Source organism: Mycobacterium sp. 852002-40037_SCH5390672 (assembly GCF_001665875.1).
Lineage (GTDB): Bacteria > Actinomycetota > Actinomycetes > Mycobacteriales > Mycobacteriaceae > Mycobacterium.
Genome location: NZ_LZTA01000001.1, coordinates 57,672 through 224,971, shown reverse-complemented (window position 1 = coordinate 224,971; position 167,300 = coordinate 57,672). Strand labels below are relative to the sequence as shown.

The following is a 167,300-nucleotide window of genomic DNA, read 5'->3' as shown; positions in this document are numbered from 1 at the left end:
AGATGTGTATAAGAGACAGCCCCGTAGGCGTCGTGACGCAAGAGATATGCTGCCGGCCCGCGACCGGTATTAGGCTGCCAACATGGCTGATGTTTTGCCCGTCCTGATACGTGCCGGCGTCGCCGCGCTCGGTTCGAGCGTCGCCGGCCTCGGTTATGCCGCCGTCATCGAGCGCAACGCATTCGTCCTGCGCGAGATCACCATGCCCGTGTTGACCCCGGGCTCGACTCCGCTTCGGGTGCTGCATATCAGCGACCTCCACATGACGCCCGGCCAGCGCCGCAAACAGGCATGGCTGCGGGAGCTGGCCGGCTGGGAACCGGACCTGGTGGTCAATACCGGCGACAACCTGGCCCACCCCAAGGCGGTCCCGTCGGTCATCCAGGCCCTGGGCGATCTGCTGTCGCGACCGGGTGTCTTCGTGTTCGGCAGCAACGACTATTTCGCACCGAAGTTGAAGAATCCGCTGAACTACGTGACCAACCCGTCGCACCGGGTTCGCGGTGAACCGCTGCCCTGGCAGGATCTGCGGGCGGCGTTCACCGAGCGCGGCTGGCTCGACCTGACCCACACGCGGCGAGAGTTCGAAGTGGCGGGTCTGCACGTCGCCGCCGCGGGCGTGGACGACCCGCACCTCGACCGGGACCGCTACGAAACCATCGCGGGCCCGGCCAGTCCGGCGGCGAATCTGCGGCTGGGACTGACCCATTCGCCCGAGCCCAGGGTGCTGGACCGCTTCGCCGCCGACAACTATCAGCTGGTGATGGCCGGACACACACACGGTGGTCAGGTGTGCTTGCCGTTCTACGGCGCGTTGGTGACCAACTGCGGTCTGGACCGTTCGCGCGCGAAGGGTCCGTCCCGCTGGGGCGCGCACATGCAGTTGCATGTGTCCGCCGGGATGGGCACCTCTCCGTTCGCGCCGGTGCGGTTCTGCTGCAGGCCCGAGGCGACCCTGCTGACGTTGATCTCCACCCCGATGGGCGACCGCGGCGCGGCCAGTGATCTGAGCCGTTCGCAGCCAACAGCATCGGTGCGTTGACCGACCAGACCGGGATCGCGGTCCGCAGCCGCTCACGTGCGTGGACGGACAACGCGATTCGGCTGATCCAGGCCGACGCCCGCCGTAGCGCCGACACCCATCTGCTTCGCTATCCGCTGCCCTCGGCCTGGGGCACGGGCGCCGGGGTCGCGCTGTATCTCAAGGATGAGACCACGCACATCACCGGCAGCCTCAAGCACCGGTTGGCCCGCTCGCTGTTCCTCTACGCGCTGTGCAACGGCTGGATCGACGAGGGCACTACGGTGGTCGAGGCGTCATCGGGTTCGACGGCGGTGTCGGAGGCCTATTTCGCGGCCCTGCTGGGTCTGCCGTTCGTCGCCGTGATGCCGGCGGCAACGAGTACGTCGAAGGTGGTGCTGATCGAAGCCCAGGGCGGCCGTTGCCATTTCGTGCAGAGCGCCGGCGAGGTCTACGCCGAGGCCCAGCGGGTCGCGCGCGAAACCGGCGGGCACTACCTGGATCAGTTCACCAACGCCGAACGCGCCACCGACTGGCGGGGCAACAACAACATCGCCGAGTCGATCTTCGAGCAGATGCGCGAGGAAAGGCATCCCGTCCCGGACTGGGTCGTGGTGGGGGCCGGCACCGGTGGGACAAGTGCCACGATCGGGCGCTACATCCGTTACCGCCGGCACGCCACCCGGCTCTGCGTCGTCGATCCGGAGAACTCCGCGTTCTTTCCCGCCTACGCGCAGGACCGGGACGACGTCGTGATGCCCACCTCGTCGCGCATCGAGGGCATCGGCCGGCCGCGGGTGGAGCCGTCGTTTCTGCCCGGCGTGGTCGACCGCATGGTGGCCGTCCCGGACGCGGCCTCAATCGCGGCTGCGCGGCACGTCAGCGCCGTGATTGGGCGCCGGGTGGGACCGTCGACGGGCACCAATATGTGGGGTGCGTTTGGCTTGCTCGCCGAGATGGTCGCCGACGGCCGCAGCGGTTCGGTGGTCACGCTGCTCGCCGACAGCGGCGACCGCTACCGCGACACCTATTTCAGCGACGAGTGGGTGACGTCGCAGGGACTGGATCCGAGGGAGCCGGCCGAGGCGCTGGTCGAGTTCGAGCGATCGTGCTCCTGGACGTGACCTGGCGCACCGCGGTTTGGCCAGTCGATGGCCCGGTGCGATAGGCTGTCGAAGCTTCAAGCGGGGTGTGGCGCAGCTTGGTAGCGCGCTTCGTTCGGGACGAAGAGGCCGTGGGTTCGAATCCCGCCACCCCGACTCATGTTGCCGCAGTTCGCGGCGACACCGAGCGTCGGACATCAGCAGGACGACGGAGCGAACTTGCGCTCCATCACTTCATCGTCGCCAGGTTGTGCCAGAAGTTTTTCAGGCTGTCGGTCCCGCCGAACAATGTCGTGAAATTCGTGGAGTCGACGAGCACGATGTCACCGGCTCGTTCGGCGACCGGCGGCATCCAGATCAATGCATTGAATTCGCTATTGCCCGCTTCGGTAAAAGGATGTGGCCGTTTCGGATCGACGCGTTGCCTGCCGAGCACGCGCAGCAGATCGCTCTCGGGAGCGGTGAGCGCGTAGTGCGGCAGGTGCGGATGAAAGTTCAGCGTCGTGACGTTGTTCAGCAGCCCCGGCGCGTCCAAATCGCGGAAGCCGGTTAACGGTGCGATCTGGTCGGTTCCCTCCACCAGAGCGGGACGCAATCCCCATGTGTTGTGAACGGGAACGTCGAGCGCTTTGATCAGCGAGCGCGTGTAGGCCGTAAATCGTTGTTGTCGCGGCACCAGCGGATCCCCATGGTGCAGGTATTCGATCTGACGCTGGGCCATATCGTCGGTGAAGCCGACATCGTGGTGCGGAGCCAGCAAAAGGCAGGTGCCTTCTCGCTTCAGCCACTCACGTATGGCGGAGATTTCTTCGGTATCTGCTTCCTCTTCGCCGACGAGGTGGTCGAGCCCGAACACCATGAGGGTGTCGGTGTCGGCCAATATCCGTTCGTCGATCGCCTGCTGGTAGCCGGCTTGGTCAATGCGCTGGAACACTGCGACCGGATGGCCGGTCGCCTCGCCCGCCAATTCCTGGAACGCCAGCGTCGAGCGGTGGAAAAGCTCCAAGGTGCCGGCGATGCCCGCCAAGAAATGCGCCTCATCCCATTCGGGTCCTTCGTAATGGGGCCATGCCGCTGCGCGCACTTCGGTCATCGTCGAAAAGCGGTTGTCCAATGCGTGCAGGTCGCGTTGGGATTCCCACGGGTAGCTCCACGTCCAGTAGATGCTGATGCGTCGTCCGCTCGTGCGCGGGCGGGCGACATGGGTTTGGTTGTAGGTGCGAGCGGCGGGCAGTGTGCTCATGATGGTTCCCCGGGTTATCGGTCGAGCGTGGCGAGGTATCGCATGGCGTTGATGCCCGGCAGGAAGAAATACGCCCCACTGGTCAGCGTCGTGAACGCGGGGAGTCCCTTGAGGACTCGACGAATTGGCCGCTTCGGTATCTTGAATTCCATTGTGCGGTCTTGCATTCCGCAGATCGGATCGTGCTCGTTGCCAAGCTCGTGGAACGTGCGGTCATTGATCCATACGTTCTGGGCGAATTCGAACTGGCGGATGAGGCTGGCGCAGATGATGAACGCGGCAATGCCGCGGTCCGCCCCGTCGTCGGGCGCACCGTCGGCAAGAGCCGGCCCATAGGTGGCCCCGCGCCGAATCATCCTTCGCCGGTTCATGTTGTGCGCGGTGTCTCGCGGGTTGAGCCGTCGAGCGTGAGCACCCAAGGGACACGCGTATCCGAGCGGATCCATCTCCTTGTAGTTGAAGTCGTTGTTGCGCATAGGGTCCGCGCCCAGTTCGGGATCATCCCTGTCGGGGGCGAGCACCAAGGGGGCGCCGCTACGCCAACGGCCCATGAATTTCGCCGCCAACAGCTCTTCTTCGTCGGGCGTATCGGCCTGCGAATGGATGTAGTCGCGAAACAACGCGACGTGTTCTTGTAGCCGTCGGTAGGCAGCGTAGGTCCCGTTGCGCGACAGGACGGCCGGCTGGGGCAAATTGGCTACCGGTCCGAATTCATCGGGATAGCCGAGGATGAACTCGCCCGCCTTCAGCGGCGCTCCCGAGCCGGGTGTGGGCTCCTCACCCGATCCTTCTATCACCGGCTGCGACAGGCGATCTCGAAAGCCGAAGTGGTCGTGGGCGTAGTTGAACGGAGGTGTCGCATTCAGATCCAGGTACGACAGCCGGCGCACGCCCGCACACCTTTTCACCAGGTCGTCGTGCGCCTGGGTGGCGCGGGCGTGTTCGGCGTTGTCTCGGGCGAACAGGATCGCAATCGCGTGCAGGTCGTCGCCGGCCAGTCCGCCTACCCAGTTGTCGGGGTGGTTGCGTCCCGTGTCGCCGAGAATGTCCGCCCTGGCGGACATGCCTTGCCGGAACTCCTCCGGAAAGCTCGCGAGAGCCTCCTCGGGCACGCCGAGCGCCCGCAGGCCGCGCCAGGTGAAACCTAGGGTGACCCAGCGCTTGGTGTCGTCCATGGTGTCTCGCACCGACGCGGCGGACTCCACGACATCCACCAATTCGGACAGCCACGCCCGACCGGCCACCGGACTGTCGAACGAGAGAAACTCGTAACGTCCGGTCAGGGCCGGGGTCCGGGTCAGCAGGATGTGCTGGATGTCGTCGAGCTCGAGCATCTGCACACTCCGACGGGCCTCATTGCATCTGATCCAGCATGGTGCCGAACGCCGCTTTCAGCCGCAACGCCTTCTTGATCTCGTCAGCCGTGACATAGGGGTATTCGCCGTACTCCAAGAAGCTCGGGCACTGATGCTCGCGAACGAACTCGACGAAGGCATCCGGGTTCTCGCGCCAGTCTTCGGGGAAACCCTCGAGGTTGGTGAAGACGGTGGTGATCCCGGTCTGGCTGAACAGCTGGACCGCGTCCTCGGTGTACTTGTCGAAGTCAGTGTCGAAGATGCCTTGATACTGGAAGTGCAACCCCGACCCGACGTCGAAGAGCTGCCAGCGTAAATAGTGCAGCCGCAACGGTGCCAGCACTCCGGGATTGGCTTTGACGGCTTCTTCGATCTGCTTGCCGTAGGCGCGAACGGCGTCTTCCCGGCCATCCTTGACCTTGGCGATGATGGAAAAGCCATAGCAAGCGGGGGTGCGGGGATAAACCGGCCCGTAACGACCGCGTTCAAGCTCGAAATAGCCCTCCTTGGGGATGGCCATGGCCGCGGGCTTGATCCACTCGTCGTCGCTTGCCATCGTTGTCGCTCCAAAGTCAGGCCGGTGCGCCGGACGCTACCACCTGACTTGGCCAGTGCAAGCCCCATCGACGGATGGCGGCCATCGCAGCCGTCAAGCGCATCTTTCGTGGACCGGTGTCGTGGCAATCGTCCGAAACCGGGCCGATATAATGGGTCTCACCGTAATGCTGAGCAAACAGCATTGACATTTCGTCGCCGTCAAAAACTCCAAGTGATCGCCTTGCGAGACCGCAGGCTTGCTGAAACGGCGCGGGGTACTGCCTGCTACCGGTCTCGACGCATGAGGGCGACATTCAGTGACCAATTTTGACGATCTCACCCTGCTCACCGACGTTCTGCGCGCCATCTATTCGGCGGACACGACGGACTTTCCCCAGGTGCTCGACGACCTGACCACGGCCGCCGCGCGCTGGGTGCCGGGGGCTCAGGAAGCGGGCATCACCGTCACGAGTCGGCAGAACGAGATCAGCACCCCGTCAGTCACGCACGACTGCGCCCGGTTGCTCGACGAGTTCCAGCAGCGCCACCTGGAAGGGCCCTGCGTGCACGCCGCGTGGACCCGGAAGGTCGTCGTCATCGACGACCTAGGTAGCGACGCGCGCTGGCCGAAGTATCAGGCGGACGCGCTCGCGCACACACCGATTCGCAGCGTCCTATCGCTGCCCATGTTCGCCGATGAGCTGAGCATGGGAGCGCTGAACTTCTACGCCGAACGCCCGCAGGCCTTCTCCGAAGATTCCCGGCGGACTGCCGCCATCTTCGCAACGTTGGGCGCCCTGGCATGGAGCAACGTCGTGCGCACCCAACAGTTCAAGGAAGCCCTGAGCACCCGGGACACGATCGGACAAGCCAAAGGCATCCTCATCGAGCGCTACGACCTCGACGAGGAGACCGCCTTCAATACCCTGACCAAACTGTCGCAGAGCATGAACACCCCGCTGCGAGACATCGCGCGCCGGGTGATCGAGGATGCGACCGGGCGCTGACGCCGCGCGGTGCGCGCCCAAATCCAGGAACGAAACATATAGTGGCGCAGGGAGTCTCACGGGTAGCGCGCCCGCCGCTAGGCCTCCCACTCCGGCTCCAGCCGCGCCGGCCTGGAGTGGGGCGTGACCCCGGGTGTGCGCCGCGAACCCCGCACGGGAATGGGCGCGATTCGCGTCCAGGTCTGCAATTGGGTGCGCCCCACCAAGCGGCACCGGTGGGTGATGGCCAATTGGCGAGCCGCCTTGGTGAAGCTCTGGTTGGTCACCACCACCGTCCGGCTGCAGCCATGGTGGCGCGCCCCGGACACGACCTGCTGGACCGCGGCGACGCCCACCGCCTTCGCCAGCCTTTTGCATTGAACGGCCATGCAGGCGCCGTCTTTCTTCGCGATCAGGTCCACGCCGTAGTCGCCCGTGCTCGCCGTGGGCGTCACGCTGTAGCCCGCGATGCGAAGCTGTGCCGCAACGAATTCCTCGAACTCGGTCCCGGACATCCGATCGATGGCCAGCAACCCGGATTTCGCGCATCTGAGGTCTCGTCGACGCTGCGCGTCGGCCTGGTAGCGATCCCGTTGCACCGAAAGCCACCACAGGATGGCCACCGCGACAGCCAGCCCCCCGAGGCCGGCCGCGCATCCCGCCGGCAAGCTACCGGTGGCCTGCTGCGTGAAATACCAAGGGAGCGCTAATCCCAGCACGAGGAGCGACCCGAGTATCTTCTCCATCACTCCTCAACGTGCCGTTTGCGCCGACGCGGGCTTGTCCGATGAACCTAGTGGATGCCTCCGACATCCAGCGCAATCCAGCGCAGGTTCGCAGTCGCGCCGCGGCACGCGGGCAGTTCGCCCCCGGTCCGGTGAGCTTTGCGCCGGGGACCGAGCGGTGTTACGCGCAGTCGACGCACACCGGAAGGCCGGAGCTGGAGCCACGCATCCGGCTGCGGTGCTGCACCAAAAAGCAGCTCGAACAGGTGAACTCGTCGGCCCGCTGGGGAATCACCGCCACCGACAGCTCTTCCCCGGACAAGTCGGCGCCCGGTAGTTCGAAGAAGTGCACATCGTTGGGGTCCTCGTCGACCACGGCGGCGGCAGGCGCCTGCAGGGTCGGCGCCAGGTCTCGAAGCGAGGACTTGTCCTGGGTGTCGGCGTCGGATACACGGCGTGCGTCGTAGTCAGTGGTGGTCGCCATTGGGGTTCCTTCCTGCCATGGAACGGGCTGACGCACTTTCCTGTACTCACCCGTGGCGCAGGCAGTACCCCGTTCGAGGGTTGGCTACACCAATGCGACCGAAATAAATGCCGGATCTACCCGCTCGCCGTGCGGATCGGGCGTCTGACACCGATACCAAGGCGATGCCGCGGTCGATCAGGCACCAGTCGCTACGCGACGGGCAAACCGCGGGCGCTCAGCTGCTGGGCGGTGGGGCGGGCTGGTCGGAATGCGCGGCGTGCCAGTGCAGTTCGGCGTCACGGACTTGGCGGTGGGTGCGCAGCAGCCAGGCGGCGCTGAGCGCGCCCAGTACGACGGCCACGATCAGGGCGATGGCGCCGCCCACCAGATGGCCTGCCGCCACGGCGCACAACCCCACGGTCAGGGCGATAACCGCGACGGCCGAAGCGGCGAGGCCGGGGGCGTTGGCGCCGTTCTTGATGGATCCGGCGTGCTGACGAGTGGTGCGGGCATGGTCGACTGGGGCGTTCTTCCGGTAATCCAACGTCATTTCCTCGTCGAAAACGATTGCGTATCAGCACTATCCACATCACCTGCGGTTGCGGCCCACCCGCTGACAGGGGCTGGGAAACCGCCGCGATGTCGCCTCACCATCGGCGGGTACCCGTCGACTCAGGGCGCAAACGAAACTCGGACCGTGTCAGCCATGCCCGGCATGGGTATGCCGGGCAGATGACTTCACGACCACACCCGGGCACGGGTCCCGATGCCTGGAGCCTGCCCTGACAGCGCGTGGCGGCAGCCCCGCCGTCCTGTTCGACGTCGACGGAACCCTGGTGGATTCCAACTACCTGCACGTCCATGCCTGGCGGCGTGCGTTCGAGGCCGAAGGCATGGTGGTGGCATCGTGGCAAATCCATCGCTGCATCGGCATGGACGGATCCAGGCTGGTGCGGAAGCTCTCCGATGACGCCCCGGCCGATGTGCAGGAGCGCCTCAGCGACAAGCACAGCCGGTACTACCGGGAGATCACGCCGCTGCTGCAACCTCTGCCCGGCGCCCGCACCCTGCTGCGTCGCGTCGCCGAGCTGGGCTTACAGGTTGTGCTGGCCAGCTCGGCGCCCGAAGACGAACTGGAAATCCTGCGCAAGGTGCTCGATTGCGACGACGTCATCTCCGAGACGACGTCGTCTCGCGACGTCGACACCGCCAAGCCGGAACCCGGCATCGTGCGGGTGGCGCTGGACCGCGCCGGCGTGGATGCCGAGCACGCCGTGTTCGTCGGGGACGCCGTATGGGACGCACACGCCGCGGCCGGCGCGGGATTGCCGTGCATCGGACTGTTGAGCGGAGGCATTGCCCGCGCGGAGCTGCAGGAGGCAGGGGCCGAACCCGTCTTCGCCGATCCGAGCGACCTGCTGGAGCACCTGGAATCCACCCGAATCGCGGCGCTCGTGCCCGGCCGCTGACCGACGAGTTCGCGTCAGTCGCCGTGCGTCCGCAGCATCAGCGGCAGCACCCACCAAAAGAATGCGAACAGCGGCAGCGCACACGCTCCGGCTATGAGGCCCACGGTTCGCCCGGCCACCGCGGCGAAAATGATCGTGGTCAGGCCGATCACCGCCAGGCCGAGCAAGCCCAGCCCGGCATAGGCGCACCGGTGTGCGGCCGACACGAGGACTTGAAGCCGATGCCGCCGGAAAAGCATCCGGTGCATGGCAACCGGCGCGATCAGCAGGACGGTCGCGCACACCGCACACACCACAGTGGCCAGATAGACCACCCGCATCGGCGGCCCCAGCACGTCGAAGCGCTGCTGGAACGGCAGTGTCAGCAGGAACCCGGTCAGCAGCTGCACCCCCGTCTGGACCACCCGCAGCTCCTGCAGCAGGCTGTTCCAATTGCGGTCCAGCCGTTGAACTTCGGTTTCGCCTCGCGCACGGCGATCCCACCGCTGGTCGGATTGCGGATGGTCGACGTCCATAGCCCCGATCATCGCACCTGGGCGGCGTGTGGACGCCGCTTCGGACGGACCCGCCCTCGATAATGGTTTCGCCATGGGAAATTCGACTGAATTTCGGCACCGGCGGCGTTCTCCGGGGGAAAGGCGGAATAAGTCCCGAAATCAATCGAATAAGGACTCGGGCTCGGCGCATTCTCGCCAAACATGTTGTCAGGCAAGCGATGGGTACGGCGGGGCGGGCCGGCGACGCGGCCTGCGCGCCGGACGGTTCGGTCGCTAGCCGTTGAGTTTGCCGTCCCGCACCCCGGTCAACGCGTCGTCGAGCGTCGGGTACAGCGGGAAGGTCTTGTCCAGACCGGTCAGGTGGATCGGCCTGCGGGTGGCCGGGCCGCGTGCGACCACGCCGAACCCGGTCTGCTTGCCCAGCTTCTCGTAGGTCGCCGCCAGGATCTTCAGACCCACCGAACCGAGGAACTCCACCGCGGAGAGATCGATGACCAGCGCTGTGGGGCTGTCCGCGACGACCGCGCTGATGGCTTGTTCCAGGGCGGGAGCCGTGACCAAATCGATTTCGCCGCTGACACTGACCACGGACACCCCGTCGTGGTCCTCAACCAACGTGGTAATCGAATCAGGAGCTGACAATGGCAATCCTTTGTCCTGGGCCGTGGCGTGGTTCAACCCTAGCCTGCCGTTACGAACTGCGAGAAGAATATGCCCTCTACACGTGCCCCGCGACAACCCAGGCTAGTCTCCCCAAAAGGAACTGCAGACCGCAGGGCGCGACGTGTACTCGGGAGGCCTTGGGAGGCCATATGTCAGATTCGTCGTCGGATTTCAACAGTACCGGCACCGTGGGCATTTCCAGCGAGGAGCTCCTTCCCCAGCTAGTTCAGCATCTGCGGCAGAATCGAACCGTTCTGCGCGAGGAATGGGCCCGGCGCATCACCGAGGCCGAGCTGCTCACCGCGATGACTCCGGAGGAGCTCTTCTCCGAGGCGACGGCCGTCTATGACAACTATGTCGAGGTGCTCGAGACCGGTAGCGTCGAGGCGCTGCAGGCCTATGCGCGCGACCTGTCGGAACGCATCATTCCGCGAGGCGTAGAGACCGACGAGGTGCTGGGCATCGTCTTGCTGCTGCGTGACGTGCTCGCCCGCTCGCTGTTCGAGAAGTACCAGACCGAGTTCGAGATGCTCAACCGCGTCCTCGACGCCTACGAGCCCGCGGCCAACCGCATCGCCAACACGGTGGGCGTCAGCTTCGTCCAGGAACGCGAACGCATCATCCGCCAGCAGCAGGAGGCCATCCGCGAACTGTCGACGCCGGTGCTGCAGGTGCGTGAGCAGCTGCTGATCCTGCCGATCATCGGGGTGCTGGACAGCCAGCGCGCCCGCCAGGTCACCGAACAGCTGCTGCGGGCCATCCGCGCGAACCGCGCGAAGGTCGTGGTCATCGACATCACCGGTGTACCCACCATCGACTCGACCGTGGCCAACCACCTGGTGCAGACGGTCGACGCCTCGGGGTTGATGGGTGCCAGCGTGATCATCACCGGTCTGTCCTCCGAGATCGCGCTGACGCTGGTGACCATCGGGCTGGACCTGTCGAAGATGAACGCCGTCGGCGACCTGCAAGGCGGCATCGAGGAAGCCGAACGCTTGCTTGGTTACGAGGTCACTCGCACGGGCGAGCAGACCGGATAACCGCAATCGACACGAGCACCCCATGCCAGTACCGATCCTGAAACAGGGCTCGATTCTCATCGCGTCGGTACAGGCCGCCCTCACCGACTCCGACGCCGAGCGCCTGCGCTACGACCTGATGGAGCGGGTCAGCCAGTTCCGCGCGCAGGGCATCATCGTCGACGTCACCGCCATCGATGTCATGGATTCCTTCGCCGCCCGGTCGCTGCGGACGATTGCGCACATGACCCGGCTGCGCGGCGCGGACACCGTGATCGTGGGCTTGCAGCCAGAGGTGGCCTTCGCGATGGTCCAGCTGGGCCTTGCGTTCGACGACATGAAAACCGCGCTGGATCTTGAAGAGGGCCTCGCGCTGCTGAATCGCCAAGGTGGAGTGGGGAAGTCAACGATCGGGCCCGACGGTGGTGGCTGATATCGTCGTCGCCATCGACAACCCTGACGACATCGTCGAAGCCCGCAAAGCCGGACACCAACTCGCCCTCGACCTCGGATTCTCCCTCACCGACGTCACGATGATCGCCACGGCAATCTCGGAAATCGCGCGGAATATCACCAGCTATGCCGGCCGCGGCGCCGTTCGGGTCGCCATCGCCGATCGGGAAGGACGCAAGGCCCTGGTGGTGCGTGCCGAAGATCAGGGCCCCGGCATCGCCGACATCGAGCGGGCGATGGAAGACGGATACACGACCGGACGGGGCCTGGGTTTGGGCTTGCCGGGCGCCCGCCGCCTGATGGACCGGTTGGTCGTGGAGTCCACCCTCGGCCAGGGAACCGTCATCGAAATGTGGAAATGGGTCCCTCCTCGTGCATGAAAGCGGTCGTTTCGGACCTATCGAGTGGGCAAGGGCGGGTCGGCCATTGCCCAGCGAGTACACCTGCGGTGATCGGGGTATCGCAGTCGATATCGACGGTACGGCCGCGCTGTTCGGGGTGGTGGACGGTCTCGGCCATGGGCCGGCTGCCGCAGAAGCCGCGCTGCGGGCCGTCGATGCGGTAACGCGCGCCAGTTCCGAGCGGATCGAAGTCTTGATCCAGCTCTGCCATCGTGTGTTGGTCGGCACCAGAGGAGTCGCAATGACATTGGCCCGGGTGGATTTTGAGGCCAACACGCTGACTTGGACCGGCATCGGAAATGTCACCGCCGATCTGGTGGCCAAGGCACCAACCGGTGTCCATATCCGGTCCAGTGCACGACTTACCGGCGGTATCGTCGGCTACCGGATTCCGGAAATCAGGCCGGCGCAGGTCATCCCCATCCGCCCCGGCGATCTGATGATGATGAGCACCGACGGAATCGTCGAAGGTTACCTGGACCACATCGACTTCTCGGCCTCGGCTGTCGCCATCGCCGAAGGACTCCTCAGCAAGGACGCGAAGGAGACCGACGATGCGATGGTGCTGGCGGCGCGTCACAGGGGAGTAACAATTTGAGCGACCACAACGACTTTCACGATCAGTACGAGGCCGCGCTACGCGCCTATCTGAACTCACATGACGAGGCCAGCCTTTCGATCGGCAATGAGCTCGGGCGCAGGGCGCTAAAGGAACAGATCAGCCTGCTCGACATCGTCGAGCAGCACGTCCGGCTGGTCTTCGAAATTTCGCAAGACGTGCGCATCGACGCTCCGATCGCGCTGGAGTTCCTACTGCAGCTGCTGGTTCCGCTGGACGTCGCAACGCGCGGCTTCATCGACGGCAACAGGCGCTACGCCGAGCAGCGGGCCCGCGCCGAGGGACTGGCCGACCGCGACAAATTCCGTACCGCGCTGGTCAATTCGTTGCAGGAAGGGTTTTTCGTCGCGGATCACGAGGGCTCCGTGGTCGAAGTGAACAGTGCCTTCACGGAGATCCTCGGATTTCCCAACGAGGGTTTGCCGTACAAGTGGCCGCACCCCTGGCTGGTCGACACGAAGACGGCGGCCGAACAAATAACACGGGTTCTCAGCCACGGCAGGGCCGACTACGAAACACCGATCCGCCACGCCGATGGACGTTTGGCGTGGGTGAAGGTCAGCATCAGCGCGGTCAAGGAATCCGGCAGCGATCGAGACGCCTACGTCGGAACGATCCGTGACGTCACCGCCGAACGTGCCTTCGCGGCCCGCGAAAGTGCGGTGCTGCGCCTGGCCACCGCGGTGGCGGTCGCCAAGAGCGTGGACGAACTGCTGTCGACCACGCTCGACGAGTGCAGCGCCGCAATCGATGTGCAACGGGTGATCGCGGTCTCGTGGCCCAATGGCGAAGGCGACCCGACGGTCCAAGTGGCGGGCGAGCCCTCGGTCTCGTCATGGCGGCAGCTGGATCCGTGGTTGTGCAACACTTTTCAAGACGCGCGTCAACAACTGCCGTTGACAGCGAAAACGATTGAGGTGCCTGATAATCCCGGCAAGGTACAGGGCCTGGTCGCGGTGCTCTCCGGCTCCGGCGACCTGGCGTTGTGGCTGGAGCTGCGCACACCTCGGTGGGTCAGCGGGGAGGATCGGCTGCTGGTCACCGTGCTGATAGGTCACCTGAGTCTGGCCATGCAGCACGTGCGCCAGTTCGAGAGCGCGCGGGAGACGTCGCTGACGTTGCAGCGGGCCATGCTGCCACCGGTGCAGCCGCCCCCGGGCTTCGCCGTGTGCTACGAACCCGCGGTGCCGCCCTTGGAGATCGGCGGTGACTGGTATGACGTGTTACCGATCGGTGAGCACCGCATCGGCATCGTCGTCGGCGACTGCGTGGGCCGTGGCCTGCCGGCCGCCGCCATCATGGGGCAGCTGCGCAGCTCCGCGCGGGCCCTGCTGATCAACGGCGCCGAACCCGCCGTGCTGCTCGATCAACTCGACTCGGCGGCATCGCTCATTCCGAATGCGTACTGCACGACGGTGTTTCTGGCGATTCTGGACACCGAGACCGGGGCCCTGCAGTACAGCAATGCCGGCCACATGCCGGCCGTGCTGGCCGGGCCGGAGCCCGGTACGACGACGCTGTTGACCGATGCCGCATCGGTGCCGCTCGCGGTCCGCCGGAAGGAACCGCGCCCACAGACCACTCAGCTACTGCCGCCCGGGTCGACGCTAATGCTGTTCACCGACGGGCTCGTCGAACGCAAGTACGAGTCGATTGACGACGGAATCGCCCGTGCAGCAGACGTTCTGGCGCAGACCATGACGGCGCCGTTGGACACCATCGCCGATGTGGTGCTTCGTAAGCTCGCTCCGGCAGCCGGGTATGACGACGACGTCGCGATGGTGATCTACCGGCACCACCAGACACCGCTGCGAATCGAAACCAGTGCCACCGCAGACCAATTGATCCGCATCCGGCATCGGTTGGCGGACTGGCTGCGTACCGCCGGCTTGACGGATGACCGGGCGGCCGACATCGTGTTGGTCGTCAATGAGGCGTGCACCAACTGCGTTGAGCACGCCTACCGTGGATTCGCCGCCGGAATCATGTTGCTCGACGTCAGCCTTGCCGACGATGCCGTGCGCACCCGGATCACTGATTTCGGGTCGTGGAAAGCGCCGGCCATCAGCCCGGACCACGGCGGACGCGGCTTGCCGCTGATGCGGCTTCTCAGCGACTCCGTGGAGCTCGACAACACCGCCACCGGCACCATCGTCGACATCACCTTCCGATTGCCGACAGAGGGCGGTTGAGGCGGGTGATGGGCGGTTCGCGGCTGCGGCACCGCCGTTTGCCTACCCCCCATAGCGGGTAGACATCGGCGTGACCCCCGCATCGACCATGACCGAACCCATATTGCCTGCGGCACACGGGCCGCTGTCGACAGCCGTACGTTGTGCGCTGGCAGGCCCGTCTTCGGTCGATCACCTGACGCGCATCGGCGCGTCTGTGCGTGATTCCGATCCCTACGGTCTGGATCTGCAACTGGCGCTGTCCATGTGCTACGAGTTGCACTACCGCGGCCTTGCCGGTGTCGACCCGGAATGGGAGTGGAACCCCGCCCTGCTGGGGCTGCGCGCCGAACTGGAACGCGTGTTCCTGGCCGGCGTACGCCGCGACGTCGGACACATCGACCCCGATCACACGGCGGCGGCCGAGATGGAAGCGATCACGATCGAACCCGTTGACGGCACCGGCCCGTCGTATTACCTGCGCGATACCGGAACGTGGCAGCAGATGTGCGAATACTTCGTGCACCGCTCGCTGTATCACCTCAAGGAGGGCGATCCGCACGCGTGGGCCATTCCACGCCTGACGGGAGTGGCCAAGGCGGCATTCGTGGCAGTCGAATTCGACGAGTACGGCGCCGGGCAGGGCGCGCGGCTGCACCAGCAGCTGTTCGCTGATCTGCTGTCGGCGGCCGGTCTGGATGCGACGTACTGGGGTTACGTCGACGCGGTGCCCGCCGAATCCTTGGCGGTGGTCAACCTCATGTCGCTGTTCGGGTTGCACCGCTCGTTGCGCGGCGCAGCGATCGGGCACTTCGCCTCGACGGAGATCACCTCACCGCCGGGATCGCAACGGATGGTCAAAGCCTTGCGGCGCTTACAGGCACCGGCCGCCTGCGTCGAGTTCTACAGCGAGCACGTCGAGGCCGACGCGGTGCACGAACACGTCGTGCGCATCGATGTGGTGGGCGATCTCGTCGCGCAGGAGCCTCGGCTGGAGCAGGACGTCATTTTCGGCATCCGTGCCCATGCTGCGGTGGAAAACCGCTTGGCGGAACGGATTATGACGTCGTGGCAGCAGAATCAGACGTCGTTGCGGAGGCCGCTGGAGCGGACGAGCGTCCCGACGTTTTGAGTCGGCGGCACCTGCGATGGCTGGTGTCGCACAGCGGATAACGGTCACTGCGGCGGCACGTGCAGATCGCCACCATGAATCGGTCGGACTCGACGACCTCGCCATCGGGCATCTCGATCCGCACCGGACCCGAGACCAGGACCGGCCCGTTGGGTACCACCTGCACCCGGGTAGCGGTCATCGCTTCTCGGCGCGGATCACGATCAGTTCTTCTTCCCGCCGGCCGCGGGGTATCAGACCGACGTCCTCCAGCCATTTCGCCCGAGACGACATGACGGGCCCGAACGGGATCCATTTGGAGGCAATCACTTTCGCGTCCATCCCGGCCCACTTCAGGGAATCCAGCGACTGTTGGACACCGGCGAGGGCCGAATGCACCAGCAGCAGGGATCCACCGTCGCGCAACAGCTTTGGCACCGACTCGCACAGCGGGTCGAGGATCATCCGGCCATCCACGCCGGCGTTCCAGGCCCATGACGGTCCGGCAGTCGGGCAGATCTCTTCCATCTCGGCACCGGGCGGAGTGGGCACATACGGCGGGTTTGACACCACCACATCGAACGGCGCGCAATCCACCGCGGCTATCCAGGACCCTTCGCGGACGTCGACCTCCACACCGGCGACCGCGGCGTTTTCCCGTGCACAACGTACCGCCTGCGGGCAGATGTCGAAGGCCGTCGCAGCGGTGCACCCCATCGCCGCGGCCGCGATCGCGACGAACCCGCTTCCTGTGCAGAGATCGAGAACGCGGCGCCCCGGGATCAGACCGGAATCGTGCATCACATCCACCAGCAATCGAGAGTCCTCTTGCGGCTGGTACACGTTGGGAACCGGTGAAACAGCGGGCTCGGGATACGTGGTTGTCACTGTTAGCCTTTCGAGAACCCTACAAGAACTGCCGCTGATCACGGCCTGGCGGGATAATGCCCGCAAACCGGTGAATTCAAACGGACCAGCCGCAAAGTCTTGGGGGCTAACCCGCCGTCGCATGTGCGAATTGCTTGAGGATTGTCGCGCAGAACGCCGGGAGGTCCGATGGCGAGCGGCTGGTGATCAAATTGCCGTCGACCACGACCTCTTCGTCTACGACGTGGGCGCCGGCGTTGCGCAGATCGGTGCGGATACTGGCGTAGGAGGTCAGCGTCCGGCCCACTGCCACACCGGCTTCCGCCAGCGTCCATGGACCATGACAGATAGCCGCCACCGGTTTGCCCGACCCGACGAAATCACGGACGAAGGACACGGCGGAACTGTCCATGCGCAGTTTGTCCGGATTCACGGTGCCGCCCGGCAGCACCAGACCGTCGAATTCGTCCACCGAGGCCTCGGATACCTTTCGGTCGACGGAGAATGTTCCGGCCGGTTCGAGATCGTGGTTACGCGCCTGGATCTCGCCGTCCTTCAGGGACAGCAGCTGGACCTGGGCGCCGGCCTCCTGCAGCGCAGACCGCGGCTGCTCGAGCTCCACTTTTTCCACGCCGTCAGCCGCCAAGATCGCTATCTTCTTACCTTGCAACTCTTTTGACATCGTCGCTTCCTTCCTGCGATCGCCGATTTCTTTCGCCTAAAGTGCTCGTAGCTGGGCAGCGCCGCGGCGACCCCCGTTGCCCGTGGTACGCAACGCCGTATAGAGATCGAGTCCGGCGATCCCGGAGAGGACTGCGGCCGAGACGGTGCCCTGCCGCCGTCGCCCCGGGCCACGCGCGGCCACGCCCGCGATCAGCAGCGCCATGTCCAGAACGTCGCCGGCCACCCGGGTCCACACCAGCTTGGCGGGACCGCCCAGCAGCGCCGCGCCATGACCACATTCGCGCACCCCCAGTGCGCGAATCACCCGCCGTGACCGGTCGGTATCGTCCACGCCGGCGATCGCGGCGACTTTCGCCGGGGCGACGAGTTCACTGACGCCCAGGCCGAAACTGGCGCCGCTGAGGACCTTGACGAGCGCGTTCGTGGTGCCATCGGTGTCACCGCTCATACTCACTCCCCTGCTTTGCCGGAACGTGGATACCTGCGCGCCGACCGCGCGGCAGCAGTTTGCGGGGTTAACGCCCACCGGGACGCTCGAATTCGACCCCCGCCCCCGACGTACCGACACGCGTCGGCTGGCCTGCGCGCGACTGCGACCCGGATACCCGGGCGGGAAGCGGTCAAACCTGCGATCAGTTTGCTGCGTCGCGCAAAGCCGCGAGCAAAGGCTCAGCGGCTTCGGAGAGGAACCTTTCCTGGGTTTCTCCACCGATCTGCACGAGCGCGATGTCGGTGAACCCCGCTTCCCAGTAGGGCCGCACGCCCTCGACGATCTCATCGAGGTCAGGACCGCACGGAATGGTCTCCGCCACGTCTTCGGGCCGCACGTATTGGGTTGCGCCGGCGAAGCCGGCCGGCGTCGGTAGGTCGGCGTTCACCTTCCAGCCGCCGGCAAACCAGCGGAACTGGTCGTGCGCACGTTTGATCGCCGTGTCGCGATCGCGGTCCCAGGACACCGGTATCTGACCAACCACCCGCCCGCCGCCGGCGAGATTGGCGGCTTGGCGAGCACCGTGCCAGGCGTCGACCAGTTCCTTCTTCGGCTCCGTCGCGATCAGGTGGTCGGCCAGCTTGGCGAATTTGTCGACCGCCTTGGTGCCCCCGATGGCCACCCCGATGCCGACCGGAACATCCGGCACGTCCCACAATCGGGCCGAATCGACCTGGAAATAGTCGCCGGTGAAGTCCACCAGTTGGCCGCCGAACAGCTCGCGGATGATTTTGATGGCCTCGCGCAGCATGTCTTGCCGGCGCGTGACGGACGGCCAGCCTTTGCCGACGACGTGTTCGTTCAGATTTTCGCCGCTGCCCAAGCCCAGGGTGAACCGGCCGTCGGACAGGATCTGGACGGTGGCCGCCTGCTGGGCGACGACGGCGGGGTGATACCGCATGGTCGGGCACGTCACATAGGTGTAGAGGTCAACCCGTTCGGTGGCCTGTGCCACCGCACCCAGCACTGCCCAGGCGTTCGGCGCGTGCCCTTGCGAGGTGAGCCACGGCGAAAAGTGGTCACTGCACACGTGAAAGTCGAAGCCGCGCTCTTCAGCCGAAACCGCATACTGGACAAGGTCTTTGGGTCCACTCTGCTCGGTCATCAAAGTGTAGCCAAAATTAGTCATGCGCCATGGAGTACCCGGCTACACCGGGGGCAAACGACGTCAGCGTCCTGCGTCGCCTGGCGCCCGCGCTCTCAGTCCGCGGTGGTGATGGAATCCCCGGTAACGCCGGCCGCCCGGCGGGCGGCGAGCCGGCGCTTCTGCGGCTCGATCGTGTAGCGGGGGTCCCCGGCCGAGTCCTTGCCCGCCTCGAAGAAGCCGAACCTCAGCATCGCCGAGGCCGTCAGCAACATCAGGCCGGACAAGGCTGCGACACCGCGGTGCCGGCCGCCCAGTAGCGCGCCCAAACCGCCTGCGGCGGCGAGCCATTCGCTGGCCTTCAGCAGCCGGCCGGGTGTGCCGTGGTGCAGCGGTTCCCTGGTCACCGGGTCCATCCGGTGCTCGGTGAACCTGGCGGAGATCAGGTCACCGATCGCGCCCATGACGGCCAGCTTGCGGGCGGGTCCTGCCTCGGCGACCGGTGTGGTGATCATCGCCAGCCCCGATGCGGCCAGGCTCGCGGAGCTGACGAACACGAACGGCAGGTCTCGATACGCGGCGTTCCACGTCGGCGTCGCGGTGTCGGTGAGCAGCACCGCGGTGTAGACGGCGAGCGGTGCCGCGAAGACGGCGGCTTCCAATCCGGCCGGTCCCTCCACGGCGCGCAGCACGGGCCGCAACGGGCCCAACGGGATTCGCTCGCCGGTCATCCGGTCGACCTCGGCGGCCGCGGCGACCCCGATGCCGACGGAAAAGAAGCTGAGGATCCACGAGCCGATGCTCATCGGCGAGGTCAGCTTGATCGTCCGCAGCATGTTGACGAAGCGCTCGGGCCGGCCCAGGTCCTTCACCAATGCGACCGCGCCCAGCGCCACCGCGATCAGAGCGGACAGCCTTGTGTTGCGGCGCAGGGTGTTTCGTCCGGTGAGCTGGGCGCCGGCCGCCAACAGACCGGACCCGCCCGCGACGCCCCCCAAGAACAGGTACGCCGCCACTTCGTGTCCCCACGGCGCGGGCTTGACCACCGGACGTCCGTAATACGAGGTGAACTCGGCCTCGGGCACCATCGGCATCTCGCGTGAACCGTCTGCGCCGCCGCGCCGGCCCGCGCGCCTGCCTTTCCGGCGCTTGCCGCCCTTGGGCTCGGGCGGACGGAAGCTGTCGAATTCCGAGGTGCTCATCGGCTCCTCCAAAAGGCCAGCACGGCCGCCCCGACCATGCCGGCCGCGGCCATGCTCGCCCGCTTGAACATGGTCGGCAGGTCGGCCGTGCACACCCGCGGATCGGGGGGCAGGCCGTAGACCTCGGGTTCGTCGAGCAACAGGAACACCGACCCGATGCCGCCGACGCCGTCGTTCTCATTGGCCCCGTAAAGCCTTGCCTCGGTGCGCCCTTCGGCGTGCAGCTGCGCCACCCGTGCGCGCGCTTGGTGCACCAGCTCGTCGTGATTGCCGAATTTGATCGACGTCGTCGGACAGGTCTGGGCGCACGCCGGTACCTGGTCCTCGACCAGGCGGTCGTAGCACAGCGTGCACTTCTGGGCCACTCCGGTGGGAAAGTCGGTGACGGATTCCTCTTTCGGCCGGCCCGGGCGCTCGACCGGCGTCGCGTACGTGCCGTCGCTGCGGCGTTCAACCACGCCGAACGGGCAGCCCGCCACGCATGTTCCGCAGCCGTTGCAGACGTCATGCTGCACCACTACCGTGCCGAATTCGGTGCGGAACAACGCGCCCGTCGGGCAGACGTCCAGGCAGCCGGCGTGCGTGCAGTGCTTGCACACGTCCGACGACATCAGCCAACGGAACTCCGGGGTATACAGCGGCTGCGAAACGGGTTCGCTATCAGCCGATTTCGCAGCGCCGGGCAGGGCAGGCATGCCCAAATTGATCAGCGCGCGGCCGGATTCGCGTGCCTCCTCGATCCGTTCGCGCCCCTGCTCGATGAAGGCCACGTGCCGCCAGGTGCTGGCGCCCAGCGCGCCGGTGTTGTCGTACGACGACCCCAACAGCTCCAGCTCGCCGTCGCGCGGGTTGCGGTTCCATTCCTTACACGCCACTTCACAGGCCTTGCAACCGATGCAGATCGAGGTGTCGGTGAAAAAACCCTTGCGCGGCTTGGCATCTTCCCAACCAGCAGCCGCGGCCGGGTCAGTCGGTTCGGTCAGCTGACCCATCGGCCCTCCTCGTGTCCTGTGACCCCACGATGTCCCAGACCGCGTCGTCGACCCGTACATTGTCGGTCTCGGTGGTGACGCCCGAGCGTGATTGGTATTCGGCGATCAAGCGCAGCAACTCCTCGCCGTGCGGGCGGCGGCCTGGACGGATGTCGCACGACCCCGCCTTGGACTCCTGGATCTGCACGTTGGGATCGAGCGTCACACCGAGAAGGTCGTTGGCCGCGTCCCCGCTGACCAGCGCGTCGCTGCCGACGCCCCAGTGGTAGGGCAGCCCGATCTGATGCACGGTGTGGCCGTTGATGACCAGCGGGCTCACCCGTTTGGTGACCAACACCCGGGCTTCGATCGCGGCGCGGGGCGAGATGAGGGTGGCCCACCCGTAGGGCTCGAGTCCGCGTTCGGCAGCCAGTTCCGGGGACACCTCGCAGAACATCTCCGGTTGCAGCTCCGAGAGGTAGGGCAGCCACCGGCTCATGCCGCCGGCGGTGTGATGCTCGGTGAGCCGGTAGGTCGTGAAGACGTAGGGGTAGACCTCGGCACCGGGGTCACCGGCGCTGGGTGCGCTCAGATTGTCCTTGCGCGGGAACACGATTCGTGCCGGGTTGCGCTGCTGCGGATACAGCGCGTTGGTGACCGGTGACTCCTGCGGCTCGTAATGCGTGGGTAACGGCCCATCGACCAATCCCTTCGGCGCGAACAGCCAGCCCTTGCCGTCGGCCTGCATGATGAACGGGTCGTCCCCGGCCAGCGCGTCGGGCCCGCCGAGGTCGGGGTCGGGCCGGCTGCCGGGCGCCCGGTCGGCCACGAAGTCGGGCACGTCGTAGCCGACCCACCTGCCCTGCGTCTCGTCCCACCAGACGTAGCGCTTGCGCTCGCTCCACGGCTTGCCGGCCGGGTCGGCCGACGCGCGGTTGTAGAGCACCCGCCGGTCGGCGGGCCACGCCCAGCCCCACTCCGACTGGCTCGGCGACTCACCGCCGTGTGGCACCCGGCGCGCGGCCTGATTGGTGGCGTCCGCGTACACCCCGGTGTAGATCCAGCACCCGGCGGCGGTTGAGCCGTCGGCGCGCAACTCGGTATACGACGTCAACGGTTTTCCGGCGTCGGCGCCGGTGACCCGATACCCGTTGACCTCGGCCAGCACCGCTTCCCCATCGGGTTCGCCGTGCTCGTCGGTCGGGTAGTCCCACGTCAGGTCCAGCAGCGGCCGGTCGCGCTCGTCGGTCGAGCCGGCCAGCCGTTGCCGGATCCGCCTGCCGAGCTCGTAGAAGAACTGCAGTTCACTCTGGCACTGGCCCGGCGGTTCGACGGCCTTGTGCCGCCACTGCACCAGTCGCTGTGTCTGGGTGAACGATCCCGCTTTCTCCACGTGTGTTGCCGCGGGCAGGAAGAACACCTCGGTCTCGATGTCCTCGGTCTTGAGTTCGCCCGACGCGATCTCCGGTCCGTCCTTCCACCAGGTGGCCGATTCGATGAGGTTGAGATCGCGGACCACCAGCCACTTGAGATGCGACATGCCCATGCGCTGCAGGCGGCCGTGGGCCGAACCGACAGCGGGGTTCTGCCCGAGCAGGAAGTAGCCCTCGACCTCGTCGTCCAGCATCCCCATCACGGTTTGATAGGTGCCGTGCGGGCCGGACAACCGCGGCAGGTAGTCGTAGGCCCAATCGTTGTCCGCGGTGGCCGCATCCCCCCACCATGCCTTGAGCAGGCTGACGGTGTAGGTATCGGCGTCGGCCCAGAACCCTTTCTGTTTCTTGGACCCGACCGCGTGGAGGTAGTCGGCAAAGGTGTCGTGCATGCCCGCCTTGGGCATCGGCAGGTAGCCGGGCAGCAGGTTGAACAGCGTGGGGATGTCGGTGGAGCCCTGAATGGTGGCATGGCCGCGTAGCGCCATGATGCCGCTGCCGGGGCGCCCGACGTTGCCCGTCAGCAATTGCAAAATCGTTGCGGTGCGGATGAATTGGGCGCCGAGAGTGTGCTGGGTCCAGCCGACGGCGTAGGCGAAGCAGGTGGTGCGCTCGCGCCCGGAGTTCTCCACGATGGATTGGGCCAGATAGTCGAAATCCTCGCGGCTGATACCGCACACGTCCTTGACCATCTCCGGGGTGTAGCGGGCGTAGTGGCGCTTGAGGATCTGGAAGACCGTCCGCGGATGCTGCAGGGTTTCATCGCGCTGCACCCGGGCGTGCGCCAGCGGCGGACCCCCGCTGCCATGCTCATCACCCGCCGCGCTCGGCGAGGCGGTGGCACCGTGCGAGTGGCCGCCGCCGGCGGACTCGACCTGGCCGTTCCCGTGTTCCTCATAGGCCCACGTCGACGTATCGTAGTGCCCGGTCTCAGGATCGAAGCCGGAGAACAGGCCACCGAGATCCTCGGTGTCCCTGTAGTTTTCGTTGATCAGGGTGGCGGCGTTGGTGTACGCGATCACGTACTCCTTGAACCAGAGGTCGCGTGTCAGGACGTGGTTGATCAGCGCACCGAGCAACACCACATCCGAACCGGCCCGGATCGGGATGTGCCGATCGCAGACCGCCGAGGTGCGGGTGAAGCGCGGGTCGACGTGGATTACCCGGGCGCCCCGGGCGCGAGCCTCTTCCACCCACTGGAACCCGACCGGGTGGCACTCGGCCATGTTGGAGCCCTGGATGACGATGCAGTCGGCATTGGCCATGTCTTGCAGTGATTGGGTGGCGCCGCCGCGCCCGAAGGAGGCTCCCAGACCGGGAACCGTGGCGGAGTGTCAAATACGAGCTTGGTTCTCGATCTGAATGGCGCCCGCGGCGGTGAAGAGCTTCTTGATCAGATAGTTCTCTTCGTTGTCCAGCGTCGCACCGCCGAGGGCGGCGATACCCATGGTGCGGCGCAGCAGGTTGCCCTTTTTGTCGATGTCCTGCCAACTGTTGCGGCGCGATTCCACGAAGCGGTCGGCGATCATGTCGATCGCGGTGTCCAGCTCCAGGGGTTGCCATTCGGTCGCCCGCGGCGCGCGGTAGAGCACCTGCAGCTGACGTCCGGGCGAGTTCACCAACTGCTCACTGGCAGAACCCTTGGGGCACAACCTTCCTCGCGAGATCGGCGAATCGGGATCGCCCTCGATCGCGACGACCCGCTCATCCTTGACGTAGACCCGCTGCCCGCAGCCGACGGCGCAATACGGGCACACGCTCTGCACGACGCGGTCGGCTGTCGTGGTGCGCGGGGCCAGCGCGCGGGTGTGTTTGGAGGTCACCGCTGAGCCGCGGCCGAGCTTGTCGGTCGAGCGCAACTGACGCAGGACGGGCCATTCCAGAAACACCTTGCGCAGGGCCATGCCCTCACCCTAATGGCGATCGCAAGCGCGGCGAAGCCGGGCGCAGCGGGTCGCCATGCACCTTGATGCGATCGGCGCGGTCAGCGCACGACGATGGTGTGCTCGCCGCGCGGTACCAGCTCGCCGATGACGGGCGCGCCCGGGATCTCGCCGGCGATCAGCAGCCCGCCGGAGGTTTGCGCGTCGGCGAGCAGCAGGGCGTCTTCCTCGCCCACGGCGGTCAGGTCGACGTGCGGCGCCACCCAATCGAGGTTTCGCCGGGTGCCGCCGCTGAGGTAGCCGGCGGCCATCGCCGCCCGCGCGCCGTCCAGGTAGGGCACGGCCGCGGCGTCGATGACCGCCGTGACGCCGCTGGCCCGCGCCAGCTTGTGCAGATGTCCGAGCAGCCCGAAACCGGTTACGTCGGTGGCACATTCGACCCCGGCCGCCAGCGCCGCGGCCGCCGCCCCGGCGTTGAGCGTGGTCATCACGGCGATCGCCTCTTCGAAGCGCTCGCCGGTGGCCTTGTGCCTGTTGTTCAGCACACCGACGCCGAGCGGCTTTGTCAGCGACAACGGCGTTCCCGGCTTGCCGGAATCGTTGCGCAGCAGGCGGTTTGGGTCGCCGATCCCGGTGACTGCCAGCCCGTACTTGGGCTCGGGGTCATCCACGCTGTGCCCGCCGCCCAGGTGGCAGCCGGCCAGGCCGCACACATCCAGCCCGCCGCGCAGTGTCTCGGCGGCCAACTCGAACGGCAGCACATCGCGCGGCCAGCCCAGCAGATTCACCGCGACCACCGGGCGTCCACCCATCGCGTAGACGTCGGACAGCGCGTTGGTGGCCGCGATCCGGCCCCAGTCGTACGCGTCGTCCACCACCGGTGTGAAGAAGTCCGTCGTCGCGATCAGCGCCGTACCGTCCTGGATCCGCACCACGGCCGCGTCGTCGCCGTTGTCCAGACCCACCAGCAACTCCCCCAACGGGTCACGCGGCGGGTTTGATCCCAGTCCTCGAAGCACGTCCTCCAGCTCACCGGGCGGGATCTTGCAGGCGCAGCCGCCGCCGTGGGCGTATTGAGTCAGCCGGTACGTCACGGCGTCCATGGTGCCCGCGCCGGACAGGCTGCGACAATTGGCGCCATGGCTCAAGGAGGCGTGCCCGGTCTGGTGACCGGCGCGGTCTTCAAAACCGTCGAACGGCAGACGCTGCCGCTGGCGGGTTCGATTCCCGTCCGCCTCCGCCATGCTCTTTCGGGCCTGCGATGACTGACCCGCGCCGACGGGTGCCCGGCACCGACACACTGCTCACCGATCCGCGCCTGGCCGCGGCGCAGCGGGTGCTGGGCCGAGCCCTGGTGAAGTCGGTGATCACCGCGGCCCAGCAGCGGGCACGCGCCGGCGAGATCTCACCCGAGCAGGTCGCCGAGCACGCCGTCGCCGCACTCCCCGCCACCGCGTCGAGCCTGCGGCCGGTCATCAACGCCACCGGCGTGGTGGTGCACACCAATCTGGGCCGCGCGCCGCTGTCACGGGCCGCGCTGGATGCGGTGGTGGCCGCCGGCGGTACCACTGACGTCGAGTTCGACCTGGCCACCGGCCGGCGGGCGCGCCGCGGACGGGGTGCGCTGACCGCGCTGGGACGTGCGGTTCCGAGCGCCGGTGGCGTGCACGTCGTCAACAACAACGCGGCCGCACTGCTGTTGACCGCCATGGCGCTGGCTCCCGGCAAGGAAATCGTGCTCAGCCGCGGCGAACTGGTGGAAATCGGTGATGGGTTCCGAATTCCCGAGCTACTGGAATCCACCGGATCGCGGCTGCGCGAGGTCGGCACCACCAACCGCACCAGCCTGCGCGACTACACCGAGGCGCTCGGGCCGCAGACCGGTTTCGTGCTGAAGGTGCACCCATCCAACTTCCATGTCAGCGGGTTCACCTCGGCCGTCGACGTCGCGGCGTTGGCACCGGAACTGCGCAAGCTCGGCGTCCCGCTGGTGGTTGACATCGGCTCGGGCCTGTTGTCACCGCATCCGGTGCTGCCCGACGAGCCGGATGCGACGTCGACGCTGGCCGGCGGCGCCGACCTGGTGACCGCAAGCGGGGACAAATTGCTCGGCGGGCCGCAGGCCGGGTTGCTCTTCGGTCGCCCCGAGCTGATCGAGCGGATTCGGCGCCATCCCGCGGCGCGCGCCCTGCGGGTGGACAAGCTGACGCTGGCCGCGCTGGAAGCGACCCTGCTGGGGCCGCCGCCGCCTGTCGCGCAGGCGCTGGCCGCCGACGTCAAAGGACTGCGCGCCCGGGCCGAGTCGCTGGCCGCCGGGCTGCCCCGCGAAATTGGGGCGGTGGCGGTGGAGTGCATGGCTGCCGTCGGCGGCGGCGGCGCGCCCGGTGTCGAATTGCCCAGCGCCGCGGTGAGCCTGCCCGAGTCCTACGCGGCCGCGTTACGCATCGGCAGCCCGCCCGTCGTCGGCCGGCTGGAGGGCGGCCGGTGTCTGCTCGACCTGTGCACGGTGCCGCCCGAGGACGACGAGCTGCTGGCCGCGGCGGTACGGGCGTGTTCGTCCTAGCCACCGCCGGGCACGTCGATCACGGCAAATCGACTCTGCTGCAACGGATTACCGGCATGCGGCCGGATCGGTTGGCCGAGGAACAGCGCCGTGGCCTGACCATCGATCTGGGCTTCGCGTGGACCGAGCTCGGTGGCCGTCAGCTGGCGTTCGTCGACGTGCCGGGCCACGAGCGGTTCGTGGCGAACATGCTGGCCGGGGTCGGAGCGGTCGGGGCGGTGGTTTTCGTCGTGGCCGCCACCGAGGGCTGGATGCCGCAGTCGGAGGAACATCTGGCGGCGTTGGACGCGCTCGGGGTCCGCCACGGACTGCTGGTGATCAGCAAGGCCGATCTGGCCGATCCGGCTCCAGCGGGCGCGCAGGCGTCGGAACGGCTGGGCGCCACGTCACTTGCCGGCGCTCCCGTCGTGATCGGTACCGACCTCGACCGGGTACGCACCGAACTGCTGGCGCTGACCGACCGGCTGCCCCCGCCGGACCCCGAGGCCGACGTGCGGCTGTGGGTCGATCGCAGCTTCACCGTCCGGGGTGCGGGCACCGTCGTCACCGGCACGCTGTCCGCCGGCACGGTGCGGGTGGGCGACGAACTCGAGCACGCCGGACGGCGCGTCACCATCCGCGGGCTGCAATCGTTGGGCCGCGGTGCGGACGCGGTGGGCCCGGTTTCCAGGGTCGCGCTGAATCTGCGGGGCGTGGACCGCCACGACATCGGTCGCGGGGATACCGTGCGCACGCCGGGCGCGTGGCTGGACACCGCGGAGGTGGACGTCGCGCTGCGATCCGCGGACACGCTGCACCGCCAGCTCGTGCTGCACATCGGGTCGGCGGGCGTGCCGGTGCAGGTGCGCCGGCTGGGGTCCGCCGCGGCGCGGCTGAGGCTGGCCAGGCCGCTGCCGTTGCGGGTGGGAGACGTCGGGCTGCTCCGCGACCCCGGGCAGCACCGGATCGCGGCGGGAATCGAGGTGCTCGACGTCCGCCCACCCGCGCTCCGACGGCGCGGCGCGGCGCGGGTTCGCGCCGCAGAGCTGGCCACCGGGCAGGTCCGGGCGCCCGACTTCGCGCGCGTGGCCGACCTGCGCGCCATGGGTCTTCCGGCGCGCGGGCAGCGGGTGGGCGACTGGGTGGTGGACCCGCGGCAGTGGGCGGCGCGACGGGAGGACGCGACCGCGGCGGTGCGGCGCTGGGCGAGCGATCACGACGTCGCGGCGGGCATGCCGCTGGAAACGCTGCGACAGCAGGTCGGGCTGCCCACCGCCGAACTCGTGCCGAAGTTGCTCGACGGCAGCGGCCTGGAGGTGGCCGACGGGCTGGTCCGCCGGCCCGGGACGGGTCTGCCGGCCCGCGTCGACGAGGCCGTGCGCGCGGTCGAGGAGTGGCTGGGCGCCGAGCCGTTCCGGGCGCCCGAGGCCGATGAGCTCGCGGAGCTGAAGCTGGGCCCCCGCGAGCTGGCCGCGGCGGTGCGGGCCGGGCGGCTGACGCGGATCGCCGACGGGGTGGTGCTGGGACGCGACGCGCTGGACCGTGCCGCCGGCGTGCTGGCGACGCTGCCGCAACCGTTCACCGTCAGCGAGGCGCGCCGGGCGCTGGGCACCACCCGGCGGGTGGCGGTGCCATTGCTGGAACAGCTCGATGCCCGGCGCGTGACGCGCCGCGGCGATGACGGAAGCCGGGTTGTGGTCTGACTCGGGTGGCTAAAGGCGCTCTTTGACGGCGGCCGAGAGGCGGGCGCCGTCGGCCTTGCCGGCGGCGATCGCGGTGGCGGCCTTCATCACCTGGCCCATCTGTTTCATCCCCGGCCGCTCGCCGATTTCCTCGGCGACCTGAGCGATCGCGGTGTCGGCAACGTCGGCCACCTCGGCCTCGGTGAGCGGGGTGGGCAGGTATTCGTCGATGATCCGGCCCTCGGCGTGCTCGTTGGCGGCGAGCTCTCCGCGCCCGTTCTGCGTGTAGATCTCCGCGGATTCGCTCCGTTTGCGCGATTCCTTGGCCAGCACCTTGATGACTTCCTCATCGGTGAGGTCTTTGGCCTGCTTACCGGAGACTTCCTCGGTTTGGATCGCGGCCAACAGCATGCGCAGCGTGGCCGTTCGCAACTTGTCCTGGGCCTTCATCGCCGCGGTCAGGTCCGTCCGGAGCCGGGATTTGAGTTCCGCCATGTGTGAGACGCTACGCGCCGGGCGGAGCGGCAACATTGTGAAATGCCCCGACCGCCGACAGGATGGAGCCCATGACGAACGACGCGCCCGGCTGCAAAGGCCGCGGGGTTCGGTGAGCGCGCCGCCGCCTGGTTATCCGGCTGGTCCGCCACCGGCATACGGTCCACAACCTGAATACGGTCCACCCGCGGGATATGGCCCGCCACCGGCATACGGTTCGCCACCCGGATACGGGCCACCTCCGGGCTACGGTCCGCCACCCGGATACGGGCCGCCGCCAGGCTACGGTCCGCCACCCGGATACGGGCCGCCGCCGGGCTACGGTCCGCCACCCGGATACGGGCCGCCGCCGGGTTATGGATCGCCGTCGCCGTTCGGCGCGCCGCCGGGCTACGGAGCCGTCAAACCCGGGATCATCCCCCTGCGGCCGCTGACACTCGGCGACATCTTCAACGGCGCAGTCGGCTACGTCCGGGCGAATCCGAAAGCGACGTTGGGTTTGACCGCCATCGTCGTGGTGATCATGCAGATCATCACCAAGGTCGCGTTCTTCGGACCGCTGGCCGCCGCCGACAGGTTCAGCACCGATCGGCCCGGCGAACTGAGCTCGGGGGTCCTGGGTGCCTGGTCTGCATCCGTGGGCGGCGGCATCCTGGTCGGCTGGCTGGGCGGCATGTTGCTGTCCGGCATGCTCACCGTCATCGTCGGGCGGGCGGTGTTCGGGTCACCGATCACCATCGGCGAAACCTGGGCAAAAATCCGCGGACGACTGCTGCCCCTGCTCGGTTTGGCCCTGCTGGAAGCGGTCGTGGTGGCGGCCCTTGCCGGCCTGGTCGCGGTGATCATCGGGGTGTTGGCGGCGATCGGCAATGCCGCGGCGGCAGTGGTGTTGGGCATCCCCCTGGTGCTGGTCGTCCTCGCGCTCCTGGCCTACCTCTACACCGTGGTGCTTTTCGCTCCGGTGCTGATCGTGCTGGAGCGGCTGCCCGTCATGGACGCGATCACCCGATCGTTCAAGCTGGTTCGCAACGGCTTTTGGCGGGTGCTGGGTATCCGGCTGCTCACCTTCTTGGTGGCATCCGTCGTCGCCAACGCCGTCGCGGTGCCCTTCAGCATCGTCGGCCAGTTTTTCCAGACCACCTCGTCCAGCACGGCGTTCCTGGTCAGCACCGCGGTTCTCTCGGTGGGGGCGGCGATCGGCGAGATCATCACCGCACCCTTCAACGCGGGAGTCATCGTCTTGCTGTACACCGACCGCAGGATGCGCGCCGAGGCATTCGACCTGGTGTTGCAGAGCGGGGCCGCCCAGGGGCCCTACGCGGCCGCCTCCACCGACAACCTCTGGCTGACGCGGCCCCTCTAAGGGGCCGAAAAGGACTGGCTGGGGATGCCTTCCATCGACATCGACCGCGATGCCGCACACCGCGCCGCGCAGGACGAGCTCAACAAGCCGATCTATTCCAAGGGCTCCGCGCGGGAACAATTCGTCGACTGGCTCAACGACCTGATCTACCGGTTGCTGCAGAAGACCTCCACGGTACCGGGCGGATGGCTCACCGCGACAGTGCTTTTCATTCTGCTCGCCGTCGCGGTGATCGTCGGCGTTTACCTTCTGCGGCGCACCATGCGCACCCGCCGCGGCGGCGACTACTCGCTGTTCGAAGCCGCCCAACTGACCGCCGCCCAGCATCGCGCGACCGCCGAGAACTACGCGGCCGAGGGCGATTGGGCCGCGGCGATTCGTCACCGGCTGCGCGCGGTTGCCCGGCTGCTCGAGGAGACCGGGGTGCTGACACCGGCCCCGGGCCGGACGGCCAACGAGCTGGCCCGCGACGCCGGTGCCGCCCTGCCGCACCTGGCCGGCGAATTGGCGCAAGCGGCAACGGCTTTCAACGATGTCACGTACGGTGAACAGCCCGGAACCCAGGCCGCCTACCAGATGATCGCCGACCTGGACGAGCACCTGCGGTCCCGGTGGCAGGGCGGTCCGCTGGAGCCTGGCCGGCCCGTCGCGCCCGAGTCATGGGCGGTGGTGCGGTGATGGCGACGATGACCGGTGCCCGACCCGAAACCACGCCACGGCGCTGGCGGTCCTGGCGTTGGGTGCTCGTCACGCTGCTGGTGCTCGCCGTCATCGCCGGCGTCGATGCGTATCTGAGCGCACCGCGGCCCGGTGCACGCATGGATCCGGAGGCAACCGATTCCGACGGTGCCCACGCACTGGTGGAGTTGCTGCGCGGCGCCGGAGTCGACGTCGTCGTGGCCAACAACATCGCCGACGTCGAACACGCGGCGCGCCCGGACGCGCTGATCCTGGTGGCCCAGAGCCAGTACCTCACCGACACGCTGCTGGACCGGTTGGCCAACGTCGAGTCGGATCTGCTGCTGGTAGAGCCGACGACACGGACCCGCGAGGCGCTGCTGCCGGACATACGGGTCTCCGGGGCCAACGGTTTTGACCTCGACCCGAATTGCACGTTGCGCGAGGCTGTCCGGGCCGGGTCGGTTCGGTTCGGGCCGAGCAATACCTACGAGTCCAAGGACGGCCGGGCGATGACCCGCTGCTACGACGGAGCCCTGATCCGCTTCCGTGCCGACGGCCGCACCATCACGGCCATCGGCAGCACCGACTTCATGACCAACGGCAGCCTGCTGCAAGCGGGCAACGCCTCGCTGGCGATGAACCTCGCGGGCGACCGGCCCCGGCTCATTTGGTACGCGCCACACCAAATCGAGGGTGAATCCTCTTCCAATGCATCGCTTTTCCAATTGATTCCGCCCAACGTGATCTGGATTGTCGGGCAGCTGGCACTGGTGGTGCTGCTGGTCGCCATATGGAAGGGCCGCCGGCCCGGACCACTGGTGGCGGAGGATTTACCCGTGGTGGTGCGCGCGTCGGAGACCGTCGAGGGTCGCGGCCGGCTGTACCGGTCCCGACGGGCGCGTGATCGCGCGGCCGCGGCGTTGCGCACCGCCACCGTGGCGCGGCTGTTGCCGCGGCTCGGCCTCGGCGCGGGCGCTTCGCCGGCGGCGGTGGTGACCACCGCGGCCGGGCGCATCGGATCCGATCCGGCGTTCGTCTCCTACCATCTGTTCGGTCCTCCCCCGACGACCGACAACGACCTGTTACAACTTGCCCGTGCGCTCGACGAAATCGAAAGGCAGGTCGCACACCCGTGACACAATCCACTACCGCCCAGTCCCCTACCGCTGAATCGGCACGCGAGGCGCTGCTCGCGTTGCGCGGCGAGCTCGCCAAGGCTGTCGTCGGGCAGGAGGGCGTGGTCAGCGGACTGGTGATCGCGCTGCTGTGCCGCGGCCATGTGCTGCTGGAAGGCGTTCCGGGAGTGGCGAAGACGCTGCTGGTCCGGGCGTTGTCCGCGGCGCTGCAGTTGGAATTCAAGCGGGTGCAGTTCACCCCCGACCTGATGCCCGGCGACGTGACGGGTTCCCTGGTGTACGACGCGCGCACGGCCGCATTCGTGTTCCGTCCCGGCCCGGTGTTCACCAACCTGCTGCTGGCCGACGAGATCAACCGGACGCCGCCCAAAACCCAGGCCGCGCTGCTCGAGGCGATGGAAGAGCGACAGGTCAGCGTGGATGGTGAACCGCAGCCGCTGCCCGACCCATTCATCGTGGCCGCGACCCAGAACCCGGTCGAATACGAGGGCACCTACCAGCTGCCCGAGGCTCAACTGGACCGCTTTCTGCTCAAACTGAATGTGGCGTTGCCGCCGCGAGACGCCGAGATCGCGATCCTGCACCGGCATGCGCACGGCTTCGATCCGCGCGATCTGTCGGCGATCAAGCCGGTCGCCGGGCCCGCCGACCTCGCGGCCGGCCGCGACGCCGTACAACAGGTGCTGGTTGGTGACGAGGTGCTGGGTTACATCGTCGACATCGTGGGCGCCACCCGGTCCTCGCCCGCGCTGCAATTGGGTGTGTCCCCCCGCGGGGCGACCGCGCTGCTGGCCACGTCGCGCTCCTGGTCCTGGCTGTCCGGCCGCAACTACGTCACGCCCGATGACGTGAAGGCCATGGCCCGTGCGACGCTGCGGCACCGGGTGATGCTGCGGCCCGAGGCCGAACTCGAAGGGGCCACACCCGACGGTGTGCTCGACGGGATCCTGGCGTCGGTTCCGGTGCCCCGCTAGTGGTCCTGACCGGACGCACCGGGCTGGTCGCACTGATCTGCGTGCTGCCTATCGCGTTATCTCCTTGGCCGGCAATGACTTTCGCTGCTCTGCTGATAGCGCTGGCGTTCGTGGTGGTCCTGGACATCGTGCTGGCGGCCAGCACCGCCACATTGCGCTACGCCCGTTCCCCGGATCGCTCCGCCCGACTCGGCCAACAGGTGGATTGCGGGCTGCTGATCCACAACGAGGGCCCACGCCGGTTCCGTGGCCAGATCCGCGACGCCTGGCCGCCCAGCGCCCTGGCGCAGCCGCGCATCCATCCCGTCAACATCCCCGCCGGCCACGACCAGCACGTCGCGACCCGGCTACAACCGGTCCGTCGCGGCGATCAGCGGGCGACGGTGGTGACCGCCCGATCGATCGGCCCGCTGGGGTTGGCCGGACGGCAAGGTTCACGACCGGTGCCGGGGCAGCTGCGGGTGCTGCCCCCGTTTCTGGCCCGCAAGCACCTGCCGTCGCGGCTTGCCAAGCTACGTGAGATCGACGGCCTGCTGCCCACACTGGTACGCGGGCAGGGAACCGAATTCGATTCGCTGCGAGAGTATGTCGTCGGTGACGACGTGCGCTCGATCGACTGGCGCGCCACCGCGCGCCGCGCCGATGTGGTGGTGCGCACCTGGCGGCCCGAACGCGACCGGCGGGTGGTGATCGTGCTGGACACCGGCCGTACGGCGGCGGGGCGCGTCGGCGTGGATCCGACCGCGTCCGATCCCGCGGGTTGGCCGCGGCTGGATTGGTCGATGGACGCCGCGCTGCTGCTGGCGGCCCTCGCGTCGCGGGCCGGGGACCATGTCGACTTCCTCGCCCACGACCGGGTGAGCCGGGCGGGCGTGTTCGGCGCCGCACGCACCGAACTGCTTGCCCTACTGGTCGACGCGATGGCGCCGCTGCAACCGACGCTTGTCGAATCCGACTGGCGGGCAATGGTTTCCGCTATTGCATTGCGTGCCCGCCGGCGTTCCCTGGTGGTGCTGCTGACCGACCTCAATCCCGCCGCCCTCGACGAGGGCCTGCTGCCCGTGCTGCCGCAGCTGGCGGCCAAGCATCACCTGCTGCTGGCCGCAGTCTCCGACCCCCGCGTCGACCACATGGCCGCGGGGCGTTGGGATGCGGCGGCGGTGTACGACGCGGCGGCCGCCGAACGATCCCGCAATGACCGCGGCGCGATCGCCACGAGGCTGCGCCACAGCGGGGTGGAAGTCGTCGACGCGCCGCCCACCGAATTGGCACCGGCCCTTGCCGATCACTATCTGGCGATGAAGGCGACCGGCCGGCTTTAGCGAGTCGGCACGATGTCCGGCGCGTCTTCCATATCGCCGCTTTCCCCGGCCTTCACACCGCGGCGGCCGAAGTAGACGATGTAGGACAAGAACGCCACCTCGGCGAGGATGCCGATGCCGACCCGCACGAATGTCGGCAAGGGTGACGGCGTCACCAACGCTTCGATCAACCCCGAGACCAGCAGCACTGCAACCAGACCCACGGCGACCGAGACGACGGCACGGCCCTGCTCGGCGAGCACCTGTCCTCGGGGCCGGTCTCCGGGCGAGATCACCGACCACCCGAGCCGCATTCCCGTTGCCCCCGAGAGGAATACCGCCGTGAGCTCCAGCAACCCGTGCGGGGCGAGCAGACCCAGCAGCAGGCCGCCCTTGCCGGCCGGAAACATCAGACCGGCAATGACGCCCAGATTGGCGGCGTTCTCGAACAGCACAAAGGGGATGGGCAGTCCCAGCACCACGGACAGTGCGATGCATTGAGCGGAGACCCAGGAGTTGTTCACCCAGATCTGCAGCGCGAAAGCAGCGGCGGGATGTTCGCTGTAGTAGGACTCGACGTCGTGGTTGACCAATTGCTGGATGTCACCGGGCGTTCCGAGAGCGGACTGCACGTCCGGGTTGCCGGCGACCCATAGCGCGACGATCACGACCACGGCGAAGAACGCAGCCGCGGTGGCCAGCCACCACCGCCAGGTGCGGTACGCCACGACCGGGAAGGACACCGTCCAGAAACGGGTGAACGCACTGCTCAGTGGCGCATGGGCACCGGTCACAGCGGAGCGGGCCCGCCCGACCAGACTCGAGAGCCGACCGATCAACATGGAATCCGACGACGCCGAGCGCAACATCGACAGGTGGGTGGAGACTCGCTGGTAGAGCTCGACAAGTTCATCGATTTCCGCGCCGGACAACGACCGGCGTCTCCCGATCAGTCGGTCGAGGCGATCCCAGGTAGGGCGATGGGCCAGCACGAATGCATCGACGTCCACCCTGGGCAGCCTAATCGCAGCGCCGGCACACCAAAGGACGGCGGGCCACCCGTGCCCAACCTGTACCGTTCGAAGTTATGTCGGAGGTGGTGACCGGGGACGCTGTGGTGCTCGACGTGCAGATCGCCCAGCTGCCGGTGCGGACGTTGAGCGCGCTGATCGATATCACGGTCATGGTCATCGGTTACCTGCTCGGTCTGATGCTGTGGGCTGCCGCCCTGACTCAATTCGACACCGCACTGACTAACGCGATCCTGTTGATATTTACGGTGCTGGTAATTGTGGGCTATCCCTTGGTCCTCGAAACGGCAACGCGGGGACGCTCGGTGGGCAAGATAGCGATGGGACTGCGTGTCGTGTCCGACGACGGGGGCCCAGAACGCTTCCGGCAGGCGCTGTTTCGCGCCCTGGCAGCACTGGTGGAAATCTGGATGCTGTTCGGTAGCCCGGCCGTCATCTGCAGCATCTTGTCCCCCAAGGCCAAACGGATCGGCGATGTCTTCGCCGGCACGGTGGTGGTCAACGAACGCGGACCCCGACTCGGGCCCCCACCGATGATGCCGCCGTCATTGGCGTGGTGGGCATCGTCGCTTCAGCTGTCGGGTCTGTCCGTCGGCCAGGTCGAGGTTGCACGCCAATTCCTTTCCAGGGCAACACAGCTCGACCGTCAGCTGCGCCAGCAGATGGCGTACCGTATCGCCGGTGACGTGGTGGCCCGCATCGCGCCACCACCACCGCCGGGCGCCCCGCCAGAACTGGTGCTCGCCGCGGTCCTTGCCGAGCGGCACCGCCGCGAACTGGCCCGGCTGCGCCCGGCGATGCCCGTGCCGGGGCAACCACCCATGGGGCGGGCGCCCTGGCCACCGGCCGGCACCGCGTACCAGGTTCCTCCAGGCCGGCCTGGCCCACCGCCGGGTCCGCCACAACAATTCGTCGGATGGCCGGACCCGCAAGCGGGTCGACCCGGCCCGGGAGACGCCGGTGCGCCGGACGGTTTCTCACTGCCTCACTAGCCGGCCACACTCACCGCCATGAGGGCGACGTCGGCGACCAGCAGCGCCCATCCGCACAGCGGAACCGCGATGCCCCAGCGGCGTTTGGCGGTGAAGAACGAGATGATGATGACGACGACGGCGACCGCGGGCGCGCCGTAGAACGCGACGCCAAAATTGATTCCGCCGTGGCCCAGGTTGGGACAGCTGGGTTCGCTGCAGCCGTCGGTGCTCATGACGGCGCCGAGCGCGAAGATCATCACCAGTGCGGCGGCGGGCACCGTCGCCAGCGCCAGGCCCCAGTTGACCCACGGCCGGGTGTTGCGGCGCGGCTCGCCGGCGGGGCGGCCGTATGGGGCCGCGCCGGCGGCCCCGCTACCGACCGTGAGGTTGTTGTTGGCGTCCATCCCGATAGTTGGTACCCGCGACCGTCGTATACAAACCGCGTCGCCCGGGTGTCGCGCGCGGGTGATCTTCCGGTTTTCCCAGTTCAGGGCGCGAAAACGGGCTTTTCTCAATATATCCGGTTGCATCGCGATAGTTTCCGATATATCGTCATACATCGAAGCGCACGATCGGTGCGCAACCCATGAACGTAAGGACACACAATGAGCAACCCATTCACTCCTCCCGAAGGACCATTCGCCGGCCGGCCCGGCTTCGGCTTTGGCTCCGGCCCGGTTGACCGGCGCGCCCTGCACGAGGCACGGCGCCAGGCCCGACGGGACTTTCGCGAGCATCTGCGCGACCACGCCGGCGGCCACGACGGCCCGCTCGGCTTCGGTCCCGGCTTCGGCCCGGGCTTCGGTCCCGGCTTTGGTCCGGGCTTCGGCCTCGGGCCCGGTGGCCGGCGCGGCGGTTGGCGCCGTGGCCCGGGTCGCGGCAAGCGCGGCGACGTGCGAGCCGCGATCCTGACGCTGCTGGCCGAGCGGCCGATGCACGGCTACGAGATGATCCAGCAGATCGCCGAACGCAGCAATGGACTGTGGAAGCCCAGCCCTGGTTCGGTCTACCCGACGCTGCAGCTGCTCGACGACGAAGGCCTGATCACCGCGAGCGAATCCGAAGGCAGCAAGAAGCTTTTCGAGCTGACTGACCAGGGCCGCGCGGGGGCCGAAAAGATCGAGACCCCACCGTGGGACGAGATCACCGAAGGCGCCGACCCCGGGCAGATGAATCTGCGGGCGGCCGTAGGCCAGTTGTTCGGCGCGGTCGGGCAGTCCGCCCACACCGCATCCGCCGAGCAGCAGCAGCGCATCGTCGACATCCTCAACAATGCGCGGCGTGAAATATACGGCATTCTCGGCGAAGACTGAGTGCCTCCGGCGGGCCCTGGATCAGGTCGCATCACGTGACGCATCACGTTACGGAGACCCAATCCAGGGTCCGCTGCACCGCTTTGCGCCAGCCCGCGTAACCCGCGGCGCGGCGCTCGTCGTTCCAGGCCGGCGTCCACCGCTTGCCCTCTCGCCAGTTGGCACGCAGGTCGGCCGGATCGGCCCAAAACCCCACCGCCAAACCGGCCGCGTAGGCGGCGCCCAGCGCGGTCGTCTCGGCGACCACCGGCCGTACCACGTCCACGCCAAGCACATCAGCCTGAATCTGCATGCACAGGTCGTTACCGGTGATGCCGCCGTCGACCTTCAAAACCTCGAGGTGCACACCGGAATCCGCCGCCATGGCGTCCACCACGTCGCGACTCTGGTAGCAGATCGCCTCCAACGTGGCGCGCGCCAGGTGCGCGTTGGTGTTGAACCGCGACAGCCCGACGATCGCGCCGCGCGCATCGGACCGCCAGTAGGGCGCAAACAACCCGGAAAACGCGGGCACGAAATAGACTCCGCCGTTGTCGTCTACCTGACGCGCCAGTGATTCGCTTTGGGCGGCGCCGCTGATGATGCCCAGCTGATCACGCAGCCACTGCACGGCCGCGCCGGTCACCGCGATCGAACCCTCAAGCGCGTACACGGGTTTGGCGTCCCCGAACTGATAGCAGACGGTGGTCAGCAGCCCGTTGTCGGAGCGCACGATCGTCTCACCGGTGTTGAGCAGCAGGAAATTCCCGGTGCCGTAGGTGTTTTTGGCTTCGCCCTCGGACAGACAAACCTGGCCCACCATTGCCGCATGCTGATCGCCGAGCACTCCGGTGATCGGTACCTCGCCGCCGGCGGCCCCGGTCTCCGATGTCACGCCGTAGGGCCGCGGCGACGACGAGGGACCGATCTTCGGCAACATCGCACGAGGGACGGAGAAAAACGACAGCAGCTCGTCGTCCCAGTCCAGGGTCTCCAGGTTCATCAACATGGTCCGGCTGGCATTGGTCACATCGGTGGCGTGCACGCCGCCCCGCGGCCCCCCGGTCAGGTTCCACAACACCCAGGTGTCGGCGGTTCCGAACAACGCGTCCCCGCTTTCGGCGGCCTCGCGCACCCCGTCGACGTTCTCCAGGATCCATTGCAGCTTGGCACCGGCAAAGTAGGTGGCGGGGGGCAGGCCGGCCTTGCGGCGGATCACGTCGCCGCGGCCGTCGCGTTCCAGCGCCGACGCAATCCGGTCGGTACGGGTGTCCTGCCAGACGATCGCGTTGTAATAGGGTCGCCCGGTCTTGCGGTTCCACACCAGCGTCGTCTCGCGCTGGTTCGTAATACCCAGCGCCGCAATGTCATTCGGACTCAGATTGGCACGGTTCAATACCGACGTCAGCACAGAGGAGGTGCGTTCCCAGATCTCGACCGGGTCGTGCTCCACCCAGCCGGCCCGGGGCAGGATCTGTTCGTGCTCGAGTTGATGGCGGGCCACTTCGGCGCCGTCGTGATCGAAGATCATGCAGCGAGTGCTGGTGGTCCCCTGGTCGATGGCGGCGACGAATTCGGCGAACTCGGCCAACTGCTCTCCTCCACCCGTAAGGTCGGAACACTCTTGCGTCGAAAGTCCATCATGGTCTACCCGCCGGACGGGCGAGACCGGAACCGCGACTCGTGGGAACTTGCGTTACCGGCGGTAACCCTGTTGCATCTGCGTTGTGGGCGAAGAGGTCAAGCGCACCACCTACGACAGCGCACATCGGCGGGAATACCGGCGCAAGGTAGCACTGTGCGTGGACGTCTTCGAGACGATGCTGGCCCAGTCATGCTTCGATTCCGAGCAGTCGCTGACCGGCATGGAGATCGAGTGCAACCTCGTCGACGCCGACTATCAGCCGGCCATGTCCAATCGGCCCGTGCTCGACGCCATCGGCGATCCGGCGTATCAGACCGAATTAGGCGCCTACAACATCGAATTCAACGTCCCTCCGCACGCGCTGCCCGGACACTCCGGGCTCGATCTCGAGGCCGAGGTGCGGACCAGCCTGAACGAAGCCCAGGCCAAGGCAGGCGCCGCGGGCGGCGCCCACATCGTCATGATCGGGATCCTGCCCACTTTGATGCCCGAACACCTCGACCACGGCTGGATGAGCGAATCGACGCGATACGCAGCGCTGAACGACTCGATCTTCACCGCCCGCGGCGAGGACATTCCCATCGACATCTCCGGCCCCGAACCGCTGAGCTGGCACACGGCCACGATCGCACCCGAATCCGCCTGCACCAGCATGCAATTGCACCTGCAATTGGCGCCGGAGACGTTCGCCGCGAACTGGAACGCGGCGCAGATCGTGGCGGGCCCGCAGTTGGCGCTGGGCGCCAACTCGCCGTTCTTCTTCGGGCACCTGCTGTGGGCGGAAACGCGTATCGAACTGTTCACCCAATCCACCGACACCAGGCCCGAGGAGCTGAAAACGCAGGGCGTGCGCCCGCGGGTGTGGTTCGGCGAGAAGTGGATCGACTCGGTCCTCGACCTGTACCGGGAGAACATCCGCTACTTCGGATCCCTGCTGCCCGAGGTGTCCGATGAGGACCCGGTCGCCGAGCTGGCCGCCGGGCGCATACCGCACCTTTCGGAACTGCGCCTGCACAACGGGACCGTCTACCGGTGGAACCGTCCGGTCTACGACGTGGTCGACGGTCGCCCCCACCTGCGGCTGGAGAACCGGGTGTTGCCGGCCGGGCCGACAGTCGTCGACATGCTGGCGAATTCGGCGTTCTTCTACGGCGTGCTGCGCAGCTTGTCCGAAGCGGACAACCCGTTGTGGCACAGCATGGATTTCGGTGTGGCAGAAGCCAATTTCCTGGCGGCGGCGCGCCACGGGATCGACGCGCGGCTGCACTGGCCCGGGGTGGGTGAGGTGAGCGCACGTGACCTGGTGCTCGACACACTGCTGCCGATCGCCGACGACGGATTGCAGCGCTGGGGCGTCGACACCGAGGTGCGCGACCGGTTCCTCGGGGTGATCGAAGGCCGCGCCCGCACCGGACGCAATGGTGCCAGCTGGCAGGTGTCCACCGTGCGGGCACTGCAGGACGGCGGCATGAGCAGGCCGGCGGCGCTGGCCGAGATGCTGCGCCGGTACTGCGATCACATGCACGCCAACGAGCCGGTGCACACCTGGGAGTAGGTTGAACACCATGTCGTCTGATCAAGTGATGGACTGGGACAGCGCATACCGCGAGCAGGCCCACTTCGAGGGTCCGCCGCCGTGGAATATCGGTGAGCCACAACCCGAACTGGCGGCTCTGGTCGCGGCGGGCAAATTCCGCAGCGACGTGCTGGACGCCGGCTGCGGGGTTGCCGAGCTGTCACTGGCGCTGGCCGCCCAGGGTTACACCGTGGTCGGTGTCGACCTCACCCCGACCGCCGTCGCGGCGGCCACCAAGTCCGCCCAAGAGCGCGGATTGACCACGGCCAGCTTCGTGCAGGCCGACATCACGTCGTTCTCCGGCTACGACGGACGGTTCGCCACCGTGGTCGACAGCACGCTGTTCCACTCGTTGCCGGTGGACGGGCGCGACCGCTACCTCGAGTCGATACACCGGGCGGCCGCCCCGGGCGCCCGCTTGTTCGTCCTGGTGTTCGCCAAGGGCGCCTTCCCGGCCGAGATGGAAACCAAGCCCAACGAGGTCGACGAAGGCGAGCTGCGCGACGCGGTGAGCAAGTACTGGGAGATCGACGAGATTCGCCCCTCCTACATCCTGTCGAACGTCGTCAACATCCCCAATGCCCCGTTCGAATTCCCGCCGCATGATCGCGACGAGAAGGGCCGGATAAAGATGCCGGCCTACTTGCTGACGGCGCACAAAGCCGGCTAGCTCTTACGCGGTTGTGGCCGCGGTCGCGGCGATGAGCGCTTCGGCGAAGGTCTCCAGGTCGTCCGCCGTGGTGTCCAGGTGCGGCGAGATCCGCAGCACCGGTTGGGTCAGCTCCAGCGGCGCCCGCTGCACCCCGGCAAACGTGGTCAGGATCCGTCGCTCGGCGAGGAGCCAGGCCCGCACCGCCTGCGGGTCGGCACCGTCGTTCGGCGCCAAAGTGGTGATGGCGCTGGGTTCTTCAACCTCTTCGACCACCGTCCACCCGGCCACGTCGGCCAGCACCGTGCGGCTCAGGCTGCCCAGCTCGGCCAGACGTGCACACACGGCCTGCGGCCCGTAGGCAAGGTGCTCGCCCAGAGCCAACGAGAACCCCAGGCGCGCAGCGATATTGGCTTCGCCGAATTCCAGCTGTTCGGCCACCGTCGGTGAGCCGTCATTCCTGGCCCAGTCCGGCGCGGCCAGCCTGGGGCGCAGGCTTTCCATCAGCTCCCGACGCACCCCGAGCATTCCCACACCACGCGGCCCGGCCATCCATTTGCGCGACGAGGAATAGGTCGCCTCGGCGCCCACCGCGCAGTCCACCTGACCCAGCGCCTGCGCGGCGTCGACGACCAGCGGCAACCCCAATTCCCGGCAGAGTCGGGCAATCATCGAAACCGGCTGCACCACACCGCAATGGCTGGCTACCGCGGTCAGGTGCACCAGATCCGGCGGGTCGGCGTCCAGAGCAAGTGCCGCGTCGTCGAGTGCGACCCGGCCGTCTTCCAGGGTGGGCAGCAGTTGCCGGTCGAATCCGTGGGCGGCCATCAGGGCCAGGTTGGGTCCGTATTCGCCGGGCAGGCAAGCTACCGTTCGGCGTTCGGCCGGCCAGCTGCCCAGCAGAAGATCCAGGGCGTTCAGCGAGCCGGTGGTGAAAACCACCTCCGCGTCCGACATTCCGGTCAGCGCGGCGAATGCGACGCGCCCGGCGTCGAGCACCGGTGCGGCGGCCTCCGCCGCGACGTAGCCGCCCACTTCGGACTCGTTGCGGGCGTGCTGCGCGGTCGCCTCGATCACCGCGAGGCTTTGCCGTGAACAGGCCGCGTTGTCCAGGTGCAGTCCGGCCATCGGGGGGCGGGCTGACCGCCATCGGTCGGCCAGCGCGTTGCCGCCGGTCACTTCACGGCCAACGACAACCCGAAGTCGCCCGCATCGTCGGTCCACCACCGGGTGCGACGCAACCCCGCGGCGGCTAATTCGCCAGTCACCTTGTCGGCGTGGAACTTGCAGGACACCTCGGTGAGCATTTCCTCGCCGGCCTCGAAGTCGACGGTCAGCTCGAGCGCGGCGACGCGTACCCGCTGGCGACGGTCGGAGCGCAACCACATCTCGATGCGTTCCTCCGCCGCGTTCCACCGGGCCACGTGCCGGTAGGCGTCGACGTCGAAATCGGCGTCGAGTTCCCGATTGACCACCGCGAGCACATTGCGATTGAACGCCGCCGTCACACCGGCGGCGTCGTCATAGGCGCGCACCAGCCGCTCGGTGTCCTTGACCAGGTCCGTGCCCAGCAGCAGGCTGTCGCCGGGCCGCATCTGCGCGGACAGGGCGGCAAGGAACTCCGCGCGTGGCCCGGGCGTGAGATTGCCGATCGTCGACCCCAAGAACACGAACAGCCGTCGCCCGCCTTCGGGGATCTCGGTCAGGTGCTCTTCGAAATCGCCGCAGACGGCCTTGATTTCGACTCCCGCGTATTCCCGTTGAATCGCCGCGGCGGCGGTCGACAGGATGCTGGCGTCGACGTCGAACGGGACGAACCTGCGCAGCGAACCCCGTTCGCGCAGGGCGTCGAGCAACACCCGGGTCTTCTCCGATGTCCCGCTGCCCAATTCCACCAGGGTGTCGGCTTCGCTGGCCGACGCCACTTCGGGCGCACGCCCGCGCAAGATCTCGGCCTCGGTGCGGGTCGGGTAGTACTCGGGCAGCCGGGTGATCTGATCGAACAGATCACTCCCCACCGAATCGTAGAACCATTTGGGCGGCAACATCTTTGGGGTCTTCCGCAGGCCGTCGAGCACATCACGACGCAACGCGTGGTAGGCGGAGTCGGCGGCCAGGTGGTTCGATAGCGACAGCGTCATCACGATCCTCTCGAATGATCCAGCGGCGTCATCGTGACACCATTCGCAGTGACTTCGACAAGATGGCGGTCCGGCACGTCCTCCCAATCGGAGTCGTTGTCATAGGGTTCGCTGGCCAGGACCACGCCGTCGGAGCGGCGCAGGATGGACAGCGTGTCACCCCATGCCGTGGCCAACATACGAGAGCCGTTGGCGGCCAATATGTTCAGCCGAGCGCCGGCGTCGGCCGCCGCTATCTCGGTGATGGTCTGCCCCAGCGCGTCGAGGCCACGCTCGAAGATGACGGCCGCCAGTATCGCGCTGTCGCAGACCGATTCGGCCCGTGTCGTGGTCGGCAACACGGCTCGGTCGACGATCCCGTTGTGCGACAACAACCACTGCCCGTCGGTGAACGGCGCGGTCGCGCTGACCTCGATCGGCATGCCGACGGTGGCCGAGCGCACCGCGGCCACCACGCAGCGGCTGCGCAGCGCGGGCGCGATGGAATCGAAGGACACATCCCCCCACAGCGGCGCCTGGCTGCGCCAGCGGCGCGGCACCACGCCTTCCGACGAGCCTTCGGCTGAGGTGTCGAAAAACCCGACGCCCCAACCGTCGGCGTTGAGCAGGCAGTGTTTTTGGCGGCGCGGCGCATAGGACTGCACCCGCAGCCCGAACGGCGGGTCGAGCACCAGCGAGGAAACCGTGACGTCAGTCCCCAGCCATCCCAGGTGCCGGCACATCAGGCGTAATCCCCGGCATCGGAGACGTCCCACGCCAACCGGACCCCGGAGAAGATCTGGCGCCGGTACGGGTGATCCCAATTGCGGAAACTCGGCCGCATGATGCCCGCCTCCACGGCCCACGAGCCGCCGCGCAGCACCCGGTAATCGCCGTCGAAGAAGGGCTGCGAATACCGTTCGTACAGCATCGGGACGAAGCCCGGCCAGGGCCGTAGCGGGGAGGTAGTCCACTCCCAGACCTCGCCGAGCAACTGCTCGGCCCCGTACGCCGAAGCGCCGGCGGGGTAGGCGCCGACGGGCGCCGGCCGCAACGCCGCGCCGCCCAGGTTGGCCAGCGCCTCATCCGGTTTGCGGTCACCCCAGGGATACCGGCGCCGGGTGTTGGTGGACGGATCCCAGGTGCAGGCCTTCTCCCATTCCACCTCGGTGGGCAGCCGGGCACCGGCCCAGGCCGCGTAGGCCTCGGCCTCGAAATAACTGACGTGCTGGACGGGTTCGTCGGCCGGGATGTCTTCGACATGGCCGAACCGGACGCGGGTCGCCCCGTCGGAACTCCAGAACTGCGGCGCGGTCAGGCGAGCGTCCTGGCGGTGCTGCCAGCCGCGCTCCGACCACCAGCGCGGCTGGTCATAGCCACCGTCGTCGATGAACTGCCGCCATTCGCCGTTGGTGACCGGAACCCGGCCGATCCGGAACGCCGGCAGGTCGACGACGTGGCCCGGGCGTTCGTTGTCCAACGAATAGGGCTCGTTTGCGGCATCCACGCCCAGCACAAACTCACCGGCGGGCACCAGCACCGACGTGCCGGCCAGCCCCGCTCGACCGGCCGGCAGCGCCGACGTGTCCGGTAAAAGCGGTGCGCCGCTGCGCAAGTTCAATGCCTGCAGCATGGTTTCGTCGTGCTGGTTTTCGTGGCTGACCACCATCGCGTACACGAAGGCCGCCTGGTCGCCGGCGGGGTCGTCGGGCAGCGCGTCAAGCGCGTCGAGCACGGCGGAGCGCACGGTCCGGCAGTATGCCCGCGCTTCGTCCGGCGAGAGCAGCGGCAGGTCGACCCGGCTGGCGCGAGAATGTACGAAGGCGTCGTAGAGCCCCTCGACGGCGGGCGGCAACATTCCCGGCCGCGCCGGATCACCACCCCGCAACAGCCACAGCTCTTCTTGCTGACCGATGTGCGCCAGATCCCACACCAACGGGCTCATCAACGGGTCGTACTGGCGGCAGAGTTCGGCGTCGTCGAAGTCGAGCAGACGCAACGTCCGCGTCCGGGTCCGCGCCAAGTCGTCGGCGATCGCCTCCCGTGCCGTCACGGCTCCCCTTGCCAGCAACGCGCCGCCGCCGAGACCGCAGCCGCGAGCCCGTGCTCGATCACCTGGTCGGAGAAATCGTCGCCGGGACACCGGCCCTGCTCGACCAGGCGGACCAACCGCTGCATCGAATCACTGAGTTCGGCGGGCGCTTTCGCGGCGGCGATGGCCACGCACGCGTTGGCCGCGTCGTACAGCCGGCGATCTCGCAGCCCCACCCGGGCGGCCGCGTCCCAGGCGGTGGCCACCGGTTCGACGACCTCTGCCGCGATGTCGGCGGCGGCCGGGTCATCGAGCAGGGCCACCAGGGTGAACGCCACGGCGGGCCACAAGGCATCCGGCACGCTGTCCAGGTAGCGGATCTCCAGCCACTGCCTGGGCCGCACCGGCGGGAACAACGTGGTCAGGTGGTACTCCAGGTCGGCGAGGCTCGGGCGCCGTTCCCCGAGCAACACCCGGCCGTCGGCCCAGTCAGCGAAGGGCACCCAGTGCGTGACGGCCTCGGCGTCCGGGTTGTGTACCAGCATCACCGGGGCCTTGAGCGCATAGCGCGCCCAGTCGGTGCCCGGATCGTCGCCGCTGGCCCCCAGGATGGGTCCGCAGCGCGCCGAATCCATTCGGCCCCACACCCGCTGCCGGCTGGACACCCAGCCGGTGTAGTCGCCGACCAGCATCGGCGAGTTGGCCGTTATCGCGATCATGGTGGGCCCCAAGGCATGTGCCAGGCGCACCCGCGCCGCCCAGCCGTCCCGCGGCCCGGCGTCCACATTGACCTGAATCGAGGCGGTGGACGTCATCATCTGCGCGCCCGCTTCCCCGGAGTGGCTGGTCGCGAAGAACTGTTCCATGGCGCGGTACCGGGCGCCCGGGTTGATGCGCTTGGGCGGCCGCAGCGGATCGGCACCCAGGAAAACCAGGCCCAGCCCGGCCTCAGCAAATGCCGGCTGCAGCACGGCCTGATCCCGGCGCATGGCGTCGATGGCGGGTGCTACACCGTCGGCCGGCGGCCCGGACAGTTCGACGGCGCCGCCCGGTTCCACGGTGATCTTGCTGCCACCCGGCAACGCCGGGAGCGCGTCGAGCACTTCGGCGATTTCGTCCCAGCCCGGTCTGCGGTGCGGGTCGGCCGGGTCGTGGCAATGGGCCTCCAACTCCAGACCCACCCGCCCCAGCGGGGCGTCCACCAGACATCCCTCGGCGATGTACTGCGCGACGGCCGCGGAGTCGGCCAGCTCGGGGGCACAGTCCGCACCGGCCACCCGCGACTCCGACTGCGAAGCCGCGGCGGTGAGCGGCGCGAACGTCATATCACGATCCCTTCGGGCCGGCGCACGCCTTGGCATGCTCCTGACCGCTTCCCTGCGCAGCTAATCGAACGATAATCGGCACTACTTCGTCTAGTGCTTCATCTATCAGACGCCCCCGACATATTCCCTTCTCCGCACTTCGGGGTGCTCGGCGAAGACGGTTACCCCATCGCTCGATTATTGACCCAGCGCGTTCTGCATCGCCCCAGCTAGCACGTTCACCGCAGGCCCGGCGTTGCCGGATTGACACACTTTCGCCTGTAGCAACACGTTTTCGCGCAGCCTGGTTTGATCGAAACACCGGCGATCGGTGCCCGCCTCCTGCTTGGTCCAGTTCTCGTCCACCGGGCCGGCAGGCCCGCCGTCGAACGACCACACCTGCGTGGTGCCGTTGTCCAGGTGCATCGCGGTCGTCTGCCCCGAACAGCCGACGGTTCGATCCACCACCCGGTGATAAGCCCGGCCCGCGGCGTCATTGGTGGCGAACACCCCGACGGCCTGTTTGACCAGATGTGTCTGATCGGTGGCCGACGTCTGGGTGACGGCTCCGTTGAACGACGCCAGGTCGGGATCGTTGTACACCTCGGGCAGCCCGATGTCGGCCCAGTTGTTGCACTCCGGGAGGTCCACCCAGTCGCCTTGACCTGGCTGGGTGAACACCGACTCCCACCCCATGGGTCCCCCGACGATGTTGCCGACCGAACCCTTGCCCAGAACGGCATAGTTCACCACGCCAGGCTCCGACGGGTGCGCGGCCGCGGCCGGGATGGCGGCCGTGGCCGCGAAGGCCAAGCCGACGGCGATCGCGGCCCCGTGCAGCTGGGCAACCCGCGCAACCCGCATGGTCATGCAGCGATCATGCCAGGCCCGACAGACGTGCGGTCAGCCCCCGTTACCCCGGACGCCTTCCTCGACTTTTTTGCCCAGGTCGGCATCGACGTTGCGCCAATACTCGAACACCCGCGACAGCACCGGCTCCTTCACGCCTTGAGATACGTGGCCAATGATGTTGTGCGCCAAGCGTTCCCTGGCCGCGTCGTCGAGGACCTCGCGGACCATGGTGCCGGCCTGTCCCCAGTCGTCGTCCTCGGCGTGCAGCGTGTACGCCGAGCGGACCATGTCGCCGTCGGCGTGCCAACGCACCTCGGCGGCGCGTGCAGGGTCGGCCTGCGGGCCGCCGTAGGAATTGGGCGCATAGACGGGGTCGGAGACGTTGTTCATCCGCATGGCGCCGTCTTTGGAATAGCTGTTCACCTCGACTCTGGGGGTGTTGACCGGGATCTGCCGGTAGTTGGTGCCCAGTCGGGCGCGGTGCGCGTCGGAGTACGAGAAGCCGCGGGCCTGCAGCATTTTGTCCGGACTCAAGCCGGTGCCGGGCACGGTGTTGTTCGGCTCGAAGGCTGCCTGCTCGATCTGGGCGTGGTAGTCGGTGACGTTGCGGTTCAGCGTCATCTTGCCGACGTCGATCAACGAGTAGTCGCCGTGCGGCCACACCTTGGTCAGATCAAACGGGTTGAACCGGTAGTTCTTGGCTTCCTCATACGGCATGATCTGCATCTTCAGCGTCCAGCTGGGGTGTTCCCCACGCTCGATCGACTCGAACAGGTCCCGCTGGTGGTAGTCGCCGTCCTCGCCGGCCAACCGGTCGGCGTCCTCCTGGGTCAGGAACTCAATCCCCTGGTCGGTGATGAAGTGGTACTTCACCCAGAAGATCTCGCCAGCGGCGTTGATCCAACTGTAGGTGTGGCTGCTGTAGCCGTTCATGTTCCGCCAGGTCTTGGGAATTCCCCGATCGCCCATCAACCAGGTCACCTGATGCGCCGATTCCGGGGAGAGGCTCCAGAAGTCCCACTGCATGTTGTGGTCGCGCACATTGCTTGCCTGCAAACGCTTCTGGGACCGGATGAAGTGCTGGAACTTCAACGGGTCACGCATGAAGAAGACCGGAGTGTTGTTGCCGACGAGGTCGAAATTGCCTTCGGTGGTATAGAACTTCAGCGCAAAGCCACGCGGATCCCGCCAGGTGTCTGGGCTTCCGCGCTCGCCGGCGACGGTGGAAAACCGGGCGAGCATGTCGGTTTTGGTGCCGGGCTGGAACACCGCGGCTCTGGTGTACTTGCTGACGTCGTTGGTCACCTCGAAATGACCAAACGCGCCACCACCTTTGGCGTGCGGCTGGCGCTCCGGGATGCGCTCCCGGTTGAACATCGCCATCTGTTCGATCAGGTAGTGGTCCTGCAGCAGAATCGGGCCGTCCGGGCCGATCGTCAGCGACTCATCGTCACTCGGCGCAGCGATACCGGCGTCATTAGTCGTGAAACGCTCCGTCATAAGCTCTCTACTCCTCACCGGGCTGAAGGCCGCAGCACCCGAGATCGCACACCGCCGTACCGAAACTGCTTAACGATCAAGCATTTTCGGTACGGCAGTGAGCGCCCCGAATTTCCGGCCTGCAATCGAGTATTCCCCTTATCTTGAACTGGTCAAGAAATGCGGGCAACACCCATCGGTTGCCCACTACGGGTTATTACCCATTCCGGCCGTGCCTTAAGGGCGTGGCTGTCAGGGGCGCGGTGGCGGTCCGCCAGGGCCGCCCGGGCCGCTGGGGGGCATCGGAACGATCAGTCCCGGACCGCTGGGCCCATTCCCCCAGGGCCCGTTGTCGGGTCCCTGGCCACCGGGTCCGCCGTACCACGGTCCGTAGCCGCCGTACTGCCCAGGCCCGTTACCCGGACCGGGGCCGCCGGGGCCTCCCCACGGTCCATTGCCGGGTCCGGGGCCGCCGGGGCCGCCCGGGTGGAACATGCCGTGGTGATGGTGGCAGTGGTGCTGGCTCTTCCAGATGAAGGCGCCGACAAAGAACACCGATGAGAGGATGAACACGATGCCGGCGACGATCACCACCCAGGCCGCCGCCGTGTAGAGGCGGGGCGGCTTGACCCGTTCCGGGGGTGGTGGTGGCGGCGTAGTGACTGGTGCGGCTGGGGTCGACTCAGCGTGAGGTTCGGGTGTCTCGGTCATGCCATGCCATATTGCCGCGCGCACCCCTGTCCCCAACAGGGGCCAGCGACAAAATTGTGGTGAATCGAGATGCGGCGGTTAGGTGCCGGTTACCCCAAAAGACAGGTGGCCCGGCGCTCGCGTGGAGCGCCGGACCACTGGTTGATGACGATTTTCAGTTGGTGAGCACGATGACGCTCGGGGCGTGTCCCAGCGCGCCGTGCGCGGTGGCCGCGGAGTGGAAGACCGACGGCGGGAGCTGGCCCGGGGCCATCCCACTCGGACGCACGCTCGACGGAGCCGGAGGAGCGGTAGTGGCGCCCGGTCCGTTCTGGCCGCCCTGTCCGCCCTGTCCGCCCGGTGCGCCCGGGCCGCCGAAGTTGCCGGGGCCGCCCGGACCGCGGTGATGTACCATCGCGTGGTGGTGCTTGTGGTGGTGGTGTCCGTGATGGCCGCCGCGGTGGCCCAGGATGAAGCCGGTGAAGAAGATGACCGCGACGATGAACACGATGCCGGCGACGATGGCGACCCACGCGGCGAGTTGGAAGACCCGCGAGGTCCGGTAGGTCGCCGCCGCTTCGGCGGCGACCGGTGCAGTTGCGGTGGAGTGCCGCACAGTGGGGGTTTCAGATGTTTCACTCATGAGACAAATGATGAAGCCGTTAACAGTAGTGGCGGCTATGCGCTACTTATGTAGCAGCTGTGAACTAAAGCCCCCGGTCAGGGGGCATATCGCACCGACTAGCCCCCGGGGATCGCCAGAGGAATCAATGGCTCATGAGCGCCGCGTGCCAGCCGGAGACGAGTGCGCGGTCGGCCAGGGCACCGATTGCCGGTGCCAACAGCCGCGCGCACTCGGGCGTCAGATGAAATTCGGGTCGACGAAAGCCGACTTTACGGCCGCAGCGGGTTGACCGCGAACTGTATCACCCGGTACGGCGCGGCCACCCGTGCGCGGGTGTCCCACTGGCTCACGAAGATTCGCAGCTCGTCGAGCGTTGAACCGGGCGAGATGTAGCCGCCGTAGGGTTGCGCAAGCCGGTTGTCGTAGGGCGGCGGCAGGCTTTCGGCCGGCTCCGGCCACTCGTCGTGCTGCACCACCGTGGTGACCGGCGCGTCGCCCAGCATCGTCGGGTCGTCGGCCACCCGAACCTCCATGTTGCCGGTGGCGGCGTTGAAATAGGACAGCACCGCCTTGCCGTCGATCTGCCGGATGCACATCTCGCCCACCGCGTCCGGCCACAGCGGCGTCGGCGGCTTACCCCAGCCGCCTTGCGGACCGGCCGCCCAACCCTGCCACCGCGACCGGTCGCCAAACGTTTGGGGTGTGACCCGGTAGAGAAACACGGGGTCTCTGCGGGTGAAACTGTCGGCGACGATGTACACCCATCCGCTGGCGGAATCCGGGGTGGGAATTGGGTCGTAGTAGCCGCTGATCTGCGTCTGCGAGCCGCCCTGATATGAGGCGGGCCGTTTCGATCCCGGGATCGTCTGCCAGCCCGCGCGCGCCGGTTCGGCGGTCACCAGCCGGGAGGTCTGGGGCTCGAGGTTTTTGGTCGTCGTCACCATCAGGTAGTTGCGGCGGTTGATCTGCACCACCCCGGCGGGTAGCTGCGAGGCTCCCGGTGGCGCGGGGTCGGCGAGCAGCGGATTGCTGATCCCGGTGACCCCGATGTAGCGCACGCCGCCGGGGTCGTCGACCGACGAGGTGTCGACGCGCAACGCGACCGGGGCGTACCAACCGCCAAACCCGACCCCTTGGCCGGCGAAGCTGTCGCCGCAAACTTGGAGCAATTCGGCGGGGAACTCGACGAACTCACACAGGTCGGTCGCGCCGATGCCGTAATCCCCGGTCGGGGTGCCGGTACCGGCGGTGGGACCGATCCGCAGCACCTGACCGGGTGCCAGCGGCTGCAGGACCGGCTCGGGGACCGGCGCCGCCGGGTCGGCGTGCGCAACACTGGAAATCCATTGCGGCAGAACCACACACACCACCAACGCGGCGAACAGTGAATACCGCGCAATGAGGCGAGTGTGGGCGGTGCTCACCCGATCGTCACAGCTGAGCGGCCAGCAGCTCGGCGATCTGGATGGTGTTCAGCGCCGCCCCCTTGCGCAGGTTGTCACCGGAGATGAACAGCGCCAGGCCGCGGCCGTCGGGCACGCCGGGGTCGTGCCGTATCCGGCCGACCAGGGATTCGTCGACGCCGGCGGCCGCCAACGGGGTCGGCACGTCGACCACCTTGACGCCGGGCGCACCCTCGAGCAGCTCGCGGGCGCGCTCGGGTGACAGCGGTCGCGCGAATTCGGCGTTGATCGACAGCGAGTGCCCGGTGAAGACCGGGACCCGCACGCAGGTGCCGCTGACGGCCAGGTCGGGGATGCCGAGGATCTTGCGGCTCTCGTGGCGCAGCTTCTGGTCCTCATCGGTCTCGCCGGTGCCGTCGTCCACCAGGGAGCCGGCCAGCGGCACCACGTTGAAGGCGATCGACGCCACGTAGGTCTTGGGCGCCGGGAACTGCACCGCGTTGCCGTCATGCACCAGCTGCTCGGCGCCGTCGATGACCGCGCGCGCCTGGGTGGCCAGCTCTTCCACCCCGGCGATCCCGCTGCCGGAGACCGCCTGATAACTGGACACCACCAGCCGTTGCAGCCCGGCTTCCTCGTGCAGCACCTTGAGCACCGGCATCGCGGCCATGGTGGTGCAGTTCGGGTTGGCGATGATGCCCTTCGGCCGGTTGGCGGCATCGCGGGAGAAGTTCACCTCGGACACCACTAACGGCACGTCCGGGTCCTTGCGCCAGGCCGACGAGTTGTCGATCACCGTCACCCCGGCCGCGGCGAACCGCGGCGCCTGCACCAGCGACATCGTCTTCCCGGCGGAGAACAACGCGATGTCCAGCCCGCTCGGGTCCGCCGTCTCAGCGTCTTCGACCTCGATCTCCTGGCCGCGGAATTCCAGCTTGCGCCCCTGCGAACGCGATGACGCGAAAAACCGCACCGACCCCCCGCTACCCAGTGCCGGAAAGTCCCGCTCGTCGAGCAACCTGCGCATCACCTGGCCGACCTGGCCGGTGGCGCCCACAACTCCGATGGCAACCATTTATCTACCCGTCCCCGCATACACCGTCGCCGACTCCTTGCCGCCAAGCCCGAACGCCTCGTGCAACGCGACGACGGCCTTGTCTAGTTCGGTGTCGCGGCACAGCACCGAGATGCGGATCTCGGAGGTGGAGATGAGCTCGATGTTGACGCCCACTTCGGCCAGGGCCTCACAGAAGGTGGCGGTGACCCCGGGGTGGCTGCGCATGCCGGCCCCGATCAGCGACACCTTGCCGATGTGGTCGTCGTAGAGCAATTGGCTGAACCCGATCTCGTTCTTGAGCGCGTCCAGCTTCGCCACGGCGGTGGGCCCGCTGTCCCGCGAGCAGGTGAAGGTGATGTCGGTCTTGCCGTCCTCGATCTTGGAGACGTTCTGCAACACCATGTCGATGTTGACGTCGGCATCGGCGAGCGCCCGGAAGACCCGCGCGGCATATCCGGGGATGTCGGGAATGCCGACGACGGTCACCTTGGCCTCGCTGCGGTCGTGCGCGACTCCGGTCAGGATGGGGTCTTCCATGGCTATGTCCTTGATCGATCCGACGACGACGGTGCCGGTGTTCTCCGAATACGAGGATCGGACATGCACCGGAATGTTGTAGCGGCGCGCGTATTCCACGCAGCGCAACATCAGAACTTTGGCGCCGCAAGCCGCCATTTCGAGCATCTCTTCGAAGGTGACCGTGTCCAGCTTGCGGGCGTTGTGCACGATCCTCGGGTCGGCGCTGAAGATGCCGTCGACGTCGGTGTAGATCTCGCAGACGTCGGCGCGAAGCGCCGCGGCCAGGGCCACCGCCGTGGTGTCCGAACCCCCGCGGCCCAGGGTGGTCACGTCCCGGGTGTCCTGGCTGACACCCTGGAATCCGGCCACCAGCACGATGCGCCCTTCGTCGAGCGCGGTCTGCAGCCGTCCCGGCGTGACGTCGATGATCTTGGCGTTGCCGTGCGTGCCGGTGGTGATCACCCCGGCCTGCGACCCGGTGAACGAGCGAGCCTGCGCACCCAGCGATTCGATCGCCATCGCGACCAGGGCATTGGAGATTCGCTCACCGGCGGTCAGCAGCATGTCGAGTTCCCGTGGCGGCGGGGCCGGGCACACCTGTTGGGCCAGATCCATCAAGTCGTCGGTGGTGTCGCCCATCGCGGAGACGACGACGACGACATCGTTCCCCTGCTTCTTGGTAGCGACGATGCGCTCGGCCACCCGCCGGATCCGATCGGCGTTCGCCACGGAGGATCCGCCGTACTTCTGCACGACGAGCGCCACGTTCTTCCTGCCTCTCCGGCCCTGGGCATTGAAAGTTTCGGGGATAAGTCCACAACAGAATACGTGCCACCGCATGGTGATTTACGTCGCGATACCGGCTACCGCGGCCTGCGGTTTCGCTGCGACCGCGGCGCAATTTTCACCCAAGCGCTAATCGCGGTAAAGTTCAGGACGTGCAGCGGGTGCTCCTCCTCGGACGCCGCGACGGGGTCTGATCCAGACCGGCTTCCCGTCGCGGGTGTTCGCGATGCGCCGGTCTGAAGTTCCCCTTCTGATATCCCCGGAGCAACTACCGTGACGTCCAACCCCGACGCATTCAGCTCGACACGAACCATCGTCAAGCCCGCGGGCCCACCCTCGCCCGGGCAACCCGCATGGAACCCGCAGCGGGGTTCCTCGATGCCGGTCACTCGGTACCGGCCCTTCGCCGAAGAGGTCGAGCCCATCCGGGTACCCGACCGCAGCTGGCCAGACCAGGTGATCACCAGCGCGCCGCTGTGGTGCGCGGTGGACCTGCGCGACGGCAACCAGGCGCTGATCGACCCCATGAGCCCGGCGCGCAAGCGCCGCATGTTCGATCTGCTGGTTCGTATGGGCTACAAGGAAATCGAAGTGGGATTCCCCTCGGCCAGCCAAACCGACTTCGACTTCGTCCGTGAGATCATCACCGACGGCGCCATCCCCGACGATGTCACCATCCAGGTGCTGACCCAATGCCGGCCGGAACTGATCGAGCGCACCTTCGAGGCGTGCCACGGCGCGCCGCAGGCCATCGTGCATTTCTACAACTCGACGTCAATCCTGCAGCGCCGCGTCGTTTTTCGCGCCGACCGCGCCGCGGTGCAGGCCATCGCGACCGAAGGCGCCCGCAAGTGCGTCGAGGAGGCCGCCAAGCATCCGGGCACGCGGTGGCGGTTCGAGTATTCGCCGGAGTCCTACACCGGCACCGAGCTGGAGTACGCAAGACAGGTGTGCGACGCGGTCGGCGAAATCATCGCGCCGACGCCGGACAACCCGATCATCTTCAACCTGCCCGCCACAGTGGAAATGGCAACCCCCAACGTCTACGCCGACTCGATCGAGTGGATGAGCCGCAACCTGGCCAACCGGGAATCGGTCATCCTGAGCCTGCATCCGCACAACGACCGTGGAACCGCCGTCGCCGCAGCGGAATTGGGCTACCAGGCCGGCGCCGACCGCATCGAGGGATGTCTGTTCGGCAATGGCGAGCGCACCGGCAACGTCTGTCTGGTGACGCTGGGCCTGAACCTGTTCTCCCGCGGCGTGGACCCTCAGATCGACTTCTCCAACATCGACGAGATCCGCCGCACGGTGGAGTACTGCAACCAGCTGCCGGTGCACGAGCGTCACCCCTACGGCGGGGACCTGGTCTACACCGCGTTCTCCGGCAGCCATCAGGACGCCATCAACAAAGGCCTGGACCAGATGAAGATCGACGCGGACGCCGCGGACACCGACGTCGAGGACATGCTCTGGCAGGTGCCCTATCTGCCGATCGACCCCAAGGACGTCGGACGTACCTACGAGGCGGTGATCCGGGTCAACTCGCAGTCCGGCAAGGGCGGGGTGGCCTACATCATGAAGTCCGATCACGGCCTGGCGCTGCCGCGACGGCTGCAGATCGAGTTCTCCCAGGTGGTGCAGAAGATCAGTGAAGGGGAAGGCGGGGAGGTCAGCCCGAAGGAGATGTGGGACGCCTTCGCCGAGGAGTATCTGGCCCCGGTCCTGCCGCTGGAGCGGATGAAACAGCGGGTCGACGCGTCGGAGGAAGACAGCGGCGTCACCCGCATCACCGCGACGGTCAAGATCAACGGGGTGGAGACCGAGATCAGTGGGGAGGGCAACGGCCCACTGGCCGCGTTCGTCCACGCGCTGGGAGACGTCGGCTTCGACGTCTCCGTTCTGGACTACTCCGAGCACGCGATGAGCGCGGGTGACGACGCTCAGGCCGCGGCCTACGTGGAGGCTTCGGTGTCGATCGCGAGCGCGGCGCAGCCGGGCGAAGCGGGTCGGCACCCATCAGGCCCGGTGTCGATCGCGAGCGCGGCGCAGCCGGGCGAAGCGGGTCGGCACCCATCAGGCCCGGTGGACGGTCGCACGGTGTGGGGGGTGGGCATCGCGCCGTCGATCACCTCCGCGTCGCTGCGTGCGGTCGTGTCGGCGGTCAACCGCGCCGCCCGCGGCTGACCAGAACAGCGCTAAAACGGGACTCGCCGCCACGACGTCGCCGTGGCGGAGAGTCCCGTTGAATCGCCCTAGAAGCTAAACGGCGAGCAACCGCTCGAAGAACTCGCGGTAGTGCATCAGGGCCACGCGAAGATCTTCGGTGGATACTTTTTCGCCGCGGCCGCGATCAGAATCCATTCCCGAACGGGCATTTTCGCGCTCCTCTCATACCCGGGGCCGCGTCGACGCAAACGTCTTCGACGTGTGACACCCAGCGTGGCGCCGCGGCAGCCTGTCTCAGAAGTAGTGCCGTCGGCCGCCGACCGCCCGCCCGGTGCTTCCCAGGACCGCCAGGATTGCTCCGATCACAACGAGGATGATCCCGAGGGTCCACAGGATTGACATCTTGAGTAGAAATCCCGCGATCAACAGGACGATGCCGAGAATGATCATGGTGCGCCTTCCCCTTGAATTGCCTGACTGAATGGTTCGGCCGGTTGCCCGACGCTGACCTCAGTCGACCACCCTTAAGGGGGGTACCAACACACCCTTAGGTAGGTAATCTTGTCGGCATGCCGCCCGAGTCGCGATCCCGTGCGCCGATCACCGTCGCGCTCGTCGACGACTACGATGTCGTCGTCAAGGGCGTAGCCAACATGTTGGACCCGTACCGTGACCGCGTCGTCATCGCAGAACTCGACTCCACCATGCCCGTCGATGACGCGGTGGACATCGTGCTGTATGACTCATTCGCCCAACCCGAATCCGATCACGAAGAGATCGGAATTCTGGTTGCCAACCCTCGAGCGCGCCGAGTCGTCGTATATACGTGGAACTTTCACCCCGATCTCATCGACAGCGCACGGCAGCACGGCGCGCAAGGCTATCTCTCGAAGACCCTTCCGGCCCGCGAGCTGGTTGCCGCTTTAGAGGCCGTGCATTCCGGTGAAGTGGTCATCAGCCCGGTGGCCGGCCGGGCGCGCAGCGCGCCCGGGCTGGACTGGCCGGGTCGCGGCGAAGGACTCAGCGATCGCGAAGCGGAGATCCTGGCGCTGATCACCCAGGGCAAGAGCAACGCGGACGTGGCGCGGTTGACCTACCTGAGTCCCAACACCGTGAAGTCCTACATCCGGACGATCTATCGCAAGCTCGACCTCGGCAGTCGTACCCAGGCCGTGCTGTGGGGCGTCGAGCACGGGTTCACTCCCGACCATCACCGCATCGAACACTGGCACGGCGGCCCCTGACGGGCAAAGCAGCTGTCAGAACAGCGCGAGCTGCTGGTCCAGCGTGCTGGCGTCGGTGAATTCGTCCATGCTGGTGCCGCCGATGACGGCGGCGACGCTGCCCATGAACTGCGCGTCGGAGATCACCGGCACCCCCAACTGCCGCGCGAGGTAGCCCTTGCCCTGCAACGGGGCGGGATCGTTGCAGACCACCAGCGAGGTCTCCCGATCGACGGCGTCGCTGTAGGCCAGCCCGGCATGCAGGATCCGCTCCACGAGTTCCTCGTGGGTGCGACCCACCTCGGCGGCCAGCGCCACGCGCATGCCCTGCACCAGGGGTCGGCCGCCGACGTAGGGGCCGGGGTTGAGATACGGACAGGGCATCCGGGACGCCAGCACCTTCAGCGGTCGCAGCTCATCGTGGGTGACGCGGCCGTTCGGCCAGCGGCGCCGGCTCACCGGATGTACCGGCAACCAGATGTCGCCGTCGCGGGCGAGCTTGAGCGCCGACGCGAGCACGCCAGTCAGCACCATCGCGTCGTCGAAGGCGTCGTGCGGCCGCTCCTGAGTGACGCCCCAGTGCGCCGCGAGCGTCTCGAGCCGCAGGTTGTCGATACCCAGGTCCAACCGCCGGGCCAGCTCGACGGTGCACATGACGCTGTCGACGGGCAGTTCGGTCTCGGCCAGCTCGGCTTCGGCGGCAAGGAACGCGTAGTCGAACGCCACGTTGTGGGCCACCAACGTGCGGCCGCGCAGCACTGCGGCCACGTCGCCGACGATGTCGGCGAACTGTGGCTGGTCTTCCAGCATCGCTGCGGTCAGGCCATGCACGTGGGTGGGACCCGGATCCACGCCGGGATTGAGGAGGCTGACCACCGATTGCTCGACGTTGCCGTCGGCGTCCAGGCCGAGCGCCGCGACGCTGATGATCCGCGCCTGACCCGGCCGAAACCCTGAGGTCTCGACATCGACGACGGCCCAGCCCGCGTCCGGCTCGCTGGCCGGCCGACCCCAGGACACCCCGCTCATGCACTGAGGATGGCACGGCCAACCGACATACTTGGTGTCACACAGCGCCGTGTCGGCACGAAAATCGATCCGGGCGATCCGCTGCGCCCCGCGGCAAGCGCCGCGCTTGCGACCGCCCTTAAACTCTCCGAGTGGTTACCACCCGTGCCCGTCTGGCCCTCGCCGCAGGAACGAGCGCGCGCTGGGCATCGCGGGTGACCGGACGCGGGGCCGGGGCGATGATCGGCGGCTTGATCGCGATGACGTTGGACCGCTCGGTTCTACGGCAACTCGCCTCCGGACGGCGCACCGTCATCGTCACCGGCACCAACGGCAAATCCACCACCACCCGGATGACGTCGGCCGCGCTGGCGACGCTGGGTTCGGTGGCCACCAACGCCGAGGGAGCCAACATGGACGCCGGTCTGGTCGCCGCGCTGGCCGCCCACCGCGATGCGCCGCTGGCCGCCCTGGAAGTCGACGAAATGCACGTCCCGCACGTGTCCGACGCCGTCGATCCCGGCGTCGTCGTGCTGCTCAACCTGTCGCGCGATCAACTGGACCGCGTCGGCGAGATCAACGTCATCGAGCGGACCCTGCGCGCGGGGCTGGCTCGGCACCCCAAGGCGGTCGTCGTGGCCAACTGCGACGACGTGCTGATGACGTCGGCGGCCTATGACAGCCCGAACGTGGTGTGGGTTGCCGCGGGTGGTTCGTGGTCTAACGACTCGGTCAGCTGCCCCCGCAGCGGCGAGATCATCGTCCGCGACCCGGGCCACTGGTATTCCACGGGCGCCGACTTCAAACGCCCCAGCCCGCAATGGTGGTTCGACGACAACACGCTCTACGGGCCCGAGGGGTTGGCGCTGCCGATGCGGTTGGCGCTGCCGGGAGCGGTCAACCGGGGTAACGCCGCCCAGGCCGTCGCCGCCGCGGTCGCGTTGGGCGCGGATCCCGCGGCGGCCGTCGCGGCCGTCTCGACGGTCGACGAGGTCGCGGGACGGTATCGGACCGTCCGCGTCGGTGCGCACGAGGTGCGCATCCTGCTGGCCAAGAACCCGGCCGGCTGGCAGGAGGCGCTGTCGATGGTGGACAAGCACGCCGCCGCAGTGGTCATCTCGGTCAACGGCCAGGTGCCCGACGGAGAGGACCTGTCGTGGCTGTGGGATGTGCGCTTCGAGCACTTCGAAGAAACTGAGGTCGTGGCCGCAGGCGAGCGCGGCACCGACCTGGCTGTGCGTCTCGGGTATGCGGGCGTCGAGCACACCTTGGTGCACGACACCGTCGCCGCGATCGCGTCGTGCCCGCCCGGGCGTGTCGAGGTCGTCGCCAACTACACCGCGTTCCTCCAGCTGCAGCGAGCATTGGCGCGCCATGGCTGACTCGGTGGTGCGAATCGGGCTGGTGCTGCCGGACGTGATGGGCACCTACGGCGACGGCGGCAACGCGCTGGTGTTGCGGCAACGACTCCGGCTGCGCGGCATCGGCGCCGAGATCATCGAGGTCACGCTGGCCGACCCGGTGCCCGAGTCGTTGGATCTCTACACGCTCGGCGGGGCCGAGGATTACGCGCAGCGCCTGGCCACCCGGCACCTGATCAAGTACCCGGGCCTGCAGCGCGCCGCGGATCGGGGCGCTCCGGTGCTGGCGATCTGCGCGGCCGTTCAGGTGCTCGGGCACTGGTATGAAACGTCGGCCGGGGAGCGCGTCGAGGGCGTCGGCATGCTGGACGCGACGACGTCACCACAAGAGGCCCGCACCATCGGCGAGCTGGCAACCACGCCGCTGCTGGCAGGCTTGACCGAGCGTCTCACCGGTTTCGAGAACCACCGCGGCGGCACCGTGCTGGGACCGGCGGCGTCGCCCCTGGGCGCAGTGGCCAAGGGCGCGGGCAACCGGCGCGGCGACGGCTTCGACGGTGCGGTGCAGGGCAGCGTGATCGCGACCTATATGCACGGACCGTGCCTGGCCCGCAACCCGCATCTCGCCGACCTCTTGCTGAGCACGGTGGTCGGTGAATTGCCGCCGCTGCCGATGCCGGAGGTGGACTTGTTGCGCCGTGAACGGCTGGCGGCGCGCTGACCAGGGAGGACAGGATGATGGCGATCAAGCGGAGACTGGCCGCCGCACTGCTCGGTGCGATTGCGGGCATCGGGCCGTCCATTCCTGCCCATGCCGTCCCAGAGGTTCTGAACGGCCGATACATCGTGTCCTATCCGGATAACGGCAAGACAACCGCCTGGCTTTTCGTCCCCTGCGGATCGGACTGCACGTTGGCGACTTCACAGGGCGGCGGGGCGTTCGTCACCAGCTGGGAGTTTCACCTCGCCAACGGGCGCTGGACCTACAACGGTCCGGCCCAGGCGCCATGTCCGAACGGCGCACCGGCCCCGGTGACCGTCAACTACAGCTTCGACGCCGTGTCGCTCGCCGGCGAAGGCCAGACGACGACGACCGACGCGTGCGGCGGAGAGCCAGGCCAGACCTTTTCGAGGTCATTCCAGTTGACCAAGGACAGCTGAGTAGCCCTCAGACCATGGCCCGGCGCCCGGCGAGCGCGCGACCGAGCGTCAATTCGTCGGCGAACTCCAGGTCACCACCCATCGGCAGCCCCGACGCGATCCGCGTCACGATCAGGCCGGGGATGTCGCGCAGCATCCGCACCAGGTAGGTGGCCGTCGCCTCGCCTTCGGTGTTCGGATCGGTGGCGATGATCACCTCGGTGATGTCGACGTCGTCCACCCGCTCCCCGATCCTGCTCAACAGTTCGCGGATCCGCAGCTGCTCGGGGCCCACACCGGACAACGGATCGAGCGCACCGCCCAGAACGTGGTAGCGGCCGCGGAATTCGCGGGTGCGCTCGACGGCCTGGATGTCCTTGGGTTCCTCGACGACGCACACCTGCGAGCCGTCCCGGCGGGGATCCGAGCAGATCCGGCAACGCTCGTTGTCGGAGACGTTGCCGCACACCGCACAGAACCGCACGCCGTCGCGGACCTTCGCCAGCACCGCGGTCAGCCGATCGATATCCGGCGGTTCCACCGATAACAGGTGGAAGGCGATGCGCTGGGCGCTCTTGGGCCCAATGCCCGGCAGCTTGCCGAGCTCGTCGATCAAATCCTGGACGGGTCCTTCGAACATGTCGGTCGCGGAATCTACAGCCCCGGCGCCGGCGCGGGCGGTTGTCCCGGCGGCGGGCCGAAGCCGCCCGCCAGCGACCCCAGCCGCTCCTGAGCCATCCGGGTGACCTGCTTGGAAGCGTCACCCATGGCGCCGACGATCAGGTCCTGCAAGGTCTCAATGTCCGATGGGTCGACGACGGACGGATCGATCTTCACCGCGACCACCTCACCGCTGCCCTTGACGACGACCGTGACCAGGCCCCCACCGGCCTGACCATGCACCTCGGCGTTCGCCAGTTGTTGCTGGGCTTCCATGAGCTTCTGCTGCATCTGCTGCGCTTGGGCCAGCAGCGCCGACATGTCGCCTCCGGGTTGCATGACAATCCCCTCGCATCTTGGTCTCGAGTTGGTTTCGCTCGTGAGTCTCCGGCGATTCGAAACACCCAGCGTAGACCGCCCGGCGTTAGCTTTGCGCCGTGGACCTACGACTGAGCAAGCGTGTCGGCGTCAGGACGACCATCTGCATGATCGTCGCTGCGTCGGCCATCATCATGCCGACCGCGACGGCGGTCCCGTCCAACATCGCCGGCATGGTGGTGTTCATCGATCCGGGCCACAACGGCTCCAACGACGGGTCCATCAACCGTCAGGTGCCCACCGGCCGCGGCGGCACCAAGGACTGCCAGACCAGCGGGACCGCGACCAACACCGGTTTCCAGGAACACACCTTCACCTGGGACACCGCGCTGCGGGTGCGCGCCGAGTTGAGCGCCCTGGGGGTACGGACCGCCCTGTCCCGCGCCAACGACAGCGGCCTGGGGCCCTGTGTCGACGAGCGCGCCAACGCGGCCAACGCGCTGCATCCCAACGCGGTGCTGAGCATCCACGCCGACGGCGGCCCGCCCTCCGGCCGGGGGTTCCACGTCAACTACTCGGCCCCGCCGCTCAACCAGGTGCAGGCTGGGCCGTCGGTGCAGTACGCGCGGATCATGCGCGACCAGATGCAGGCCTCGGGGATCCCGCCGGCCAACTACATCGGGCAGAACGGTCTTTACGGCCGCTCGGATCTGACCGGCCTGAACCTGGCGCAGTACCCGTCGATCCTGGTCGAGTGCGGCAACATGAAGAACCCCGCGGACTCGGCGCTGATGGAGTCCGCCGAGGGCCGGCAGAAATATGCCGACGCACTGGTCCGCGGACTCGCGGGCTTCCTGGCCTCACAGGGCCAGGCGCGCTGAGCCCGACTGCCTGGCGCCGGTCGGCTCAGCTCTCTAGTTCGTTCTTCAGGTTGGCCAGCACCTCGCCCTGAATCCTCTTCAGCCCCAACGGCGCAAAGGTCTTTTCGAAGAACCCCTTCACCCCGCCGGCGCCGGTCCAGGTGGTCTTCACGGTGACGCTGGAGCCGGGTCCGGCCGGAGCCACCGTCCAGTTGATGACCATGGACGAGTTCGTGTCCTTCTCGATGACGGTGTGGCCGGCCACGTCGACGTTGACCTGCACGTCGCGCACGCGTGACTTGGTGGCCTGCAGCTTCCACTTGGCGACCGTGCCCGGACCCTGTCCACCCTGCAGCACCTGGTAGTCGCTGTACTGCGGGGACAGAATTTTCGGGCGGACCGTCTGATAGTCCGCGACGGCGGCAAGGGTTGCCGCGGGCTCCGCGTTGACCAAGATGGTGCTCTCTGCGCTCACCTGTCCCAAGGCGACCCCTCCTCATGATGATTTCCCCGGTGCCGTCGCTCGCGGCGGGTGCACGGGCTGTTGTCGAAGACTAGGGTATATGTGGTGCCTGTCCTTGGATCTGCACTCTGCGCCCACAAGTCTGGCGTTGACCGGATGATGGCAAGCTATCGATCCATCCCGGCAACGTCAGCCGTCCGGCTCGCCAAGCCGACGTCAAACCTGTTCCGCGCCCGCACCAAACGCGATGCGCCCGGCCTGGACACGTCCGGGCTGACCGGCGTTCTGAGCGTCGATCCCGAAACCCGCACCGCCGACGTGGCCGGCATGTGCACATACGCGGACCTGGTCGCCGCGACGCTGCCGTATGGTCTTTCGCCGCTGGTCGTCCCGCAGCTGAAGACCATCACCCTCGGCGGCGCGGTCAGCGGACTGGGCATCGAGTCCTCGTCATTCCGCAACGGACTGCCGCATGAATCGGTGCTGGAGATGGACATCCTCACCGGCGCTGGCGATTTGCTCACCACCTCGCCCACCCAGCACCCCGACCTGTTCCGCGCATTCCCGAATTCCTATGGAACGCTTGGGTATTCGACGCGGCTTCGGATCGAGCTGGAACCCATCGCGCCGTTCGTGGCGTTGCGGCACATCCGGTTCCGCTCGCTGCCGGAGCTGGTCGCGGCGATGGAACGCATCATCGACACCGGCGGGCAGGGCGGGACGCCGGTCGACTATCTCGACGGAGTGGTCTTCAGCGCCGATGAAAGCTACCTGTGCGTGGGCCGACGAACCACCACGCCCGGCCCGGTCAGCGACTACACGGGACGCAACATCTACTACCAGTCCATCCGGCACGGCGCCGCGGGCCCGGAAACCATGACAGAAGCCACCAAGGATGACCGGCTGACCATGAACGACTACTTCTGGCGCTGGGACACCGATTGGTTCTGGTGCTCACGGGCCTTCGGCGCGCAGGACCCGCGGCTGCGACGCTGGTGGCCGCGCCGCTACCGGCGCAGCAGCGTCTACTCGAAGCTGATCTCCATGGACCGCCGCTTCGGCCTGTCCGACCGCATCGAGGCGCGCAGTATCCGGTCGCCCAGCCGCCCGCTACGTGAACGGGTGGTGCAAGACGTCGAGGTGCCCGTCGAACGGACCTGCGACTTCCTGGAATGGTTCCTGGACACCGTGCCCATCACGCCAATCTGGTTGTGTCCGTTGCGTCTGCGCGACCACGACGGCTGGCCGCTGTACCCGATGCGGCCGGATCACACCTACGTCAATATCGGCTTCTGGTCGTCGGTGCCGGCCGGGGCCACCGAGGGCGCCACCAACCGGATGATCGAAGCCAAGGTGGACGAGCTCGACGGCCACAAGTCGCTGTATTCCGACTCCTTCTACTCCCGCGAGGACTTCGACGAGTTGTACGGCGGCGAGGCCTACAACACCGTCAAGAAAACCTATGACCCCGATTCTCGTTTGCTCGACCTCTACGCAAAGGCGGTACAACGGCGATGACGACGACGAAAGAGCCCCACCGCTCGCCGACGGGCAAACTCAGCATGGCCGAGATCCTGGAGGTCTTCGCCGCGACCGGGCGACATCCGCTGAAGTTCACCGCCTATGACGGCAGCACCGCCGGAAGCGAAGACGCCGAACTGGGTCTGGATCTCCGGACTCCCCGGGGGGCCACCTACCTGGCCACCGCGCCCGGCGAACTCGGCCTGGCCCGTGCCTACGTGGCGGGTGACCTGCAGGCATACGGCGTTCATCCGGGTGATCCGTACCAGTTGCTCAAGACGCTGACCGACCGGGTGCAATTCAAGCGACCACCGGCACGGGTGCTGGCCAACGTCGTCCGTTCGATGGGTTTCGAGAAGCTGTTGCCGGTCGCGCCGCCACCGCAGGAAACCCCGCCACGGTGGCGCCGGGTCACCGACGGGCTGATGCACACCAAGAGCCGCGACGCCGAGGCCATCCACCACCACTACGACGTCTCCAACACCTTCTACGAACTCGTGTTGGGTCCGTCGATGACCTACACCTGCGCGGTTTATCCCGATGCCGATGCGACGCTGGAAGATGCTCAGCAGAACAAGTACCGGCTGATTTTTGAAAAGTTGCGGCTACAGCCGGGCGACCGGCTGCTCGACGTCGGCTGCGGCTGGGGCGGCATGGTGCGCTACGCGGCGCGCCGCGGCGTCCGAGCGATCGGCGCCACCTTGTCGGCCGAGCAGGCCAAGTGGGCGCAGCAGGCGATCGCCGAGGAAGGGCTCGCCGAACTGGCCGAAGTGCGGCATACCGACTACCGCGACGTGAGCGAAGCGCAGTTCGACGCCGTGTCGTCGATCGGGCTGACCGAACACATCGGCGTCAAGAACTACCCGGCCTACTTCGGGTTCCTGAAGTCGAAGCTGCGCACCGGCGGTCTGCTGCTCAACCACTGCATCACCCGCCACGACAACACCTCGACCTCGTTCGCCGGCGGGTTCACCGATCGCTACGTCTTCCCGGACGGGGAGCTGACCGGCTCGGGCCGCATCACCAGCGAGATCCAGGACGCCGGCTTCGAGGTGCTGCATGCGGAGAACTTCCGCCATCACTACGCGATGACGCTGCGCGACTGGTGCCACAATCTGGTCGAGCATTGGGACGTGGCGGTTGCCGAGGTCGGCTTGCCGACCGCCAAGGTGTGGGGCCTGTACATGGCGGCATCCCGGGTGGCCTTCGAGCAGAACAACCTTCAGCTCCATCACGTGCTGGCAGCCAATACCGACGCGTGGGGCGCCGACGACCTGCCGCTGCGGCCGTGGTGGACGGCTTGACGCGCTCGCCGGGCCTAGCCGTTGTCGATGCGTCGGGCGCCCAGCTCGTTTTGTAGCAGTTCCAGCGCGACCTCTTCGGGGTCGCGGCGCGGCGCCGAGGGCTCGTCGCGGACCGCTTCGGCGAGCATGTGTTCCTCTTCGTCGCGCCGCGCGGAATCCACGTCGGGAGCGGGCACGTCGGGGACCGCGGGGGCGGCTCCCCCGCCGGCGGCAGGGGCGGTCGCGGCCGACGCCGCTGCTCCGGCCTCACACCGCACCCGCCAGTTGACCCCGAGCGCGTCTTTGAGCGCTTCGGCGATGACGTCGGCGTTGCGCTGTTCGCAGAGCCTCTTGGCCAGCGGCGCAGATTCATGGCTCAGCACCAGCGTGTTGCCTTCGAGGGCCCGGACGGTCGCACCGGCCAGCATCACCTCGGTGGTGCGGCTGCGCTGACGAACTTTGTCGCGCACCGTCGGCCACATGCTGCGCACCGCGGCGGCGTTGAGTTCACCTGGCGCAGAAGCTGTTTCGGCCACGGGCGCGGACGCCGCTGCCGGTTCGGGCGCGGATGCCGCGGCCGGGGCAGGCACCGGCTCGGGGACCGGAGCCGGTTTGGCCTCAGGCTTGGGTTCGGTTTTAGCTTCGGGCTTGGCGGTGGCCGCCGCGGAGGGCCGGGTGAACCGGGCGGCCTGCTCACGTTCGGCCGGGGCCGGGGCGCCGCGGGGCGCCGCGGTGGTGACCTCGGAGCCGGGAATGGACATGTCCAGTCGGGTCTCGATGCGCTCGACGCGTTGCAGCAGCGCCGACTCGGTGTCGCTGGCCGACGGCAGCAACAGTCGTGCACACACAACCTCGAGCAGCAGTCGCGGCGCCGTGGCACCGCGCATCTCCCCCAGACCGGCCTGCACCACCTCGGCGTAGCGGGTCAGGGTTGCCGGGCCGATCCGGGTCGCCTGATCACGCATCCGTTCCAGCACGTCCTCCGGTGCGTCCACCACCCCGCGGTTGGCCGCATCCGGAACGGCTTGCAGCAAAATCAGGTCGCGAAACCGTTCGAGCAGGTCGGTGGCGAAACGCCGTGGGTCATGGCCGGCATCGATCACCGACTCCACCGCACCGAACAGCGCCGCAGCGTCGGCGGCGGCAAGCGCGTCCACGGCGTCGTCGATCAGCGCCATGTCGGTGGCCCCCAGCAGACCCAGTGCCCGCTGGTAGGTCACGTGGGCGCCTTCGGCGCCGGCCACCAACTGATCCAGCACCGACAAGGTGTCACGAGGCGAGCCACCCCCGGCCCGGATCACCAGCGGGTAGACGGCGTCGTCGACGGCGACGCCCTCCTGCTCGCAGATCCGCCCGATCAACGCCCGCATGGTCTTCGGCGGCAACAGCCGGAACGGGTAGTGATGGGTGCGTGACCGAATCGTCGGCAGCACCTTCTCCGGTTCGGTGGTGGCGAAGATGAAGATGAGGTGCTCGGGGGGCTCCTCCACGATTTTGAGCAGCGCGTTGAACCCCGCCGTGGTCACCATGTGCGCCTCGTCGACGATGAACACCCGGTAGCGCGACTGGGCCGGCGCATAGAACGCGCGGTCGCGCAGCTCGCGGGTGTCGTCCACGCCGCCGTGGCTGGCGGCGTCGAGCTCGACCACGTCGATGCTGCCGGGAGCGTTGGGCGCCAGCGCCTGGCATGAGTCGCAGACCCCGCACGGAGTGGCCGTCGGGCCCTGAACGCAGTTCAGGGAGCGGGCCAGAATGCGCGCCGAGGACGTCTTCCCGCAGCCGCGCGGACCCGAGAACAAATACGCGTGGTTGATCCGGCCGGCTTCCAGGGCGATCGACAGCGGTTCGGTGACGTGCTCCTGCCCCACCACTTCGGCGAAGGTTGCCGGTCGGTACTTGCGGTAGAGGGCCACGGTCAGCAGGCTACCGGCGCACGCTGACGACGATGCGGGCACCGCAGGGCCCGCTGAGAAGGCGGACGGTCGACACGCTGACGATGCCGACCCGTCAGTTCACACTCGACGCGGACGACGCCAGCAGCGACTCCGACGCCGCCAGCAACGCGCAGGTCGCCAGGCCGTCGACGGCCTCGCGCAGGTCCGGCAGCGACGGGAAGGTGGGCGCGATCCGGATGTTGGTGTCCTTCGGATCCTTCCGGTACGGGAAGGACGCACCCGCCTCGGTCACCGCGATACCGGCGGCCTTGGCCAGCGCGACGGTTCGCTTGGCCGTGCCGGGCAGCACGTCGAGGCTGATGAAGTAGCCGCCCTTGGGGTCGGTCCACGACGCGATCTTGGAGTCGCTGAGCCGCTGATCCAGGATCTCGGCGGCCAGGGCGAACTTCGGCGCCAGGATCTGCTGGTGACGCAGCATGTGCAGACGCACCCCGTCGGCGTCGCGGAAGAAGCGCAGGTGCCGCAGCTGGTTGATCTTGTCGGGTCCGATCGACTTCTTCGCGGCGTATTGCAGGTACCACGCGATGTTGCCCAGCGATCCGCCCAGAAAGCTCACGCCGGCGCCGGCGAAGGTGATCTTGGAGGTGGACGCGAACACGTAGGGACGATGGGGGTTGCCCGCCGCGGCCGCCAGCCCGAGCACGTCGACCTGCCGGATGAAGTCGTGCGTCAGGGTGTGCACCGCATAGGCGTTGTCCCAGAACAGCCGGAAGTCAGGAGCCGCGGTCCGCATCTGGACGAGCCGCAGGACCGTGTCCCAGGAGTAGGTGACCCCGGTCGGGTTGCCGAACACCGGCACGGTCCACATTCCCTTGATGGCCGGGTCGACGGCGACCAGCTCTTCGATCAGGTCGACATCCGGCCCGTCGGACAGCACCGGGACGGGGATCATCTCGATGCCCATCGTCTCGGTGATGTTGAAGTGCCGGTCGTAGCCCGGGACCGGGCAGAGGAACTTGATGCTCGGTTCGTCTTTCCAGGGCCGCTGCGAGTCCACGCCGCCGTACAACATCGAGAAGGCGACAAGGTCGTGCATCAGCTCCAGGCTGGAGTTGTTGCCCGCGATCAGGTTCTGCACCGGGATGCCGAGCAGCTCCCCGAAGATGGCCCGGAGCTCGGGCAGGCCGTGCAGTCCGCCGTAGTTGCGGGTGTCGGTGCCCTCACTGTCGCGGTAGTCGTCCCCGGGCATGCTCAACAGCTGGTTGGACAGGTCAAGCTGGGCCGGAGCCGGTTTGCCGCGGGTCAGGTCCAGGGCGAGGTTTTTGGCCTGCAGATCCGCGTAATCCTGCTGGTGGCGAGCGTTCGCAGCCGCGAGCTCGGCCGGGGTGAGGGACTCCAGCGACACCATGAACCCTTTCGATATCGAAGGCGGTGGCTTCGGGGTGATGCGCAGCCCCGACTTCAGTGGCGATCGCAAGCGCGGCGGAGCCGGGCGAAGCGGGTCGCCGCTCATCAAGACTAGTGGCGATCGCAAGCGCGGCGAAGCCGGGCGAAGCGGGTCGCCGCTCATTTGCGTAGGGGACCCCGCGCACCCGACAGAGCCCATTGACCCTTGCTGCCTTCCGGCCCTGGGGGAGTTCACAGGATAGACGCCGCGCGGGGTCCAGCGATGAGTCTAGTACCTGCCCCGGAGTCGACGACGAGCAACTGGCGGGGCCGATCTGGACCTCGGCTACCATGGCCACGGAGGATTCGCCTAGTGGCCTATGGCGCTCGCCTGGAACGCGGGTTGGGTTAATAGCCCTCGCGGGTTCAAATCCCGCATCCTCCGCCATTGGTCCGCCAAGCGGACACGTACGAATTGATATGGATTCGGGTCGGCCGGCTTTAGGCTGGCCTGAATTCACCAGCACGAGGAGGCGTATGGGGCGCAAGATTGCCGTGCCGTGGCACCTGCTGTTCTCCCTCATCGCCGGCGCCCTCTACTTCTTCTTTGTGTTGCCCAGGTGGCCAGAGTTAATGGGCGACACCTCGCGCACGCTGGGGATGGCGCTGCGCATTGTGACGGGTGCACTCGTCGCGTTCGCGGCACTGCCGGTGGTGTTCACCCTGCTGCGCAGCCGCAGGCCCGAGCTGGGGACGCCGCAGCTGGCCCTGTCCCTGAGGATCTGGTCGATCGTGGCCCACGTGCTGGCCGGGGCGCTGATCATCGGGACGGCGATCAGCGAGATCTGGCTGAGCCTGGACGCCACCGGACGGTGGTTGTTCGGTATTTACGGCGCCGCCGCCGCGATCGCGTTGCTCGGCATTTTCGCCTTCTACCTCTCCTTCGTCGCCGAGCTGCCACCGCCTCCGCCCAAACCGATCAAAGCGAAGAAGCCCAAGCAACGTCGCGTGCGGCGCAAGAAGGGCGACGAAGCTGACACCGAAACCGGAGAAGAGACCGAGGCAGACGAGACGGACCAGGCGGAGACCGCCGCTGCAGACACCGAGGAAGCTGAGCAGGCTGAGCCGGGAGCGCAACCCGCCGAAGTCACCGCCGAGGCCACCGCCGAAACCGCGGAGGCCACCGAGGCTGAGGCGGCACCGGAGCCGACCACCGCGACGGCACCGGTTGAGGACACCGAGGAAGCTGCCGACGAGGGCGACGAGGCGCAGGGCAAGTTGCGCAACCGGCGTCCGACGGGCAAAGGATCGCACCGGATGCGGCGCAGGCGCACGCGGGCCGGCGTGGCCCTGGACGAAACCGTCGACGAGGACTAGCGAGCGCAGTCAGCGACGCGCTACCGCGAGGACCACGGGAATGTCCGTGTTCTCGTCGGTGTGATAACTCGCGCAGACGCGGTGGTAGCCGTCGGCGATCTGCAACGGAATCCCGGTCACGAAGTCGCCGCGCACCAGCAGGATGGGTGACAGCGGTAGGCCCTTTTCGACCTTGGTCAGATCCGCGGCGACGTGGGGATTGTCCACCGGCAGCAGGCTCAGCTGCGCCGCCCGCAGAATGTCTTTGGCCTTTCTGTGCGTCACCGTCCCGGACTTCAGCTTTTTCATCACCTTCTTCACGGTCTGCCCGCCCGCAAGCATGGTGAGATAGTCCGCTGCCGCCGGAAAGTCATGGGCCTCAGGCCTTTCCAGCCATTTCACGCTGAGCATCGCGTTACTCCCTTCGCCTTATCCGACATCGACGCAGCCTACCGGCTGGACCCCGCGAATTTGGGATCGGTAGCCAACGCAGCGGTCTGTACTTGCGCCAGGACGACGCCATTCCGGCGGCGCACGAAGGAAGGAACCACAAGTGAAACCTCTTCTCGCAGCAGCGATTGGGACCCTGGGCTGCGCCGCGGCTTCAGTGGCCCTGGTGGGGTGCTCAAGCGGCGGCCACACGGCCGCGCCGGCGTCGAGCACGACGCCCAGCGCCTCCACGGGCACCAACGCGCAGGTCAAGGTCGGCGGTACCGACCTCGCGGGCGTGAATCCGGCCTCGGTGACCTGCGTGCGGACCGGCGGCCAGATCGACATCGGCAGCGGCTCCACGGGCGGCGCGCAGCAGGCGCTGGCCGTCGTGATGACCGACGAAGCCAGCCCGAAAGTCCAGTCGCTGGCCCTCGTCGTCGACGGCAACGCCCTGGCGGTCAGCGACAACATGGGCGCCAAGGTGGGTTCGGCCAACGTCGCGGTCGACGGCAAGACCTACACCATCACCGGTCAAGCGCAGGGTGCCGACATGAAGAACCCGATGGCCGGAATGATCAGCAAGGACTTCACCATCAAGGTCTCCTGCGGCTGATCGGTTGCGGCCCTCGAGCGGCGGACGTGCCTCACTCACGCGTCCGCCGCTCGCGGTTTGGCCAACCCGGCACCGCCCGCGGACTTATGATGCAGCCGTGTCGCTCCCGGACGAATTGGAGAAGGCGCGTCGTATGGCGCTCGCCGCCGATGAGACCGGGGCCCGCGATCTGCTGCTGTCGTTGATTCCGCGGATCGAACGCGACGACCGAGACGACCTCATGCTGGAAGCCCTTGGGCAGCTTGGCGAGATCTATCTCGCGCGCGGGGCGTACGACGGGGTCCGCGAATCCGTCCGTCGCATTCAGGACTGCGTGGCGATCTACGCCGGCATCGCGGCCGCCACGCTGCCGCAGGCCGCCGAACCGGCGCAGCTGACCGACGTCGAGATCGCGCAAATGATCTGCCGATACTCGCGGCGCGTCCAGTTCCTACTGACAGGTCTGGCCGCCGCGCTGGGCGATCACGAAGCCGCGGCGATCGAGCTGGCTTCGTTGTGCGCCAATGACTCCGACGCCGGATACCCCGTCCTGGCCGACGAACACCGCTACCTGTGCACCCACGCGCAAATCCTGTGCGCCACCGCGTTGTGCGACGACGACCTGCACGTGCGGTCAGTTCCATTGTGGGAACGGGTTCTTGACCACATCGGTAATGCGAGCGCCGGCGACGAGCGCGCCGACTACCTCTGGATCACCGCCGCGACGGGGTACGGCAGGTTCTGCGTGGAAACCGGTCGGCCGCAAGAGGCTGAACCGTGGCTGCGGCGCGCCGAAGCGCGGGCGGAATCCAACGGTTGGGAATTGGCAAGAGCTAGAGCGCAATTGGAGCGGGCGGCCGCGCGCTGGGTGATCAACGACCATGCCGGTACCGACGAATTGGTCGACCAGGCCTATCCCGTCATCGCCCGCCATGACCGGGCCCACGACGTGGCCCGGTGCTGGCTGTACCTGGGACTCACCCGGCTGGGAGGCGGGGCCCTGGAGGCCGCCGACGAATGCTGGGAACATGCCGAACGGCACTGGCGCGCCTTGGGAAGGCCGCTGTATTTGCACCGTATCTTGTTGCAGCGCAGCTGGATCGCCATCTTCTGGAGCCGATTTCCCGACGCCGTCGAGCTGATCGCTCAAGCTCGCGAACTGCTGGACTCCTCGCCGCGCAGCAGCTGGCTGCAGTACGCCCAGCTCGACAACCATCTCGGAACGGTGTGGCGCGCGGATGCTTTGGCGGACCTCGGTTTCGACAGCTCGGGCGATCCCGACGAGACGCTGCAGGAAACCGAGGCACGCCAGGCCGAGGGGCTCGGCATCCTGCGCGGCGAGGTCGGCACACCGGAGTACTGGCGCGGAATGACCAAACTTGAACAGGCTGCCGAGCTCAAGGTGCCTGCCGCCCTGGCGGTCGATTCAGTGCGATATTCGATCGCCGATGCCGACGCGAGGGCACGCTGGGCCACCGGCATTTCGGCGCCGATCCTGGCCGGTGCCTTCGCCGTGGCCTGGGAGTGGGAGAACACCGCGCTGATCAGCGAGCTGGTTGAATACCACAGTGCGCGAGGAACTTTCGAGGGTTTGCAGCGGCCGCGGATCGGCGACTGGGCCTCGACGGCCATTGCGTCGGTTCCGATCGCGGCCGACGCGGAACCCGTCGCGCTGGCCGCCGCGGGCCCGTCGGTAGCGGGCGTCGGGTCGTTGACGCGGCTGGGGCCGTTGCCGCCGTTGCAGATGCAACCCGGGGCGGCGCCGATCCTGAGTCACTATCGTGCGCTGGCTTTGCAACGCTACGGACGCGAGGTCACCGCGTCCGAGGCCGCCTGGTCGACGTGGCCATGAGTGAGCCCGACCGGCTGACCCTGGTGCTGCGATACGCCGACCTCGGGATCGCGACCTACGCCAGTCTGCAAATCATCGGACAGCCGTCGAGAACCGTCACCTGGGTGCTGGAAGAACCGCTGCTGCTGGCCGCGCTGCAGGAACTCAGCGCTGCCCTGCCCGAGCCGCACGGTGCCGAAAACCGGCGGGACGCCATCGAGCGCGCGCTGACCACGGGACCGTTCGCCACGCCAAACACCGAACTCACGGTCGCCTACATCCTCGGTGTGTTGCTGATCGGTACGCCCGGGTGGCAGCTGTTGGCCGAATGCGTGACCTCGCCGCGGGCGGTGTTGTTCGTCTCGCCCAGCGCGCGGTTGGGACGCGTGCCCTGGGGACTCCTGGCGATTCCGAAATCTGGCCCTGGCAAAGAAGAACTGGTGCGTGCGCGCCAGGATGCGATTACCGCCAGCGGCCGCGCCGCAGCCCAAATCCCTTGGCAGCTGGCCGATATATCTGAGTTGACCGACGGCCGTCGGCTGATGGAACTGGTCGACGTGCTGATGGCGGTGCCGCCCAATATCGTGCATTCGCCGCGAACGCCCGCCGGATGGGACGCCCGGCGAGACGGGCCGCCGCTGCTGATTCTCGATCCCCGAGTGCCCGGACAACGACCGGATTCCGCGCTCGGATCGGTGCTGGGCAGACCCTCGCCGCACACGCCCGTGGCGCGGCACTTCGCCGAAGTCATGGAACGGCGACCCGTCCTGCCGCACGCCGACACCGCGGTCGGCCTGTTCCGCCGCCAAGACGCCGACCGGGCGTGGCTCGCCGGGCTGCTCGGTCAAACCCCGTGCCGACTCCTCTATGTCGGCCATGCGAGTTCGGCGGACGACCGGCACGACCGGGGAATTCGGGCGGACCGGGCAGCCCTGCACCTGGCCGATGCCGCCGATATCCCCGGGGATGCCAACCCGATCGGAGACCACCGCCCACTGACCGCCTCGGACCTGATGGCCCTGCGGTTGCCGATGCCGCCACGGGTGGCGCTGCTGGCCTGCGGATCGGGGGGTGACTATCAATTCGACGAAGCCACCGGGTTGGTGGCGGCGATGATCCTGAACGGCGCGCAACTGGTGACCGCCACCTTGTGGTCGTTGCCGACGACCGCCGCGTACCGGCAATTCACCGGGTTGTCCGGTGCGGCCGGCTCGGAACCGGCGGATCCGATGGCCGATCTGGTGAGAGCCGTGGACACCGCCCACGATGCCGCGCAGGAGGCCGGATGCGCGGTCAACCGGTGGCAGCGTGAACAAATGCGGCGCTGGCGCGACGGGGATGTCGGCGCCAACCCCTTGTATTGGGCGGCGCTGGTCACTTTCACCGTGGATGGTGCGCGGTAGCGCTCACAGGGATGCCACCCAGGCCGCGTGGACGGCGAGCACATCGTCGGGCAGCGAAAGCTCCTGCCGGGCCGTCGGATCGAAGGCCACCAGCACGACCAGGCCCGGCCGCAGCACAGACAGGTCCGGCCCGCCGTCGCATCGCGCCAGTTTGCCGACGAACGTCTCCCCCGAGACGGCCACCACCTCGATGAAGACCTGACGCTTGACCTTGCGCACGGTGCCGACGCCGACGGTCCGGTTCCGCGCATCATGGCGGCGGCGGGACCTGAGCCAGTCGGCCAGCAGCATCAGCTTGTTCATGCGATCAGGGTCCGGCCGCGCGCCGGCTACCGAACCCAACTTTATGGCTGCCGCAAACTTTGCGATGGCCCTATCCTGTGCAGATGAGCGCCGATCCGCAGGTAGCGACCGCCCTGGGTGAGGCGGTGGGCCATCCGCGCCGGTTGGTGATCGAGGAGGCGTGGCGGGCCATCGGTCCGGGCGTGGAGGTGCTCAGCGGTGACGACGGCGGCCCCCTGAGCCGGACCGTCAAACGCATCCTCGACCCGTTGGTCCTGCGACTACGATCCAACCCCGCGTATTCGGCCCCGGTCGTTGCGCCCGAGACGGCCGCGGCCATGCACGAGCTCATCACCGGCAGCGGTTTCGAATTACGCTCGACCGCAGCCTGGTTCGAGGCACTCAAGCTGGAGCGCCGCAGACAGCGGATTCGCACCGGGAACGCCCAGGAACTGTATTTCCCGGTCTGCTTCGAACTCGCCGTGACGAAAGGCCCACCGACGCCGCAGGATTACGAGACCTCGGCGCGGGTGCTCGGCGAGATCCACCGGGATCGCGATCGCACCGCGAGCGAGGTTTTGCATCGATACGTGGCGGAGGCCGGTGTCGTTGCCACGCTGGCCGAGCAGTTGGAACGCAGTTGGGGCGACGTCCGTGCGGGCGGAGCCGCCATTGACCCGTTCCGCGCCGAGCTCGACACGGTGTTCGGGCCGGCCGGCAGCCATGGCGCCGCGGCGGCACGTCAACGCGCCTGGTCGGCGATGATCACCGACTCCACCCCGTACAACTTGGGCGCGCTGGCCCACACCGATGCCACCCGACTGCCATGGTCGATCGTCGAACTTGGTTTGAGTTCGGTTGCGCCGCAACGCGCTCCGGCAATCTCACGAAGTTTCGAGGGTGACCGTCCGCTCGATCGCAGCGTGGTGGACCGGGTGCGCGCAACCCTGCGCCGCGCACTGGATCGCGACGCCTTGCCCGAAATCCCTTTGCTGTGTGAGGAAGAGGTCGACCGGTCTTGCGCGCCGTGGGGGCTGCTGGCCGAGGACAAGCAGGCCACACTGGTGGCGGGCATCGAGGTCGCGGTCCAGCTGGCTCCGCTGGACCCGTCCGCTTCGTGCCGCTACGACCTGGCAACGCAAATCCAGGCGCGGCTTCGCAAGGAAGCCTACGTGTTGCATGCCCGCCGCTATCTGGCCGAGAACGGCCCGATTCATCCACGCCAACGCCAAGTGGTCGACGACCTCGCCGCCTACGCGCAGCCCTACCTGAGCCGACTGTGGGCGCGGCTGCACGGGCGTGACGTCTGGCAGGAACGCTGTGACGACGTCGATGACGTGCGGGCCCTGCTTGACGGGGTGGCGCGCTCGGTCAGCCTCGACCACCGGCAACGGATCAAGGCGATGCTGGAATTGCAGGTGGCCGGATGAGACTGGTCGCCGATGCCGGGCTTTGGAGCACCGGTCCCGTGAACTCCACGGCTGCAACGCCATTGGCCACCGTGCTGGAAGTCAGCGGCGCGGTGCTGTCCTGGCTGGTGGACGATCCCCAAGATGCGGCGCCGCACGTCACGTTCACCGATGTATCGCGTGCGGACTGGTTGTGGCGGGTGCTCGGCGAGGCCGGACATGTCGCGCTGGTATCGGCCGTGGACGGCTCGGCCGGCCAGCCGGACAGCATCGAGCTCACCGGCGTCGATCTCCTGCCGGGTTCGGTCGCCCCGCTGCGCAGGCTGGCCATCGGCCATTGGCTGCGCCGGTGGTGGCCCGCGAGCAGACGGGACGGCATCGCCGGCTTGGACCGTGCGCTGCTTGACGTCGAAGTCGCGTTGCTGACCGTCGGCGCGCAAAACTTCTTTCCCGACGACACGCTGGATTCGGACGTGGCCGGGCTGCTCACGCCGCACGCCGCCGCCCTGATCGGTCATCTGCGCAGCGACGATCCGCGAGTAGTGGACTTGGTGCGCGCCGGCGCCGGACTCGCCGACGAGATCGGCACAGAGGGCGAATACTGGACAGAATTGGTTGCAGCAGTTGATGATTCGAGCCCGGCCCTGGCGCCACCGAGCGGCCGCCGTGACGACTACGCGCTGGCCGCCGGCGCGGATGGCGGTCCGCGTGGCGCGGGCGAGATAGCCCGGGGTGTTGCGTCGATCGCCTGGAGTGGGGTACCTCCCGCGATCTTCGATGCGGCCGAGAACACCGTCGACTGGAGCGTCGAGGCCAGGGGCGCGACCGTCGTCGCCGTCGTGCGGGCGGCCGTCATCGGGCCGGACCCGGCTACCGGTATCACGGTGCGGCTGCGTTCTGCGGCCGTCGAGGGCACCGGCGCCCTGGACGCGACCGGCCGCGCGACCCTCCCACTGGAAGACGGCCAGCGGCGCGCCCTCGCGGAGACGGCGGCGTGGGACCGCGACTGGTCGGCCACATCGGTTCTGGTAGGCGCCGAAACGACGGAATCCCCCGAAACCCGGGAGCGGGTACGGCGGTGGGCGCGCACCCGGCTGGACCTGCCGCCGCGGGAGGCCTTCCTCGCCGAGATATTGGCCTCAGAATCTGCCTATTAGGCCTACTAAGAACCCCGGTCATTCCCTATGCTGAGCGAGTGCCCAACACCTATCGAGTCGTTCAATGGAACACCGGCAACGTCGGCAAGAGCTCGCTGAAATCGATCGTCACCAACCCCACCCTGGAATTGGTGGGCTGCTACGCCTGGTCACCAGAGAAGGCCGGGCGCGACGCCGGCGAACTCGTCGGGATTCCGCCAATCGGTGTCGCGGCCACCAACGACATCGACGAGCTGCTGGCGCTCAAGCCCGACTGCGTGGTCTACAACCCGATGTGGATCAACGTCGACGAATTGGTCCGCATCCTGTCCGCCGGCGTCAACGTGGTGACCACGGCCTCGTTCATCACCGGGCACAACCTCGGCGAGGGCCGCGACCGCATCTTGGAGGCCTGCGAGAAGGGTGGCTCCACGATCTTCGGGTCCGGCGTCAGCCCGGGCTTCGCCGAACTGCTGGCCATCGTGTCGGCCATGGTCTGCAACCGGATCGACAAGGTCACCGTCAACGAGGCCGCCGACACCACCTTCTATGACTCGCCGGAGACCGAGAAGCCCGTCGGCTTCGGCCAGCCGATCGACCATCCCGACCTGCCGGCCATGGCCGCCAAGGGCACCGCCATCTTCGGCGAGGCCGTCCGGCTGGTGGGCGACGCCCTGGGCGTCGAACTCGACGAGGTGCGCTGCGTCGCCGAGTTCGCCCAGACCACCGAGGACCTCGTCATGGCGTCCTGGACCATCCCCGCGGGACACGTCGCGGGGACCTACATCAGCTGGCAGGGCATCGTCAACGGCAAGACACTCATCGACCTCAACGTCCGGTGGAAAAAGGGCCAGACCCTCGATCCCGACTGGCAGATCGAGCAGGACGGCTGGGTCATCCAGGTCGACGGGCAACCGACGGTCACGACCAAGGTCGGCTTCCTTCCACCGCCGTACTTCGAGGCCACGACGCTCGAGGAGTTCATGGACCTCGGCCACATCATGACGGCGGTCCCCGCCATCAACGGGATCGCCGCCGTCGTCGCCGCGGCGCCCGGAATCGCCACCTACGCCGACCTTCCGCTGACACTGCCGCGCGGCAACGCGCATGTCAGCATTGATCGGTGAGTGCGCGCTTCATCATTCGCATCCTCAGCATTGCAATCGCGATGACGTCGGGGATTTTGAGCCGGCCGCTCGGCATCCCTGCGGCTCATGCCGACGGGTCGTCAGCCTCGGGCACATCGGGTGGCAAGCCATCGTCGGTGACCAGCAGGTTCGACGGCGTCACTGCGTCGCGACGCCTCGCGCGTTCACCAGGAGGAAGCTATCAGCCGGAATGCTGCGGGGGCTCGGGTTTCAGAATGGGGGGTTCATCGGTGGTCGAGTCTCTCAAATACCGCTTGAGCCGCATCAGTTGATTGACCACCATGCCGATGCCGAGCAGCATCAACCCGGCCACTACTGCCACCACGATTGCGGTGCTCACACGTCCATGATGACAGGCCGGGAGTTTTGATATCTCCCATTGCTGGGTAGCCACAGCGGCATGAGCAACGAAGACAAGCTGAAGAACAAGATCGAGGACCTGGGTGGCCGGGCCAAGGAGACCATCGGCAAGGCGACCGGAGACCACGACACCAGGGACGAGGGCAGGGCCGACCAGGCGAAGTCCAGCCTGAAGGACGCCGGCGAAAAGGTGAAGGACGCCTTCAAAAAGTAATGCGCTTTCGCAAGCTGTCGGCTGTCGTGTCCACGCGCCGATTGCCGGTCTGCATGCTGTCCGCGGCTGCGGTGGCGGGTTCGCTGGTTTCGAGCGCGCCCGCGCCGCCCGCGGCGGCCGGGCCCTGCCCCGACGTCGAGGTCGTTTTTGCCCGGGGATCCGGTGAAGCGCCCGGTGTCGGCGGGATCGGTCAGCCGTTCGTCGACGCGTTGCGCTCACAGATCGGCGGCAGGTCACTGACCGTGTATTCGGTCAATTACCCTGCCAGCACGGACTTTTCGAACCCCGACTTTCCGTTGACCGTCATCGACGGCATCCGGGACGCCAGTTCACACATCGAGTCAATGGCGGTGAATTGCCCCAGCACCAAAGAGGTGCTCGGCGGCTACTCGCAGGGTGCTGCCGTCGCGGGATACACCACCTCGGCGGCCGTGCCGCCGGGCGTGCCCGCATCCGCGGTGCCCCCACCGATGCCGCCGGACGTCGCGAAGCACGTCGCCGCCGTGACGCTGTTCGGGACGCCGTCGGGTCAATTCCTGCAGAAGTACAACGCACCGCCGCTGACCATCGGGCCGCTGTATCAGCCCAAGACCCTCGAGTTGTGCGCGCAGGGCGACCCGGTCTGCGGCAACGGCGGCGGCAACGACTTCGCCGCTCACACGTCCTATCCGGTTAACGGCATGACAAACCAGGCTGCCAACTTCGCCTCCAGCCCCCTGTAGGTTTTTGCGGTCTTGCAGAATGAGGCCATGCGGGTTCTGATCACGGGCGGTACGGGATTTGTCGGCGGGTGGACCGCCAAGGCCATCTCCGATGCGGGGCACTCCGTCAGGTTTCTCGTCCGAAACCCCGACAAGCTGCCGACCACCGTCGCCAAGCTGGGGGTCGACGTCTCGGACTTCGCCGTCGCCGACATCACCGACCGCGTCGCGGTGCGCTCGGCGTTGCAGGGGTGCGACGCCGTCGTGCACAGTGCCGCGCTGGTCGCCACCGACCCGCGCCAGACGGCCATGATGCTGGCCACCAATATGCAAGGCGCTCAGAATGTTTTGGGTCAGTCCGTCGAGCTCGGGCTGGATCCCATCGTCCACGTATCCAGCTTCACCGCGCTGTTCCATCCCGATCTGGAGACGCTCACCGCCGACCTGCCGGTAGTGGGCGGCGCGGACGGCTACGGAACCTCCAAGGCGCAGGTCGAGATCTATGCTCGGGGCCTGCAGGATGCGGGTGCGCCGGTCAACATCACCTATCCGGGCATGGTGCTCGGCCCACCGGTCGGCGATCAGTTCGGTGAGGCCGGCGAAGGCGTGCGCGCGGCCGTGCAGATGCATGCGATCCCGGGGCGCAGCGCCGCGTGGCTGATCGTCGACGTCCGCGACCTGGCCTCGTTGCACGCGGCATTGCTGGAGCCCGGCCGCGGACCGCGCCGCTACACCGCCGGTGGTCACCGGGTGCCCGCGGCCGACCTTGCCAACCTGCTTGGCCAGGTGGCCGGGACGCCGATGGTCGCCGTCCCCATCCCGGATACCGCATTGCGCGTTGCGGGCGCGGTGCTGGATCGAGCGAACCGTTTCCTGCCCTTCGAGACGCCGTTCACCTGGGCGGGGATGCAGTACTACACGCAGATGCCGGCCTCCGACGATTCCCCGAGTGAACGAGAACTCGGCATCACCTATCGGGAACCGCAGGAGACCGTGGCGGATACCTTCGCGGCCATTCGCGCCGAAAGCGGCTAGCCGCGCTGCGTCCTAGCGGCGGGCTTGATCTCCAGGCCGACGTGCACCTTGTCGATGCCGCCGCGGACGATCGAGTGCACGTAGAACCACGGCGCGTGATACCAGTACCGCCTGAGGACGGCGTTGTAGACGCGTCGTGTCTCGGATTTCGGCAGCACCCGGGCGACGGCTTCGACCTCTTCGCTCTTGGGTTTGCCCAGCACCGCGCTCTTGGCGATCGTCACCCTGGGAGTGTTGTTGATCCGCTTGGTTTTCCACGACCCGTCGTCGGTGATCACCAACAGCTTGTCGTCGCCGTCGGGCACGCCCCAGATCGGTGTCGGTTTCGGACGCCCATCCTTGGTGAATGTCGTCAACAGCAAGTACTTGGATTGGATAACGTCCTTGAAGTTGGGGGCCACGCGCGTTCCTAGTCTGTGGATCGGGCATCGGCAACTCGATTGCCCGCTCGCACGACTTCCTAATCGTGGACGGTCCATCGTGGGCTAGACTTTTGGGCGATTGCCCAATCCCTGGCTGTCAGTATCCGTTTGCCGGAAAGACCCACATCATGACCGCACCACGACGGCCGAAGGCGCGGGACTCCAAAACTCGCGACATGCTGATCGACGCGACGATCCAGATCATGGTCGAGGACGGGTACGCCGCTGCTACCTCGCGGCGGGTGGCGAGCCAAGCCGGTGTCAAACCGGCACTGGTCCACTACTACTTCCCCACCATGGATGAGCTGTATCTGGACGTGTTCCGTCGCGGGGCTGCCGCCTATCAGGAGCGCCAAAAGCAGGCGTTGACCTCCGACCGCCCGTTACATGCCTTCTGGGACACGCTGATCGAACCGAAGGACACGCGCCTGCTACTGGAGTTCATGGGACTTGCCAACCACCGCAAGGAGATCAGGGCCGAGCTCGCGGCTTGGTTCCAGCGATGGCGCGATACCCAAATCACCGCGCTGAACTTCATCGTTCGCGAACATGACGTGGACACAAGCCAATTCCCGCCTGCCGGCATCGCGGTCATCATCGCAGCGATCGGTCGCATGCTCATCCTGGAACAAGCGCTGGGTGCCACGGGGGGTCATGAAGAGGCCGTCGCAATGGTCAATCGGCTCATCGAGCGATTCGAGATGCCGCCTGGCGCCGGCCTCTCAGGGCAACACCACCCGCAGCCGCTCCCAGCCACGGACGGTCGAGGTTGACGCCAATTGCGCGGTGTCGTAATCGATGTCCCATTCGGGCCAACGGTTGAGAATCTCGTCCAACGCGACGCGGCCCTCGAGGCGGGCGAGGTTGGCGCCCAGACAGTAGTGCACACCTTTGCCGAACGTGATGTGCGAGATGTTGTCGCGACGGATGTTGTAGGTGTCCGGATCGGTGTAGCGGCGGGGGTCGCGATTGGCGGCACCGAACAGCAGCAACATCGCGCTGCCGGCCGGAACCCTAGTGCCGTAACACTCGAAATCTTGTGCCATCCAACGCGCGACGTGCGGACCGGTAGGTTCGAATCGCAAGGTCTCGTCGACGGTACGGGTCAACAACGACCGATCCTCATAGACCTCGCGGCGCTGATCGGGATGCTCGGCGAGCACCTTGGCCAGCCAGCCGATCAGCCGGCCGGTGGTCTCGTTGCCCGCGCCGGCGACCACCTGCGTGTAGTGCAGCACCTCCTTGCGCGTCAGCTTTCGGTGCACTCCGCCCTCGTCGTCGAATTCGACGTTGAGCAGCGTCGTCATCAGGTCGTCGGAGGGATTTTTGGAGCGCCATTCGACGTAGTCGGCATAGATCCGGCCGTCGGCGATGGAGTCGGCGTTGGCAACCTTCAACGGCGCACCCGGCTTGGTGCGCAGGTTGGCGTCATTGGCGTCGCGCACCGAGATCTGTTCGGACTCCGGGATTCCCAACAGCATCCCGATCACGCGCATCGGCATCATCGAGGCCAGTTCGGCGATGATGTCGAACCCTTGCTCGCCGACGAGCGGGTCCAGACACCGCACGCAGTATTGCCGAATCTGCTCCTCGAGGTCGGCCATCCGGCGGGGGGTGAACACCCGCGACATCAGGCCGCGCAGCCGCGAGTGCTCCGGCGGATCCTGGAACATCATCACACCGCCGGGCATGTCGAATTTCGATTGGACGAGCTCGAGGATGTCGCTTCGTCTGTTGGAGAAGGTCTCCCAGTTGGCCAACCCGCGTTCGACATCGGAATGCCTTGACAGTGCCCAGAAGTCGTAGCGCTCGTTGTAGTAGATCGGCGCCTCTTCACGCAGCCGCGCATAGATCGGATACGGGTTGGCATTGATGTTGACGTCGTAGGGGTCGTAGTAGACGTCGGTGTCGTTGGTAACGGTCATCGATGCTTTCCTTACTTCAGGCAGCTTCCGGCATCCACCGGGAGCGCGACGCCGGTGATATATCGCGCTTCGTCGGATGCCAGGAACAGCACGGCGTTGCTGATGTCCTCGGGCGTCACCCAAGGGATGGGCAGGTAGTGAAAGCTCTGACACACCGGCGCGAGGTCGTCGGGTCCGGGATTCTCCAGCTCAGGCCGAAACGCGTGATAGGTGGCCTCGTTCATCAGCAGCGGCGAGTTCACATGCGTGGGCAGCACGGCGTTGACCCTGATCATGCGCTGCCCCAATTCGACCGCGAACGTACGCATCAGGCCGATCACGCCGTGCTTGGCGGCGACGTAATGACCCGTGTGCGGGTAGGCCTTGAAGCCGGCCACCGAGGACGTCAAAACGATGGAGCCGCCCCGATTTCCGGCCAGCAGGTGCGGAACCCCGGCCTTCACCGACTTCCACACCCCGCTGAGATTGACGTCGATCATCTCCTGCCACAACGCTTCATCGATCTTGTGCAGCTTTGCACCCATCGTGCCGATGCCGGCGTTCGCGACGATGACATCGAGGCGGCCGAGCTGTTCGACGCCGCTGTCAACGGCGGCGCGCAACGCGTCGTAATCACGAACGTCGACTTCGGCGGTCACGACGCGCGCGCCGGCGTCCTTGACCAACCCGGCGGTGACATCGAGGTCTTCGGGGGTTGCCCCCGGGGCCGGCGACGCCTCGAATTTCCGGCAGATGTCGACCGCGATGATGTCGGCACCCTCCTGTGCGAGGCGGACGGCGTGGCTTCTGCCCTGCCCCCGCGCCGCACCGGTCACGAATGCGACCTTGCCGCCCATCCGACCCATGGCAACCTCCACCCGTCGATTTTTGGGCGATCGCCCAAAAGCGTGGCGCAGGCCATGTTTAGCAGCATCCCGACGAGTCCGTCAAGGCCGCAGGGCAGCCTCGATCAGCGTGGCCCTCGGTTGCGGGGCGTCATCGAGGGCAATGACTGTGTTGCTCACATGCGGGAGGTTCTTTCGCCGGTCTTTAAGGTGACGTCAACGGGTCCCGGCGATCCATGAAGATTTGCGGCGCGCGTGTGAAGGCTTCGTTAAGAACGAGGCACGCCGCCGGCCGAGCCCGCACGGTAGGACCATGACGCTCGCCGCTACCCGCGACGGCGCCCTGCGTTGGGCTCAGGCGCCGCTGCGTGCCCTGCCCGGACCCGCGTCGGTCCGAGTCACCGCCACCTACGCGGTCGTCCTGCTCGCCATCTATCTCATCCTGGCCGCGCTGGGTCCGCATGCGCACGACATCGCCGTGAGCCGGATGAGCACAAACGTTCACAATCTTGGGCGCGGACATCTGGGCACGTTGATCGGGAGTGCATTCGTCAACGACGGCGGTGATCTGTTCTTCTGGCTGCCGGGGCTGGTCTGCCTGCTGGCTTTGGGTGAACTCATGTGGTGCGGCCGGGGGTTGTTCCTCACCTTCGCCGTCGGCCACATCGGCGCCACGGTGGTCGTCGCGATCGGGCTGGTCGTCGCCATCAAGACGGGGATGCTGCCGGTCTCGGTCGCCCGCGCCAGTGACGTGGGGATCAGTTACGGCGCGATGTGTGTGCTCGGTGCGTTCACCGCGGCGATCCCGGTGCGCTGGCGCGGAGCCTGGGCGGGTTGGTGGCTGGGGACCGCGGTGGTCGCGGCCGCGGCTGCGGACTTCACCGCCGTCGGCCACGTGGTAGCGCTACTCCTTGGCATCGGACTGTCGTTCAGGTTGCGCTCGGCAGCCTCCTGGACACCCCTGCATCAGGCGTTGCTCATGGTCGGCGTCACGTTCGGCTATCTGTTGCTCGCCGGACCTTCGCTGACAGCGCCGGCCGGCGGGCTGGCCGGCGCGCTCATCGGGCTGGCCACCAATCGCTCCCTAGTAAGAGGGTCCCGTGACCGTGTCGACGTGGTAGCGGCTGGCAGTCCAGGGCGGTGAATCGGCCGTAGGCGTCAGGGCGAGCGTCACCTGCGCCTTGCCCGCGGTCACCGACTGCGGTACCAGATAGGTGTCGTCCCGCCACCGGTGAAAGGTGTTGCCGCGCGGCTGTAGCCAGTTGCCCACCGGTACGCCGTCGACCGCAACGTCGGCGGATTGGAAGCTGGTTGCCTGATCCGATGTGCGGCGCAGCAGGATGCCGTGGTTGTCCGGATCGATCTGCACGTGGAACGTGATCATGCCCTGGGCGGTACGGACCGAGCCGACGACGGGCAGGGTGTCCTGGCTGCCTTCGTATTCACTGACCAGTAGCTGATCGGCCGCGTCGGAGTCGGTGTAGCCGTGCAGAACTCGATTGACGGGATCGGTCGGGCGGACGTCGTCTCCGCCGGCGATGTCGGCGTCCGGCTGTGTGTAGAGGAATGCGGTTGAGCTGTAGTCGGGTTGGACCATATTCCTTTTGCCGTGCTCGATGCCGAATCGGATCGCGGAGTGATAGCCGATCGCGTCGGCCAGCATGATCCGGTAGACGGCTACGCAGTAGTCGGTGCATCCGCCGGTGGCCGTTCGTTGATCGGGTTGGCCGTTGAGTGGGTCGCTGAAGTGGGTGCCGTTCTTGAAGTACCAGCCGCCCTCGTAGAGGTCCTCGGTGCCGGTGCCGTACCACTGCGGGGACGCCGCGCCGTCGGTGTAGACGCGCTCGGCGCCTTCGAGAAAGTAAGGGGCGTCGTCACTGAACGCCGTTTTGGTTCGATAGCCCTGAATGGTTTGACTGACACCGACGAACTTGCCGTGTCCCTGTTCCTCGGCGAACACCCAGTCCTGGCCGGGAGCCGTCGGCCCGGCGTGTGAGCGCGCGGTGAAATAGCCGGCGCGGCCGCTGGTCAGCGCCGGCGCCCACTGGGCATCGGGCGTGGTGGCGACGTCGCTGGCTATCCCCGTGACCGGTTCGGCGCTTGCGTTGACGAGTGTGATACGGGTCGAGCGCGCGAAAGGCATTGGCCACCAATCCCATAACGCCAGTGATCCATCAGGCGCCGCGATGGTCGCGAACATCAGCGACCGCACGGGGTTCGCGCCGAGTCCGGCGCCGAAGAATTCCCCCAATGGTGAGTCGACCATGGTTCTGCCGTCGAATTCAATCTGCAGCCGCAATCCGGTGAGCTGTTGAGCCGCCGGTTCGGGCAGCTGCAGCCGCAGCGCCGAAATGCTCGCCGAGCCAGTCGATTCGGCGATGGTTTGGCCGGTGCCGGCGGGAAGGTCGACGACCCGATTGCTGTGCGCCGCACTGACTGGCGCCGGTTTGGGGTCAACCGCGCCGGCGGACCGCAGCGTGTCCAGGACATCGAGCGCGGGATCGGATGGCGAGAACGTATTTACTCCGCCGGTGTCGGGAAACTGCCGATAATCGACGTGGTAATACTCCAAATGGGATGTGACACTGATCCGCATCGACCGCCGATAAGGCATCGGCACCTTGATGTAATCGCCTCCCGGCGATTGAGCGGCGTTGGCCACCAGCGGCCACACGAACGGGGCCCCCAATTTGCCGTCGACCAACGATTGCAATGGTGTGTCTACGACGGCCTGCCCGTCCAATTCGATCCGGATGTTTCCAAGAGCGCGAACATTGCCGCCATCCCGGGTCAGCCAGATCGAAACAATTTCTCCGGCACCGTGATCCTCCGCGATGACGCAGCCGGCTCCCCCTGGCGACAGGCACCCACCACTGCCGTTGCGATTACCGGTCGAAATGTCGAAATCGCCACCGCTGCGATCAAAGCTCGACACCTGCAGAGTCTGCGAACCGGGGTTCAAATAGGGCAACCGGTCCAACCGGCGGTAGGTCTCCCAGCCGACCATTCTTTCACCGGGTTGGTGTGTGTCGGGCGCGGCCGGTTCTGCACCGGCCGCCCCGGCGCCGGGAATCACCAATAGCAGCAACGCGAATACCGCCGAACACAACCGCGCCGCCAAGGACATAGCAACTCAGCCTACTTTTGTCGGGCTCGCTGGCAGATCCCCGGCCACAACCTCCCAGCGAACCGGGCAATTCCGTACCGGCAGTTAGGCCATAGCGAAAATTCAGTACCGGAAGTCTCGTTTAGTGAGCTGTGGCAAATCTATATCCTGTTTTAAGCCAACGTATTTACGCCGACTTCGCATTCTCACCGACTCCATGCACGCGGCCGCATTTGCACCGTCCCCGCTGGTCGACGACGAACAAAGTGCCGCGATGGCATTCAAGTACCTCCTTGCAACGCAGCAAAATCCGGTTTTCGCGAGAAATTTCTTATCTCACGCTTGCAAAAAGATTCGAAATCGGCGATGCTCACCCGCTCGACTTCAGTCAGGTGACGTAATTAATCGAAAATTACTCATTCTCATACTCATCCGAGAGCTCGGCGCGTAATATACCTACTCTCGGGCGTCAGATTTCTCCTACGAACGGAGTGGTCATGTCTGGACTCAAATACAAAGTTGTACTTGGTCTGATCCTCACCTTCACTGCCATCACGGCTTCCGGCTGCACAACGCCGATAACGATCGACTGCGGGCCCACTTTGACCTGCACGTAGGTCTGCCGGCGACCGGCAGGGTCTCAACTACTCGCACCCATTACTCGGTACGGCCCAAATTCGGGCCTATTGAGTGCTCCCTCAATGGCATTGGGTGCCAGTTTTCGCACGGCGAATTGCCGCGACGTGTCGGCGTAGCGGCAATTCGCCGTGACAGCATCAGCCGAAGCCTCGTGATGCGAAAGCACCTGGGCTTCAGAGCTTTTGCGAATCCGGTCGGATGCGACACCGGCCGGCCCCGACACAACGCCGGCACTCGAGCAACGCGAGGGCGTGCGCACTTCTCGGGCCGTGCGCACGCTCTTCGCGAATTACTTGCTGACCTTTGCATGGGTTAGCGGTAAGCTAACCGCCTCAGCGCAACGATGCTGAAAGCGGTTGGCGATTACGCGTTGATGCTGCCTCGCGGCCCGCCCGTGGCCCAGCCGCGTTCGCCTTGCCTGATGACCCGGATTGTCACTGTGACAAATCGCCTTAAGCCACTGTGGCGCAAGAGAATCACTCCCGCGGAAGTGTTCCCAGTGATAACGTCAGGTCCTCACGTGGGCAATGTGGCTCATCTACGCGAGGCGGGCAAGCGCGGGCCAATCGCAGCCCGAGGTTCCGACCGCCCAATCGTTCAGCGAATTTCAGCTAGCCCTTTTCGTTTTTGAGATCTCGATCCCTGCTGGGCTGAACGCGTTTGGGCTCGCCGGGCATTTTCGGGTAATTGGGCGGATACGGCATGTCCCCAAGGCCGCGCTCTTCGTCGGCGTCGGCCATCTCCAGTAAGGACGCGATCGATTGGGCCGCATCATCCATTGCGGCCCAGGGGTCTTCCCGGTCCTTAACCAGATCGGGCACGGTCGCCATGGTGTAATCGTCCGGCTCGGCGTCGGCCAGCTCGTCCCATGTCAGTGGCATCGACACCGTCGCGATCGGAGTGCGTCGCACCGAATATGCCGACGCCATGGTGCGGTCCCGCGCGTTCTGGTTGAAGTCGATGAAGATGCGCTCGCCACGGTCTTCCTTCCACCAGGACGTGGTGACGGCGTCGGGCGCGCGGCGCTCGACTTCGCGTGCCAGTGCGATACCGGCACGGCGCACCTCGATGAAATCCCAGTCAGTCGCGATCCGGAGGAAGACATGGATGCCGCGACCACCCGAAGTCTTCGGGTATCCCACCAGACCCAGCTCGTCGAGTAGCGGCCGCAGCACGTCGACCGCGACGGTACGCGCCTGCTCGAAGGCGACACCGGGCTGCGGATCCAGGTCGATGCGCAGTTCATCGGGATGGTCGGTGTCCGGACAGCGCACCTGCCACGGGTGCAAGGTGACGGTACCCATCTGTGCCGCCCACACCACCGCCGCCGGGTGGGTGACCTTGAGCGCATCGGCGGTCCGCCCCGACGGAAACGTCACCTGGCACGTCTGCAGGTAGTCGGGATGGTGCGCAGGAATCCGCTTCTGGTAGATCTCCTCGCCGTCGACGCCGTCCGGGAAGCGCTGCAGGTGGGTGGGCCGGTCGCGCAGTGCGTCGAGCATCGGACCGTTCGCAACGGCACGGTAGTAGTCCACCAGGTGTCGCTTCGTGCCTTTCGACCCCAGTTTGGGGAAATACGCTTTGTCCGGATTGGTCAGGCGCACCGCGATGCCGTCGACGTCGAGCTCTTCTGCAGCAGCCATACCTCCGATTCCAGCACAATCAGGCTATGGATCTCCCCGTGATGCCGCCGGTGTCGCCGATGCTGGCGAAGTCGGTTCGCTCGATTCCCCCTGATGCGTCCTATGAGCCCAAGTGGGACGGCTTCAGGTCGATCTGTTTCCGCGACCACGACCAGGTCGAACTGGGCAGTCGCAATGAACGGCCGATGACGCGGTATTTCCCCGAGCTGGTCGCCGCGGTCAGGGCCGAGCTGCCGGAGCGGTGCGTCATCGACGGCGAGATCGTCATCGCCACCGACCGGGGCCTGGATTTCGAGGCGCTGCAACAACGCATTCACCCGGCGGATTCGCGGGTACGGATGCTCGCCGAGACCACGCCGGCGTCGTTCATCGCGTTCGACTTGCTCGCCCTCGACGACGATGACTACACACGGCGGCCCTTCAGCGAGCGGCGCGCCGCCCTCGTCGAGGCTCTGGCTGGCTCGGGGCCCTCGATCCATGCCACGCCCGCGACGACCGATCTGGAAATCGCGCAGCGCTGGTTCGACGAATTCGAGGGGGCCGGTCTCGATGGTGTGATCGCCAAGCCACTCGACATCACCTACCAGCCGGACAAGCGGATCATGTTCAAGATCAAGCACGAGCGGACCGCCGACTGTGTGGTCGCCGGTTACCGGGTGCACAAGTCCGGCGCCGACGCTATTGGTTCGCTGTTGTTGGGTCTTTATCAGGATGACGGCCAGCTCGCGTCGGTTGGTGTCATCGGTGCGTTTCCCATGGCCGAGCGGCGGCGGCTGTTCGACGAACTACAGACGCTCATCACCGATTTCGAGGACCACCCGTGGAATTGGGCCGCGCACGAAGCCGGCGAGCGGACGCCGCGTAAGAACGAATTCTCGCGCTGGAACGCCGGCAAGGATCTGTCGTTCGTGCCGCTTCGCCCCGAGCGGGTGGTGGAGGTCCGCTATGACCACATGGAAGGGCGGCGGTTCCGTCATACCGCGCAGTTCAATCGGTGGCGCCCGGACCGCGACCCGCGCTCGTGCACCTACGAACAGCTCGAACAGCCGGTGACTTTCAACCTTGGCGACATCGTGCCGGGACTCGGTTCCGGCTGATACGGCGTTGTTTGCCTCCGGTCTCACCCATCGATGTGCGTGGGCGGGTCGGCGAAGGCGAGATCCGCAGGGTGCTGGTCGGGACCCATCAGATCGCAGTGATTATCGGGCACGAGGTAGGAACTGGCGCCGTTGGGAACCAGGCGGGTCACTGCCACACAGCGTTGCCACGTGCCGTCAGGCTGGACGGGTCCGTCGCACTTGCTGAGTACAGGTCCTCCGTACTGGCAGCCGGCGCTGGCCGGCGCCGCCGAGGCGATGAGTTCTGCGGCCATCAGTAGGGCTGCCAATCCTGCGAAGATGCACCGCTTCATGATTGTCTCCCGTCGCAGCGCCGCTGGGGTGTTGCCGAGTGCACTCCGATGGCAGCCACCTCGACAGCCCAGCCAGCTACCAAAGACGCTACCGCTTATGTAACTGCGAACCCACGATTTGGCCGCGTTTAGTCCAGATCCGAAGCGGGCACGCGGACACCATGTCAGTCACAGCATTTCAAGATCTGCCGTTGGCCGATCGTGACCGCAAGTGGGATGGCGACGGGGCCGAAAAGCGAGTCCGTAAGTGGGCCGATGCGCAGGACGGGCCGAACCAGAAATACCGCGACGCGCACGTCTGGTACGACAGCGACAAAAAAGACAACTTCACGGCCTACAAGCTGCTGATCGCCGACGTGATCGACGGAGAACTCACGGTTGTGCCGCGCGGCGTGATGGCGGCCGGCGCGATCATGGACGGCGCACGGGGCGGAATCGACGTGCCCCAATCCGATGTCGATCGGATCAAGAGCCACTTGGCGAAGTACTACCAAAAGATGGACGAAACCCCGCCGTGGGAGCGGGATTAGACCGTGACCATGAGCCGCGACAGGCCGCGCAACGTGACATTGGTCTTGTACTGCGGCTCACTGTCCAACCGGGCGTTCGGGAACCGTGCCGTTACCGCCGACAGGGCCACACCGGCTTCCAGCCGGGCCAGCGGGGCGCCCAGGCAGTAATGTGCACCACGCCCGAATCCTAAGTGCCTCATGGCTTTTCGATCCGGATCGAAAATGTCGGGACGGTCATACTCGGTGGGATCGCGCTGGGCGGCTGCGGTCAGCAGCATCATGATGTCGCCCGCGGGCACGTCGATGTCGCCAATTGCCATGTCATCGCCCGCAGTTCGGGCGATCATCTGCACCGGCGGGTCGTAGCGCAGGGTCTCCTCGATGACCGCTGGCGCACGGTTGGCGTCGGCGCTCAGCGCGGACCATTGCGACGGTTGGCGCAACATCGCCAGGACCGCATTGCCGATCAGGTTCACCGTGGTCTCGTGACCGGCAACCAGCAGCAGGACGCAGGTGGAAACGATCTCCTCCGCGGTCAGCTGGTCGCCCGATTCTTCCACAGCGATCAATCCGGACATCAGGTCGTCGCCGGGCCGCGAGCGTCGCCGGTCGATCAGGCCGTGCAGGTAGGCGCGCAACCACATTCCGGCGTCCATCCGCTCTTTGAGGTTGTCCGACGGCGTTCCGGTGAAGGCGACGAACGGGTCCAGTGATTGCGCCAGCAGCGCGGACACCCGGCTGAATTGCGGTTCGTCCTCGAGCGGTACGCCGAGCAGCCGGCAAATGACCGCCACCGGCAGTGGATAGGCAAGGTCCTCGACGACTTCGAACCGCCCCTTTTCGGCGATGCGGTCGAGCAATCCGTCGATCAGCGCGCTGATGTCGGGTTGCAGCGCGCTCACCACCTTCGGCGCGAACGCCTTGCTGACCAGTTTGCGCAGCCGGGTGTGGTCCGGCGGGTCCTGAAACAAGAACCCCGGCGGGGTTTGCGGCGGCGCCTCGGCACCGGCCTCGATGAGCTGCTGGGTCTGCGCCTCGATCTGCGCGCGGGCGGCGGTCGACTTGAGCCGGTCGTTGCTCGACGACGGGTGCCGCAAGGCCTCGTCGCAGTCACGGTAGGTCGAGAACACCGCGAGGTTGCCCTCCGGCAAGGCAAACGATCCGCGTTCGCGAAATTGCGCGAACAGCGGATAGGGATCGGCACGGACTGCCGGGTCCAACAACCGCACCAACAATTCATCGGGCTTGGTGGCCTCGGTAGGCGCCGTCGTCATCCTGACATTGTGCCCGCCGCCGGGAAGCGCCCGCTCAGCGGCGCAAGAACTCCACGATGTGGCCGGCCAGTTCTTCTCCGGCGTCCTCCTGTAAGAAATGCCCGGCGCCGCGGATCACCGGGTGGTCGATTCCGTGCGCACCGCGCATCTCCCGCTGGAAGATGGCGGCCATCGGCCCGGTGATCGGGTCGCTGTCGCTGAAAGCGACCAGCATGGGCGTCGGGCTCGCCGAAAGCGTGGTCCATGCGGCCTTGTTGGCGGCCGCAGCGGGATCATCCGGTGACGTGGGCACCAGGCCGGGCATGGCGCGCGGCCCGGCGCAGTAGTCATCGGCGGGGAAGGGCGCGTCATAGCCGGCCCGCTCCTCCTCGCTCATCTGCCGGCGACAGCCGCCCTGGACAAACGCGCCGACGTTCAGCGTCGGCGCCGACGTGACGGCTTCACGGAAGCGCCACCAAATGTCGGCCATGGGCTGCTCGCCATTGGGCAGGCCGGTGTTGGCGACGACCACCCGGGCGAACCGTTCGGGATGCTCTGCGGCGAGCCGCAATCCGATCAGCCCGCCCCAGTCCTGACCTACCAGGGTGACGTTGCGAAGGTCGAGGACGTCGAAAGCCACCGCTCGCATCCACTCGACGTGGCGTGCGTAGCTGTGGTCTTCGCGGCGGGTTGGCTTGTCCGAACGGCCGAACCCGACCAGGTCGGGGCAGATGACTCGATGACCGGCGGCGGCCAGTACCGGAATCATCTTTCGGTACAGATATGACCACGACGGTTCGCCGTGCAGCATGAGGATGGGATCGGCGCTTTCCGGGCCGTCCTGGACCCAGGCCACGCGGAGTGCGCCGCCCTCGTCGTCGGATACGTCGCAATACCTTGGGGTGTAAGGGAAGTCGGGTATACCGTCGAACCGGTCGTCGGGTGTTCGCAGCGTCTGCATGTCACGTCCCTTCGGATAGTCCGGCCAAGCCAGGATCCGCCATCAACCGATCGAGAAAGCCGTGCTGGCCCTTCAGTAATTTGATGCGTGCGGTGGCCATCGCGAACCAGCCCACGCGATCGACCTCGGGGAACTCCCGCAGCGTGCCCGACCCCTTTGGCCATTCCAATTCAAAAGTGTTGCTGCGCGCGTCGGTGATGTCGAGGTCGCTCTGCACGGCGAAAGCGGTCACCAGCTTGCCGCCGGATTGTTTCAGCTGACCGAGGTCGATGCGCGGCCCGGCCGGCACCGACAGCCCCAGCTCCTCGGAAAATTCGCGCTGTGCGGCCGCCCAGGGATCCTCCCCGTCGGTGTACTCACCTTTCGGAATCGACCAGGCGCCGTCGTCTTTGCGGGCCCAGAAGGGCCCACCCGGGTGTGCGAGCAAAACCTCGACGACGCCGTCGCAGGTCCGGTAGACGATCACACCCGCGCTCAGCTTCGCCATCGATTTCTATTCTCCCACAGCGCGTTCCAGGTCCTTGAGCGAGGACTCCAGATGCGCGAGCAGGCGCTGCAGGTGCGGTACGCTACGCCGGCATCCCACCAGGCCGAAGTCCAGGTTGCCGGCGTTGTTGACCAGGGTGATGTTCAGCGCCTGGCCGTCCAGCGCGATGGACAGCGGGTAGTTGCCGTCGAGCCGTGCGCCGCCATAATAGATCGGCCGCGTCGGTCCCGGCACGTTCGAAATGATGATGTTGAACGGGGGTGACGTCGATGCCACCCAGCCCGGGACCGCCGCCAACGCCAACGCTGACGTGTTGACGGCGGACAGCGCCAGCGCCTGGAACCGCGGCAATTGCGAAAACACATCCTTGTTGCTGCGCATCGATTCGCTGATCGTCAGCAGACGCTGCGCCGGATCGTCGGTGTCGGTCGCGAGGTTGCACAGGATGGCTCCGACCAGGTTGCCGCCGGCGTCGGCCTCTTCCTCGGTGCGCAGGCTCACCGGGACCATCGCGATCAGCGGGGTGTCCGGCAGCGCGTCATGCTCGAGCAGGTAGTAGCGCAGGGCGCCCGAGCACATCGCCAAGACCACATCGTTGACCGTGACACCCCCCGCGGCCTTCTTCACGCCTTTGATGCGGTCCAGCGACCAGGACTGCGCGGCGCACCGGCGAGCGCCGCCGATCTTGACGTTCAACATGGTCTTCGGCGCCCCGAAAGGCAACGTCAGTTGCTGTTCGAACAGTGCCGCACGCGCCAGCCCTAACGTCGACGGGGCAAGTGCCGCAAGGGATCCCGCCGTGCGAGCCAACGAACTCAAGGGAGACGACGGGCTGGATTTGCGCTTGGGTTTGCGCAGACCCCACGGGGCCCGGATTTCGGGATCGTCGGGGTCGGTGGACAGCGCGCGCTGCATCAGCTTCTGCGCGGAGACACCGTCGATCAGTGCATGGTGAACCTTTGTGTAGATAGCGAACCGGCCGTCTTTGAGACCTTCGACGATGTGCGTCTCCCACAAGGGGCGGTGACGATCCAGCAGCGTGCTGTGCCACCGCGAGGTGAGTTCGAGCAATTCGCGGACCCGTTTGGGCGACGGCAGCGCCGAGCGCCGCACGTGGTAGTCGATATCCACGTCGTCGTCGTACGACCAGCCCAGGTTTGCGATTCCGCCGACGAAGCTCGCGGGGTGCTTACGAAACGTGGGCTGGAAATCCCGCTGAGCGGCCAGGCTCTGGTAAAGGTCACCAACGAAGTCGCGCCCGGCGCCCGGCGGTGGCTCGAACAACTGCAAGCCTCCGACGTGCATGGGATGTTCGCGAGATTCTCCCAAGAGAAAGATCGCGTCGGTAGGCCTCATCAGTTCCATCCACCCATTAGACCCATTCGGGGACGATCCGGAAAGGCATAGCGTGATCGGACCGGCGCCGGGCCGCGGTCGACGGCGCCGCGCCGATAGGCCACCGCGCGGTCGGGCGGTGTCAGGTCATTGGGTTGCAACCGACCATGTCGACGTCGCGATCAAATCTCCACGGTCCAGCCCGGCGGCGCGATGCTCGTGCACCTTGGCGTACTCCTGGGTCGTCACCATGTCGATAAAGGCCTGCGGGGTCGGGTACTCGACGATGAGAATCACGTCCCACCAAGGCTGTTCGCCGTCGCCGATGACCATCGACGGCGCTCCCCCGGCATAACGCAGGGTGGCGCCCACGCGCTCCAGGTGTGGAACCACTTCCTCGCCGTATCGCAGGTAGCTCTGAAGGCCGCCCTCGGGTTTGAACTTCAACAGGTTGACCATCACCACCGGCACATCAGCCGGACGTGCCGCGAGCGCGGCGAACTGCTCGGGCGTAGGCTCCAAGCCGCTCATGTGAATCTCCTTGCGCTGGTTTTGTTCTAGCAGTATGCCTGTCGCGGCTATAGCAGGTCGGTGATCGTCTTGAGCCCAGCGTCGTAGAGCACGCCGGGCAGCATGCCGCCGTCGCATTCAATGGTGGTGCCGTTGACGAAGTCGGCCTGTCCGCCGGCGAGGAAAACGCAGACCCGCCCGACCTCCTCGGGTTCGCCAGCGCGGCGCAACGGGACGGCGGCGAAATACTTTGCGCCATCGGGGTCGTCCTTGGGGAGCACGAATGACCGGAAGTTTTCGGTCATGGTCGGCCCCAGGGCGATGCAGTTGACCCGTACCTTGGGTCCCCACTCTTCGGCCAGTGACCGGGTGAGATGGTTGAGGCCGCTTTTGGCTGCCCCGTAGGAGACCAGGGTTGGCGATCCCGCCGGATGGCCGGCTCCGCTCGAGATGTTGATGATGCAGCCCACGCCGTCCTGGTTCTGCATCTGCCGATAAGCGCGGATCGCGAACCACAGTGGGCTGATCAGGTTCATCTGCACGGCGAACGCGTGAAACAGGGCGGTGCGCGCGTAGTCGTCGTCGCCGGCGGGTGCGCCCTGAATGCGTTGCACCAGTTCGGGAATGCTCTCTGCGTGTGGCGCCGGAACGGTGCCGCCCGCATTGTTCACCAGAATGTCGAGCCGACCGTGGGTGGCCACGACGTCTGCGACGAACGCATCGATGCAGCGATAGTCACCCTGGTCGCACACCTTTTGGGAAGCTCGTTGGGCCCAGTCCGGTTCGATGCCGGGGATCGCGTCCAGCGGTGAGCGCGAGCACCCGATCACGGTCGCGCCGGCACGCAGCAGTTCATGGGCGATGCCCACGCCCACGCCGCGGCTGGTGCCGGTGACTATCGCGATCTTGCCCTCCAGGACGCTCATCAACTGACCCTCTCACACACCATCGATTGTTGACAGTCACTGCCATCGAGTCATAGCCTGCCATTTCATTTGCCGTAAAGGCCGCGCACTGTCCATCCGGAGGTCAACGATGAGTAGCCCGTCCAAGCTTCGTGTCATTCAGTGGGCCACCGGGGGGGTGGGTAAAGCGGCGATCGAGTGCGTCATCAATCACCCACGACTGGAGCTGGTGGGGTGCTGGGTGCACAGTGCGGACAAGAACGGTGTCGACGTCGGCCGGATCATCGGGACACAGGACCTGGGCATCACCGCCACCACGAGCATCGACGACATTCTCGCGCTGGACGCCGACTGCGTCATGTACAGCCCACTGATACCCGCCGACGACGAAGTGATCGCGATCCTGCGGTCCGGCAAGAACGTGGTCACACCGGTCGGCTGGGTCTACCCGGATCCGGGCAACAAGCGTCACCGTGCCGTCGCGGACGCCGCGACGGAAAGCGGTGTGACGCTGCATGGTTCGGGTATCCACCCCGGAGGCATCACCGAGCGATTCCCGCTCATGGTGTCCTCACTGTCGTCGGCGGTCACGCACGTGCGTGCAGAGGAGTTCTCCGACATCCGCACCTATAACGCACCGGACGTGGTGCGCCACATCATGGGATTCGGCGGAACCCCCGAGGAAGCCACCCAAGGGCCGATGGCCGGCCTGCTCGAAGCGGGCTTCAAGCAGTCGGTACGAATGATCGCCGACCACATGGGATTTCGCATCGATCCCAACATCAGGACCATTCAGGACGTCGCCGTGGCGACCGCCGACATCGACTACGACCCCTTCCCGATCACCAGCGGCAGCGTGGCCGCACGCCGGTTCCGCTGGCAGGCGCTCGTCGATGGCGAACCGGTCATCACCGCGGCGGTCAACTGGCTGATGGGCGAGGAAAATCTGGAGCCGGCCTGGAATTTCGGTGGGCGGGGTGAACGCTTCGAGGTGGAGATCACCGGCGACCCCGACGTGAGCCTCACCTTCAAGGGTCTGCAGCCCGAGACGATTGCGGAAGGCCTGGTGAAGAATCCGGGCGTCGTGGTCACCGCCAACCACTGCATCAACGCCATTCCCGACGTCTGCGCCGCCGAACCGGGCATCAAGACCTACCTCGACCTGCCGCTGTTCGCCGGGCGCCCCGCTCCCAACCTTTCCGCGGACACGCCATGACCGAGAAGAGCGTGCTCGACGACGTGTCGTTCTGTCACCTCGTCGTCGGCGTCACCGACATGGACCGTGCACTGGTGTTCTACCGGGACGTGCTGGGCATGGAGGTCGTCTTCGAAACCCTCATTTCCGGGGAGCCTTTCGACGCGGTATTGCACGCGACGCGTAGGCAGGAGGGCCGGGTGGTCGGCGGTCTGCTGGGTGGGTTGATGATCGAGCTGCTGTCGATCGGCGCCGGCCCGCCCGACCACAGGCGGCGGCGCAGCATCACCGGCATCCACAACGTCTCGCTGTCGGTGACAGATCTCGACGACGCCCACCGCCGCATTGTCGACGCCGGGTATACCCCCGACCAGGCTCCGTTCGAGATCGGCGGTGTCCGAATGTTTTTCGTCAAGGACCCGGACGGGACGCCGGTGGAGTTCATCGAACTACCCAACGGGGCGCGGAGCACCTACGAGATGCACCGGGGCGTACAGCTGCAGATGGGACCCGTCCCATGAGCTACAGCCACTCAGATTCGATGCGCGGACACGTCGCGATTGTCACCGGCGCCGCCCAAGGCGTCGGCAAGGGCGTCGCCACCGCGTTGCTCGAACGCGGTGCCGGCGTGCTGCTGGTCGACATCCAGGCAGAGGTCCTGGACAGGACCGCCACAGAGCTCAAGGCGATTGGACGGGTGGAGCAGCTCGTCGCCGATCTGCGCGACCCGGACAGCGCGCAGCGGATCGCGGCCGCCGCAGTCGACGCCTTCGGCGCGGTGCACGGCTTGGTCAACAACGCCATCGCCACCAACGAACCCAAGGCGTTCGTCGACATCACCACCGAAGACCTGGCCCTCGGCTATGACGTGGGCCCCCGCGCAACGTTCCTGCTGATGCAGGCCGTGTACCCATTGATGGTTGAGGCCGGCGGTGGGTCGATCGTGAACCTCGGTTCGGGCACGGGCACCGGCGGTGAGCCCAAGTGGGGCGGTTATGCCGCCGCCAAGGAGGGCATCCGCGGGTTGTCGAAGGTGGCCGCCTTGGAATGGGGGCGTGACAACATCCGCGTCAATGTCATCTGCCCCTTCGCCGAATCCGACGGGGTCAAGTTCTGGAAGTCGTTCGCGCCCAAGGAGTACGACAAGGCCGTGGGTCGGGTGCCGATGAAGCGCATCGGCGATGTCCGTTCCGACGTGGGTGCGCTGGTGTCCTTTCTACTCGGGAGTGACGCATCATTCATCACCGGACAGACCATTCACGTCGACGGCGGGATCGGCTGTTTCCGATGACCGGCGAGTCGCTCCGCGACCGGCAGCGCGCACAGATACGGGCCGATATCCGGCGTGCGGCGTTCCGCCTGTTCGTCGAGCGCGGGTACGACGCCGTGACGACAGAGGAAATCGCCACGGCCGCAGGCGTTTCTCCGCGCACGTTCTTCCGGCATGTGCCGGCGAAGGACGAGCTTCTCCTCGCACCGGTGCGCTACGGCGGGGCCGCGATCGTCAATCTCCTCGAGGGCCGTCCCGCCGACGAAGCACCGGACGTCGCGCTGATCAACGCCATCGTCACCCGGACTCGTTCGTTCGAGCAGGCCGACACCGACGAGTGGCGCGAAGCCCTGCTGATGGTCCCCGGTCTGCTCGATAAGGTCACGGTTCACCGCCCCGCCGACAAGGAGCGGGCGACCAAGCTCATCGCCGAACGAATGGGCGTCGACCAGGATGCCGATATCCGTCCCGGCCTGCTGGTCCAACTCGCCTTCGCGGCAGCGGACTTCGCCTTCCAGCAATGGGTGCGACAGTCCGGAAAGCCCTGGCCACTCGATCGTTACGTCACCGACGCCCTCGATGCGGTCAAAAGTCCGCACTGGAAACGGAGGTGAGCTGGTTCAGCGCCGCTGTAACGCTTCGGGATTGGCGATCCGGATGGGCGCCCCGTCCAGCCATGCCACCACTGATTCCACGGTGTCGGAGTAGAAGGCGCCCAGCATTTCGCGAGTGACATACCCCAGGTGAGGAGACAGGGTCACGTTCGCAAGTAGCCGCAACCGATGGTCTTTCGGCAGGGGCTCATCGTCATAGACGTCCAGCCCTGCTCCGGCGATGCGCCCGGCTTCCAGCGCAGCGATCAGGACGGCCTCGTCCACGATCGGACCCCTGGAGGTGTTGATCAAGTAGGCGTGTGGCTTCATCAGTGCCAGCTCGGCTTCGCCGACCAGACCTCGGGTGCGCTCAGAGAGCACCAGATGAATGGAGACCACGTCCGAAGATTCGAACAGCGACGCCTTCTCGACCCGGCGGGCGCCCACGCTCGCGGCGGCTTCCTCAGTGAGATTCTGGCTCCACGCAAGGACTTCCATACCAAACGCCGCGGCGTATTCGGCCATGCGCCTGCCGACTCTGCCCAGGCCGACGAGTCCGAGGGTCTTGCCGGACAACGTCATACCCGCGCTGCTCTGCCACCCGCCGGCGCGCATGTTCCGATGTTCTTCGGCAAGGTTGCGCACCGTCGCAATCATCAGCCCCCAGGCGAGCTCCGGGGTGGCGTCGCGCATGGACCTGAATCGGGGATGGGCGAAATCCGAATGCGCAACCAGAATTCCGCGTTCGCCGGCGGCGGCCGTGTCCAGGTTTGGCAGGCTCCGGCCGACGATCGTGATCAGCTTCAAGTCAGGCAGCCGCTCGATCAACGACCGCGGAAACGCCATCCGCTCACGCAGGGTGCACACCACGTCAAACGTCCGCAGTGCATCGGCCGCTTCGTCCTCGGACATGTGCCGGTCGAAAACGGTTACCTCCGCGCGTTTTTGCACCGGCGACCAGTCGGCAACCTGTAGGGCCACGCCGGCGTAGTCATCGAGAATCGCTACCTTGGGCATGCGGTCTCCCCCATCCAGTGCATGGCTCACTGCTGCATCGACCCTAACCGGCGGTCGACCACATGTGAGCGGATATGTTGCAGTTGGCACACGAACCGCGTATTCATCGGGTGGGACGCCGGATCGCTTTAGTTCTGTTCGGGGTGCTACGCGGTCACGACGTCGCGGATAGCGGCAAGCCGCCAAGTTCGTCCTCGGCATGGTGTTCCTCCCTGTGTGCGGCGTCTTCGCTGTCTGGGACGGCGTCCATCGAGGGTTGCTGTCGCTGATCGGAATGGGGATCGCGACGCTCGCCCTGGGGTTGCTGGCGTTACCGCTCGCGTCCGGGACTCTGAAATGGTTGTTGCGTCGGCTTCGCCGCTGAGCTCAACGAACGACCCGCGCCCGGGGAGTGATCGCCGGCGGATAGGGCAAATCGGTGCTGCTGTGCGGATCGACGTACACGGGGTGACCGAGATACGGGAAGGCGCGTTGCGGGCAGGCGGGCCGGTCGCAGATCTTGCAGCCGGCGCCGATCGGCACAATCGACTCGGCGTTGGTCGGATCGATGCCGACGGAGTAGATGAGTTTCGCGGCGTAAGCGACATCGCAGCCCAGCCCAATGGCGAAGCTCTTGTCCGGCCCGAGGTAACGGCTCGGCTCCGCTGTGGTGGTCCTGGCGATCCAGAAGTACGTGCGCTCATCGGGCATCTGCGCGACTTGCGTCAGAAACTGACCGGGCCGGGAGAACGCACGGTGGACCACCCACAGGGGGCAGTTCCCGCCGACGCGAGAAAAGTGAAATGCCGTGGCGGACTGGCGTTTAGAGATGTTCCCCGCACTGTCGGTGCGGACGAAGATGAACGGGACGCCTCGGGCGTTCGGGCGTTGCAGGGTGGACAGCCGGTGGCAGATCGTTTCGAACCCCACCTCGAATCGTCTTGTCAGCTGGTCGATGTCGTAGCGGACGCTCTCGGCGGCCTCGAGGAACCTCAGGTAGGGCAACAGCAGTGCGCCGGCGAAATAGTTGGCCAGACCGATGCGGGCCACGCCCCGCGCATCGTCGCTGAGCTGATCGTCGCCGGCGATGATCCCGGTGATCAACCGCGCTTGGGTCAGCAGCGCGATCTGGGTGGCGAGCTGAAAGGCACGCTGGCCGGGGTGAAGCCAACGGGCCAAGTACAAGGTCTTCGATTCCGGCACAAACAGTCTTTTGGCGTTGGGATCTAACGCCCGGCCGTCGTCGATCACCACCGCGACGCCGAGCTTGCCGGCGAGCAGCTCCGCCAGCTGGCCGTCGAGACCGCCAACGCGCAAATTGTTTTCGTTGAACAGGTCTTCGGCCGCGACATCCAGTTCACCGATGTAGTTCTTGCGGTCGTAGAAGAAGTCACGGACCTCTTCGAAAGGCATTGGCTGCTGGGACATTGCCGACATGTCGACGTTGGCGCGACTGTGCAACGCTTCGAGATCTGCGGTCGTGTCGTGCAGCCGCCGGTGCAGATTGACCAGCGTCTGACCGACCGCCGGCATGCGGGCCACGAGCTCCTCGACTTGCGCGGCGGTGGCGGACGTGTCGGCAAGAACCTCCCGCAGGTCCGACACCAGGCGGGCATCGGAATCCGGCGCAAAGTAATGCGCTGGCAACTCGAACCGCTCGGTGAGGGTGAGTAGCACCGGAACCGTGATCGGGCGCTGATCGTTTTCGAGCTGGTTGACGTAGCTGGTCGACAGTCCCAGGACGCGCGCCAGCGCCACCTGGGTCAGCCCCCGCTCCTCGCGCAAACGCCGTAGCCGTGGGCCGGCGAACATCTTCGCCACCCGTCACACGGTACCCCCGCCCCTTTCACAACTTTCGCAAAATTCGGCGGACAAGGACACACAATTACGCTTTTACAGCGGATTTACCTCGTAACCCGCTTTGCGTACTGTGCGGCTTATGCGGATTCATGACGTTCGAGCCCGGCGCAGCGCCGACCACTTCCCGCGTAATGAGCACCTGGCATGGAAGATCGCCGAGGTCGCAGCCGACCCGGTCGCCGTGCCCGCGGACACCGAGGCCATGGTGATCAACCGCATCATCGACAACGGCGCGGTTTCGGCCGCCTCGGTGACGCGCCGTCCGATCGCCGCCGCCCGCGCCCAGGCACAGGCACACCCCAATTCCTTCAAGGGCGCCAAGGTTTTCGGTATCCAAGGCGACTACTCGCCGGAATGGGCGGCCTGGGCCAACGGCGTGACCGTGCGCGAATTGGACTTTCACGACACCTTCTTGGCCGCCGAGTACTCCCATCCGGGCGACAACATCCCTCCATTGGTGGCCGTTGCGCAGCATCTCGGGATCAGCGGAGCCGACCTGATCCGCGGCATCGCAACCGGTTACGAGATACAGATCGATCTGGCCAAAGGAATCTGCCTGCATGAACACAAGATTGACCACGTCGCCCACCTCGGTCCGTCGGTGGCCGCCGGACTCGGCACCATGCTGCGTCTGGATAAAGAAATTATCTACCAAGCGATCGGGCAGGCGCTGCACTTGACGACATCCACCCGTCAGTCACGCAAGGGCCTGATCTCCAGCTGGAAGGCGTACGCGCCCGCCTGGGCCGGCAAGGTCGCCATCGAGGCCGTCGACCGCGCCATGCGCGGCGAGGCCGCACCCGCACCGATCTGGGAGGGCGAGGACGGGGTGATCGCGTGGCTGCTCTCGGGTCCCGAGCACACCTATCACGTCCCGCTGCCCGAAGCCGGGGAACCCAAGCGCGCCATTCTGGAGAGTTACACCAAGGAGCACTCGGCCGAATATCAGAGCCAGGCGCTGATTGATTTGGCCCGCCGGATGCGCGAAAGCATCGGCGATCTGGACCAGATCGCGACGATCGAGCTGCACACCAGTCATCACACCCATCACGTGATCGGCACCGGAGCAGGCGATCCGCAGAAATTCGATCCGGATGCCTCGCGCGAAACGCTGGACCACTCGGTGATGTACATTTTCGCCGTCGCGTTGCAGGACGGAACCTGGCACCACGAAAGGTCTTACGCACCGGAGCGGGCGCACCGGCCCGATACTGTCGAACTGTGGCACAAGGTTTCCACGGTCGAAGATCCCGAATGGACCCGGCGCTACCACTCCGCCGACCCCGCGGCGAAGGCGTTCGGCGCGCGCGCTGACGTCACCCTCAAAAGCGGTGAGATCATCGTCGACGAGATCGCCGTCGCCGACGCGCATCCCCTGGGGGCGAGGCCGTTTGAGCGCGAACAGTACATCGGAAAGTTCACCGAACTGGCCGAGGGTGTGGTCAACGACCCCGAGCAGCAGCGCTTCCTGTCGGCGGCCGAAGCCCTTTCGGACCTGCAGGCGGGCGCTCTGGGTGCACTCAACATCACGGTCGCCCCGCCGGTGCTCGCCCACTCGCCGACGATTCCCTCGGGGATCTTCTGATGACCGTGCTGATCGGCAGTGTCGCGCCCACGGCGACCAAGCGGGCTCAATTCCGCGCCGGACTGGAAAGTGGCCGGCTTCAGTGTTTTCCGGGTGTCTTCTCGCCGTTGGTGGCGAAGCTGGTCGCCGAGCTCGGGTTCGACGGGGTGTACGTGTCCGGGGCAGTGCTGTCGGCCGACCTTGGTCTGCCCGACATCGGCCTGACCACCCTGACCGAGGTCAGCGCCCGCGGCGCACAGATCGCCGCGGTCACCGACCTGCCCACCCTGATCGATGCCGACACCGGATTCGGTGAGCCGATGAACGCCGCGCGCACCGTGACCGTGCTGGAGGACGCCGGGCTGGCCGGCTGTCACCTGGAGGACCAGGAAAACCCCAAACGGTGTGGGCATCTCGACGGCAAAGCCGTAGTGCCCGTCGGCGAGATGATCAAACGCCTGCGGGCCGCCGTGGCAGCCCGCAGGGACCCGAACTTCATCATCTGCGCCCGTACCGATGCCGCCGGGATCGAGGGGGTGCCCGCGGCGATCGAGCGCGCGAAGGCCTACGCCGACACGGGCGCCGACCTGATTTTCACCGAAGCCCTGCACACACCAGCGGAATTCGAGCGATTCCGCGCCGCCGTGGACACGCCGTTGCTGGCCAACATGACCGAGTTCGGCAAGTCGGATCTCTTGACTGCCCAACAACTGTGCGACATCGGCTACAACGTCGTGATCTACCCGGTGACCACGTTGCGGTTGGCCATGCACGCGGTCGAGGTCGGTCTTCGTGAAATCGCCGAGAAGGGAACACAATCCGGTCTTTTGGGCCGGATGCAACACCGCAGCCGACTCTACGAGCTCCTGCACTACGCCGATTACAACCAATTCGATTCCGATATCTACAACTTCGGCCCCCAAGGAGTCGTGCAATGAGCACCTTCGAAGACAACCAACCCCGCATCTACAAAGGCCTGGCCGGTGTCGTCGTCGACACCACGGCCATCTCCAAGGTGGTGCCGGAGACCAACTCCCTGACCTACCGCGGGTACGCGGTCCAGGACCTGGCGGCGAACTGCAGCTTCGAACAGGTCGCCTACTTGCTGTGGCACGGTGAACTCCCCGAGGACCAACAGCTTGCCCTCTTCACCCAGCGGGAACGGGCGGCCCGGCGGCTGAACCGAACCCAGCTCTCCTTGCTGACCAAATTGCCCGAGACCTGCCATCCGATGGACGTGGTGCGGACCTTCATCAGCTCCATGGGTGCCGAGGACCCGGACGAGGACGACAACAGCCCAGCGGCCAACTACGCCAAGGCGCTGCGGATGTTCGCAGTGCTGCCCACCATCGTCGCCGCCGACATGCGCCGCCGGCGCGGCCTGGACCCCATCGCCCCGCACAGCCACATGAACTACGCGCAGAATTTCCTGCACATGTGCTTCGGTGACGTCCCCGAGCAGGTTGTCGTTGACGCCTTCGAGCAGTCGATGGTCCTCTATGCCGAGCACAGCTTCAACGCGTCGACCTTCGCAGCCCGGGTGGTCACCTCTACCCAGTCCGACATCTACAGCGCGGTCACGGCCGCCATCGGCGCGCTCAAAGGCCCGCTGCACGGGGGCGCCAACGAAGCCGTCATGCATGACATGCTCGACATCGGTACCGCCGACAAAGCCGCGGAATGGCTGCGGGCCAAGCTGAATCGCAAAGACAAGATCATGGGCTTCGGCCACCGGGTCTACAAAAACGGCGACTCCCGGGTGCCGACCATGAAGGAGGCCCTCGAACGCGTCGCAGCGGCTCGCGACGGCCAGAAGTGGCTCGACATTTACGAAGTCCTGGAGAAGAGCATGGCCGAGACCAATGGCATCAAACCCAACCTGGACTTCCCCACCGGACCCGCCTACCACCTGATGGGCTTCGACATCGGCACCTTCACACCGATCTTCGTGATGAGCCGGATCACGGGGTGGACGGCCCACATCATCGAGCAGACCGCGTCCAACGCATTGATCCGTCCGCTCAGCGAGTATGTCGGACCACCGCAACGCGCTCTATCGTAAATACCGTGTTTGCGAAGGTACTTGTCGCCAATCGCGGGGAGATTGCGATCCGCGCGTTCCGTGCGGCCTACGAGCTGGAACTGGCCACCGTTGCGGTCTATCCCTACGAGGACCGCAATTCCCTGCATCGGTTGAAGGCCGACGAGTCCTACCAGATCGGTGAGGAGGGCCATCCGGTTCGCGCTTACCTGTCGGTCGACGACATTGTCGCGACTGCACAGGCTTGCGGAGCGGATGCCGTTTACCCCGGCTATGGCTTCCTGTCGGAGAATCCCGATCTGGCGGCGGCGTGCGCGGCGGCGGACATCACCTTCGTCGGCCCGAGCGCGGAGGTGCTCGAGCTCACGGGCAACAAGTCGCGGGCGATCGCGGCCGCGCGGGCGGCGGGTCTTCCGGTGTTGGCCTCCTCGGCGCCCTCGACATCGGTGGACGAGCTGCTGGCGGCCGCCGAGTCGATGACGTTCCCGCTGTTCGTCAAGGCGGTCGCCGGCGGCGGCGGACGCGGGATGCGCCGGGTGGCCGACCCGGCGTCGCTGACCGAGGCGATCGAGGCGGCCAGCCGCGAGGCCGAATCCGCGTTCGGGGACGCCTCGGTATTTCTCGAGCAGGCGGTGATCAATCCGCGCCACATCGAGGTGCAGATCCTGGCCGACACCCAGGGCAACGTCATTCATCTCTACGAGCGGGATTGCAGTGTGCAGCGCCGGCACCAGAAGGTAATCGAGATCGCACCGGCACCCAACCTGGACCCGGCACTGCGCCAACAGATTTGCGCAGACGCGGTGACCTTCGCGCAGAGCATCGGCTATACGTGCGCCGGCACGGTCGAATTTTTACTCGATGAACGCGGCGATCACGTGTTCATCGAGATGAACCCCCGCATCCAGGTGGAGCACACGGTCACCGAGGAGATCACCGACGTCGACCTGGTGTCGGCACAGCTGCGCATCGCCGGCGGCCAGAGCTTGGAAGATATTGGTTTAAGCCAGGATTCGATTGTTCCGCACGGCGCGGCGTTGCAGTGCCGGATCACCACCGAGGATCCGGCGAACGGTTTCCGCCCGGACACCGGCCGGATCACCGCCTATCGAACCCCGGGGGGCGCGGGAATCCGGCTGGACGGCGGCACGACGCTGGGCGCGGACATCAGCGCGCACTTCGACTCGATGCTGATCAAGCTGACCTGCCGTGGCCGCGATTTCGCCACGGCGGTGCGCCGGGCGCGACGCGCGGTCGCCGAGTTCCGCATCCGCGGTGTCTCGACAGGTATCCCGTTCCTGCAAGCGGTCCTGGATGATCCTGACTTTCAGGCCGGCCGCATCACGACGTCATTCATCGAGGAGCGCCCGCAACTGCTCACCGCGCGCAGCTCCGCAGACCGTGGCACCAAGATCCTCAACTACCTGGCCGATATCACCGTCAATCAGCCACACGGCGAGCGACCCTCGGCGGTATACCCGCACGACAAGCTGCCCGACATCGACCTGTCGGCGACTCCGCCGTCGGGTTCCAAGCAGCGTTTGACCGAACTCGGACCGGAGCGGTTTGCGGCCTGGCTGCGGGAGTCACGCGGCGTCGGCGTCACGGATACCACGTTCCGCGACGCGCACCAGTCCCTGCTGGCCACGCGGGTCCGCACCAGCGGCATGATCAAGGTAGCGCCGTATATCGCCCGGACCACACCACAGCTGCTGTCGATCGAGTGCTGGGGTGGTGCGACTTACGATGTGGCGCTGCGGTTCCTGAAGGAAGACCCCTGGGAGCGGCTGGCAACGCTGCGTGAGGCGTTGCCCAATATCTGCCTGCAGATGCTGCTACGCGGACGCAACACCGTTGGCTACACACCCTACCCGGAAACAGTCACGACAGCCTTTGTCGAGGAAGCGACCGCGACGGGTATCGACATCTTCCGGATCTTCGATGCGTTGAACAACGTCGACTCGATGCGACCGGCCATCGACGCGGTGCGCGACACCGGGGCCGCGGTCGCCGAGGTGGCGATGTCCTACACCGGTGATCTCAGCGATCCGGCCGAAAAGCTGTACACGCTGGACTATTACCTGAAGCTGGCCGAACAGATCGTCGAAGCGGGCGCACACGTGCTGGCGATCAAGGACATGGCCGGGTTGCTGCGGGCACCCGCGGCGTCGACGCTGGTTTCGGCGCTCAAGTCGCGGTTCGACCTGCCGGTACACGTGCATACCCACGACACCCCAGGTGGGCAGCTGGCAACCTACGTGGCGGCCTGGCACGCCGGCGCCGACGCCGTCGACGGCGCCGCGGCGCCGCTCGCGGGAACCACCAGCCAGCCCGCGCTTTCGTCGATCGTGGCCGCCGCGGCCAACACGGCCTACGACACCGGTTTGTCGCTGCCGGCGGTATGCGACCTGGAGCCGTACTGGGAGGCACTCCGAAAGGTGTACGCTCCCTTCGAATCCGGGCTCCCCTCCCCGACCGGGCGCGTCTATCACCATGAGATCCCCGGCGGCCAATTGTCGAACCTGCGCCAGCAAGCCATCGCACTGGGGCTCGGTGATCGGTTCGAGGACATCGAAAACGCCTACGCCGGAGCCGACGCCATCCTGGGCCACCTCGTCAAGGTCACCCCGTCCAGCAAGGTCGTCGGCGACCTGGCGCTGGCATTGGTGGGAGCGGGCGTCAGTGCGCAAGACTTCGCCGACGACCCCGCACGCTACGACATCCCGGATTCGGTCATCGGCTTCCTGCGCGGAGAGCTCGGTGACCCGCCGGGTGGCTGGCCGGAGCCATTGCGCACCAAGGCGTTACAAGGCCGCGAACCGGTCAAGCCGGAGCAGGAGCTGTCGGCCGACGATGAAAAGGCATTGGCCACGCCGGGCGGCGACCGCCAGGCGGCGCTGAACCGGCTGCTGTTCCCCGGTCCGGCCAAGGAACTCGAGGACCACCGCGAGACATATGGCGACACGTCCGGACTGAGCGCCAACCAGTTCTTCTACGGGTTGCGCCAGGGCGACGAACATCGCGTGGAGCTGGAGCGTGGCGTGGAGCTGCTGATCGGCCTGGAGGCCATCTCCGATGCCGACGAACGCGGCATGCGCACCGTGATGTGCATCCTCAACGGCCAGCTACGACCCGTCGTGGTGCGTGACCGCAGCATCGCCTCGGATGTGCCCGCCGCCGAAAAGGCCGATCGCGCAAACCCGGACCACATCGCCGCCCCCTTTGCCGGCGTCGTGACGGTGACCACCGATGTCGGCGAGGAAGTCGAAGCCGGCCAGACCATCGCGACGATCGAAGCGATGAAGATGGAGGCCGCCGTCACCACCTCCAAGGCCGGTAAGGTCGCGCGAATCGCGGTCTCACGTACCGCGCAAGTGGAGGGCGGCGACCTCTTGGTCGTGATCGACTAGCGGCGATCGCAAGCGCGGCCGTGGCGATCGCAAGCGCGGCCGTGGCGATCGCAAGCGCGGCCGTGGCGATCGCAAGCGCGGCGTAGCCGGGCGCAGCGGGTCGCCACTACAGGCCGAAGCCGGGCGCAGCCGGTCGCCACTACAGGCCGAAGCCGGGCGAAGCGGGTCGCCGCCATCAACCGAGGCTGCTCGTGATCAACGCAGCACGCGCCAGTGTCTGCTCGGCCTGCTTCACGTGGGCTGCGTCGACAAGGACGCCGTTCACCCCGACGGCGCCGCGTCCGTTGGCTTCAGCTTCCCGGTAGGCAGCGACATTGGCTTGCGCCCGGGCGATTTCGTCGGCGGTCGGGGCATAGACCTCGTTAGCGACGGGCACCTGGTCGGGGTGGATGGCCCACTTGCCGGTGTAGCCGAGCAGCGACGCGCGACGCGCGTCCCGTTCGTATCCCGACAGGTCCCGGTAGTCGGGATACGGCGCATCGATCGCGTCGATGCCGGCGATGCGGGCGGCCACGATCACCTTGTTGCGCGCGTAAGCCCAGAATTCGCCAGGATATTCGCCGAGCGGGACGAAGTTGGTGTCCACCCGGGCGCCCTGCGACAGCGAGAAGTCACCCACGCCGAAGATCAGGGCATCCAGCCGGGGGCTGGCCGCCGCGATCTCTTCGGCGTTAGCCAGGCCTTCCACCTCCTCGATGAGTACCTCGAGCCGAATGCGGTCCCTCAACCCGAGTTTCGCCTCCAGCTGGGTGAGCAGCACATCCACCCACCAGATGTCGCGGGCCCTGCGGACTTTGGGGATGATGATGGTGTCGAGGTTCTGGCCGGCCCTGGTCACCACATCGATGACGTCGTCGTGGCACCACCGGGTGTCCAGGCCGTTGATCCGGATGGCACGGGCGGTGCGACCCCAGTCGATATCGTTGAGCGCGGAGATCGCTTTGACGCGCGACTCCTCCTTGAACGCCACGGGCACCGCGTCCTCGAGATCGAGGAATACGAGATCGGCGCCACACCGGGCACCCTTTTCGAACATGTTGTCGTTGCTCGCGGGTACAGCGAGTTCGGAACGCCGGAGAAGATCAGTCACCAGTGAGCCTCTTTCTGTCACAACACGCCGCGGGCGCGCAGGTCGTCAATGTCGTTGGCAGTCAATCCGAGTAGCTCGCCGTAGACTTCGGCGTTGTGCTCACCGAGACGGGGCCCGAGATGGCCGACCGTCCCGGATACCGATGAGAAACGTGGAACGGGAGCCTGTACCGTCATCGCCCCGAGCTGCGCATCGTCGACGGAGATGAACACCTCCCGATGCGCCAGCTGATCGTCGGCGACCAGATCGGCGATGTCATAGACCGGGGCCGCGGCCACCTCGTGCGCGTCGAAGACCACCATCGCCTCCGAAAGTGTCTTCGAGGCAACCCAATCGGCAACCACCTCGTCGACCTCGCGGGCCCGGGCCAGCCTGCGCTGCGGGTCGGAGAAATCCTCGTCTTCCAACAGGTCGTCGCGGCCGATCGCCCGGAACACCCGCAGGGCCAGCGCCGGCGAACTGCCCGACATGGCCAACCACCTGTCATCGGCCGTGCGATAGGTGTTGCGCGGGGCGGAGATATCCCACCTGTTACCGGACCGCTCGGGCACCAACCCCAACTGGTCATAGGCCAACAGAGTCTGTTCCAGCAGCCGGGCCAGCGGCTCGATCAGGTTGACGTCGATCAATTGCCCCGGCCCGCCGTGTACATCGCGGTGATACAGCGCCATCATCACCGCGTAAGCGGCGTTCAGCGATGCGACTCCGTCGGCCAACATGAACGGCGGCAGTGTGGGAGGACCGCCGGCCTGGCCGGTGATGTGCGCGAATCCGCTCATCGCCTCCCCCAGCGTGCCGAACCCCGGGCGCTGACTCTTCGGTCCGCTCAGTCCATAACCGGTGATGTGCAGCATCACAATCCGGTCGTTGACAGCGCGCAGGCTCTCATAGTCCAGGCCCCACTTGCGCAATGTCTGGGGACGGGTGTTGAAGATCGCCGCGTCGGCGTGCTCTATCAGACGACGCACCAACGCCTGCCCCTCGGGGCAGCGCAAGTCCAGCGTGATCGCACGCTTGTTGCGCGAAATCGACTTCCACATCAACCCGACTCCGTCGCGCTGATTGCCCCAGCCGCGGATCGGATCGCCATGGCGGGGTTCTTCAACCTTGATCACGTCGGCGCCGAACTCACCCAGATAGGTCGCCACGAGCGGCGCGGCGGCCAGCGTGGCGAGGTCAAGCACCCGCAGCCCGTCAAGCATTGGCACCGGCGGCCACCCGCGTGCTCGAAGGACGCTGCAGCCCAAGGTGTCCCCGTAGCGTCGACGACTCGTACTCGGAGCGGAACAACCCCCGGCGTTGCAGCTCCGGAACCACCATGCGCACAACGTCTTCGAATGCTCCGGGCAGATGCGTGGCGGCGAGGACGAATCCGTCGCAGGCACCGGTTTCAAACCAGTCCGCCATCTGGTCGGCGACCTGCTGGCCGGTGCCAACGAAGCGCGGTCCCTGCAGCAGTGTGGCCCGATGGTTGGCGAGGTCACGCAACGTCACAGGGCGGCCCCCGCCCTCAGAAGAAATATGGGCGCGAAGGTTCTGCACCAGCCCGCGGATACCCGAGACCGAGGCGAGCAGTTCATCGGTAATCGGGTCGTCGAGATCGTGTTGCGCGAAGTCGTAATTCATCAATTCCGACAAAAGCGTCAGGGATGCCATGGGATGAACCAGATCGGCGAGGAACATGGCTTCGCGCTCCTTGGCGTGGGCTTCCGACTCGCCGACGACCGCGTATGCCATGGGGCAGATGCGAACCGCGGCGGGATCGCGGCCCGCGGCGGCGATCCGGTCCTTTTGATCGGAGTAGTTGCGTCGCGCGACATCGATACCCGGATCGCCGGTGAAGATCAATTCGGCCCACCGAGAAGCGAATTCGCGTCCCCGGCCCGACGAGCCGGCCTGGATGATGACCGGTCGGCCCTGCGGGGTCCGCGGCACCGTCAACGGGCCGCGGGCGGAGAAGAACTGGCCAACGTGACCGAGCTCGTGCACCTTTGCGGGGTCCGCATACTGACCGGACACCCGATCGTGCAGGACGGCGTCGTCCTCCCAGGTGTCCCACAGGCCGGTCACGACGTCCATGAATTCGTCGGCGCGGTCGTAGCGTTCGTCGTGGCCGAGGTGGGCGTCGACGCCGAAGTTCTGCGCTTCGCTGTCGTTGACTGAGGTGACCACGTTCCAGGCGGCGCGGCCGCCCGACAGGTGATCGAGCGAGGCGAAGGTTCTGGCGACGTGGAAGGGCGCGTAATACGTCGTCGAGTAGGTGGCACCCAGCCCGATTTTCGAGGTGGCCTGCGCAAGCACACCGAGGATCACACCCAGATCCAGCTTGACCGGGCGGGCGCCGTAGTGGACCGCTTCGTCCACCGAGCCGCTGTATACCCCCGGCATCGCCAGGCGATCGTCGAAGAACATCAGGTCGAAGCAGCCCTCTTCGAGCTGGCGACCGATCTTGGCGTAGTAGGAGGCGTCCAGGTATCGGTGTTCGGTTGCGGGGTGGCGCCACGAGCCGGCGTAGACGGAAGTGCTGCCGGCCTGCATAAAGGCGACCAGGGCCATCGTGTCGGTGCGCATGTTTGAAACGTAACATCTGATATTTCAGATATCAAACGCTAGATCTGTCGTTTGGTATTATCTGCCGGTGGCTGCGATCGACATCTCCGGAACCGTTCGGGAGCGTGCCGCCCGCGAACTCCGTGACCGGATTCTCACCGGCGTCCTGCCCGCCGGATCACGAGTGGACCTCGATGCCATCACCGAGGAATTCGCGACCAGCCGGACGCCGGTGCGAGAAGCGCTGCTGGAGCTGTCCTTTGAAGGCCTGGTCCGAGTCGCCCCGCGCAGTGGCGTCACGGTGCTCGGGATCAGCCCGGACGACGTCCTGGACAGCTTCACCATTCTCGGTGTGTTGACCGGACAGGCCGCGGCGTGGGCCGCCGGGCGGATCGAGGCGCAAGAGCTCGCGACGCTGCGCGAACTCGCGGCCGATGTCGTGGCGCGAGCGGGCGACGACAGCATTGGCGAGGCCAACTGGCATTTCCATCAGATGATCCACCGGGCCGCACACTCACCCCGGTTGCTGAACCAGATCAAGCAGGTCGCCCGCGTGGTGCCCAGCAATTTCCTCACCCTGTTCCCCGAGCACGAGAAGCACTCACTCGACGAGCACCAGGAGTTGCTGGACGCTCTCGATGACAAGGACGCCGAGCGGGCGCGAACTATCGCCGAACGGCACGTCTTGGATGCCGGGCGATCGCTGGCCGATTGGCTAGAGCAACGTCGCGACGGTTAGCCGGTAACGTCGGCCGGGTTAACCCCCACCGCCACCGGCTCCCCCGCCGGCGCCACCAGCGGCGCCGCCCCCGCCGGGGGTGCCGCTTTCGCCGCTCCCGCCGTACGGCACTTGGGGAACAGGCGCTGGGGGCGGGGGCGCTGGAGCCGAACTGGATGTGGGTGCCGGCGGCGCCTCAGGAGCGTTGGCCGATGCAGTCGTGCCGGCACCCCAGCCGACAGCGAGCGCCAACAGCGCGGTGCCGCCGGTCAAAGCCATGGTCTTCGTTGCGTCAGATCTCATCCGATCTCCCTTTGCGTGTCTTACTTGGCCTCAAGCTCACGTACCCGTAATCCGGGTTCGCAATCGGGAGTTCAGGATTCGACACCGTCAGGCGAGGGCGGGCAAAACCTTATCGGTGAGCAACTGGACCGACTTCCATGCTTCGTCGACCGGCATGCCGCCGACCAGGGGGTGCATGACGAGCGGGCCGTAATTCTCCGCGTCACGCACCTCCGCGATCAGCTGATCGGGAGTAAGGAACCGGTATCGTCCCGATGCCCTGACCTGGTCGAGAGTCTGAACACCCGGCAAGTGCATCAGCGAACGCTGGTCGGTCGACCATCGCCCGTAAGTGACTGCCTCCCAGAGGATGTGCTCACCGAGCTGGGCCCATGCCCGGTCCGGATCCTCGTGCAGGTAGATCATGCCGCGGTTGATGGGCCCCGGCATGAGGATGAACGCAGGCATGCCGGCCTGGACGCACAGCTCGCGGTAGTAAGCGGCGACGTCGGGCAGGTGATCGGCCAGGCTGAGTGGCAGCCGGAACCGGGCCGCGCGGCGCGCCGTGACACGAGCACCGCCACCGACGTAGAGCGGCGGGTGCGGCCGCGTCCAGGTGCCCGTACCGATTCCGTTTTCCGGGGCATCACCGGACCAGACGGCCAGCATTCGTTCGAGCAGGTTGTCCATCAGTGCACCACGCCGGTCGAAATCGGCTCCGACAGCGTCGTACTCAACCGTGCGATACCCCAGCCCCACCGTGGTGTGCAGGCGGCCGCGGCTCATGTTGTCCACCAGTGCGATGTCTTCGGCAAGTCGCACCGGATTCCACAGCGGCCCCAGTGCGCAATCCACGCTCGCGATCAGTGTCGACGTCCGGGCCAAAAACATTGCCGCGGCCATGATCGGATTGCAGCTCCACCCGTGCCCGGTCGCGTGATGCTCGTCGACGCTGATGGACGTGATGCCGTGAGACTCACCCCACTGCCCCATCTCGAGCGCCGCGGACAGGAGCTTGCCCTGCGTGCGTGGATCGCCTTGGGGGGAGGCGAAGTTGAAGCGCAGCACCGTCAAGCGCATGTGCGGCCCCGTCTCACTGTGCTTCCGGGGCGGCCGCCGCCTGCAAGAAGGCTGGAAAGTCCGGGAACAGTGCGCGGTCGACGATCTCGATGCGGGTTCCCGCCGCGTCGACGTAGTAGGCGAAGAGTGCCAGATCCGGTGGAGCGGTGTCGGCAGTCGCTTCAAAGGTGAAACCGTTGTCTTCCAATGCCTTGGCGCTCTGGGCCAAGTTGTCCGTCCAGTAGCCAAGATGGTGAATCGCGTTGCCGGGAGCCGCCGTCCAGGCCGTTCCCGGCACCTCCTTGATCAGTTCGAGGTGCGGAGCCTGCAGCGAATAGACGAAAGTCGAAGTCACCTCTTGTGTTCCGCTCGTAGTGCGAAACGGCAAGGTGTAACTCATCGGGGTGATCCACCGGTAGCCGGCCATCGCACTCAGGCGGGCCATCGCCGCGTCGAGGTCGGACACGATGATGCCGGTGTGATAGAAGTCCTCGGGTCGCAGTACGAATGCCGTCATGAATTCCTCGCTATCTGGTTGCGCAGCCAGGCACTTTCCCAGAAGTTCGTGCTGCTGGCGAGAAGTTTTTCATGGGCATCCCGCAAGACGTCGTGAGCCCCCGGGTGGTCCGCCGGGACAAGCTGGGCAAGGTGAATGGCCTGCAGTGCACGATCGGCGTCAAGGTGAGCCCGGGCCCGCTTCAGTAGCGCATCGGCGCCGGCCAGCTCGACCACATCGGCGGCGACGGAATCGAATCCGACCGGGTAAAGCTCGGTGGTCGATTCGTGGTGGAACCACCCCGAGTAGTTCTCCCAGACGGCCCGCACATCCCAGGCGACTTTGCCGTAGCCCTGGCCCACTTCGTATTCCGCGGGCAGCGCGATTTCGCGCATCAATGTGCGAACGTCTGTGCCGGCGTTCATCCCCGCGACGGTCTGATCATGGATGTACTGGATGGCGTTGCGCAGCCGGGTCAGCTCTTGGTTGATGCGCTCGGCGCCCTTGACCGGCTCGAAGTGGCCTGTCACCAGCAGGTCGGCCTGCAGGTCGCGGACCCTGTCCACCGACGCGATGGCCGTCAATGCGTCCCGATACCGATCGCCGCGCATGGTGACCAGGTTGGGAATGTGCCCGATCAGCGGTCCAAAGGTATTTCCACACAGGCAGATTCGTTCCGCCGGTAGCCAGACGACCAGGGAATCGGTGGTCTCCCCGCCCGGCACCGAAATCAGTTCCATCCGCCGGCCACCGACCTCCAGACAGAGGCTGTCCTCGAAGTCGATGTCGACGTCGGGCACGCTCTGACCGGCCAGCCGCGAAGTACCCAGGCGCCGTTGGATGGCCTGGATGCCGCTGGCCAGGGTGTCTTTGAATGCGAACGCGCTGCGGCTGGCACGGTACGGAATCAGGCGCTCGTTGTCGTCTCGCCAGGTTTTCCAGTTCGCTTGTGCGACAACGATTGTCTCGGGATCGCGCACGCTGTCCAGGCCGCCGACATGATCCACGTGGCCCTGCGTGAAGATGATGTAGCGCACCGGTGACGAGTCGACGGCGTCGAAGTTGGCCCGATGTACCGGCCCTTCGAAACCCATCCCGGTGTTGACGATCACCCGACCCTCGGTGGTGGTGAGCAGATACGAGTTGGACAAGCCTGGCGAGCACCACAGGCCCGGGGCGATGTGCTCGGCCTTCTCGGCGGACGCCGGGCGCATCGCGTCGGCGCCCGGCCTGCTCCGATAGAGAGGTTCGGACATCGCTGGTGACTCCTTTATTCGGGACGGACGTCGAACTTGTCGAAGTAGAAGCCGAAACGACCACGCAGTTCGTCGGGCGAGGTGCCGAAATGCCGCGCCAGCTCATAGTGGATACGGCCATGTTTGCCCCGCGGATTGCCGTCCAGGTAGCGCTGGAAGCGTTCGCGCACCTTGGACGGCAATTCGACGCCGGCGCACTGGTACAGCCGCTCGAGCACGGGCATCTCGTTGCCGTCCAACTGGTGGAAGTTGATGTCGATACTGCGTTCGGCCGCCACCAGGTCGCGGTCACGCACGCACGCGCTGAGCAGGCGGTGCACGCGGTCGCTCCAATAGTTCAGCAGCCACTGCGGGTCAATGCTGTTTCGGCGCAACCGATCCGAGTAGGCCATCATGGTGATCGCCGACTGGATCACCGCGACGGGATCGCGGTGGGTGAAAGCCACTGTCGCGTCCGGGAACGTCTGCATCAAGGGGCCGAGTTGCTCGCAGTGCTGCGGACTCTTGAGGACCCACGTCCGCGGCCCGCGCAGGAAGGTCAGCGCCTGTAGCACCTTCTTCATGTACCCGTAGTGCCGGGTTTGGTCGAGGCCCAGATAGAAGTCACGCCAATCGGGCACCCGTGCATGCCATTCCAGCACATATGAGGCCAGGTCGAGGTCGAGAAGCTCCACTTCCTCCTCGATCGCCTCGGGGAACCGATCGTGCATCGCGGCCACCACGGGCGCGCTCACCATCAGGGCGTCGTGTTCGGCTTTGGCGCGCGCGTAGCGGGGATCAACACCGGAAATGTCGGGGCCTTGCCCCAGCGCGGGGATGGGATCCTGACTCTCCCAATACGGCAGGGCACGCCGACGTGGGTCGGAAGCAATGAGATTCACCAAATGGGTGGTGCCCGAACGCGGCATCCCGACGACGATGAATGGCTTCTCGATCGGGATGGACTCGATTTCGGGGTACCGCAGGACGAGGTTGGTGAGCGATATCCGGTTGCGCAGCAGGCGCACGATTCGCTGGCGCAGCGAACCGCGGGTGAGCTGGCGCAGGCCCTCGTCGGACTCGATCGCGGCGACATGCACTCGCAGGCGGTCAGCGAAGCCGTCGGTGTCGTCGAGGTCGGCGGCTCCGGCTGGCAGGCCGGTCTGCTCGATGGCCTCAGTGAGCATCCGGTCGATGTCGAGGTCGACGGGCTTGACTTCGGTGAATTCCAGGATCTGACGCTGCACGTCGGTCAGTTGGGGCGCGGTCAAGTCGTCGAAGTCGATGTCGTCAACCGCAGAACCCACCACAACCCCTGTTCGCCGCGTCAGGTGAGAAATATGACACAGACGCTAGCCGCGGCGGAGATCCGTCGTGCATCCACCCGGCGCTACAGATTGGCCAGATCGTCGGGCACGTCGACCTTGTGTTCTTGCAGCGCCTCCAGGGGCACCACTTCCAGGGTGCTCTCGTGAGTGGCCGCCAACACCACCGGCGCGGCGCATCCGTCGTGGTGAGCGCGCAGCCAGTTCAGCGCGGTCACGCACCAGCGATCCCCCGGCAGCAGGCCGGGGAACCGGTACTCGGGCACCGGCGTCAACAGGTCGTTGCCGATGGAACGCTGGTGTTCCAGGAATTCGGCGGTCATCACCGCGCAGATCGTGTGCCGCCCAAGGTCCTGAGGGCCGGTCGAGCAGCAGCCGTCGCGGTAGAAGCCGGTCAGCGGGTCTGTGCCGCAAGGTTCCAGCGGACCGCCTAACACATTTCGATCAGGCACCCGTTCAGTATTGCGCCCTCAGGGGTGAAGTTTGAAGGGATTTTGCCGACTGCATCGTCGGGTTTTCGTGTACGGGTGCCGTCAGCCGCCGGTGTGGACGCCGGGACATCGGACGTGTTAACTCGACCTGGTGTCGACGCCGCCCGATCAACCTGGAAATCCACCCGGTGAGCCACCCTGGGGATGGCAGCCGCCCGGTTACGGACCACAGTCGAATCCGCACATCCCACCGCCGCCGCCGGGATACCCGCCCCCGCAGCCTTATCCCGGGCACTCCGGCTATCCGGGGTACCCCGGTTACCTGGGATATGTTGACCCGCAGGCACCATATGGCCGCGATCCGGCTACCGGGCTGCCGCTGTCGGACAAGTCCGCCACCACGGCCGGCTTGCTTCAACTGTTCCTCGGCATGTTCGGCATCGGCCGCTTCTACATCGACTCGACTCAGATCGCGGTTGCGCAGCTGTGCCTGGGTCTGTTCGGAGTTCTCTTCAGCCTGTTCTGTTTTCTGGGATTTCCGGTCCTGCTTGGCGTCATCGTCTGGGCCATCGTCGACGCGATCTTGATCTTCACCGGCAGCGTCAAAGACAACTACGGCCGCAAGCTGCGTTAGGCATCCGAGATTCGACAACGTTTTCGATTGTCCGGCAACGTGTTTGGTGCGCTGGGGCCAGATTTTAACCTTGACGGCTTCGCAACGGCCCGGGGCGCGCCGGTGGTGGCGGTCACGGATTGGTCACGATCGCGAGCGAAACTCGCCGCTCGATAGTGCCGACGACGAAGCTGTCGCGACGCGCTGAGTAAATCCCAGGGAAATCGTCCCGGAAACTTATCGTCACATCGTGGAACGACGTACGGCCCTGAAACTCCCCCTATTACTGGCGGCGGGCGCTGCAGTTGCCCGGATGCCACGGGCCTCCGCGGAAGAAGCGGGCCGATGGTCACCTGACCGCGCCAGCCGTTGGTATCAATCGCAGGGCTGGCTCGTTGGAGCAAACTACATTCCGGCGAACGCGATCAACCAGTTCGAGATGTTTCAGGCCGACTCTTTCGACCCGCGGCGCATCGATACCGAGCTCGGCTGGGCCCAGTTCTACGGCCACAACACCGCACGGGTGTTTCTTCATGATCAGCTGTGGGCGGCCGATCAACGCGGCTTTCAAACGCGCCTTGGGCAATTCGTCGACATCGCGGCGCGCCATCGCATCAAACCGCTGTTCGTTTTCTTCGACTCCTGTTGGGATCCGCAACCCCGCGCGGGACGCCAGCGCGCGCCGAGGCCCGGCGTGCACAACTCGGGCTGGGCCCAGAGCCCGGGCGCCGAACGCCTTGGTGATCCGAAGTACGTCCCGGTCATGCGCGACTACGTCACGGCGGTGATGACCCAATTCCGTAACGACGACCGGATTTTGGGTTGGGACCTGTGGAACGAGCCCGACAATCCCGCGCGCCAGTACCGCAACGTCGAACGAAGCGACAAGGAGCAGCTCGTCACCAACCTGCTCCCCCAAGTGTTCCGGTGGGCCCGGGCGGTGGAACCCAGCCAGCCGCTGACAAGCGGTGTGTGGCGCGGGGATTGGGGACAACCGCAGGGCCGCAGCGCGATCAGCGACATTCAGCTCGCCAACGCCGACGTGATCACCTTCCACTCCTACGCCGCGCCCGCCGGGTTCGAGAACCGGATCAACGAGCTCGCCCCGCTCGGCCGGCCGATCCTGTGCACGGAATACATGGCGCGCCCCCAGGGCAGCACCGTCGAATCAATCCTGCCCGTTGCGAAGCGCCACAACGTCGGCGCCATCAACTGGGGCCTGGTCGCCGGCAAGACCCAGACCTACTTCCCCTGGGACTCATGGGATCACCCTTATACCTCGGTCCCGAAGGTGTGGTTCCACGACCTGATCCGGCCCGAGGGACGGCCGTTCCAAGACATCGAAGCGCTGACGGTTCGAAAGCTGGCCGGCAGCCAAACCTGAATTGAGGTTGCGAGCTTCGTAACCTGAGCTGCAGACAATCAACAACACCGACCCGCCATAGACCTTCGGTAGTAGGGTTATACCTGCTCAGAAGGGGGCGGCGATGGTCGTCGGTGTGGGTCGGCTGCCGGTGGCTCCATGACGTGGAGAAATTTCACCGAAGCGGAGCTGATCGCGTCGGCCGGTGGCGATCCGTGGGCGATCAACCAGAGCCTGCAGGCGGGCAGCCCGTTTCAAATATCCCTGTTGGCGGAGGCCTTCCATGGTGCCGGTCGGCACACCGCCGAAGCTGACCACGCCTTCGAAGACGCGCGCAGACGTTTCGCCGCTGCCTGGAACCACCAGCAGGGTGGCCACCCGATCAATGACTCCGATGAAGTCCAACGGGTCACCAAATCCCTTGGTGCCCAGTCTGAACAACTGCCGAAGATCGGCGCCGATCTGGAGTCCATCGCCGCCGCCTTGGCCGACGCGCAAAAGCAAGGGACTCAAGAGATCGCCCTGCTGGACAGCGAGCTGCGGGGCCTCGACAGACTCATCGACGCGATAAACCAGGATTTGGGGCTCGGCCTCCCCCCGGCGGAACACGACAAATTAGAGAAGCTGAAGGACGCTGCGCACGCCCAGGCCGTGGACGATGTCCGCGAAGCCGTCAAGCAGATGAATTCAATTCGCAATGCCTACTCGGACACGTTGCGGAAGTCGATGAGCGCCCTGCATACCGACGGCTACGACATCCCGAAAGCCGTAGACGATTGGATCGAAAGCCCACTGAAACCCGGTGAGGTAAGAGATCTCGGGCAGATCGCCGGGACCGGCGGCATTCCCGGCATCCCAGGAATTGGGGCGGCCGACCTAGGGGAAGTCGTCGAGGTACCCGGGCAGCCCGGGAAGTTCCTCGCGATCTTCGGCGATTCGTTCTCCGGCAATAAGGTCGGGGACGGCGAGCACTATCGATCTGTCGCCGTTCCAGTGACCTTCGATGCTGATGGGCGCCCGCATTTCGGGGCCCCATTGACGGGCGCAAAAGGTAGTGGCCACGAGCTGTTTCCCATGCCAGCAGAGGCGGTCAAGGCCGGAATCAACGATACGTTGCCGGCCGGGACGATCACGCTCGGCGACAAAACGTACATGATGGTGACAGGCACTCAGGGTGACTTGAAGCCAGTGGCTTCGTGGCTGGTCGAAGTCAACGGTGACCCCGGTAAGGGGTGGGCCATGGTGCCGGGGTCGTATCGGGGCGCGGGCGACGCACCCACACAGGTCAGCGGCTACAAGGGCACCGACGGCAAGGTCTACATTGCCGCCGATTCCTTCGACCGCAGCCGAGGCATCACCATGTACCGTGCGGATCCCGGCAACGTGTTCGATCGTTCAACCTGGCAGCCTTGGAACGGGAACGACTGGGGAAAGCCCGGACAACAGGCCGTACAGGTAACCCCGAACCGTTACGGGGAGCTGAGCTTTCGAGAAATCGGCGGGAAGCCCGTCTTGTCTGGCTTCAACGTAGACGCGCATAAGGGAAGTATTGAAGTGCGGGTAGGAGCCAACCCGACCGAAATGTTCGGCGCTAACGTGCCCACGACCCTCGTTGCGCAGAATGGCGATCCAGGAGCCCCGAAGTTCATCCCACAACCGTACGGTGGATACATCCTGCCAGGATCAACGCTGGACGATTTGAAATTATTTGGCAGTCAATGGAATACGCTTAAAGATGCGAACGGCGTGCCGTTCGGTACTCCGTACAACACCCGAGAGTTTCAACTCAGCCCCTATCATTGACCTCCTGAACCGATTGGATGGATATGGTGATGAAGAAGCTGGTCGGCGTCACGACACTCGTCGGAGCTACGTTCTCAGTTGCCTGCACGGCGCATGCCGACCCACCTAGATTTCCCGATCTGAGCGCAGACGCGCCAGTGAACGTCCGCGATTACACGATCGACGTTCCCAACCCTGGCCGGCCGCCCCTGCCAACGGTGTATTTCCTCACTCCCGATGGGGTCGTCTGCAACTACATGCCTGATCAAGCACAGTGCACTGGAAATAACTTGCCCGCGGTCCCTCCCGCGCCTTCAAATCCCGATGCGGGAATCACGGGGGTCAATTGGATTGGAACCACTACTGGGCTGAAGCAGACGAATGAGGGTGAACCATCACGCGTGATTGACGGACACCCTGTCAAAACGCTTCCTCCGGGTCATTCCATCACCGTCAACGGCATCATCTGCGGGGTCGATAACTCAGGCACGACCGCGTGCAAAGACCCGCAAGGCCGTGGCTTCGTGCTGTCGCCCAAGGGATCTGGGTGGCTGCCCCACGTGTGAGGGCCGCTCGAGGGTGGCGGCACCGCTACCGGGCCGGCGAAGCGACCGGAGAGGTGGCAATCCGAAACCGCTTGGCCTAAAAGGTTTTACGACGCCGCGAAGTCACCGACGGCAGTCATCTTGTTGCCATCCCAGGCGGTGGCGAACCCGCCCGCGTTATATGCGCAGTTCAGAATGATGTCTCGGTGTGGGGGACTTTGCATCCACATGTCGAGGGCTTCTTTAGCAGTCGCAGCGGATCCGGTTCCCCAGAAGACGATCTCACCCGAGTACCTGCTCCTGTAGCCCGCAGCGGTGATACGCGCCTGCGGCGACGAGCCGTCCGAACCGATGTGTCCGCTGACCCCGTTGCGCAGCATGTCGTCGGCGTGCCGCTGGGCCGCTTCGGTCAAGCGTGGGTCGTCGCTGATCGGCCCGCATCCTGGGCGAAGCTGGTTGATGCCGCTGTACAGCGCGGTCCCCGAATCGTCTGCATGCGCGACGAAACCGGACAGTGTGCCGGGAGCCGTTATGAAGGCAGTACAGATCGCGAAGACGGCGATGATCTCGACTTTCTTGGCCATGATGCCTCTTGTCGCGCGCTCGCTTTGCTGTTTTTGGTACCTAAATGTTATCCACTTTTGACCAAGAAAGGTCAAGAATCACAATTCCATTCGCGGCACCGACATGCTTCGCGGCTCGACGTCAAGGCCCTTCTAGTGCCCGGCGTTGTGGACGAGATCGATGGCGTACTGGCTCACGAAGTTGCCGGCCGGCGGATCACCTTTGCCGCATGTCCCGTCGGATTCACCGGGGCGTTTGATCCACAAGTAGGCGTCGGCGTGCGCGCCCGCGGTCGCTGCTGTCGGCGGAGTGCCTAATGCTCGGCCACTGGGGTTGCACCAGTTGAGGTCGGAGTCGGGGGCCGGTCCGGCACCGTTGCGCGATGTGTCGATCACGTAGTGCGAACCATTCGTGAGCCCCGAAATCGCCTCGCCGTAACCGATTTCGTCCTCGGTGGTGAAGAAGTTCGCGGTGTTGATGCTGAAACCCCGGGCGTGCCCGACGCCAGCCTGGTTGAGCCTGGCGGCCATGTCGTCGGCGCTGTGCCAGCGCAGGTGCCCCGCGTCGACGTATACGGCCGCGTTCGGATCGCGAGTCAGCGTGTCGACGGCGTAGCGAATCAAGTCGAAACGTTCCTGGCGCGCATCACCAGACAGGCAGTCGGCCATGGCGAGCGCATCGGGCTCGACGATGATCGCCACCCGGGATGTACCGACGCCAGATGCGATGCCGTCGATCCACGAGCGGTAGGCGTCGGCCGAGCCCATGCCGCCCGCAGCGAAGCTGCCACAGTCGCGGTGGGGGATTCCATACAGCGACAGGACCGGGATGGCGCCGGCAGCATTCGCGTCGCCGACATACTTCCCGACCGTGCCTGCCGACCCGCCCGGCACGATCCAGTACGCCTGCGGGGTGTTGGCGATGGCGGTCAATTCGGGGCTTGGCGGATCGGCGCTCTGCGCGGCACGCATGGCCGCCGACGTGGGGTTGACGTAGAAGGGCGCCCCGGCCAACGGGTCGCCGTCGGCGACTAAGCGCATCGTCGGCGCGGGATGGACCTGCACCGGGTCGGCAACAACACCCATGCCGGTTATGGCCACAACAGTGAGCAAGGGGGCGATCCACCGCACGACTGCACCAGCAGCTGAGAAGTTCACCCCAGGAAAATTAGTGGTTCGGAAGCGTCGAGCGCCAATCGGCGGACGGGCAATGGCGCGATCGCCTGACACGTGGTCCCATCCCGCGTCAGGGACGCATCGTCCTGCGACGGATCGCCGGACGGTTTTGGCGGTGGCGGAGGGATTTGAACCCTACCCATCCCCCGCGTCAGCGTCCCGAAATGGCTTCTAGCAGCATAAACACGTACCTGTTGTTCACGCGAAATGCATCTGAATAGCCGGTAACTGTGGGCACGGTGTGGGCACGGGGAGGTTCTCGGCTGGCCCGAGCGACGCACTGCGACGCAATGCCGCGACGTGGCCGCGCCCGCCCTCGGGTCTCGCTGGCGCAACCGGGGCCGGCAAACCGGGACCAGACCTAGGACACCCGCAAATCGCCGCGTTGGCGACGTTCGTGGTGGCCTTGAGCTGGGATTTCTCGCAACGTTGACGTGACCGACTTAGAGTTCCGAATACTTGCGGCCGTGCGGCGCGTCGTTCGCCAGCACAGCTGCCCAGTGCCGATGAGAACAAATTGACTAAAGGCCCGACGAGCGTCAACGCGCCACCACCCGCCCTGGCTCGTCGACTGTTGGCGAGCGGCATGCGTGAGGTTCAACTCGGCAATGGATTCCTCAGGACGGCCACACAGAATCAATCAGCAGTTATATGCGCAGATCAGAACCTATTACGAGTCTGCACGGCTACGCGTTTGCTCGGAACACTGCGGCGGCTCTGCGCGTTGACAGACAATGGGGTGACGCGCCCAGGGACAACACCCGAACACGCAGGATCACGCGGTAGCCTCGGACGACCTTCGTCCAGAGGCAAGCGACGGAAGGGAGCACGGTGACGGACCCATCGCCGAGTCGGGTCGTGTATGCGAAGCCGCCGGTTGTTGAGGTGATCTGTCAGGTGACCTTCGACGAAGCTGTCCCGTGGTCGGTTGCGACGCCCGGCGTTCTCTTTCAGGCGCTCAAAGATGAGTACCCGGCGGACCCGACCGTGATGGGCGCTATCAGGACCACCATCAATTCGGCACAGGGTGGCGAGATTGTCGTCGACCCACAAGCGGCTCGGTTTCTATTCTCGAACCGTGAGCAGAATCGGCGGTTGGTGGCGAACGGTACATGTTTGAGTGTGAATGCCCTTCCGCCTTACGAGGAATGGCCTAACGTGGTTGCTCGATTTGAGAATGCGGCGACTGCATTTCGCGATGCGGTAGCCGACTTCACACCCGTGTCGGCCAGTTTGCGTTACATCAACCGGATTGTGATACCAGAGCCGTCCCTTAATGTGTCCGACTACTTCACGATCCCTATCGTTGAAGCGCACCGCGAGTCGGCGATTCAGGGCTTCATCACTCGATCGCAGATTCTGCTTCCCGCCGAATCAGCCCAACTCACAATCACTTTCGGCAGTCATGAGCATGATGTCGACACAGAAAGCGCCTTCCTGCTCGATATCGAAGTATCTGCGCCAACGAACACGGGTGATGTCATGTCCACGATGGAGATGCTCCATGCAATCGAAAATGTTGAGTTCGAATCGAGCATCACGAACAAGTGCAGGGAGTTGTTCCAGTGACCGCGAGTGTTGAGGATCTTCTCGCTCGCCTTGAGCCGAAGTCGGCCGCAACCTTCGAGGCGGTCACGGCGCCGCGGCGTAACGACAGAGTTGAGAAGCAACCAATTTCAGCAGGTCATACGCACGTGGCCGCGCCGGAGAGTCGCGTGTTTGTTGGCATACCAGCTGGGGTATCGGCGGCACTCATCCCCCTTCCGGACATGACGGAATGCTACGAGTCGATGTCACGTACTCTCACTCACTTCAACGTGGCTCTGCGCAACCAATTAATCAACGACCTTACCGTTGGTCTCATCAGGCACTGCGACTTTAGAAGTGTTCCGCTGCCCGGCTTTTCATCGATCTGGGAAGGAGTCGAATCCACCCAGTCAGATTGGCGAGAGTTGTTCGGACTCATTGGCGCACCGGCCGATGACGACCCCGACGATGATGACGCATTGCTCGATCTGGCATACATGGAATCCACGTATGTTCCTAGACCTCGCAACCTGGAGACGCTCAAGAACATTCCGGTTACGGTCGATCCGAACGCTTCTCGTGCGACTCGCGTCTACACTCCCGAAGACGCGGAGGGTTGGGTGGAGTAGCAGACGATGGTGGACGAGGATGTCGATGCGAAACACGCGGCATGGTACGAGAAGTCAGCCGAGTTGTTGCAGGGCACCATATTACGGTCTGCCCGAGTATTCGAGGAAGCCGACGAGTCCACCCCCGATAACCTGATCGTCAGGCCTGACGATCTTGACCTGATCGTATTGACTCAATCGTGTGACATCGTCAATGATTCCATGCCGCGCTTGCTCACGGCTGAGGTGCAGAACTACCGCGACACCATCCCGCGACGCAACCTCTCGAAGAAGGCCGAAGCATCGTTCAGGAAGACACTCATTCGCAACAACGGACTTTCGGACATGCTCATACCTCCGTGCATGCTGCTAAATCTAAACGACTACCTGGTCGTCAACTTCCGTGAATTGCACATCGTCCGCAAGGATCGCATTGAAAATCTAGGTGAGTACGTATCTTTGACGTCACCGTATCGCGAGCATCTCAGTCAAGCTTTCGCGACACATGTAATGCGGGTTGGCCTCCCCACCCCTCCGCTGCATGAGTTCGAGAGGTATGAAATTCCTGTTTGAAACGGCCCGGCTCCCGCTGCCTTGACGCCCGAGAGTCCGGCGCGTCGGCGGCTGGTGCTGCGGTGCACTCGGATCGCCTTCGAGTCGGCCAGAGTTCTATGGGCGACCGCCCGCCAGCTGGCCGCTGTCTCCCGTCCGCGCCGACGGGCACCGAGGCAAGGACGTGGACTACGCCGGGATCCACCTTGATAAGCGTGACCCGGTCGCCGCGGGGCGTGATCTTGCCTTCCGTATCGCGTCGCTGACCAATGGCGGGACCCGGGCCCGAGCCGCGGCGCGTGGCGTGCCCTCGCCGAACTTGGCGAGCCAATGGCGTCGACCACCCGCTCAACGAATTCTTGAACGAGCGGACGTCGGGCTTAGTCGGCCCGTCGCCGGCGGCCCCTAATCGCGCCAATCCAGACATATGTCGATATCGGGCATTTGTGCAGTCCGCGTCTTATGTCTGACTTTTGTTGCAGCACTTGGTAATTCAGCTTTAATAGGGTTAGCTACGGTACATGACGACAACAACACCTACCAGCTCCCTGCCGGCGCCGCACTGCAGTCAGTCGTTACTGACGACTACCGAAATAATTGGCCGGGCCGCCTTCAGTCGGTGTCGAAAGGTGCCACGATGCGGATGCTCGGGCAGATCGGCGAGCCCGAGGAACGACTCGCGCGGGGGTCAGTGCTCGACCATTCGCGGCTCGCCGCCGAAATGTTGGCACAGTGGGGAAAGTCGTTTAGCGCCAAGCGCGACGAACTCGCCGGCCCAGAAGCAAATGCCCAGAAGAAGGGGCGCATTGCTCGCGCGCTCAAAGCCGAGTTGAAGGCGGTGCTCGATGGCGACGATCAATAAATATCAAACCGCGAGCGGTGCAACGCTTTACCGGGTCCGATACCGGACGCCGGAGCACAGACAGACCGACAAGCGCGGGTTCAGAACCAAGCATGATGCCGAGGCATTCGCGGCGACCGTAGAGGTCAAGAAACTGACCGGTGAGTTCATCCCGGAGGCGGCGGGCCGCACGATGGTGGCCGAGCTGGCGCCAGATTGGTTGGCGCAAGCAACAGGCGACTGCACCGTCGGACTATCGGATGATCGAATCAGCCTGGCGCATCCACGTTCAACCGAAGTGGGGTCACTGGCAGATCGCCAAGGTTTCGGTGCCCGATATCGAATCGTGGATTGCCCAAATGATCCGCGACGGCCGCGGAGCGACGACCGTGCTGCGTGCGCACGGTGTGCTATCCGGGATCCTGCAAGACGCGGTTAAGGCGCGGCGGTTGGCGTCGAACCCGGCGCGCGGAATCGAGGGGTTACCGCGCAAGACAACGCGCCGACACATCTACCTGACCGCCGACGACGTACACCGCCTAGCAGCGGAGTGCGGCGAGCATCGGCCGCTGGTGTACGTGCTGGCCCTATGCGGACTCCGCTGGGGCGAGGCGATCGCGCTGCGGGTGCGTGATGTCGAGTTCCTGAAGCGCCGCCTGGTCGTCGCGGACAACGCCGTCCAGCTCGGCGTCGATCACGCCGTCGAGCAGACCAAAGGTCGCAAGGTCCGGTCGGTGCCGGTGCCGTCGTTCGTACTCGACGAGCTCTCACGACTGTGCGCAGACAAGAGCGCAGAAGATCTGCTGTTCCACGGACCCGAGGGAAAGTACCTACCGCGCCCGAAGTCGACTCGCGGGTGGTTCTCGGGTGCTGTGACGCGTTCGAAGGTTCAGGCGATCACTCCGCATGACCTTCGGCACACCGCGGCGTCGTTAGCCATCTCTGCTGGCGTAAACGTGCTGGCACTACAACGGATGCTCGGACACAAGTCGGCGAAGGTCACGTTGGACACCTACGCGGACCTGTTCGACACCGATCTCGATGCTGTCGCGGTCACTCTTCACAACTCGTACTCACCTGTGACTGTGGGCAGCAGGTGGGCAGACCAAAGGTCAGCAAACAGAGAAATAGCCCCTTACCTGCGTTGCAGGGTTTGAAGCTATGGCGGTGGCGGAGGGATTTGAACCCTCGGACGGTTTTAGCCGTCACACGCTTTCGAGGCGTGCTCCTTAGGCCGCTCGGACACGCCACCGCCGAGCAGCTTACCCAACCGCAGGCCAGTCACCCCAATCGCTGGCGGGCGAAGAAGGCCTCCAGCGGCGCGGCGCACTCCTGCGCCAGCACACCGCCGCGCACTTCCGGCCGGTGATTGAGTCGTCGATCGCGGACCACGTCCCACAAGGATCCGACCGCTCCGGTCTTGGGCTCCCAGGCGCCGAACACCAGCCGCGCGACGCGCGAGAGCACCAGCGCGCCCGCGCACATGGTGCACGGTTCCACGGTGACCGCCAGCGTCGCGCCCTCCAGCCGCCACCCGTCACCGAGTACCTCGGCCGCCGCCCGCAGCGCCAGGATCTCGGCGTGGGCCGTCGGGTCGCCCAGGGCCTCGCGTGCGTTGACCGCCCGGGCAAGTTCCGTTCCGTCGGCCCCGATCACCACCGCACCTATGGGCACGTCGCGGGGACCCGCCGTCGCCGCAACGGACAGCGCGGAACGGATCAGGTCTTCGTCAGCGATCACCGACCGATCCTGAGGGCGGCGACCCGCTGCGCCCGGCTCCGCCGCGCTTGCGATCACCGACCGAGGCGGTCGATCACCGCCGACAGCTGATCGGCGAAGCCCATCTCGCGGGCGATGCGGCCCAGTTGCTCGTCGGCGTATAGATCGGTCTCGTCGACGATGACCCCCAGGACCGCCTCGGGCAGCCCGATATCGGAGAGCAGCCCTAGGTCGCCCTCTTCGAAAGGATCTGAGTCCTCGAGATCCTCCGGATCGAGGTCGGCGTCCAGCTTGTCGAGCACTTCAGCGGCGATGTCGTAGTCCAGCGCGGCGGTGGCATCCGAGAGCAACAGCCGCGTTCCCGAGGGTGCCGGCCGCACGATGACGAAGAATTCGTCATCCACGTCCAGCAGGCCGAAGACCGCCCCGGAACTGCGCAATTCACGCAGCTCCGTCTCGGCGGCCGACAGGCTCAGCAGCGACTTGCGGGCCATCGGGGCACAGCGCCACTGGCCCTCTTCGCGCACGACAGCGACGCCGAACCCGTCCGGCGTGTCCGCGGACAGGCCCTGGGCAGAGGCCCGTTGTGCTCCCATGGCCGCTTACGGTAGTCCCTGACCAGGTCCCTGACCAGATGGCGCCTGGTGGCGGCGATCTGACGTCACCGTGCCCGACCGGATGTGCCAACCTTGGAATGTGACGAGCCCTCCTTCCAAGACACCGGTGTGTGTGCTCGGGCTGGGGCTGATCGGTGGCTCGATAATGCGGGCCGCCACGGCAGCCGGTCGTGAAGTGTTCGGCTACAACCGCTCGGTGGAGGGCGCGCGGGCCGCGACCGCCGACGGCTTTGACGCCACCACCGATCTGACCGCGACATTGACGCGAGCCGCCGACTCCGGAGCGTTGATCGTGCTGGCCGTGCCGATGCCGGCGATGGCGGGCATGCTCGCCCACATCAAGGAGACCGCCCCGGCGTGTCCGTTGACCGACGTCACCAGCGTCAAGCAGGCGGTGCTCGACGAGGTCGTCGCGGCCGGCCTGCGGGAACGCTTCGTCGGGGGCCACCCGATGGCGGGCACGGCGCATTCGGGTTGGACCGCGGGCTACGCCGGGTTGTTCGCCGAGGCCCCGTGGGTGGTCAGCGTCGACGATCATGTCGACCCGGCGATCTGGTCGACGGTGATGACGTTGGCGTTGGACTGCGGCGCGGTGGTGGTGCCGGCCAGGTCCGACGAACACGATGCCGCCGCGGCGGCCATCTCCCATCTGCCGCACCTGCTCGCCGAGGCGCTGGCCGTCGTCGCCGGAGACGTCCCATTGGCCTTCGCGTTGGCCGCCGGGTCATTCCGCGACGGAACTCGGGTGGCGGCCAGCTCCCCGGACCTGGTCCGGGCGATGTGCGAAGGCAACTCCGATCAACTGGTCCCCGCGGCCGACCGTGTCATCGAGCTGCTGAGTCGTGCCCGCGAATCGCTCGCTTCCCATAACTCTGCCGCTGAACTCATCGAGTCCGGACATGCCGCGCGAACGCGTTATGACAGCTTCCCGCGCAGCGACATCTTCCACGTCATCGTCGGCGCGGAGAACTGGCGTCAGGAATTGGCCGCCGCGGGCCGGGCCGGTGGGGTGATCAGATCCGCTCTGCCAAGCCTGGATAGTCGACGATGAATCCTTCTTCATCGACGCTCACCGTGGTGTCAGAGATCGGCGAGCGCAACTTGATCTCGTACAGACTGCCGGTGCTGCTGTAGCTCACGGTGTCCGCCGTCATGGACATCTCCGGCAGGTTCACATACACCACGGGCAGTGTGACCGACGCCGCCCGCTCATATAACCCGAGCCGCCGGATGGGCAGCGCGTTGAAGAAGGGGCTGAACTCCACGTCGATGTCGAGCGCGCCGTTGTAGGCCGCGCGACGCTCGCCCTGGTGGTCGGTGACCAACCACATGTTCTCTTCGTCGCGGGCGAACGAAGAGACACGCTCCCGCTCGGCGAGGGTGACGGTCATGCCGAGCCGCTTGGTGGCACCGGTCTCATCGGTAAGCAAGTCGTAGTAGGCGCCGAATGCCGGGGTGGTCTCGGTGGCGGCGGCAATGATGCGGCCATTGGCCTTGATTCTGTTGCCGGACACCTGGACTCGTACCGATTCCATCCGGGGAGCATCCTGTGCGCGCCAGGTGAGCATCGCCTGCCACACGCGGCGAGACGGATCAGAGGGGGCTGCGTTCACTCATATACCGTAAGACGTGCCGGCCAACCGCTGCGGAAGTGCCCGGTATGTTCGCCGCAGACGCCCGGTGCCAGGCACCGAAATCCACACCGCCAGCGCCAGCAGTCCGTCCAGCACCAGAGCCAACGCGGCCACCATCAGCGCCCCGACCAGGGCGAGATGAAACTCACGTTCTTTGATCCCGTCGATCAGGTATCTGCCCAAACCACCGAGGCTGGCGTAGGCGGCCACGGTCGCGGTGGCGACCACCTGAAGCGTCGCGTTTCGCAGTCCACCCAGGATCAACGGCAGCGCATTCGGCACCTCGACGCGCAGCAGCACCTGGACCTCCGTCATGCCCATCGCCCGGGCGGCATCGACGACCGTCGGCTCGACGTTGGCGATCCCGGCATAGGTACCGGCCAACGATGCCGGTACACCCAGCAGCATCAGCGCCACCAACGACGGACCCAGCCCCAGCCCGAACAGCAGCGTCCCGAACAGCAGTACGCCCAACGTCGGCAGTGACCGCAGCCCGTTGACGGCGCCCACCACCAGCAGGGTGCCGCGGCCGGTGTGCCCGATGATCATGCCGAGGGGAACGGCGATCAGCGCCGAGGCGCCCACTGCCAGGGCGGTGTACTCGAGGTGTTCCAGGATGCGGGCAGCGAGCCCGACCGGGCCCGTCCAGTTGTCGGCGGTCACCAGATAGGTGATCGCCCGCTCTACGAAGTTCACCGCGCACCACCCACTACGGGCGCAACGACCGAGCGGCGGCCGGTGCTGCGCGCGGCGTGTGCCCACGGTGTTGCCAGCCGGCCGGCCAACACGATGAGCACATCGATGACGATCGCCACTAGAAACAACGCAACGATGCCGGCCAGGATCTGATCGCTCTTGTTGGTTTGATAGCCCTGGGTAAACCAGCTACCCAATCCACCGATGCCGATGACCGAACCGACCGAGACCATCGCGATATTGGTGACCACTACCACCCGCAGCCCGGCGATCAGTACCGGAACCGACAGGGGCAGTTCGACTTTCAGCATCCGCATGATCGGCGGATAGCCGACGGCCGTGGCGGCGTCACGCACCTGGGCGGGCACCGCGTCCAGCGCCTCGAGCACCACCCGCACCAGCAACGCGGCGGTGTAGGCAGTCAGGGCGACCATCACGTTGGCCTCGTCGAGGATGCGGGTCCAGATGAGCACCGGCAACGCCACGAACAGCGCCAGCGACGGAATGGTGAATACGACGCTGGCGACCGCCGTGGTCAGTCGGCGGACAATTCGCGTGCGCTGCACCAACATGCCCAGCGGCAGCGCGATCGACACCCCGATCAGCACCGGCACCAACGACAGCCGCAGGTGCACGACGGCCAGCCCCCAGGCGTCGTCGAGATGGGTGAGCAGATAATGCATCGGCTAAGTCCTTCGACGTTCCGCCGAGCCCAGCCGTTGAGAATCCACCGCGGCGAGCACGTCGTCGGCCAGCACACCGCCGATCACCTTGCCGCTGTCGTCGACGGCGACACCGATCCCCGACGGCGACGACAGCGCCGCGTCCAGCGCTTGGCTCAGATTTCCCCGCGGCCGAAACAACGATCCAACCCCGCTCATGCTGTCGGACAACGACACACCGTCGCGATGCCGACGCACACCCTCGCCGTCGATCCAGCCGATCGGTACCCCGGCGGCGTCGACCACAACCGCCCAGCCGGCGGAAAGCTCGGCCTGTGCAAGCTTGTCGGTCACGATCTGATCGACATCGTGCAACGGCAGACCGGCCGCATCGATGAGTTGCAGCCATCGGTAGCCACGGCCGAGTCCGATGAACCTCGACACGAATTCGTTGGCCGGCCGCGACAGCAGCCGGGCGGGCTCGTCGTACTGCTGCAATGAACCACTTTTGAACACCGCCACCCGTTCGCCGAGCCGGAGCGCCTCATCGATGTCGTGCGTGACGAAGACGATCGTTTTATGCAATTCGCCTTGCAGGCGCAAGATTTCGTTTTGCAATTCGTGGCGGACCACTGGATCGACGGCGGAGAACGGCTCATCCATCAACAGGATGGGTGGATCGGCGGCCAGCGCGCGGGCCACGCCGACGCGTTGTTGCTCACCCCCGGAGAGCTGCGCGGGGTAGCGGGTCGCGAGTTTGGCGTCCAGCCCGACCCGTTCGAGCACCTCATATGCGGCTTTGCGGGCGGCCCGGCGGGGTTGGCCGCGCAATACCGGAACCGTTGCCACATTGTCGATTACCCGCTGGTGGGGCATCAGACCGGCATGCTGGATGACGTATCCGATTCCGAGGCGCAGTTTCACCGGGTGGTGGGTGGAAACGTCGACACCGTCGATCGTGATGGTGCCCGAGGTGGGCTCGATCATCCGGTTGATCATGCGCAGTGCCGTGGTCTTGCCGCTGCCGGATGACCCGACGAACACCGTCAGCTTCGCGTCGGGGACGTTCAGGCTGAGCTGGTTGACCGCGGTGGTTCCGTCGGCGAAGGCTTTGCTGACTTTGTCGAAGATGATCAAGTCATCCTCCGATCGGATGGTTGAAGCCGTTGTCCCGTACCCAATTTCGCGCCGCGTCGTCGGGGTCGATGCCCGAGTTTCCCGACACCGCGGAGTTGAGTCCGGCGACACCGGAGGTGGTCAGCTTCGCCGACACCGCATCCAGCACATCCTTGAGGCGGTCAGACTTCTTCTGTGAATTGACCAGTGGGACAATGTTTCCGGCTACGAAATTGTGTGCGGGATCATCGAGGACCACCAGGCGGTTCTGCGGTATAGCGGGAGACGTGGTGAAAACGTTGGCGGCATTCACCCTTCCCTCAACCAAGGCGCGCACGGTAACCGCACCTCCGCCGTCGTCGATGGCGACGAAGTTGCCCGGCTTGATGTCGAGCCCATACTTCTGGCGCAACCCCGGCAGCCCGGCCGGCCGGGTCGCAAACGCCGAGGGCGCCCCGAATCGCACGTCCGCCGAATGCGCGGCCAAATCGGCGATTGTCTTCAGGTTCCACGAGTTCGCCGTTTGTCCGGTCACGCTGACCGTATCGGTGTCGGTGGCCGGTGCGGGCGCCAGAATTGACAGGTCACCGGGCAGGCGCTGGTGGAGCTCCAGCTCGACCGCATCGAGCGTGGTGGCTTTGGACTGCGGCGCAAAATACAGCAACAGATTGCCGATGTACTCCGGCACCAGATCGATGGAATGGTCCTTGAGCGCAGGAATATACGTCTCCCGGCTGCCGATGCCCATTCGCTTGCCGACTTCGAAACCGTTGGTCTGCAAGGCTTGTGCGTATATCTCGGCGATGATCTGCGATTCCGGGAAGTCGCCGGAGCCGATAACAATGGAATTGGGGCTCCGAACCTGCGCTCCCAGTGGATCAGAATTGCTGCACGCCGCAACAACGCACATCGTCATCAGCAATGCTGCCGCGTGCATGATCCTGCTTTGCAGGCGCGGCAGTACCGTCATACCGCCGACCCTAACGCCCGAACCCCGCGGACGCTGTCCCGTGCGGATTGGTTGCCACGAATCGGTTTCATTCTGCGTCGGATAGGGCAAAGATGGCAGTATGAGCAGCCACAATCCTGCCTCGCCCGGGCAGCCGCCCCCCAAGCCCGGCCCTGCGGCCAAGACCGGCGCACCCGCCAAAGAACCGGCTATCGGGTTCACCCGCGCCGGCGCGCTGTGGTCTTCCCTGATCGCCGGCTTTGTGATCCTGATCCTGTTGCTGATCTTCATCACCCAGAACACGACACCGACGGACTTTCAGTTCTTGGGATGGCACTGGAGCCAGCCCAAGGGAGTTGCGATCTTGCTGGCGGCCGTGGTCGGCGGACTGATCACGGTGGCGGTCGGCACCGCACGGATCTTGCAGCTGCGCCGCGCGGCCAAAAGGCAGCACGCGGCCGCCACGCGTTAGCCGGGCAGCTTGGCCAATTCGGCCAGACCGCGAGAAATCAGCGGCGCCACGACCTCGGGTGCGTGGTCGGAGTCCGCGCCGCGGGCCTGATCCGACATCCGCCGGCGGAAGTCGATGCCCGCGGCGATGATGGCGAGCTTGAAGTAGGCCAGCGCCATGTAGAACTCCCAATGTGCCAGCGGTATACCGGCCACTAGCGAATACCGGTCGGCGAGTTCGTCAGCCGTCGGCAACAGCGGCGACGTCCACGCGGCCTGCGCATTGACGATCAAATCCAGGGCGGGGTCGCGGTACACGCACATCAGTGCCGCGTCGGACAACGGATCCCCCAGCGTGGAGAGCTCCCAGTCCACGACGGCACGAACCTTCGTCGGGTCGTCGGCGTCCAGGATCGTGTTATCGATCCGGTAGTCACCGTGCACGATCGACACGCGGCTCTGCTGCGGAATCGCCTCGCCCAGACCGGAATGCAGTCGTTCCACATCGGCATCGCGCCGATCATCGGGCAACCGCACCAGCGACCATTGCGAGCCCCATCGCCGCACCTGACGTTCCAGATAACCGCTGGGCTTACCGAAATCGGCCAGGCCGACGGCCTGGGGATCGACGTTGTGTAGGTCGACAAGCACCCGGATCAACGAGTCGACGCAGCCCCCGATGACGGTGTGACTCAACGATTCGAGTTGAGCGCGACGACGCACCACCTGCCCGGCGACGAACTCGACGATCTGGAAGGGAGCGCCCAGCACCGAATCGTCCTCGCACAGTCCGATCGTGCGCGCCACCGGAACCGGTGTGTCCTGCAGCGCTGCGACCACGCGGTACTCGCGGGCCATGTCGTGCGCCGACGGGGTCAGCCCATGCAGCGGCGGGCGCCGCACCAGCCAACTGGTGCTGTCGTCGTAGAGGCGGAACGTCAGATTTGACCGCCCACCGGATATGAAGTCCGCACGTAACTCGCCGTCGCGCCCGATCCCGAGTGAACGCAGGTAGGAGTCCAGCGAAGCCAGGTCGAGCCCCTCGAGTTGGTCAGCTGAAGTCACCGAACTTGTCTACCATCGTCGGCCTTGACCCGGTGCACCACCTGCGATTTGCCGGCCCGCTCAGGCCGTGTCACGGCCCGCATCGTCATCGAGCAACCGTTGATTTCGCGGCAACAGGTCCCAGACGTGTTCAGTCGTATTGACGGCTGCCACCGTCGCTTGACCGGACCGGGAGAACAACAGCCGAGTCACCGACGCGTAGTCGACGGGAAAGGACAGCAGGCGGGCGGTACCGAGTATTTGGTGCAGGAGGACGTTGATGACGCCGCCATGGCTGAACACCGCGACCGTGTCTTCGGGGTCGCCGGCGGCGACGAGGTCGTCGACCGCGGCGCTCACCCGGGCACGAAAAGCGTCCTCGTCAACCGCGCTGGGTAGATGCCCCTGCGCCAGGCGCGCCCATTCTTCGGGCATCTCCGCACGGATCTGCTCGACGGGGATGTACACCGGAAGGTCGCGGTCGTACTCGGCGAACCGGTCGTCGATCTCGACGGTCAGCCCGCGATCCGCGGCGACCGGTTCGGCGGTTTGGATGGCCCGGCGCTGCGGGCTGCTCACCACCCGCGAGATGGGAAACCTGGCGAGCGCCTTGGGTAGTCGCTCGATCTGGGCCAACCCTTCCTGCGACAGGTCCGGATCGGAACCTTGGCCGTGTTCGCTGCGCAGCGGCAGCGCGTGCCGGACCAGAAGCACTTGCATATGTCTTCCTGCCTTGTCGAGCGGTTGTGCCGGTCCGAAGTCTCTCATCGACCCCTGGCTGTCGTTCAAGGCGTGCACAATGACATCGCTGACATCGCTGACATCGCTGACATCGCAGTGGGCAACACGATCGTCGAGGAGGACGGATGACCGAGCCGGACAGGGATTGGGACGCCGCCTACCGACAAGCGACCCCGCCCCCATGGAGCATCGGGCGGCCCCAACCGGAGCTGGCACTTCTGATCGATCAAGGATCGATTCGCAGCGACGTGCTGGACTCCGGCTGTGGCCATGCCGCGCTCTCACTCACCCTCGCGGCGCTCGGCTACACCGTCGTCGGGCTGGACGCCAGCGCGACCGCGATTCAGGCGGCCACCGCCGCGGCCGCCGAGCAAGGACTCACCACGGCGACGTTCGCGCAGGCCGACGTCACCAGCTTCGGGGGCTATGACGGCCGCTTCTCCACGATTGTGGACAGCGGCCTGTTCCACGCGCTGCCGCCGGACCGACGCCAGGATTACGTCCAATCCATTTTCCGGGCGGCCGCGCCGGGAGCCGCGCTGTACATCCTGGCCTTCGCCGCCGGGGCGCTGGACAGCGCCCATTCCGAGCGGCCGGGCCCGCCCGGCTTCACCGAGACCGAGTTGCACGATGCCGTCGCGACGCTGTGGCGCGTCGATGACCTTCGCGCGGCGAAGGTGTACGGCACCGACGACACCGCCGGGTCTTCGGACGGCCCGCTGGCGCACCTCGAGCACGACAACGACGGCCACTTCATGGCGCCCGGGTTCCTGTTGAGCGCGCACAAGCCGGACTGAGCCGCAGTTGCGGTGGTGAGCTCGGAGAATGCTATTCTCCGTACGGAGATTTTGGCGTGCAGCGATGGTTGGACGGTGACTCACGTGGGTGAATCGGGACTCGACGCGGGCGTGCTCGCCCGCTGGTTGGATACAAATGACGCACCGGGTGGCGGCGAAGAGCCGCGGCTGACCCAGCTGAAGGGCGGTTCGCAGAACACCCTCTATCTGATCGAGCGTGGCGGCCACCGCATGGTGTTGCGGATGCCCGGTGCCCGGGCCGACGCCGCCCGCATCGATGGGCTGCTGCGGGAGATCCGCCTGGTACGGGCACTGTCCGGTACCGATGTCCCGCACGCGGCGCTGATCGCGGCCGACGACACCGGCACCGTGCTCGGTCTGCCGTTCTACGTCATGCAGGCCATTGATGGGTGGAGCCCGATGGACGGCGGGTGGCCATCGCCGTTCGACACCGACTTGCAGGCCCGGCGCGGTCTGGCCTTCCAATTGGTCGACGGCGCGGCCAAGCTGGGCCGAGTGGATTGGCGCAAACAAGGACTCGACGGGTTCGGCCGCCCCGACGGATTCCACGAGCGGCAGGTCGATCGCTGGCTGGCGTTTCTGGACGCCTACAAGGTCCGCGAGCTGCCGGGTCTGGACGAGGCGTCCGACTGGCTGCGCCGCAACCGTCCGGCGCATTACCGGGCGGGCATCATGCACGGCGACTATCAATTCGCCAACGTGATGTTCGCGCACGGCAAGCCGGCACGTCTGGCCGCGATCGTGGACTGGGAGATGACCACGGTCGGCGACCCGCTGCTCGACCTGGCGTGGTGCCTGCTGGGCTACGACGGTGAAAAGCCGCGCGAGGACGGGTTTTATCTCGACATGCGCGGCATGCCCACCCGCAGCGAGCTGCTGGAGCACTACGAAACCATCAGCGGGTTGTCCACCGAAAACATCGACTATTACCTGGTGCTGGCCAACTGGAAGCTGGGGATCGTGCTGGAGAAGACGTACGCGGCCGGGGTGAGGAGCGGGCCCCAAAAAGGAGGAGTTGACCCGAAGATCACCGACGCGTTCGGTCCGATGATTCTGCAGCTCATCGCCACCGCAGCCGAACTCGCTCGATCGCTACCGACCACGGCGTCCTGAAATGGGTTATGCCGATCAGCTTTTCGACCTCGCCGGCCGGGTCATCCTGATCACCGGCGGCAGCCGCGGACTGGGGCGCGAAATGGCGTTCGGCGCGGCGCGCTGCGGTGCGGACGTGGTGATCGCCAGCCGCAACATGGACAACTGCGTCTCCACCGCCAAGGAGGTCGAGGCCGAGACCGGCCGTTCCGCCATGCCTTATCAGGTGCACGTTGGCCGCTGGGATCAGCTCGATGGACTGGTCGAGGCCACCTACGAGCGATTCGGCAAAGTCGACACGCTGATCAACAACGCGGGCATGTCCCCGTTGTACGACAAGCTCACCGACGTGACCGAGAAGCTGTTCGACGCCGTGATGAACCTGAATCTCAAGGGCCCATTCCGGCTGTCGGCGTTGGTGGGTGAGCGCATGGTGGCTGCCGGGCGAGGCTCGATCATCAACGTGAGTACGGCCGGATCACTGCGACCGACGCCCGACATCATCCCCTACGCCGCGTCCAAGGCCGGGCTCAACGCCATGACCGAAGCGTTGGCGAAAGCATTCGGTCCGGCGGTGCGGGTCAACACGCTGATGGCCGGACCGTTTCTCACCGACGTGAGCAAGGCCTGGAATCTTGACGCGGCACAACAGAATCCGTTCAAGCATCTTTCGCTGCAGCGCGCGGGAGACCCGCGTGAAATCGTCGGCGCGGCACTGTTCTTGGCGTCCGATGCGTCCAGTTTCACCACCGGCTCGATTTTGCGGGCCGACGGTGGAATTCCCTGACGTGGCGATCGCAGGCGCGGCCGTGGGGGCACCAATGAGAGGAGTGTTCGAATGTCCTGGGACTTTTCAACCGAGCCGGAGTTCGAGGAAAAGCTCGAGTGGATCCGCGCGTTCGTCCGCGACGAGGTGGAACCGCTGGAGGTGCTGTTTCCAGGCTGCGAGTTCCTGCCGCTGAACGACGAGCGCCGGCGCATTGTCGATCCGCTCAAACAGCGGGTTCGCGACAAAGGTTTGTGGGCACCGAATCTGGGGCCGGAGCTGGGCGGCCAGGGATTCGGTGCGGTCAAGCTGACCTTGATCAACGAGATCCTGGGCCGGAGTCCGTGGGCGCCGATCGTGTTCGGCACGCAAGCCCCTGACACGGGCAACGCCGAGATCATCGCCCGCTTCGGAACCCAAGAACAGAAGGACCGCTATCTGGCGGGGTTGCTGTCCGGGGAGATCTTCTCGTGCTTTTCGATGACCGAGCCGCAGGGCGGTGCGGATCCACGGGTCTTCACCACCCGAGCGGTCCGCGACGGCGACGACTGGGTCATCACGGGGCGAAAGTATTTCTCCTCCAACGCTTCCGTCGCCTCCTTCTTCATCGTCGTCGCCATCACCGATCCCGACGTGCCGGTCCATACCGGCGCATCGACCTTCCTGATTCCGGCCGGCACCGCGGGTCTGGTCCTGGAAGCCAACCACCACTTGGTCGGCGCGGACCCGCACGAGCCGGGGCATTCCCTGGTGCACTACAACGACGTGCGTGTGCCGTCCGACGCCCTGCTCGGCGAGCCCGGCCAGGGCTTTTTGATATTGCAGACCCGGCTGGCCGGTGGGCGGCTGCATCACGCGATGCGCTCCATCGGGATGGCGCAACGCGCCGTCGAGATGATGTCGCGGCGGGCGAAAAGCCGCTTCACCCAGGGCAGTTTGCTGGCCGACAAGCAACTGGTCCAGGAGTTCGTCGCCGACTCGTACACCGAGTTGATCCCGTTCCGGCTGACCGTGCTGCACGCCGCGTGGCTGATCGACAACGGCGACGAGCGCGCCGCCCGCGCGGAGATCGCCGCCTGCAAGATCCTGGCATCGCAGGTACTGAAATCGATTGCGCTGAGGGCGATCCAGGTACACGGGGCACTGGGACTGACCGATCAGCTGCCACTGGTCAACGTCCTGCTGGGCGGAATCGCCCTGGGCCTAGCCGACGGGCCCACCGAGGCGCACAAGGTCAACCTGGCGCGGATGCTGCTCAAGGGCTACGAGGCCGAGGAAGGTGACTGGCCCAGCGAGATGCTCGACGTGCGGCGCGCGGCCGCGCGCGCCAAATACGGTGAGCTCGTTGACCTCTAACCGAGTCGCCGCCGCGGTCGAGCGGGCACTGGACGACCGCCAGCGGGAGGCCACTGAGGAGGTGGAACGCATCCTGTCCGCCGCCGTGCGCGTCATGGAACGCGTCGCGCCCGAACCACCCCGGGTCAGCGATATCGTCGCCGAGGCGGGTTCGTCGAACAAGGCGTTCTACCGTTATTTCGCAGGCAAGGACGATCTGATCCTGGCCGTCATGGAACGCGGGGTGGCCATCGTGGTGTCCTACCTCGAGCACCAGATGGCCAAGGAATCCCGCCCGCGCGAAAAGGTCATGCGGTGGATCGAGGGCACGCTGGCGCAAGTGGCCGACCCGCACCTGATCAGCATGACCCGAGCCGCGGCCGGCCAGATGTCGGCCGGGACCAATTGGCGCGCAGCAGACCAGGAGATGATGCGGCCGCTTCGCGAGCTTCTCGTTGAACCCGTTGCGGCGCTGGGTAGTACCGACGTCGAACGCGATGTCGAGGCGGTGTTCAGCTGCACCGCCGCAACTATGCGCCGCTATGTGGGCTCGGCCGAGGAGCCCGCACCCGACGACATCGCACACGTGGTGCGGTTCTGTTTACGTGGACTGGGAGCAAGTTGATGCGCGCGGTGATCTGTCGTTCCTATGGCACTCCGGAGGACCTGGTGATCGACGACGTGCCCGATCCCGTCGCGGCTCCGGGCCAACTGCTGGTGCGGGTCCGCGCCGCCGCCGTCAACTTCCCCGACGTACTGTTCATCGCCGGCAAGTACCAGGTGAAAATTCCACCGCCATTCATACCAGGCAACGAGATCGCCGGTGAGGTCATCGCCGCCGGTGCAGGCGCGGCGTTCAGTCCCGGACAGCGGGTATCCGGAACCACCTTCGGGGCATTCGCCGAGCAAGCACTGCTCGACGCGAGTCAGGCCGAGCTCATGCCCGACGACGCCGACTTCGCCTCGGCTGCGGCATTCGGCGTGACCTACCGCACCGCCTATCACGCGCTGCGCTCGACCGCCGCTGTCACACAGGGGGATTGGGTAATCGTGCTCGGCGCCGCGGGCGGGGTGGGACTGGCCGCGGTCGACCTGGCAGTCGCGATGGACGCTCGAGTGCTGGCCGCAGCCTCGAGCCCGGAGAAGCTCGAGCTGTGCCGTAAGCGCGGCGCCGAGGCGACCGTCGACTACGACCGGGAGGACCTGAAAACGCGGATCCGTGAGCTCACCGGTGACAGTGCCCGCGTGGTCCTGGACCCGGTGGGCGGATCGTATTCGGAGCCGGCACTGCGCGGGCTCGCGCGTGGCGGAACCTTCGTCACGCTGGGCTACGCCGCCGGCGCGATCCCGGCGATTCCGCTAAACCTCATTTTGCTCAAGGACATCTGCGTGCGGGGCATGGAGATCCGCACCTTCATGACCGACCGGCCCGACGACGCCGTGCGTGACCTGAAGGAGTTGGCGCAGATGTTCGCCACCGGCACGGTGCGGCCGTATATCGGCGCGCGATTTCCGCTGTCCGAGACCGCCGCGGCTCTACGGCATGTGGCCGACCGCAAGGTACTGGGCAAGGTGGTCATCGACGTCGCGTGACGCGGCCCGGTCCTCACGGCGTGACGATGTTGAAATTCGGGTCTGGTCCGTCGAGCACACTGAGCAGGCCCTGCAGCGCGCTCTGATCACCGGAGAGCTCCAGGCCGGGCGAAGTGAAATCACCCATCGCCACGGCGAGGAGCCGAATTTTGTTGGCCAGCTTGGCCGTAACGGTCGCCGTCGAGGGATCGGCGGCCGCCTTGCGGCGAACGAGTACCCCGTTGCGCAGGGTAAGGCGATAGTTGACCGCAGTATCTTCGAAGGTGATGTCGATGGCGATGTCCAGATCCCAGCTGCGCGGTCCGTTGACCCGGATCGCCAGGCCATCGAAGATCTGCTCCGGCGTCAGTTGGGCAAGCATCGACTGTGACGTCGTGGTCGTCGCGGTGCCGAAGTTGCCGTCGCGCAATTCCGTTGCGCCGCTCAAGAAGAAGTTGCGCCAGGTTGCGTTCTCGGCCCCGTAGGCTAGCTGCTCGAGGGTGTCCGCGTACAGCGCACGGGCACCCGCATGCTCGCTGTCGGTAAAGATCGCATGGTCTAACAGTGTCGCGGCCCAACGGAAGTCCCCGGACTCGAAGGCCTCCCTGGCGAGGTCGACGACCCGGTCGAGTCCACCCATCGCCTCGACATACCGGGGCGCCAGCGCTTCGGGTGGATGGGGCCACAGCCGGCCCGGGTTGCCGTCGAACCAGCCCATGTAGCGCTGGTAGATCGCCTTGACGTTGTGGCTCACCGATCCGTAGTAGCCGTGCGTATGCCAGGCCCGCTCCAGAGCTGGTGGCATCTTGAACATTTCGGCTATCTCGACGCCGGTGTGGCCCTGGTTGAGCAATCGCAGCGTCTGGTCGTGCAAATACGCGTACATGTCGCGCTGCAACGACAAAAACTCGACGATGCTGTCCCGCCCCCAGGTGGGCCAATGGTGTGAAGCGAACACGACGTCGGCGCGATCAGCAAATGTGTCAATCGCTTCGGTGAGATAACCGGACCAGGCGTGCGGGTCCCGCACCAGCGCACCGCGCAGGGTCAGCAGATTGTGCAGATTGTGCGTCGCATTCTCGGCCATACATAAAGCGCGGAAACGCGGAAAATAGAAATGCATTTCGGCGGGCGCCTCGGTGCCGGGCGCCATTTGAAATTCGATCTGCACGCCGTCGATCGTGTGTGTTTCACCTGTGGTGCGGATGTCGACGGTGGGCACGATGACGGCGACCTCGCCGGTTGACGTCGCCTGCCCAAGTCCGCAGCCAACCTGATCCAGGGGACCCCGCGGCAGCCGGGAGCCGTACATGTAGGTCGCCCGCCGCGTCATTGCCGGTCCGGCGTAGACGTTTTCCTGCACCGCATGTTCGATGAAACCTTCCGGTGCCAGTACGGCCACCGCGCCGGCGTCCACGTCGGCCTGCGAGGCGACCCCCAGTACGCCACCGAAATGGTCAGCGTGGCTGTGGGTGTAGATCACCGCCACGACGCGCCGCTCGCCACCTCGATGCCCGCGATACAGCGCCAACGCCGCCGCGGCCACCTCGGTGGAGATCAACGGATCGATGACGATGATGCCGGTGTCGGTTTCGACGAAGGTGATGTTGGAGATGTCGAGGCCCCGAACCTGATAGATGCCGGGCACCACTTCGTAGAGGCCTTGCTTGGCGGCGAGCGTCGACTGGCGCCAGAGGCTGGGGTGAACCGACGGCGGCGCGGCGCCGCCGAGGAAGGAGTAGGCGTCGTTGTCCCAGACGACGCGGCCGTCGGCCGCCTTGATGACGCACGGAGAAAGGCCCGCGATGAATCCACGATCGGCATTGTCGAAATCCGCCGTGTCATCCAACGGCAACACATGGTCGCGATGGGCGGACTCGATGATCGCGGTGGGGGGTGTGTGTTGCACCGCTAATACATTGCCATCGATGCGCCTCCCAGCGTCCGGAAAGAATTTCGTCGAACCTGCCATGTGCGCCTGGGCAAACACGCATACTGCCGTGACGGCCCTCAATGCTGAGAGCCGCAAAATTCGGGCAAAGGAGAACAGGTGAAGCGTGGACTGACTGTCGCGGCAGCTGGAGCGGCAATTCTGGTCGCCGGTATATCGGGCTGTTCGAGCAACAAGTCGAATGGCATTTCGACCTCGGTGCCGGGAGGCTCCGTGTCGGCCGGCGGCAACAACTCGTCGAAGGTCATCATCGACGGCAAGGACCAGAACGTCCAGGGCACCACTATCTGCACCAAGGCCGGCGGCAACATCTCGATTGCGGTCGGTGGCAACACCACCGGGATCAGTGTCGTGCTCGCCGACGCCAACCCGCCCACGGTGAAGGCGGTCCAGCTCGGCAACGTCAACGGCGTGACCCTGCAGTACGCGCAGGGCGGTCAGGGCAATGCCTCGGCGGCCAAGGACGGCAACACCTACAAAGTCACCGGTACGGCCGGCGGCGTCGACATGGCGAACCCGATGCAGCAGGTGAGCAAGCCGTTCGAGATCGACGCGACGTGCTCGTAGCCCGGTGACGAGCGCGACGAGCTAGGAATTGGACGCGGGCGGTTGCCATCCGTTGGGTGGTAACCGCACCGTGAACTCGGTCCGGCCCGGTGCACTGTCCACCACGATCGTCCCGTTGTGCGCCTTGACGACCGCGGAGACGATCGCCAGCCCCAGCCCGGTGCTACCGCCCTTGCGAGAACGCGAAGAGTCGCCGCGCGCGAACCGTTCGAAAACCTCGGATTGCAGCCCCGCTGGGATGCCGGGTCCGTCGTCGATGACCTGAAGCACGGTGTGCGACCGCTCGGTGCTCAACCGCGTCGTCACGACGGTGCCCGCCCCGGTGTGGACGCGGGCGTTGGCAAGCAGATTGGTCAGCACCTGGTGTAGCCGCGCCGCGTCCCCGGTGACCACCACGGGTTCTTCGGGCAGGTCGAGTTCCCATTGATGGTCGGGTCCGGCAACGTGAGCGTCGTTGACCGCATCCACCGCCAACCGCGACAGATCCACCGGTTCGCGTTCCAGCGGCCGGCCGGAGTCCAGCCGCGCCAGCAGCAGTAGGTCCTCGACCAAGCGCGTCATTCGCTGCGTCTCCGACGCCACCCGGCTCATCGCCTGCGCCACCGCCTCGCGATCGTCGCCCATCCGTTGGGTCAGTTCGGTGTAGCCCCGGATCGCCGCAAGGGGTGTGCGCAGTTCGTGACTGGCGTCGGCGACGAACTGGCGAACCCGCGTCTCGCTGGCCTGCCGCGCCGACAGCGCGGCAGCGATGTGGTCCAGCATCTGGTTGAGGGCGGCGCCGAGTTGCCCCACCTCGGTCGACGGGTTCGCGTCGGATTCGTGCACGCGCACGGGTAGTTCGACCTCGCCGCGCGCCAGCGGCAAGCTGGCCACCTTGCTCGCGGTTTGCGCGACGCGGCGCAACGGCGCCAGCGCCCGCCTGATGATGATCACACCGGCCGTCGTCGCGGCAACTAGCGCGATGACCGTGACAATCCCGAAAATGACCAGCATCCGCATCAGGGTGGCGTCGATGTTGACCATGGACAGACCGGTAACGATGACGTCGCCGCCGTTTCGGCTCGGCGCCGCGACCACCCGGTAGCGCCCGAGCCCGTCGAGGTCCAGCGTCACCGGCTTGCGGCTGCCGGCGATTCCGGACAGCTGCAGCTGGGCGGTCGGGCTCAGCTCGGCCCGATCACCGCTGCTCGTCGTGTAACCGGCGTCCACCGTGTTCCCGTGGCTGACCACCGCGGCCACCATGCCCGCGGGCTGGCCCGGGGCGTCCAGGAATCGCGGACCGGGGCCCGGCCTTGGATAGACGTGCTGATGCCGCCAGCCCGAATGCGGAGGCTCGGGGTACATGAGCGCCGAGCGGTAGGAGGTTCCGGCGAGTTGCCCATCCAGCTGGGCCACCAGGTGGTGAAGCAGCGCCAGTTCGGTCGCCGCGGTGATGCCGACGCAGACGATTGCCAAAACGACGATCTGTCCGACCAGCAGCCGCAGTCGAAGGGACCAGACCCTCCGCGTGTCAGCGGGCCGGCTTGAGGACATAACCTGCGCCGCGCAGCGTGTGGATCATCGGTTCTCGGCCGTTGTCGATCTTTTTGCGCAGGTAGGAAATGTAGAGCTCGACGATGTTGGATCGGCCGCCGAAGTCGTAACTCCATACCCGGTCCAGGATTTGGGCTTTGCTCAGCACCCGCTTGGAGTTGCGCATCATGAATCGCAGCAGTTCAAACTCGGTGGATGTCAACGAGATTGGCTCGCCCGCCCGGGTGACCTCGTGGCTGTCCTCGTCGAGTACCAAGTCGCCGACCACCAGCTGTGCGCCGCTGTCCACCGTCGTCACCCCGGTGCGCCGCAACAGGGCTCGCAGGCGCAGCACGACCTCTTCGATGCTGAACGGTTTGGTGACATAGTCGTCGCCACCGGCCGTCAGACCGGCGATGCGGTCTTCGACGGCGTCCTTGGCGGTCAGCAGCAGCACGGGCAGTTGCGGGTTCTCTTCGCGCAGTTTGTGCAAGACGTCGAGCCCGCTCATGTCGGGCAGCATCACGTCAAGAACAACCACGTCGGGCCGCTGGGAGCGGGCTGCCGCGATGGCCGATGCCCCGTCTCCTGCGGTGGAGATGTTCCAGCCCTCATATCGCAGCGCCATCGACACCATGTCGGCCAGGACGGACTCGTCGTCTACCACCAAAACGTTTATGGGGTTGCCGTCCGCACGGCACATGACAACCCGCTCTACCGAGGCTCGGGGCTGCGTCACAAGTTCCAGTATCCCCGCTGGGGGCTAAGCCCAGGCTATGCCCGACCTATGCGTGTCCTGTGAAACAAATCGCGCGACTGCTGAGCAGTCGCGCGATCCGTTGTCGGTCGAAGCGGTGTTAATACCAGTAGCGCCGGCCGGCTACCGGACGCCCGACCGAGCCCAGAATCCACAGGATCGCGCCGATCACCAACAGCACGATGCCTAGCGTGGTCAGGACGGGTACGTGGAAGAAATACCCCAGGACAAGCAGGACAATTCCTAAGATAACCATGTCTACTTCCTTTGAGTGAGCGGTTACAGGTTGATCGATTGCATTGAACTTGGTTGCGGCAGACGACAATCCGTGACTTTCGGATTGACACCGAAGTAATTCAAGGGTCCTGCGATCACGGTCACCGCAACCGTGCCCGCCGAGGCGCATGATGTGTTGTCGTTTTTGAAGTAATCGCGCTGCCACGCCGCGAAGACTCCGATCAGCAACCACACCAACGCAACCGTTCCGATGATCCCGCTGCCACGCATCGTGACCTCCATTGTGGACGAGAAGAAGTTTTCTCGTGGACCAGAAGGTACCCATTCGACTTATGTCTAAACATGCAATGGGTTATGCGGCAGTGCTTATCGGCCACAGCCAGCAGCGTCAGAGGTGGTCGGCGAGCCAGGTCGCGGCACGCTTCTTCGACGCACGGGACAACCAGGCGTCCTGAATCAACTCAGCTAATTCGGTCCTGCTGATTTCAGCCAGCCGACTGGCCCGCACCAAGACCGACGGGTGTCCGTCGAAATGATCCGTGGTGAAGAAGGGTGAAACGGGATCGGAAATCAACGCCAATTTGTCACTCTCCGATTCCACCCAAAGCATGATCACGTCGGCATAGCGCTCGCCGGTGTCCGGATCGGTCGCGTCGGGCCGGGGCGTGCGGAAGAAGACGAACGACTTCCCGCCCACCTGGTAAATGGCATTGCCCTTGGGACCCTCCAGGCGCTGGACGTGCGGCATCGCAGCGGCGATCTCATGCACGTCGCTCAGCCGGGCGCGTCGGGCAGCCATAACGGCGAGGGTACCGACTGCCCGGACCAGCTCATCACCGCGGCGGGAAATGTTGGGGTAAGGGAACTTTGAGGTCTGAACGCGATCCGCGACGGGCGGGGCGATCAGTCCGCTCGCCGTTGCGCGGACACGTAGAGGGTGGGCGGCATCGAGTCCTCCGCACCCTGCGGAACGCTGCGGTCATACCGCGCCATCAACTCCGCGAACGACGCCGTCGTGACATCCCAGCCACGCTCACGCAGCCAGCCGTCCACCGGAGTGCGCTCCTCCGGGTACCAGAGTTCGTCGAAGTCCGTGATCTCCGCGTTGACCAATTCGGCGGCTGCGGCCCGCATCCGTCGCATGTCGTCGCGCTGGCGCTGCACCCGGCCGGGATCGGTGAAACCCGCGTCGGGCACGTTGGACGCCAGCCAACTGCCCTCGGCACTCAGCGAATTGATCCGTTCGAACAGTAAGTCCTGGGCCTGCGCAGGCAGATAGCGAACCAGGCCTTCAGCCGACCAGACCGCCGGTTTAGAGGCGTCAAATCCTGCCTCCTGCAGCGCTTTCGGCCAATCCTGACGCAGATCGATCGGAACGTTGACCAGTCGCGCCTTCGGGGCCGCGCCGTGCTCACGCAGCGTGTTCGATTTGAATTCCAACACCTTGGGCTGGTCGAGCTCGTAGACGACGGTGCCGTCGGGCCACGGGAGCCGCCAGCTGCGTGCGTCCAGGCCGGCCGCCAGAATCACCACCTGCCGAACACCGTCGTCGGCCGCGCCGAGGAAGAACTCGTCGAAGAACGCCGTCCGGGTGGCCATGAAGTCGACCATCAGCCGTAGCCGATCCCGCAGGTCCGGCTCGATGTCGCCAGCCCTGGCCAGCAACGCCGGATCGGCGTAGATGCTCCACATCCCCTCGCCCGCGGCGTCGACGAACACGCGCGCGAAAGGATCATTGATCAGCGGGTTCTCGCTTTCGGTCTCGGCCGCGCGAGCTGCCGCGACACCCAGCGCGGTGGCGCCCACGCTTTGAGTGATCTCCCAGGAATCGTTGTCGGTCCGCGGCATCGCCATTTCCTTCCAGAAAGTAAGTTATGCACACTATTCTTCCAGCCGCCGCCGGCCGGTGCCCACCGTCGCCCCTGCCCTAGTCTTTTTCCCAGACGGTCCACAGGTTGCAAGGGAGTTCGGCATGATTCGAGCGCACACCGTCCGACACACGCCGCACCCGAAGGGCTGAGGAGTGGACTACGTGGATCTGGATGCCGTGGCGGACTGGATGTCCGGGCAGGGACTCGGCGAGGGGCCGCTAGAGGACGTTTCCACGGTCACCGGTGGAACCCAGAACGTCATGCTGCGGTTCACCAGGTCCGGTCGGGCCTATGTGCTGCGGCGCGGGCCACGACACTTGCGGCCGCGCAGCAACAGCGTCATCTTGCGGGAGACGAAAGTCCTTGCCGCACTGGCCGGTACCGATGTACCTCATCCACACTTGATCGCCGCCTGTGAGGACCCCGGTGTGCTGGGCGACGCCGTCTTCTACTTGATGGACCCGGTCGACGGATTCAACGCGGGCGAGGGCCTGCCGCCGCTGCACGCCGGCGATGCCGAGGTGCGCCACGGCATGGGCCTGTCGATGGCCGACGCGCTGGCCAAGCTGGGTGCCGTCGACCACGTCGCGGTGGGTCTCGCCGACTTCGGTAAGCCGGCGGGCTTTTTGGAACGCCAGGTGCCGCGCTGGCTTTCGGAGCTGGAGTCCTACAACGAGTACGACGGCTACCCCGGGCCCGACATCCCGGGCATCGAGGAAGTGTCCACCTGGCTGGACCGCCACCGGCCGGCCAATTGGACGCCAGGCATCATGCACGGCGATTACCACGCAGCCAACGTGATGTTCTCCCGCACGGGACCCGACGTGGTCGCGATCGTCGACTGGGAGATGTGCACGATCGGCGATCCCCTGCTGGATCTGGGCTGGCTGCTGGCCACCTGGCGCCAGCCCGACGGCTCCAGTGTGTTCAGCCACGCCCTGGGCGGGCAGGACGGATTGGCCAGCACCGACGAACTCTTCGAGCGCTACGCCGCCAACACCACTCGCGACCTGTCCCACATCACCTGGTACACCGTGCTGGCCTGCTTCAAGCTCGGGATCGTGATCGAGGGAACGCTGGCACGCGCCTGCGCCGGGAAGGCGGAGAAGGAGGTCGGCGACCAATTGCACGCGGCCACGGTGCATCTGTTCGAGCGGGCGCTGGGCCTCATCTCTCACAAGGGCTGACCTACTAACATCTTCACTCGTGCCGCCTTATCCCGAGGAACCGGATTTCTACTCCGAGCCGACCGCGGCCGCGCGGTACGGCGGGTATAACGAGCCCGCGCCCGAGCGGTACGGCGGGTATAACGAGCCCGCGCCCGAACCACCGGAGCCCGGAACGCCGTGGTACCGCCGTCCCGCGGCGCTGGTCGCGGCCGGCGCCTTGGGGGTGATCCTGCTGGCTGCGCTGGTGTTCGCGGTGGTCAAGCTCGCGAGCGGGTCGCCGGCGCCGAGCCCGACAACGACGACGACTCCCGTCCCGTCCACCACCGCGCCGGTGACCACCACGACGCGGGCGCCGCGGCACCACGGCGGAGGCGGCGGAGGCGGCGGAGCGCCGACCGAGACGGTGACCGAGACGGCCCCGCCGCCGAGCACCGACACGGGCACGACCACAGAGCCACCGAGCACGGTCACCGTTTCACCGAGCACCGAAACCAGCACCGTCACGCAGACCGTGACCGAACCGCCCCGCCGGGGGCCGTTTCAGCCCTTCCAGCCACGCCCCTAGCGCGGCGACGTGCACGCGAGCGGCGGCCTGGTCCGTCCGGCATCTGCGGCGGATGCGCCTGCGTGCCTTGCCATTTACCGCCCGTACGTCGAGCACACGGTCATCAGTTGGGAGATCGAAGTCCCGACGCTAGCTGAGATGGCCGCGCGCATCGCCGCGGCGCAGCTGAACCACGAATGGCTTGTGCTGCAACGCAATCGCCAAGTGATCGGCTTCGCCTACGCGCACGCGTTGAATCGCCTTGCCACATACCGATGGTCGGCCGAGATCGGGATCTACCTCGACGCCGGCCATCGCCGTACCGGCGGGGGGCGAGCGCTTTACACGGAGCTGTTGCGCAGGCTGACCGAGCGGGGCTACCGGCAGGCGTTCGCCGGGATCACCCAACCCAACGAGGCCAGCAACGGATTCCACCGCTCTTTCGGGTTCACCGATGCCGGGCTGTACCGGCGCGTCGAGTGGAAACACGGCAGCTGGCACGACGTTGCGTGGATGCAGCTCGAGTTGCCGGGCGTTGCCGACCCGGATGAAGCGCCCGGCCCGATCGTCGGGCCAAGCGGAATGGGCGAGGCGGGGGCTTAGCCGCCGCCGGCGCCACCGCCCAGGAAACCGCCACCGGCGCCGCCACCAACGAAACCGCCGCCGGCGCCACCGCCGATTAGCGCAATGCTGTTTGTCATGGCGGGAAAGTATCGCCGATAAGCCGAGCCCACAAGTAACTGGGTCTTAACGATTCAAATCATTTTGGGGGTCGAACCCTGAGGCTGATGAGCGCGCCCGAAGGGATTCGAACCCCTAACCTTCTGATCCGTAGTCAGATGCTCTATCCGTTGAGCTACGGGCGCCTGTTCTTCAGTTGTCGTTCCGTGTTCCCGCTAAAGGATCCTGCGGAGGCGAGAGGATTTGAACCTCCGGTCCCCTTTGAGGGGGACAACTCATTAGCAGTGAGCCCCATTCGGCCGCTCTGGCACGCCTCCCTTGGACTTTCTGAGGGTACCGACCCCTTTCCGGTCTCGCGGAACCGGCCATACTGTACACAGTTGGGACATAAACTGTCGAAGTGACCGCCCGCCTGCGCAACGAACTGGCCGGACTGCCAGTGTATGTCCCCGGCAAGAACGTGCCGGGCTCGATCAAACTGGCCAGCAACGAGACCGTGCACGGCCCGCTGCCCAGCGTGCACGCGGCGATTGAGCGCGCGGTTGCCGTCGTCAACCGCTACCCCGACAACGCCAGCGTGGACCTCAAGGCAGCGCTGGCCATGCACCTGGGTTCCGATGTCGCCCCCGAGCACATCGCGGTCGGCAGTGGTTCGGTCACCTTGTGCCAGCAGCTGGTTCAGATCACCGCGGCGGCCGGCGACGAGGTGATGATCGGCTGGCGCAGCTTCGAGTGCTACCTGCCCATCATCCAGGTCTCCGGGGCGGCCACCGTCAAAGTGCCGTTGACCGACCACACGCACGACCTCGACGCGATGCTCGCGGCGATCACCGACCGCACCCGGCTGATTTTCGTGTGCAACCCGAACAACCCGACCTCCACCGTCGTCGATCCGGACGCACTGGCGCGCTTCGTCGAGGCCGTACCGTCGCACATTCTGATCGCCATCGACGAGGCCTACGCCGAATACATCCGCGACGGCATGCTGCCCAACAGCTTGGAGCTTGCCCTGACCCACAGCAATGTCGTTGTGCTGCGGACCTTTTCAAAGGCCTACGGGTTGGCGGGCTTGCGCGCCGGTTACGCGATCGGCCACCCGGAGCTGATCACGGCGCTGGACAAGGTCGTCATGCCGTTCGCGGTGACGAACGTCGCACAGGCGGCCGCCATCGCGTCGCTCGAGGCCTCCAATGAGTTGATGGCCCGCACCGACGCGCTGGTCCTCGAGCGCACCCGCGTCAGCACCGCCCTGCGCGAGGCCGGATTCGAGCTGCCCCCGTCACAGGCCAACTTCGTGTGGCTACCGTTGGGTGAGCGCACCACGGACTTCACCGAGCAGGCGGCCGATGCGCACCTGGTGGTGCGGCCGTTCGCGAACGAAGGCGTCCGCGTCACCATTGGTGCGCCGCAGGAAAACGACGCCCTGCTGCATTTTGCCCGCGATTGGATTGCCCGCACCGAATCGTAAGGAGTCGCCCGTGGACCTCGCGCGCAAGAAGTTCACCGAGTTCAAAGAGCGCAGCGGCGACATCGCAGATTCCGAGCTCGACGAATTCTGGGCCGAACTCGCCCCCGCGACGATCGAGGGGATGCTCGGCGAGTGGAAGGGCGGCGAATTCCAGACCGGCCACAAGATGAACGGCCAACTGGAAAAGGCCCGGTGGTACGGGAAGACCTTCAAGTCCGTCCGCGACGTGCAGCCCCTGGTCTGCCTGGACGCCGACGGCAACAAGTTTTCGAACGTGGAGATGGGCAAGGGCGAGGCCAGCCTGTGGCTCGAGGACTTCCGCGGCGAGGTCACCGCCACCATGGTCTACGACGGCCAGCCGGTGCACGACCACTTCAAGAAGATCGATGACGACGCCGTGATGGGCATCATGAACGGCAAGGGCGTCCGGGACAACGGCAAGTACTACTACTTCTACCTGGAACGCGAGTAGCCGTTAAGCCGTCCCGCCGTGCCGCACACTCGACGTCCCAGCCCCTGACTACCCCGCCGGATCGCGACCGGTGAACGCGACCAACTGCTCGAGCGCGCCGGCGTCCGCGGGAACGTCGACCGGGTCGTCGAACCCGGCTTGTCCCCGTAACTCCGGCCTGATGATGTGACGCGCGAGGCCCAGCACGTATTCGGACAGCGGCTCGGGGGCGTTGACGTCGTGCCCCACCGCGGCGGCGTAATCCCAAGCGTGGACCAGGAATTCGATCGACAGGATGGCGCACGCGCTGTTGGCGGGCATCTCGCCCTTGCCGAACGGCACCGAACCGTCCAGACCGTGGCGGTGCCAGGCGTCCAGGGCCGGCCGAGCCGCGGCGATCACCTGGCGCTCCACCGAATCGCCTTCCTCGCGCTCCGGAATCTCCGCCCCGACCATGCCCCCGAGTGCCGAGATCGAATTCAGCAGATGCCCGGTCAGCCCCGACACGTCGAATTCCGTGCACGGCGTCGGTCGGGACAGGTCGTCGGCGGCGATGGTGTGCAGCACCCGCTGCAGCACCCCCAGCGTGTCCTCGGCGCTGTGCAGCTCGTCGGTGGGCGGGGAATGCGGTCCGGGTCGCAAGTCAGGAGCCATATTCGCCACGCTACGGTCTCGATATGGCGCAAGCATACGAATCCGTCACCGTCGAGACGAAAGACCACGTCGCCCAGGTGACGCTGATCGGACCGGGCAAGGGCAACGCGATGGGACCGGCGTTCTGGTCGGAGATGCCGGAGCTGTTCGCCGCGCTGGACGCCGACCCCGAGGTGCGGGCCATCGTGCTGACCGGCTCGGGAAAGAACTTCAGCTACGGCCTGGACCTGCCGGCGATGGGCGGTTCGTTCGCCCCGCTGCTGTCCGGCGACGCGTTGGCCGGCCCGCGCGCGGCGTTCCACCGCGAGGTCAAGCGCATGCAGGGCGCCATCAGCGCGGTCGCCGACTGCCGGACGCCCACCATCGCCGCGGTGCACGGCTGGTGCATCGGCGGCGGCGTCGACCTGATCTCGGCGGTGGACATCCGCTACGCCAGCACCGACGCCAAGTTCTCGGTGCGTGAGGTCAAGCTCGCCATCGTCGCCGACGTCGGCAGCCTGGCCCGCCTCCCGATGATCCTGAACGACGGACACCTGCGCGAGCTGGCGCTGACCGGCAAGGACATCGATGCGGCCCGGGCCGAGAAAATCGGCCTGGTCAACGACGTGTACGCCGACGCCGACGCCACCCTCGCCGCGGCCCACGCCACCGCCGCGGAGATCGCCGCCAATCCCCCGCTGACCGTGCACGGCGTCAAGGACGTCCTCGACCAGCAGCGCATCGCGGCGGTCTCGGAGAGCCTGCGGTATGTGGCCGCCTGGAACGCGGCCTTCCTGCCGTCCAAGGACCTGACCGAGGGCATCTCGGCGACGTTCGAAAAGCGGCCGCCGCAGTTCACCGGGGAATAGTCCGGCGACACGTACCCTCGCTGAGGTGACGACACCAGACGGCAAGATCCGCCTCCCGGCAGACCTGGACTCCGTGACGGCGATCGGCGCCGAAGACCACTCCGAAATCGACAGCGCCGCAGTCGACAGGATCTGGCAGGCCGCCCGGCACTGGTACCGCGCCGGCTTCCACCCCGCCATCCAGCTGTGCATCCGCCGGCACGGCCGCGTCGTGCTCAACCGCGCGATCGGACACGGTTGGGGCAACGCCCCGAGCGACCCGCCCGACGCGGAGAAGATCGTCGTCACGCCCGACACACCGTTCTGTGTGTACTCGGCGGCCAAGGGAATGGCGGCGACCGTGGTGCACATGCTCGTCGAGCGCGGTGTCTTCTCGCTCGACGATCGGGTATGCGACTACATCCCCACGTTCACCAGTCATGGCAAGCATCGGATCACCATCCGGCACGTGATGACACACAGCGCGGGACTGCCCTTCCCCACCGGCCCCAGACCGGACGTCACCCGCGCCGACGACCACGAGTACGCGCAGCAGAAGCTGGGCGAGTTGCGACCGCTCTACCGTCCCGGGCTGTTCCACATGTACCACGCGCTGACCTGGGGCCCGCTGGTTCGCGAGATCGTCTACGCGGCCACCGGCAAGGAGATTCGCGAGATCCTGGCCACCGAGATCCTCGACCCACTCGGCTTCCGCTGGACGAACTTCGGCGTCGCCACGCAGGACGTCCCCTTGGTCGCACCGAGTCACGCCACCGGGCGAACGCTCCCACCTGTCGTCGCCCAGATTTTTCGGAAGGCGATCGGCGGAACCGTGCACGAGATGATCCCGTACACGAATACCCCGATGTTCTTGACCACTATCATTCCGTCGTCCAACACGGTGTCGACCGCCCAGGAAATGTCACGGTTCGCCGAGATTTGGCGGCGCGGAGGCGAACTCGATGGCGTGCGGGTGATCAGTCCGGAGACCATGTACGGCGCGGTGACCGAATGCCGAAGGCTCCGACCGGATTTCGCGGTCGGGTTGCAGCCCGCGCGCTGGGGTACCGGGTACATCCTCGGCACCAATCGGTGGGGACCGTTCGGGCGTAACGCGCCGCACGCGTTCGGCAACCTTGGCCTGGTCAACATCGCGATCTGGGCCGACCCGGCGCGCGGCCTGTCGGCCGGCGTGGTGAGCAGCGGAAAACCCGGGCGGGATCCCGAAGCGCGACGGTATACCGCCCTGCTGGACACGATCACCGCCGAAATCCCCGGCGATTGACGACGACGGCAGTGGGAACACTGCCCCCATGGCTACATATCGAGTGCTCGACCCGAAGGGCGAGGTCGTCGCCACCAAAGACATCGAAAGCGCCGACGACGCACACGCGTGGTTCGTCGATCAAAAGGCCGACAACAGCGAGCTCGGCTGGCGAATGGAAGTCCAGCACGACGGCGAGTGGCACTTCTTCGACGACAGCGAGGGCGATCGAAGCTAGGTGTTTGTCCCCCGGCTCGTGGGGCAACCAACAAAGCATGGACTCGCAACGCTTCCGCAAACTGCTGGACGCACCGGGGCCGTTCGCTTCGGTGTATTTCGACGATTCACATGACACCCATGACGCCGAGACTCAGCTCGAGCTCAAGTGGCGGGCGGTCAAAGAAGAACTGGAACGCCAAGGTGCCGACGCACACGTCATCGGCCAGATCGGGGACGCGATCATGGACCTGCGTCCCCCGATCGGCCGTAGCGGGCGGGCGGTGGTCGCCGGCGCCGACGGCGTGGTGATCAACGAGCACCTGGCCCGCCCCGCCGCTACCGAGGTCGTCCGCGTCTCCGAATTGCCCTACCTGGTACCGATTCTCGAGCAGAGCTTCGATCATCCGGACTATGTGCTGGTGGTGGTGGACCACAGTGGCGCCGACATCACCACTCACATCGGCGGGACACTGCGCGCCGAGACGGTGGACGGTGGTGGCTATCCCGTGCACAAATCCGCCGGCGCCGAGACCGCGGGTTACGGCGACCCCCAGTTGCGCACCGAAGAGGCCGCGCGCAAGAACCTGCGCGCCGTCGCCGACCGCGTCGCCGAACTGGCCGACGACAAGGCGATCGAGGTGATCTTCGTCGTGGGTGAGGTGCGCTCGCGCTCCGATCTGCTGGCCGCGTTGCCCGAGCGGCTGCAGGACCGCACGGTGGCTCTCGAGGTCGGGGCGCGGCACAGTGGGCACGACTTCGGCGAGATCGAGCACGCCATCGAAGGTGAATTCGTCAAGAGGCAGTTGCGCACGATCGACGATGCCGCGCAGCGCTTTACCGCCGAGATCGGCCGGCAGTCGGGGTTGGCGGCCGAGGGACTCGGCGCGGTCTGCTCGGCGCTGCGTCAGGGCGCGGTGGAGACCCTGATCATCGGCGACATCGGCGACGCGACCGTCGTTGCCGACGAAGGTATGACGACGATTGCCCCCGACGAAAACGTGTTGTCCGAGCAGGGCGCCGCTCCTGCCAAGACGCTGCGGGCCGACGAGGCGCTGCCGGTATCGGCGATCTCGGTCGGTGCCGCCCTGGTGCGCACCGACGAGCGGATCTCCCCGGCCGACGGCGTGGGCGCGGTGCTGCGCTACGCACCGACGCTGCACCAGAGTGTCGAGTGACTTCAGCGGTGGCGGAGGGATTTGAACCCCCGGACGGTTTTAGCCGTCTCTCGCTTTCAAGGCGAGTGCATTAGGCCGCTCTGCCACGCCACCGCTGATCAGGGTAGCGGGACTCGGTAGCGTGGCCACATGCGCGCCATCGTCGCCGAATCTTCCGATCAACTCTCCTGGCAGGAAGTGCCGGACGTCTCCGCCGGGCCGGGCGACGTCTTGGTCAAGGTCACCGCCGCCGGCGTGAACCGCGCCGACCTGCTGCAGGCCGCCGGCAAATACCCGCCGCCGCCGGGAGCGAGCGAGATCATCGGCATGGAAGTGTCCGGCGTCATCAGCGAAGTCGGCGCCGATGTGGCGGAATGGTCTGTCGGACAAGAGGTTTGCGCGTTGCTCGCCGGGGGCGGGTACGCCGAGTACGTCGCGGTTCCCGCTGGCCAGCTGCTGCCGATTCCGGATCGCGTCGATCTGGTCGACGCCGCCGGGTTGCCCGAAGTGGCCTGCACCGTGTGGTCGAACCTGGTGCTGACCGCCCACCTGAGCAAGGGCCAGCTGCTGCTGATGCACGGCGGGGCCAGCGGTATCGGAACCCACGCGATCCAGATCGCCCGGGCGCTGGGTGCCCGGGTGGCGGTCACCGCCGGATCGGAGGAAAAGCTGCAGACCTGCCGCGACCTGGGTGCCGAAATCACCATCAACTACCGCGACGAGGACTTTGTCGCACGGCTGCAGGAGTCCGGCGGCGCCGACGTGATCTTCGACATCATGGGCGCCTCCTATCTGGACCGAAACATCGACGCCCTGGCCACCGACGGGCAGCTCGTCATCATCGGGATGCAGGGCGGCATCAAGGGCGAGCTCAATGTCGGCAAGCTGCTCGCCAAGCGGGCGCGCGTCATAGGCACCACGCTGCGGGGGCGTCCGGTGAGCGGCCCGAACAGCAAGAGCGAGATCGTGGCGGCAGTGACCGACGCGGTGTGGCCGATGATTGCCGACGGCCGGGTCCGGCCGATCATCGGCGGGCGGATCCCGATCGAGCAGGCGGGCGTCGCCCACCAGAAGCTGGCGGCGGGAGAGGTGCACGGGAAGGTCGTGCTGACGCTGCCGGCCTAGACCGGTGAATCAGCCCGGCCTCAACCCAGTGAGGCCAGCGCGCGCACCAACTGGTCGACTTCGGCCGTCGTCGAGTAGTGGGCCAGGCCTACGGTGACCGCACCGCCCACGTCATTGACACCCAACACATCGAGCGCACGGGAACTTTCATTGGTGACGGCCAGAATTCCGTTGTCTGCCAACCGCTGCACGACTCGCTCGGCGGGCACGCCGTTCAACGCGAAACTGACCACCGGGATCCGCACCTCCGGACGCCCGATCACCATCACCAACGGCAACGACCGCAACGACACCATCAGGTAGTCGTAGATCCGGTTCAGATACGACGTCGCGGATTGCATCGATACCGCCAGGCGTTCGCGCCGGCCGCCGCGGGCGGACTCGTCGAGCGAAGCCAGGTACTCGATGCTGGCCACCACGCCGGCCAGCAGACCGAACTGGTGCGCGCCGATCTCGAGGCGCGCGGGCCCGGTGGCTTTGGGGTCCGGCGAGATGGAACTGAACGAGTTGAGCAGCGCCGGATCACGGAACACGATCGCCCCGATCGGCGGACCGCCCCACGCCGCGGCGTTCACCGCCACCACGTCGGCGTCGGTCTCCTTCACGTCGAGCAGCCGGTAGGGCGCCGCGGCGGAATGATCGACCACCGCCAGGCCGCCGACGTCGTGCACCAGCTTGGTCATCGCCCGCAGATCGGTGACCGTGCCCAGCGTCGCGGAGGCCGAGGCGACGGCGACCAGCCTGGTCGACTTCCCGATCAACCCCTCCCACTGCCACGTCGGCAGCTCGCCCGTCTCGATATCGATCTCGGCCCACTTGACCTTGGCGCCGTACCGGTGCGCCGCACGCAGCCACGGGGCGATGTTGGCTTCGTCGTCCAGGCGGCTGACGATGACCTCGTAGCCCAGGCCGGCCCGCGACGACGACGCCTCGGCCAGCGCCGACAACAAAATCGCCCGATCGGCCCCCAACACGACCCCCGCGGGTTCGACGTTGAACAAATCGGCCACCGCCGCCCGCGCCGCCTCGAGAACCGCGGCGCTGCGCTGTGCCGATGGGTGTGCGCCCACCGTGGTGGGCCCGGACCTGCGAAAGGCCGTCGACACGGTGGTCGCGACGGAATCGGGAATCAGCATGCCGATCGGGGCGTCGAAGTGTACCCACCCGTCACCCAGCGAAGGATGCAGTCCGCGCACCCGGGCGACGTCGTATGCCATGTGGGCCACCTTAGGGCTTCCGCTTTTTTGCGAAACTGTGACTGTAGCGGGCGCCACAGACGTTCCGGCCAGTTGGTGGCCTCCCGAGCCAGGGCACCCGGCCAGCCATACTAGTCGAGTGGGCCTCTGGTTCGGAACGCTGATTGCATTGTTTTTGCTGATAGCGCCGGGGGCGATCATCGCTCGTATCAGTCAGTTGTCGTGGCCGGTCGCTGTCGCCGTCGGCCCGGCGCTGACCTACGGCGTGGTCGCGCTGGCCATTATTCCGTTTGGTGCCATCGGGATTCCGTGGAACGGGTGGACGGCGCTGGCGGCACTGGTCGTGGTCTGCCTGTTGATGATCGGTTTACAGCTGCTGCTCGGCCGCTACCGCGATCGCGACGCCGAAGCCCGCGGGATCAGCCGCTGGCCTGCCGTCACGGTGGGCGCGGGCGTGCTGTTGGGCGCCCTGCTCATCATGTGGGCGGCCTATCGCGGCCTGGCCGCCCACTGGCAGACCATCCCGAGCACCTGGGACGCCGTGTGGCACGCCAACGAGGTGCGGTTCATCCTGGACACCGGCCAGGCGTCATCGACGCACATGGGCGAGCTGCGCAACGTCGAGACCCATAAGACGCTGTACTACCCGTCGGTGTTCCACGCGCTGACCGCGGTGTTCTGTCAATTGACCGGGGCGGCGCCCACCACCGGTTACACGCTGAGTTCGGTCGCGGAATCCGTCTGGCTGTTCCCCACCAGCGCGGCGATGCTCACCTGGCAGCTGCTGCGGTCGCGCACGACGCAGTGGCGCTGCGCCGGGGCGGCGGCCACGGCGGCTGCGTTGTCGGCATCGTTCACCGCGGTTCCCTACGTCGAGTTCGGCGTCGCCGCGATGCCCAACCTGGCGGCCTACGGGGTCGCGGTCCCGGCGTTCGTCTTGATCACCTCCACGGTGCGACACCGCGATCGCATCCCGGCGGCGGTGCTGGCCTGGGTGGGCGTGATGTCCGTGCACATCACCGGCGGGGTGATCGTGTTGTTGTTCCTGGTGGCCTGGTGGCTCATGGACGTGGTGTGGCGTCCGGTGCGCGGCAGGCTGGCCGATTTTGTCGCCCTGGCCTGCGTTGCGGCGCTCTCCGGACTGATCCTGTTGCCGCAATTCATCAGCGTCCAGGGGCAGGAAGACATCATTGCCGGGCATTCCTTTCTGACCCACCTCAGCAAGAAGCGGGGACTGTTCGACACGGTCTTCCAGCACTCCCGCCACCTCAACGACTTTCCGGTGCAGTACGGGCTGATCGCGGTAACGGCCATCGGCGGGGTCATTTTCCTGGTCAAAAAGATCTGGTGGCCGCTCGCGCTGTGGCTGGTGCTGGTGGTGGTGGACGTCGACGCCGGGAATCCGCTGGGCGGTCCGATCGGTGCGGCGGCCGGCATGTTCGGCGAGTTTTTCTACAAAGATCCGCGCCGCATCTCGGCCGCCATCACCCTGCTCCTGGAGCCGATGGCCGGCATCGCACTGTTCGCGATCGTCGTGGGCGTCGTGGGCGTCGCTAAACGGGTCACCGGCCGATTCAAAGCACTGCCCGCTCCGGTCTGGATCGCGACCACTGCGGTGCTGCTGGTGGCGGCCACGGTCCTCACCGGGCGCCACTACCTCTATCGGCACCTGGTGTTGTTCGGCGACAAGTACGACTCGGTGATGATCGACCAGCGCGACCTGATGGCCATGGCCTATCTGGCCAAGCTGCCCGGCGCGCACGAGACCTTGATCGGCAACGCCAACACCGACGGCACCGCGTGGATGTACGCGGTCGCCGATCTGCATCCGTTATGGACCCACTACGACTACCCGCAACAGATGGGCCCGGGTCCCAACCGGTACATCTTCTGGGCGTATGCGCGCCGCGGTGATTCCGATCCGAGGGTGCTCGAGGCGATTAAAGCGCTCAATATTCGGTACATCTACGCTAGCTCGCCGACGGTCCGGGGGTTCGCCGTACCCGAAGGACTAGTGTCACTGGATAAGTCGAAGTCGTGGGCGTTGATCTACGACAATGGCGGTGCCCGAATTTATGAATGGCGCGGAAACGGCACGCCACACTAATAGTCCACAAAGGATGGTGAAGGATTGAGTACCCGCAACGACGGCCCCGACGATAGCGACGTCGAAATCATCGGCGGCGTCGACCCGCGCATGATGGCGCTCGCCGACGACGACGCCGACGAGCGCTCCCTGACGGACCTGGTTGAGCAGCCGGCAAAGGTGATGCGCATCGGGACCATGATCAAGCAGCTGCTCGAGGAAGTGCGCGCCGCACCGCTGGACGAGGCGAGCCGTAACCGGCTACGCGAGATCCACGCGACCAGCATCCGGGAGCTCGAGGAGGGCTTGGCGCCCGAACTGCGTGAGGAGCTTGATCGCCTCACCCTGCCCTTCAACGAGGACGCCGCGCCGTCGGACGCCGAATTGCGCATCGCCCAAGCACAGTTGGTCGGCTGGCTGGAAGGACTGTTCCACGGCATCCAGACCGCGCTGTTCGCCCAGCAGATGGCCGCCCGCGCGCAGCTGGAAAAAATGCGCCAGGGGGCGCTCCCCCCGGGCATGGGCAAGCCGGGCGGCGCGCCCGCGCACGGTCAGTACCTGTAAGCGAACTTGAGTAGTTGACGGTGTCGGGTCCTCACATCGAGACGCACAACGCGTGGGTGGAGTTTCCCATCTTCGACGCCAAGTCACGTTCGTTGAAGAAGGCCTTCTTGGGCAAGGCGGGCGGCACTATCGGCCGCAACAGCTCCAACGTGGTGGTGGTCGAAGCGTTGCGCGACATCACCATGTCCCTCGAGTTGGGCGACCGGGTCGGCCTGGTGGGTCACAACGGGGCGGGCAAATCGACTCTGCTGCGCCTACTTTCGGGTATCTACGAACCCACCCGGGGCTGGGCGACCGTCACCGGCAGGGTCGCACCGGTCTTCGATCTCGGCGTCGGCATGGATCCCGAGATCTCCGGTTACGAGAACATCCTCATTCGCGGTCTGTTTCTGGGTCAGACGCGAAAGCAGATGCTGGCCAAGGTCGACGAGATCGCCGAGTTCACCGAACTGGGCGACTACCTGTCGATGCCGCTGCGCACCTATTCCACCGGCATGCGTGTCCGGCTCGCGATGGGTGTGGTCACCAGCATTGATCCCGAGATCCTGCTGCTCGATGAAGGAATCGGCGCGGTGGACGCCGACTTCCTGAAGAAGGCGCAGTCGCGGTTGCAGAGTCTGGTGGAGCGCTCCGGAATCCTGGTGTTCGCCAGCCATTCCAACGAATTCCTGGCGCGGTTGTGCAAGACGGCGATGTGGATCGACCACGGCGTCATCCGCATGTCCGGCGGCATCGAGGACGTGGTGCGGGCGTACGAAGGGGAGGACGCGGCCCGGCACGTCCGCGAGGTGCTGGCCGAAACCGAGGAAGCAAACCGGGTCGAGACACCCCTGGCCCAAAGTGCATCCGGGGATGAGTGAGACCGTCTTCGCCGTCGTCGTCACCCACCGGCGCCCCGACGAGCTGGCCAAGTCGCTCGATGTGCTGAGCACCCAAACCCGCCTGCCCGATCACCTCATCGTGGTGGACAACGATTTCTCCGGCGAAGGCCCGGGCTCCGACCGGATCCGCGACCTGGTGGCCGGCCAACCGATTCCGACCACCTACCTGGCCTCACGCCGAAACCTGGGCGGTGCAGGGGGTTTCGCGCTGGGCATGCTGCACGCACTGGCCCAGGGTGCCGATTGGGTGTGGCTGGCCGACGACGACGGCCGCCCGCAAGACTCGGCCGTGCTGGCCACCCTGCTGGCCTGCGCCGACAAGCATGCCCTGGCCGAAGTATCACCGATGGTCTGCAACTCCGACGACCCGGAACGGCTGGCGTTTCCCTTGCGGCGTGGTCTGGTATGGCGAAGACGCGCAAGCGAATTGCGCACCGAGGCCGGGCAGGACCTGCTGCCCGGCATTGCGTCGTTGTTCAACGGTGCGCTATTTCGGGCCGCCACCCTGGAAGCGGTCGGCGTCCCGGACCTACGGCTGTTCATCCGCGGCGACGAGGTGGAATTGCACCGCCGACTCGTGCGATCCGGCCTACGATTCGGGACCTGCCTGGACACGATCTATTTGCATCCCTGCGGATCCGATGAGTTCCGGCCGATTCTGGGCGGCCGGATGCACACCCAGTATCCCGACAACCCCACCAAGCGCTTCTACACCTACCGCAACCGCGGCTACCTGCTGTCGCAGCCCGGGCTGCGCAAGCTGCTGGTGCAGGAGTGGGTCCGGTTCGGCTGGTTCTTTCTGGTGACCCGCCGCGACCCGCGCGGTCTGGCCGAATGGATCCGGTTGCGGCGCTTGGGACGTCGTGAGCAGTTCGGTAAGCCGGGAGGATTCGCATGACGTTCATTGACGCCGCCGCACAGTCGCGGACGTTCACCCGCGCCCGAGGCGACCTCGTCGACGGGTTCCGCCGCCACGAGCTCTGGCTGCACCTGGGCTGGCAGGACATCAAGCAGCGTTACCGCCGCTCGGTGCTGGGGCCCTTCTGGATCACCATCGCGACCGGAACCACGGCCGTCGCGATGGGCGGCTTGTACTCCAAGCTGTTTCATCTCGAGCTGTCGGTGCACCTGCCGTACGTGACGCTGGGGCTGATCATCTGGAACCTGATCAACGCCGCCATTCTGGAGGGCGCCGACGTCTTCGTCGCCAACGAGGGTTTGATCAAGCAGTTGCCGACGCCGCTGAGCGTGCACGTCTACCGGCTGGTGTGGCGGCAGATGATCTTGTTCGCACACAACATCGTCATCTACGTCGTCATCGCCATGATCTTTCCCAAAGCGTGGTCCTGGGCCGATCTTTCGGTGATCCCGGCCTTGGCGCTGATCGTGCTCAATTGCATCTGGGTGTCACTGTGTTTCGGCATCCTGGCCACCCGCTACCGCGAC

General features: G+C 66.2%; 169 protein-coding genes, 7 tRNA genes, 1 other RNA gene and 1 pseudogene (1 of these 178 only partly in view). 88 read left to right on the top strand and 90 right to left on the bottom strand.

Annotated elements, in window-relative coordinates:
• The first annotated feature begins 82 nt into the window (after positions 1-82).
• The 3 genes from A5782_RS01080 to A5782_RS01070 all read left to right on the top strand — a co-directional run bounded on the left by A5782_RS01080 (position 83) and on the right by A5782_RS01070 (position 2,280).
• Positions 83-1,042, top strand: coding sequence for a metallophosphoesterase (locus A5782_RS01080; protein WP_067093809.1), 960 nt, complete (start codon positions 83-85; stop codon positions 1,040-1,042).
• Positions 1,039-2,145 carry a PLP-dependent cysteine synthase family protein gene (locus A5782_RS01075; protein WP_067093806.1) on the top strand — a complete coding sequence of 369 codons (1,107 nt, stop codon included), beginning with the start codon at positions 1,039-1,041 and terminating at the stop codon, positions 2,143-2,145. Before A5782_RS01080 ends, A5782_RS01075 begins: the two co-directional genes overlap by 4 nt.
• A 61-nt stretch (positions 2,146-2,206) precedes the next feature.
• A tRNA-Pro gene (locus A5782_RS01070) sits at positions 2,207-2,280 on the top strand.
• A gap of 73 nt (positions 2,281-2,353) precedes the next feature.
• On the opposite strand, the gene A5782_RS01065 is transcribed toward A5782_RS01070, so the two are convergent.
• From A5782_RS01065 to A5782_RS01055, 3 genes are read right to left on the bottom strand one after another with little or no spacing between them, the layout of a single operon-like run.
• A complete protein-coding gene (locus A5782_RS01065; protein ID WP_067093804.1) occupies positions 2,354-3,367 on the bottom strand; it encodes a hypothetical protein in 1,014 nt (337 codons plus the stop codon).
• A 14-nt stretch (positions 3,368-3,381) separates the two neighbouring features.
• A complete protein-coding gene (locus A5782_RS01060; protein WP_067093869.1) occupies positions 3,382-4,701 on the bottom strand; it encodes a peroxidase in 1,320 nt (439 codons plus the stop codon).
• A gap of 19 nt (positions 4,702-4,720) precedes the next feature.
• Positions 4,721-5,278 carry a hypothetical protein gene (locus A5782_RS01055; protein ID WP_067093801.1) on the bottom strand — a complete coding sequence of 186 codons (558 nt, stop codon included), beginning with the start codon at positions 5,276-5,278 and terminating at the stop codon, positions 4,721-4,723.
• A gap of 298 nt (positions 5,279-5,576) precedes the next feature.
• Between A5782_RS01055 and A5782_RS01050 the strand changes: the two genes are divergently transcribed.
• Positions 5,577-6,266, top strand: a complete 690-nt coding sequence (locus tag A5782_RS01050) for a GAF and ANTAR domain-containing protein (RefSeq protein WP_067093799.1) — start codon at positions 5,577-5,579, stop codon at positions 6,264-6,266.
• Between the two features lie 77 nt (positions 6,267-6,343).
• Here the strand turns inward: A5782_RS01050 and A5782_RS01045 are convergent, their stop codons facing one another.
• The 3 genes from A5782_RS01045 to A5782_RS01035 form a co-directional block, all read right to left on the bottom strand.
• The gene (locus A5782_RS01045; protein WP_067093796.1) at positions 6,344-6,991 is read right to left on the bottom strand and encodes a restriction endonuclease; all 648 of its coding nucleotides are present in this window, start codon (positions 6,989-6,991) and stop codon (positions 6,344-6,346) included.
• A gap of 160 nt (positions 6,992-7,151) precedes the next feature.
• Positions 7,152-7,454, bottom strand: coding sequence for a DUF4193 domain-containing protein (locus tag A5782_RS01040; RefSeq protein ID WP_067093793.1), 303 nt, complete (start codon positions 7,452-7,454; stop codon positions 7,152-7,154).
• Between the two features lie 217 nt (positions 7,455-7,671).
• Positions 7,672-7,986 (bottom strand): hypothetical protein, encoded by a 315-nt coding sequence (locus tag A5782_RS01035; protein ID WP_067093791.1) that lies wholly within the window; start codon positions 7,984-7,986, stop codon positions 7,672-7,674.
• Positions 7,987-8,206: 220 nt separating this feature from the next.
• On the opposite strand from A5782_RS01035, the gene A5782_RS01030 reads away from it, so the two are divergent.
• Complete coding sequence (locus tag A5782_RS01030; RefSeq protein ID WP_369815568.1) at positions 8,207-8,905, top strand: HAD family hydrolase; 699 nt, start codon at positions 8,207-8,209, stop codon at positions 8,903-8,905.
• Positions 8,906-8,919: 14 nt separating this feature from the next.
• Here A5782_RS01030 and A5782_RS01025 read toward each other — a convergent pair whose 3' ends face one another.
• Complete coding sequence (locus A5782_RS01025; protein ID WP_067093785.1) at positions 8,920-9,420, bottom strand: DUF6328 family protein; 501 nt, start codon at positions 9,418-9,420, stop codon at positions 8,920-8,922.
• A gap of 255 nt (positions 9,421-9,675) precedes the next feature.
• Positions 9,676-10,044 (bottom strand): STAS domain-containing protein, encoded by a 369-nt coding sequence (locus A5782_RS01020; protein WP_231986559.1) that lies wholly within the window; start codon positions 10,042-10,044, stop codon positions 9,676-9,678.
• Positions 10,045-10,214: 170 nt separating this feature from the next.
• Between A5782_RS01020 and A5782_RS01015 the strand changes: the two genes are divergently transcribed.
• The 6 genes from A5782_RS01015 (at position 10,215) to A5782_RS00990 (ending at position 15,860) form a co-directional block, all read left to right on the top strand.
• Positions 10,215-11,105: an STAS domain-containing protein gene (locus A5782_RS01015; RefSeq protein WP_067093779.1), complete on the top strand. Its 891-nt coding sequence runs from the start codon at positions 10,215-10,217 to the stop codon at positions 11,103-11,105.
• A 22-nt stretch (positions 11,106-11,127) separates the two neighbouring features.
• Positions 11,128-11,517, top strand: a complete 390-nt coding sequence (locus A5782_RS01010; protein ID WP_067093777.1) for an STAS domain-containing protein — start codon at positions 11,128-11,130, stop codon at positions 11,515-11,517.
• Complete coding sequence (locus tag A5782_RS01005; protein ID WP_067093774.1) at positions 11,507-11,917, top strand: ATP-binding protein; 411 nt, start codon at positions 11,507-11,509, stop codon at positions 11,915-11,917. The genes A5782_RS01010 and A5782_RS01005 overlap by 11 nt, the downstream gene beginning before the upstream one ends.
• Before the next feature lie 46 nt (positions 11,918-11,963).
• The gene (locus A5782_RS01000) at positions 11,964-12,536 is read left to right on the top strand and encodes a SpoIIE family protein phosphatase (RefSeq protein WP_197694061.1); all 573 of its coding nucleotides are present in this window, start codon (positions 11,964-11,966) and stop codon (positions 12,534-12,536) included.
• Positions 12,533-14,749, top strand: a complete 2,217-nt coding sequence (locus A5782_RS00995) for a SpoIIE family protein phosphatase (RefSeq protein ID WP_067093767.1) — start codon at positions 12,533-12,535, stop codon at positions 14,747-14,749. The genes A5782_RS01000 and A5782_RS00995 overlap by 4 nt, the downstream gene beginning before the upstream one ends.
• Positions 14,750-14,837: 88 nt before the next feature.
• A complete protein-coding gene (locus A5782_RS00990) occupies positions 14,838-15,860 on the top strand; it encodes an iron-containing redox enzyme family protein (protein WP_082942728.1) in 1,023 nt (340 codons plus the stop codon).
• Here A5782_RS00990 and A5782_RS25065 read toward each other — a convergent pair.
• The 9 genes from A5782_RS25065 to selD form a co-directional block, all read right to left on the bottom strand.
• Positions 15,787-16,041 carry a CDGSH iron-sulfur domain-containing protein gene (locus A5782_RS25065; RefSeq protein WP_082942727.1) on the bottom strand — a complete coding sequence of 85 codons (255 nt, stop codon included), beginning with the start codon at positions 16,039-16,041 and terminating at the stop codon, positions 15,787-15,789. The genes A5782_RS00990 and A5782_RS25065 overlap by 74 nt on opposite strands.
• On the bottom strand, positions 16,038-16,727 hold the full coding sequence (locus A5782_RS00985; protein WP_067093762.1) for a HemK2/MTQ2 family protein methyltransferase: 690 nt from the start codon (positions 16,725-16,727) through the stop codon (positions 16,038-16,040). Before A5782_RS00985 ends, A5782_RS25065 begins: the two co-directional genes overlap by 4 nt.
• Before the next feature lie 106 nt (positions 16,728-16,833).
• Positions 16,834-17,388, bottom strand: a complete 555-nt coding sequence (locus tag A5782_RS00980; protein WP_067093759.1) for a type 1 glutamine amidotransferase domain-containing protein — start codon at positions 17,386-17,388, stop codon at positions 16,834-16,836.
• Between the two features lie 36 nt (positions 17,389-17,424).
• Positions 17,425-17,838, bottom strand: coding sequence for a malate dehydrogenase (locus A5782_RS00975; protein WP_067093756.1), 414 nt, complete (start codon positions 17,836-17,838; stop codon positions 17,425-17,427).
• Between the two features lie 184 nt (positions 17,839-18,022).
• Complete coding sequence (locus A5782_RS00970; RefSeq protein ID WP_067093753.1) at positions 18,023-19,009, bottom strand: LLM class F420-dependent oxidoreductase; 987 nt, start codon at positions 19,007-19,009, stop codon at positions 18,023-18,025.
• A gap of 71 nt (positions 19,010-19,080) precedes the next feature.
• Entirely contained in the window at positions 19,081-20,166 is a 1,086-nt protein-coding gene (nrfD, locus tag A5782_RS00965) for an NrfD/PsrC family molybdoenzyme membrane anchor subunit (protein ID WP_067093751.1), read from the bottom strand.
• On the bottom strand, positions 20,163-21,158 hold the full coding sequence (locus tag A5782_RS00960) for a 4Fe-4S dicluster domain-containing protein (protein WP_067093866.1): 996 nt from the start codon (positions 21,156-21,158) through the stop codon (positions 20,163-20,165). Before A5782_RS00960 ends, nrfD begins: the two co-directional genes overlap by 4 nt.
• Positions 21,133-24,474: a formate dehydrogenase gene (fdh, locus tag A5782_RS00955; protein ID WP_231986558.1), complete on the bottom strand. Its 3,342-nt coding sequence runs from the start codon at positions 24,472-24,474 to the stop codon at positions 21,133-21,135. The genes A5782_RS00960 and fdh overlap by 26 nt, the downstream gene beginning before the upstream one ends.
• A gap of 80 nt (positions 24,475-24,554) precedes the next feature.
• A complete protein-coding gene (gene selD / locus A5782_RS00945) occupies positions 24,555-25,556 on the bottom strand; it encodes a selenide, water dikinase SelD (protein WP_369815566.1) in 1,002 nt (333 codons plus the stop codon).
• A gap of 45 nt (positions 25,557-25,601) precedes the next feature.
• On the opposite strand from selD, the gene A5782_RS00940 reads away from it, so the two are divergent.
• The 3 genes from A5782_RS00940 to A5782_RS00930 all read left to right on the top strand — a co-directional run bounded on the left by A5782_RS00940 (position 25,602) and on the right by A5782_RS00930 (position 28,698).
• Positions 25,602-25,696: transfer RNA gene (locus A5782_RS00940), tRNA-Sec, on the top strand.
• A gap of 18 nt (positions 25,697-25,714) precedes the next feature.
• Complete coding sequence (gene selA / locus A5782_RS00935) at positions 25,715-27,016, top strand: L-seryl-tRNA(Sec) selenium transferase (RefSeq protein ID WP_067093742.1); 1,302 nt, start codon at positions 25,715-25,717, stop codon at positions 27,014-27,016.
• Complete coding sequence (locus A5782_RS00930) at positions 27,004-28,698, top strand: selenocysteine-specific translation elongation factor (RefSeq protein ID WP_067093740.1); 1,695 nt, start codon at positions 27,004-27,006, stop codon at positions 28,696-28,698. Before selA ends, A5782_RS00930 begins: the two co-directional genes overlap by 13 nt.
• A 9-nt stretch (positions 28,699-28,707) precedes the next feature.
• Here A5782_RS00930 and A5782_RS00925 read toward each other — a convergent pair whose 3' ends face one another.
• The gene (locus tag A5782_RS00925; protein WP_067093738.1) at positions 28,708-29,172 is read right to left on the bottom strand and encodes a GatB/YqeY domain-containing protein; all 465 of its coding nucleotides are present in this window, start codon (positions 29,170-29,172) and stop codon (positions 28,708-28,710) included.
• Here A5782_RS00925 and A5782_RS00920 point away from each other — a divergent pair.
• The 5 genes from A5782_RS00920 to A5782_RS00900 are packed head-to-tail and all read left to right on the top strand — an operon-like array spanning position 29,171 to position 34,648.
• Positions 29,171-30,535 carry a hypothetical protein gene (locus A5782_RS00920; protein ID WP_197694060.1) on the top strand — a complete coding sequence of 455 codons (1,365 nt, stop codon included), beginning with the start codon at positions 29,171-29,173 and terminating at the stop codon, positions 30,533-30,535. The genes A5782_RS00925 and A5782_RS00920 overlap by 2 nt on opposite strands.
• Positions 30,536-30,559: 24 nt before the next feature.
• The gene (locus A5782_RS00915) at positions 30,560-31,213 is read left to right on the top strand and encodes a DUF4129 domain-containing protein (protein WP_067093733.1); all 654 of its coding nucleotides are present in this window, start codon (positions 30,560-30,562) and stop codon (positions 31,211-31,213) included.
• A complete protein-coding gene (locus tag A5782_RS00910; protein WP_067093861.1) occupies positions 31,213-32,352 on the top strand; it encodes a DUF4350 domain-containing protein in 1,140 nt (379 codons plus the stop codon). The genes A5782_RS00915 and A5782_RS00910 overlap by 1 nt, the downstream gene beginning before the upstream one ends.
• A complete protein-coding gene (locus A5782_RS00905; RefSeq protein ID WP_067093730.1) occupies positions 32,349-33,326 on the top strand; it encodes a MoxR family ATPase in 978 nt (325 codons plus the stop codon). Before A5782_RS00910 ends, A5782_RS00905 begins: the two co-directional genes overlap by 4 nt.
• Positions 33,326-34,648: a DUF58 domain-containing protein gene (locus A5782_RS00900; RefSeq protein WP_067093728.1), complete on the top strand. Its 1,323-nt coding sequence runs from the start codon at positions 33,326-33,328 to the stop codon at positions 34,646-34,648. The genes A5782_RS00905 and A5782_RS00900 overlap by 1 nt, the downstream gene beginning before the upstream one ends.
• Here the strand turns inward: A5782_RS00900 and A5782_RS00895 are convergent.
• Positions 34,645-35,637: a stage II sporulation protein M gene (locus A5782_RS00895; protein WP_067093725.1), complete on the bottom strand. Its 993-nt coding sequence runs from the start codon at positions 35,635-35,637 to the stop codon at positions 34,645-34,647. The two genes, A5782_RS00900 and A5782_RS00895, sit on opposite strands and share 4 nt — an antisense overlap.
• A gap of 77 nt (positions 35,638-35,714) precedes the next feature.
• Here A5782_RS00895 and A5782_RS00890 point away from each other — a divergent pair, with 77 nt between their 5' ends.
• Positions 35,715-36,650 (top strand): RDD family protein, encoded by a 936-nt coding sequence (locus A5782_RS00890; RefSeq protein ID WP_067093723.1) that lies wholly within the window; start codon positions 35,715-35,717, stop codon positions 36,648-36,650.
• Here the strand turns inward: A5782_RS00890 and A5782_RS00885 are convergent.
• Positions 36,647-37,036, bottom strand: coding sequence for a hypothetical protein (locus A5782_RS00885; protein WP_067093720.1), 390 nt, complete (start codon positions 37,034-37,036; stop codon positions 36,647-36,649). The two genes, A5782_RS00890 and A5782_RS00885, sit on opposite strands and share 4 nt — an antisense overlap.
• Before the next feature lie 201 nt (positions 37,037-37,237).
• Here A5782_RS00885 and A5782_RS00880 point away from each other — a divergent pair, with 201 nt between their 5' ends.
• A complete protein-coding gene (locus tag A5782_RS00880; protein ID WP_067093718.1) occupies positions 37,238-37,945 on the top strand; it encodes a PadR family transcriptional regulator in 708 nt (235 codons plus the stop codon).
• A 43-nt stretch (positions 37,946-37,988) separates the two neighbouring features.
• On the opposite strand, the gene glpK is transcribed toward A5782_RS00880, so the two are convergent.
• A complete protein-coding gene (gene glpK, locus A5782_RS00875) occupies positions 37,989-39,515 on the bottom strand; it encodes a glycerol kinase GlpK (protein WP_067093715.1) in 1,527 nt (508 codons plus the stop codon).
• Between the two features lie 136 nt (positions 39,516-39,651).
• On the opposite strand from glpK, the gene A5782_RS00870 reads away from it, so the two are divergent.
• Both A5782_RS00870 and A5782_RS00865 read left to right on the top strand, forming a co-directional pair.
• Positions 39,652-41,124 carry a glutamate--cysteine ligase gene (locus A5782_RS00870; protein ID WP_067093712.1) on the top strand — a complete coding sequence of 491 codons (1,473 nt, stop codon included), beginning with the start codon at positions 39,652-39,654 and terminating at the stop codon, positions 41,122-41,124.
• Positions 41,125-41,134: 10 nt separating this feature from the next.
• Positions 41,135-41,815, top strand: coding sequence for a class I SAM-dependent methyltransferase (locus tag A5782_RS00865; protein ID WP_067093858.1), 681 nt, complete (start codon positions 41,135-41,137; stop codon positions 41,813-41,815).
• A gap of 3 nt (positions 41,816-41,818) precedes the next feature.
• Here A5782_RS00865 and egtE read toward each other — a convergent pair whose 3' ends face one another.
• From egtE to A5782_RS00810, 12 genes are all read right to left on the bottom strand, one after another.
• Positions 41,819-42,922, bottom strand: coding sequence for an ergothioneine biosynthesis PLP-dependent enzyme EgtE (gene egtE / locus A5782_RS00860; RefSeq protein WP_231986564.1), 1,104 nt, complete (start codon positions 42,920-42,922; stop codon positions 41,819-41,821).
• A gap of 47 nt (positions 42,923-42,969) precedes the next feature.
• Complete coding sequence (gene egtD, locus A5782_RS00855) at positions 42,970-43,935, bottom strand: L-histidine N(alpha)-methyltransferase (protein WP_067093705.1); 966 nt, start codon at positions 43,933-43,935, stop codon at positions 42,970-42,972.
• Positions 43,935-44,657 (bottom strand): ergothioneine biosynthesis protein EgtC, encoded by a 723-nt coding sequence (gene egtC / locus A5782_RS00850; protein WP_067093704.1) that lies wholly within the window; start codon positions 44,655-44,657, stop codon positions 43,935-43,937. Before egtC ends, egtD begins: the two co-directional genes overlap by 1 nt.
• Positions 44,657-45,967, bottom strand: coding sequence for an ergothioneine biosynthesis protein EgtB (gene egtB / locus A5782_RS00845; RefSeq protein WP_067093702.1), 1,311 nt, complete (start codon positions 45,965-45,967; stop codon positions 44,657-44,659). The genes egtC and egtB overlap by 1 nt, the downstream gene beginning before the upstream one ends.
• A complete protein-coding gene (egtA, locus tag A5782_RS00840; RefSeq protein WP_067093699.1) occupies positions 45,964-47,271 on the bottom strand; it encodes an ergothioneine biosynthesis glutamate--cysteine ligase EgtA in 1,308 nt (435 codons plus the stop codon). Before egtA ends, egtB begins: the two co-directional genes overlap by 4 nt.
• A 177-nt stretch (positions 47,272-47,448) precedes the next feature.
• On the bottom strand, positions 47,449-48,120 hold the full coding sequence (locus A5782_RS00835; RefSeq protein ID WP_067093695.1) for a sensor domain-containing protein: 672 nt from the start codon (positions 48,118-48,120) through the stop codon (positions 47,449-47,451).
• Between the two features lie 33 nt (positions 48,121-48,153).
• Positions 48,154-49,602 carry a catalase gene (locus tag A5782_RS00830; protein WP_067093692.1) on the bottom strand — a complete coding sequence of 483 codons (1,449 nt, stop codon included), beginning with the start codon at positions 49,600-49,602 and terminating at the stop codon, positions 48,154-48,156.
• Between the two features lie 231 nt (positions 49,603-49,833).
• Positions 49,834-50,292: a hypothetical protein gene (locus tag A5782_RS25060; protein ID WP_082942725.1), complete on the bottom strand. Its 459-nt coding sequence runs from the start codon at positions 50,290-50,292 to the stop codon at positions 49,834-49,836.
• 154 nt (positions 50,293-50,446) lie between these two features.
• Positions 50,447-50,887 carry a hypothetical protein gene (locus A5782_RS00825; RefSeq protein ID WP_197694064.1) on the bottom strand — a complete coding sequence of 147 codons (441 nt, stop codon included), beginning with the start codon at positions 50,885-50,887 and terminating at the stop codon, positions 50,447-50,449.
• A 278-nt stretch (positions 50,888-51,165) separates the two neighbouring features.
• On the bottom strand, positions 51,166-52,320 hold the full coding sequence (locus A5782_RS00820; protein WP_067093687.1) for a DUF4185 domain-containing protein: 1,155 nt from the start codon (positions 52,318-52,320) through the stop codon (positions 51,166-51,168).
• Between the two features lie 7 nt (positions 52,321-52,327).
• Positions 52,328-53,374, bottom strand: a complete 1,047-nt coding sequence (locus A5782_RS00815; RefSeq protein ID WP_067093684.1) for an aspartate-semialdehyde dehydrogenase — start codon at positions 53,372-53,374, stop codon at positions 52,328-52,330.
• Positions 53,375-54,640: an aspartate kinase gene (locus tag A5782_RS00810; RefSeq protein ID WP_067093681.1), complete on the bottom strand. Its 1,266-nt coding sequence runs from the start codon at positions 54,638-54,640 to the stop codon at positions 53,375-53,377.
• A 276-nt stretch (positions 54,641-54,916) separates the two neighbouring features.
• Between A5782_RS00810 and leuA the strand changes: the two genes are divergently transcribed.
• On the top strand, positions 54,917-56,848 hold the full coding sequence (gene leuA / locus A5782_RS00805; RefSeq protein WP_156623741.1) for a 2-isopropylmalate synthase: 1,932 nt from the start codon (positions 54,917-54,919) through the stop codon (positions 56,846-56,848).
• 276 nt (positions 56,849-57,124) lie between these two features.
• On the opposite strand, the gene A5782_RS26390 is transcribed toward leuA, so the two are convergent.
• Positions 57,125-57,280, bottom strand: a complete 156-nt coding sequence (locus A5782_RS26390) for a DUF6131 family protein (RefSeq protein WP_165827896.1) — start codon at positions 57,278-57,280, stop codon at positions 57,125-57,127.
• A gap of 119 nt (positions 57,281-57,399) precedes the next feature.
• Between A5782_RS26390 and A5782_RS00800 the strand changes: the two genes are divergently transcribed.
• Positions 57,400-58,074, top strand: a complete 675-nt coding sequence (locus A5782_RS00800) for a response regulator transcription factor (protein ID WP_067093676.1) — start codon at positions 57,400-57,402, stop codon at positions 58,072-58,074.
• A gap of 15 nt (positions 58,075-58,089) precedes the next feature.
• On the opposite strand, the gene A5782_RS00795 is transcribed toward A5782_RS00800, so the two are convergent.
• Entirely contained in the window at positions 58,090-59,082 is a 993-nt protein-coding gene (locus A5782_RS00795) for a DEDDh family exonuclease (RefSeq protein WP_067093673.1), read from the bottom strand.
• A gap of 131 nt (positions 59,083-59,213) precedes the next feature.
• Here A5782_RS00795 and A5782_RS00790 point away from each other — a divergent pair, with 131 nt between their 5' ends.
• Genes A5782_RS00790 through A5782_RS00780 form a run of 3 tightly spaced genes read left to right on the top strand, consistent with a single transcriptional unit; the run spans position 59,214 to position 61,583 of the window.
• Positions 59,214-60,443 carry a Mur ligase family protein gene (locus A5782_RS00790; RefSeq protein WP_067093671.1) on the top strand — a complete coding sequence of 410 codons (1,230 nt, stop codon included), beginning with the start codon at positions 59,214-59,216 and terminating at the stop codon, positions 60,441-60,443.
• A 4-nt stretch (positions 60,444-60,447) separates the two neighbouring features.
• The gene (locus A5782_RS00785; protein ID WP_156623747.1) at positions 60,448-61,143 is read left to right on the top strand and encodes a type 1 glutamine amidotransferase; all 696 of its coding nucleotides are present in this window, start codon (positions 60,448-60,450) and stop codon (positions 61,141-61,143) included.
• 17 nt (positions 61,144-61,160) lie between these two features.
• Positions 61,161-61,583 carry a hypothetical protein gene (locus A5782_RS00780; RefSeq protein ID WP_231986557.1) on the top strand — a complete coding sequence of 141 codons (423 nt, stop codon included), beginning with the start codon at positions 61,161-61,163 and terminating at the stop codon, positions 61,581-61,583.
• A 7-nt stretch (positions 61,584-61,590) separates the two neighbouring features.
• Here the strand turns inward: A5782_RS00780 and recR are convergent, their stop codons facing one another.
• Together recR and A5782_RS00770 are read right to left on the bottom strand one after the other, a co-directional pair.
• Complete coding sequence (gene recR, locus A5782_RS00775) at positions 61,591-62,202, bottom strand: recombination mediator RecR (protein WP_067093662.1); 612 nt, start codon at positions 62,200-62,202, stop codon at positions 61,591-61,593.
• A gap of 14 nt (positions 62,203-62,216) precedes the next feature.
• Positions 62,217-62,561, bottom strand: coding sequence for a YbaB/EbfC family nucleoid-associated protein (locus A5782_RS00770; protein ID WP_067093660.1), 345 nt, complete (start codon positions 62,559-62,561; stop codon positions 62,217-62,219).
• Positions 62,562-62,659: 98 nt separating this feature from the next.
• On the opposite strand from A5782_RS00770, the gene A5782_RS00765 reads away from it, so the two are divergent.
• Complete coding sequence (locus tag A5782_RS00765; protein WP_082942724.1) at positions 62,660-63,421, top strand: Rv3717 family N-acetylmuramoyl-L-alanine amidase; 762 nt, start codon at positions 62,660-62,662, stop codon at positions 63,419-63,421.
• 25 nt (positions 63,422-63,446) lie between these two features.
• Here A5782_RS00765 and A5782_RS00760 read toward each other — a convergent pair whose 3' ends face one another.
• Positions 63,447-63,884 (bottom strand): SRPBCC family protein, encoded by a 438-nt coding sequence (locus tag A5782_RS00760; RefSeq protein WP_067093654.1) that lies wholly within the window; start codon positions 63,882-63,884, stop codon positions 63,447-63,449.
• An 81-nt stretch (positions 63,885-63,965) separates the two neighbouring features.
• Here A5782_RS00760 and A5782_RS00755 point away from each other — a divergent pair, with 81 nt between their 5' ends.
• Together A5782_RS00755 and A5782_RS00750 are read left to right on the top strand one after the other, a co-directional pair.
• Positions 63,966-65,381, top strand: a complete 1,416-nt coding sequence (locus A5782_RS00755; RefSeq protein ID WP_067093652.1) for an FAD-binding oxidoreductase — start codon at positions 63,966-63,968, stop codon at positions 65,379-65,381.
• Entirely contained in the window at positions 65,378-66,688 is a 1,311-nt protein-coding gene (locus A5782_RS00750; protein WP_197694059.1) for a class I SAM-dependent methyltransferase, read from the top strand. Before A5782_RS00755 ends, A5782_RS00750 begins: the two co-directional genes overlap by 4 nt.
• A 14-nt stretch (positions 66,689-66,702) precedes the next feature.
• Here A5782_RS00750 and A5782_RS00745 read toward each other — a convergent pair whose 3' ends face one another.
• The 3 genes from A5782_RS00745 to ffs all read right to left on the bottom strand — a co-directional run bounded on the left by A5782_RS00745 (position 66,703) and on the right by ffs (position 70,230).
• The gene (locus A5782_RS00745) at positions 66,703-68,580 is read right to left on the bottom strand and encodes a DNA polymerase III subunits gamma/tau (protein ID WP_067093852.1); all 1,878 of its coding nucleotides are present in this window, start codon (positions 68,578-68,580) and stop codon (positions 66,703-66,705) included.
• A 94-nt stretch (positions 68,581-68,674) separates the two neighbouring features.
• Positions 68,675-69,967: an aminotransferase class I/II-fold pyridoxal phosphate-dependent enzyme gene (locus A5782_RS00740; RefSeq protein WP_156623746.1), complete on the bottom strand. Its 1,293-nt coding sequence runs from the start codon at positions 69,965-69,967 to the stop codon at positions 68,675-68,677.
• Between the two features lie 168 nt (positions 69,968-70,135).
• Positions 70,136-70,230: signal recognition particle sRNA small type (gene ffs / locus A5782_RS00735), an RNA gene on the bottom strand.
• Between the two features lie 77 nt (positions 70,231-70,307).
• Between ffs and A5782_RS00730 the strand changes: the two genes are divergently transcribed.
• Positions 70,308-70,396, top strand: a tRNA-Ser gene (locus A5782_RS00730).
• Positions 70,397-70,485: 89 nt separating this feature from the next.
• Positions 70,486-71,325: a hypothetical protein gene (locus A5782_RS00725; RefSeq protein WP_067093646.1), complete on the top strand. Its 840-nt coding sequence runs from the start codon at positions 70,486-70,488 to the stop codon at positions 71,323-71,325.
• Positions 71,326-71,334: 9 nt separating this feature from the next.
• Here A5782_RS00725 and A5782_RS00720 read toward each other — a convergent pair whose 3' ends face one another.
• Entirely contained in the window at positions 71,335-71,715 is a 381-nt protein-coding gene (locus A5782_RS00720) for a hypothetical protein (RefSeq protein WP_067093643.1), read from the bottom strand.
• Between the two features lie 175 nt (positions 71,716-71,890).
• Here A5782_RS00720 and A5782_RS00715 point away from each other — a divergent pair, with 175 nt between their 5' ends.
• The 3 genes from A5782_RS00715 (at position 71,891) to A5782_RS00705 (ending at position 75,562) form a co-directional block, all read left to right on the top strand.
• The gene (locus tag A5782_RS00715) at positions 71,891-72,349 is read left to right on the top strand and encodes a lipoprotein LpqH (protein WP_197694063.1); all 459 of its coding nucleotides are present in this window, start codon (positions 71,891-71,893) and stop codon (positions 72,347-72,349) included.
• Positions 72,350-72,446: 97 nt separating this feature from the next.
• Positions 72,447-74,180 carry a hypothetical protein gene (locus tag A5782_RS00710; protein ID WP_067093637.1) on the top strand — a complete coding sequence of 578 codons (1,734 nt, stop codon included), beginning with the start codon at positions 72,447-72,449 and terminating at the stop codon, positions 74,178-74,180.
• Positions 74,177-75,562: a CHAT domain-containing protein gene (locus A5782_RS00705; protein WP_067093849.1), complete on the top strand. Its 1,386-nt coding sequence runs from the start codon at positions 74,177-74,179 to the stop codon at positions 75,560-75,562. Before A5782_RS00710 ends, A5782_RS00705 begins: the two co-directional genes overlap by 4 nt.
• A 3-nt stretch (positions 75,563-75,565) precedes the next feature.
• Here A5782_RS00705 and A5782_RS00700 read toward each other — a convergent pair whose 3' ends face one another.
• Positions 75,566-75,904, bottom strand: a complete 339-nt coding sequence (locus A5782_RS00700; RefSeq protein ID WP_067093635.1) for a hypothetical protein — start codon at positions 75,902-75,904, stop codon at positions 75,566-75,568.
• Positions 75,905-75,948: 44 nt separating this feature from the next.
• Here A5782_RS00700 and A5782_RS00695 point away from each other — a divergent pair, with 44 nt between their 5' ends.
• Genes A5782_RS00695 through A5782_RS00685 form a run of 3 tightly spaced genes read left to right on the top strand, consistent with a single transcriptional unit; the run spans position 75,949 to position 79,516 of the window.
• Positions 75,949-77,274, top strand: a complete 1,326-nt coding sequence (locus A5782_RS00695) for a hypothetical protein (RefSeq protein WP_067093632.1) — start codon at positions 75,949-75,951, stop codon at positions 77,272-77,274.
• The gene (locus A5782_RS00690) at positions 77,271-78,410 is read left to right on the top strand and encodes a hypothetical protein (RefSeq protein ID WP_067093629.1); all 1,140 of its coding nucleotides are present in this window, start codon (positions 77,271-77,273) and stop codon (positions 78,408-78,410) included. The genes A5782_RS00695 and A5782_RS00690 overlap by 4 nt, the downstream gene beginning before the upstream one ends.
• 38 nt (positions 78,411-78,448) lie before the next feature.
• Entirely contained in the window at positions 78,449-79,516 is a 1,068-nt protein-coding gene (locus tag A5782_RS00685) for a dihydrodipicolinate reductase (protein ID WP_067093627.1), read from the top strand.
• A gap of 202 nt (positions 79,517-79,718) precedes the next feature.
• Here A5782_RS00685 and A5782_RS26380 read toward each other — a convergent pair whose 3' ends face one another.
• Entirely contained in the window at positions 79,719-79,877 is a 159-nt protein-coding gene (locus A5782_RS26380) for a hypothetical protein (protein ID WP_197694058.1), read from the bottom strand.
• Positions 79,878-79,937: 60 nt separating this feature from the next.
• On the opposite strand from A5782_RS26380, the gene A5782_RS00680 reads away from it, so the two are divergent.
• Genes A5782_RS00680 through A5782_RS00670 form a run of 3 tightly spaced genes read left to right on the top strand, consistent with a single transcriptional unit; the run spans position 79,938 to position 81,847 of the window.
• The gene (locus A5782_RS00680; RefSeq protein WP_067093625.1) at positions 79,938-80,111 is read left to right on the top strand and encodes a CsbD family protein; all 174 of its coding nucleotides are present in this window, start codon (positions 79,938-79,940) and stop codon (positions 80,109-80,111) included.
• Entirely contained in the window at positions 80,111-80,833 is a 723-nt protein-coding gene (locus tag A5782_RS00675; RefSeq protein WP_082942723.1) for a cutinase family protein, read from the top strand. The genes A5782_RS00680 and A5782_RS00675 overlap by 1 nt, the downstream gene beginning before the upstream one ends.
• A 27-nt stretch (positions 80,834-80,860) precedes the next feature.
• Positions 80,861-81,847: an NAD-dependent epimerase/dehydratase family protein gene (locus tag A5782_RS00670; RefSeq protein WP_067093844.1), complete on the top strand. Its 987-nt coding sequence runs from the start codon at positions 80,861-80,863 to the stop codon at positions 81,845-81,847.
• Here the strand turns inward: A5782_RS00670 and A5782_RS00665 are convergent.
• Entirely contained in the window at positions 81,844-82,248 is a 405-nt protein-coding gene (locus tag A5782_RS00665; protein ID WP_067093623.1) for a PPOX class F420-dependent oxidoreductase, read from the bottom strand. The genes A5782_RS00670 and A5782_RS00665 overlap by 4 nt on opposite strands.
• A 149-nt stretch (positions 82,249-82,397) precedes the next feature.
• Here A5782_RS00665 and A5782_RS00660 point away from each other — a divergent pair, with 149 nt between their 5' ends.
• Positions 82,398-83,042: a TetR/AcrR family transcriptional regulator gene (locus tag A5782_RS00660; protein WP_067093621.1), complete on the top strand. Its 645-nt coding sequence runs from the start codon at positions 82,398-82,400 to the stop codon at positions 83,040-83,042.
• On the opposite strand, the gene A5782_RS00655 is transcribed toward A5782_RS00660, so the two are convergent.
• Together A5782_RS00655 and A5782_RS00650 are read right to left on the bottom strand one after the other, a co-directional pair.
• Entirely contained in the window at positions 82,992-84,194 is a 1,203-nt protein-coding gene (locus A5782_RS00655) for a cytochrome P450 (RefSeq protein WP_067093619.1), read from the bottom strand. The genes A5782_RS00660 and A5782_RS00655 overlap by 51 nt on opposite strands.
• Before the next feature lie 11 nt (positions 84,195-84,205).
• Positions 84,206-85,039, bottom strand: a complete 834-nt coding sequence (locus A5782_RS00650) for a mycofactocin-coupled SDR family oxidoreductase (protein WP_067093617.1) — start codon at positions 85,037-85,039, stop codon at positions 84,206-84,208.
• Between the two features lie 292 nt (positions 85,040-85,331).
• Between A5782_RS00650 and A5782_RS00645 the strand changes: the two genes are divergently transcribed.
• On the top strand, positions 85,332-86,162 hold the full coding sequence (locus A5782_RS00645) for a rhomboid-like protein (protein WP_082942722.1): 831 nt from the start codon (positions 85,332-85,334) through the stop codon (positions 86,160-86,162).
• Here the strand turns inward: A5782_RS00645 and A5782_RS00640 are convergent.
• A complete protein-coding gene (locus tag A5782_RS00640; RefSeq protein ID WP_067093615.1) occupies positions 86,103-88,145 on the bottom strand; it encodes a glycoside hydrolase family 172 protein in 2,043 nt (680 codons plus the stop codon). The genes A5782_RS00645 and A5782_RS00640 overlap by 60 nt on opposite strands.
• Positions 88,146-89,374: 1,229 nt before the next feature.
• Entirely contained in the window at positions 89,375-90,406 is a 1,032-nt protein-coding gene (gene ligD / locus A5782_RS00635; RefSeq protein ID WP_067093613.1) for a non-homologous end-joining DNA ligase, read from the bottom strand.
• A gap of 26 nt (positions 90,407-90,432) precedes the next feature.
• Between ligD and A5782_RS00630 the strand changes: the two genes are divergently transcribed.
• On the top strand, positions 90,433-91,503 hold the full coding sequence (locus A5782_RS00630) for an ATP-dependent DNA ligase (protein ID WP_067093611.1): 1,071 nt from the start codon (positions 90,433-90,435) through the stop codon (positions 91,501-91,503).
• A gap of 23 nt (positions 91,504-91,526) precedes the next feature.
• On the opposite strand, the gene A5782_RS00625 is transcribed toward A5782_RS00630, so the two are convergent.
• Entirely contained in the window at positions 91,527-91,817 is a 291-nt protein-coding gene (locus A5782_RS00625; protein ID WP_067093610.1) for a hypothetical protein, read from the bottom strand.
• A 161-nt stretch (positions 91,818-91,978) separates the two neighbouring features.
• Between A5782_RS00625 and A5782_RS00620 the strand changes: the two genes are divergently transcribed.
• Positions 91,979-92,347, top strand: coding sequence for a hypothetical protein (locus A5782_RS00620; RefSeq protein ID WP_067093608.1), 369 nt, complete (start codon positions 91,979-91,981; stop codon positions 92,345-92,347).
• Here the strand turns inward: A5782_RS00620 and A5782_RS00615 are convergent.
• The 6 genes from A5782_RS00615 to A5782_RS00590 all read right to left on the bottom strand — a co-directional run bounded on the left by A5782_RS00615 (position 92,344) and on the right by A5782_RS00590 (position 97,801).
• Complete coding sequence (locus A5782_RS00615; RefSeq protein WP_067093606.1) at positions 92,344-93,603, bottom strand: cytochrome P450; 1,260 nt, start codon at positions 93,601-93,603, stop codon at positions 92,344-92,346. The two genes, A5782_RS00620 and A5782_RS00615, sit on opposite strands and share 4 nt — an antisense overlap.
• 34 nt (positions 93,604-93,637) lie before the next feature.
• Positions 93,638-94,543 carry a haloalkane dehalogenase gene (locus A5782_RS00610; RefSeq protein ID WP_067093605.1) on the bottom strand — a complete coding sequence of 302 codons (906 nt, stop codon included), beginning with the start codon at positions 94,541-94,543 and terminating at the stop codon, positions 93,638-93,640.
• Position 94,544: 1 nt separating this feature from the next.
• Positions 94,545-95,030 carry an NUDIX domain-containing protein gene (locus A5782_RS00605; protein ID WP_067093603.1) on the bottom strand — a complete coding sequence of 162 codons (486 nt, stop codon included), beginning with the start codon at positions 95,028-95,030 and terminating at the stop codon, positions 94,545-94,547.
• A gap of 6 nt (positions 95,031-95,036) precedes the next feature.
• Complete coding sequence (locus A5782_RS00600) at positions 95,037-96,395, bottom strand: wax ester/triacylglycerol synthase family O-acyltransferase (protein ID WP_067093602.1); 1,359 nt, start codon at positions 96,393-96,395, stop codon at positions 95,037-95,039.
• Between the two features lie 117 nt (positions 96,396-96,512).
• On the bottom strand, positions 96,513-96,896 hold the full coding sequence (locus A5782_RS00595) for a DUF1330 domain-containing protein (protein WP_067093600.1): 384 nt from the start codon (positions 96,894-96,896) through the stop codon (positions 96,513-96,515).
• Between the two features lie 47 nt (positions 96,897-96,943).
• On the bottom strand, positions 96,944-97,801 hold the full coding sequence (locus A5782_RS00590; RefSeq protein WP_067093598.1) for an SDR family oxidoreductase: 858 nt from the start codon (positions 97,799-97,801) through the stop codon (positions 96,944-96,946).
• A 109-nt stretch (positions 97,802-97,910) separates the two neighbouring features.
• On the opposite strand from A5782_RS00590, the gene A5782_RS00585 reads away from it, so the two are divergent.
• From A5782_RS00585 to A5782_RS00570, 4 genes are read left to right on the top strand one after another with little or no spacing between them, the layout of a single operon-like run.
• A complete protein-coding gene (locus tag A5782_RS00585; RefSeq protein ID WP_067093596.1) occupies positions 97,911-98,996 on the top strand; it encodes a dihydrodipicolinate reductase in 1,086 nt (361 codons plus the stop codon).
• Positions 98,993-99,496 (top strand): VOC family protein, encoded by a 504-nt coding sequence (locus tag A5782_RS00580; RefSeq protein WP_067093595.1) that lies wholly within the window; start codon positions 98,993-98,995, stop codon positions 99,494-99,496. Before A5782_RS00585 ends, A5782_RS00580 begins: the two co-directional genes overlap by 4 nt.
• Complete coding sequence (locus tag A5782_RS00575) at positions 99,493-100,266, top strand: SDR family NAD(P)-dependent oxidoreductase (protein ID WP_067093593.1); 774 nt, start codon at positions 99,493-99,495, stop codon at positions 100,264-100,266. Before A5782_RS00580 ends, A5782_RS00575 begins: the two co-directional genes overlap by 4 nt.
• On the top strand, positions 100,263-100,859 hold the full coding sequence (locus A5782_RS00570; protein ID WP_067093592.1) for a TetR/AcrR family transcriptional regulator: 597 nt from the start codon (positions 100,263-100,265) through the stop codon (positions 100,857-100,859). The genes A5782_RS00575 and A5782_RS00570 overlap by 4 nt, the downstream gene beginning before the upstream one ends.
• A 6-nt stretch (positions 100,860-100,865) precedes the next feature.
• Here A5782_RS00570 and A5782_RS00565 read toward each other — a convergent pair whose 3' ends face one another.
• Both A5782_RS00565 and A5782_RS00560 read right to left on the bottom strand, forming a co-directional pair.
• On the bottom strand, positions 100,866-101,855 hold the full coding sequence (locus A5782_RS00565) for a D-2-hydroxyacid dehydrogenase family protein (RefSeq protein WP_067093591.1): 990 nt from the start codon (positions 101,853-101,855) through the stop codon (positions 100,866-100,868).
• 366 nt (positions 101,856-102,221) lie between these two features.
• A complete protein-coding gene (locus A5782_RS00560) occupies positions 102,222-103,646 on the bottom strand; it encodes a short-chain fatty acyl-CoA regulator family protein (protein ID WP_067093838.1) in 1,425 nt (474 codons plus the stop codon).
• 127 nt (positions 103,647-103,773) lie between these two features.
• On the opposite strand from A5782_RS00560, the gene prpD reads away from it, so the two are divergent.
• From prpD to A5782_RS00540, 4 genes are read left to right on the top strand one after another with little or no spacing between them, the layout of a single operon-like run.
• A complete protein-coding gene (gene prpD, locus A5782_RS00555) occupies positions 103,774-105,279 on the top strand; it encodes a 2-methylcitrate dehydratase PrpD (RefSeq protein WP_067093590.1) in 1,506 nt (501 codons plus the stop codon).
• Positions 105,279-106,196, top strand: a complete 918-nt coding sequence (gene prpB, locus A5782_RS00550) for a methylisocitrate lyase (protein ID WP_067093588.1) — start codon at positions 105,279-105,281, stop codon at positions 106,194-106,196. Before prpD ends, prpB begins: the two co-directional genes overlap by 1 nt.
• On the top strand, positions 106,193-107,320 hold the full coding sequence (locus tag A5782_RS00545) for a bifunctional 2-methylcitrate synthase/citrate synthase (protein WP_067093586.1): 1,128 nt from the start codon (positions 106,193-106,195) through the stop codon (positions 107,318-107,320). Before prpB ends, A5782_RS00545 begins: the two co-directional genes overlap by 4 nt.
• A gap of 5 nt (positions 107,321-107,325) precedes the next feature.
• A complete protein-coding gene (locus A5782_RS00540; RefSeq protein ID WP_067093585.1) occupies positions 107,326-110,709 on the top strand; it encodes a pyruvate carboxylase in 3,384 nt (1,127 codons plus the stop codon).
• Positions 110,710-110,884: 175 nt separating this feature from the next.
• On the opposite strand, the gene A5782_RS00535 is transcribed toward A5782_RS00540, so the two are convergent.
• From A5782_RS00535 to A5782_RS00525, 3 genes are read right to left on the bottom strand one after another with little or no spacing between them, the layout of a single operon-like run.
• Positions 110,885-111,799, bottom strand: a complete 915-nt coding sequence (locus tag A5782_RS00535; RefSeq protein WP_067093583.1) for a CoA ester lyase — start codon at positions 111,797-111,799, stop codon at positions 110,885-110,887.
• Positions 111,800-111,816: 17 nt separating this feature from the next.
• Positions 111,817-113,001 (bottom strand): CaiB/BaiF CoA-transferase family protein, encoded by a 1,185-nt coding sequence (locus tag A5782_RS00530; protein ID WP_067093581.1) that lies wholly within the window; start codon positions 112,999-113,001, stop codon positions 111,817-111,819.
• Positions 112,994-114,370 carry an LLM class flavin-dependent oxidoreductase gene (locus tag A5782_RS00525; protein ID WP_067093580.1) on the bottom strand — a complete coding sequence of 459 codons (1,377 nt, stop codon included), beginning with the start codon at positions 114,368-114,370 and terminating at the stop codon, positions 112,994-112,996. The genes A5782_RS00530 and A5782_RS00525 overlap by 8 nt, the downstream gene beginning before the upstream one ends.
• Positions 114,371-114,437: 67 nt before the next feature.
• Between A5782_RS00525 and A5782_RS00520 the strand changes: the two genes are divergently transcribed.
• A complete protein-coding gene (locus A5782_RS00520; RefSeq protein WP_067093578.1) occupies positions 114,438-115,088 on the top strand; it encodes a GntR family transcriptional regulator in 651 nt (216 codons plus the stop codon).
• A gap of 369 nt (positions 115,089-115,457) precedes the next feature.
• Here the strand turns inward: A5782_RS00520 and A5782_RS00515 are convergent, their stop codons facing one another.
• The 5 genes from A5782_RS00515 to A5782_RS00495 form a co-directional block, all read right to left on the bottom strand.
• On the bottom strand, positions 115,458-116,429 hold the full coding sequence (locus tag A5782_RS00515; protein WP_067093576.1) for an LLM class flavin-dependent oxidoreductase: 972 nt from the start codon (positions 116,427-116,429) through the stop codon (positions 115,458-115,460).
• A gap of 13 nt (positions 116,430-116,442) precedes the next feature.
• Entirely contained in the window at positions 116,443-116,925 is a 483-nt protein-coding gene (locus A5782_RS00510; RefSeq protein WP_067093575.1) for a VOC family protein, read from the bottom strand.
• Positions 116,922-118,160: an MBL fold metallo-hydrolase gene (locus A5782_RS00505; RefSeq protein ID WP_067093573.1), complete on the bottom strand. Its 1,239-nt coding sequence runs from the start codon at positions 118,158-118,160 to the stop codon at positions 116,922-116,924. The genes A5782_RS00510 and A5782_RS00505 overlap by 4 nt, the downstream gene beginning before the upstream one ends.
• Before the next feature lie 14 nt (positions 118,161-118,174).
• Positions 118,175-119,446: a sulfotransferase gene (locus A5782_RS00500; protein WP_067093835.1), complete on the bottom strand. Its 1,272-nt coding sequence runs from the start codon at positions 119,444-119,446 to the stop codon at positions 118,175-118,177.
• 83 nt (positions 119,447-119,529) lie between these two features.
• Positions 119,530-119,916, bottom strand: coding sequence for a DUF2237 family protein (locus A5782_RS00495; protein WP_064953898.1), 387 nt, complete (start codon positions 119,914-119,916; stop codon positions 119,530-119,532).
• 130 nt (positions 119,917-120,046) lie between these two features.
• Here A5782_RS00495 and A5782_RS00490 point away from each other — a divergent pair, with 130 nt between their 5' ends.
• The 4 genes from A5782_RS00490 (at position 120,047) to A5782_RS25920 (ending at position 124,219) form a co-directional block, all read left to right on the top strand.
• Entirely contained in the window at positions 120,047-120,529 is a 483-nt protein-coding gene (locus tag A5782_RS00490; RefSeq protein WP_067093571.1) for a TM2 domain-containing protein, read from the top strand.
• A gap of 229 nt (positions 120,530-120,758) precedes the next feature.
• On the top strand, positions 120,759-121,892 hold the full coding sequence (locus A5782_RS00485; protein ID WP_067093569.1) for a cellulase family glycosylhydrolase: 1,134 nt from the start codon (positions 120,759-120,761) through the stop codon (positions 121,890-121,892).
• Positions 121,893-122,030: 138 nt separating this feature from the next.
• Positions 122,031-123,674: a DUF4185 domain-containing protein gene (locus A5782_RS00480; RefSeq protein ID WP_067093568.1), complete on the top strand. Its 1,644-nt coding sequence runs from the start codon at positions 122,031-122,033 to the stop codon at positions 123,672-123,674.
• Positions 123,675-123,703: 29 nt separating this feature from the next.
• Positions 123,704-124,219, top strand: coding sequence for a hypothetical protein (locus tag A5782_RS25920; protein WP_156623736.1), 516 nt, complete (start codon positions 123,704-123,706; stop codon positions 124,217-124,219).
• Positions 124,220-124,305: 86 nt separating this feature from the next.
• Here the strand turns inward: A5782_RS25920 and A5782_RS00475 are convergent, their stop codons facing one another.
• Together A5782_RS00475 and A5782_RS00470 are read right to left on the bottom strand one after the other, a co-directional pair.
• Positions 124,306-124,782, bottom strand: a complete 477-nt coding sequence (locus A5782_RS00475; RefSeq protein ID WP_197694056.1) for a CAP domain-containing protein — start codon at positions 124,780-124,782, stop codon at positions 124,306-124,308.
• A 132-nt stretch (positions 124,783-124,914) separates the two neighbouring features.
• Positions 124,915-125,919: a glycoside hydrolase family 6 protein gene (locus A5782_RS00470; protein WP_067093567.1), complete on the bottom strand. Its 1,005-nt coding sequence runs from the start codon at positions 125,917-125,919 to the stop codon at positions 124,915-124,917.
• A gap of 849 nt (positions 125,920-126,768) precedes the next feature.
• On the opposite strand from A5782_RS00470, the gene A5782_RS00465 reads away from it, so the two are divergent.
• From A5782_RS00465 to A5782_RS00445, 5 genes and pseudogenes are all read left to right on the top strand, one after another.
• Complete coding sequence (locus A5782_RS00465) at positions 126,769-127,506, top strand: TIGR04255 family protein (RefSeq protein ID WP_082942721.1); 738 nt, start codon at positions 126,769-126,771, stop codon at positions 127,504-127,506.
• A complete protein-coding gene (locus tag A5782_RS00460; protein ID WP_067093563.1) occupies positions 127,503-128,093 on the top strand; it encodes a hypothetical protein in 591 nt (196 codons plus the stop codon). The genes A5782_RS00465 and A5782_RS00460 overlap by 4 nt, the downstream gene beginning before the upstream one ends.
• Before the next feature lie 6 nt (positions 128,094-128,099).
• Positions 128,100-128,645, top strand: a complete 546-nt coding sequence (locus A5782_RS00455) for a hypothetical protein (RefSeq protein ID WP_067093561.1) — start codon at positions 128,100-128,102, stop codon at positions 128,643-128,645.
• A gap of 616 nt (positions 128,646-129,261) precedes the next feature.
• Positions 129,262-129,486 carry a hypothetical protein gene (locus A5782_RS00450; RefSeq protein ID WP_156623735.1) on the top strand — a complete coding sequence of 75 codons (225 nt, stop codon included), beginning with the start codon at positions 129,262-129,264 and terminating at the stop codon, positions 129,484-129,486.
• Positions 129,470-130,622, top strand: a pseudogene (locus A5782_RS00445) (tyrosine-type recombinase/integrase). The gene A5782_RS00450 and the pseudogene A5782_RS00445 overlap by 17 nt, the downstream one beginning before the upstream one ends.
• A 5-nt stretch (positions 130,623-130,627) precedes the next feature.
• On the opposite strand, the gene A5782_RS00440 reads toward A5782_RS00445, so the two are convergent.
• From A5782_RS00440 to A5782_RS00430, 3 genes are all read right to left on the bottom strand, one after another.
• Positions 130,628-130,717, bottom strand: a tRNA-Ser gene (locus tag A5782_RS00440).
• Positions 130,718-130,746: 29 nt separating this feature from the next.
• On the bottom strand, positions 130,747-131,205 hold the full coding sequence (locus A5782_RS00435; RefSeq protein ID WP_067093830.1) for a nucleoside deaminase: 459 nt from the start codon (positions 131,203-131,205) through the stop codon (positions 130,747-130,749).
• Between the two features lie 53 nt (positions 131,206-131,258).
• Positions 131,259-131,780: a tRNA adenosine deaminase-associated protein gene (locus tag A5782_RS00430; RefSeq protein WP_067093558.1), complete on the bottom strand. Its 522-nt coding sequence runs from the start codon at positions 131,778-131,780 to the stop codon at positions 131,259-131,261.
• A gap of 127 nt (positions 131,781-131,907) precedes the next feature.
• Between A5782_RS00430 and A5782_RS00425 the strand changes: the two genes are divergently transcribed.
• Positions 131,908-132,852, top strand: coding sequence for a prephenate dehydrogenase (locus A5782_RS00425; protein ID WP_231986562.1), 945 nt, complete (start codon positions 131,908-131,910; stop codon positions 132,850-132,852).
• Here A5782_RS00425 and A5782_RS00420 read toward each other — a convergent pair.
• From A5782_RS00420 to A5782_RS00400, 5 genes are read right to left on the bottom strand one after another with little or no spacing between them, the layout of a single operon-like run.
• Positions 132,815-133,414, bottom strand: coding sequence for a putative glycolipid-binding domain-containing protein (locus tag A5782_RS00420; RefSeq protein WP_067093555.1), 600 nt, complete (start codon positions 133,412-133,414; stop codon positions 132,815-132,817). The two genes, A5782_RS00425 and A5782_RS00420, sit on opposite strands and share 38 nt — an antisense overlap.
• On the bottom strand, positions 133,415-134,131 hold the full coding sequence (locus tag A5782_RS00415) for an ABC transporter permease (protein ID WP_067093553.1): 717 nt from the start codon (positions 134,129-134,131) through the stop codon (positions 133,415-133,417).
• Positions 134,128-134,814: an ABC transporter permease gene (locus A5782_RS00410; RefSeq protein ID WP_067093552.1), complete on the bottom strand. Its 687-nt coding sequence runs from the start codon at positions 134,812-134,814 to the stop codon at positions 134,128-134,130. Before A5782_RS00410 ends, A5782_RS00415 begins: the two co-directional genes overlap by 4 nt.
• A gap of 3 nt (positions 134,815-134,817) precedes the next feature.
• Complete coding sequence (locus A5782_RS00405; protein ID WP_067093551.1) at positions 134,818-135,930, bottom strand: ABC transporter ATP-binding protein; 1,113 nt, start codon at positions 135,928-135,930, stop codon at positions 134,818-134,820.
• A gap of 1 nt (position 135,931) precedes the next feature.
• Positions 135,932-136,879: an ABC transporter substrate-binding protein gene (locus A5782_RS00400; protein WP_067093549.1), complete on the bottom strand. Its 948-nt coding sequence runs from the start codon at positions 136,877-136,879 to the stop codon at positions 135,932-135,934.
• Between the two features lie 100 nt (positions 136,880-136,979).
• Here A5782_RS00400 and A5782_RS00395 point away from each other — a divergent pair, with 100 nt between their 5' ends.
• Positions 136,980-137,330, top strand: a complete 351-nt coding sequence (locus A5782_RS00395) for a lipopolysaccharide assembly LapA domain-containing protein (protein ID WP_067093548.1) — start codon at positions 136,980-136,982, stop codon at positions 137,328-137,330.
• Here the strand turns inward: A5782_RS00395 and A5782_RS00390 are convergent.
• Together A5782_RS00390 and A5782_RS00385 are read right to left on the bottom strand one after the other, a co-directional pair.
• The gene (locus A5782_RS00390) at positions 137,327-138,373 is read right to left on the bottom strand and encodes a phosphotransferase family protein (RefSeq protein ID WP_067093546.1); all 1,047 of its coding nucleotides are present in this window, start codon (positions 138,371-138,373) and stop codon (positions 137,327-137,329) included. The two genes, A5782_RS00395 and A5782_RS00390, sit on opposite strands and share 4 nt — an antisense overlap.
• 60 nt (positions 138,374-138,433) lie before the next feature.
• On the bottom strand, positions 138,434-139,072 hold the full coding sequence (locus A5782_RS00385; protein ID WP_067093544.1) for a histidine phosphatase family protein: 639 nt from the start codon (positions 139,070-139,072) through the stop codon (positions 138,434-138,436).
• Positions 139,073-139,218: 146 nt separating this feature from the next.
• On the opposite strand from A5782_RS00385, the gene A5782_RS00380 reads away from it, so the two are divergent.
• From A5782_RS00380 to A5782_RS00355, 6 genes are all read left to right on the top strand, one after another.
• Positions 139,219-139,890: a class I SAM-dependent methyltransferase gene (locus A5782_RS00380; RefSeq protein ID WP_067093543.1), complete on the top strand. Its 672-nt coding sequence runs from the start codon at positions 139,219-139,221 to the stop codon at positions 139,888-139,890.
• A gap of 75 nt (positions 139,891-139,965) precedes the next feature.
• Positions 139,966-141,024, top strand: a complete 1,059-nt coding sequence (locus A5782_RS00375; protein ID WP_067093541.1) for a phosphotransferase family protein — start codon at positions 139,966-139,968, stop codon at positions 141,022-141,024.
• Position 141,025: 1 nt separating this feature from the next.
• Positions 141,026-141,790 carry an SDR family NAD(P)-dependent oxidoreductase gene (locus A5782_RS00370; RefSeq protein WP_067093539.1) on the top strand — a complete coding sequence of 255 codons (765 nt, stop codon included), beginning with the start codon at positions 141,026-141,028 and terminating at the stop codon, positions 141,788-141,790.
• Positions 141,791-141,841: 51 nt separating this feature from the next.
• Positions 141,842-143,125 carry an acyl-CoA dehydrogenase family protein gene (locus A5782_RS00365; protein ID WP_067093537.1) on the top strand — a complete coding sequence of 428 codons (1,284 nt, stop codon included), beginning with the start codon at positions 141,842-141,844 and terminating at the stop codon, positions 143,123-143,125.
• Positions 143,106-143,729, top strand: a complete 624-nt coding sequence (locus tag A5782_RS00360; RefSeq protein ID WP_067093536.1) for a TetR/AcrR family transcriptional regulator — start codon at positions 143,106-143,108, stop codon at positions 143,727-143,729. Before A5782_RS00365 ends, A5782_RS00360 begins: the two co-directional genes overlap by 20 nt.
• A complete protein-coding gene (locus tag A5782_RS00355; RefSeq protein WP_067093534.1) occupies positions 143,729-144,697 on the top strand; it encodes an NADPH:quinone oxidoreductase family protein in 969 nt (322 codons plus the stop codon). Before A5782_RS00360 ends, A5782_RS00355 begins: the two co-directional genes overlap by 1 nt.
• A 13-nt stretch (positions 144,698-144,710) precedes the next feature.
• Here the strand turns inward: A5782_RS00355 and A5782_RS00350 are convergent, their stop codons facing one another.
• Positions 144,711-146,585 carry an alkyl/aryl-sulfatase gene (locus A5782_RS00350; protein WP_067093532.1) on the bottom strand — a complete coding sequence of 625 codons (1,875 nt, stop codon included), beginning with the start codon at positions 146,583-146,585 and terminating at the stop codon, positions 144,711-144,713.
• A gap of 141 nt (positions 146,586-146,726) precedes the next feature.
• On the opposite strand from A5782_RS00350, the gene A5782_RS00345 reads away from it, so the two are divergent.
• Complete coding sequence (locus A5782_RS00345; RefSeq protein WP_067093531.1) at positions 146,727-147,194, top strand: lipoprotein LpqH; 468 nt, start codon at positions 146,727-146,729, stop codon at positions 147,192-147,194.
• Positions 147,195-147,215: 21 nt separating this feature from the next.
• Here A5782_RS00345 and A5782_RS00340 read toward each other — a convergent pair whose 3' ends face one another.
• The 6 genes from A5782_RS00340 to A5782_RS00320 form a co-directional block, all read right to left on the bottom strand.
• Complete coding sequence (locus A5782_RS00340; RefSeq protein WP_067093529.1) at positions 147,216-148,727, bottom strand: cell wall metabolism sensor histidine kinase WalK; 1,512 nt, start codon at positions 148,725-148,727, stop codon at positions 147,216-147,218.
• The gene (tcrX, locus tag A5782_RS00335) at positions 148,705-149,409 is read right to left on the bottom strand and encodes a two-component system response regulator TcrX (protein ID WP_066992789.1); all 705 of its coding nucleotides are present in this window, start codon (positions 149,407-149,409) and stop codon (positions 148,705-148,707) included. The genes A5782_RS00340 and tcrX overlap by 23 nt, the downstream gene beginning before the upstream one ends.
• A 154-nt stretch (positions 149,410-149,563) precedes the next feature.
• The gene (locus A5782_RS25915; protein ID WP_156623734.1) at positions 149,564-149,719 is read right to left on the bottom strand and encodes a DUF6131 family protein; all 156 of its coding nucleotides are present in this window, start codon (positions 149,717-149,719) and stop codon (positions 149,564-149,566) included.
• A gap of 23 nt (positions 149,720-149,742) precedes the next feature.
• On the bottom strand, positions 149,743-149,982 hold the full coding sequence (locus A5782_RS00330) for a hypothetical protein (RefSeq protein WP_067093527.1): 240 nt from the start codon (positions 149,980-149,982) through the stop codon (positions 149,743-149,745).
• Between the two features lie 106 nt (positions 149,983-150,088).
• The gene (locus A5782_RS00325; protein ID WP_067093526.1) at positions 150,089-150,499 is read right to left on the bottom strand and encodes an MmcQ/YjbR family DNA-binding protein; all 411 of its coding nucleotides are present in this window, start codon (positions 150,497-150,499) and stop codon (positions 150,089-150,091) included.
• Positions 150,500-150,603: 104 nt separating this feature from the next.
• A complete protein-coding gene (locus A5782_RS00320) occupies positions 150,604-151,548 on the bottom strand; it encodes a class I SAM-dependent methyltransferase (RefSeq protein ID WP_067093827.1) in 945 nt (314 codons plus the stop codon).
• 211 nt (positions 151,549-151,759) lie between these two features.
• Between A5782_RS00320 and A5782_RS00315 the strand changes: the two genes are divergently transcribed.
• From A5782_RS00315 to A5782_RS00305, 3 genes are read left to right on the top strand one after another with little or no spacing between them, the layout of a single operon-like run.
• The gene (locus A5782_RS00315) at positions 151,760-152,758 is read left to right on the top strand and encodes a phosphotransferase family protein (RefSeq protein WP_067093825.1); all 999 of its coding nucleotides are present in this window, start codon (positions 151,760-151,762) and stop codon (positions 152,756-152,758) included.
• Positions 152,759-152,777: 19 nt separating this feature from the next.
• Positions 152,778-153,305, top strand: a complete 528-nt coding sequence (locus tag A5782_RS27135) for a hypothetical protein (RefSeq protein ID WP_082942718.1) — start codon at positions 152,778-152,780, stop codon at positions 153,303-153,305.
• 9 nt (positions 153,306-153,314) lie between these two features.
• Entirely contained in the window at positions 153,315-153,887 is a 573-nt protein-coding gene (locus tag A5782_RS00305) for a GNAT family N-acetyltransferase (RefSeq protein ID WP_231986554.1), read from the top strand.
• 190 nt (positions 153,888-154,077) lie between these two features.
• Here A5782_RS00305 and A5782_RS00300 read toward each other — a convergent pair.
• Both A5782_RS00300 and A5782_RS00295 read right to left on the bottom strand, forming a co-directional pair.
• Positions 154,078-154,150, bottom strand: a tRNA-Arg gene (locus tag A5782_RS00300).
• A 43-nt stretch (positions 154,151-154,193) separates the two neighbouring features.
• Positions 154,194-154,282: transfer RNA gene (locus A5782_RS00295), tRNA-Ser, on the bottom strand.
• 83 nt (positions 154,283-154,365) lie between these two features.
• On the opposite strand from A5782_RS00295, the gene hisC reads away from it, so the two are divergent.
• Both hisC and A5782_RS00285 read left to right on the top strand, forming a co-directional pair.
• Positions 154,366-155,433 carry a histidinol-phosphate transaminase gene (gene hisC, locus A5782_RS00290; protein ID WP_067093522.1) on the top strand — a complete coding sequence of 356 codons (1,068 nt, stop codon included), beginning with the start codon at positions 154,366-154,368 and terminating at the stop codon, positions 155,431-155,433.
• A 10-nt stretch (positions 155,434-155,443) separates the two neighbouring features.
• Positions 155,444-155,905, top strand: a complete 462-nt coding sequence (locus tag A5782_RS00285) for a DUF4334 domain-containing protein (RefSeq protein WP_067093520.1) — start codon at positions 155,444-155,446, stop codon at positions 155,903-155,905.
• 48 nt (positions 155,906-155,953) lie between these two features.
• Here the strand turns inward: A5782_RS00285 and A5782_RS00280 are convergent, their stop codons facing one another.
• Positions 155,954-156,538, bottom strand: a complete 585-nt coding sequence (locus A5782_RS00280; protein ID WP_197694054.1) for a TIGR03086 family metal-binding protein — start codon at positions 156,536-156,538, stop codon at positions 155,954-155,956.
• 23 nt (positions 156,539-156,561) lie between these two features.
• Here A5782_RS00280 and A5782_RS00275 point away from each other — a divergent pair, with 23 nt between their 5' ends.
• The 4 genes from A5782_RS00275 to A5782_RS00260 are packed head-to-tail and all read left to right on the top strand — an operon-like array spanning position 156,562 to position 160,023.
• On the top strand, positions 156,562-157,386 hold the full coding sequence (locus A5782_RS00275) for a crotonase/enoyl-CoA hydratase family protein (protein WP_067093517.1): 825 nt from the start codon (positions 156,562-156,564) through the stop codon (positions 157,384-157,386).
• A 25-nt stretch (positions 157,387-157,411) separates the two neighbouring features.
• Positions 157,412-158,650, top strand: coding sequence for a lipase LipE (gene lipE, locus A5782_RS00270; protein WP_067093516.1), 1,239 nt, complete (start codon positions 157,412-157,414; stop codon positions 158,648-158,650).
• A gap of 28 nt (positions 158,651-158,678) precedes the next feature.
• Entirely contained in the window at positions 158,679-158,867 is a 189-nt protein-coding gene (locus A5782_RS00265) for a hypothetical protein (protein WP_067093514.1), read from the top strand.
• Between the two features lie 37 nt (positions 158,868-158,904).
• Complete coding sequence (locus tag A5782_RS00260) at positions 158,905-160,023, top strand: hypothetical protein (RefSeq protein ID WP_067093513.1); 1,119 nt, start codon at positions 158,905-158,907, stop codon at positions 160,021-160,023.
• Positions 160,024-160,029: 6 nt separating this feature from the next.
• On the opposite strand, the gene A5782_RS00255 is transcribed toward A5782_RS00260, so the two are convergent.
• Positions 160,030-160,116, bottom strand: a tRNA-Ser gene (locus A5782_RS00255).
• A 36-nt stretch (positions 160,117-160,152) separates the two neighbouring features.
• Here A5782_RS00255 and A5782_RS00250 point away from each other — a divergent pair.
• On the top strand, positions 160,153-161,127 hold the full coding sequence (locus A5782_RS00250; protein WP_067093511.1) for an NAD(P)H-quinone oxidoreductase: 975 nt from the start codon (positions 160,153-160,155) through the stop codon (positions 161,125-161,127).
• A gap of 20 nt (positions 161,128-161,147) precedes the next feature.
• On the opposite strand, the gene A5782_RS00245 is transcribed toward A5782_RS00250, so the two are convergent.
• Positions 161,148-162,344, bottom strand: coding sequence for a cysteine desulfurase-like protein (locus A5782_RS00245; RefSeq protein WP_067093510.1), 1,197 nt, complete (start codon positions 162,342-162,344; stop codon positions 161,148-161,150).
• A gap of 118 nt (positions 162,345-162,462) precedes the next feature.
• Here A5782_RS00245 and A5782_RS00240 point away from each other — a divergent pair, with 118 nt between their 5' ends.
• The 5 genes in view from A5782_RS00240 to A5782_RS00220 are tightly spaced (at most 24 nt apart) and all read left to right on the top strand, a layout consistent with a single transcriptional unit that may run on beyond the window.
• The gene (locus A5782_RS00240; RefSeq protein ID WP_067093508.1) at positions 162,463-164,430 is read left to right on the top strand and encodes a DUF6541 family protein; all 1,968 of its coding nucleotides are present in this window, start codon (positions 162,463-162,465) and stop codon (positions 164,428-164,430) included.
• Between the two features lie 24 nt (positions 164,431-164,454).
• Entirely contained in the window at positions 164,455-164,973 is a 519-nt protein-coding gene (locus tag A5782_RS00235; RefSeq protein ID WP_067093506.1) for a bacterial proteasome activator family protein, read from the top strand.
• Between the two features lie 20 nt (positions 164,974-164,993).
• Positions 164,994-165,833 carry an ABC transporter ATP-binding protein gene (locus tag A5782_RS00230; protein WP_067093504.1) on the top strand — a complete coding sequence of 280 codons (840 nt, stop codon included), beginning with the start codon at positions 164,994-164,996 and terminating at the stop codon, positions 165,831-165,833.
• A complete protein-coding gene (locus A5782_RS00225; protein ID WP_067093502.1) occupies positions 165,826-166,752 on the top strand; it encodes a glycosyltransferase in 927 nt (308 codons plus the stop codon). Before A5782_RS00230 ends, A5782_RS00225 begins: the two co-directional genes overlap by 8 nt.
• Positions 166,749-167,300, top strand: the 5' portion of a protein-coding gene (locus A5782_RS00220; RefSeq protein WP_067093500.1) for an ABC transporter permease. Its footprint extends 279 nt past the window's final position; the window shows 552 of its 831 coding nt (coding positions 1-552); its start codon is at positions 166,749-166,751; its stop codon lies off the right edge, out of view. The genes A5782_RS00225 and A5782_RS00220 overlap by 4 nt, the downstream gene beginning before the upstream one ends.

Bases quoted from the DNA above. Each gene is read 5' to 3' on its own strand.
- A5782_RS00570 (WP_067093592.1), top strand. From the start codon at position 100,263: ATGACCGGCGAGTCGCTCCGCGACCGGCAGCGCGCACAGATACGGGCC.
- A5782_RS00680 (WP_067093625.1), top strand. From the start codon at position 79,938: ATGAGCAACGAAGACAAGCTGAAGAACAAGATCGAGGACCTGGGTGGC.
- A5782_RS00975 (WP_067093756.1), bottom strand. From the start codon at position 17,838: ATGAGCGGTGACACCGATGGCACCACGAACGCGCTCGTCAAGGTCCTC.
- A5782_RS00560 (WP_067093838.1), bottom strand. From the start codon at position 103,646: ATGTTCGCCGGCCCACGGCTACGGCGTTTGCGCGAGGAGCGGGGGCTG.
- A5782_RS00655 (WP_067093619.1), bottom strand. From the start codon at position 84,194: ATGACCGTTACCAACGACACCGACGTCTACTACGACCCCTACGACGTC.
- A5782_RS00545 (WP_067093586.1), top strand. From the start codon at position 106,193: ATGAGCACCTTCGAAGACAACCAACCCCGCATCTACAAAGGCCTGGCC.
- A5782_RS00355 (WP_067093534.1), top strand. From the start codon at position 143,729: ATGCGCGCGGTGATCTGTCGTTCCTATGGCACTCCGGAGGACCTGGTG.
- A5782_RS00275 (WP_067093517.1), top strand. From the start codon at position 156,562: ATGGCGCAAGCATACGAATCCGTCACCGTCGAGACGAAAGACCACGTC.
- A5782_RS00830 (WP_067093692.1), bottom strand. From the start codon at position 49,602: ATGACGGAGCGTTTCACGACTAATGACGCCGGTATCGCTGCGCCGAGT.
- A5782_RS00835 (WP_067093695.1), bottom strand. From the start codon at position 48,120: ATGACCATGCGGGTTGCGCGGGTTGCCCAGCTGCACGGGGCCGCGATC.
- A5782_RS01040 (WP_067093793.1), bottom strand. From the start codon at position 7,454: ATGGCGACCACCACTGACTACGACGCACGCCGTGTATCCGACGCCGAC.
- A5782_RS00260 (WP_067093513.1), top strand. From the start codon at position 158,905: ATGGACTCGCAACGCTTCCGCAAACTGCTGGACGCACCGGGGCCGTTC.
- A5782_RS00430 (WP_067093558.1), bottom strand. From the start codon at position 131,780: ATGGGAGCACAACGGGCCTCTGCCCAGGGCCTGTCCGCGGACACGCCG.
- A5782_RS26390 (WP_165827896.1), bottom strand. From the start codon at position 57,280: ATGATCATTCTCGGCATCGTCCTGTTGATCGCGGGATTTCTACTCAAG.
- egtE (WP_231986564.1), bottom strand. From the start codon at position 42,922: ATGGCCGGACTGCACCTGGACAACGCGGCCTGTTCACGGCAAAGCCTC.
- A5782_RS00960 (WP_067093866.1), bottom strand. From the start codon at position 21,158: ATGGGTCAGCTGACCGAACCGACTGACCCGGCCGCGGCTGCTGGTTGG.
- A5782_RS00865 (WP_067093858.1), top strand. From the start codon at position 41,135: ATGTCGTCTGATCAAGTGATGGACTGGGACAGCGCATACCGCGAGCAG.
- A5782_RS00645 (WP_082942722.1), top strand. From the start codon at position 85,332: ATGACGCTCGCCGCTACCCGCGACGGCGCCCTGCGTTGGGCTCAGGCG.
- A5782_RS00515 (WP_067093576.1), bottom strand. From the start codon at position 116,429: ATGCGCTTGACGGTGCTGCGCTTCAACTTCGCCTCCCCCCAAGGCGAT.
- A5782_RS00970 (WP_067093753.1), bottom strand. From the start codon at position 19,009: ATGACTAATTTTGGCTACACTTTGATGACCGAGCAGAGTGGACCCAAA.
- A5782_RS00885 (WP_067093720.1), bottom strand. From the start codon at position 37,036: ATGGACGCCAACAACAACCTCACGGTCGGTAGCGGGGCCGCCGGCGCG.
- A5782_RS00800 (WP_067093676.1), top strand. From the start codon at position 57,400: ATGCCGCCCGAGTCGCGATCCCGTGCGCCGATCACCGTCGCGCTCGTC.
- A5782_RS00920 (WP_197694060.1), top strand. From the start codon at position 29,171: ATGTGTGAGACGCTACGCGCCGGGCGGAGCGGCAACATTGTGAAATGC.
- selD (WP_369815566.1), bottom strand. From the start codon at position 25,556: ATGGACGCCGTGACGTACCGGCTGACTCAATACGCCCACGGCGGCGGC.
- A5782_RS25060 (WP_082942725.1), bottom strand. From the start codon at position 50,292: ATGACCGAGACACCCGAACCTCACGCTGAGTCGACCCCAGCCGCACCA.
- A5782_RS00675 (WP_082942723.1), top strand. From the start codon at position 80,111: ATGCGCTTTCGCAAGCTGTCGGCTGTCGTGTCCACGCGCCGATTGCCG.
- A5782_RS00510 (WP_067093575.1), bottom strand. From the start codon at position 116,925: ATGACGGCATTCGTACTGCGACCCGAGGACTTCTATCACACCGGCATC.
- A5782_RS00795 (WP_067093673.1), bottom strand. From the start codon at position 59,082: ATGAGCGGGGTGTCCTGGGGTCGGCCGGCCAGCGAGCCGGACGCGGGC.
- A5782_RS00280 (WP_197694054.1), bottom strand. From the start codon at position 156,538: ATGGCTCCTGACTTGCGACCCGGACCGCATTCCCCGCCCACCGACGAG.
- A5782_RS25920 (WP_156623736.1), top strand. From the start codon at position 123,704: ATGAAGAAGCTGGTCGGCGTCACGACACTCGTCGGAGCTACGTTCTCA.
- A5782_RS00880 (WP_067093718.1), top strand. From the start codon at position 37,238: ATGAGCAACCCATTCACTCCTCCCGAAGGACCATTCGCCGGCCGGCCC.
- A5782_RS00630 (WP_067093611.1), top strand. From the start codon at position 90,433: ATGGATCTCCCCGTGATGCCGCCGGTGTCGCCGATGCTGGCGAAGTCG.
- A5782_RS01045 (WP_067093796.1), bottom strand. From the start codon at position 6,991: ATGGAGAAGATACTCGGGTCGCTCCTCGTGCTGGGATTAGCGCTCCCT.
- A5782_RS01010 (WP_067093777.1), top strand. From the start codon at position 11,128: ATGCCAGTACCGATCCTGAAACAGGGCTCGATTCTCATCGCGTCGGTA.
- A5782_RS00595 (WP_067093600.1), bottom strand. From the start codon at position 96,896: ATGAGCGGCTTGGAGCCTACGCCCGAGCAGTTCGCCGCGCTCGCGGCA.
- A5782_RS00265 (WP_067093514.1), top strand. From the start codon at position 158,679: ATGGCTACATATCGAGTGCTCGACCCGAAGGGCGAGGTCGTCGCCACC.
- A5782_RS00615 (WP_067093606.1), bottom strand. From the start codon at position 93,603: ATGACGACGGCGCCTACCGAGGCCACCAAGCCCGATGAATTGTTGGTG.
- A5782_RS00980 (WP_067093759.1), bottom strand. From the start codon at position 17,388: ATGTCAAAAGAGTTGCAAGGTAAGAAGATAGCGATCTTGGCGGCTGAC.
- A5782_RS00585 (WP_067093596.1), top strand. From the start codon at position 97,911: ATGAGTAGCCCGTCCAAGCTTCGTGTCATTCAGTGGGCCACCGGGGGG.
- prpD (WP_067093590.1), top strand. From the start codon at position 103,774: ATGCGGATTCATGACGTTCGAGCCCGGCGCAGCGCCGACCACTTCCCG.
- A5782_RS00640 (WP_067093615.1), bottom strand. From the start codon at position 88,145: ATGTCCTTGGCGGCGCGGTTGTGTTCGGCGGTATTCGCGTTGCTGCTA.
- A5782_RS01035 (WP_067093791.1), bottom strand. From the start codon at position 7,986: ATGACGTTGGATTACCGGAAGAACGCCCCAGTCGACCATGCCCGCACC.
- A5782_RS00525 (WP_067093580.1), bottom strand. From the start codon at position 114,370: ATGCGCACCGACACGATGGCCCTGGTCGCCTTTATGCAGGCCGGCAGC.
- A5782_RS01060 (WP_067093869.1), bottom strand. From the start codon at position 4,701: ATGCTCGAGCTCGACGACATCCAGCACATCCTGCTGACCCGGACCCCG.
- A5782_RS00580 (WP_067093595.1), top strand. From the start codon at position 98,993: ATGACCGAGAAGAGCGTGCTCGACGACGTGTCGTTCTGTCACCTCGTC.
- A5782_RS00480 (WP_067093568.1), top strand. From the start codon at position 122,031: ATGACGTGGAGAAATTTCACCGAAGCGGAGCTGATCGCGTCGGCCGGT.
- A5782_RS00455 (WP_067093561.1), top strand. From the start codon at position 128,100: ATGGTGGACGAGGATGTCGATGCGAAACACGCGGCATGGTACGAGAAG.
- A5782_RS00590 (WP_067093598.1), bottom strand. From the start codon at position 97,801: ATGAGCGTCCTGGAGGGCAAGATCGCGATAGTCACCGGCACCAGCCGC.
- A5782_RS01025 (WP_067093785.1), bottom strand. From the start codon at position 9,420: ATGGACGTCGACCATCCGCAATCCGACCAGCGGTGGGATCGCCGTGCG.
- A5782_RS00225 (WP_067093502.1), top strand. From the start codon at position 165,826: ATGAGTGAGACCGTCTTCGCCGTCGTCGTCACCCACCGGCGCCCCGAC.
- A5782_RS00890 (WP_067093723.1), top strand. From the start codon at position 35,715: ATGTCGGAGGTGGTGACCGGGGACGCTGTGGTGCTCGACGTGCAGATC.
- tcrX (WP_066992789.1), bottom strand. From the start codon at position 149,409: ATGTGCCGTGCGGACGGCAACCCCATAAACGTTTTGGTGGTAGACGAC.
- prpB (WP_067093588.1), top strand. From the start codon at position 105,279: ATGACCGTGCTGATCGGCAGTGTCGCGCCCACGGCGACCAAGCGGGCT.
- A5782_RS00705 (WP_067093849.1), top strand. From the start codon at position 74,177: ATGAGTGAGCCCGACCGGCTGACCCTGGTGCTGCGATACGCCGACCTC.
- A5782_RS00250 (WP_067093511.1), top strand. From the start codon at position 160,153: ATGCGCGCCATCGTCGCCGAATCTTCCGATCAACTCTCCTGGCAGGAA.
- A5782_RS00725 (WP_067093646.1), top strand. From the start codon at position 70,486: ATGGGGCGCAAGATTGCCGTGCCGTGGCACCTGCTGTTCTCCCTCATC.
- A5782_RS00330 (WP_067093527.1), bottom strand. From the start codon at position 149,982: ATGGAGGTCACGATGCGTGGCAGCGGGATCATCGGAACGGTTGCGTTG.
- A5782_RS00990 (WP_082942728.1), top strand. From the start codon at position 14,838: ATGACCGAACCCATATTGCCTGCGGCACACGGGCCGCTGTCGACAGCC.
- A5782_RS00505 (WP_067093573.1), bottom strand. From the start codon at position 118,160: ATGTCCGAACCTCTCTATCGGAGCAGGCCGGGCGCCGACGCGATGCGC.
- A5782_RS25065 (WP_082942727.1), bottom strand. From the start codon at position 16,041: ATGACCGCTACCCGGGTGCAGGTGGTACCCAACGGGCCGGTCCTGGTC.
- A5782_RS00625 (WP_067093610.1), bottom strand. From the start codon at position 91,817: ATGAAGCGGTGCATCTTCGCAGGATTGGCAGCCCTACTGATGGCCGCA.
- A5782_RS00720 (WP_067093643.1), bottom strand. From the start codon at position 71,715: ATGCTCAGCGTGAAATGGCTGGAAAGGCCTGAGGCCCATGACTTTCCG.
- nrfD (WP_067093751.1), bottom strand. From the start codon at position 20,166: ATGAGCACCTCGGAATTCGACAGCTTCCGTCCGCCCGAGCCCAAGGGC.
- A5782_RS00385 (WP_067093544.1), bottom strand. From the start codon at position 139,072: ATGCAAGTGCTTCTGGTCCGGCACGCGCTGCCGCTGCGCAGCGAACAC.
- A5782_RS00325 (WP_067093526.1), bottom strand. From the start codon at position 150,499: ATGGCTGCCCGACGCGCCCGGCTGAGCGACGTGCATGAGATCGCCGCT.
- selA (WP_067093742.1), top strand. From the start codon at position 25,715: ATGACTGACCCGCGCCGACGGGTGCCCGGCACCGACACACTGCTCACC.
- A5782_RS00915 (WP_067093733.1), top strand. From the start codon at position 30,560: ATGCCTTCCATCGACATCGACCGCGATGCCGCACACCGCGCCGCGCAG.
- A5782_RS00530 (WP_067093581.1), bottom strand. From the start codon at position 113,001: ATGCTTGACGGGCTGCGGGTGCTTGACCTCGCCACGCTGGCCGCCGCG.
- recR (WP_067093662.1), bottom strand. From the start codon at position 62,202: ATGTTCGAAGGACCCGTCCAGGATTTGATCGACGAGCTCGGCAAGCTG.
- A5782_RS01065 (WP_067093804.1), bottom strand. From the start codon at position 3,367: ATGAGCACACTGCCCGCCGCTCGCACCTACAACCAAACCCATGTCGCC.
- ligD (WP_067093613.1), bottom strand. From the start codon at position 90,406: ATGGCTGCTGCAGAAGAGCTCGACGTCGACGGCATCGCGGTGCGCCTG.
- A5782_RS00400 (WP_067093549.1), bottom strand. From the start codon at position 136,879: ATGACGGTACTGCCGCGCCTGCAAAGCAGGATCATGCACGCGGCAGCA.
- A5782_RS00610 (WP_067093605.1), bottom strand. From the start codon at position 94,543: ATGCAGACGCTGCGAACACCCGACGACCGGTTCGACGGTATACCCGAC.
- A5782_RS00670 (WP_067093844.1), top strand. From the start codon at position 80,861: ATGCGGGTTCTGATCACGGGCGGTACGGGATTTGTCGGCGGGTGGACC.
- A5782_RS00600 (WP_067093602.1), bottom strand. From the start codon at position 96,395: ATGGAACTGATGAGGCCTACCGACGCGATCTTTCTCTTGGGAGAATCT.
- A5782_RS01015 (WP_067093779.1), top strand. From the start codon at position 10,215: ATGTCAGATTCGTCGTCGGATTTCAACAGTACCGGCACCGTGGGCATT.
- A5782_RS00605 (WP_067093603.1), bottom strand. From the start codon at position 95,030: ATGGCGAAGCTGAGCGCGGGTGTGATCGTCTACCGGACCTGCGACGGC.
- A5782_RS00695 (WP_067093632.1), top strand. From the start codon at position 75,949: ATGAGCGCCGATCCGCAGGTAGCGACCGCCCTGGGTGAGGCGGTGGGC.
- A5782_RS00410 (WP_067093552.1), bottom strand. From the start codon at position 134,814: ATGCATTATCTGCTCACCCATCTCGACGACGCCTGGGGGCTGGCCGTC.
- A5782_RS00650 (WP_067093617.1), bottom strand. From the start codon at position 85,039: ATGGGTCGGATGGGCGGCAAGGTCGCATTCGTGACCGGTGCGGCGCGG.
- A5782_RS00575 (WP_067093593.1), top strand. From the start codon at position 99,493: ATGAGCTACAGCCACTCAGATTCGATGCGCGGACACGTCGCGATTGTC.
- A5782_RS00750 (WP_197694059.1), top strand. From the start codon at position 65,378: ATGACGACGACGAAAGAGCCCCACCGCTCGCCGACGGGCAAACTCAGC.
- A5782_RS00565 (WP_067093591.1), bottom strand. From the start codon at position 101,855: ATGCCCAAGGTAGCGATTCTCGATGACTACGCCGGCGTGGCCCTACAG.
- A5782_RS00245 (WP_067093510.1), bottom strand. From the start codon at position 162,344: ATGGCATACGACGTCGCCCGGGTGCGCGGACTGCATCCTTCGCTGGGT.
- A5782_RS00690 (WP_067093629.1), top strand. From the start codon at position 77,271: ATGAGACTGGTCGCCGATGCCGGGCTTTGGAGCACCGGTCCCGTGAAC.
- A5782_RS01080 (WP_067093809.1), top strand. From the start codon at position 83: ATGGCTGATGTTTTGCCCGTCCTGATACGTGCCGGCGTCGCCGCGCTC.
- A5782_RS01055 (WP_067093801.1), bottom strand. From the start codon at position 5,278: ATGGCAAGCGACGACGAGTGGATCAAGCCCGCGGCCATGGCCATCCCC.
- A5782_RS00910 (WP_067093861.1), top strand. From the start codon at position 31,213: ATGGCGACGATGACCGGTGCCCGACCCGAAACCACGCCACGGCGCTGG.
- A5782_RS00340 (WP_067093529.1), bottom strand. From the start codon at position 148,727: ATGTCCTCAAGCCGGCCCGCTGACACGCGGAGGGTCTGGTCCCTTCGA.
- A5782_RS00815 (WP_067093684.1), bottom strand. From the start codon at position 53,374: ATGGTTGCCATCGGAGTTGTGGGCGCCACCGGCCAGGTCGGCCAGGTG.
- A5782_RS00770 (WP_067093660.1), bottom strand. From the start codon at position 62,561: ATGCAACCCGGAGGCGACATGTCGGCGCTGCTGGCCCAAGCGCAGCAG.
- A5782_RS00395 (WP_067093548.1), top strand. From the start codon at position 136,980: ATGAGCAGCCACAATCCTGCCTCGCCCGGGCAGCCGCCCCCCAAGCCC.
- egtD (WP_067093705.1), bottom strand. From the start codon at position 43,935: ATGACGCTGTCGCTATCGAACCACCTGGCCGCCGACTCCGCCTACCAC.
- egtC (WP_067093704.1), bottom strand. From the start codon at position 44,657: ATGTGCCGGCACCTGGGATGGCTGGGGACTGACGTCACGGTTTCCTCG.
- A5782_RS00780 (WP_231986557.1), top strand. From the start codon at position 61,161: ATGGCGATCAAGCGGAGACTGGCCGCCGCACTGCTCGGTGCGATTGCG.
- egtA (WP_067093699.1), bottom strand. From the start codon at position 47,271: ATGACGTTCGCGCCGCTCACCGCCGCGGCTTCGCAGTCGGAGTCGCGG.
- A5782_RS00660 (WP_067093621.1), top strand. From the start codon at position 82,398: ATGACCGCACCACGACGGCCGAAGGCGCGGGACTCCAAAACTCGCGAC.
- A5782_RS25915 (WP_156623734.1), bottom strand. From the start codon at position 149,719: ATGGTTATCTTAGGAATTGTCCTGCTTGTCCTGGGGTATTTCTTCCAC.
- A5782_RS00320 (WP_067093827.1), bottom strand. From the start codon at position 151,548: ATGCCGCGGACCGACAACGATTCCTGGGAGATCACTCAAAGCGTGGGC.
- A5782_RS00475 (WP_197694056.1), bottom strand. From the start codon at position 124,782: ATGGCCAAGAAAGTCGAGATCATCGCCGTCTTCGCGATCTGTACTGCC.
- A5782_RS00925 (WP_067093738.1), bottom strand. From the start codon at position 29,172: ATGGCGGAACTCAAATCCCGGCTCCGGACGGACCTGACCGCGGCGATG.
- A5782_RS00450 (WP_156623735.1), top strand. From the start codon at position 129,262: ATGCGGATGCTCGGGCAGATCGGCGAGCCCGAGGAACGACTCGCGCGG.
- A5782_RS00380 (WP_067093543.1), top strand. From the start codon at position 139,219: ATGACCGAGCCGGACAGGGATTGGGACGCCGCCTACCGACAAGCGACC.
- A5782_RS00365 (WP_067093537.1), top strand. From the start codon at position 141,842: ATGTCCTGGGACTTTTCAACCGAGCCGGAGTTCGAGGAAAAGCTCGAG.
- A5782_RS00620 (WP_067093608.1), top strand. From the start codon at position 91,979: ATGTCAGTCACAGCATTTCAAGATCTGCCGTTGGCCGATCGTGACCGC.
- A5782_RS00370 (WP_067093539.1), top strand. From the start codon at position 141,026: ATGGGTTATGCCGATCAGCTTTTCGACCTCGCCGGCCGGGTCATCCTG.
- A5782_RS00315 (WP_067093825.1), top strand. From the start codon at position 151,760: ATGTCCGGGCAGGGACTCGGCGAGGGGCCGCTAGAGGACGTTTCCACG.